This window comes from Streptomyces rishiriensis (genome assembly GCF_030815485.1).
In the GTDB taxonomy this organism is placed as follows: domain Bacteria; phylum Actinomycetota; class Actinomycetes; order Streptomycetales; family Streptomycetaceae; genus Streptomyces; species Streptomyces rishiriensis_A.
Genome location: NZ_JAUSWV010000002.1, coordinates 1,370,711 through 1,601,396, shown reverse-complemented (window position 1 = coordinate 1,601,396; position 230,686 = coordinate 1,370,711). Strand labels below are relative to the sequence as shown.

Below are 230,686 nucleotides of genomic sequence, written 5' to 3'. Positions count from 1 at the left end.
TCGCCGACTCGGAGCGCTGCACCGTCGTCGAACAGGTCGCCAACGGCGTGTCCATCCGGATGGCGGTCCTCTACCTGCTCCTGGGCGGCAACGAACCCGCCGTCAGCCACGCCCGCTCCACCGAGGAGAAGTAAGAACATGAGCAAGATCCTTATCCGTGGTGCGAAGGTGCTCGGCGGTGAGCCGCAGGACGTCCTGATCGACGGCGCGGTCATCGAGGCCGTCGGCGCGGGGCTGTCCGCCGAGGGCGCCGAGGTGGTCGAGGCCGCAGGCAAGGTGCTGCTGCCGGGCCTGGTCGACCTGCACACCCATCTGCGCGAGCCGGGCCGGGAGGACTCCGAGACGGTGCTGACCGGCACCCGCGCCGCCGCATCCGGCGGCTACACGGCCGTGTTCGCCATGGCCAACACCTTCCCGGTGGCCGACACCGCCGGTGTGGTCGAGCAGGTCTACCGGCTCGGGCAGGAGCACGGCTACTGCGACGTGCAGCCCATCGGCGCGGTCACGGTCGGCCTCGAGGGCCGCAAGCTCGCCGAGCTGGGCGCCATGCACGAGTCGGCGGCCGGCGTCACCGTCTTCTCCGACGACGGCAAGTGCGTCGACGACGCGGTGATCATGCGCCGGGCCCTGGAGTACGTGAAGGCCTTCGGCGGGGTCGTCGCCCAGCACGCGCAGGAGCCGCGGCTGACCGAGGGCGCCCAGATGAACGAGGGCGTTGTCTCCGCCGAGCTGGGTCTCGGAGGCTGGCCCGCGGTGGCCGAGGAGTCGATCATCGCCCGGGACGTCCTGCTCGCCGAGCACGTCGGCTCGCGGGTCCACATCTGCCACCTCTCCACCGCCGGATCCGTCGAGATCGTGCGCTGGGCCAAGTCCCGCGGCATCGACGTCACCGCCGAGGTCACCCCGCACCACCTGCTCCTGACCGACGAGCTGGTCCGGTCGTACAACCCGGTCTACAAGGTGAACCCGCCGCTGCGCACCGAGCGGGACGTGCACGCCCTGCGTGAGGCGCTCGCCGACGGCACCATCGACATCGTCGCCACCGACCACGCCCCGCACCCGCACGAGGACAAGGACTGCGAGTGGGCCGCCGCCGCCATGGGCATGGTCGGCCTGGAGACCGCGCTGTCGGTGATCCAGGAGACGATGGTGGAGACGGGCCTGCTGGACTGGGCCGGGGTCGCCAGCCGGATGTCGTTCAAGCCCGCCCTGATCGGGCAGGCCAAGGGCCACGGGCGCCCCGTCTCGGCAGGTGAGCCCGCCAACCTCACGCTCGTCGACACGGAATACCGTGGGTCGGTGGACCCCGCGGGCTTCGCCTCGCGCAGCCGGAACACCCCCTACGAGGGGCGTGAGCTGCCGGGCCGTGTCACGCACACGTGGCTCCGGGGCAAGGCCACGCTCGTCGACGGGAAGCTCACGTGACATCTGCTGCACTACTGCTCGCGGCCGAGAAGGAATCGGCCCAAGTGACCGACTGGGCCGCCCGGATCGGCTGGGTGGTCGGTCTCGGCCTCTTCGTCGCGCTCGTCTACTGGCTGATGCGCGAGGGCTGGAAGTGGCGCGGCACGCTCCAGGGCGACCTGCCGGAGCTCCCCACCGCGCCGGACGACCCCGGCCCGGCGAGACTGGGCATGAGCGGCCGCTACCACGGCTCCACCACCGCCGGGCAGTGGCTCGACCGCATCGTGGCGCACGGCCTGGGCACCCGCAGCCGGGTCGAGCTCACCCTGACGGCCGCGGGACTGGACGTCGTACGCCCCGGCGCCACCGACTTCTTCGTCCCGGCCGCCGCACTGCGCGAGGCCCGGCTCGACAAGGGCATCGCCGGCAAGGTCCTCACCGAGGGCGGACTACTGGTGGTGACCTGGGCACACGGCGACACCTTGCTCGACTCGGGCTTCCGCTCGGACCACGCGGCCGAGCACGGCGAGTGGGTCGACGCCATCAACTCCATGATCGACAAAACCGAGAACCCGACGGAAACGGAAGGCGCACGATGACGACCTCCACCAGGGGAACCACCAGGGTTCCCGCCGTACTCGTCCTGGAGGACGGCCGGATCTTCCGCGGCCGTGCCTACGGGGCCGTGGGGGAGACCTTCGGCGAAGCGGTGTTCTCCACCGGCATGACCGGCTACCAGGAGACCCTGACCGACCCGTCGTACGACCGTCAGATCGTCGTCGCGACCGCCCCGCAGATCGGCAACACCGGCTGGAACGACGAGGACGACGAGTCGGGCCGCATCTGGGTCTCCGGCTACGTCGTGCGCGACCCCGCGCGCGTGCCGTCCAACTGGCGCGCCAAGCGCTCCCTGGACGACGAGCTCGTCGCGCAGAACGTCGTCGGCATCTGCGGCATCGACACCCGCGCGCTCACCCGCCACCTCCGCGAGAGCGGCTCGATGCGCGCCGGCGTCTTCTCCGGCGAGGCGGTCCGCTCCGACACCGAGCTCCTCGCGCGCGTGCAGGCCCAGCCGCACATGAAGGGCGCGAGCCTCTACGAGGAGGTCGCCACCAAGGAGGCCTACGTCGTCCCGGCGGTCGGCGAGAAGCGGTTCACCGTCGCCGCCATCGACCTCGGCATCAAGGGCATGACCCCGCACCGCATGGCCCAGCGCGGCATCGAGGTGCACGTGCTCCCGGCGACGGCCTCGGCGGCCGAGGTGTACGCCGTGAACCCCGACGGCGTGTTCTTCTCCAACGGCCCGGGCGACCCGGCCGCCGCCGACGGCCCGGTCGCGCTGATGACCGAGGTGCTGGAGCGCAGGACGCCGCTCTTCGGCATCTGTTTCGGCAACCAGATCCTCGGCCGCGCCCTGGGCTTCGGGACCTACAAGCTGAAGTACGGCCACCGCGGCATCAACCAGCCGGTCCAGGACCGTACGACCGGCAAGGTCGAGGTCACCGCGCACAACCACGGGTTCGCCGTGGACGCGCCGCTCGACAAGGTCAGCGAGACGAAGTTCGGCCGCGCCGAGGTCTCCCACGTCTGCCTCAACGACGACGTCGTGGAGGGGCTCCAGCTGCTCGACCAGCCGGCCTTCTCCGTCCAGTACCACCCCGAAGCGGCAGCGGGCCCCCACGACGCCGCCTACCTGTTCGACCGCTTCGTATCCCTGATGGAGGGCCAGCGTGCCTAAGCGCACCGATATCCAGTCCGTCCTGGTCATCGGCTCCGGCCCGATCGTCATCGGTCAGGCCGCCGAGTTCGACTACTCCGGCACCCAGGCGTGCCGCGTCCTGCGCGCCGAGGGTCTGCGCGTCATCCTGGTGAACTCCAACCCGGCGACGATCATGACCGACCCGGAGATCGCCGACGCCACCTACGTGGAGCCGATCACCCCGGAGTTCGTCGAGAAGATCATCGCCAAGGAGCGCCCGGACGTCCTGCTGCCGACGCTCGGCGGCCAGACGGCCCTCAACACCGCGATCTCCATGCACGAGCAGGGTGTGCTGGAGAAGTACGGCGTCGAGCTGATCGGCGCCAACGTCGAGGCGATCAACAAGGGCGAGGACCGCGACCTCTTCAAGGGTGTCGTCGAGGCCGTCCGCGAGAAGATCGGACACGGCGAGTCCGCGCGGTCCGTGATCTGCCACTCCATGGACGACGTGATCGCGGGCGTCGAGACGCTCGGCGGGTACCCCGTCGTCGTCCGCCCCTCCTTCACCATGGGCGGCGCCGGCTCCGGCTTCGCCCACGACGAGGAGGAGCTGCGCCGCATCGCCGGCCAGGGCCTGACGCTCTCCCCGACCACCGAGGTGCTCCTGGAGGAGTCCATCCTCGGCTGGAAGGAGTACGAGCTGGAGCTGATGCGCGACAAGAACGACAACGTCGTGGTCGTCTGCTCCATCGAGAACTTCGACCCCATGGGCGTCCACACCGGCGACTCGATCACCGTCGCGCCGGCGATGACGCTGACCGACCGCGAGTACCAGCGGCTGCGCGACATCGGCATCGCGATCATCCGCGAGGTCGGCGTCGACACCGGCGGCTGCAACATCCAGTTCGCGGTCAACCCCGAGGACGGCCGCATCATCGTCATCGAGATGAACCCGCGCGTCTCGCGTTCCTCGGCCCTGGCCTCCAAGGCCACCGGCTTCCCGATCGCCAAGATCGCGGCCAAGCTCGCCGTCGGCTACACCCTCGACGAGATCCCGAACGACATCACCCGGGAGACCCCGGCCTCCTTCGAGCCGACGCTCGACTACGTGGTCGTGAAGGCCCCGCGCTTCGCCTTCGAGAAGTTCCCGAGCGCCGACTCCACGCTGACCACGACCATGAAGTCGGTCGGCGAGGCCATGGCGATCGGCCGCAACTTCACCGAGGCCTTCCAGAAGGCGCTGCGCTCGCTGGAGAAGAAGGGCAGCCAGTTCACCTTCGTCGGCGACCCCGGCGACAAGGACGCGCTGCTGCGCGAGGCCGTACGGCCCACCGACGGCCGTATCAACACCGTCATGCAGGCCATCCGCGCGGGCGCCACCCCCGAGGAGGTCTTCGAGTTCACGAAGATCGACCCCTGGTTCGTCGACCAGCTCTTCCTCATCAAGGAGACCGCCGACGAGCTGGCCGCCGGCGACCGCCTGGACGTCGAGCTGCTCGCCGAGGCCAAGCGGCACGGCTTCTCGGACCAGCAGATCGCCGAGATCCGCGGACTGCGCGAGGACGTCGTCCGCGAGGTCCGGCACGCCCTGGGCATCCGCCCGGTCTACAAGACGGTGGACACCTGCGCCGCCGAGTTCGCCGCGAAGACGCCGTACTTCTACTCCTCCTACGACGAGGAGAGCGAGGTCGCGCCCCGCGAGAAGCCGGCGGTGATCATCCTGGGCTCCGGCCCGAACCGCATCGGCCAGGGCATCGAGTTCGACTACTCCTGCGTCCACGCCTCCTTCGCGCTGTCCGACGCCGGGTACGAGACCGTGATGGTCAACTGCAACCCGGAGACCGTCTCCACGGACTACGACACCTCCGACCGCCTGTACTTCGAGCCGCTGACGCTGGAGGACGTGCTGGAGATCGTCCACGCGGAGTCGCTGGCCGGCCCGGTCGCCGGTGTCGTCGTCCAGCTCGGCGGCCAGACCCCGCTGGGCCTGGCGCAGGCGCTGAAGGACAACGGCGTGCCGATCGTCGGCACCTCCCCGGAGGCCATCCACGCGGCCGAGGACCGGGGCGCCTTCGGGCGGGTGCTCGCCGAGGCCGGTCTGCCGGCCCCGAAGCACGGCACGGCCACCACTTTCTCCGAGGCCAAGGCCATCGCGGACGAGATCGGCTACCCGGTCCTGGTGCGTCCGTCGTACGTGCTCGGCGGCCGCGGCATGGAGATCGTCTACGACGAGACGCGGCTGTCGTCCTACATCGCCGAGTCGACCGAGATCAGCCCCACCCGGCCGGTCCTCGTCGACCGCTTCCTCGACGACGCCATCGAGATCGACGTCGACGCGCTCTACGACGGCGAGGAGCTGTACCTCGGCGGCGTCATGGAGCACATCGAGGAGGCCGGCATCCACTCCGGCGACTCGGCGTGCGCCCTGCCGCCGATCACCCTCGGCGGCTTCGACATCAAGCGCCTGCGCGCCTCCACCGAGGCGATCGCCAAGGGCGTCGGGGTGCGCGGTCTGATCAACATCCAGTTCGCGATGGCCGGCGACATCCTCTACGTCCTGGAGGCCAACCCGCGCGCGTCCCGTACGGTCCCCTTCACCTCGAAGGCCACCGCGGTGCCGCTGGCGAAGGCCGCCGCCCGGATCTCGCTGGGCGCGACCGTCGCCGAGCTGCGCGCCGAGGGGCTGCTCCCGGCGACCGGCGACGGCGGTGAGCTGCCGCTGGACGCGCCGATCTCCGTCAAGGAGGCCGTGATGCCGTGGAGCCGGTTCCGGGACACCTCCGGCCGCGGTGTCGACACCGTGCTCGGCCCCGAGATGCGCTCCACCGGCGAGGTCATGGGCATCGACTCCGTCTTCGGCACGGCGTACGCCAAATCGCAGGCCGCCGCGTACGGCCCGCTGCCCACCAAGGGCCGCGCGTTCATCTCGGTCGCCAACCGCGACAAGCGCTCGATGATCTTCCCGGCCCGTGAACTGGTCGGCCACGGCTTCGAACTGCTCGCCACCTCCGGCACAGCCGAGGTCCTCAGGCGCAACGGCATCAACGCCACCGTCGTGCGCAAGCAGTCCGAGGGCACCGGTCCGAACGGCGAGAAGACCATCGTCCAGCTCATCCACGACGGCGAGGTCGACCTCATCGTCAACACCCCGTACGGCACCGGCGGCCGCCTCGACGGCTACGAGATCCGTACGGCGGCCGTGGCGCGGTCCGTGCCGTGCCTGACGACGGTCCAGGCGCTCGCCGCGGCCGTCCAGGGCATCGACGCCCTCAACCACGGGGGTGTGGGCGTCCGCTCACTCCAAGAACACGCGGAACACCTGACCGCGGCCCGCGACTAGCAGCCCTCAGGGGGACACCGGAAACGGTGTCCCCCTCTTCATGACACCTCTTCGCGAGGCTCCTTGGAGGACATGATCATGTACAAGCAATTCTTCCGGCTGGTCTTCCACCGGATGGACCCCGAGCGCGCCCACCACCTGGCCTTCCGCTGGATCCGGCTCGCCGTCCGGATCCCGGTGCTGCGCACGTTCGTCGCGGCCGTTCTGGCCCCCCGGTACGAGGAACTGCGCACCGAGGCCTTCGGGCTGCGCATGCACGGCCCCTTCGGGCTCGCCGCCGGCTTCGACAAGAACGCCGTCGCGATCGACGGGATGTCGATGCTGGGCTTCGACCATGTCGAGATCGGCACGGTCACCGGCGAGCCGCAGCCGGGCAACCCCGCCCAGCGGCTGTTCCGGCTCGTGAAGGACCGGGGCCTCATCAACCGGATGGGCTTCAACAACGAGGGCTCGCTGGCCGTAGCCGCGCGCCTGGCCTCCCGTACGCCCGTCTTCAAGCCCGTGGTGGGCGTCAACATCGGCAAGACCAAGGTCGTACCGGAGGAGGAGGCCGTCGGCGACTACGTGAAGTCGACCGAGCGGCTCGCGCCCTACGCCGACTACCTGGTGGTCAACGTGTCCTCGCCGAACACCCCGGGACTGCGCAACCTGCAGGCCACCGAGGCGCTGCGGCCGCTGCTGAGCGCCGTGCGCGAGGCCGCCGACCGGGTCGTGACCTCCCGGCGGGTCCCGCTGCTGGTCAAGATCGCCCCGGACCTGGCCGACGACGACGTCGACGCGGTGGCCGACCTGGCCGTGGAACTCGGCCTGGACGGGATCATCGCCACCAACACCACCGTCGCGCGCGAGGGACTCGGTCTGAAGTCCGAACCCTCGCTGGTGAAGGAGGCCGGCGGCCTGTCGGGGGCGCCCCTCAAGGCCCGCTCGCTGGAGGTCCTGCGCCGCCTCTACGCGCGCGTGGGCGATCGCGTCACCCTCGTGGGCGTCGGCGGCGTGGAGGACGCCGAGGACGCCTGGCAGCGCATCCTGGCCGGTGCCACGCTGGTCCAGGGGTACAGCGCCTTCATCTACCAGGGGCCCTTCTGGGGCCGTGCGATCCACAAGGGCCTGGCCGCCCGCCTGCGGACGAGCCCCTACGCCACTCTCGCCGACGCGGTCGGCGCCGACGTGAGGAAGACGGCATGACCCTGGAGCCCTTCGGCGCGCGGCTGCGCCGGGCCATGGACCAGCGTGGCCCGCTCTGCGTCGGCATCGACCCGCACGCCTCCCTGCTCGCCGAGTGGGGCCTGAACGACGACGTCGCCGGCCTGGAGCGGTTCAGCCGCACGGTCGTCGAGGCCACGGCCGACCGGGTCGCCCTGCTGAAGCCGCAGAGCGCCTTCTTCGAGCGGTTCGGCTCCCGCGGCATCGCCGTCCTGGAGAAGACCGTCCAGGAGGCGCGGGCGGCCGGTGCCCTGGTCGTGATGGACGCCAAGCGCGGCGACATCGGCTCGACCATGGCCGCCTACGCCGAGTCGTTCCTGCACAAGGACGCCCCGCTGTTCTCCGACGCCCTCACCGTGTCGCCGTACCTCGGCTACGGATCCCTGTCCCCGGCGGTGGTGTCGGCGCGCGAGAGCGGAGCCGGGCTGTTCGTGCTGGCGCTGACCTCCAACCCGGAGGGCCGTGAGGTCCAGCGCGCGGTGCGGCCGGACGGGCGGGACATCGGGGCGACGATGCTGGCGCACCTGGCGGCGGAGAACGTGGGGGAGGAGCCGCTGGGCTCCTTCGGGGCGGTCGTCGGCGCCACCCTGGGCGACCTCTCGACGTACGACCTCGACATCAACGGTCCGCTTCTCGCGCCGGGGGTCGGCGCTCAGGGGGCCACGCCGGCCGACCTTCCGCGGGTCTTCGGGTCCGCGGTGCGCAATGTCGTGCCGAACGTGAGTCGGGGTGTGTTGCGTCACGGTCCCGACCTCGTCGCTCTGCGTGACGCCGTGGATCGATTCGCGCGAGAGGTCCGCGCCGCCGTGGCGTCCGTCTGAACGGCGTCGGCCGCCCGACCGGGGCTCGGTCGGGCGGTCCGGAGACGACTTGAGTCTGGATACATCCTCAAATCCGGGGCACTATGTCTTAAATGTCCGGCCCTACGGAGGCTGACCAGGACTTTTCCTCTGTTCTCGCTGACTCTGGCGGAGTTGGCCGCTAGTCTCCGACGGAGAGTGAACGGGCAGCGCGTGTTGCTCGTAACTCACCAGGTGTGGGGCGACTAGGTTCCTCACCGGTCCGTATCCGACAGTTCGACATCCGAGGTGACGTAGGCGTGGCTCTTCCGCCCCTTACCCCCGAACAGCGCGCAGCCGCGCTCGAAAAGGCCGCCGCGGCTCGCCGGGAGCGGGCCGAGGTCAAGAATCGACTCAAGCACTCCGGCGCCTCGCTTCACGAGGTCATCAAGCAGGGTCAGGAAAACGACGTCATCGGCAAGATGAAGGTCTCCGCCCTTCTGGAGTCGCTCCCGGGCGTGGGCAAAGTCCGCGCCAAGCAGATCATGGAGCGACTCGGCATCTCCGAGAGCCGTCGCGTGCGCGGCCTCGGTTCCAACCAGATCGCGTCCCTGGAGCGTGAGTTCGGCAGCACCGGCTCCTGATTCCCGGGTGCCGCGGGAAGGGAGTCCCGGGCACTCCGGGATTGCTGGAATAATCGCTGCATGGCAGTAAAACTCCGGGGGACGACCCCCGAAACCCCGGACGCACGTCCGCGGCTGACCGTGCTCTCCGGCCCCTCCGGGGTCGGCAAGAGCACGGTCGTCGCTCATATGCGCAAGGAACACCCCGAAGTCTGGCTCTCCGTGTCGGCGACGACCCGTAGGCCGCGGCCCGGCGAGAAGCACGGCGTCCACTATTTCTTCGTCACCGACGACGAGATGGACAAGCTGATCGCCAACGGCGAGCTGCTCGAGTGGGCCGAGTTCGCGGGCAACCGCTACGGCACTCCGCGCACCGCGGTGCTGGAACGCCTGGAGTCGGGCGAGCCGGTCCTCCTGGAGATCGACCTCCAGGGAGCCCGGCAGGTCCGCGAGTCGATGCCCGAGGCTCAACTCGTGTTCCTCGCCCCTCCCTCCTGGGAGGAACTGGTGCGTCGGCTCACCGGGCGGGGCACCGAACCGCCCGAGGTGATCGAGCGCCGCCTGGCGGCGGCGAAGATCGAACTCGCGGCCGAGCCGGAGTTCGACGTGACCCTGGTCAACACCTCCGTCGAGGACGTCGCGCGTGAGCTGCTAGCCTTGGTCGATGTTGTGTGATTACGAGCCTGTGATCACGACCTGTTTTTTCCCATCCATCGGAAGGTAGAGCGTGTCCTCTTCCATCTCCGCGCCCGAGGGCATCATCAACCCGCCGATCGACGAGCTCCTCGAGGCCACCGACTCGAAGTACAGCCTCGTGATCTACGCGGCCAAGCGGGCCCGCCAGATCAACGCGTACTACTCGCAGCTCGGCGAGGGCCTCCTCGAGTACGTCGGTCCGCTCGTGGACACCCACGTCCACGAGAAGCCGCTCTCGATCGCCCTTCGCGAGATCAACGCGGGTCTGCTGACGTCCGAGGCCGTCGAGGGCCCCGCTCAGTAGTATTTTCGGCTCGCAATTGGTTTTTCCACAGGCCCGGCAGCACGACTGCCGGGCCTGTGGTGTCTGATGGACCCGTACGCCGGGAGCCGCGGTGTGCGTTTTCCGAGGTCCGGGGAGAGACGGTGGACAAGCCGAAGGTCGTTCTGGGGGTCAGTGGGGGCATCGCCGCCTACAAGGCCTGCGAGCTGCTGCGCAGACTGACCGAGTCGGGCCATGACGTCCGGGTGGTCCCCACCGCCTCGGCGCTGCACTTCGTCGGCGCGGCCACCTGGTCCGCCCTCTCCGGGCACCCCGTCTCCACGGAGGTCTGGGACGACGTCCACGAGGTCCCGCACGTCCGTATCGGCCAGCACGCCGACCTGGTGGTCGTCGCCCCGGCCACGGCGGACATGCTCGCCAAGGCCGCCCACGGCCTCGCCGACGACCTCCTCACCAACACCCTCCTGACGGCCCGCTGTCCGGTCGTCTTCGCCCCCGCGATGCACACCGAGATGTGGGAGCACCCGGCCACCCAGGAGAACGTGGCGACGCTGCGCCGCCGGGGCGCCGTCGTCATCGAGCCGGCCGTCGGCCGCCTCACCGGCGTCGACACCGGCAAGGGCCGGCTGCCCGACCCTGCCGAGATCTTCGAGGTCTGCCGCCGGGTCCTGGCCAGGGGAGTGCGCGAGCCCGACCTCGTCGGCCGCCATGTCGTGGTCAGCGCCGGCGGTACCCGCGAGCCCCTCGACCCGGTCCGCTTCCTCGGCAACCGCTCCTCCGGCAAGCAGGGCTACGCCCTCGCCCGCACCGCCGCCGCCCGCGGCGCCCGCGTCACGCTGGTCGCGGCGAACACCGGCCTGCCCGACCCGGCCGGGGTCGACGTCGTCCGGGTCGGCACGGCCGTGCAGCTGCGTGAGGCGGTCCTGAAGGCGGCAGCGGACGCCGACGCGGTCGTCATGGCGGCCGCGGTGGCCGACTTCCGGCCGGAGACGTACGCGGCCGGGAAGATCAAGAAACAGGACGGCCGGGAACCGGACCCCATCGTTCTTGTGCGAAATCCGGACATCCTCGCCGAGGTCTCCGCCGACCGGGCGCGCTCCAACCAGGTGGTTGTCGGCTTCGCGGCCGAGACCGACGAGGTCCTCGCCAACGGCCGGTCGAAGCTCCGTCGCAAGGGCTGCGATCTGCTGGTGGTGAACGAGGTGGGGGAGCGCAAGACCTTCGGTTCGGAGGAGAACGAGGCCGTCGTGCTGGGGGCCGACGGCAGCGAAACGCCCGTGCCGTACGGGCCCAAGGAGGCCCTGGCCGAAATCGTGTGGGACCTGGTGACGCGGCGGCTGGGCTGACTGTTTGATGCGCTTCCCCGTCGTCCTCCCCCTCGGTCGATTCGGGTGCGGCGCCCTGGCCAACGGTGCTCGGCATTCGGCAGAATGCCCGTGCCGCAGGTCACAGCGCTCCCGAGAGGCGAGACGGGTGGCCCGGTGGAGGGGCACGACCGATAAACTGTTCTCGGACGACGCCGGGCGCAGCTCCTGTCGCGTCCGCCAATGATCAGCCAGCAGCCGCTGCAACCCCAGGGAGCGTTGTGTCCCGTCGCCTGTTCACCTCGGAGTCTGTGACCGAGGGTCACCCCGACAAGATCGCTGACCAGATCAGCGACACCATTCTCGATGCCCTGCTGCGCGAGGACCCGGCCTCCCGGGTCGCCGTCGAGACCCTGATCACGACCGGTCTGGTGCACGTGGCCGGTGAGGTCACCACCAAGGCGTACGCGCCGATCCCCCAGCTGGTGCGCGACAAGATCCTGGAGATCGGCTACGACTCCTCGAAGAAGGGCTTCGACGGCGCCTCGTGCGGTGTCTCGGTGTCCATCGGCGCGCAGTCCCCGGACATCGCCCAGGGTGTCGACACGGCGTACGAGAACCGTGTCGAGGGCGACGAGGACGAGCTGGACCGCCAGGGCGCCGGCGACCAGGGCCTGATGTTCGGCTACGCGTCGGACGAGACGCCGACCCTGATGCCGCTGCCGATCTTCCTGGCGCACCGTCTGTCGAAGCGCCTGTCGGACGTCCGCAAGAACGGGACCATCCCCTACCTGCGCCCCGACGGCAAGACCCAGGTCACCATCGAGTACGACGGTGACAAGGCCCTCCGTCTGGACACGGTCGTCGTCTCCTCGCAGCACGCGAGCGACATCGACCTGGACTCCCTGCTGGCCCCGGACATCCGCGAGTTCGTGGTGGAGCCGGAGCTGAAGGCGCTCCTGGACGAGGGCATCAAGCTCGACACCGAGAACTACCGCCTGCTGGTGAACCCGACCGGCCGCTTCGAGATCGGCGGCCCGATGGGCGACGCCGGCCTCACCGGCCGCAAGATCATCATCGACACCTACGGCGGCTTCGCCCGGCACGGTGGCGGCGCCTTCTCGGGCAAGGACCCGTCCAAGGTCGACCGCTCGGCGGCGTACGCGATGCGCTGGGTCGCGAAGAACGTGGTGGCCGCGGGTCTCGCCGCGCGCTGCGAGGTCCAGGTCGCCTACGCGATCGGCAAGGCCGAGCCGGTCGGTCTCTTCGTGGAGACCTTCGGCACCGCCAAGGTCGACGCCGAGAAGATCGAGAAGGCCATCGACGAGGTCTTCGACCTCCGCCCGGCCGCGATCATCCGCGACCTCGACCTGCTGCGTCCGATCTACGCCCAGACCGCCGCGTACGGTCACTTCGGCCGTGAGCTGCCCGACTTCACGTGGGAGCGCACGGACCGCGTGGACGCGCTGCGCAAGGCCGCGGGACTGTAGGTCTGCAGGTCTTCCTCGAACGACGCGTGGGCCCGGCCTCCTCAGGGAGGCCGGGCCTCGGCGTTTGCGCGGGCCGGTGCCGCGGGCAGCCCCTCTGTCCGAGGGCGTTCGCAGGTCTGGCACGGTGAGGCAAGGGGTTCTGGAGGGCGACCCCCGCGCCGGGCCGGGGGTAGCCCCTCAGGGCTCAGGATCACGTCCGGCACGGCCGGGAACCGGACGTGGTGTGTCACGAGACGACGGCGGGAAGTCGCCGGGCGGCGTCTCGAACGGTCACGGGTCCGTCCACGCGCCCGCGGCGCCGCAAGGGGAGCAGAGCTTCGGCGGAAGGACCGTTGTCAGTGGCGTTTGGTAAAAATGCAAGCGTGAGCAGCGAGAACGGGCAGGGGGACGGCGGTGCGGCCTCGGAGGGCGCGCCGCCCGAGCAGCTCGCGCTGATCCGGGAGAGCGTGCGGCAGGCCAAGGCGCCGCGGGCCAAGCCCCGGACCTGGCGGGGGGCCGCACTGGCCGAGGAGTTGCCGGTCGCGCGGGTGCTCGTCGACAAAGGCGTACTGCATCTGGACCGGTACTTCGACTACGCGGTACCGGCCGAGCTGGACGCCGACGCCCGGCCCGGGGTGCGGGTGCGGGTGCGGTTCGGGGCCGGCCGCGGCCGGGTGCGGGAAGGGCGGCGCGAGGGCGGGGGGCTCATCGACGGGTTCCTCGTCGAGCGGCTCGCCGCGTCGGACTACTCCGGGCCGCTCGCGGCGCTCGCGCAGGTGGTGTCGCCCGAGCCGGTGCTGAGCGAGGAGCTGCTGGGACTGGCGCGGGCCGTCGCCGATCGGTACGCCGGGAGCCTGGCCGACGTTCTTCAACTGGCCGTGCCGCCGCGCAACGCGCGTGCCGAGCAGCGGCCCTCCCCGGCGCCGCTGCCGCCGCCCGCGGCGCCGGAGGCCGGGACCTGGGGGCGCTACGAGCGAGGGAGCGCGTTCCTCGAGTCGCTCGCCTCCGGTGGCGCACCCCGGGCGGTGTGGAACGCGCTGCCCGGCCCCGAGTGGAGCGAGGAGCTGGCGCGGGCCGTCGCCGCGACGCTCGCCTCCGGGCGCGGGGCACTGGTCGTCGTACCCGACGGGCGGGCCGCCGCACGGGTCGACGCCGCGTTGACGGCGCTGCTGGGCCAGGGGCGGCACGCGCTGCTCACCGCGGACGCCGGCCCCGAGAAGCGGTACCGGGAGTGGCTCGCCGTACGGCGGGGTTCCGTGCGGGCCGTCGTCGGGACGCGTGCCGCGATGTTCGCGCCGGTCCAGGACCTCGGGCTGGTCGCGCTCTGGGACGACGGCGACGACAGCCACAGCGAGCTGCACGCGCCGCAGCCCCATGCGCGAGAGGTGCTGCTGCTGCGGGCCGCGCAGGACAAGTGCGGTTTTCTGGTGGGGGGTTGGAGCTGCACCGTGGAGGGCGCGCAGCTCGTCGAGAGCGGCTGGGCGCGGCCGCTGGTCGCCGCACGCGAGCAGGTGCGGCACAGCGCTCCGCTCGTGCGCACCGTGGGCGACCAGGACCTCGCCCGGGACGAGGCGGCCCGCGCCGCCCGGCTGCCCAGCCTGGCATGGCAGGCCGTCCGGGAGGGCCTGCGGCACGGGCCGGTGCTCGTGCAGGTGCCCCGACGGGGCTATGTGCCGCGGATGGCGTGCGCGCAGTGCCGGGCCGCCGCCCGCTGCCGGCACTGCTCCGGGCCGCTGGAGGCGCGGGACGGCGGTGCCCTGTGGTGCGGGTGGTGCGGACGTGAGGAGAGCGCCTGGCACTGTCCGGAGTGCGGCTCGTTCCGGTTGCGGGCGCAGGTCGTGGGGGCACGGCGGACCGCCGAGGAGCTGGGGCGGGCGTTTCCCGCCGTGCCGGTGCGGACGTCCGGGCGGGAGCAGGTGCTGGACACCGTGCCGGGGACACCCGCGCTCGTCGTGTCCACGCCCGGGGCCGAGCCGGTCGCCGAGGGCGGTTACGCGGCCGCGCTGCTGCTGGACGGCTGGGCCATGCTCGGACGGCCCGACCTGAGGGCCGGGGAGGACGCGCTGCGCCGCTGGATCGCGGCCGCCGCGCTCGTCAGGCCGTCGGGGGAGGGCGGAACCGTGGTCGTCGTCGCCGAGCCGACCCTGCGGCCCGTGCAGGCGCTGGTGCGATGGGACCCCGTGGGGCACGCGGTGCGAGAGCTGGCCGAGCGGGCCGAGCTGGGTTTTCCGCCGGTGTCCCGGATGGCGGCGGTGTCGGGGACGGGGGAGGCCCTGACCGCGTTCCTGGAGGCCGTCCGACTGCCGCCGGAGGCAGAGCTGCTGGGGCCGGTTCCGGTGCCGGCCGGCCCGCCGGGGCAGCCCCGGCGCCCGGGAGCGCCGCCACCCGGGGAGGAGTGGGAGCGGGCGCTGCTCCGGGTGCCGCCCGGGAGGGGCGCCGCGCTGGCGGCCGCCCTGAAGACGGCACAGGCGGCTCGGATGGCTCGGGGCGGCGAGGAGCCCGTGCGGGTGCGGATCGATCCCCCGGACATCGGCTGAGGCACGATGGGCGGTTGCGCGGTGGTGGGGTGGAGGTGGGCCGGGTGTGGGACTGCCCTCTCGGTCGGGGGCCGAGAGGGCAGGGGGGAAGGCGGGTTGGGGGGTGAGGTGCTGGGTGGGTCGGGGTGTGTGAGCCGTTGCGTCGGGTGTGGGGCGATGGGCGGTGGTGGGGTCATGGTGGGCCGGGTGTGCGGCTGCCCTCTCGGGCGGGGGCCGAGAGGGCAGGATGGGGGAGACGGGCTGGGGAATTGCCCTGGGCGGACGCGGTGCGTCAGCCGTTGCGCGGGCCGGGGAAGGCGGTGGGCCTGGCCTCGTCGCGCAGGGCCGGGCTCGCGGGGTCGCGGAGGGCCGGGACGCCGGTGTCGCGCAGGGTGGGGCTGCCTGCCGTGGGCTGGGTCGGCATCGAGCGGGCGGCGGGAACCGTGGGAACCGCCGGGATGCCCGTGTTCACGGTGACTGTGCGGGCGGCGGTCGGCTCGTCGGGTCGCTCGGCCTCGGCGGTGGCCGTGGCCGCCTGGACCGCGGCACGGCGGGCGCCGTAGCGGCGGTGTACGGCCTGCTTGGTGACACCGAGGGCGGAGCCCACCGCGTCCCACGAGAAGCCGAGCGAACGGTCGAAGTCCACCGCCGCGGTGACCAGGGTCTCGACGCTGTCCCGCAGCTCCTGGGCGAGGCGGACCGTGGGTGCCGGGGCGCGTCCGTAGACGACGAAGCCCGTGGACGGGCCGGAGCGGCGGGGGCGGTAGACGTTGCCCAGCTGGGCGGTGAGGGTGCGCAGTGCGTCCACCTGCCGTCGGACGCGCTCGATGTCCCGCACCAGCAAGTGCAGGCTGGCCCGGGCCTGGGCGTCGTGGGTTGCATGGTCGGCCATGAACAAGCCTCTCGAACCGGCGTTGAAGTAGGTGTGGTCAACTCTTTCTTGACCAACGCGGGTGCGCGCCGCTGGTCACGGTGTGGGGGCGTATGGGCATATGCGTACGCCCCCCGGGGGCCGTCGGCTCAGGGGGCGTCCCACCCGTCGGCGGCCGGACGGGTCGGCGACATAAACTTGTGCGTCGCCCGTCGTCCGTCCCGCCCGAGAGGCCCCGCCCACTCATGAAGCTCGTCTTCGCCGGTACACCCGAGGTCGCCGTTCCCGCCCTGGACGCTCTGATCGCCTCCGGGCGGCACGAGGTGGCCGCCGTCGTCACGCGGCCCGACGCGCCGGCCGGGCGGGGGCGGAGGCTGGTCGCTTCTCCCGTCGCCCAGCGCGCCGAGGAGGCGGGCATCGAAGTGCTGCGGCCCGCGAAGCCCCGTGATCCGGAGTTCCTGGAGCGGCTGCGGCAGATCGCGCCGGACTGCTGTCCCGTCGTGGCCTACGGCGCGCTGCTGCCGCGGGTCGCGCTGGACATCCCGGCCCATGGCTGGGTCAACCTGCACTTCTCGCTGCTGCCCGCCTGGCGCGGAGCCGCCCCTGTCCAGCACGCCATCATGGCGGGGGACGAGATCACCGGCGCCTCCACCTTCCTCATCGAGGAGGGACTCGACTCGGGGCCGGTGTACGGCACGGTCACCGAGGAGATCCGGCCCACCGACACCAGCGGTGACCTGCTCACCCGGCTGGCCTTCGCCGGCAGCGGGCTGCTCGCCGCGACCATGGACGGCATCGAGGACGGCACGGTGAAGGCCGTGCCGCAGCCGGGTGACGGGATCACCCTCGCGCCGAAGATCACCGTCGAGGACGCGCGGGTCGACTGGGCCACCCCGGCTCTGCGGGTCGACCGGGTCGTGCGCGGCTGCACCCCCGCCCCCGGCGCCTGGACCATCTTCCGCGGGGAGCGGCTCAAGCTCATCCAGGTGCAGCCGGTTCCCGAGCGGACCGATCTCGCTCCGGGCGCGCTCCTCGTCGGCAAGAACAGCGTGCACGTCGGCACCGGCTCGTACGCGGTGGAGCTGCTGTGGGTGCAGGCGCAGGGCAAGAAGCCGATGCGGGCCGCCGACTGGGCCCGGGGCGCCCGGATCGGGGACGGGGAGACAGTCGGGGCGTAACGCTCCTGCACGACCCCCGCCCGGCCCGTGACCACCGTCCCCGGTACGCGCCCCGGTTCGCGTGCCCCCGGGTCTGCGTGCCCCCGGTCTGCGGGCCGTCGGCCCGCAGACCTCGTCAGCCGGCATCCCCGGTGTAGTCACCGACGTACGCTGGACGCACCTTTCCTCCTCCCGTCGGCCCCTCGTTCTCCCCCTCCCGTTTCTCTCCTGCAATCCGGAGCACCTTTTCGTGAGCGACCAGCCCCACCGTTCCCGCAAGCCGGGCAAGCCCTACCGCCGGCCTCAGAAGGACCCCGTCCGCATCCTCGCCTTCGAGGCGCTGCGGGCCGTGGACGAGCGGGACGCGTACGCCAACCTCGTGCTGCCGCCGCTGCTGCGCAAGGCGCGTGAGAAGGAGGGACCCGACAAGTTCGACGGACGGGACGCGGCCCTCGCCACCGAGCTGGTCTACGGGACGCTGCGCCGGCAGGGGACGTACGACGCCGTCATCTCCGCGTGCGTCGACCGGCCGCTGCGCGAGGTCGATCCGCCGGTCCTCGACGTGCTGAGTCTCGGCGTGCACCAGCTGCTCGGAACACGTATCCCGACCCATGCGGCCGTGTCCGCCTCCGTCGAGCTCGCCCGGGTCGTGCTCGGCGACGGACGCGCCAAGTTCGTCAACGCCGTGCTGCGCAAGGTCGCGGCGCACGATCTCGACGAGTGGCTCGACAAGGTCGCTCCGCCCTACGACGACGATCCCGAGGACCACCTCGCCGTCGTCCACTCGCACCCGCGCTGGGTGGTGTCCGCGCTGTGGGACTCCCTCGGCGGCGGACGGGCCGGCATCGAGGAGCTGCTGGCGGCGGACAACGAGCGACCCGAGGTGACGCTCGTCGCCCGGCCCGGGCGGTCCACCACCGAGGAGCTGCTCCGGGAGGAGGCCTCGGTCGCCGGCCGCTGGTCGCCGTACGCCGTGCGGCTCACCGAGGGCGGTGAGCCCGGGGCCATCGACGCCGTACGGGACGGGCGGGCAGGGGTGCAGGACGAGGGCAGTCAGCTGGTGGCGCTCGCGCTGGCCAACGCGCCGCTCGACGGGTCCGACGCGTTGTGGCTGGACGGGTGCGCCGGCCCCGGTGGCAAGGCCGCGCTGCTGGCCGCCCTCGCCGCCGGGCGGGGGGCCGCGCTGCTCGCCTCCGAGAAGCAGCCGCACCGCGCGGGGCTCGTCGCCAGGGCGCTGGCCGGCAACCCCGGGCCCTACCAGGTCATCGCCGCCGACGGGACCCGGCCGCCGTGGCGGCCCGGCTCCTTCGACCGGGTGCTGATGGACGTGCCCTGCACCGGCCTCGGCGCTCTGCGGCGGCGGCCCGAGGCGCGCTGGCGGCGCAGGCCGGAGGACCTCGACGGCTTCGGGCCGCTCCAGCGCGGGCTGTTGCGGACCGCGCTGGAGTCCGTGCGGGTCGGGGGCGTCGTCGGGTACGCCACCTGTTCGCCGCACCTCGCCGAGACCCGGGCGGTCGTCTCCGACGTCCTCAAGCAGTTCCCGGAGGCCGAGCTGATCGACGCGCGCCCGTTGCTGCCGGGCGTACCGGAGCTGGGGGACGGGCCCGACGTCCAGCTGTGGCCGCATCTGCACGGGACCGACGCCATGTATCTGGCGCTGATCAGGAAGACCGGCTGAGTCCCGCCCGGCTGCCGCGTGCATGAGGAAGGCCGGCCCCACGTCGACGGCGTGGGGCCGGCCTTCCTCATGGGCTGGTGCCCTCGCGGGGGTCAGTCCGTGCCGAACTCCATCGCGGCGCGGTCCAGCAGCTGGTCGTCGTCGGACACCTCGCCGCGGGAGGCGATGGCCTCGGCGCCGCCCTCCGGCAGCTCCGTCATGGTGCCGATGAGACCGGTCGCGGCCGCCTGGGCGGCGCCGATCGCGGGGCTGCCGGTGCCGATCAGACCGAGCGTCGCGTACTGCTCCAGCTTGGCGCGTGAGTCGGCGATGTCGAGGTTGCGCATGGTGAGCTGCCCGATCCGGTCCACCGGGCCGAACGCGGAGTCCTCGGTGCGCTCCATGGACAGCTTGTCCGGGTGGTAGCTGAAGGCCGGTCCCGCGGTGTCGAGCAGGGAGTAGTCCTCACCGCGCCGCAGCCGCAGCGTCACCTCGCCGGTGACGGCCGCGCCGACCCAGCGCTGGAGCGACTCCCGGATCATCAGTGCCTGCGGGTCCAGCCACCGGCCCTCGTACATCAGCCGGCCCAGGCGCCGGCCCTCGTTGTGGTACTGGGCGACGGTGTCCTCGTTGTGGATCGCGTTGACCAGGCGCTCGTAGGCCGCGTGCAGCAGGGCCATGCCGGGCGCCTCGTAGATGCCGCGGCTCTTGGCCTCGATGATGCGGTTCTCGATCTGGTCCGACATGCCGAGGCCGTGGCGGCCGCCGATGGCGTTGGCCTCCATCACCAGATCGACGGGGGAGGAGAACTCCTTGCCGTTGACCGTGACCGGGCGGCCCTGGTCGAAGCCGATCGTCACGTCCTCGGTGGCGATCTCGACCGACGGGTCCCAGAACCGCACGCCCATGATGGGTTCGACGGTCTCGACGCCGGTGTCCAGGTGCTCCAGGGTCTTGGCCTCGTGGGTGGCGCCCCAGATGTTGGCGTCGGTGGAGTACGCCTTCTCCGTGCTGTCCCGGTAGGGCAGGTCGTGGGCGACGAGCCACTCCGACATTTCCTTGCGCCCGCCGAGCTCGGTCACGAAGTCCGCGTCCAGCCAGGGCTTGTAGATCCGCAGGTGCGGATTGGCCAGCAGGCCGTAGCGGTAGAACCGCTCGATGTCGTTGCCCTTGAAGGTCGACCCGTCGCCCCAGATCTGGACGTTGTCCTCGAGCATCGCCCGGACCAGGAGGGTGCCGGTGACGGCACGGCCCAGCGGCGTGGTGTTGAAGTAGGCGCGCCCGCCCGAGCGGATGTGGAACGCCCCGCAGGTGAGCGCGGCCAGGCCCTCCTCCACCAGCGCGGCGCGGCAGTCGACCAGGCGCGCGATCTCGGCGCCGTAGGTCTTCGCGCGGCCGGGCACCGAGGCGATGTCGGGCTCGTCGTACTGGCCGATGTCGGCGGTGTAGGTGCACGGGACGGCACCCTTGTCGCGCATCCACGCGACCGCGACCGAGGTGTCGAGCCCGCCGGAGAAGGCGATGCCGACGCGCTCGCCGGCGGGAAGGGAGGTGAGGACCTTGGACATAGGAAGATTATGCATGAACTCGCATGGTCATGCAAAGCCCGGCTGTCGAGGCCGTCGTCCCGCCGACCGTGAGGGCTGTCAGGTCTCGGTGCCCTCCACCGGCTGTGCGGGGCGTTTCCGCAGGTTCACGCGGTCTTCCCGGGCCAACCGGTGCGGCCACCAGATCTTCGGTCCGATGTCCAGGAACAGTGAGGTGACGAGCACCGACCGCACGACGAAGGTGTCCAGAAGGACGCCCAGGGCCACCGCGAAGCCGATCTCCGCGAAGGCGACCATGGGCAGGGTGGCGAGGGCGGCGAAGGTGCCGGCCAGGACCAGGCCCGCCGAGGTGATCACCGAGCCGGTCGCCGCCAGGCCGGTCACCACGCCCTGCCGGGTGCCCTGGCGGGCGGTCTCCTCGCGGATCCGGGTGGTCAGGAAGATGTTGTAGTCGATGCCCAGGGCCACCAGGAACACGAAGACGAACAGCGGGAAGTCCGTCGACTCGCCCGCGTAGTCGAAGAGGTGGCGGAACGCCAGCGCGCTGAGGCCAAGGGCCGCCGCGAAGGACAGGATCACCGTCCCGACCAGCAGCAGCGGGGCGATCAGGGCGCGCAGCAGGGCGCAGAGGATGAGCAGGACCACGGCCAGGACCAGCGGGATGATCAGCAGGTTGTCGTGGGTGGTCGCCTTGTCCATGTCGAGCAGTGCCGCCGTGCCGCCGCCCACCCGGGCGTCGGCGTCGGGCACCTGGTGCACGGCGTCGCGGACCCGTTCCACGGTCTGCTTCGCGGCCTCGCTGTCGGCCGGGTCGGTCATCGTCGCCTCGAACAGCACCTGCCCCTCGTGGACGGGTTTCGTGCCCGGCGGCAGACCGAGGGAGGTCGGCACGACGCCCTCCGTCCCCGCGACCGCCCGTTTCACCTGCCCGGCGCGCGCTTGGTCGGCGATGACGACCAGCGGATCGCCGCTGCCCGCCGGGAAATACTTCGCCGACACCTCCTGGCCCGTGATCGAGTCCGGTTCGCCGGTGAAGGCGTCCGCGTTGCCGATGCCCTCGGCGCGCAGCTGGAGCAGGCCGAGCGAGCACACCGCCAGGACCAGCGCCGTCACGGCCCAGACCGTGCGCGGACGGCGGGCGATGCCACGGCCCGTGCGCGCCCAGACGCCGCGCTCGGTCGGGTCCGGGGAGCCGAAGTGCGGGATCACCGGCCAGAAGATCCAGCGGCCGCAGATCACCAGCAGGGCCGGGAAGAGGGTCGTCATCGCGAGCAGCGCGACCGCCACGCCGATGGCCGCGACCGGGCCCAGCCCCCGGGTGGAGTTCATCTCGGCGGCCAGCAGCATCAGCATGCTCAGGACGACCGTGGCGCCGGAGGCCAGGACGGCGGGGCCCGCGCGGTGCAGCGCCAGCGCCATCGCCTCGTGCCGGTCCTCGTGCCGGCGCAGCTCCTCCCGGTACCGGGCCACCAGCAGCAGGGCGTAGTCCGTGCCCGCGCCGAACACGAGCACCGTGAGGATGCCGGCGCTCTGGCCGTTCACCGTCAGACCCGCGTGCTCGGCGAGGAAATAGATCAGGGCCTGCGCGGTGAACAGGGCGGCGACCACGGCGAGCACCGGGACGACGAGGAGGGTGGGACTGCGGTAGGTGATCAGGAGCATGACGACGACCACCCCCAACGCCGCCAGCAGCAGGGTCGAGTCGATGCCCTCGAAGGCCTCGGAGAAGTCCGCGGAGGTGCCGCCGGGCCCGGTGATGTGCACGGCCATGCCGGCGCCGCCGTCGCCGACGATGTCACGGATCGAGTCGACGGCCGGGGCGATGCGCTCCCAGCCCTGCTCGTCCATGGTGATCGGCACGTAGATCTGCGCGGCCCGCGGGTCGGCCGGACGGTCGTAGACCGGGCCGCGGGTCTCGCCGCCGCGGATGCCGTGGTCGGTGAGCTGTCCGAGCCGGGCCGCGTCCTCCGTGATCCGGACCCGGTCCGCGGCCGTCAGGCCCCCGTCACGGGCGTAGACGACGACCGCGGGGATCTGCTCGGGCCGGAAGTCCTGCGAGATCTCCAGCACCTGGGTGGACTCCGCCGACCCCGGCAGCCAGGAGGCCGCGTCGTTGTCCTGGGCGTCGGTGAGCTTCTGGGCGAAGGGCGCCGTCAGGAACAGCACCACCAGCCACAGGGCCAGCACCAGCCACTTCGCGCGCCGCCCGCAGACGAGGTGCGCGATACCCCGGTTACCGGTCATGCCCACCCCTGAAGCCCGACGGCCGCTGCCGAGTGAAGCCCCGCGCCCGCAGGAGCGCGGGAGGCCGCGTGCACAGCGGCAGCCGGCCCGCGGACGACGTACCACGGTCGCTCCACCGGACCGATGCCCGCAACCCCCGCAGGGCATGGCAGGCTTGGGTCATGGCCGTGCAGATCAACCCCAGCATCCTGTCCGCCGACTTCGCCCGCCTCGCGGACGAGGCGAAGGCGGTCGCCGGAGCCGACTGGCTCCACGTCGACGTCATGGACAACCATTTCGTCCCGAACCTCACGCTCGGTGTGCCGGTCGTAGAGTCACTGGCCCGTGCGACGGACACCCCGCTGGACTGCCATCTGATGATCGAGGCCCCCGATCGCTGGGCCCCGCAGTACGTCGAGGCGGGTGCCTCGTCCGTCACCTTCCACGTCGAGGCGGCCGCCGCACCCGTGCGGCTCGCCCGCGAGATCCGGGCGAAGGGCGCCCGCGCCTCCATGGCGCTCAGGCCGGCGACGCCCATCGAGCCGTACGAGGACCTGCTGCCCGAACTCGACATGCTGCTGATCATGACGGTCGAACCGGGCTTCGGAGGCCAGTCCTTCCTCGACATCATGCTCCCCAAGATCCGCCGCACCCGCGAGTTGATCAGCAAGCACGGACTCGACCTGTGGCTCCAGATCGACGGCGGGGTCTCGGCCTCGACGATCGAGCGATGCGCCGAGGCGGGCGCGGACGTGTTCGTGGCAGGCTCGGCCGTGTACGGGGCGGACGACCCGGCCCAGGCGGTCCGTGGGCTGCGGGCTCAGGCGGAGGCGGCGACCGCCGGAGCCTCCTGGGCATGTGGACACTGAACCAACCACTTACCGACAGGTATGTGAACGGCTCCCATCAGAGCTGATCAACTGCGCCGGATCTGCGAGGATGAACGGCGTATCCAGAGTGTGAACAGCAGTGAGGAGAACGCCGTGTCGGGTATGTCGGCGGGCCGGTCAGCCATGCGGATGGGACCCGCTGAGCTGGTGCAGGCGGCGGCCATGGCCCGCCGCTTCTACCTCGAGGGAAAGTCCAAGATCCAGATCGCGGAGGAGTTCGGCGTCAGCCGCTTCAAAGTGGCCCGGGTCCTGGAGACCGCCCTCGAACGGGATCTCGTACGGATCGAGATCCGCGTGCCGGCCGAGCTGGACGCGGAGCGCTCGGACGCGCTCCGCGCCCGCTACGGCCTGAGGCACGCCGTCGTGGTCGAGTCCCCGGCCGAGGCCGAGGAGGCGACGGACCCCGAGAACCTGGGGGAAGTGGCCGCCGACCTGCTCGGCGAACTGGTCGAGGAGGGGGACGTACTGGGACTGGCCTGGGGCCGGTCCACGATCCACATGGCGGCGGCGCTGGACCGGCTGCCGCCGTGCACGGTCGTGCAGCTGACGGGTGTCTACGACGCCGGGACCGCCGAGCGCGGCTCGGTCGAGGCCGTCCGCCGCGCCGCCCAGGTGTCCGGCGGCGACGCGCACCCCATCTACGCGCCGATGCTGCTGCCGGACGAGGCCACCGCGGCCGCGCTGCGTCACCAGACGGGGATCGCCCGCGCCTTCGAGTACTTCGACAAAGTGACGGTCGCCTGTGTCTCCATCGGCTCCTGGGAGCCGGGCATCTCGACGGTGCACGACATGCTCAGCGACGAGGAGCGGGCGCACTACGCCTCGCTCGGGGTCGCCGCCGAGATGTCCGCGCACCTCTTCGACGCCGAGGGCCGCCGGGTCGGGCGGGACCTGGGCGAGCGGTGCATCACCGTCAAGACCGACCAGCTGCGCCGGGTCCCCGAGGTCGTCGCGATCGCGGGCGGGCAGCGCAAGGCGGCCGCGATCGACGCGGTGCTCCGCTCCGGGCTCGTCACCAGCCTGGTGACGGACACGTCGGCGGCCGACTATCTGATGACGGCGGGGCCGGCGCCGAAGCCCGCCCTCGGCCGGGCGGACCCGGACGGGATCTGACCGGCCCTGCAGCAGATCATGAGGGGACGGCCGTGACAGCATCGAACGCGTGCTGCTGCGGTCCGTCCCCCGCTTGCCGGGACGGCCGTCTTTCCCGCGCTCCCTCCTCACCGGCTGCTCGCGGCCTTCGTCGACGGTGCCGGTGGCCGGGTCGGCGTACACCTTCTCGTACGCCTCCCTCGGAGAGCTCCCCGCCCGGGGGGCTGGGTGCGCGGGACCGCGCCCCGGCCACCGCGCAGGCCGCCGAGCCGTCCTGGGCCGGCGGCCCGGCCGCGGTCCGGGAGTCCGCACCGCCCGCAGAGACCCGGCGACCGCTCCGGCCCGTCGACGGCGACGGCCCTTGCCCTACGCCGAGGACGGCGCCGTCTCCGGGAACTTCGAGCGGCTGCTGCCCGCGCACCGGCGCGGTTGCCGCCACGAACACATCGTCGGGACGCCGCGCTCGCGCGACGCGGGGCCCGAAGCGTTGTCACCGGGCGGGGCGGCGGGATCTACTGCACCGACGATCACTACGACACCTTCCGGGTGGTGCTGAGATGACACAGTTCGTGGTCACGCTCGATCTCGACGGGGTGACCGACAAGTCGGCCCTGATGGACCGCTGCGCCGACGCCCTCGGCCTGCCCGACTGGTTCGGACGCAACTGGGACGCCCTCGCCGACAGCCTCACCGACCTTCCGGCCCCGCCCGGGGACGGCGGGCTCCAGATCGTCGTACGGAACTGGCGGCCGTACGCCGAGGCGAGGCCGCAGGAGTGGGTGATCGCGCAGGACGTGTTCGCCCAGGCGGTCGACCGGGTGCCGGCGCTCTCCGTGCTGCTCGCCCTCGGAGGATCCTCCTAAAGCCCCCCCTGAGCTGCTTGGACGTTCTGTCCGGGCATGGCATCGCGGCGGTCGTGGGAGAATGAAGTACGTGCTTCTCCCCCTGGCTGACCTGTCCGGGGGTCACCTCTGATCGACTGGGATGTGCAGCACGTGCGTTTCCTCAACGACATCCAGCCCGCGTACGACCTCACCTACGACGACGTCTTCATGGTGCCGAGCCGCAGCGCGGTCGGGTCGCGTCAGGCTGTCGACCTGGCCGCCCCGGACGGCACGGGCACCACGATCCCGCTGGTCGTCGCCAACATGACCGCCGTGGCCGGTCGCCGGATGGCGGAGACCATGGCCCGCCGCGGTGGGCTGGTGGTGATCCCGCAGGACATTCCGATCGACGTCGTCACCGAGGTCATCACCTGGGTCAAGAGCCGTCACCTGGTGCTGGACACCCCCATCGTGCTCGCCCCGCACCAGACCGTCGCCGACGCCCTGGCCCTGCTGCCCAAGCGCGCGCACAACGCGGGCGTCGTGGTCGACGAGGAGTTCCGCCCGGTCGGTGTCGTCACCGACGCGGACCTGAGCGGGGTGGACCGCTTCACCCAGCTCGAGGTCGTCATGTCCCGCGACCTGCTGCTCCTGGACGCCGGCATCGACCCGCGCGAGGCCTTCAACACCCTCGACGCGGCCAACCGGCGCTACGCCCCCGCCGTCGACCGGGACGGCAAGCTCGCCGGCATCCTCACCCGCAAGGGCGCCCTGCGCGCCACCCTGTACACGCCGGCCGTCGACGCGGCGGGCAGGCTGTGCGTCGCCGCGGCCGTCGGTATCAACGGAGATGTCGCGGGCAAGGCCAAGCAGCTGCTCGACGCGGGCGTGGACACGCTCGTCATCGACACCGCGCACGGCCACCAGGAGTCGATGATCAGCGCGATCCGGACCGTGCGCGCGCTCGACCCGAAGGTTCCGATCGTCGCCGGGAACATCGTCTCCGCCGAGGGTGTCAAGGACCTGATCGACGCGGGCGCCGACATCATCAAGGTCGGGGTCGGACCGGGCGCCATGTGCACCACCCGCATGATGACCGGCGTGGGCCGACCGCAGTTCTCGGCGGTCCTGGAGTGCGCGGCCGAGGCGAAGAAGTACGGCAAGCACGTGTGGGCCGACGGCGGTGTCCGGCACCCGCGCGATGTCGCCATGGCGCTGGCCGCGGGCGCGTCCAACGTGATGATCGGGTCGTGGTTCGCGGGCACCTACGAGTCCCCGGGCGACCTCCAGCAGGACGCGGGCGGGCGCTTGTACAAGGAGTCGTTCGGGATGGCCTCCGCGCGCGCCGTCGCCAACCGCACCTCCGACGAGTCGGCGTACGACCGTGCCCGCAAGGGGCTGTTCGAAGAGGGCATCTCCACCTCCCGCATGTTCCTCGACCCGGCCCGCCCGGGCGTCGAGGACCTGATCGACTCGGTCATCGCGGGTGTCCGCTCCTCCTGCACGTACGCGGGCGCGGGTTCTCTCGAGGAGTTCGCGCAGAAGGCCGTCGTCGGCATCCAGAGCGCGGCCGGCTACGCGGAGGGCAAGCCGCTGCACGCGAGCTGGTAGCTCCGCGGGCCGGCCGGCTCATGGGGCGCGGGTCGCGGTGGTCGCGCGGTTTTCCGCGTCCCTTTCGGGGTGCTTCGGCTCCCGTGCAATGAACAGGCATCCCTGCGCGATAGACGCAACGAACTTGCGTGTGCGCGCAAGGTTGCAGCATTACGAGTGCTACGGCCCTGCTCATAGGGTCGTGCGCTGTACGTAGCGTGGCGGGGACCCCGCTCGGTGGGTTCCTGCTCGCGCAGGTGTGCCGCCGGTCCCCGTCGCCCCGAGAGGCAGCGACGAAGGAGTCAGCGCGTGCTCGATCAAGGCGCACCCCCGCAACAACCGAGCCGGACCGCCCCCGCGTCCCCGGGGCCCGTCGCGCGTCTCATGCGGCGCAAGCCGGTGGAACACCTGGTCGCCGAGGGCGGCCAGGGCGAGGGAGGGTCTCTCAGGCGCTCCCTCGGGCTGTGGCAGCTGACGATGATCAGCATCGGCGCCACCCTCGGCACCGGCATCTTCGTCGTCCTCGGCGAGGCCGTGCCCAAGGCCGGCCCCGCCGTCACACTCTCCTTCGTGATCGCCGGACTCACGGCGCTCTTCTCGGCCCTGTCCTACGCCGAGCTGGCGGGCACCATCCCGGTCGCCGGCTCCTCGTACTCGTATGCGTACGCGACGATGGGCGAACTGATCGCCTGGATCTGCGGCTGGTGTCTGGTCCTGGAGTACGGCGTGTCGGTCGCCGCCGTGGCCGTCGGGTGGGGCGAGTACCTCAACGAACTGCTCGACGGGACGATCGGCGTGACCATCCCGGACGCGCTGTCGGCGCCGCCCGGGGACGGTGGCGTCTTCAACCTGCCGGCCCTCATCGTCGTCGTGCTCGCCATGGCCTTCCTGCTGGGCGGCGCCCGCGAGTCGGCGCGCGCCAACACCGTCATGGTGGCCGTGAAGATCCTCGCCCTCGTGCTGTTCTGCGCCATCGGCGTCCAGGGCTTCCGCTCCGGCAACTACGAGCACTTCATGCCGCTGGGCATGGCGGGCGTCAGCGCGGCCGGCGCGACGCTGTTCTTCTCGTACATCGGCTTCGACGCCGCCTCGACCGCCGGTGAGGAGGCGACGAACGCGCAGCGCGACCTGCCCCGCGCGATCATGCTGTCGCTCGTCATCGTGACGGCGCTGTACGTCCTCGTCGCGGCCGTCGCCGTGGGCGCCAAGCCCTGGCAGCGGTTCGGCGACTCGGAGGCCGCGCTCGCGCAGATCATGCGCGAGGTGACCGGCCAGTCCTTCTGGGGCACCCTTCTCGCCTTCTGCGCCGTCATCGCCATCGCCAGCGTCGTCCTGACCGTGCTGTACGGCCAGACCCGCATCCTGTTCGCGATGTCCCGGGACGGCCTGATGCCCAAGGTGTTCTCCCGCGTCCACCCGAGGACCGGCACGCCCCGCGCGAACACGGTGATCGTGTCGCTGTTCTGCGGTGTGCTGGCCGCCGCGATCCCGCTGGGCCAGCTGGCGGACGCCACCAGCATCGGTACGCTGTTCGCGTTCGGCCTGGTCAACATCGCGGTCGTGGTGCTGCGCCGGACCCGTCCGGACATGCCCCGGACCTTCCGGGTGCCGCTCTCGCCGGTACTGCCGGCCCTGGGTCTCGCGTTCTGCGTCTGGATGATGGGCAGCCTTTCGGCCGTCACCTGGGTGGTCTTCGGAGTCTGGATGGCGGTGGGGCTCGTGTTCTACTTCCTCTACGGCCACCGCCGCTCCCGTCTCGCAGCGCCCGCACCATCTGAGAAGTGATCAACCCACTGTGCTGAACGATCTCGACGAACGCATCGTGCACGCCCTCGCCGAGGACGCCCGCCGCTCCTTCGCGGACATCGGGCAACTGGTCGGCCTGTCCGCACCCGCCGTGAAGCGGCGCGTGGACCGGCTGCGGGCCACCGGGGCCATCACCGGCTTCACCGTACGGGTCGACCCGGCGGCCCTCGGCTGGGAGACCGAGGGATTCGTCGAGATCTACTGCCGGCGCAACACCTCCCCGGAGACCATCCAGCGCGGTCTCGAGCGCTATCAGGAGGTCGTGGCCGCCTCCACCGTCACCGGGGAGGCGGACGCCGTCGCCCAGGTCTTCGCCGCCGACATGCGCCACTTCGAGCGGGTCCTGGAGCGCATCGCGGGGGAGCCGTTCGTGGAACGGACGAAGTCCGTGCTGGTCCTGTCGCCGCTGCTGCGCCGCTTCTCCTCGGGCTCGCCCACCTGATCAGCGGCGTTCCGCCCGGCGACGGACCGACGCCAGCATCCTGCGTACGACGACCCCGTGCCCGCCCGTGCCGACGACGAGCCCGCGGTAGAGGGCGCCGGCCCGGCCGGGAAAGGCGGCCCGGGTCTCGGCGCACAGCCGGGTGCGCCCCGGGCCGGTCTCGGTCAGACGGAAGACCAGGGCGTACGACGAGAAGCGGTGGCCGCCCACGAGGACGAGCTCCCGTCCGGCCAGCGCCTCCGCCACCCGGAAGCCGTGCAGTGTCGCGCCCTCGACGAGGGGGCCGGGCCCCGACGCCGTACGGTCGGTGGCGCCGACGAGACGCGCGTGGCGGGCCGAGCCCGGGCGGGTGAAGGACCGGTCGAGGGTCTCGCCGAGCCCCCTCCAGACGTCTGCGGCGCCGGCCGCCACGACCGTCGTGTGCTCGTCGACCCGCGGCAACGCAGTGCTCTCCATCAGGACCTCCATGACGTCGGACCCGTCCCCCACGGCGACTGTCCCACAGGCCGTGCGACGCAACGGCGGCGGGTCCGCGGTCGACGGTCGTACGTCGGCGTCGCGGTGCCGCGTATTCGCTGGGCAGCGGAGCCGGAACTGTCTACCATCGGTTCCATGACCTGGCGACATTGATCCACGACCGGCCCCGACGTCCGTCGACTGACCGCCACGCTGTACGCGTACGCGTTCCTCGACGAGTTCGTGCTGCTGTACCCCGTGTACGCGCTGCTGTTCGCGGACAGCGGCCTGTCCGTCGGGCAGATCTCCTCGCTGTTCGTCCTGTGGTCGCTGACCGGCGTGCTGCTGGAGGTGCCCTCGGGCGCCTGGGCGGACGCCGTGTCCCGACGGCTGCTGCTGTGGACCGGTCCGCTGCTCGGCGCGGCCGGCTTCGCGCTGTGGGTGCTGTTCCCGTCGTACTGGGCCTTCGCGGCCGGCTTCGTCCTGTGGGGCGCGCGTGGCGCCCTGGGCTCCGGCGCAGTGGAGGCACTGGTCTACGAGGAGCTGGACCGCGTCGGCGCCGCGGACCGGTACGCCCGGCTGACGGGCCGCGCGCACGCGGTGGGCCAGGTGGCCGTGATGACGGCGACGGGCCTGGCCGGACCGGTCTTCGCGGTCGGCGGATACCCGGCCGTCGGTGCGGCCAGCGTGCTGGCGTGTCTGCTCTGCGCCGCGACGGCGTCCCGTTTCCCCGAGCACCGGCGGTCGGCGGCCGACGGCGACAGCTGGGCCGCGACCCTGCGGTCGGGACTGGCCGACGCCCGGCGCGACCGCTCCGTACGCGGCGCCCTGCTGCTGGTCCCGGCGGTGACGGCGGTGTGGGGCGCTCTCGACGAGTACACGCCCCTGCTGGTCAGGCAGGCGGGCGTACCGGAGGCGAACGTTCCGCACCTGCTGGTGCTGATCTGGGCCGGCGTCACCGCCGGAAGCCTCGCGGCCGGACCGGCCGAGCGCCTGGGCCGTCGTGGATTCGCCGCGCTGCTCGCTCTCTCCGCGCTCGCCCTCGCCGTCGGCGCCATCAGCGCCGCTCCGGCCGGCATCGCCCTCGTCGCCCTGGCCTTCGGCGGCTTCCAGTCGGCGACCGTCCTGGCCGACGCCCGGCTCCAGCGGCGCATCGAGGGCACCGGCCGGGCCACCCTCACCTCCGTCGCGAGCCTCGGCACGGAGGTGGTGACCATCGCGGTGTACGGCATGTACGGCGCCCTCGGCTCGACGTTCCCGCACGGCGTCGTGTTCGCGCTGTGTGCGCTGCCGTACCTCGTGACGGCCTCGCTGGTGCGGACGGCGGCCCGGCGGAGGGGCGGATGAGCAGTGGGCGAGGGAGGGGTGGGCGGCAGAGGTGAGGGCGCAACGAATCGCCGCCCGGCGGCCCGCGCACGCAACGTTGCGCTCACCGGCGCGCAACGGCTCCTTCTTGTCCGTCCCGGGTGGACGCCCGTACCGTCTAGATGGCCCCCACAACCACCCTTTCGCCCGGTGAGGATCACGCATGCGCACCGCCCTGCTCCAGAGCTCCGGCCGCCCCGGCTCGGTCGTCGAGAACCTGAAGGTCCTCGACGAGGCCGCGGACCGGGCCGCCGCCGCCGGCGCCGGGCTGCTCGTCGCGCCGGAGATGTTCCTCACCGGGTACGCGATCGGCGACGACATCGCCCGCCTCGCCGAGCCCGCCGACGGGGACTCCGCTGACGCCGTCGCCGAGATCGCCGGCCGGCACGGCCTCGCGATCGCGTACGGCTACCCGGAGCGCGACGGCGAGACGGTCCACAACTCCGCCCAGCTGATCTCCGCCGACGGCAGCCGGCTCGTGAACTACCGCAAGACCCACCTCTTCGGCTGCTTCGAGCGCGACCACTTCCGGCCGGGCGGGCAGCCGGTCGTCCAGGCCCGGCTGAACGGCCTCACCGTCGGCCTCATGATCTGCTACGACGTCGAGTTCCCGGAGAACGTCCGCGCCCACGCCCTCGCCGGCACCGACCTCCTCGTCGTGCCGACCGCGCAGATGCACCCCTTCCAGTTCGTCGCCGAGTCGGTGATCCCGGTGCGCGCCTTCGAGAACCAGATGTACGTGGCGTACGTCAATCGGGTCGGTGTCGAGGGCGAGTTCGAGTTCGTCGGCCTCTCCACGCTGGCCGGTCCGGACGGGGTCGCCCGCACCCGCGCCGGACGCGGTGAGGAGCTGGTGTTCGCCGACGCCGACCCGGTCGCGCTGGCCGCGTCCCGCGAGGCGAACCCGTATCTGAAGGACCGCCGCCCCGGCCTGTACGGGTCCCTGGTCTGAACCCGGCCCGTACCCGCTCCGCATCCGTCGCCCCCGAGCCTCCCCCGAGTCACCACGCGCAAGGAGTCCCCACCCCATGACGTCCACCGTGCCCAACGCCGTCGAGCACGCAGACGAGCAGCAGCCGCCGATCACCATGTTCGGCCCGGACTTCCCTTACGCCTACGACGACTTCCTCGCCCATCCGGCGGGCCTCGGCCAGATACCCGCGACCGAGCACGGCACCGAGGTCGCCGTCATCGGCGGCGGGCTGTCCGGCATCGTGGCCGCGTACGAGCTGATGAAGATGGGCCTCAAGCCGGTCGTCTACGAGGCCGACCGGATCGGCGGACGGCTGCGCACCGTCGGCTTCGACGGCTGCGACCCCTCGCTCACCGCCGAGATGGGCGCGATGCGCTTCCCGCCGTCCTCCACGGCGCTCCAGCACTACATCGACCTGGTCGGACTGCGGACCCAGCCCTTCCCCAACCCGCTCGCGGAGGCGACCCCGTCGACGGTCGTCGACCTCAAGGGCGAGTCGCACTACGCCGAGACGGCCGAGGACCTGCCGCAGGTCTACCGCGATGTCGCGGCCGCCTGGAACAAGTGCCTCGAAGAGGGCGCCGACTTCTCCGACATGAACCAGGCCATGCGCGAGCGCGACGTACCGCGCATCCGCGAGATCTGGGCGAAGCTCGTCGAGAAGCTCGACAACCAGACCTTCTACGGCTTCCTCTGCGACTCCGAGGCCTTCAGGTCCTTCCGGCACCGCGAGATCTTCGGCCAGGTGGGCTTCGGCACCGGCGGCTGGGACACGGACTTCCCGAACTCCATCCTGGAGATCCTGCGCGTCGTGTACACCGAGGCCGACGACCACCACCGCGGCATCGTCGGCGGCTCCCAGCAGTTGCCGCTGCGCCTCTGGGAGCGCGAGCCGGAGAAGATCGTCCACTGGGCGTATGGCACCTCGCTGGCGAACCTGCACGAGGGCGGCGAGCCCCGCCCGGCCGTGACCCGGCTGCACCGCACCGCCGGCAACGGGATCACCGTGACGGACGCGAACGGCGACATCCGCACCTACCGGGCGGCGATCTTCACCGCGCAGTCCTGGATGCTCCTGTCGAAGATCGACTGTGACGACTCGCTCTTCCCGATCGACCACTGGACGGCGATCGAGCGCACCCACTACATGGAGTCCAGCAAGCTGTTCGTGCCGGTCGACCGGCCGTTCTGGCTGGACAAGGCCGTCGACGACCGGGGGAACCCCACCGGACGGGACGTCATGTCGATGACGCTCACCGACCGTATGACGCGCGGCACCTACCTCCTCGACGACGGCCCGGACAAGCCCGCCGTGATCTGCCTCTCGTACACCTGGTGCGACGACAGCCTGAAGTGGCTGCCGCTGTCCGCGAACGAGCGGATGGAGGTCATGCTGAAGTCGCTCGGCGAGATCTATCCGAACGTCGACATCAGGAAGCACATCATCGGCAATCCGGTGACGGTCTCCTGGGAGAACGAGCCGTACTTCATGGGCGCGTTCAAGGCCAACCTGCCCGGCCACTACCGCTACCAGCGGCGCCTGTTCACCCACTTCATGCAGGACCGGCTGCCCGAGGACAAGCGGGGCGTCTTCCTCGCCGGTGACGACATCTCCTGGACCGCGGGCTGGGCCGAGGGTGCCGTGCAGACCGCGCTGAACGCGGTCTGGGGCGTCATGCACCACTTCGGCGGGACGACGGACGCGACCAACCCGGGCCCGGGCGACGTGTACGACGAGATCGCGCCGGTGGAACTCCCGGAGGACTGAGGCCGCGCCGCTCGGGACCGCACCGCGGGAGGTCTCAGAGCACGAGGGCCGGCAGCGGCGTGAGCATCATGCGCCCCGCGAAGCCGACGGCCGTGTCGAGGCGTTCGGTGAACTCCTCGGCCACGTCGGGGAGTCGGCGCAGTGCCCACAGGGCCCGGGCCGCCGTCCAGGTGGCGTCCCGGGCGCGTTCCAGGCTCCAGGAGCCGAGCAGGTGGGTGAGCGGGTCGGCGATCTGCAAGAGGTCGGGGCCCGGCATCAGCTCTTCGCGGACGCGTTCCTCCAGCGAGCCGAGCAGCTCGCCCACACGGTCGAACTCGTCCTCCAGCTCGGCCGGTTCGCAGCCGAGGCTACGACAGGCGTCCACGACGGCGAGCGCGAGGTCGTGCCCGATGTGCGCGTTGATGCCCGCGAGCGCGAACTGCAGCGGGCGTACGCCGGGATGGCGGCGGAACTGGAGCAGCGGCCGCCAGCAGGCCGGTGGCCGCCGGTCGGCCGGCCCGGGGTCCACCGCGTCCAGGTAGCGCTTCGCGAACCGGACGTCCAGCGTGGTGGCGGCCCGCGCGTCCGGGAAACGGCCGGTGTCGATGCGCCGGTCGACCTCCTGGGTCACCGCGAGGTAGACGCCGTTGAAGACCGCGATGCCGTCCCCGGGAGGCAGGGCCGCGTCGAGGGCGCGCATCCGGGCGAGCACGTCGTCGACACTCGTGCGGTCCGTGCGGTCGGTGCCGAGGCCTGGCTCGACGGGAGCGGTGAACTGTTCCGATTGCGGCATGGGGGCAGGGTGACAGTCCTAGGCTGGCCCGCGTGCCGGCGGGCCCGACGCTTCCCCGGATCGGGGGAACGGGCCCGGCGCACGGGAGGGGAACAGCACGGTGCGAGGCGTACGTGAGCGACGGGCCGGACGGCGGAGTGTCATGGTCGGCGCCGCATCGGTGGTGGTGGCCCTGGGCGCCGCGGCCGGGATGCTGACCGCACTCGGCGACGGGGACGACGGCGACGACCCGCGCGGCGCCGACCGGGCCCGCCCGAAGGCGAGCGCGACGCTCCTGGCCCCGTCGACCGCGAGCCCGCCGTCCCCGTCCGGGTCCCCCTCGGCCTCCGCCCCCACGGTGCGGCCGACGCCCTCGCCCGGCCGCACCGCGCGAGAACCCGGGGCGGCCGCCGTGACCACGAGCCTCTACCGGCATCCCGAGTCCCAGGTCCTCGACTGGGTCCGCGCCCATCCGACGGATCCGCGCACCGCCGTCATCGAGTCCCGGATCGCGAGCCGGCCGGCGGCCGTGTGGTTCACCGAGTACGCCCCCGCCACCCTCGCCTCACGGGTCCGCGCGGTCACGGCGGGCGCCGCCGGTCAGGGCCGGGCGCCCGTTCTCGTGGCGTACGCGATCCCGGACCGCGACTGCGGCGGCGCCTCCGAGGGCGGGGCGCCCGACCTCGACGCCTACGCGGGCTGGATCGACGCTTTCGCCGCCGGTCTCGGCTCCGGCGAGGTCGTGATCGTCCTGGAGCCCGACTCGATAGCCCAGACCGACTGCCTCGACGCGGCCGGGCGGGCCGACCGGCTCGCCGCGCTGGCCCGCGCGGGACGCGTGCTGAAGGCGGCGAACCCGAAGGCGCGGGTCTACTACGACGCCGGACACTCCGGCTGGAACGCCCCGGCCGAGCAGGCCGCGCTGCTGCGACAGGCCGGCGCCGCCTCGGCCGCGTCCTCCGACGGCATCTTCAGCAACGTCTCCAACTTCCACCGCACGGCCGACGAGGCCGCCTACGACCGCAGGGTCCTGGACGCTTTGGGCGGCCCGCCCGGACTCGGCGCCGTCATCGACACCAGCCGTAACGGCAACGGCGCGCCTTTTGGCGGTGAGTGGTGCGACCCGGACGGGCGGAGCATCGGACAGGCCCCCACCTTCCGGACCGGGCAGGCCCGGATCGACGCCTATCTGTGGGTGAAACTGCCGGGGGAGTCGGACGGCTGCAAGGGCGCGGCCGGTGAGTTCAGCCCGTCGTACGCCTACGAGCTGGCCTCGTCGTAGCTGCTGGTCCCCTCGTCCAGCAGGGGCCGCGCCTCCTTGAGATGGGCGGGCGCGAACGCGCGCAGCGCGTGGTAGCCGGTGATGACGACGACCGTGCCGAGCGCGATGCCGCTCAGCGAGAAGGTGTCGGTGAACTCCAGACCGACGTTGCCGACGCCGATGATGATGCCCGCCGCGGCCGGCACCAGGTTCAGCGGGTTGCGCAGGTCGACCCCGGCGGTGATCCAGATCTGCGCGCCGAGCAGGCCGATCATGCCGTAGAGGATGACGGTGATCCCGCCGAGCACCCCGCCGGGGATCGCGGCGACGACCGCGCCGAACTTCGGGCACAGGCCGAAGAGGAGGGCGAACCCGGCGGCGGCCCAGTAGGCGGCTGTCGAGTACACCCGGGTGGCGGCCATCACGCCGATGTTCTCGGAGTACGTGGTGTTGGGCGGACCGCCCACCGCCGTGGACAGCATCGAGCCGACGCCGTCGGCGGAGATCGCCGTGCCGAGCCGGTCGTCCAGGTCGTCGCCGGTCATCTCGCCGACCGCCTTGACGTGCCCCGCGTTCTCCGCGACCAGTGCGATGACGACCGGGAGCGCCACGAGGATCGCCGACCACTCGAAGGACGGGCCGTGGAACGACGGCAGTCCGATCCAGTCCGCGTGAGCGACGGCGGACAGGTCGAGCCGCCAGTGGTCGGTGACCTTGCCGCTCGCGTCGGCGGAGTGGATCCGGCCGAAGATCCGGTCGAACGCCCACGAGACGCCGTAGCCGAAGACGAGGCCGAGGAAGATCGCGATACGGGACCAGAATCCGCGCAGGCAGACCACCGCCATCGCGGTGAACGCCATGACCAGCAGGGCCGTCCACTGGTCCTGCGGCCAGTAGGTGGTCGCGGTGACCGGGGCGAGGTTGAAGCCGATGAGCATCACGACCGCGCCCGTCACCATCGGCGGCATCGCGGCGTGGATGATCCGCGCCCCGAACCGCTGCACGGCCAGTCCGACGAGGAACAGCGCGACCCCGACGACGAACACCGCGCCGGTGACCGTGGCGCTCGTCCCGCCCTGTGCCCGGATGACCGCGGCCACGCCCACGAAGGACAGCGAGCACCCGAGGTAGCTGGGCACCCGGCCGCGGGTCGCGAGCAGGAAGATCACGGTCGCGACGCCGGACATCATGATGGCGAGGTTGGGGTCGAGGCCCATGAGCACGGGTGCGACGAAGGATGCCCCGAACATCGCCACCACGTGCTGGGCGCCGAGCCCCACCGTGCGGGGCCAGGAGAGCCGCTCGTCGGGACGGACCACCGCGCCGGGCGCCGGGGTGCGTCCGTCGCCGTGCAGTTTCCAGCGGACGCCAAGATCCATGGTGCGGATTCGCTTTCCTCGTGCGGATGTCCGGACCATTCTCACGTGAAACCGGAGGGTGAGCGACCGCTTAGGCACCCCGTACGATGAGGGTGGTTTCCCCGTACACGCACCTCATCCCTGCACAGGAGCCCCAGCCGTGACCACCGAAGCCCCGATCGCCCCCGCTGTGTCGTACGGCCGGCTCATGCCCGTCACCGTCCACTTCGACGATCTGGACGCGCTGGGCATGCTGCACAACGCCCGCTACCCGCTGCTCGTCGAGCGGGCCTGGACCGAGTTCTGGCAGGTCCACGGGGTCCGCTTCGAGGGCGACTGGGCCGGCGCCGGGGATGCGTGCAACGTCGTCAAGGAGCTGCTGATCGGTTACGAGGCCCCGGTCACCCGTACCGGTTCGTACGCCGTCCACCTCTGGCTGGACCGGCTCGGGACCACGGGGCTCACGTACGGTTTCCGGTTCTGCTCGGCCGACGGAGCCACGACGTACGCGCGGGGCGCCCGCGTCCTGGTGCGGATCGACGCGGCCACCCTGCGTCCCACGCCGTGGAGCGATGCCTTCAGGGCCGGGGCTCGGGCACTGGTGCGGCCTGCGGACTGACCTTCGCGCCGATCCGTTCGCCGCCCCGCAGGACACCCGCGAACAGCACGAGCCCGAACGCCAGCACCGTCACCACGCCGAACGACACGACGAGGCTGGTCGCCTGCGCCACCCCGCCGAGCAGGCTCGGGGCGATCAGGCCGGAGGTGTAGGTGATCGTCGCGACGCCCGCGATGGCCTGGCTGGGGTTCGGTCCGCTGTGGCCGGCCGCCGCGAAACAGAGCGGCACGACGACCGCGATGCCCAGCCCCATCAGCCCGAACCCGCCCATCGCCACCGCCGGGTGGCCCGCGAAGACGATCAGCAGGCCGCCCAGCGCGGCGAGGACGCCCCCCGCCCGGACGGTGAGCACCGCGCCGAACCGGTTCACCACCACGTCGCCCGCGATCCGGGCCACCGCCATCGTGAACATGAAGCCGGTCGTACAGGCCGCCGCCGCCCCGGCCGACGAGTCGAGCTGGTTGCGCAGGTAGACGGCCGACCAGTCCAGGCTCGCGCCCTCCGCGAACACCGCGCAGAAGCCGACCGCGCCGATCAGCAGCGCCGAGCGGGGCGGCAGCGCGAACCGCGGGGGCGGCTCCTCGTCCTCGGCGGGCCGCAGATCCAGCACCCACCGGCAGGCCAGCAGACCGAGCAGGGTGAGGACGGCCGCCGCCAGCACGTGGTGCACGCGCGCGTCCGCGCCCAGGTGCGCGGCGAGCGTCCCGCCGGCCGAGCCGATCAGGGCGCCCGCGCTCCACATGCCGTGCAGCCCCGACATGATCGACTTGTCGAGCAGCCGCTCCACCTCGACGCCCAGGGCGTTCATCGCGACGTCGGCCATGCCCGCGCTCGCGCCGTACGCGAACATCGCCAGGCAGAGCGTCAGCAGGTTCGGGGCGATGGCGGGCAGCGTCAGCGACAGCGTCCACAGCGCGAGCAGTCCGCGCAGGGCCGCGCGGCTGCCGAAGCGATGGGTGATCGAGCCGGCCAGCGGCATCGCGCAGGCCGCGCCGAACGCCGTGAAGGCGAGCGCGAACCCGAGCTGTCCGGTGGACACGTCGGCGTGGTCCTGGATCCAGGGCACCCGGGTGGCGAACGAACCGGTGACCGCGCCGTGCACGGCGAAGACGGCCGCCACGGCGTACCGCGCGCGCCGGACCTCCGACGGTGCGTGGATCACTTCGTCCACTCCGCTCATTCTCCCGTCCCTTCCGGATCCGCGCCGCGTCGTCGCGATGCCGTCGTAAACTATCAGGAACCCTGCCTGATAAATAGAGGCCGACGGTCGGCGGCCACCCGACCGGGCCCCTCGGCCATGGGAGGATTCCCGCCATGCCCGCATCCCCGAGCACCGCCCGGGCCATCAACGACCGGCTCGCCCTCCGGCTGCTCCAGCACGAAGGCCCATTGACGGCAGGGCAGTTGAAGCAGCTGACCGGCCTGTCCCGCCCTTCGGTGGCCGACCTCGTCGAACGCCTCACCGCCTCCGGTCTGATCGAGGTGGTCGGTGAGGCGGGAGAGCAGCGCCGCGGGCCGAACGCCAAGCTCTACGGAATCGTCGCCGACCGCGCCCTGCTGGCCGCCCTGGACGTCCGCACGGAGGGGGTCACGGTGCTCGTCTCGGACCTCGTCGGCCGGGTGCTCGCCGAGGCGTCCGTGCCGATCGGCGGCGACACGGGCACCGGCACGGCCGTGGAACAGGCGGTCTCGCTGGTCGAACGCGCGGTGAAGGAGGCCGAGGTCACGGGGAAGCCCTCGCACGGGGGCCGCCGGGCGTGGGGACGGCTGCACACCCTCGGCATCGGCGCGCCCGGGCTGATCGACCCCGCCAGCGGCGAACTGCGCGACTCCAGCGGCCTGCCCGCATGGCACCGCCGCCTGGTGGCCGCGCTGCAGGAGCGCTTCCCGGACGCTCACGCGCACGTCGAGAACGAGACCAATCTCGCCGCCCTGGCCGAGCAGCGTGAGGGTGCCGCACGGGACCGTGACACCTTCGTCCTGCTGTGGCTGGGCCACGGCACCGGCGCGGCGGTCGTCCTCGACGGCGCACTGCGCCGCGGCGCCTCCGGCGGCACCGGCGAGATCGGCTTCCTGCCGGTCCCCGGAACGAACGGCCTGCCCTCGGCGACGGACTGCGAGGGCGGCTTCCACTCGCTGGCCGGCTCGGCGGCGGTCGCCGCGCTGGCGGGGGAGTACGGGCTGACGGCGCACGCGCGTTCCGGCGAGCCGGTGGCGGCGGCGCTGGTGCGGGCGGCGGTGGACGCGCCGGACGCGGGTGCCGCCGCCGGTTTCCTCGACGCCCTGGCCGACCGTCTCGCCCTGGGCGCGGCGTCCGTCGTCGCCGTCCTCGACCCCGGCTGTGTGGTCCTCGGCGGGGAGGTCGGACAGGCCGGCGGGGAGGCGCTCGCGAGCCGGGTGGCACGGCGGCTCCGGCGGATGGCGCCGCTGCCCACGGAGGTGCGCGCCGGCCTCCTGGGAGGCGGCGCGGTGCTGCGCGGGGCGCTGCTGACGGCCCGCGACGCCGCCCAGGAGGAGCTCTTCGCGACGGCGGCGCACAGGGCCGAGGCGCCGCAGGGCGTGCCCGCGACCTAGCGGCGGATGCGCGTCGCCAGGTAGTCCTCGAAGGTGCCCTTGCCCACCGCGTGCTCCGGTGCCAGGTGACCGCCCTCGCGAAAGCCCCGGTAGGCCGCGCCCCACAGCGGCACGTTGACCACCGCGCACCGCCGGCCGCTCGCCTTGAGGAACGCGCGGGCCAGCGACTCGAAGGTGCGGACCTCGGGCCCGCCCAGGTCGTCGACCCGGCCGGCCGGCCCGCCCGCGGCCAGCTTCGCGAGCCGGTCCGCGACCTCCGCGACCTCCACCGGCTGGTCGCTCACCCCGGCGGGCAGCACCATCACGGGTACCTTGGCGAGCCCCTGGAACAGCTGGACCAGCAGGTCGTGGAACTGGGTCGCGCGCAGCACCGTCCAACCGAGCCCCGACTCCTCCAGCAGCTTCTCCACACCGAGCTTGGCCTTGTAGTAGCCGAAGGGCACCCGGTCGACGCCGACGATCGAGATGTAGAGCAGGTGGGGTACCCCCGCCTGCCGCGCCGCGGCGATCAGGTTCGCGGCCGCCCGCTCGTCGCCCCCGCGCGGAGTGGTCGCACAGTGCACGATCGTGTCCACGCCCGCGACTGCCGCGTCCAGTCCGGGCCCGCCCTCGCGCAGGTCGACGGCGTACGGCTGGGTGTGCCGGCTCAGTACCCGTACCTCGTGCCCGTCCGCCCGCAGCCGTTCGGTGACGAGCCGGCCGAGAGTTCCCGTACCGCCGGTCACGAGGATCGTGGTCATACCGTTCAGCCCCTTCGGAAACCGGGCGCTCCCGACCGGAACGTCCTCCGACGGTCAAGCTTGTCCGGGTTGGCCGGGGCTCGCACGTCCCGCAGCTCACCCGGGGTCCGCCTGCGGGATCGCGCGGCGGTCGACCCGAGCGAAGGGACCCGACGGCGGGCAAGGGCCGTCGTCACCGCCGCCGGGCCGCACTCCGCCGACCCTAGAAAGGACTAGACCAGTACGTCAATAGGTATGGACCAATCCCGGGTGGGGCGGGGTCCGCCACGAACCGGGCAGGGCGCAACCCGAATTGACGACCTGTGAGCCACCCCACATCTTTCACCTGTATGGACGTGTACCCGGCGTGGCACACTGGCCCTGTAAACCAAAGCAGCGCACTCCGGGGTCGGTGAAAGTCCGAACCGGCGGTTACAGTCCGCGACCCGGTCGCTTCCAGTGACCGGTTGACCAGGTGGAATTCCTGGACCGACGGTTAAAGTCCGGATGGGAGGCAGTGCGCGGCGGGCGGGCATTCGTGCGCGCCGCCGTATCGGTACTCGTCCGCGGACGAGTCTGTCCGGCGTCGCCCCCGGTGCCGTTGCCCGTACCTGCTGTCGTCATCGACAGGCCCCGGAGTCCGTGCCCGAAGAGGCAGGAGGACCCGGGAAGTGTTCACCGGAATCGTCGAAGAGCTGGGTGAGGTCACCGCCGTCGAGAATCTCGGCGACGCCTCCCGCTTCCGGCTGCGCGGCCCCGTCGTGACCGACGGCGCGAAGCACGGCGACTCCATCGCCGTGAACGGGGTCTGTCTCACCGTCGTCGAGCACGAAGGCGACGAGTTCACCGCCGACGTCATGGCGGAGACCCTGAACCGCTCCGCCCTCGGGGCACTCGGCGTAGGCTCCCGCGTCAACCTCGAACGCCCCACCGCCGTCGGCGACCGCCTCGGCGGGCACATCGTGCAGGGCCATGTCGACGGCACCGGCGCGGTGTTGGAGCGCAAGCCCTCCGAGAACTGGGAGATCGTCAAGGTCTCCCTCCCCGCCGACCTCGCCCGGTACGTCGTGGAGAAGGGCTCCATCACCGTCGACGGCATCAGCCTCACGGTCGTCGAGGCCGGTCCCGACTTCTTCACCGTCAGCCTCATCCCCACCACCCTCGCCCTGACCACGCTCGGCCTCAAGCAGCCCGGCGACCCGGTCAACCTCGAGGTGGACATCGTCGCCAAGTACGTCGAGCGCCTGCTGGCCACCACCCGGGGAGCGGCACAGTGAACGCGCTGAACTCCGAGGCCTTCACCCTCCTCGACCAGCACATCCTCTGGTCGGACATGATCGGCAACATTCTCGGTCTGATCACCCTGGCCCTCGGCTGGCGCCGCTCGCTGTGGACCTGGCCGGTGCAGTTCCTCTCCGGACTCGTCCTCTTCGGCGCCTTCTTCGGCCATCTGACCGGCAGCGCCGGCAAGCAGGTCGTGGTGATGGTCGTCGCCCTGTACGGCTGGTGGCAGTGGAACCGCAGCAGGGGGCGGTCCGAGGACGGCCAGATCACGCCCCGCTTCGCGACCTGGCGCGAGCGCGCGGCCATGGCAGGCGCCGCGGCCGTCGGCACGGTCGCCGTGGCCCTGCTGTTCAAGGCCTACCCGTCCCTGTCCTGGGATCCCTGGCCGGACGCCTACATCTTCGTCGGCACGATCGTCGCCATGTACGCCCAGGCGCGCGGCATGGTCGAGTTCTGGTTCGCCTGGCTCCTCGTCGACGTCGTCGGCGTCCCCCTCAACTTCGCCAACGGCTACGCCTTCTCCGGCTTCGTCTACGTGATCTACGGCGCGCTCGTCCTGTGGGGCATGCGCGACTGGTGGCTGCGCTCCCGCAAGGCCTCGCAACCCGCTCTGGAAGGAGCGCCGGCATGAGCACCGCACCGATCCTCTACAGCACGGACGGCATCGAGGACTTCGCGCTGGACCCCGTCGAGCGGGCCATCGCCGACATCGCCGCCGGCCGCCCCGTGGTGGTCGTCGACGACGAGGACCGCGAGAACGAGGGAGACCTCGTGATCGCCGCGGAGAAGGCCACCCCCGAGATCGTCGCCTTCATGATGAGCGAGTGCCGCGGCCTGATCTGCGCCCCCATGGAGGGCGACGAGCTGGAGCGCCTGAAGCTCCCGCAGATGGTCGAGGACAACACCGAGTCGATGAAGACCGCGTTCACGGTCTCCGTCGACGCCTCCGCCGCGCACGGCGTGACCACCGGCATCTCCGCGGCCGACCGGGCCACCACCCTGCGGCTCCTGGCGAGCGGCGCCACCGAGGCGACGGACTTCGTCCGCCCGGGGCACATCTTCCCGCTGCGCGCCAAGCCCGGCGGTGTGCTGACCCGCGACGGCCACACCGAAGCGGCCGTCGACCTCGCCCGTCTCGCGGGGCTGCGCCCGGCCGGCGCCATCGTGGAGATCGCCGGCGAGGACGGCCGGATGCTCCGCCTGCCCGAACTGATCCCGTTCGCCCGCAAGCACGGCCTGACGATCATCTCCATCGAGGACCTGATCGCCTACCGCCGCAGCGCCGAGCCCACCGTCCGCCGTGAGGCGCAGACCCGGCTGCCCACCGTCCACGGCGCCTTCACCGCGTACGGCTACCGCTCCACCGTCGACGGGGTCGAGCACGTCGCCCTCGTCCACGGCGAGATCGGCGACGGCGCGGACGTCCTCGTCCGGGTGCACTCCGAGTGCCTCACCGGCGACATCTTCTCCTCCCAGCGCTGCGACTGCGGCCCCCAGCTGGACGCCTCCCTGGAGCGCATCCAGAGCGAGGGCCGGGGAGTGGTGGTCTATCTGCGCGGACACGAGGGCCGGGGCATCGGTCTGCTGTCCAAGCTGCGGGCCTACGAGCTCCAGGAGCAGGGGCACGACACCCTCGACGCCAACCTGGAGCTGGGCCTGCCCGCCGACGCCCGTGACTACGCGGCCGGCGCGCAGATCCTCGAGGACCTCGGCGTGCGCAGTGTGCGCCTGATGACCAACAACCCCGAGAAGACCGACGCGCTCGTCCGGCACGGCATCGAGGTCACCCGGCGCGAGCCGATGCCCGTGCAGGCGGGCGAGCACAACATCCGCTATCTGCGCACCAAGCGGGACCGGATGGGACACGACCTGCCCTGGCTGGACACGGCCCCCGTGTCCCCCTGCGGCAACCAGTAGACGCACGACGCACGACGCAAGTCGGCACGGCACGAGAGGCAAGAGGAGAGACGTGAGCGGCAAGGGCGCACCGGAACTGTCCGTACGCAATGTGGGTGACCTGAGGGTCGCCGTCATCGCGGCGCAGTGGCACGAGAAGGTGATGGACGGACTGGTCGACGGCGCGCTGCGCGCCCTGCACGACCTCGGCATCGACGAGCCGACCCTGCTGAGGGTCCCCGGCAGCTGGGAGCTCCCGGTCGTCGCCAAGGTGCTGGCCGGTCGGGGCTACGACGCGATCGTCGCCCTCGGCGTCGTCATCCGCGGCGGCACCCCGCACTTCGAGTACGTGTGCCAGGGCGTCACCCAGGGGCTCACCCAGGTCTCCGTCGAGACCGGCGTGCCCGTCGGCATGGGCGTCCTCACCTGCGACACCGAGGAGCAGGCCCTGGACCGGGCCGGCCTCGAGGGCTCCAACGAGGACAAGGGGCACGAGGCGGTGACGGCGGCGGTGGCGACCGCGGCCACCCTCCGCTCAGTATCCGAACCCTGGCGGTAGGCAGGCAGGCGCAACGGCTAGGGTGGGATCACCATGTCCAAGAAGACGTTCGAGGAGCTCTTCACCGAGCTCCAGCAGAAGGCCGCCAGCGGCGACCCCGCCACTTCCCGCACCGCAGAACTGGTCGGGAAGGGCGTCCATGCCATCGGCAAGAAGGTCGTCGAAGAGGCCGCCGAGGTCTGGATGGCGGCCGAGTACGAAGGCAAGGAGGCAGCCGCGGAGGAGATCTCGCAGCTGCTCTACCACGTCCAGGTGATGATGGTCGCCCGCGGAATCTCGCTGGACGACGTGTACGCCCACCTGTAAACACTTTCCAGACACACCGCACACATCCGCCCCGATCGTCACGTTCCACGCGAAGGAAGCCGACCTCATGCTGCGCATCGCCGTCCCCAACAAGGGTTCCCTGTCAGGCCCCGCGGGGGAGATGCTGCATGAGGCCGGCTACCAGCAGCGCCGTGAGTCCAAGGAGCTGCGGATCGTCGACCCGGTCAACGACGTCGAGTTCTTCTACCTCCGCCCCCGGGACATCGCGATCTACGTCTCCTCCGGGCGGCTCGACATCGGCATCACCGGCCGGGACCTGCTGATCGACTCCGGCGCCAACGCCGAGGAGATCCTCCCGCTCGGCTTCGCCCGCTCCACCTTCCGCTTCGCCACCAAGCCGGGCACGGCCGACGGCATCGAGGATCTCCGGGGCCGGACGGTCGCCACCTCCTACGAGGGCATCGTCGCCAAGCACCTGGCCGAGCAGGGCGTCGACGCCTCCGTCGTCCACCTGGACGGCGCCGTCGAGACCGCGATCGAACTGGGTGTCGCCGAGGTCATCGCCGACGTCGTCGAGACCGGTACCTCCCTGCGCAACGCGGGCCTCGAGGTCTTCGGCGAGCCCATCATGAAGTCCGAGGCCATCGTCATCCGCCGCACCGGCGCGGACGTCGAGGAGCCCAAGGTGCAGCAGTTCCTGCGCCGCCTCCAGGGCGTCCTGGTCGCCCGGACGTACGTGATGATGGACTACGACTGCCGGGTCGAGCAGCTCGAGAAGGCCGTCGCGCTGACCCCGGGTCTGGAGTCGCCGACCGTCTCCCCGCTGCACAACGAGGGCTGGGTCGCCGTTCGGGCCATGGTTCCGTCCAAGGAGGCCCAGCGGATCATGGACGACCTCTACGACATCGGCGCCCGCGCCATCCTGACCACGGCCATCCACGCCTGCCGCCTCTGACCTCAGCCGGGAACATGTCCGACCTGCCGAACCTCCCCGTCACCTTCCGGCCCGGCCGCACCCGTGTGGTGCTGCTCACGGCCGGAGTGGTGATCCTCCTCGTCATCTCCACCGTGGCGATGCTGCTGGAGCAGCTCGGCCCGGGGGAGCGGCTCAGTTTCATCCTCACCGGCGCCCTCATCTTCTGGGTGCTGGCCCGGCTCGCCCGGGTGCGGGTCGTCGCCGACGACCGCGGTGTCACCGTCGTGAACATCGCAGGCGGGCGGCGCCTGGACTGGGCCGAGATCGTCCAGGTGAACCTCCGTCCGGGCGATCCCTGGGTGTTCCTCAACCTCAGCGACGGCACCAGCCTGCCGGCCCTCGGTATCCAGCCGGGCATCGACAAGCAGCAGGCCATCGCCGACGCGCGCACCCTGCGGGCGCTCGCGGAAGCCCGGTCCGTCCGGGACCCCGAGGCGTCCACAGAGCAAGATCAGGGCTGACTCGGGGCCGTCCACCCTGCCGCTCGGGCCCCTGTCTTGATTAATCTGGTGACGGAGGCGTTCCCTTCGCGCCTCCACCCCTGTGGCTCCCAGCCGGGTGCACAGGGGTTCCTGCTACCCGAGGAGTGACTCCCTCCGGCGATGGACGGTTCGTCCTGTAGTACCTGCGCCGCCCCTGTCCGACATACGTCGGAGGCGGCGGCACCATGACCATCCCCTTGCTGCTCCTGGCAGCCGCGTTCCTGCTCATCCTCGCCAACGGCTTCTTCGTCGCCGCGGAGTTCGGCCTCATCACGGTCGAGCGACCGGACGCCGAGAAGGCCGCCGCCGAGGGCGACAGGCGAGCCCACACGGTCGTCGAGTCGCTGAAGGAACTGTCCTTCCAGCTCTCCGGCACGCAGCTCGGCATCACCATCACCTCCCTCGTCGTCGGCATGCTCGCCGAACCGGCGCTGGCCGAGCTGCTGCACGGGCCGTTCACCGCGATCGGCATCCCCGAGGGCGCCGTCTCCGGTGTCGCCGTGGTCGTCGGCATGCTGCTGGCCTCCGCCGTGCAGATGGTGATCGGCGAACTCGTGCCCAAGAACTGGGCGGTGTCCAAGCCCCTCCAGGTCGCGCGCTTCGTCGCGGGCCCGCAGGCCGGCTTCTCCCGCCTCTTCCGGCCGGTGATCGCCGCGCTCAACACCGTCGCCAACCGCCTGGTGCGCGCGCTGGGCATCGAGCCCACCGCGGAGCTCGCCTCCGCGCGGACACCCGGTGAACTCGTCTCGCTGGCCCGTCACTCGGCCCAGGCCGGGGCGCTCGAACAGGACACGGCCGACCTCTTCGTCCGCACCCTGTCGCTGGCCGAGCTGACCGCTCAGCACGTCATGACCCCGCGGGTGAAGGTGAGCGCCCTCCAGTCGTCGGCCACCGCCGAGGACGTGGTCAACCTGACCCGCGCCACCGGCCTGTCCCGGTTCCCCGTCTACCGCGAGAAGATCGACGAGATCGTCGGCATGGTCCATCTCAAGGACGCCCTGGCGGTCCCTGTCCGCGACCGGCTGCGTACCCCGATCGGCCGTATCGCCCGTCCGGCGCTGCTGGTCCCGGAGACGCTGCCCGTCAAGCCGCTGCTGGCCCGGCTGCGCAGCGAGCAGCCGATCGCCGTCGTCGTCGACGAGTACGGCGGCACGGCCGGCGTGGTCACCCTGGAGGACATCGTCGAGGAGATCGTCGGCGAGGTCCGCGACGAGCACGACGGCCAGGACACGCCCGAACTCGCCGCCGCCCCGCCCGAGGAGGGCAGGCCCGCCTGGGACGTGGACGGCAGCTGCCGGGTCGACACCCTCCAGCGCATAGGCCTGGAGGTCCCCGAGGGGCCGTACGAGACGGTCGCCGGGCTGGTCGCCGATCTGCTCGGCCGCATCCCGGCCGTCGGCGACCGGGCCGACCTGCCCGGCTGGCGGCTCTCCGTGCGCCGGGTCGGGCACTACCGCGCCGAGCGGGTCCGCCTGGTGCGCACCGGCCAGGTCGTGGAGGTCGCCCGATGAGCGCCTTCCAGCTTCTCTTCGCCGCGCTGCTCGTGCTCGCCAACGGATTCTTCGTCGGCGCCGAGTTCGCGCTCGTCTCCGTCCGCCGCAGCCAGATCGAGCCGCTGGGCACGGCCCGGGCCCGTCAGGTCCTCTACGGTCTGGAACACCTGCCCCAGATGATGGCGGCGGCCCAGTTCGGCATCACCGTCTGCTCCCTCACCCTGGGCGCGGTCGCCGAACCGACCGTCGCCCAGCTGCTGGAGCCGGTCCTCGAGGCGGTCCACCTCCCGCACGGCATGATCCACCCGCTGGGCTATGTGGTGGCCCTCGCGGCCGTGGTCTTCTTCCACCTCGTCATCGGCGAGATGGTGCCGAAGAACCTCGCCATGGCGGCCCCCGAGAAGGCCGCGCTGTGGCTCAGCCCCGGCCTGGTCGCCTTCGCCCGGGTCTGCCGGCCGATCACGGTGGCCCTCGGCGCCTGCGCCCGGGGCATCCTGCGGCTCTTCCACGTGGAGCCCAGGGACGAGGTGGAGGCCGTCGTCACCAGCGAGCAGCTGAACCGCCTGCTGGAGGACTCCGGCCAGGCCGGCCTCCTCGACCCCGAGGAGCAGGAGCGGCTGGAGGACGCCCTGGAGCTGGGCTCCCGCCCGGTGACGGACGTGCTGCTGAAGCGCGAGTCCCTGGTGACGGTCAGCCCGTCGGTCACCCCCGGAAGGATCGTCGAGCTGACCGCCCGTACCGGCTACTCCCGCTTCCCGGTGGCCGCGGAGAACGGCGCCTTCATGGGCTATCTGCACGTGAAGGACGTCCTCGACCTGGAGGACTCCGAGCGGGCGGTGCCGCAGCAGGTCTGGCGCCCCATGACGACGCTCCGCTCCGAGCTGCCGCTGGACGACGCGCTGACGGTGATGCGCCGGGCGGCGACCCATCTGGCGCAGGTGGCCGACGCGTCCGGCAGGGTGCTCGGTCTGGTCGCGCTGGAGGACGTGCTGGAGCTGCTGGTCGGCGAGGTCACCGACCCCGCGCACCGGGAGGTCTCCGGCATCCGGCTGACGGAGCCGAGGGGAAGCAGCCCCAAGGTGTCGGCCCCGGCCGTCCAGGGCGGCGGTCCCTCCTCCCCGGAGGAAGCGCTGGCGAGCTGAGCGGAGCCGCGGGATCCGTCGTCACAGCGCCGGATCCTGCGGCCCCCTCCCCGACAGCACCTCCCCGTACGCCTGCATCAGATCCGGCAGCCGCAAGGTCGCCAGGTCGTCCCGGGTCAGAGCGCCCGGGTAGGCCGACAGCCGCAGATCCCGGTAGGCGCAGCTCTTCTCGTACAGGGTCCGCAGGAACCGCCCGTTGCCCAGTTCGTCGATCCAGCCCTGGTCCACGACGTGCCCGGCGATCGAGCGCAGCTCGTCCAGGGCTTCCTCGTCCCACGCGTCGCCGTTCTCCGCGGCCAGCACCTCACCGATGGAGGTGAGCTCCAGGGGCCGGTAGGAGGGGAAGTCGACGCGGGTGGTGAAGCGGGAGGACAGCCCGGGGTTGGCGGCCAGCAGGCGGTCCATGCCCTCCGGGTAGCCGGCCAGGATCACCACCAGATGGTCCCGGTTGTCCTCCGCCCGCTTCAGCAGCACCTGAAGCGCCTCGTCGCCGTACGCGTCGCCCTTGCCGTAACCGGAGTTCGACAGCGAGTACGCCTCGTCGACGAAGAGCACACCCCCGAGGGCGGAGTCGATCAGCTCGTTGGCCTTCACGGCCGTCTGGCCGAGGTACTCACCGACCAGGTCGGCCCGCTGGGCCTCCACGAGATGGTCGCCGCCCAGCAGGCCGAGGGCGTAGAAGACCCGGCCGAGGATCCGGGCCACCGTGGTCTTGCCGGTGCCGGAGGGGCCGGAGAAGACGAAGTGACGCTTCGGCGGCTGGACCGGAAGGCCCTGGCCGGTGCGCAGCCGCGCCATGTTGAGCTGCGCGGACAGTGCCTTGACCTGGCGTTTCACCGGCTCCAGGCCCACCATGCGTTCCAGTTCGGCGAGCGCTTCCTCGAGTAACGCGGGATCGGTCGGTCCGGCCGGCAGGGAGGAGGGAGCGCCGCTCTTCTCCCGCACCGCCGGGTCGGTCACCGACGGCAGCGGAACGACGGGCGGCAGGTCGGAGGGCTCGGTGAGCCGCAGATCCCGGCCCTCGGTGCCGAACAGCGGGTCGAAGCCGTCCGGGCCGTCCACCATGTCCTGCCCGACCCCGGTGAGGGTGATCGCCGCGAAGTCGGCGGGATCGTCGTATCCGTCGCCCTCGGCGATCGCGGCGAGCCGGGCCGAGGTGTCCATGAAGGCGGCGTCGACGCGGTGCACCGCCCGGTACAGGGGGAGAGCCGCCGCCGAACGGCCCGTTCCCTCATGCGCCCTGGCCAGCCAGTACCGCAGTTCCTTGCGCTGCGGCTGCTCGCTGCGGCAGCGCATCAGGGCCGAGGACAGCAGGGGCTCGGCCTGTCCGTACATCTCCAGGCGGACCCGTGCCATCCCGCCGAACAGACCGGCCTCGATACCCAGCAAAGTGTCGTCGAGCAGTGGGTCGGTGTGCCGGACCAGTTGCTCCCAGTCCTTGACCAGGTAGGCGCGGCAGGCGTGCAGGAAGCGGACCTGGTGATCGGTGTCGACGGGGGGCAGTCCGGCGAGCGCCCGGTCCAGCTCGGGCACATGGCGGCCGTCCAGCCAGTGCGAGGCGTGCGCCAGCAGCAGGTCGCGCGGACTCTCCAGCACCGGTTGCACCCACCAGCCCAGCCAGTACCAGGAGTTGAGGGTGCGGCGGTGCCGGGTCCGCTGCTCGCCGAAGCGCTCGCGGTGCCGGAACATCCTGAGCAGCGCGGTCGTCGTGTCGACGCGCAGCGCGTGCAGCCCGAGCCAGCCGTCGGCCATCCCGGGATCGATCCGCACCGCGGTGCGGAACTCCTCCTCCGCCTGTGGATAGGCGCCCATCGTGTAGGCGTCCACGCCTCGCAGCCAGGCGAGGTCCGCCGGGGCGTCGGGGCCCTGCGTGCCGAAGTCCATCACGTCCCCCACAAACCGTGCCCCCGTCGGTGTGCCGCCGGGCTTCGCCCTTCGGCTGCCTTGGTCGAACCGCTGTGCCGCGGACCGGAGTTGCAAGGTGCGCGCGGCAGTCGCCCGGGTCGCACCGAGGGCATCGTACCTGCGTGGGCGTCGCTCGCCGTAGGGTGCCGCACAGGGCGTTCGGCGAGGTGGGAGCGGACGGGGCGCGTGCCGCGCGGTGACCGTGGGTGAGCGAATCGCGCCGTGGCGCGTCCGCAAACGGGGCGGTGAGCGGGACGGGGACAGAACGAAGCCCCCGATCACGGGGGAACAACCGGGGGCTTCGCGTCCGAGGGCGGCTGTGATAGCCGCACATTCAGAACGTAAGTCCTGTACGGGCCGCCGGTCAAGCACAGTTGAGGCAGTTGGCGAAGTTCGGACGGGCCGCCCTTCACACCTTCACCACATCGCGGCCGGTCCGTCACGGTGGGTGACATCCTGGTGTGGTCCAAGGTCTCCCACCGGCCCCGGCAGCACCTCATATCCCTCCTTCAACTGCCGTACCAACAGGGCGGCATGGGGGCGCGAAGGATCATTGGCGAAGTGACGGATCTCGGCCGCGACCCACCCGTCCCAGAACTCCCGCTGCTCCTCCCCGTCCCGGGACCGTCCGCGCGCCCAGGCCTCCTCGGGCGGCAGGTCCATCCACAGCAGACACGCCAGGAACGGCCGCAGGGCGCGGCGGCCGGCGCCGACCCCCTCGACCAGGACGACGGGGGCCGCGGGCAGCGGCCGCGGCGGGCCGAAACGGCGGGCGCGCCAGTCGTAGGGGGCGTAGTGCGCGGTCTCGCCGCGGCCGAACGGCTCGATGACCTCGGCCAGCAGCCGCCCGGTCCAGGCGAACAGCTCGTCGTGGCTGGCGACGTCGTCGAGCCGCAGCACCGGCGCGCCCCCCAGCGCCTCGGCCAGCCTCCCGGCCAGCGTGGACTTCCCCGAGCCGGCGTGCCCGTCGACCCCGATCAGCCGGACCGGCCCGCAGGACGGCGGCAGACGGCGCAGGCGGGAGGCGAGCTGACGGATGGCGGTTCCCGGGGGCGAGGGGCGGCTGGGGGGAGAGAAGCGGGTGAGGGGGAGAGGCGTCGTACGGCGTGAAAGTCTACGGCGGCTCGTCCTGCCAGTGGCTCAGACCAATATTGGTGGCGTGGCACGGGCGGAAGTGCTGGAAGGCGGGGCCCGCTCCGTCCATAGTGGGCGCACAGCCGCGCAGACACCCTGGGGGTCTTCCGCTCATGAGCAGAGCCGAACAGCCGTCCCGCAGAACCGTCCTCGCCGCCTCGCTCGCCGTCGCGGTGGCAGGGGGCTCGGCCCCGGCCGCCACGGCCGCCGACACGGCGGGCACGACGGCCGCCGGGCCGGCCCCGGCCCCGGCCCGGACCGTCGACCACCGCTCCTGGACCACGTACGCCGACTGGCGCTCCGGCACCGCCAAGGGCACCCGTGCCGTGGCGGGCCTGCGCCCGGGAGTCGTCGTCGGCACGCCGCTCGGCACGGTCGACTACACCGACCCGCACACCGGCACAACGGCCACCTGGGAGTACGCCACCTGGACGTCCCCGGTCCAGAAACTCGCCGTCCCCGCGACGGAGGCGATCGCCTCCTGGAACGCGAGCACCCCGGCCGGTACCTGGCTCCAGATCGAGCTGAAGGGCGCGTACTCCGACGGCACGGACACCCCGTGGTACGTGATGGGCCGCTGGGCCTCCGGCGACCAGGACATCAAGCGCACCTCGGTCGACGACCAGACCGACGGCCGGAGCACGGTCTGGACCGACACCTTCGCGATCGACGACGCCTCGACCGGCCTTCGCCTAGCCTCCTGCCGCCTCCGTCTCACGCTGTACCGCCGCCCCGGCACCAGGCTCACCCCGACCGTGTGGCGGCTGGGCGTGATGGGCTCCGACGTCCCGGACCGGTTCACCGTCCCGGCCTCCGTGCCGGGCCTGGCGCAGGAGCTGACCGTCCCGCGCTACTCCCAGGAGATCCACCTCGGGCAGTACCCCGAGTACGACAGCGGCGGCGAGGCCTGGTGCAGCCCCACCTCCTCGCAGATGATCGTCGAGTACTGGGGCGGGCGGCTCACCGCGGAGCAGCTGGCGTGGGTGGACCCGTCCTACGCCGACCCGCAGGTCTGCCACGCGGCCAGGTACACGTACGACCACCAGTACGGCGGCTGCGGCAACTGGCCGTTCAACGCCGCCTACGCGGCCACCTTCGAGGACCTCCAGGGTGTGGTCACCCGGCTCCGCTCGCTCACCGACCTGGAGACGCTGATCGTGGCGGGGATCCCGGCCATAACGTCCCAGTCCTTCCTCAAGGAGGAGCTCACGGGCGCGGGATACGGCACCTCCGGGCACCTGATGACCGTGATCGGCTTCACGGCGGAGGGCGATGTGATCGCCAACGACCCGTTCTCGGCGGACGACGCGGCGGTGCGGCGTGTCTACCGGCGGCGGGAGTTCGAGAACATCTGGCTCAGGACCAAGCGGTACAACGCGAGCGGGAAGGTCGCCTCCGGCACCGGAGGCGTCTGCTATCTGTACTTCCCGACGCGTCCGACGGCCCGCCAGCGCAAGGCCCTCACGGCGGTGGGGGTCCCCGTGTGAGCAAGGTCTCCGCCGCAAAAGCCCCGGCGGGTGGCAAGGTGGACGGATCGGTGGGGGGAACCGCCCTGTACGTCCGACCCGAGCGAGACACCATGACCGCACAGACAGCCACCGCCACCCGCGCCCGCACCGGCGGCCCCGAGACCGACGGCCCGAAGGTCCTCGAGCACCTCATGGGCTGGGTCCTCGTCGCGGTCGTCGCGATGCTGGTCACCCAGCTCGGACTGCTGTGACGGGCGTGACCTGACGCACGGTTGACCTGACATACTGCGGATGTCCCGCCGACCGCCCGAGACCAGGGTCGAAATTGAATATCAGTGATCAGCGCGAAGTTGCCCGTCCCCGGGCACGCGGCACCGAGCGTTCACTGGCGCGCCGCGCCGAACTCATCTCCATCGGGCGGAAGTTGTTCGCCGACACGTCCTACGACGCGCTCTCGATGGATGACATCGCCCGGCAGGCGCATGTCGCCAAGGGGCTGATCTACTACTACTTCCAGTCCAAGCGCGGCTACTACCTGGCGATCATCCAGGACTCCGTCGCCGACCTGGTCACCTTCGCGGCGGGCGGCCACGAACTGCCCCAGGTGGACCGGGTGCACCGCACCATCGACAGCTATCTGCGCTACGCCGAGCACAATCAGGCCGCCTACCGCACGATCGTCAGCGGAGGCGTCGGCTTCGACACCGAGGTGCACGCCATCCGGGACGGGGTGCGCGCGGCGATCGTGGCGACCATCGCCGAGGGCGCGTACGGCAGCGGCGACATCCCGGCACTGCCCCGCATGGGCCTGCTCGCCTGGGTGTGCAGCGTCGAGGGGGCCACCCTGGAGTGGATCGCCCGCGCGGAACTCTCCCGCGAGGTCATGGGCGAGCTGCTGGTGAAGACCCTCGGCGGCTCCCTGCGCGCCATCGAGGAACTCGACCCCGCCTTCGCGGCGCCGAAGCCGGCCCGCCGCGAGGTCTGACGCACGCCGGACGCGAGGCGGACGCACCGGGGGCGGAGGCTCGTGGTCCTCCGCCCCGAGTGCCCCGTGGACCGGGCTACTTGATCGCGTGGATCAGCTCACCGTCGGCCGTGTCCCCGCTCAGCTCCCAGAAGAACGTCCCGCCCAGCTTCTGCCCGGACCGGTACTTCATCTTCGTCGCGACGGTCGCGGGGGTGTCGTAACTCCACCATTCGTTCCCGCACTTGGCGTAGGCGGTGCCACCGACCCGGCCGGTGGCCGGGCACTTGGCCTTGAGGACCTTGTAGTCCTCGTTTCCGGCCTCGTACGTGCCCGCCGCGGGCCCGGTGGCTGTGCCGCCCGGCTTCGCCTGGGTGACGCCGGTCCAGCCGCGCCCGTAGAAGCCGATGCCGAGCAGCAGCTTCCGCGACGGGATGCCCAGCCTCTTGAGCTTGGCGATCGTGGCGGCGGTGTCGTAGCCCTGCTGCGGGATGCCCGGGTACGAGGTCAGCGGGGAGTGCGGTGCCGTGGGCCCGGTGGCCGCCCACGCGCCGAAGTAGTCGTACGTCATCGGGTTGTACCAGTCGACGTAGCGCGCCGCGCCCCCGTAGTCGGCCGCCTCGATCTTGCCGCCACCGGTCGCGTCCGCGGTGATCGCCGCCGTGATCAGCTCGCGCTTGCCGAACTTCGCGCGCAGCGCCTTCATGACGTCCCGGAAGGCCTCACGGCCGCTGGTGTCGCAGGTGAGTCCGCAGGCGTTCGGGTACTCCCAGTCGATGTCGACGCCGTCGAAGACGTCGGCCCACCGTGAGTTCTCGACCAGGTCGTAGCAGGAGCGGGCGAAGGCCGCCGGGTCCTTGGCGGCCTCGCCGAAGCCGCCCGACCAGCTCCAACCGCCGAACGACCAGAGGACCTTGAGGTCCGGGTGCAGCTTCTTCAGCTTGCGCAGCTGGTTGAAGTTGCCGCTGAGCGGCTGGTCCGCGGTGTCCGCGACGCCGTCCACGGACTCCTCGGCGGTGAACGGCCGGTCGGTGTCCGCCCAGGAGTCGCCGAGGGCACATTTGCCGTCGGTGACGTTGCCGAAGGCGTAGTTGATGTGGGTGAGCCGGTCCGCGGAGCCGGACGTCTCGATGTTCTTGACGTAGTACTTGCGGTCGTAGATGCCCCAGTCGGTGAAGTAGCCCACGACCTTGGAGCCGTCGGCACGGGACTCGGAGGGGCGGGGTTCGCCGGCGGTGGCGGTGCCCGCGCCGGCCAGCAGGGCGGCGCCGAGCGCGGCGCAACAGGCGGCGGACAGCAGCGTCCGGAACCGGGCGCGGGGGCGGGAGCGGGGCGGGGTGTGCATCGGGTGTCTCCTCGCAGGGACAGAGAGGGGATCGCACGCCGATCGGCATGAACGCGGGGAGCGTTGGAGCGAAACGGTAAGAGGACTAGACCACCTTGGTCAATGGTTCGGACCAATCGGCCGACGGTCCGTCCCCGCGGCCCACCGGTGTCCGCCCGTGCGGTGGCGGTGTCGCGCGGGCATACTCACAGCGCGAAGCCGCTGGTCAGTCCGGGAGGAGGAATCCGCCATGCCCGACCGCGCCATGCCCGGCCGTGTGCCGGCTCCCGTGGACCGTTCCCTGCCCACGGCCGAGGCCCGGGCACTCATGACACTGGTGCGGGACATCGCCCGACGCGAGATCGCACCGGCCGCCGCCGAGGAGGAGGACGCCGGGCGCTTCCCGCGCGAGCTGTTCACCCTGCTGTCCGCATCGGGTCTGCTCGGTCTGCCGTACGACTCCGCGCACGGCGGCGGCGACCAGCCCTACGAGGTGTACCTCCAGGTCGTCGAAGAGCTCGCCTCGGCCCGCCTCACCGTCGGACTGGGCGTGAGCGTCCACACGCTGGCCTCATACGCGCTGGCCGCGTACGGCACGGACGCGCAGCGGGCCACGCACCTGCCCGCCATGCTCGGCGGCGGAAGCCTCGGCGCGTACTGCCTCTCCGAGCCGTCCGCCGGTTCGGACGCGGCCTCGCTGCGGACCAGGGCCGTGCGGGAGGGCGACGGGGACTGGGTGATCACCGGCACCAAGGCCTGGATCACCCACGCCGGGCTGGCCGACTTCTACACCGTCCTGGCCCGTAGCGGCGGCGCGGGCGCGTCGGGGATCACCGCGTTCCTGGTGCCCGGCGACGCGGCGGGGCTGAGCGTCGCGGCCCCTGAGCGCAAGATGGGACTCAAGGGCTCGCCCACCGCCCAGGTGCATCTGGACGGGGTCCGGATCCCCGACGACCGGCGCATCGGCGACGAGGGCCAGGGCTTCGCGATCGCCCTGGCCGCGCTGGACTCGGGGCGGCTCGGCATCGCGGCCTGCGCGGTCGGCCTCGCGCAGGCCGCGCTCGACGAGGCCGTCGCCTGGGCGACCCGGCGACGGCAGTTCGGGCGGCCGATCGCCGACTTCCAGGGGCTGCGCTTCCTGCTCGCCGACATGGCGACCCGGATCGAGGCGGGCCGGGCGCTGTATCTGGCGGCCGCGCGGCGTCGGGACGCGGGGCGGCCGTTCGGCCGGGAGGCGGCCATGGCCAAGCTCCACTGCTCCGACGCGGCCATGCAGGTCACCATCGACGCCGTACAGGTCCTCGGCGGGTACGGCTACACCGCCGACTTCCCCGTCGAGCGCTACCTGCGCGAGGCCAAGGTGCTCCAGATCGTGGAGGGCACGAACCAGATCCAGCGGACGGTCATCGCCCGTCACCTGCTGGGTCCGGATACCCGCTGAACTGGCCCGGGCGCACCTGCGGGGCCGCCAGCCGTACCCATTCCGGGTCGTGGCGCCCCGGCAGGGTGCGGCCCCGGTCGGCCCAGGTGCGCAGGAGGTCGCGGTAGATGGGCGGGTCCTGCGGTGGCGGCGGAGCCAGCGGAACCGATTCTGCCCGGACGGCTTCCGGACGAGCCGGGGCGAAGAGCTGGCGGTGACGCCCGGGCGCGACTGACTGGGTGGGGGTCATACCAGGGCAACGCGAAGCCCCGCAACAGGTCACCGGCGGACATGGTCGAGCGTGAGTTCGGGGAGTGCCCCCGGTTCCCGCTCGACCGTGTCCCGCCGTCGGACGGCGACTGCTGGACCGTCAGAAACCATGCCACTCGCGGAGGTCGGCGCGAGTCGGCACGCACGGCCAAGCCGGCGGGCGGCGCGCTTCGACCGGCGCCGGCCGTCCCGCCGCACGGACATGCTGATCCCGCGCCACGGCGGTCTGCGGGCCATGGTGCGGGGCAGCTCGGCGCGTCGGGCCGGTGAGGTGACCGAGAAAGCGCGGCTCAGGCAGCCAGGCGGCGCATCGTCGGCACGCGCATCGGGCGTGAGCCCGGACCGCCGACGTGGGAGAAGGGCTGTGTACGCCAGTCCAGACCCTGAGGGAGCGTCAACAGCAGTGCGGTGTCCTGCTCCTGGGGCTCCACGGACTCGTCCGCGGGCCGGGCCTCGGAGGCCTTCCGTCCCGTACCGGCGCAGACCGTGAGGCCGAAGGGGTTCCACGGCGAGGCGCACAGCGCGTGCTCCGGCAGGACCTCCTCGTCCGCCAGCAGCGCGATGGGCTGGGCACAGTCCGGGCAGATCACCCGGTACATCTCGAAGGTGTCGTACGCGTCGACGTGCTCGGCGTCGTCGTCGAAGCCGTCGGAGTAGTCCGCGTCGACGGGTTCGACGCCCTCCGGCTCGGGCTCGACCACGGACTGGAGCCGCTTGGGCGCGGTGCGACCAGGGCGCTTAAGACTCTGCATGGGATTCTCCCCCTCGGGCTGGGCCGTGAAGGCGCTGCGGCCTCGACCACAGCAAGCACTTCCCGCCCCGTCTCGGCGGTAATCACGAGGACATCACGAAGAGTTGAGGAGTGCTGTGGTGTTCGTCACATGCCGCTCGCAGGTGCCTCGTGCGCCGGTCGAGCCTGCGGGCGCCCGCTCCCGGCCGCCGTCGGCTCCCGGCCACATCACGAACCGGCTATGACCTGGGCTGCATAGGTATACGCGGAGATCGTACGCACGGTAAGTTCTTGCGTCATGGAGGAGCTGGACCGACAAATCGTGCAGCTGCTCGTCAAGGACGGGCGGATGAGTTACACCGATCTGGGCAAGGCCACGGGCCTGTCCACCTCGGCCGTGCACCAACGAGTGCGCCGACTGGAACAGCGCGGTGTCATCCGCGGCTACGCGGCCGTGGTCGACTCCGAGGCCATCGGGCTGCCCCTGACCGCCTTCATCTCGGTGAAACCGTTCGACCCCAGCGCCCCCGACGACATCGCCGAGCGGCTGGCCGGCGTACCGGAGATCGAGGCCTGCCACAGCGTGGCCGGTGACGAGAACTACATCCTCAAGGTGCGCGTGGCCACCCCGCACGAGCTGGAGGAGCTGCTCGGGCGGCTCCGGGCACTCGCCGGTGTGTCGACACGCACGACGGTCGTGCTCTCCACGCCGTACGAGGCCCGGGCGCCCCGCATCTGAGCCGATCCGAGCGGATCCGAGGGGTCCCGTGCCGAGAGGCGCGGGCGAGGCGCGAGACTGTTCCCCATGAGTGAGCGCACCGCCGAGCCGAAGACCGTCCTGCTCCGCCGAGGAGAGGTACACAGCCCCGCCGACCCGTTCGCGACCGCGATGGTCGTCGAACGCGGCCAGGTCGCCTGGGTCGGCTCCGAAGGCGCCGCCGACGCCTTCGCGGACGGCGTCGACGAGGTGGTCGACCTGGACGGCGCACTGGTCACCCCGGCGTTCACCGACGCCCATGTGCACACCACGTCCACCGGTCTCGCGCTCACCGGTCTCGACCTCTCCGGCGCCTCCTCCCTGGCGGTCGCCCTCGACCTCGTACGGGCCTTCGCGGTGGCCCGACCGCAGGACAAGGTGCTGCTCGGGCACGGTTGGGACGCCTCCCGCTGGCCTGAGGGCCGCCCGCCCCGACGGGACGAACTGGACGAGGCGACCGGCGGCCGGCCGCTCTACCTCAGCCGGATCGACGTCCACTCCGCCGTGGTCACCACCGCTCTGCTGGAACGGGCGCCGGGGGCCCGCACCGCGCCGGGCTTCGCGGACGGCGCACCGCTCACCCGCGACGCCCACCACGCCGTCCGCGCCGCCGCGTTCGCAGCTGTGACGCCCGGCCGACGCGCCGAGGCGCAGCGGACCGCCCTCGCACACGCCGCCTCCCTCGGCATCGGCTCGGTCCACGAGTGCGCGGGACCCGAGATCTCCTCCGAGGACGACTTCACGGACCTGCTGCGGCTCGCCGCCGAGGAGCCCGGCCCCCGGGTCGTGGGCTACTGGGCCGAGCGCGATGTCGACAAGGCCCGGCAACTGGGCGCGCTCGGCGCCGCCGGAGACCTGTTCGTCGACGGGGCCCTCGGCTCCCACACCGCCTGTCTGCACGCCGCCTACACCGACGCCGGCCACACCGGCACCGCCTACCTGGACGCCGCCGACGTCGCCGACCACGTGACGGCCTGCACCGAGGCCGGCCTCCAGGCGGGCTTCCATGCCATCGGCGACGCCGCCGTGACCGCCGTCGTCGAGGGGGTGCGCGCCGCCGCGGAGAAGGTCGGCCTCGCCCGGATCCGCGCCGCCCGCCACCGCATCGAGCACGCCGAGATGCTCACGCCCGAGACGATCGCCGCCTTCGCCGAACTCGGCCTCACCGCCTCCGTCCAGCCCGCCTTCGACGCCCTGTGGGGCGGCGAGGAGGGCCTGTACGCCCAGCGGCTGGGCGCCGAGCGCGCCCGCACGCTGAATCCCTTCGCGGCCCTGCTGCGCGCGGGTGTCCCGCTCGCCTTCGGCTCCGACAGCCCGGTCACCCCCCTCGACCCCTGGGGCACGGTCCGCGCCGCCGCCTTCCACCGCACCCCCCAGCACCGGGTGTCCGCCCGCGCCGCGTTCACGGCCCACACGCGCGGCGGCTGGCGTGCGGTCGGCCGGGACGACGCGGGCGTCCTGGTCCCCGGCGCGCCCGCCGACTACGCGGTCTGGCGTACCGACGAACTGGTCGTCCAGGCCCCCGACGACCGGGTCGCCCGCTGGTCCACCGACCCCCGTTCCGGCACCCCGGGCCTGCCGGACCTGACCCCCGGCGGTGAGCTCCCGGTCTGCCTGCGCACGGTGGTGGGCGGCCGGACCGTCTTCCTGCGGCCGAGCGAGTGATCGCCCGGGCCGGCCCGGGGAAGATCACCCGTCCGCCGCCGACATGCGCCCGGGTTCTTCTCCCCGCTGACCTGCGCATTGACGGAGTATTCGCAGGTCAAGCCGCTGTTGACAGCCGATGGCGGGGGGCCGGTAGGTTCGGCGGAGTCCACCACCGGACGCCCCACCCGGGGAACGCCCGCGCACTCGCCGCGGCGCCGCTGGGTCAGGGACGGTGAGCCGCACCGGCGCACCGCCACTGGCAGCCAGGCTCAGCGCCCGCGCCGCAGCGAGGGAACGTTCCGGCCGGTCGGGGAGGTGTGACCCGGATGGGGCCCGGGCGCTCAGTAGACAACGGCTTCGGTCGACCCGCAGCCAGCGGATCCCGGGCCGGCCCGAAGAGCGCCGGGCCCCCATCCGCAGCAGACCCGCGCTCCCGCTCTGCGCTCACCGTCGGTCTGCACCCCGGCTTGCGCTCGTCCCCACGGGGTAGGTGCGTACATACAAGCCCAAAGGTACGTTCTTACCCCGCTCCCGCGGATTCGACACCACCGTACGTACGTCCCGTCACGTCATCGCAGGCGGCGGCCACTATGGTGGTTCCCTGCGTACGGACATGAAGGGGCAGTAGTGAACGACGGCGACGGGACCCTCGCGGCACAGGACCGGGGGAGGCGGTTCGGTCCGCTCGGCACGGCCTTGGTGATCATCCCGACCTACAACGAGGCGGAGAACATCAAGAGCATCGTCGGCAGGGTGCGCAAGGCCGTCCCCGAAGCTCACGTCCTCGTGGCCGACGACAACAGCCCCGACGGCACCGGCAAGCTCGCCGACGAACTGGCCGTCGGTGACGACCAGGTCCAGGTCCTGCACCGCAAGGGCAAGGAGGGCCTCGGCGCCGCCTACCTCGCGGGCTTCCGCTGGGGGCTGGAGAACGGCTATGGCGTGCTGATCGAGATGGACGCCGACGGTTCCCACCAGCCCGAGGAGCTGCCACGCCTGCTCACCGCGCTCAAGAGCGCCGATCTGGTCCTGGGCTCCCGGTGGGTGCCGGGCGGCCGGGTGGTGAACTGGCCCAGGTCCCGTGAGGTCATCTCCCGAGGCGGCAGCCTCTACTCCCGCCTCGCGCTCGACCTCCCGCTGCGCGACATCACCGGCGGCTACCGCGCGTTCCGCCGTGAAACCCTCGAGGGCCTCGGCCTGGAGGAGGTCGCCTCCCAGGGCTACTGCTTCCAGGTCGACCTCGCCCGCCGTGCCGTCAAGGCCGGCTTCCATGTCATCGAGGTGCCCATCACCTTCGTCGAGCGTGAGCACGGCGACTCCAAGATGAGCCGGGACATCCTCGTCGAGGCGCTGTGGCGGGTCACGGCGTGGGGTGTGGGGGAGCGGGTCGGCAAGATCACGGGCCGGAAAGCCGACCAGCCGGAGCGCGCGCAGGCGCCCGCCGAGTCCCGCGGCGAAGGCTGATCGTCCCCTTATGCCGCTCTGAGCCTGGTCGGGGCACACTGGAGGCATGACGACTGGCTCTCCGACCCCCGCCTACCCGACATCCGGCCAGGCCCCGGCCCCGGCCCCGCCGCTCCCGCCTGCGGACCTTCCTGCCGCTTGCGCTCGCCGCGTGGCTGGTGCTGGAGATCTGGCTGCTGATTGTGGTCGCGGGCGCGACGAGCGGGCCGGTGGTGCTGCTGCTCCTCGTCGCCGGGTTCGTCCTGGGCGCCGTGGTCATCAAGCGGGCGGGTCGCCGGGCCTTCCAGAACCTGAACGAGGCGCTCCAGCGCGGCACGGCACCCCGCCGCGGCGGCGGCAACGGCCTGATGATGCTGGGCGGCCTGCTTCTGATGATCCCGGGCCTGGCGTCCGACGTGATCGGCCTGCTCCTGCTCCTCCCGCCGGTCCAGAAGGCGGTCGGCGGTTATGGGGAGCGCAAGCTGAGGGCGGCCGCGGGCACGCCCGGCTCCCTGGGGGACGCTTTCCAGCAGGCCCGCATCCACCGCCCGGACGGCAAGGTGGTGCAGGGCGAGGTCATCAGGGACGAGCAGTGATCCGAGCAGCGGGCCAGGGGCCCAGGGGGTTCTCTCCGGCTGATCAGGCGGGGCCCTGGCCGGCCGGGCGCCCTGCCTGACGCACATCACTCTCACTCTGACCGACACAGGGCAGCACGACGACCGCGGGCGCCGTACGTATGTCACGTACGGCGCCCGCGGTCATTTGTCGTGCGCTGTGAAGCTGGTCACAGCCCCGTGGGGCTATGCGCTTTTGCGGCTGTCGCGGGGATGTACCGCAAGGTTCATCGCCCCGGACCGCAGAACGGCGAGCCGCTCCTCGAGAACCTCTTCCAGTTCCTCGCGGGTCCGCCGCTCCATCAGCATGTCCCAATGGGTACGCGCGGGCTTGGCCTTCTTTTCCTCAGGGCCGTCGCCGTCCACGAGGAGTGCAGGGGCTCCACAGACCTTGCACTCCCACTCCGGCGGAATCTCCGCCTCGACCGAGAAGGGCATCTCAAACCGATGCCCCTTCTCGCATGCGTACTCCACGGCCTGGCGCGGGGCCAGGTCGATGCCGCGGTCCGTCTCGTAGCTGGTCACCACGAGGCGCGTGCCGCGAAGAGCTCGCTCACTCATGAATCGTGCCTCCCGGGCTTGTCGCCCACAGGACAGGTGTCGCTGTCGTCGTCATCCGGTCAACGTCCGGTCGGCGGTAAAGATTCCCGTTCGGAGTCCCGTTCCGGGTCATGCGTCGCCGTCGTAGCCGCGGTCTTGTCAACCAGTGCAGTACCCACCGGCGCCCGGTTTGTCACATCTGAAAGGAGATGTCACCCAGCGTTTCGGCATCTTTGACGCGCAGTAACGGTACGCCTGGCAGGCCAAACGCGTACACTACCGCCCTTTCGCCTTGAGTGCTAAATCTTCTCGGGTACCGGGTTCCCCGCGTCGCCGATCGCCTGCCGTACCGGCACCCGGGCGAGCAGGAGGAACCCCGCGACGAAGAAGACCACCAGCGAGATGATCGCGTCCCGGTAGCTCCCGGTCAGCTGGTAGGTCACCCCGAAGACGAGCGGGCCGAGCCAGCTCATGCCACGGTCGCTCATCTCGTACGCCGAGAAGTACTCGGCCTCCTTGCCGGGCGGGACCAGGTGGGAGAAGAGGGAGCGGGACAGCGCCTGGCTGCCGCCGAGGACCAGGCCGATCGCGGCGGCCAGCAGGAAGAAGCCGGCCGGCGCCCCGGCCGGCAGGAAGTACCCGGCGCCCAGGGTGAGCGTCCAGGCCGCCAGTGAGCCGAGGACGGTGCGCTTCGCGCCGTACGTCCGGGCCAGACGCCCCATGCCCAGCGCGCCCGCCACGGCCAGTACCTGCACCAGCAGGACGGCGCCGATCAGCGTGGACTGGCTGAGGCCGAGCTCCTCCGAGCCGTAGACCGAGGCCTGCGAGATCACCGTCTGGATGCCGTCGTTGTAGACCAGGTACGCGAGGAGGAAGGCGAGGGTCAGCGGGTGGCGCCGCATGTCGCGGACCGTGGCCACGAGCTGCCGCAGCCCGGGAGCCGTGCGGTCCGACTCGTCCGTCCGGTCCGTCTGTGCGGTCGCCTTCTGGGCGGCGGTCGGGCGGTCGCGCAGCCGCAGCAGCGGGATCAGTGTGAAGCCGCCCCACCACAGACCGGCCGAGGCCAGACAGATCCGCACGGCCATCGACTCGGACACACCGAAGGAGTCGTGTGCGAGGTAGAGCACCAGGTTGACGACCAGGACCAGCGAGCCCGCCGCGTAGCCGAAGGCCCAGCCCCGGGAGGAGACCGCGTCGCGTTCCTCGGGCGGGGCGATCTGCGGCAGATAGGAGTTGTACAGCATCATCGCCACCGACTGGGCCGCGTTCGCCACGATCAGCAGCGCGCCTCCCAGCAGATAGCGGTCGCCGCCCAGGAAGAACATGCCGGTCGTGGCCGCGGCGCCCACATAGGCGGCGGCTCCCAGCAGGGGTTTCTTACGGCCGCTGCGGTCGGCGGCCGCACCCACCAGGGGCATCACCAGCACGGCCACGATCACCGACAGGGACACCGAGTACGCGAAGAAGGAACCCGCCCGCACGGGGACGCCCAGCGGATGCACGTACCCTTCGGCGTCCGCCGCCCGCTTGGCCACCGATGTCAGGTACGGGCCGAGGAACACGGTGAGCACACTCGTCGAGTAGACAGAGCACGCCCAGTCGTAGAAGTACCAGCCGCGTTGCTCGCGCCGCCGTTCGGCGGCCTCGTCGGACGCCGCCGTCCGCACGGTGCCGATGTCCACCCGTGCCCCCGCCTTCCGCTGCCGCAGCCGCGCGCGGGCGACGGGACCGAGGTCAGACCCAGACGCCGCGGTCCTCCATGACCTCGCGCAGTGTGTCGATGTGATCGGTCATGATGCCATCGACTCCCAGGTCGAGGAGCCGGTGCATCCGATCCGCATCATTGATCGTCCACACGTGGACCTGGAGCCCGCGCGCGTGGGCGGCGTGCACGAAGCGGTGGTCCACGACCTGGATGCCCGACTGGCTCTCGGGCACCTGCGCGGCGACCGCCGAGCGACGCAGCGCCGCGGGCACGCCCCAGGACCGCAACCGCAGGTTGAGCACACCGCGGGTACCGTACGAGGTCGCCAGGCGCGGCCCGGCCAGCCGCTGGGCCCGCTCGACCCGCGCCTCCGAGAACGAGCCGACGCAGACCCGGTCCCACGCGCCCGTGCGTGCGATCAGGTCGAGCAGCGGGTGCAGCGCGGGCTCCGCCTTGAGATCGACGTTCCACCGCACCTGGGGGAAGGTCTCCAGAAGCTCCTCGAAGAGCGGCACCGGCTCCTTCCCCGCCACCCGCGCGCGGGTGACCTCCGACCAGGAGAGGTCGGCTATGCGGCCCGCGCCGTCGGTCATCCGGTCCAGCGTCGAGTCGTGGAAGGCGACGAGCCTGCCGTCCCGCGTGGCGTGCACATCGGTCTCGATGTAGCGGTAACCCGCCTCGACGGCGCGCCGGAACTGCGCGGCCGTGTTCTCCAGACCGTCCGCGGCCCCGCCGCGGTGCGCGAACGGGATGGGTCCCGGATGGTCGAGGTACGGGTGGGTCATGAGGCTGGTCACGGACGCAGTATTGCTCCCTGGGGTGTCCCGGTGGCAACGACCGTGCTGCCACCCGGTGCGGCGGGAACGGCGAACATGCGCAGGAACAGCTGGGCGAGCGGCCCGATCGCCACCGCGTAGAGCAGGGTGCCCACGCCGATGGTGCCGCCGAGGGCGAACCCGGTCGCCACGACCGCCACCTCCACCGCCGTCCGCATCAGCCGGATCGAACGCCCGGTACGCCGGTGCAGCCCCGTCATCAGGCCGTCACGCGGGCCCGGTCCGAAGCTGGCCGCGATGTAGAGGCCGGTGGCCGCCCCATTGAGGACGATCCCGGTCAGCAGCAGCGGTACCTGGACGGCCGGCCCGTGCGCGTCGGGGACGTGCGCGAGCGTGCCGTCCATCGCCAGGCCGACGACGAAGACGTTGGAGACCGTGCCGAGGCCCGGGCGCTGACGGAGCGGGATCCACAGCAGCAGTACCGCGGCGCCGACCACGATCGACACGACGCCGATCGTGAGGCCGGTGAGCTCGGCGAGCCCCTGATGCAGCACGTTCCAGGGCTCGAGGCCGAGACCCGCCCGCACGAGGAGGGCGGAGCTGGCGCCGTAGAGCGCGAGACCGACGTACAGCTGGATCAGTCGGCGGGCGAGGTGGCCGTTCGGATCCCGCGGTGGTGTCTCCCGCGGTGGCGCCTCGGACAAGGGGTCCTCCTGGTGGTGGTAGTGGCCTGGCTCGTGACACTCTGTGGCTTGGAAGCGCATGGCATCCATGGCCAATTCGGGGAAGGTGGACTGGTAATCATGGCGCAGTGGACCTCGGCGGTGGGGGCCGCCCAGCTCGCGCGGCTGCTCAAGTCCCAGCAGGACCGCCCGGCCGGCCCCGGCTCGCGCCGGCCGCCGGCCTACCGGGCGCTCGCCGACGGCATCCGGCTGCTGGTGCTGGAAGGCCGCGTCCCGGTGGCCGCGCGCCTGCCCGCGGAACGGGAACTGGCCCTGTCCCTGTCCGTGAGTCGTACGACCGTCGCCGCCGCCTACGAGGCGCTGCGCGCCGAGGGGTTCCTGGAGTCCCGGCGCGGCGCGGGCAGCTGGACGGCCGTCCCGGCGGGCAACCCGGTTCCGGCGCGCGGTCTGGAGCCCCTGCCGCCCGAAGCCCTCGGCTCGATCATCGACCTGGGCTGCGCGGCGCTGCCCGCGCCCGAGCCCTGGCTGACCCGCGCGGTGCGCGGCGCGCTGGAGGAGCTGCCGCCGTACGCCCACACGCACGGCGACTACCCGGCGGGCCTGCCCGCGCTGCGGTCGATGATCGCCGAGCGGTACACCGCGCGCGGGATCCCGACGATGCCCGAGCAGATCATGGTCACCACCGGCGCGATGGGGGCCATCGACGCCATCTGTCATCTGTTCGGCGGGCGTGGCGAGCGCATCGCCGTCGAGTCGCCCTCCTACGCCAACATCCTCCAGCTGATGCGGGAGGCGGGTGCTCGGCTGGTTCCCGTCGCGATGGCCGAGGGGCTCGCCGGGTGGGACATGGACCGCTGGCGCCAGGTCCTGCGCGAGGCCGCGCCGCGCATCGCGTACGTCGTCGCCGACTTCCACAACCCGACCGGGGCGCTCGCCGACGAGGACCAGCGGCGCCGGCTGGTGGAGGCGGCCCGGTCCGCCGGGACCGTGCTGGTCGCCGACGAGACCATGAGCGAGCTGTGGCTCGACGACGATGTCGAGATGCCGCGGCCCGTGTGCGGCTTCGACCCGGCCGGGTCGACGGTGATCACGGTGGGGTCGGCGAGCAAGGCCTTCTGGGCCGGGATGCGCATCGGCTGGGTGCGGGCGGCCCCGGACGTCATCCGCAGCCTCGTCGCGGCGCGGGCCTACGCCGACCTCGGCACGCCGGTGCTGGAGCAGTTGGCGGTGAACTGGCTGTTCAGCACCGGTGGCTGGGAGCAGGCCGTCGAGCTGCGCCGCCGGCAGGCCCGGGAGAACCGCGACGATCTGGTCACGGCGCTGCGCCGGGAGCTTCCGGAATGGGAGTACGCCGTGCCCAAGGGCGGGCTGACGCTGTGGGTGCGGGCCGGGGGGCTCTCCGGATCACGGCTCGCCGAGGCGGGGGAGCGGGTGGGCCTGCGGGTGCCGTCCGGGCCGCGGTTCGGCGTCGACGGCGCCTTCGAGGGGTATGTGCGGCTGCCGTTCACCGTGGGAGGCGCGGTGGCGGAGGAGGCGGCCGCCCGGCTGGCGGCCGCCGCCCGGATCGTGGAGAGCGGGGGCACGGTGGGCGGCGAGGGGCCGCGCACGTTCGTCGCCTAGGACGAGGAGCGGCGGGGGCGGTCACCCGCCCGCGTTCGACACCTGCTCGGCGCCGACCGGTCCGGCGCTCAGGACGTTCGCGCCCACCGGGTCCGGGGCATCAGCGCCCACGGCAAGGGGGTCCACGGCACCGGGGCTTGCGGCACCGGCGCCCAGGGCGTGCGCGCTCCCGACCTCACTGCCCGGCGCCTTCGCGTCCACGAGGTCGGTGTCCACGGGTTTCGTGAGCACCACCTCGACCGGTACCGGCGGCAACGTCTCCGTGTCGGTCGGCAGGGAACGCGGCGGCAGGAGGTCCAGCACCGCCTGGCGATGCGCGTCGCTCGTCGCGTCGTCGTACGGATCCGGGGTCGCCGGCACCTGGAGCCGGTGCACCGGCCCCGATCCGAGCCGGGCGTATCCGCGTCCCGGCGGCATGTGGTCGACGGGCGTGGTGTGCGGGGGCGCGCCGAGGACGGCCTCCAGTTGTTCCTTCGACGCCGGCCCGAGCGCGACCCGCGCGCGGGTGTGCTGCCGCACGGCGTCGCCCAGGGAGTCCAGGGCGTCGAACTGCTCGGCCACCACCACCGTGACCCCGACCGCGCGGCCGTGCCGGAGGGGGACCTGGAGGAGGGACTGCGGATCCTTGTGACCGTCCGTGTCGGCCAGATGGGTGAAGGCGGTGGGGCGGTCCACGAGGATCCACAACGGGTGCTTGGTGTCGTCCGGCGGCGGGTCGCCCGCCTGCCGGGCCTGGTTGGCGGCGACGAGCCGGCGCTCCGTCTCGCGCACCGCCCACTCCAGGGCGGCCAGCGCCCCGGCCAGTCCGACCTCGACGCCCAGGACGCCGTCCCGGCCGGTGAGGCAGGCGTACTCGCCGGTTCCGCCGCCCTCGATCACCAGGATCTCGCCGTGCTGGAGGGCCTGGAGGGCGAGGGAACGCAGCAGGGTGGAGGTGCCGCTGCCGGGCTGGCCGACCGCCAGCAGATGCGGCTCGGTGGAGCGGATGCCGGTGCGCCAGACGACCGGCGGTACGTCGCGCCGGTCCTCGCCGTGGGCGAGCGGGAGCGTGCGCTGGACCCGGGAGGGGTCGGTGATGCCCAGGACCGTCTCGCCGGGGGCGGTGACGAAGCGCTGAGCCGCGAAGTCGGTGGGGAGCGGGTTGAGGACACTGAGGGTGAGTTCGTTGCCCTCCTCGTCCCAGACGAAGAGGTACTCGCGGCCACGGCCGGACTTCGCGGCGAGCAGCTGCTCGATCCGTGCGCGTGGGGCGGCCTCTCCGTCCGGGAAGAACGCGGGGTAACGGATCACGAGGCGGGCCACGCGGCCCGAGTCGTCGAACTCCTGCGTCGGGAAGACGGTCTCCCAGTCGCCGCCGTGGGCGTAGAGGGGAGCGGGGTCGTCGGCCGTCGAGAAGTACGGGACCAGGGCCTCGTACAGCACCTGGAGTCGCTGGATCTGCGACTCGTCGGGGCCTTCGGGAGCCGGTGGGTTGCGGTCCCTGCCCTGCCAGGCCGCTGCCGCCATCAGGGTGATGACGGCGAGCAGCGGGCCGTACGGCACCAGTACCACGACCAGGATCAGGGAGGCCGCCAGGAACAGCAGCGGTCCGCGCCTGTCCTTGGGGGTCTCGGCCCACCTGCGCCGCCCGGCCGAGGCCAGCCGGCGCAGTCCGCGGGTGATCGTGATCAGCGGATGGAGGACATCGGTGGCGCTGTCGGCCGCCGTCCGGGCCAGCTCCCGGCCCCGGGCGATCTGCGCGCTGCCTGTGCTCAGGATGCTGGGAAGGGGGCGCCGGGCCACTGCTGTCTCCTGTGAGGTGCGTACGGACGGGACGGGCGGCGTCAGAACTTGATGCCGCCGAGGAGGCTTGCCAGGCTCTCGCCGCCTGCCTTGATGCTCGGCGCGATGGCCGTGCTGGCCATGTAGAAGCCGAACAGGGCCGAGACCACGGCGTGCGACGCCTTCAGCCCGTCCTTGCGGAAGAAGAGGAAGACGATGATGCCGAGCAGGACTACGCCTGACATGGACAGGATCATTTGGGTTCTCCTGGTTCGCGGGGGACAGTCACCATGAGTACTTCCAGGATCACAGGATGTATCCATACTATAAAAGGTGCAACTGGGTGAAATACGGCCGATTTCCCCCAGCCGGCGGAAGGCCTGGTGGCTGCCTGAGCAGGAGAACTGCGTCGAACGGGTCTGTCTCTGATCTTTGCCGCCGACGGGATCGGTCATGTTTCCGACGAGCCAGTACGCTGGCGATTCACCTGAACGGTTGTAGTGAGAGGCGGACCGGCCGATGAGCGAAGCCCCCGACCCCGAGGTCGTGGAGCTGGCGACCAAGGTCTTCGATCTTGCCCGCGGAGGCCGGACCGAGGAGCTCGTGGCGTACGTCGACGCGGGCGTCCCGGCCAACCTCACCAACGACCGCGGCGACTCCCTGGTGATGCTCGCCGCGTACCACGGCCACGCCGACGCGGTCCGGGCCCTGCTGGCCCGCGGCGCCGAGGCCGACCGGATCAACGACCGAGGTCAGACCCCGCTCGCCGGGGCGGCCTTCAAGGGCGAGACGGACGTCGTCAGGGTCCTCCTCGAGGCCGGCGCCGACCCTTCGCAGGGGACGCCGTCAGCCGTCGACACCGCTCGCATGTTCGCCAGGGCGGAGCTGCTGGAACTGTTCGGCGTGCACTGAGCCGACCGTCCTGAGCAGGTCAACGGAAGTTCCTGACCAGGTAAATCGACGACCACGGGGGAGGCGGTACAAGGCCGCCGGAAATTTCGGTCGCGGCAGGCAGAACAGGCGGGTCATCATGACGTCGTGATTCACGGACGCGATGGCCGGGCAGCTGTTGCCGCACCGCGCGGGCCGTGATGCGGTCCGCATGGGCCACCGACGAGAGGCAGAGGAAAATGGTCTACAGCAAGCAGGAAACGGCGGGCGCCCCGACGTGTTGTCACGCGGCCAGGTAATGCACGTCCCCGGTTGCGTCGACGCTTGATGTGAGGCTGTTTCCCATGTTCGATCCGGTCATAGCGCCCAGCGGTACGCTGCTCGGCCTGCTCCAGAGGGGCCGCGGCGACGGCACGTTGCACGCGCTCACGGCACCGCGGGCCGAGGCGCTCGCGGCGCTGAACCACTGTGTGCTGCGGGACCCCCGCCACGACTGGCAGGTGGAGAACCGCTCCCTCTACTACGCCCGTCTCTACCTCGACCTGCACGGCGAGCTGGACGAGATCGAGGCCCACCTCTTCGACGCCGAGGACTCCTTCGACACCGAGGAGTCCCGCACGGGCCTGGCCCTGGCCGTCCTCGGCCACCTCGCCTCCTACGGCAGGCGGGAGGCCCTGGTCCTGCTGCGCCGGTACGCGGCCTCGGGGGCCAACTGGGCCTGGGCCCTCGACGAACTCGCCCTGCGCGACGACGACGCCGGTCTGCGAGCCCTCGCGGCACCCGTGCTCGCACGGTTCGCCACCGATACCGAGGGCGAGGCCGAGCTCGCCGCCGCCGTACGGGACGCGTTCGAGCCACGGCCCTGGCGGCTGTGGGCCGACGATCCCCGCGAGTACGTCTCCACGCGCGTGCGTGCCGCTCAGGAGGCCGGCTGTTTCGACCGCTGGCAACGGCAGCTGACTCCGAGCGGACCCCGCCCCGGCTGGAGTGTCCAGGCCGTCTTCGACTGGGCCCAGCAGGGCGTCGAACGCGGAGCGGCGCTCCACGTCCCCGCCGCCCGCTGCCTCTCCGCCGTGGCCGGACCCGAGGACCGACCGGAGATCGTGCAGGCGGCCAAGGACGGCACCGAGGGAGCCCGGTGCACCGCCCTGCGCTACCTCGCCGACTTCAACGACCCCGACGCCCTCGTCCTGATCGAACAGGCCGTGATCACCGGCTCCACGCCCGTCGTCGAAGCCGCCGTCGACGCCTTCGAGCGGATGCGCAGCGTCGCCGCCGTGGACCGGGCCCGCGGCTGGGTCCACCGGCCCGACCCGCTGGGCGCCGCGGCCGGCCGCATGCTCGCCTGCCGGGGCGGCACCCAGGACAGCGACCTCGTCCTCGGCGCCCTGCGCGAGGCGGTACGCGGCGAGGGCTGCGACGCGCGGACCCTGTGGACGCTCGTCGACGGCGCGGGACGGCTGGGCATCGTCTGCGCGGCGCCCGTGCTGCGCCACATCTACCGCGAGACGGCCTCGTCCCATCTGCGCGGCCGCTGCGCCCGGGCACTCGCCGCCACCGACCCCTCCTACGCCACCGGCTTCGCCGTCGAGTGCCTCTGGGACTGCGAGGAGGGCACCCGCGAGATCGCCGCCCGGCACGCCGAGACCGGTGACGCCCGGGTCGTGGAGCGGCTGCGCCGGCTCGCCGCCGATCCGGCCGAGGAGGCGGAGGTCCAGACGGCCGTACGGAGCCGCATCGGACCGGACGCCGCGTCCGCCATGTGAATGCCGGGGCCGGCCGCCGCCCGAGGGGAGCCTGGCGGCGGCCGGCCCGGCAGACGAACACGCGACGCCTGCCGGTCCGACCGGCAAGGAGCAGGGCCACGTCGTCGTCGCCACCGCGTTCGGTGGGAACGACGACGTGGCCCTGCTCCACCTGCACGCCGCGCAGGGCGCCTGGCTGACCGACCGGGCGATGGGGGACCGCGGACCGCTTCACCCCGGGGAACGGGGCCACCGGCAACGGGGCGCGCGCTCGCGCGCGGTGGCGGCTGGGGTGGGCCTCGCGACGGGCCCCCCGTCCTCGGCCGCGCCCGGGTTCCCGGCGCCGACGGCCTCGGCGAGCCTTCGGTGGCTGGTGACCGCGGGGACCGGCTGGGTGGCCCGGCGGTGCGCCGACCCGCTTCCGCAACCGCCCACGCCGACCGCCGACCGCCGACGGCTGCGGCACCGCGCGCGGGGGACGAGCGCCCGGCTTGATCCGCGGCTCGCCGCGCTCGCCGCGCTCGCCGCGCTCGCCGCGCTCGCCGTGGCGGAGCGGCAGCCGGACGCCGCCTGGAGCCCGGCGGGCGCCGCCGGCGTCACCTTCGGCGTACGGCCACGAAGCGGACCGGCGTTCCGGGCACGGCCTGGGCTGCGGCCGCGAGATCGCCCGCGCGGACGACCCCGATCACCGGGTAGCCCCCGGTGGTGGGGTGATCGGCCAGGAAGACCACCGGCCGGCCGGCCGGCGGAACCTGTACGGCGCCCATGACCATGCCCTCACTGGCCAGCTCACCGCTCCGGGCCCGCTCCAGAGCGGGCCCCTCGGTGCGCAGCCCGATGCGATTGCTCGCCGAGGACACCTGGAAGGTCCGCGAGGTGAAGGCGCGCAGCGCGTCCGGCGTGAACCAGTCGTCCCGCGGGCCGAGCGTCACCCGAAGGACCAGTTCGGCCGGCGGCGCCGGCTGCGGGGCGACGTCCACGCGCGCGTGCAGGACGCGTTCGCGCCCCACGGGCAGGACGGCGCCGTCCGTGAGCGGCGCCGGACCGAGGCCCGAGAGCAGGTCCGTGGAGCGGCTGCCGAGGACCGGCTCGACGATGACGCCGCCCGCCAGGGCCACGTACGTGCGCACTCCGGAGACGGCCGGTCCGATGTCCAGGAGGGTCCCCGCGCGCACCCGCACGGGCGCGCCCCAGGCGGCCGGCCGGCCGTCCACGGTGACCCGGCAGGGCGCGCCGCCGACCGCGACGGTCATGTCGGAACGCGGCCTCAGCGCACAGCCGCTGAGCGTCGTCTCCAGGACGGCCGCGTCGGGCTCGTTGCTCACCAGCCGGTTGACGAGGGCCGCCGCGGGCGCGTCGAGAGCGCCGGAACGGGGCACGCCGAGATGCGCGTGTCCCGGGCGGCCCCGGTCCTGCACCGTGGTGAGCGCCCCGGAGCGGACGACGAAGACCGCGCGGTCGCTCACGGCGTGCCCACCGGTCCCACCGGTCCCACCGGTCCCACCGGCACCGCGGGTCCTACGGGGACGAAGCGCACGCGTGTGCCCGGCGACAGCAGCGCGGCCGGCACGCGCGTGTGGTCCCACAGCACCGCCTCGGTGCTGCCGATCAGCTGCCAGCCGCCCGGTGAGGAGCGCGGGTACACACCCGTGTAGGGCCCGGCCAGCCCCACCGAACCGGCCGGCACGGCGGTGCGCGGGGTGGCCCGGCGCGGCACGTCGTAGCGCGGAGGCAGACCGGTGAGGTAGCCGAAGCCGGGCGCGAACCCGCAGAAGGCGACCCGGAACTCGGTGTCCGCGTGGATGCGGCCCACCTCCTCCCGAGGTACGCCCCACAGGGCGGCGACCTCGGCCAGATCCGGGCCGTCGTAACGGACCGGGATCTCCACGGCGGCCTGCTCGCGCGGGGGAACGGGCGGTACGTCCGACGTGGCCAGCTCGGACGCCAGCCGGCCGGGGTCGGTCAGCCCGTCCAGGAGGACGGTGCGGGCCGCCGGGACGATCTCGCGGGCGCTGAGCAGCCCCGCCGAGCGGCGCCGCAGCAGCTCCGCGTGCAGGGCCTCGGCCTCCGCGCCCGACGCCAGCTCGACGAGCAGGGCGTCGTCGCCGACGGGCAGGACACGCACGCTCATGCGAAGGCCTCCACCCGTACGCCCGACTCCTCCAGCCCACGCCGGACCCGGCAGGCCAGCTCCACCGCGCCGGGTGTGTCGCCGTGCAGGCACAGCGAACGCGCGTGCACCGCGATGGACGGTCCCGCCTGGGAGGCGACCTGACCGAGGCGGGCCAGGCGCACCGACCGTTCCACGACGGCGTCCGGATCGGTGACCACGGCCCCGGCCCGGCCACGGGGCACGAGCGTGCCCTCCTCGGTGTAGGCACGGTCCGCGAAGGCCTCCGGGACGGCCGGGAGCCCCGCCCCTCGGGCCAGCTCCAGCAGGCGTGAGCCGGGCAGCCCGAGAACGGGCAGCGCGGCGTCGGCGAGAAGTACCCCGTCGATCACCGCGCCCGCCTGTTCCTCGTCGTGCACGACCCGGTTGTAGAGCGCGCCGTGCGGCTTCACGTACGCCACGCGCGCGCCCGCCGCCCGGGCGAACACCTCCAGGGCGCCGATCTGGTACGCCACCTCGGCGGCCAGTTCGGCGGGCGGCACGTCCATGGCGCGCCGCCCGAACCCCGCCAGGTCCCGGTAGGAGACCTGCGCGCCGATCGTCACGCCCCGTTCGGCCGCCAGCTCGCACACCCGGCGCATGGTGACCGGGTCTCCGGCGTGGAAGCCACAGGCCACGTTGGCGCTGCTGACGACGGACAGCAGGCGCTCGTCGTCGGTCAGCCGCCAGCGGCCGAAGCCCTCGCCGAGGTCGGCGTTCAGATCGATCGCGGTCGTCGCGGTCATGGTTCCTTCGTATCTCCTTCTCAAGCCACGCGGTACTGCTCGTCGCGGGCGTCGGTGAGGAACATCTGTCCCGGCGCGTGGGTGAGGGCGAACGGCGGGCGTGAGGCCATCACCGCGGCCTGTGGGGTCACGCCGCAGGCCCAGAACACCGGGATGTCGTCCGGCGCGGCTTCCACCGGGTCCCCGAAGTCGGGCCGGCCGAGATCGTCGATGCCCAGTCCCGAAGGATCGCCGCAGTGTACGGGGCCGCCGTGCACCGCCGGGAGCAGACTGCTCTCCCGGATGGCCGCCGCGAGATGCTGCGGCGGCACCGGCCGCATCGACACCACCATGGGGCCGTGCAGCCGCCCCGCGGGCCTGCACGGGCGGTTCGTCACGTACATCGGGACGTTGCGCCCCTGTTCGACGTGGCGGATCGGGACACCCGCCCCGGACAGCGCCCACTCGAACGTGAAGCTGCACCCGATCAGGAACGACACCAGGTCCTCACGCCAGTACGCGCGCACGTCCGTCGGCTCGTCCACCAGCTCGCCGTGTTCCCAGACCCGGTAGCGCGGCAGATCGGTGCGCAGGTCGGCGCCCTCGGCCAGCACGGTCGTCCAGGAGCCGGTGTCCGTGACGTCGAGGACGGGACAGGGCTTCGGGTTGCGCTGGCAGAACAGGAGCATGTCGTACGCCCAGTCGGCGGGCACCGAGATCAGGTTGACCTGTGTGTGTCCGCCCGCGACCCCTGCGGTGGGGCCCGCCAGGCCCGCCCGGAAGCGGGTCCGGGCGGCGGCGGGGCTCCACGCGTGCGCGTGCTCGTCGAGGAGGGTGACAGGACGGTCGTCGACGAGGGGTGGACGGCGGTCCTGCGAGAGGATCGGACGGTTCATTCCAGTTCCTTCCCGCGGGTCTCCGGAAGTCCCAGCAGCGCCAGGGCGGCGATGGCGTAGCCGATCGCGCCGAAGACCAGGGCGCCGCCCACGCCCCAGCTGTCGGCCAGGAAGCCCACCGTGGTGGGGAAGACGGCGCCCACGGCGCGGCCGGTGTTGTACGTGAAGCCCTGTCCCGTGCCGCGCAGAGCCGTCGGGTACAGCTCGCTCAGGTAGGAGCCGAAGCCGCTGAAGATTGCCGACATGCAGAACCCGAGCGGGAAACCGAGCACGAGGAGCACGGTGTCCGCACCGGTCGGGATGTTCGCGTACGCCAGGATGCACACCGCCGAGAGCAGGGCGAACAGCCAGATGTTGCGGCGCCGGCCCAGCCGGTCGGTGAGGTGGCCGCCGGTGAGATAGCCGAGGAAGGCTCCCGAGATCAGGAAGGTCAGATAGCCGCCGGTGCCGACCACCGACAGGCCGCGCTCGGACTTCAGATACGTCGGCACCCAGGTCGCCAGGGTGTAGTAGCCGCCCTGCACACCGGTGGAGAGCAGGCCCGCGAAGACGGTCGTCCGCAGCAGCGGTCCCTTGAAGATCGCCGGGAACGAGCCCTTCTCGGCGCTCTGCTCGCGGGCCGCGGTGGCCTCCGGCGCGTCCTGTACCCGGCGCCGCATCCACACCACGAGCAGCGCGGGCAGGGCTCCCGTCCAGAACATCACGCGCCAGGCGACGTCGTCGCCGAAGAAGGAGAAGACCAGCGTGTAGGCCAGTGCCGCGAGGCCCCAGCCGACGGCCCACGAGCTCTGGACCGCGCCGAGGGTGCGGCCCCGGTGCTGCGCGCTCGCGTACTCCGCGACCAGGATCGCGCCGACCGCCCACTCGCCGCCGAAGCCGAGGCCCTGAAGGGACCGGAAGACCAGCAGCATCTCGTAGCTGGGCGCGAAACCGCAGGCGACGGTGAAGACCGCGTAGGTGATCACCGTGATCATCAGGGCCCGGACCCGGCCGATGCGGTCGGCGAGGACGCCCGCCACGGCGCCGCCGATCGCGGAGGCGACCAGGGTGACGGTGGTGAACAGGCCGGTCTGGCCGCTGTCCAGGCCGAAGTACGCCGCCAGCGCGACCATGCTCAGCGGCAGCGTGAAGTAGTCGTAGGAGTCGAGGGCGTAGCCGCCGAACGCGCCGGCGAAGGCGCGGCGGCCGCGCGGACCGAGGGCCCGCAGCCAGGCCAGGGCGCCGTCGTCGGGCGCGTTCTCGGAGGTGGCGGGCCGGATGTCGGTGGCCGGGGTCCGGGGTGGGAGGGGCGTGCTCATGGGGGCACCTCGCGGTGGGAGGAGGGGTGCTGGGAGTGAGCCGTGCCGTGCGGAGGCGGTCGCCGCGGTGGGGACGGGCGGGGCCATGAGAGGAAGGTAGAGGATCGTTGAACGATCCTTCAATACCCACGTTGTTTCGTTCCCGTGTCTGCGGTTGAATTCCGGGCATGGCAGAGCAGCTGGCGGGACTGGCCGACGACCGCGCCCTCCTGGGCCGCACGAGCACGGCCGAACGGGTTTCGGACATCCTCAGGAGCCGCATCGCCGAGGGCTATTTCCCGCCTGGCACGCGGCTGTCGGAGGACAGCATCGGCGGGGCGCTCGGCGTTTCCCGCAACACGCTGCGCGAGGCGTTCCGGCTGCTCACCCACGAACGCCTGCTCGTCCACGAGCTGAACCGGGGCGTGTTCGTCCGGGTCCTGACCGTCGAGGACGTCGAGGACATCTACCGCACGCGCGCGCTGGTCGAGTGCGCCGTGGTACGCGGGCTGGGAGAGCCGCCGTACGCGCTGGAGGGCCTGCGGGCGAGCGTCACCGAGGGGCAGATCGCGTCCGTCGAGAGTGACTGGAAAGGGCTGGGCACCGCCAACTTCCACTTCCACCGCGAACTGGTGGCCCTGGCCGGAAGCGTGCGCACCGACGAGCTGATGCGCAGCGTCTTCGCCGAACTGCGCCTCGCCTTCCACCTCGTCGACGAGCCACGCCGGCTGCACGAGCCGTACCTCCAGCGCAATCGCCAGATCCTTCAGGCCCTCCAGGCAGGTGACAAGGCGGAGGCCGAGCAACTGCTCACGGTCTACCTCGAGGATTCCCTGGCAAGGGTGGTCGAGGTCTACCGGCGAAGGGTCGGGGAGGACCGCGGCCTGTAGCGGCGCGGGGAACCGCGCGGCAGGCCCGCACCGGCCCGCAGACGGAACACGGCCGGTGGCCGCACCGGCCCGCAGACGGAACACGGCCGGTGGTCGCCCGCCCGGCCGCCGGAGGCGATCCGCCTCGTTTGGGTCGATGTCAGACCGAGGACCTAGTCTGTGCACCGTGACTTCGCCTGTGTCGACGGACCGTGTTCCGCCCCAGCTCAGCGCGGGGCCGCGCCCCGCACCGGGCCCGGCCGCCGACGAGGGGCTGGCGCGGCGGCTGCGCGCGCTCGCCTGCACCGCGCCGATCCACGACCTCGACGCGCGCAAGGCCAACCTCGCCGGTGAGTACTCCGTCTACGGCATGGCGGAGATCGCCCTCGCCGCCATCGACCTCGTCACCCTCAACATGGACTTCGACACCGGCGCGGACCACGACCAGATAGTGGCCCGCCTCATGCCGCGCATCGCCGCGCAGGCCCCGCGGCGACCCGTCGCCGAGCACGAGCGGGTGGCCCGCTGGGTCCTGGAGAACCTGATCAACGTCGGCAGCGTCGACCGCGGCTTCCGGGCCATGTACGGGACCTTCGCGCCGGACGGCACCTACGTACGCCGGGACTACGACTTCAAGCTCATCGAAGAGGTCCCCGGATACGACGGCGCGGTCTACCTCCGCACGACCGACGAGGCGGTCAACGTCCTCGTCGGCGCCCTCGACACCGACGTCACCAGCGCGCAGATCGCGGCCGAGGTCAAGCTCGAGGTGCTCGTCAGGCGTGGCCGTCTCGCCGACGCCCAGCTGGCCGCGGAGCAGGCCCGCTATCGCACCGTGCAGTACTCGGAGACGCTGCGCCGCGCCCTGGAGGCGACCCGGCGCAACGTGCGCGCGGTGGACTGGCTCAACGCCGTACCCGACATGATCGCCGAGGCCCTCGACCACGTCGCCGACCGCTACCGCCACGAGAACGCGATCCTCACCAACATCCGCAAGGCACGCGACGAGATCGAGGACGCGGAGAACAAGCGACGGGCCGCCGAGCTCGTCGACATCGTGAAGGACTGCATCCGCCGGCACACCCAGCTTCAGTCCCGGCTGCTGGAGGCCGGACCGCTGTTCCGCGCCGAGCAGGACCGGCAGGCCTTCGCCACGCCCAGGACGTCCTCCGGGATCGACCTCTACGGGCACCTCGTCACACCCGTGCTTCCCTTGCCGCTGGAGCAGGCGGTCCGGGTCACCGACGCGTTCTTCGCCCACGGCACCGGATTGCGCACGCCGGTGTCGGTGCGGGTGGGCGATCTCGTCGACCTGCTGCTGACGCCGCCGGTGGAGCGGGAGCACCTGGGGGCGGAGATGCCGGAACCGGACCTCATCGCGACGCCGGACGACAGCCGGTTCAGCGAGGAACAGCTGGCGATGGCCAAGGAGCTGCTCGATCTGCCGGCGGACGCGCCGCGACGGCTTTCGGGACTGCTCGAGGAGGCCCGCGCCAAGGACGGCGAGGAGCTGGCCTACCTGGTGGCACTGCTGGCCGTGCACGCCGCCAGCCCGGCCGTGGGCACCGCCTACCGCCAGGGCGAGGAGAAGCTGCTGTTCGCCGTGGACGACGGCAAGGAACTGGACGACCCGGGGTTCGGCGGGGCCGATCTCATCGTCGGCACCGCCCTGCTGGACGCCGCGGGCATGGCGGCGGACCGCACGGAGGCGGCATGAGCCGGGTCGGGAACCGAGTGGACGAGTACCGCGACACCAAGGAGCCGAAGCTGTGACCGAGCACGTCGAGTGGAGCGATACGGAGGCCCCCGCCCCGGCGGTGAACGCCCCCGTCACCCCCGCCGACGCCGCCGACGCGGCGCGGCTCGTCGCCTTCGGGCTGCTCCCCAAGTTGCAGCCCGCGCGGGACCAGGAGTACGCGGACCTGCTCCGGAGGTACCGGGAGGATCCGGCGTTCGCGCGGCTCGCCGACGCCGTGGCCGCCGGACTCGGACTGATCGTGCTGGAGGTGTCCCCGCGCGCGGGGATGGCGGTGACCGCCGCCGAGGACTCGGTGTTCGCCGTGCGCATGGGGGACTACGCGCGTCGTACGTCCGCCGACGGCGGCGACCGGTTCCTGCACGGGCTCGCGCATCTCTCGGTCGCCGCGATGGCGTTCCCCCGGCCGGAGGACCTGGCCGACGACGGCTACATCGGCCGGGTCAGCGTCAACGGAGTCGACGCCTTCGTCCGTCAGGCCTGCCGTCGGCTGGAGGAGCGGGCGGAGGAGCAGGGCGAGAACACCGACCCGGCCACCGACGCGCCCGGACTGGAGGCCGCCTGGCGGATCTGGGCCAGACGCAGCTCCACCGGCGCCACCAAGGACGCGCGCAGACTCGCCGGTTCGACGACCGGCATCGTCGGCAAGGCCGTCGCGTTCCTCACGGACTCCGGCTTCCTCCAGCGGACCGGTGACGACGGCGGCGGCACCTACCGGACGACCGCCCGCTATCAGCTCCAGGTGCGTGACATGGCGGGTGGTGCGGCCATGGCCGAGCTGCTGGAGCTGGGCGTCGTCCCGGTGACCGACGGCTCGCCGACGCTGCTGCCCGCCGAGGAGACCGACGACCTGGATCTGGTGGCCGACGCCGGTCTGCCGTTCCACTCCTGACGCTTCAGAGCCACAGGGCTTCCGAGCTTCAGCCCTGGAGAGCTTCAGGACCACAGAGCCTCAAAGCTTCTGAGCTCACGGGCCCTCGGTCCCCGAGCTCGAAGCGCCTCCCCCCTCCGATCTGCCGAAGACTTACGAGAGTCCGCCATGTACGAGCTGTCCCGGGTCCGCCTCTACTCCATCGGGCCTGCCGGTGCGCGCTACGCCGACACCGTGCTTGACCTGCGGGGCGTGGGCGACATCGTGCCCGACCCCGCCCCGACGCAGGCGGAGTTCTTCGCGGAGGAGCCCGTCGGCCCGCCGCGCCGGCCGGCGCCCGCGGGCGTGCTCTTCCTGGAGAACGGCGGCGGCAAGTCCGTCCTTCTCAAGCTGATCTTCTCGGTGATGCTGCCGGGTCACCGCAACACCCTCGGCGGCGCCAGCTCCGGCGTGCTGCGGAAGTTCCTGCTCGCCGACGACTGCGGACACGTGGCGCTGGAGTGGCAGCACGTGCTCACCGGCGAATGCGTCGTCGTCGGCAAGGTGAGCGAGTGGCGCGGGCGGCAGGTGTCCAACGATCCGCGGAAGTTCGCGGAGGCCTGGTACTCGTTCCGGCCCGGGCCCGGGCTGAGCCTGGACAACCTGCCCGTCGCCGAGTCCACGGCCGTACGCCCGCCCGTCGAGGGCGCCTCCGGCGCGCAGGGGCGCCGGCGCACCATGAAGGGCTTCCGGGACGCCCTCACCGAGGCGGGTAAGGCCTATCCGCACCTGGAGGTGCACTGGGAGGAGATCCACGACCGGTGGATCGAGCACCTCGGCGAGCTGGGCCTGGACCCCGAACTCTTCCGCTACCAGCGGGAGATGAACGCCGACGAGGGCGAGGCCGCCGGCCTCTTCGCGGTCAAGAAGGACTCCGACTTCACCGACCTGCTGCTGCGCGCGGTGACCGACACCCGGGACACCGACGGGCTCGCCGACCTGGTGAGCGGCTTCGGCAACAAGCTGGGCCGCCGTGCCGAGCTGATCGCCGAACGGGACTTCACCGCCGGTTCGGTGGACCTGCTCGGGCGGATCGTCGAGGCCGCCGAGGCGCGGGCACGCGCGCGTGACGTCCACGCCGGCGCCGAGCGCCGCACCCGCGCGCTGGCCCGGCGGCTGTCCGCGCGCGGCCGGCGGGAGAAGGCGCGGGCCGGTGATCTCGCCCAGCGGGTGACGGCGGCCGCCCACGCCGTCACGCACTCCGAGAGCGCACGCGAGCGCAGCGCCCTGATCGCGGCTGAACTCGCTTTCCGGCACGCCTCGTTGGCGCTCGCCGGCGCCGAGAAGTCCGCCGCGGCGCAGAAGCGCGAACTCGCCGACGCCCGCACCCTGCACTCCGCCTGGCAGGCCGCCGAGGTTGTGCTGCGCCACCGTGCCGCCGCCGACCGGGTCGCGCGGGTCTCCGCCGCGATCCAGGAGGCGGAACGCGACGCCGCCCCCGCGCTCGCCGCCCGCGCCGAGGCCGCCGTCGACCTCGTACGGGCCCTGCACGCGGCCGCCGAGAACGCGGAGGCCCTCGCCGACGAGGAGGAGGAACGCTCGGCGGCGCTCCAGGAGGTCGGGGAGTCCGCCCACCGGGACTCGACGTCCGCCGCCACCGACGCCCAGCGCGCCCGCAGCGAGGTCGGGCACCTGCGTCAGCGCCTCTCCGAGGTCGAGCAGGAGACCGCCGAGGCCGTACGCGCGGGCTGGCTCGACGACAGCGCGCCCGACGCCGACCCCGCCCGCGCCGCCCTCGCCGCCAGCGACGCCGAGAAGAGCGCCGTCGCCGCCTGGGACGCCGCACGAGACGCCGCACGCAGGGCCGCGGACCATGCGCGTGAAGCCGCCTCCGCGGAGTCCCGCGCCGAACTCACCGCGGCCCGGGCGGCCGACGCGGGGACGGCCGCGCACCGCTCCTACGAGGCCGAGCGGCGGCTCGCCGAGTCCCTCGCCGGTGAGGAACGGCTCGCGGAGCTGCTCGGGCTCACCGGCGGCGGGGCCCGCCCGCGGATCCCGCAGCCACGGCGGAACGGCGAGCCCGACGACGACTGTCTGCTGACCCCGGAGGACCTGGACCGCTGCGCCGACGAACTGCGCGGCCTCCTCGACGACGCCGTCTCCTCCGCCGAACGTCAGCTCTTCGAGCTGCGGACCGCGGCCGCCGACGACTCCCGCATCCTCGGCGCGCTCGGCGACGGGGGACTGCTGCCGCCCGGCCCGGACGTGCTGGCCACCGTCGAGTTCCTCGGCGAGCACGGCATCCCCGCCCTGCCCGGCTGGCGCTACCTCGCGCAGGCCGTCGACCCCGTCGACCACGCGCGTGTGCTCGCCGCCCGGCCCGAACTGGTCGACGGCGTGATCATCACCGACCCCGCCTCGCACGCACGCGCGCGTGAGGCGCTCGGTGACGCGGCGCTGCTGCCCCGGTCGGCCGTCGCCGTCGGTACGGCCGCCGCGCTGTTGGCGCCGACCCCGGCGGCCGACTCCCGCAGCGGTGACGTCTTCCTCGTCCCGCCGAACCCGGCCATGCACGACGAGCACGCCGCGGACGAGGAACGCCAGGCCCTGCGCGCGCGGGCGACCGAGCGCGACGAGGACATCCGGCGGCTCGCGGCGCGGCTCGGCAAGGACCGGGAGCTGGCCGCCCGGCTGACGTCCTGGCGTACCGGCTGTCCCGCCGGGCGACTCACCGAACTGGCCCGGTCGGCCGAGGAGGCCGCCGCGTTCGCCGAGGAGTCCGAGGCCGAGCTGTCCGAGGCGCGCACCGTGCGCGCCGAGGCCGACGAGATCGCCGCCGAGGCGGCCCAGGTGCGCGACGAGCGCCAGGAGGCCGCACAGCGGGCCCGGCGGGCCGCCGACGCCCTGGCCGGTCTCGCCTTCCGGCTGCGTGAGCGCGCCGGCTGGCAGGTCAAGGTGCGTGAACTCGCCGACGAGGCCGCCGAGTCGGAGGCCCGCGCGCAGGCCTGCCTGGAGCGCGCCCGCGCCGCCGACGAGGACCGCCGCGGCGCCCAGCGCGCCGCCGACGACGCCCGCCGTACCGCGCGGGCGCTGCGCGCCGAACGAGCCGAGATCGCCGGCGCCCCCGACGAGCTGCCGGAGGGCGGACCGGAGGCGGCCAGGGCGTCCCTGCCTGCCCTGCGCGAGGCCTACCGGGCGGCGTCCCAGCTGTACGAGCAGGTCGGCGTCGGCGCGGACCTGCGCGCCGAGCAGGCCCGCGCGGAGAGCGACGAGAGCGGGGCCCGCACGGAGCTGGACCGGCTCAGCAACAAGGTCCGCACCCGCGCGGAGCAGTTGCTCCAGTCGCCCGACGGCTCCGACGGGCCGTCCCGGCAGTCCGCTTCCGCGCGCGCGGAAGAGCTGGTGCAGCTCCTGGAGACCCGTATGTCCACCGCCAGCGAGCAGCTCGGGCGGCTGCGCGGCGAGGCCGAGCGGCACGCCCCCGAGGACGGCGAGACCCACACCGAACTGCCCGAGGAGCTCCGGCCGCGCGACGCCGAGCACGCCCAGGCGCTGCTGCGCACCGCGACGGCCGAACTCGCCGCCCGTTCGGAGGCCTTGGACCAGTCCCGCGCGGCCCACGCCGAACTGCTGGCCGGCCACCGCGCCGCCGAGGACGCGGTCGGCGGCTTCGACGAGATCGCCGCGATGCTCCGGGACCTGCTGCGTGAACACATCTCCGAGGAGGAGCAGGAGGAGCCGGAGCCCTACCCCGGCACCCTGGAGGAGGCCCGTCGGTCGGCCGCCGAGGCCCGCCGATCGCTGCGCGGCTGCGCCACCGAGCTGTCGGCCGCCGAGTCCGCCGTCCGCGAGGCCAGTGACATCCTCGTCCGGCACGCCAACTCCACGCGCTACGAGCAGGTCCGCACCCCGGCCCGCCAGCAGATCCGTGAGCTGCCCGCCTCGGCGCTTCCCGAGCACGCGCAGAAGTGGGCGAACGCCTTCGCGCCCCGGCTGCGGGTCCTGACGGACGAGTTGGAGCAGCTGGAGCGCAACAGGGACTCGATCGTGGACCGGTTGCGCGGGCTCGTCGAGTCCGCGCTCGCCACCCTGCGCTCGGCCCAGCGGCTCTCCCGGCTGCCCGAGGGGCTCGGCGAGTGGTCCGGCCAGGAGTTCCTGCGCATCCGCTTCGAGGAGCCCGACCAGAGCACCCTCACCGAGCGGCTCGGCGAGGTCGTCGACGAGGCGACCCGGGCGGCCGTGAAGAAGAACTCCGATCTGCGGCGCGACGGCATGTCGCTGCTGCTGCGCGGGGTCGGTGCGGCCCTCCAGCCCAAGGGCGTCGCGGTCGAGATCCTCAAGCCGGACGCCGTACTGCGCGCCGAGCGGGTCCCCGTCGGTCAGATGGGCGACGTGTTCTCCGGCGGCCAGCTGCTCACCGCCGCCATCGCCCTGTACTGCACGATGGCGGCCCTCAGGAGCAACGACCGCGGCCGGGACAAGCACCGGTACGCCGGCACGCTGTTCCTCGACAACCCCATCGGGCGCGCCAACGCGACCTATCTGCTGGAACTCCAGCGCGCCGTCTCGGACGCCCTCGGGGTGCAGCTCCTCTACACCACAGGTCTGTTCGACACGACGGCCTTGGCGGAGTTCCCGCTGGTCATCCGGCTGCGTAACGACGCCGACCTGCGGGCGGGCCTGAAATACATCAGCGTCGAGGAGCACCTCCGACCGGGTCTGCCGCAGCAGGCCCCGGCCGGAGAGGACGAAGCGGCGCAGGTGCGCAGCGAGATCACGGCGACCCGGATGTACAAGCGTCCTGCGCCGAACGCCGGTTGATCAGCCGTCCGCCGGGCGGTGGTCCTCGAGCACACCGGTCCGGTGCCGTTGCACGAACCAGTAGTAGGCGAAGCCGCCGCCCGCGATCACGGCGACGAACAGGACGGCGCCCCACCGCAGGTACCAGTGGAACGGCGCCGCCGCGTTGTAGACCGAGGCGCGCGGCCAGATCAGGTTGGTCGTCATCGCCGCGCCCCACACCACCGCGACGATGTTGACGAGGAGCCCCCAGCGGCCGAGCGAGAACTTCCCGTCGCTCGCCGGATGCCACCTGCCGCGCAGCCGCGCCACCAGCATCGGCCCGGTCACCCCCAGGTAGGCGAGGTAGATCATGACGATGCCGATGCTGGTGACGACCGTGAAGATCTGCGGCTGGCGGATGTTGACCACGAGGATCACCAGCGCCAGCACACCGATGATCACGGTCGGCAGCACCGGCGTCCGGAAGCGCGGGTGGCACTTGGCCAGCCGCGAGGAGCCGGGCAGGTTGTTGTCGCGGGCCATCGCGAACGCCAGCCGGATCGCCGCCGTGTGCACGGCCAGGGCGCACACCGTGACGGCGATCAGCACACACCACAGCATCGCCTTGCCGGCCGTCGGACCGAGCACGTCGAGCACGACGTACTGGAGCCCGTCGGTGGACAGCTTCTCGCCCTGCAGACTGGAGACGCTCATCAGCGCGAGCAGCAGGACCAGTCCGCCGAGGACGAAGGAGGCGACGATGGCCCGGATGATCGCGCGGGGCGCGTTGCGGGAGGGTTCGATGGACTCCTCGCCGAGCGACGCGGCCGTGTCGAAGCCGTACATGACATACGCCGAGGCCAGCGAGGCCACCAGGAACGCGCCGAGATACCCGGCCCCGTGACCCGCTCCCGTGCCGTTGGTCTCCAGGACCACCTGCGGGCCGCGGGTGATGTGGACGGCGAACAGGACGATCAGTACGACGGTGGCGATCAGCTCGATGAACACACCGGCTGTGTTGATCGTCGCCATCAGCTTGACGCCGAAGGCGTTGACCAGCGTGGTGAACACAATCAACACGGTGGCCAGGACGACCGCGTTGGTCGCCACGTCGTACGTTCCGGTGCCGTCTCCCACGAACTGGAAGAGCGAGGAGATCTGCGGCAGCGTCAACTGGTAGGCCAGCGCCACGGCCGCGATCGACACGATCGAGGCGGTCAGCATCATCCAGCCCGCGAGCCAGCCCAGATGCGGATTGCCGATCTTCTTCGACCAGTTGTAGACGGACCCCGCGACCGGATAGCGGGCGGCCAGCTCCGCGAAGCACAGGGCGACCGTGAACTGGCCGACGAACACCATCGGCCAGGACCACCAGTAGGCGGGGCCGCCGCTGCCGTAGCCGAAGTAGAAGAGCTGGAAAGTGCCGGTCAGGATGGAGATGTAGCTGATGCCCGCGGCGAAGGTGTGGAAGCTGCCCAGCGTTCGCCTGAGTTCGGGTCGGTAGCCGAACTCGGCGAGCTCGGCGTCGTCCTGCTGCGGGCCTGGCGGACGCTCGGCTGTCGTCATGGGCGGACTCCCGGTGCTCGGAGGAGACCAGGCAATCACCGGCGCGGTGAGCCCGCGAGATCATCGCCGACCGCGTCCGTTCACACGCCGCGAAGAACTGCGCTCACCCTGTGAACGGGCGGGCCCGACCGGGAGGCGTGTCAGCGCTCCCCGGCCGGTGCCGCGCCCACCACCTCAGGAGTGGGACAGCTGCCCGGCCCCGCCCTGCCTGCGTATCCGCTCCTGCGCGCGCTCGGCGGCCTGTGCCTGCCGGTGCGCCCGGCGGCGCTCCCGCCGCAGGGAACGCGCGGTGCTGCTCGGCGCCGACACCACGCCGTTGCGCTGGTTCCACACCTGTCGGGTCACCCAGACATCCAGCGCGCCCCAGGTCGCCAGCACCGTACTGACGACGCTGCTGATCACCATCGGGAACGCCAGCCAGGACCCGGCCAGGGTGCACAGGAAGGCGACCATCGCCTGTACCAGGGTCGCGGCGATGACGAGTACTGCGCGCACCGCCGCCGTACGCACCGGGTCGGGCATCCGGCGGCGCCGCGCGGATTCCTCCACCCACAACGGGCGGGAGGCCGCCTGCCCCTGCCCCTGTCCCTGCGCCTTGGCGGCCGTGCCGCGCCCGGCCGTACCCCGTCTGTCCGTCGGGCTGTCGCGCCGCCCCGACGTCACGTGCCCTTTCGCCGGAAGGTCGCGCTCCGGTACCTCGGGATCCCGCAGTGCCGTACCACCCGCCGCCGCGTTCAACTCGGGCGCCTCACGCCGCTCCGCCGTGCCCATCACTGTGTCACTCCCCACCGCCAGCAGACCGCTCGCCTCCGAGTCGAAGACCCGGTTCCCCAGTGGCTGCCCGGCTTGCGCTGTTTTACGCCGCCCGGGTGCGGCAAACGGCTCGTGTGGCCGATTCCGCACCCAATTCCCAATGAGTAGGACGAACGACATGCCCCGAAGATTCCCCCGTTGCGAAAAATTCTGGCCAACTCGTGTGCGCGACCGACCGGATCCGGCCGGGTCCGAAGGAGCGGATCCCGGGCGGCAATCTCCCGTAATGACCGGACAACACGCCATGTCTCGCCCACGGGGCGGAAGTTCAGCTTCCGGACACCTCTTCGAGTTCACTGTGCGTCGGTAGTAGGCTCGCGCCGTTTGTTGACGCACATGCGTACCCCCTGCCGGTGGGGGTTCGAGCTGGGGGAGGCCATGCGCTTTCGCGGGAAGTCGATCCGCCGGAAGATCGTGGCGCTGCTCCTCGTGCCGCTGGTGTCCCTGACCGCCGTCTGGGGCTTCGCCACGGTACTCACGGGGCGCGAGGCCGGCCGTCTGTTCACCGTGTCGTCCCTCGTCGAGAAGGTCGGCTATCCGATCGAGGACACCGTCCGCGTCGTTCAGCAGGAACGCCGCCAGACCCTCGTCTACCTCGCCGACCCCCGGGCCTCCGACGCCCTGTCCGCGCTGCGCCGCACCCGGACCGCCACCGACGAGGCACTCGCCGAGATCCGCGGCAACGCCCAGGACCCCGACGTCCGCGACGTCCTGGACGAGGACGACGGAGAAGGACTGACCGCGGTGCTCGACGCCTTCGACGGCGTCGACTCGCTGCGCCGAAGCGTCGAGGAGGGCACCGTCACCCGAGCGCAGGCCCTCACCCTCTACACCCAGCTGATCGACCCCTGTTACGCCCTGCTGGCTAAACTGGACGTCGTCGACAGCGTGGAGATGGACAAGCAGTACCGCGCGCTCGTCAGCGTCGCCCGAGCACGTGAACTGCTGTCCCGGGAGGACGCCCTGCTCGGCTCCGCGCTGGTGGTGGGCCGGCTCAGCCGCGAGGAGATCCGCGAAGTCTCCGACTTCGAGGCCCAGCGTGAGGTCGTCTACGACATCAGCCTCGCCCAACTGCCCACCGCGGAGCGCGAACGCTACGAGAGCTTCTGGAGGAACGCCACCACCGCCCCGCTGCGGACCGCCGAACAGGCCGTCGTCGGCACTACGCCCGGCGACATGCCCCGAGGCGTCAGCGCCAAGAACTGGGACACCGCGGCCGGAAACGTCCTCCTCGAACTCGGCGCCCTGGACGAACAGGCCAACGACCGCTATCAGGACAGGGTCCGCCCGGTGGCGATCGAGGTCATCGTCAAGGCGGTCGTCGCCGGCGTCTTCGGGCTCGTCGCCCTGCTGGTCTCCCTGTTCCTGTCCGTACGCGTCGGCCGTGGCCTCATACGCGACCTGCGCCAGCTGCGGGTGGAGGCCCACGAGGCGTCCGGAGTACGGCTGCCGAGTGTGATGCGCCGTCTGTCGGCGGGCGAACAGGTCGACGTGGAGACCGAGGTCCCGCGGCTGGAGTACGACAAGAACGAGATGGGAGAGGTCGGCCAGGCCCTCAACACCCTCCAGCGCGCCGCGGTCGAGGCCGCCGTCAAACAGGCCGAACTGCGGTCCGGGGTCTCCGAGGTGTTCGTCAACCTGGCCCGCCGCAGCCAGGTCCTGCTGCACAAGCAGCTCACCCTGCTCGACACCATGGAGCGCCGCACCGAGGACACCGAGGAACTCGCCGACCTCTTCCGCCTCGACCACCTCACCACCCGCATGCGCCGCCACGCCGAGGGCCTGGTGATCCTCTCGGGCGCCGCCCCGTCCCGCCAGTGGCGCAGGCCGGTACAGCTCATGGACATCGTGCGCGCCGCCGTCGCCGAGGTCGAGGACTACGAACGCATCGAGGTCCGCCGGCTGCCGCGCCTCGCCGCCACCGGCCCGGCCGTCGCCGACCTCACCCACCTGGTGGCCGAACTCCTGGAGAACGCCACGGTGTTCTCCCCGCCGCACACCGCGGTCCAGGTGTTCGGCGACCGGGTCGCCAACGGCTTCACCCTCGAGATCCACGACCGCGGCCTCGGCATGGCGCCCGAGGCTCTCCTGGAGGCCAACCTCCGTCTCGCCGAGACACCGGAGTTCGAGCTGTCCGACACCGACCGCCTCGGGCTGTTCGTGGTCAGCCGGCTCGCCCAGCGGCAGAACGTTCGCGTCTCCCTGCAGCCCTCGCCGTACGGGGGGACGACGGCCATCGTCTTCATCCCCGAGGCGCTGCTCACCGACGACGTCCCCGACACCAACGGCATCGGCTTCCGGCTCGACCGCCCCCGGCCCCCGAAGGACGCGGACGCGGAGACCCGCAGGACCGCCCTCTCGCCGGCATCGGTGCAGCTTCCCGGAGTGCCCGCCTCGGTGCTCGACGGTCCGGTCGAACTGGAGGCGCCCGTCGGCCTGGACGCCCTCGGCGACTTCCCGGCCGCCCTGGACGAGGACGACGACGGCGGTGGCCTGTTCCGCCCGAGGCGCTCCCTCGCCCGCGCCGAGGACGAGCCGTCGGCGAAGATCGTCGACCAGCACCACCGGCTGCCCGACAGCCCCGGCGAACCCCATGGGCCGCTGGCCGACGACCCGGCCGCTCCCGTACCGCTGCCGCCCGGTCGCCGCATGCCCAAGCTGGTCAGTTCGCACGGTCGCCCGGTCCCGGAACACCGGCCCCGGCGCGCCGAGACGGACACGGAACCCCCGGCCAGGCCCGGTCCCCGGCGCGTGGAGAGCGACGGACCGGCACCGCTGCCGTCGCGCCGGCGCGGCACGACGGCACAGATCCCCCGCAGCGGTGGCGCGAGCGAGCGCCCCGGCCACGGGGCGCCGGAGCCGACCCAGCCCCCCGCCCTTCCGCAGCGCACGCGGCAGGCCGCGGCCCGCCCCGGCGGCACGCCCGAGGGTGCCGACACCGCGTCCGGCCCGACCGGCGACCCGGCGTCCGGCGGACCGGGTGGCGGGTCGGGTGGCGGCGGGTCCGACGGGAACCGCGGCGGTGCGCGGGGCGTTGACCCGGGGAGCGACACCGGGAACCAGGCAACCGCGCCGCGTGGCAGCGGCTCCGGCACGGGTGCGCTGCCCCGTCGCGTACGGCAGGCCAACCTTGCCCCGCAACTGCGGCAGGGCCCGGCCCCGCGCGAAGAGGACCGAGCCGACCCCGCGGACCGGGACGCGGACGAGGTACGCAGCCGTATGGCCTCGCTCCAGCGCGGCTGGCAGCGCGGCCGCGTAGAAAACGCCGCGGGCGACGACGCCCACAGCGGCGCAGCACCACAAGGAACGAACAAGGGGGACGGTCGATGACCGCACCGAAGGCGACCGGCCACAGCACCACCACCAGCAACGGCCAGCTGAACTGGCTCCTCGACGAACTCGTCGACCGCGTCGCCAGCATCCGCAAGGCCGTCGTCCTCTCCGGCGACGGCCTGCCCACGGGGGTGTCCACGGACCTGACCCGTGAGGACGGCGAGCACCTGGCCGCCGTCGCCTCCGGGTTCCACAGCCTGGCCAAGGGCGTCGGCCGTCACTTCGAGGCCGGCAGCGTCCGCCAGACCGTCGTCGAACTCGACGACGCCTTCCTGTTCGTCACGGCGGCGGGTGACGGCAGCTGCCTCGCCGTCCTCTCGGACGCCGACTCGGACGTGGGGCTCGTGGCGTACGAGATGACGCTCCTCGTCAAGCGGGTCGGCGCACATCTGGCCACGACCCCACGCACCGATCTGCCCTCGGGCGGGTAGTGGGACGGCATGAGCACAGACGGTCAGGGAACAGGTCACTGGTTCGACGACGAGGCCGGACCCGTCGTCCGCCCGTACGCCATGACGCGCGGCCGCACCACCAGTGCGGTCCAGCACCGTCTCGATCTCATCGCGCTGGTCGTCGCCGAGCCCCACGCCGAGGACGCGGACACGGATCCGTCGCTGTCCCCTGAGCACGTGGACATCGTGGATCTGTGCCGGGAAACACCGCAGTCGGTCGCCGAACTCGCCGCCGAACTCGATCTGCCGATCGGCGTCGTACGGGTCCTCGTCGGCGACCTCGTGGACGCGGAGTTCGTCCACGTGAACCGGCCGGTACCCCCTGCCGAACTGCCGGACGAGAGTATTCTGCGCGACGTGATCAACGGCCTCCGAGCGCTGTGAGCGGCGCGGAAGCGAGGTGAGGACGTGACCGTTCGGCGGTGGTGGGCGCACCGGGACGGTGCCTCACCGACCTGCCGGCGCCGCCCGGACGGCCACTTGCCGACGCACGGACCGCCGTCGGAGAACCCCCAGTCAAGCCATCAAGCAGGAGAAGAGACCGATGATCTTCGGGCGTTCTGAGCGTGGCAAGCCCCCGGTCGAGCCCGTCACGCTCAAGATCCTCGTGGCCGGCGGTTTCGGCGTGGGCAAGACCACCCTGGTCGGGGCGGTCAGCGAGATCAAACCGCTGCGCACCGAGGAGTACCTCACCGAGGCGGGCCGCCCGGTCGACGACACGACCGGCGTCGAGGCCAAACACACCACTACCGTCGCTATGGACTTCGGGCGTATCACCCTGCGCGAGGACCTGGTGCTCTACCTCTTCGGGACGCCCGGCCAGGAGCGGTTCTGGTTCATGTGGGACGAGCTCTCCGAGGGCGCGCTCGGCGCCGTCGTCCTCGCCGACACCCGTCGGCTCCAGGACTGCTTCGCCGCGGTCGACTACTTCGAACGGCGCTCCATACCCTTCCTCATCGCCGTCAACTGCTTCGAGGACGCCGCCCTTTACCCCGAGGAGGACGTCCGAAGCGCCCTCGACCTCGATGACGGCATACCCGTGGTGCTGTGCGACGCCCGCGACCGAAGATCGGTGAGGGACGTTCTGGTCGGCGTGGTGCAGCACGCGATGGACCTCGGGGCGGAACGCCGCCAGGCGATCACCACCTGAGACGCCCGCGCGGCCCGTACCCCCGCCGACAGGGGTACGGACCGCGGCTCAACAGGACGCACGCGCGCGTACTAGCCCTCGCCGTCCTCCAGCCAACCGAAGCTCTTCTCCACGGCCTTGCGCCAGTTCCGGTACTCGCGGTCGCGCACCGACGCCTCCATCGCGGGAGTCCACTCGGCGTCCTTCCGCCAGTGCGCCCTGAGTTCGTCGAGGTCGTTCCACACGCCGACGGCGAGCCCCGCGGCGTAGGCCGCGCCCAGGCAGGTGGTCTCGGAGACCCGGGGCCGGATCACGGGCACGCCGAGCACGTCCGCCTGATGCTGCATCAGCAGGTCGTTCTTGGTCATGCCCCCGTCCACCTTCAGCGACGTGATCTCCACCCCCGAGTCCTGGAACATGGCGTCCACGACCTCGCGCGTCTGCCAGCTCGTCGCCTCGAGCACCGCACGCGCGAGATGCCCTTTGGTGACGTAGCGGGTGAGGCCGGTGACGACCCCGCGCGCGTCGGAGCGCCAGTACGGCGCGAACAGTCCTGAGAAGGCGGGGACGATGTAAGCGCCACCGTTGTCGTCGACACTCGCCGCCAGGCTCTCGATCTCGTCAGCCGTACGGATGATGCCTAGCTGGTCCCGGAACCACTGCACGAGCGCGCCCGTGACGGCGATCGAACCCTCCAGGCAGTAGACGGGCGCCTCACTGCCGATCTTGTAGCCCATCGTCGTCAACAGTCCGCTCTTCGACGGCACCGGCCGGTTGCCGGTGTTGAGCAGCAGGAAGCTGCCCGTCCCGTACGTGTTCTTCGCCGTGCCCACGTCGTAGCAGGCCTGGCCGAACACCGCCGCCTGCTGGTCGCCCAGCGCCGAGGCGACCGGCACACCGCCGAGCTGGCCCACGGCCGTGCCGTACACCTCGGCAGAGGACCTGATCTCCGGCAGCATGGCCTCCGGTACGCCCATCGCGGACAGGATGGAGGCGTCCCACTGGAGGGTCTCCAGGTTCATCAGCATCGTGCGGGAGGCGTTGGTGACGTCGGTGACGTGCCGGCCGCCGTCGGTGCCGCCGGTGAGGTTCCAGATGAGCCAGGAGTCGATCGTGCCGAAGGCGATCTCGCCGCGCTCCGCGCGCGCCCTGAGACCCGGCACGCTGTCGAGCAGCCAGGCCGCCTTCGGTCCGGAGAAGTAACTGGCCAACGGCAGTCCGGTCCGCGCGCGGAACCGGTCCTGCCCGTCGGATCCCCCGAGCTGTCCGCAGAGCGCCGCGGTGCGGGTGTCCTGCCACACGATCGCGTTGTGCACCGGCTTGCCGGTGGCGCGGTCCCACAGCACGGTCGTCTCGCGCTGGTTGGTGATCCCGAGGGCGCTGATCCGGTCGGCGCGCAACCCCGCCTTGGCGATCGCCCCGGCGACCACGGCCTGCACCTTGGACCAGATCTCTGTGGCGTCGTGCTCCACCCAGCCGGGCTTGGGGAAGATCTGACGGTGCTCGCGCTGGTCGACGGCGACGATCGCGCCGTTCCGGTCGAAGACGATGCAGCGACTGGAGGTGGTGCCCTGGTCGATTGCGGCGACGTACTTCTCGGCGTTGTCCGTCATGGCTACCCCTTGGGCTGATTCAGAAGGCTGCGTGGATGACTGCTGCGGCGGTGCGGCGGCGGTCGGACGACGGATGCCGGGGTCAGGGCCGGGTGGGCGTGTAGGAGGCGTCCGGAGCCTGGTTGCGGGATCGGCGGCAGAGCCGGGTGGGCCGACCGAGGGACCGATGCCGAGGGTGACGGCCCGATCGAAATACCCGTCCGACAGCGGGGCGGCGGTGCAGGCGCCCGCCGGCACACCGGACCCGGAGGTCCGAGTCCGAGAAGGGCTGAGGACATCGGCGGGCCAGACTCCCGCGCCGGAGAGAACGGGGACCGTGGTACCGGTGATTTCGCCGACGCATATCTCTCCGTCGCTCATGGCGGCTCCTGGGCCCGGCCCGGGGCGGATCGACCCCGGTGCTCCGTGCAGGGTGCGGTTCCCGTGGCTGCTCGGGCCGGGGCAAGGACATCGCGCGCCCCGCCCGGCGTCCGTGACGCGCGTGCCGTCGTAGCCGAATCGCCCTCGGGGGAGGGGCCCTCCCGGGGAGTCCACAAGGCGCGTGACTGAATACGCCGAGAATGTACGGCGATGTCGGCCGACACCGCGAAGTGTTCACCGGCACCCATGGAGCGTCAAGGAGACCGACGGCAACGGTTGGTGACGCACCACAGTCCCGCACTCGACGCGCGGGGCGCCAACCGCCGGCGTGCCGCCCTGGCTCCTCCCTTCCGCCGAGCTCACCGAACTCGCCGAACTCGCCGAACTCGCCGAACTCGCCGAGCTCCCAGCTCGCCCTCGCCCCGGGCCCGACTCCGATCGGGCGTCACCGCACCCCGAGCTTGCCCATCCCCGAGCTCAATCCCGCCCCGAGCACAACCCCGTCCTGAGCCCAACCCCGATCGGGACCGGACACCGATCCGGACTTCGCCTTGACCTCGAGCCCGACCTCGACCGGGGCCCTACCTCTGACCCGGCCTTGAACACGCGAACACGAACACGCGCCCCTCGGGCGATCCTCCGGCAGGGCGACCGAGGGGTGCCGAACCCCTCTCACCGCACCGCGACCACCGCCGAACCATGTCCGAACAGACCCTGGTTGGCCGTGACGGCCACGCGTGCGTCCGGGATCTGCCGATCGCCGGCCTGCCCCCGCAACTGCCAGGTGACCTCGCAGACCTGGGCGATCGCCTGAGCGGGCACGGCCTCCCCGAAGGAAGCGAGCCCACCGCTCGGGTTCACCGGTATACGGCCGCCCGGCGCCGTCACGCCCTCCCGCAGCAACTTGGCGCCCTCACCGTCGCCGCAGAGCCCCAGATCCTCGTACCACTGCAACTCCAACGCGGTGGACAGGTCGTAGACCTCGGCGAGGGACAGGTCCTCGGGGCCGATGCCCGCCTCTTCGTAGGCCGCTCGGGCGATCGAAGCCCGGAAGGACTCCGCGGACGGCTCCGCGCCCGCCGCGGAATCGGTCGCGATGTCCGGCAGATCCAGCACCGTGTTGGGGTACCGGGGCGTCACGGTGGACACCGCCCTGATGCGTACCGGCTCCGCCGCCCCGTGCCGTCGGGCGAACTCCATGCTGGACAGCACCAGGGCCGCCCCGCCGTCCGACGTCGCGCAGATATCCAGCAGCCGCAGCGGATCGGCGACCACCGCCGAGGCGGCGACCTCCTCCGCGGTCACCCGCTTGCGGTAGCGCGCGTTCGGGTTGAGCGCTCCCATGGCGGCGTTCTTCACCTTGACCTGGGCGAAGTCCTCATGGGTGTCCCCGTGCACGGCCATGCGCCTGCGCGCGTACAGCCCGAAGTACGTCGGGTTGGTCGCGCCGAGCACCCGGAACCGCAGCCAGTCCGGGTCGTCCGGCCGATCCCCGCCCGCGGGCCGGAAGAAGCCCTTGGGGGCGGCGTCGGCCCCCACCACGAGCACCACGTCCGCCAGACCCGCGAGGATCTGGGCCCGGGCCGTGTTGATCGCCTGAGCCCCCGACGCGCAGGCCGCGTACACGCTCGCGACGCGGGCGCCCTGCCAACCCAGGGCCCTGGCGAACGTCGCCCCGGCCACATACCCGGGATATCCGCCACGCACCGTGTCCGCGCCCACGATCGAACCGACGTCCCGCCAGTCCACGCCGGCGTCCGCGAGGGCCGCGCGCGCCGCCTTCACGCCGTACTCGACGAAGCCGCGCCCCCACTTGCCCCAGGGATGCATCCCTGCGCCCAGCACCGCCACCTCTGCCGTCATCACGCCACCCCCGTCGGCCGCCATCGCCAGGTCGTCCAGGTCGTCTCCGCGTCCTCGCCGAGCACGCCCGGGACGACCTCCACCTCCATGCCCACCGTCAGATCGGCGACGGTGACCCCGGGAACCGCCTGCCCCAGTACCACGATCCGCTCGGACTCCAGCTCCACAGCGATCAACGCGTACGGCTCCCACGGAAGTTCCGGATCGGTCACATAGGGTGACGGTGGTCGGTACCGGCTGTCCGTGTACGACCAGACACGCCCCCGCCGGGAGAGCGGGACCTCCTGCAGGTCGCCGCCCCGGCATCCCGGGTTGCGGCAGTGCGTGTCCTCGCGCGGGAAGAAGACCGACACGCATGCCGAGCAGCGCGTGCCGAGCAGCCTGAAGTCCTCCCCGTCCCCGACGAACCATCCCGTGACCACGGGTGTGCGTGTGCGTGACAAGGTCCCTCCCGACAGTCTGTCTGACGGAACGTCAGAAGTGTGTCACGGGCGTGGTGAAATGGGCAGGGCAGGAGACATGACACGACTCTCCGGCGCATCACGCGGTGTCGTCGCCGTGCTCGCCGCCCTGCTGACCGTGACCACCGCCTCCACGACCGCCCGGGCGAAGGCCGACCCGGTGGCCCCCGCGGAATCGTGGCTCTGAGAACCGTGGATCCGACGATCCTCCAGGAGATGCGCTACTTCACCCCGCACAACTTCGTCGGTGAACGCGTCGACGGCTACCGGCAGCCGATCTGCATCCTCACCCGGCCCGCCGCCGAGGCCCTGCACAAGGCCCAGACGAACCTGCTGACCCGGGGCTACACACTCAAGGTGTACGACTGCTACCGGCCCCAGCGCGCCGTGAACCACTTCGTCCGCTGGGCCGAGGACCTGAACGACGAGACGACGAAGGCGGAGTTCTACCCGAACGTCGACAAGTCCCGTCTGTTCGAGGACGGCTACATCGCCGAGAAGTCCGGGCACAGCCGCGGCTCGACCATGGACCTGACCGTCGTGAAGCTCCCGGCCGGACCGACCCGGCCCTACGTGCCCGGTGAGCCCATCGTGCCGTGCTACGCGCCACAACAGCAGCGCTTCCCCGACAACTCGGTCGACATGGGCACCGGTTTCGACTGTTTCGACACCTTGGCCCACACCATGGACCCGCGTGTCCAAGGGCGGCAACGCGCCAACCGCATGCTTCTGAAGAGCACTCTGGAAAACCTCGGCTTCGTGAACCTCGCCGAGGAGTGGTGGCACTACACCTTCAAGCCCGAGCCGCACCCCGACACCTACTTCGACTTCCCCGTGTCCGCCAGGTCTCTCGCCAAGGGCTGAAGAGCAGCCTCCGTACGACGCCCTCCCCAAGATCGGATACGCTCCGCCGCGTGTCCGAAACTCTGCACTCCACTTCGAACTCCGCGCGCGACTCCCACTGTTCGAGTTGCGGAGCGCCCTACGGGGAGGGCGTCACCGGCTGGCCCCGCTCCTGTCCGGCCTGCGCCACCGTGGCCTACCGCAACCCGCTGCCGGTCGCCGTCGCGCTCCAGCCCGTGTACGACGCGAAGGGCACCGCCCTGGTCGTCATCACCCGAACCATCGCCCCCGCGCGCGGAGGCATCGCACTGCCCGGCGGCTACATCGACGACCGCGAGGACTGGCGCCAGGCCGTCGTACGCGAACTCAGGGAAGAGACCGGCATCGACGCCGCACCCCGCGACGTACGGCTGGCCGACGCCATGAGCTCTCCCGACGGCCACCTGCTGCTCTTCGGGCTGCTGCCGGAGCGCCCCGCGGACCGCCTCCCGGCGACCGCCCCCACGGACGAGACCGAGGGCTGGCATCTCCTGCACAGGCCGGAGGAGCTCGCCTTCCCCCTGCACACGCTCGCCGTGCGAGGCTTCTTCGAGGGCCGGTACATCTGACTCACCGCTCGTCGAGTCCGCGTACCCGCACCGGGAGGGACGGCGCACGCATGCCGTCCTCCCCCTCCCGCTCGACGACGAGCCGCGGCCCCTCCCACCGGACGACGTACCGCTCGCTCTCCGGTTCGTCCCAGCCGTCGCCCGCGTCGTGCACGACCACGCCACCCCCTGTCCGCCCCCGCACCGGCGCCCACACCTCCAACTCCAGCCGGCCATCGTCTCCGCGCACCGGTATGACGGCACCCGCGCGCGCGAGCACCGGGGTACGCCACAGAGGGGCATCCACGAGGACCTGCCCCGGCCCCTGGTACGCCCGCCCCGTCGCCGTGTCGTACCAGCGGCCCCGCGGCAACCGCACCGCCCGCCGGTCGGCGCCGGGTTCGAGCACCGGCGCCACCAGAAGGCAGTCACCCAGCAGAAAGGCGTCCTCGCAGTCCCGCAGCGCCCGGTTGCCGGGCGCCCCCCACCACACCGGACGCACATAAGGTGCTCCGGTACGCCGGGCCAGATGCGCCAGCGTCATGAAGTACGGCAGCAGCCGACGACGCTCGACGAGCGCCACACGCGCGTGCTCCAACACTTCGGGACCGAACTCCCACGGCTCGCGGTGCCCCGCCCGCACGCCCGTGAGCGAGCGGAACAGCGGCAGATACGCGCCCAGCTGGAGCCGGCGCACATAGAGCTCGGGCGACTGACCGCCGTCGAAACCGCCGACCTCCGGGCCCGCATACGGCACACCGCACAGCCCGAGCGCCAGCACCATGGACAGTGACGCCCGCAGCCCCGGCCAGCCCGGGACGGCGTTTCCGGAGCAAACCCCGCCGAAGCGCTGCCCGCCAGCCCAGCCGGACCGCGAGAAGACGAAGGGACGCTGCTCCGGAACCAGCTGCCGGACCCCCTCGTAGGCAGCCGCGGCCATGCACAGGCCATACACGTTGTGCGCCTCGCGATGGTCACCCCCGTGCCCCTCCAGGGCGTACCGGGGCGACCGGGGCAACGTCGACCCCCCGAAGGCGGCGAAACCCCTCGGTTCGTTCATGTCGTGCCAGAAGCCGGCGAACCCCTGCGTGATCCGCTCCGCACAGAGACCTCCCCACCACTGCCTCACGCGCGCGTGCGTGAAGTCAGGGAAAACGGCCTCCCCGCGTCGTGCCACGGACTTGACGAGCCGGCCCGACACGTCCCGCACGAACGCGTCCGCGGTCACCCCGCCGTCGTAGACGCCGTCACCCGGCGTGGCCCTGACCGCCGGGCCGACCGCCGACACCAGGTGTATCCCGTCCCGCAGCAGGTCGTCGGAGAGCACCGCGAGTTTCGGGAAGCGCTCCTGGTCGACGGTGAACACCTGGTGCTCGTCGTGGTCGTCGACGCCGAGGTGCACGGCGTCGACCGGCAGACCGTGCTCCTGATGGTCGGCCACGGTCCGGCGCACCTCCTCCTCGCTCCCGAGGCCCCGTCCCGCGAGCTGATGACCGAGCGCCCACGCGGGCGGCAGCGCGGGCGCCCCGGTGAGCGCGACCCAGGCGAGCAGCACGCGCGCGGGAGTGCCGACCACCACCCAGCAGCGCAACGGACCTCCGTCCATCCGCACCTCGCAGGCCCCGGACCGGTCGTGCCCGGAGCCGGCTCCCTCCTTGCCCTCCCGCAGCGTGACCGTGCCGTCCCAGGAGGTGTCGTGGAACACCAGGTGAGTGGCCGCGTCGGCCACCACCAGCTGCACCGGCATGGTGACCGGGAGCGGCTCGTTCCCACGGCCGCGGGCGCGCCCGGGATCCGTGTTCCACAGCCGGTACGTCCCGTCGCGCAGTCGCGACCCGGACGCCTGCCCGCCGAGGCCGAAGACACGCGCGTCCGCCGCCACCTCGGAACGCTGCATCCAGCGAGCCGGGCCCCCCTCCACCGGTTCCCACCACCGGGGCGGCAGCTCACGCCGCAGCATCACACCCCCGGGTGTGCACACCTCGATGGCACCGTGCCGTGAGACGACGACCGTCACCCGCTCGGCGACGACCCGCCAACCGCCGTCCTTGTCGGGCTCCAGCACCGCTCGGAGATCCGGCTCCGGACAGCGGCCGGCCAACGCGTACGACGGCTCGGGCTCGGCGCCGTCCCAACCCCAGAACACCGCGCCGTTCACGGCGACTCGGACCCTCAGCTCCGAGCGGCTGAACCGGAGCGTCCCGCCACCGGGCCCCGGCTCCACCTCCTGCACAGCACCCGGCACCCGCGCGCGCTCCCGGCCCCGTACCGGCAACCCGGCGGCGCCGGCACGGTTCCTGCGCCAAGCGGCCCGCACCGTCCGCAGTCCCTTGGCAGCTCCCGCGGAACCGACCGCCTTCATCGAGCGCACCAGGTCACGACCGTCCATGCTGTTCACCCTGTCACTGACCGCGCCACGCGCGCGGGTCGTTCAACTGCCGTTCACCCGTGGTGAGGCCACATCTTCACGAGACGGACTGTGGGGGACCCACCCTGGTGCAGAAGTCGATCACATGGCATCGTCCGTGTCAGCCGCGTCACGCGCACCACCCCAGCTCGTGCGCGGGCGACGCACACGACGCGCATAGCCCCGGAGCCGCCCCATGTCGACAGTGAACCCCGAGCCGCTCTGGCGGCCCGATCCGCAGCGCATCGCCCAGGCCCAGGTCACGAAGTTCCAGGAATGGGCGGCCGACCGACACGGAGCCCCGTCCGCAGGCGGCTATCCGGCACTGCACCGCTGGTCCGTGGACGAGCTGGAGACGTTCTGGAAGGCCGTCACGGAGTGGTTCGACGTACGGTTCTCGACCCCCTACGCGCGCGTACTGGGCGACCGCTCCATGCCCGGCGCCCAGTGGTTTCCCGGAGCGACGCTGAACTACGCCGAGCACGCGCTGCGCGCGGCCGCCACCCGACCGGCCGAACCGGCACTCCTGTACGTCGACGAAACGCATGAACCCAGCCCGGTGACCTGGTCCGAGCTGCGCCGCCAGGTCGGTTCGCTGGCCGGCGAACTGCGCGCCCTCGGCGTCCGCCCCGGTGACCGGGTCAGCGGATATCTCCCGAACATCCCCCAGGCCGTCGTGGCCCTCCTCGCCACGGCCGCCGTGGGCGGCGTCTGGACCTCCTGCGCCCCCGACTTCGGCGCCCGCAGCGTCCTCGACCGCTTCCAGCAGGTCGAACCCGTCGTCCTGTTCACGGTCGACGGCTACCGCTACGGCGGCAAGGAGCACGATCGCCGCGACGTCGTCGCCGAACTCCGCGCCGAACTGCCCACCCTGCGCGCCGTCGTCCACATCCCCCTGCTGGGCACGGAGCCACCAGAGGGAGCCCTCGAATGGTCGGCCCTGACGGCCTCCGACGCGGCACCCGTCTTCGAACAGGTTCCCTTCGACCACCCCCTCTGGGTGCTCTACTCCTCAGGTACGACCGGTCTGCCCAAGGCGATCGTCCAGTCCCAGGGCGGCATCCTGGTCGAGCACCTCAAGCAACTCGGCCTGCACTGCGACCTGGGCCCCGAGGATCGTTTCTTCTGGTACACCTCGACCGGCTGGATGATGTGGAACTTCCTCGTCTCCGGCCTGCTGACCGGCACGACGATCGTCCTCTACGACGGCAGCCCCGGTTTCCCCGACACCGGCGCACAGTGGCGGATCGCCGAGCGCACGGGCGCCACCCTCTACGGCACCTCCGCCGCCTACGTCATGGCCTGCCGCAAGGCGGAGGTGCACCCGGCCCGGGACTTCGACCTCTCCAAGGTCCAGTGCGTCGCCACCACGGGCTCCCCGCTCCCACCCGACGGCTTTCGCTGGCTGCACGACGAGTTCGCGGCGAGCGGGGCCAACCTGTGGATCGCCTCCGTCAGCGGCGGCACCGACGTGTGCTCCTGCTTCGCCGGCGCCGTCCCGACACTGCCGGTCCACACCGGCGAACTCCAGGCCCCCGGCCTCGGCACCGACTTGCAGTCCTGGGACGCGAACGGGCGCCCCGTGATCGACGAGGTCGGCGAGCTCGTCGTCACCAACCCCATGCCGTCCATGCCTGTCCGGTTCTGGAACGACCCCGACGGCAGCCGCTACCACGACAGCTACTTCGACACCTACCCCGGCGTGTGGCGCCACGGCGACTGGATCACCGTCACCTCACGCGGTTCCGTCGTCATCCACGGCCGCTCCGACTCCACACTCAACCGCCAGGGCGTACGCATGGGCTCGGCCGACATCTACGAGGTCGTCGAACGGCTCCCCGAGATCAAGGAATCCCTGGTCATCGGGATCGAGCAGCCCGACGGCGGCTACTGGATGCCCCTCTTCGTGCACCTCGCCCCGGGCGCCGCACTCGACGAAGCCCTCCTCGGCCGCATCAGACAGGCCATCCGCGAACAGCTCTCACCGCGCCATGTACCCGACGAGGTCATCGAGGTACCGGGAGTCCCGCACACCCTCACCGGCAAACGCATCGAGGTCCCGGTCAAGCGCCTCCTCCAGGGCACTCCGCTGGACAAGGCGGTCAACCCGGGCTCCATCGACAACCTCGACCTCCTCCACTTCTACGAGGAGCTCGCCCGGAAGCGGGCCTGAACCGCCGCGGCAGGCCTCGGACCCACCTGGCACCGCCACGAAGCCGAGGCCCACCGTCCCCGAGCCCCCGCACCTCCGTGACCTCGGCGTTCCTGTGCCCCCGTGGCTGCGAGCCGGTCACGCAAAGCCCGTTGTCAGTGCCCTCGGTTACTGTGAGTGAGCATTGATCGACTGTGCGCACAGGGGGAAACATGACACAGACCGACCACCGGACCATGCGTAGCGTCCTGCGCCGTGAGATCGCCGGCACCATCGGCCTGCTCACCGACGAACACGACTTCCGTGCCATGCGGCGCTACCGCACCTTCCCGTTCGATGATCACGACGAGTACCTGCAGCACGTCGAAGACCTCCTGCGGACACGCGCCCTGCAGGGCACCCACACCACCGTGGCCCTGTTCGACCCACAGGAATACGCCGAGTACTGCACCAGCAGGGGACTCGATCCCGACATCCCCGCCCACCGCACCCGCTTCACCGCCGAACTCGCGACCACGGGCCCGACCATCCCCTACGAGGGCCAGCCCCTCGCCGACCTCCTGCCCGCCCTCGTCGACGAAGCAGTGCGCCAGGCCACCTGGGAGTACGCGGCCACCCTGCTCGCCCGCCTCGGCGCCTGCGCGACCTGCGGCGAGGACATCGGCCGCGCCGCCTTCACCCGCGCATCGGACTACGTCGCCCGCATCCTCGACACGGCGCCACCCGGCAACCGGCACCTCGTGTGCAGCGTCACCGGTACCCCCGAGACGCTGGTCGCCGTCCTCCACGCGGACGAGCAGGCCGACGGCGCCACCCCACTCGACGAAGCCGAAGCACTCGAGTTCACCACCGTCCTCGCCCTCGGCCTCGCGACCGCCATCCCCGGCGGTCTGGTCATGCGCACCACCGCCGAAGGCACGTCCGACCGCGTCTACGGTTGGCGGCTGCGCGGCGACGGCCTGGAACCCCTGACCGCCGGCGAGGTCTTCGACGCCTACTGCACCGACGTGGAGTCCGGGGACCTCATCTCTCCCGAGTCCGACGTGGACTACTGCTTCCCACCGGATCTCGGCCAGGAGCGGAGGACACCGGGCCACCGCCACTGACCCCAGGGAACGAATGGACGCTCACACACAGCAGGGGCGCCCCACCCGAAGGCGGAGCGCCCCTGATCACCGACCGATCGCCGGCCAGAACCGACTACTCGCCGGAGAGCACGGCCTGCGCCGCGTTGCGCGCCTCCTCGGCACTGTCTGCCGCACGCGCGGCAGCCGCGGCACGCTCACACTGCGCGAGCGTGTACTTCGCCAGTGCCGTCCGCACGTAGGGGATCGACGCCGCCCCCATGGAAAGAGAGGTGACTCCCAGCCCCGTCAGCACACACGCGAGCAGCGGATCGGACGCGGCCTCGCCGCACACACCGCAGCTCTTGGCCTCGGCCCGTGCCGCCTCGGCGGACAGGGCCACCAGGTCCAGCAGCGCTGGCTGCCACGGATCCTGCAGCCGGGACACCGCACCCACCTGCCGGTCGGCGGCGAAGGTGTACTGCGCGAGGTCGTTCGTGCCCAGCGAAAGGAACTCCACCTCCTGCAGGATCGAACGAGCCCGCAGAGCGGCCGACGGGATCTCCACCATCGCGCCGAACTTCGCCCGCAGTCCCGCCTCACGGCAGGCGTCCGCGAACGCCTTGGCGTCTGCGCGGTCCGCCACCATCGGCGCCATGACCTCGAGGTAGACGGGCAGCCCCTCGGCGGCCTTCGCCAGCGCCGTCAGCTGGGTCCGCAGAATGTCGGGGTGGTCCAGCAGGGTCCGAAGCCCACGTACGCCCAGAGCCGGGTTGGGCTCGTCGGCCGGAGTGAGGAAGTCCAGTGGCTTGTCGGCGCCCGCATCCAGCACACGCACGACGACGCGCCCCTCGGGGAAGGCCTCCAGCACCTGCCGGTACGCCTCGACCTGCTTCTCCTCGGACGGCGCGCTCTTGCTGTCGTCGAGGAAGAGGAACTCGGTACGGAAGAGCCCGACGCCTTCCGCACCGGCCTCCAGGGCGGCCGGCACGTCGGAAGGGCCTCCGACGTTCGCCAGCAGCGGCACCTTGTGGCCGTCGGCGGTGGCGCCCGGGCCGGTCGAGGCGGCCAGAGCCGCCTTGCGCTCGGCGGCCGCGGCCTCGAGCCGGGCCTTCTTCTCGTCACTCGGGTTCACGAAGATGTCGCCGGTGCTGCCGTCGACGGCGATCATCGTCCCCTCGGCAAGCTCACCGGCACCCGGCAGGGCGACGACGGCCGGCACGCCGAGCGCACGCGCCAGGATGGCGCTGTGGCTGGTCGGCCCGCCCTCCTCGGTGACGAAACCGAGCACGAGCGTCGGGTCCAACAACGCGGTGTCGGCGGGCGCCAGATCCCGGGCCACCAGCACATAGGGCTCGTCACTGTCCGGGACGCCGGGCATCGGGACGCCCAGCAGACGGGCGACGATACGATTCCGCACATCGTCGAGGTCGGCCACACGACCGGCGAGGTACTCGCCGGCCCCGGCCAGCAGCTCACGGTAGGCGGCGAACGCGTCGTACACGGCACGCTCGGCCGTGCTGCCGACGGCGATACGCCGGTCCACGTCGACCATCAGCTCGGGATCCTGGGCCATCATGGCCTGCGCCTCGAGCACCGCCTGGGCTTCGCCCCCCGCCAGATTGCCCCGCGCGATCAGATCGGCCGCCACAGCTTCCACGGCCTTGCGGGCGCGCCCCTGTTCGCGGCCCGCCTCCTCCGCCGGGATCTGCTTGGCGGGCGGTTCGAGCACCGCCGTTCCCATGTGCCGAACCTCGCCGATCGCCACACCGTGACTCACGCCGACGCCTCGCAGCGTTGTCTCCATCTCACCCGTCTCCGATAGTGCGGCGGGTCCCGCCGCCGCGGTGGTTGTCCTGCATGCCGCCGGTGATGACGGCGTCAGCACTACTGCCAGGAAAAGAGAACGTCGCCGGTTTTGACGTCGCCGTCTTCACGGAGTTCGCCGAGCGAGTCGGCCGTGGCCTCCAGGGCGACGACCGGGCACACCGGAGACTTGCCGGCCTCCTCAACCGCGGCCGGGTTCCATCGCACGACGGCCTGCCCGCGCGTCACGGCGTCGCCCTTGTTCACCAGGAGCTCGAAGCCCTCGCCGTTGAGCTGCACGGTGTCGATCCCGAGATGGGTGAGTACCCCATGTCCCTCGGAGTCGACCACGACGAAGGCGTGCGGGTGGAGGGAGACGATGACGCCGTCCACGGGTGCGACAGCCTCGGAAGGCTCACGCACCGGGTCGATCGCCGTGCCCGGGCCGACCATGGCCCCGGAGAAGACCGGGTCCGGCACGGCTGCCAGCCCGATGGCGCGTCCTACTAGAGGGGACGTCACGGTGGTCATGGGAAGCCTCCCGGGGTGGAGATGTATATGGGCCGTCACTGCTTGTCCAGGTCGGCGCACTGTGCAGCAGGGTATGTCACATGAAGTACCGGTTCCGCACGAGAGCACCCGATCCGTGGTCTAGACCACTACCCTAGTCGATTTGCAGCGGCTCCGCGGCCCCGTGTACAGTCGTACTCCTGCTTGAGGGTGAGTGACGCGAACGAGCGCGCTTACCGAGCAGCAACCAACTTGTCAGATCCTATCTCTGGATCATCTTCTGCATGTCTGCGGAACGGTGGTCAAGGGGCCGGAAAAACCCTGATAGAGTTCGGAACGCAAGACCGAAGGGAAGCGCCCGGAGGAAAGCCTGAGAGAGTCTCTCGGGTGAGTACAAAGGAAGCGTCCGTTCCTTGAGAACTCAACAGCGTGCCAAAAATCAACGCCAGATATGTTGATACCCCGTCCCCGGCAGTGATAGCCGAGGATGAGGTTCCTTTGAAACAAAACACAGCGAGGACGCTGTGAACGGCCGGGCTTATTCCGCCTGGCTGTTCCGCTCTCGTGGTGTCGACCGGATTACCGGTAAACATTCACGGAGAGTTTGATCCTGGCTCAGGACGAACGCTGGCGGCGTGCTTAACACATGCAAGTCGAACGATGAACCACTTCGGTGGGGATTAGTGGCGAACGGGTGAGTAACACGTGGGCAATCTGCCCTTCACTCTGGGACAAGCCCTGGAAACGGGGTCTAATACCGGATAACACTTCCACTCGCATGGGTGGAGGTTAAAAGCTCCGGCGGTGAAGGATGAGCCCGCGGCCTATCAGCTTGTTGGTGAGGTAATGGCTCACCAAGGCGACGACGGGTAGCCGGCCTGAGAGGGCGACCGGCCACACTGGGACTGAGACACGGCCCAGACTCCTACGGGAGGCAGCAGTGGGGAATATTGCACAATGGGCGAAAGCCTGATGCAGCGACGCCGCGTGAGGGATGACGGCCTTCGGGTTGTAAACCTCTTTCAGCAGGGAAGAAGCGAAAGTGACGGTACCTGCAGAAGAAGCGCCGGCTAACTACGTGCCAGCAGCCGCGGTAATACGTAGGGCGCAAGCGTTGTCCGGAATTATTGGGCGTAAAGAGCTCGTAGGCGGTCTGTCACGTCGGATGTGAAAGCCCGGGGCTTAACCCCGGGTCTGCATTCGATACGGGCAGACTAGAGTGTGGTAGGGGAGATCGGAATTCCTGGTGTAGCGGTGAAATGCGCAGATATCAGGAGGAACACCGGTGGCGAAGGCGGATCTCTGGGCCATTACTGACGCTGAGGAGCGAAAGCGTGGGGAGCGAACAGGATTAGATACCCTGGTAGTCCACGCCGTAAACGGTGGGAACTAGGTGTTGGCGACATTCCACGTCGTCGGTGCCGCAGCTAACGCATTAAGTTCCCCGCCTGGGGAGTACGGCCGCAAGGCTAAAACTCAAAGGAATTGACGGGGGCCCGCACAAGCAGCGGAGCATGTGGCTTAATTCGACGCAACGCGAAGAACCTTACCAAGGCTTGACATACACCGGAAACGTCTGGAGACAGGCGCCCCCTTGTGGTCGGTGTACAGGTGGTGCATGGCTGTCGTCAGCTCGTGTCGTGAGATGTTGGGTTAAGTCCCGCAACGAGCGCAACCCTTGTTCTGTGTTGCCAGCATGCCCTTCGGGGTGATGGGGACTCACAGGAGACTGCCGGGGTCAACTCGGAGGAAGGTGGGGACGACGTCAAGTCATCATGCCCCTTATGTCTTGGGCTGCACACGTGCTACAATGGCCGGTACAAAGAGCTGCGAAACCGTGAGGTGGAGCGAATCTCAAAAAGCCGGTCTCAGTTCGGATTGGGGTCTGCAACTCGACCCCATGAAGTCGGAGTTGCTAGTAATCGCAGATCAGCATTGCTGCGGTGAATACGTTCCCGGGCCTTGTACACACCGCCCGTCACGTCACGAAAGTCGGTAACACCCGAAGCCGGTGGCCCAACCCCTTGTGGGAGGGAGCTGTCGAAGGTGGGACTGGCGATTGGGACGAAGTCGTAACAAGGTAGCCGTACCGGAAGGTGCGGCTGGATCACCTCCTTTCTAAGGAGCACTTCTTACCGAGTTCGCTCGGTCAGAGGCCAGTACATCGGCGTACGTCCGGTGCTGGTTGCTCATGGGTGGAACGTTGATTATTCGGCCGGGTTTCCGGGTCGGAGGCTGCGAGTACTGCTCTTCGGAGCGTGGAAAGCATGATCTCCGGACGGGAGTCGGTCGGGCACGCTGTTGGGTATCTGAGGGTGCGAGCGTTGCTCGTCCTTCTGATGCCGGCCCCAGTGCACTCCAGCTCAGGTTGGGGGTGATGGGTGGCTGGTCGTTGTTTGAGAACTGCACAGTGGACGCGAGCATCTGTGGCCAAGTTTTTAAGGGCGCACGGTGGATGCCTTGGCACCAGGAACCGATGAAGGACGTGGGAGGCCACGATAGTCCCCGGGGAGCCGTCAACCAGGCTTTGATCCGGGGGTTTCCGAATGGGGAAACCCGGCAGTCGTCATGGGCTGTCACCCATACCTGAACACATAGGGTATGTGGAGGGAACGCGGGGAAGTGAAACATCTCAGTACCCGCAGGAAGAGAAAACAACCGTGATTCCGGGAGTAGTGGCGAGCGAAACCGGATGAGGCCAAACCGTATACGTGTGAGACCCGGCAGGGGTTGCGTGTACGGGGTTGTGGGATCTCTCTTTCACAGTCTGCCGGCTGTGAGACGAGTCAGAAACCGTTGATGTAGGCGAAGGACATGCGAAAGGTCCGGCGTAGAGGGTAAGACCCCCGTAGTCGAAACATCAACGGCTCGTTTGAGAGACACCCAAGTAGCACGGGGCCCGAGAAATCCCGTGTGAATCTGGCGGGACCACCCGCTAAGCCTAAATATTCCCTGGTGACCGATAGCGGATAGTACCGTGAGGGAATGGTGAAAAGTACCGCGGGAGCGGAGTGAAATAGTACCTGAAACCGTGTGCCTACAAGCCGTGGGAGCGTCGCGCATCGAGTTTACTCGGTGCGTCGTGACTGCGTGCCTTTTGAAGAATGAGCCTGCGAGTTTGCGGTGTGTTGCGAGGTTAACCCGAGTGGGGCAGCCGTAGCGAAAGCGAGTCCGAATAGGGCGTTTCAGTAGCACGCTCAAGACCCGAAGCGGAGTGATCTAGCCATGGGCAGGTTGAAGCGGAGGTAAGACTTCGTGGAGGACCGAACCCACCAGGGTTGAAAACCTGGGGGATGACCTGTGGTTAGGGGTGAAAGGCCAATCAAACTCCGTGATAGCTGGTTCTCCCCGAAATGCATTTAGGTGCAGCGTCGTGTGTTTCTTGCCGGAGGTAGAGCACTGGATAGGCGATGGGCCCTACCGGGTTACTGACCTTAGCCAAACTCCGAATGCCGGTAAGTGAGAGCGCGGCAGTGAGACTGTGGGGGATAAGCTCCATGGTCGAGAGGGAAACAGCCCAGAGCATCGACTAAGGCCCCTAAGCGTACGCTAAGTGGGAAAGGATGTGGAGTCGCACAGACAACCAGGAGGTTGGCTTAGAAGCAGCCACCCTTGAAAGAGTGCGTAATAGCTCACTGGTCTAGTGATTCCGCGCCGACAATGTAGCGGGGCTCAAGCGTACCGCCGAAGTCGTGTCATTGCAGCAATAGGGCCAACGCCCGCTGTGATGGGTAGGGGAGCGTCGTGTGCCGGGTGAAGCAGCACCGGAAGGTAGTTGTGGACGGTTCACGAGTGAGAATGCAGGCATGAGTAGCGATACACACGTGAGAAACGTGTGCGCCGATTGACTAAGGGTTCCTGGGTCAAGCTGATCTGCCCAGGGTAAGTCGGGACCTAAGGCGAGGCCGACAGGCGTAGTCGATGGATAACCGGTTGATATTCCGGTACCCGCTGTGAAGCGTCAAACATTGAACCAGGCGATGCTAAGTCCGTGAAGCCGTTCCGGACCCTTCGGGGAATGGAAAGTGGTGGAGCCGACGGACCAGACTTGCAGTAGGTGAGTGATGGGGTGACGCAGGAAGGTAGTCCATCCCGGGCGGTGGTTGTCCCGGGGTAAGGGTGTAGGACGGTGTGTAGGCAAATCCGCACACCATGAGTCTGAGACCTGATGCCGAGCCGATTGTGGCGAAGTGGATGATCCTATGCTGTCGAGAAAAGCCTCTAGCGAGTTTCATGGCGGCCCGTACCCTAAACCGACTCAGGTGGTCAGGTAGAGAATACCGAGGCGTTCGGGTGAACTATGGTTAAGGAACTCGGCAAAATGCCCCCGTAACTTCGGGAGAAGGGGGGCCATCACTGGTGAGAGGACTTGCTCCTCGAGCTGGGGGTGGCCGCAGAGACCAGCGAGAAGCGACTGTTTACTAAAAACACAGGTCCGTGCGAAGCCGTAAGGCGATGTATACGGACTGACGCCTGCCCGGTGCTGGAACGTTAAGGGGACCGGTTAGTCACTCTTCGGGGTGGCGAAGCTGAGAACTTAAGCGCCAGTAAACGGCGGTGGTAACTATAACCATCCTAAGGTAGCGAAATTCCTTGTCGGGTAAGTTCCGACCTGCACGAATGGCGTAACGACTTCTCGACTGTCTCAACCATAGGCCCGGTGAAATTGCACTACGAGTAAAGATGCTCGTTTCGCGCAGCAGGACGGAAAGACCCCGGGACCTTTACTACAGTTTGATATTGGTGTTCGGTTCGGCTTGTGTAGGATAGGTGGGAGACTTTGAAACGTGGACGCCAGTTCACGGTGAGTCGCCGTTGAAATACCACTCTGGTCGTGCTGGATGTCTAACCTGGGTCCGTGATCCGGATCAGGGACAGTGTCTGATGGGTAGTTTAACTGGGGCGGTTGCCTCCTAAAGAGTAACGGAGGCGCCCAAAGGTTCCCTCAGCCTGGTTGGCAATCAGGTGTTGAGTGTAAGTGCACAAGGGAGCTTGACTGTGAGACCGACGGGTCGAGCAGGGACGAAAGTCGGGACTAGTGATCCGGCGGTGGCTTGTGGAAGCGCCGTCGCTCAACGGATAAAAGGTACCCCGGGGATAACAGGCTGATCTTCCCCAAGAGTCCATATCGACGGGATGGTTTGGCACCTCGATGTCGGCTCGTCGCATCCTGGGGCTGGAGTCGGTCCCAAGGGTTGGGCTGTTCGCCCATTAAAGCGGTACGCGAGCTGGGTTTAGAACGTCGTGAGACAGTTCGGTCCCTATCCGCTGCGCGCGCAGGAATATTGAGAAGGGCTGTCCCTAGTACGAGAGGACCGGGACGGACGAACCTCTGGTGTGCCAGTTGTCCTGCCAAGGGCATGGCTGGTTGGCTACGTTCGGGAGGGATAACCGCTGAAAGCATCTAAGCGGGAAGCCTGCTTCGAGATGAGTATTCCCACCCCCTTGAGGGGTTAAGGCTCCCAGTAGACGACTGGGTTGATAGGCCGGATGTGGAAGCCCAGTAATGGGTGAAGCTGACTGGTACTAATAGGCCGAGGGCTTGTCCTCAGTTGCTCGCGTCCACTGTGTTGGTTCTGAAACCACGAACGGCCCCATGCCATGGTCACGGTATGGTGCGGCTGCATGTGTTTCATAGTGTTTCGGTGGTCATAGCGTAAGGGAAACGCCCGGTTACATTCCGAACCCGGAAGCTAAGCCTTACAGCGCCGATGGTACTGCAGGGGGGACCCTGTGGGAGAGTAGGACACCGCCGAACTTCTTTTAGAGCTCTGGCTCTTGGGCATAACAGCCCGAGAGCCAGAGCTTTTTTGCGTTGGGGTAGGGTCAGGGGGCATCGTTGGCTCATTTCCTACTGGAGGCCCCCGGGTGGAGGTCCAGGAGACCCGTGTCCAGACAGACCGGGTACTCACCATCCCGAACATCCTCAGCATGGCGCGTCTCCTCGGCGTACCTGTGTTCCTGTGGCTGATCCTCCGGCCCGAGTTCGGAGGCCCGCAGAGCGACGGCTGGGCGCTCCTGGTGCTGGCTTTCAGCGGCATCACCGACTATCTGGACGGCAAGCTCGCCCGACGCTGGAACCAGATCAGCAGTCTCGGCCGGCTTCTCGATCCTGCTGCAGACCGGCTCTACATTCTCACTACGCTGGTCGGCCTCACCTGGCGGGAGATTCTGCCGCTCTGGTTGACCGCTGTACTTCTGGCCCGCGAGCTGGTTCTGCTGGTGATGGTCGGCATCCTCAGGCGGCACGGCTATCCGCCGCCGCAGGTGAACTTCCTGGGGAAGGCGGCCACCTTCAACCTGATGTACGCCTTCCCGCTGCTGCTGCTCAGTGACGGAAGTGGCTGGTTGGCGTCACTCGCTGCCATTTTCGGATGGGCGTTCGCCTGGTGGGGTACAACGCTCTATTGGTGGGCAGGAGTCCTCTACGTGGTACAGGTCCGCCGCCTGGTTCGTGCGGACGCCATGGCTGACTGACCTCGCCGATTGGCAGCCGCGCAGTGGCTCGATGGCCCGCCGACGAAAAGTGCGGGACAATCTGGACGGGTGAAGTCGGCTAGACAGTCGTCTCTTTAGGAGGACGCTTCCGACATGAAGGCCGTCGTGATGGCCGGAGGCGAAGGCACGCGCCTTCGCCCTATGACCTCGAGCATGCCCAAGCCGCTCCTGCCGGTGGCCAACCGGCCGATCATGGAGCACGTTCTGAGGCTGCTCAAAAGGCATGGGCTCAACGAGACCGTCGTAACTGTTCAGTTCTTGGCGTCGCTGGTCAAGAACTACTTCGGTGACGGCGAAGAGCTCGGCATGGAGCTCAGCTATGCCAATGAGGAGAAGCCACTCGGTACCGCCGGAAGCGTCAAGAACGCGGAGGAGGCGTTGAAGGACGACGCCTTCGTCGTCATTTCCGGCGATGCCCTCACTGACTTCGACCTCACCGAGCTGATCAACTTCCACAAGGAAAAGGGTGCGCTGGTCACCGTCTGCCTGACGCGGGTGCCCAATCCGCTGGAATTCGGGATCACGATCGTCGATGAAGAAGGCAAGGTCGAGCGCTTCCTCGAGAAGCCGACCTGGGGCCAGGTCTTCTCGGACACCGTGAACACGGGTATCTACGTCATGGAGCCGGAGGTCTTCGACTACGTCGAGGCCGATGTGCCCGTCGACTGGTCCGGAGACGTCTTCCCGCAGCTGATGAAGGAGGGCAAGCCGGTCTACGGCTTCATCGCCGAAGGCTACTGGGAGGATGTGGGCACCCACGAGAGCTACGTCAAGGCCCAGGCCGACGTGCTCGAAGGCAAGGTCGACGTCGAGATCGACGGCTTCGAGATCTCGCCCGGGGTGTGGGTGGCCGAAGGCGCCGAGGTGCATCCCGACGCCATACTTCGCGGTCCGCTCTACATCGGCGACTACGCGAAGGTCGAGGCCGGCGCCGAGATCCGCGAGCACTCCGTCATCGGGTCCAACGTCGTCGTGAAGAGCGGGGCCTTCCTGCACAAGGCCGTTGTGCACGACAACGTGTACGTCGGCCAGCACAGCAATCTCCGAGGCTGTGTGGTGGGCAAGAACACCGACATCATGCGGGCGGCCCGGATCGAGGACGGCGCTGTCATCGGTGACGAATGCCTGATCGGTGAAGAATCGATCGTCCAGGGCAACGTGCGGGTCTACCCCTTCAAGACCATCGAAGCCGGCGCGTTCGTCAACACGTCCGTGATCTGGGAGTCCCGTGGGCAGGCGCACCTGTTCGGTGCCCGCGGTGTCTCCGGGATCCTCAACGTCGAGATCACGCCCGAGCTGGCGGTGCGCCTCGCCGGCGCGTACGCCACGACACTCAAGAAGGGGTCCACGGTCACCACGGCGCGTGACCATTCGCGGGGTGCTCGTGCGCTGAAGCGGGCGGTCATCTCCGCACTTCAGGCCAGTGCCATCGACGTACGGGACCTGGAGAACGTACCGCTGCCCGTGGCGCGTCAGCAGACGGCGCGGGGGAGCGCCGGCGGGATCATGATCCGTACCTCGCCCGGTGTACCGGACTCGGTCGACATCATGTTCTTCGACGGGGAGGGCGCGGACCTGTCCCAGGGCAGTCAGCGCAAGCTGGACCGGGTGTTCGCGCGGCAGGAGTACCGGCGGGCCTTCCCGGGAGAGATCGGTGACCTGCACTTCCCGGCCAGCGTCTTCGACTCGTACACTGGGTCGTTGCTGCGGAACGTGGACACGACAGGGATCGCCGAATCCGGGCTGAAGGTCGTGGTGGACGCCTCGAACGGCAGCGCCGGCCTGGTGTTGCCGAGTCTTCTGGGGAAGCTCGGGGTGGACTCGCTGACCGTCAACCCCGGCCTGAACGAGGCGAGGCCCACGGAGACGGGCGACCAGCGCCGCTCCGGGCTCATGCGGCTCGGAGAAATCGTGGCTTCGTCTCGGGCCGCGTTCGGAGTGCGGTTCGACCCTGTGGGTGAGCGGCTCTCTCTTGTTGACGAGAAGGGCCGGATCATCGAGGACGACCGGGCGCTGCTGGTGCTGCTCGACCTGGTGGCCGCCGAGCGGCGCAGCGGGCGGGTCGCCCTGCCGGTGACCACGACGAGGATCGCCGAGCAGGTGGCGGCGTATCACGGGACACAGGTCGAGTGGACGACGACCTCGCCGGACGACCTCACCCGGGTCGGGCGGGACGAGACGACCATCTTCGGCGGGGACGGCAAGGGCGGCTTCATCGTCCCGGAGTTCAGCAGTGTCTTCGACGGTACGGCGGCCTTCGTGCGCTTGATCGGGCTGGTGGCGCGGACGCAGCTCACCCTCAGCCAGATCGACGCGCGGATCCCGCGGGCGCACGTCCTGAAGCGGGATCTGGCGACCCCGTGGGCCGTCAAGGGCCTCGTGATGCGGCGGGTCGTCGAGGCGGCCGGAGATCGCTTCGTGGACACCACCGACGGTGTCCGTGTGGTGGAGACGGACGGGCGCTGGGTGATGGTGCTGCCCGACCCGGCCGAGGCCGTCACCCATCTGTGGGCTGAGGGGCCGGACGACGCGTCCGCTCAGGCTCTGCTCGACGAGTGGTCGTCGGTCGTGGACAGCGCCGGACGCTGAGCCACGCGCACGCGCGCGTGCCGGACAAGTGTCCCCAAGGGGGCCTGTCCGGCACGCCGGTGGGGCCATTCGGAGGTACTGGGCGCGACGTGCGACGATGTGCGGCATGCCGCAGCAGCCCCCCGTTCGGAGCACACCCGCGCGCGTGTCGCGCCCGGACGCGTCCATGTCGCTGCTCACCAACGTCATGGACCACAGCCTCGACGACGGTTATGCCGAGGCCGCCGCCCGTAAGCAGGCCGAGGGCGCCGGTGGGCTGCCCAGGACGGTACGGGCGAAGCTGGGTCTCGCCGTGGGCCTGGTGCTCGCGGCCCTCGTGGTCACCGTCGGTGCGGCTCAGGCGCGGGTCGCGGCGCCGGTCGTCGCGAAGGAGCGCGAGGAGCTGATCGACCGGATCGACCGTGAGACCGACGCGGCCGACGAGCTCGAGAGTGCCGTCGACAAGCTGCGCGACGATGTGAGCGAACGGCAGCGGGAGGCGCTCAAGCAGAGCGGTGGCAGTAGCCAGGCCGATCTGGTGGGCATCCTGTCGGGTGCCGTCGAGGTGCACGGGCCGGGCGTCAAGCTGGTCGTGGACGATGCCAAGGAAGCGACCGAGGGCGGTGACGGTGGTCCGCGCGAGACCTCCGGTTTCTCCGACACCGGGCGGGTCCGGGACCGGGACATGCAGCGGGTCGTCAACGGACTGTGGGAGTCGGGCGCCGAGGCCGTCTCGATCAACGGTCAACGGCTGACGGCACTGTCGGCGATCAGGGCCGCGGGTGAAGCCATACTGGTCGACAACAAACCGCTCGTCCCGCCGTACACGGTGCTCGCGGTGGGGGACGGGAAAAACCTCAGCACCAGGTTCCAGAACAGCGCCGACGGCCTGTATCTGAACGCGTTGCAGGAGAACTACGGCATTCGGACGGCCATCTCAGTGGCTGACGACGTCCGGCTGCCCGCCGCACCGAGTGTGATCGTACGTACAGCGCAGCCGAAGACCGAGAAGGGCACATCGTGATCGCCGTACTGGGCCTCGTCGTGGGAGTGGTGGCCGGCCTGTTGGTCCAGCCCGAGGTGCCGGCGGCCGTCGTGCCGTATCTGCCGATCGCCGTGGTGGCGGCGCTGGACGCGGTCTTCGGTGGCCTTCGGGCCATGCTGGACGGGATCTTCGACGACAAGGTGTTCGTGGTGTCCTTCCTGTCGAACGTGGTGGTGGCCGCGCTGATCGTGTTCCTGGGTGACGAGCTGGGCGTGGGATCACAGCTGTCCACCGGTGTCGTCGTCGTCCTCGGCATCCGGATCTTCTCCAACGCCGCGGCGATCCGTCGGCATGTCTTCCGGGCGTGAGGTCGATGAGCAACCAGGACGAGACGCCCGAGTACAGGCTCCGCAAGGAGCTGCCCGACGAGGTCCCGGTGACGGCGTCCGCGGACGGGGCGGCCGAGAAGCCGGCCGAGCCCGTGCTGACCGGTCGGCAGCGCATGGTGCAGGGTCTCTGGCCGCCGCGGGTGTCCAGGGCCCAACTCATCGTCGCCCTGCTGCTGTTCGGGCTGGGTTTCGGCCTGGCCGTGCAGGTCGCCTCCAACAGCGACAGTGGAAACGCGCTGCGCGGTGCGCGTCAGGAAGATCTCGTACGCATCCTCGATGAACTCGACGACCGCAGTCAGCGTCTTGAGGACGAGAAGCAAGGACTCGAGAAGCAGCAGCAGGAGCTGGAGAACAGCTCCGACCAGGCCGAGGAGGCCCGCAAGCAGACGGTCGAGAAGGAGAAACAACTCGGCATTCTCGCGGGCACGGTGGCTGCGCAGGGGCCGGGCATCACGATGACCATCGAGGACACGAAGGGGACGGTCGAGGCGGACATGTTGCTCGACGCGATCCAGGAGCTGCGCGCGGCGGGGGCCGAGGCGATCCAGGTGAACGGGGTGCGGGTCGTCGCCGGCACTTTTCTGACGGAATCGGGCAAGAGCGTGAGCGTCGACGGGAACAAGATCAACACGCCCTTTCGTTTCAAGGTCATCGGCAACCCGCAGGACCTCGAGCCGGCGCTGAACATCCCTGGAGGAGTGGTGCAGACTCTCGAGAAGGAGCAGGCCACCGTGACAGTGGAGCGGTCGGACAAGATCGTCGTGGATGCCTTGCGAGTGGCGAAGCAGCCTGACTACGCTCGGTCGTCGGGCCAGTGAACCGGGGGTGCATGGCGGGCATCCGGCAGGGGCATGAGCTTGCGGGGGGTCGACGCACCGATCGGGTGGTGCGTGGTGGAAACTGTCTGGTGGACACGGACGTTGTGAAGATGTCCGGGTCGACCGGTGTATTCAGTCAGGGTTCGTCCTGCCCCACGGGCGGGTCTGTTTCGGTCAAGGGGAATCGCCCGTGAAGTTGTTTGCGAAGTTGTTCGGCAAGAGCGCGCGAGAGGGTAGCGACAACGCGACCGCTCGCCATCGCGCACAGCCTGACGCAGAGGGTCAGCGGCCGCTGTTCAGGGATCAGGTGGCTGGTCCGGGCGGCGACATTGCCGGAGGCCAGGGCGCGGCGTCGGTTGACCCTGCGCAGTCCGGCGGCATAGGTTTCGGCCAACCGTCGACCTCGAGTACGGGTGGAGGGTTTTCCCCTATGTCGGCCCTGGTGTGTACGAGGTGCGGTAACCGCAACGCGGAGAACAGCCGATTCTGCTCCAACTGTGGCGCGCCGCTACGCCCCGGGCTGACGCCCGAGCGGGCGTCGGAGACGACTTCCACCATCTCCATCTCCGGTCTCGAGGCCTACGACGCCGAGGTCACCGGTCAGACGCAGCTGCCCGCCCTCTCGCCCGAGGCGCAGGCCGCGGTCGACGCGCTGCCGCTGGGCTCCGCCCTGCTGGTCGTGCGGCGCGGCCCGAACTCGGGCAGCCGTTTCCTTCTGGACGGCGACCTGACCACGGCCGGCCGACACCCGCAGAGCGACATCTTCCTGGACGACGTGACGGTCTCGCGTCGCCATGTGGAGTTCCGGCGCAACCCGGACGGCACCTTCAACGTGGCGGACGTCGGCAGTCTCAACGGCACGTACGTCAACCGGGAGCGGATCGACGAGGTCCCTCTGTCGAACGGTGACGAGGTACAGATCGGTAAGTACCGGCTGGTCTTCTACGCGAGCCAGCGGGGCTACTGACCGGCCCCCGGGCGCCGTCCGGGGGGAATCCCCAGGGAAGGTCCATGCTTCAAACACCGAGGGGCGGTGTCGGACACGGCACCGCCGCCGCGGACGGTGGTTCGATGAGCATCGGCACCGTGCTGAACGCGCTGCGCGACGAGTTTCCCGAAGTCACCGTCTCCAAGATCCGCTTTCTGGAGTCGGAAGGGCTCATCGAGCCGCAGCGAACCCCTTCGGGGTATCGGAAGTTCAGTGTGCAGGACGTCGAGCGCCTCGGCCACGTCCTGAGGATGCAGCGGGACCACTATCTGCCCCTCAAGGTCATCCGCGAGCATCTGGACGCCATGGAGCGCGGTGAGGCCGCACCGCTGCCGACCGTCGGCCGGCAGCGCGACGGTGAGGCCGTCCCCGAGGCGTCGGAGGGGCCCACCGTCGCCAGGATCGGCCGGTCCGAGCTGTTGGCGGCCGCGGGCATCGGTGAGCCGGAGCTCGAGGAGTGGGAGTCGTACGGCCTCGTTGCGCCGTTGGAGGACGGGGTCTACGACGCCGAGGCGGCCACCGTGGCAGCGCTTGTCGCCGAGCTGGGCCGGTTCGGGATCGAGCCCCGGCACCTGCGGGTGATGAAGGCCGCGGCGGATCGTGAGGCCGGTCTCGTGGACCAGGTGGTGGCCCCTCTCAAGCGCCATCGCAATCCGCAGACCAGGGCGCACGCGCAGGCCCGTACGAAGGAAATCGCGGGGCTCACGGTGCGGCTGCACGCGGCGTTGGTGCAGACGGCGCTCGGGGTGCGGCTGCCCTGAGCGGGCGGTTTCGCCCTGGGGCGGATCGGTCACCCGTTCCCGGCCCGACTACCCAAACGTCCCGGGCACGGCCTAGGGTTACTGTGTGAACGAGCTCGATGTCGTAGGTGTCCGGGTCGAGATGCCCTCCAACCAACCGATCGTGCTGCTGCGTGAAGTGGGAGGCGACCGTTACCTTCCCATCTGGATCGGACCGGGGGAGGCGACGGCGATCGCCTTCGCCCAGCAGGGCATGGCTCCCGCGCGACCGCTGACCCACGACCTGTTCAAGGACGTGCTGGAAGCCGTCGGCCAGGAGCTCACCGAAGTGCGCATCACGGACCTGCGGGAGGGCGTCTTCTACGCGGAGCTGGTCTTCGCCAGCGGGGTCGAGGTGAGTGCGCGTCCGTCGGACGCCATAGCGCTGGCGTTGCGCACCGGGACACCGATCTTCGGCAGTGACACGGTCCTGGACGACGCGGGGATCGCCATCCCGGACGAGCAGGAGGACGAGGTGGAGAAGTTCCGCGAGTTCCTCGACCAGATCTCGCCCGAGGACTTCGGCAGCAGCAATCAGTAGCCGGCACATGCGCGGAACGCGGGCGTCCTGCACGGGGACGCCCGCACTGTTTTCGGCAAATGCCAACGGCGAGTGAGAGCGTCCTACGGCTACTTCTCAGCGCATTCGGCTAGCCTTTCCCCGCGACGGGGTGCGGGAAACCACTCTCAGGGTGATTATCACTCGGCGTGCCGAGTGTGGCGATCGTTGACGCACCCCTGGTGACTGCCTACCGTCGACAAGGCAGGTCAAGGACGGAGGTCGGCGTGAGAAGCAGCGGCGACGGTACGGCTGGGGGTGCCCCCGGACTCGGTGTCGGGGGAAGCGGTCCGTACCCTTCCCCGGGCTCTCCAGCGCGTTCGAGCAGGGCCTACCCCCAGCAGAGCAGCGCGGCCGACCACGCTCCGCAGCGACCGGCGGCCGTGCCGAGCAGCGGAGGGGCGACGTCCATGGCGTCCGAGCAGATCGGCTATCGAGGTCCGACGGCTTGCGCGGCCGCGGGCATCACCTATCGGCAACTGGACTACTGGGCCCGCACCGGGCTGGTCGAGCCGAGTGTGCGGCCTGCCCACGGGTCCGGCACGCAGCGTCTTTACAGCTTCCGGGACGTCGTCGTCCTGAAGATCGTCAAGCGGTTCCTCGACACCGGGGTGTCGCTGCAGAACATCCGCACCGCCGTGCAGCATCTGCGGGAGCGCGGGTTCAGCGACCTGGAGCGCATGACGCTGATGAGCGACGGTGCCACCGTCTACGAGTGCACGTCGCCGGACGAGGTCCACGCGCTGCTGCAAGGCGGTCAGGGCATCTTCGGCATCGCGGTGGGCGTCGTGTGGCGGGACGTCGAGAGCGCGCTGTCGCAGCTGCACGGGGAGCGTGTCGACACCGGGGAGACGCTCGTCGGGAACAATCCTGCGGACGAACTGGCACGTCGGCGCAACCGGGCGGTCTGAACCGCCTTCGTAGGCGCGAGGGGCGGCTGTACGGCGTCATTGATGCTCCTATTGCTGTCAAGCGGCTCGGAGCCAGTCGCGGTAGGCGTGAGCGAGGTCGTCGTCCCTGCTGAGTCCCCTTTCGAGTCTGGAGATGGTGGTGGGCCAGACGCCGAAGTGCTGGGCGACGGTGGTGAGGGTGATGTTCTTGGCCTGCCGCAGAGGCCGTAGGTCGGCTATGCCTGGAATGTTGAGCGTGGTGGTGAGACAGCGGAACATCTCCCGGGCGATGGCCCGCTTCAACATCCGGATAATCTCTTTCTTCGTCCGTCCGGCGGCGACTTGCCGTGTGACGTAGGCGCGAGTTCGGACGTCGCCGGACATACGGACCAGGGCGATGCGGTAGAGCGCGGAGTTGGCGGTCCGGTCCCCGCCCCTGGAGAGGCGGTGGCGGTTGGTTCGGCCGCTGGATGCGGGGACCGGGGCGGCTCCGCACAGAGCCGCGAAGGACGCCTCGGTTCGCATCCGTTCGGGATTGCCGCCCGCGGTGATCAGCAGCTGCGCGGCGGTGTCGGGGCCGACACCGTAGGTCGCCCGCAGGCCGGGGTTGTGTGTGGTGACTTCGGCATCCAGGGCCCGCGTCAGCGTCTCGTGCTCGGCAGTGAGTTCCTTGACGCGGCGGGCGAGGCTTTTCAGCGCGGTCAGGACAGCGGTGTGCAGGGCGTCGCCGGCCGGTCGCAGCCGAGCCAGGGCCTCGGTGCGGTCGGTGCCCTTGAGCTGCCCGTACTTCGAGCGGATCGCCTCCGGAGCGGTGACGAGGACCTGGCCGAACAGATCCCGGCGGCCGGACAGAACAACGCGAAGACAGTCCAGCAGGGCGTCAGTCAGTGCCCGGGTCACGACCACCGGAACCCGAGTATCAGCATCAATGTCAGTGCCGTGGTGCAGCATCGGACATGTGAGAAACGCGCCCACGATCCTGCATCTCGACATGGATGCCTTCTTCGCGCAGGCGGAGCAGGCCTCCAAGCCGAGCCTGCGCGGGAAAGCCGTGGTCGTGGGCGGTCTGGGGCCCCGCGGCGTGGTCGCGACCGCCTCCTACGAGGCGCGGGTCTTCGGAGTGCACTCGGCGATGCCCATGGCCCAGGCGCGCCGAAGGGCTCCGAACGCCGCTTATCTGGTGCCGCGCTTCGCGTTCTACCGGTCGATCAGCGAGCAGGTCATGGGCTTGCTGCGGGCGCTGTCGCCGCTGGTGGAGCCGCTGAGCCTGGACGAGGCCTTCGTGGACCTGGATGCCGGGGGAGCGGCCTGGGACAGCGAGTCGGCGCGGCTGGCGGGGATCAGGCTGCGCGCGGACATACAGGCCGTCACCGGGCTCACGGGTTCGGTGGGCCTCGCCTCCTGCAAGATGCTGGCGAAGATCGCCTCCGAGCAGGCGAAGCCGGACGGCCTGGTGCTCATCGCGCCGGGGACGGAGCGGGCCCTGCTCGGCCCGCTGCCGGTGCGGACCCTGCCGGGGGTCGGTCCGGCGACGGGGGACCATCTGCGCCGGGCCGGGATCCTCACGATCGACGAGATCGCCGAAGCCGGTGAGGACGAGTTGGTGCGGCTGCTGGGAAAGGCGCACGGGCACGCGCTGTACGCCATGGCGCTGGCCCGCGACGACCGGCCCGTGGTGGCGGAGCGGGAGGCCAAGTCGGTCTCCGTCGAGGACACCTATGACGTGGACATCCACGACCGGATCCGGGTGGAGCTGGAGGTGCAGCGGCTCGCGGACCGATGTGTGCGCAGGCTGCGGGAGGCCGGTCTGTCGGGGCGGACCATCGTGCTGAAGGTGCGGCGGTACGACTTCTCCACGCTCACCCGGTCCGAGACCCTGCGCGGGCCCACCGACGATCCTGCGGTGGTCCGGGAGGCGGCGGCCCGGCTGCTGGAGTCGGTGGACACCACGGGCGGGGTGCGGCTGCTCGGGGTGGGCGTGAGCGGGCTGGCGGACTTCACGCAGGAGGATCTGTTCGCGCAGGCGGCCGAGGAGCGGGTGGTCGGGCCCGAGGAGGAAGTCGCTGCCGAGCCCGTCGGCGAGGTGCCGGTGCCGGTCGAGCGCCAGTGGCGCCCGGGGCACGACGTGCGGCATGCCGAGCTCGGGCACGGATGGGTGCAGGGCAGTGGGCTGGGCCGGGTCACCGTGCGGTTCGAGACGCCCGAGTCGGAGCCGGGACGGGTGCGCACCTTCAGGACCGACGATCCGGCGCTGGAGCCGGCGGATCCGTTGCCTCTGGTGCGACGAAGACCGGATGACGACGGCGGGGCGGCGGCGGGAGCACCGCATCCTGAAGTGAAGTCCTCGGAAAGGCAACCGTCCGAGGTGCAGCCCTCGGAAGAGGCGCAGCCGTCGGAGGCGGAGTCCGGGAACTCTGCGTGAGGTGGATCAGTTACACAGAGTGAAGCGGTTCGAACTGCGAGGTGGGTCGGAGCGGTGGCACGCGGGTGGCACCGGTGGGGGATGGGGAGGGAGCTGCATGAAGCTGCACGGAGGCCGGTTCGCGGACCCGGCCGGGGTGTCGCCGGAGCATGAGGCCGAGATGCGCCGGGTGGTGGACAGGATGACCCGGTGGGCCGGGAACCGGAGCGATGTGGTGGGGCTGCTGCTCGTCGGGTCCTGTGCACGTGGGACAGCGGGTCCCGACTCGGATGTCGACCTTGTGGTGTTGTCGACGGCGCCAGCCCGGTACGCCGAGGACGACGGGTGGGCTCGGGAGCCGGCTCTGGGAGAGGTGATCCGGGTCCGGGATCGGGGGACCGTCACCGAATGGCGGTATGCGACCGCCTCCGGTCTGGAGGTCGAGGTGAACGTCGGGCCTGCCCGCTGGGCACGGACCGACCCGGTCGACGCCGGTACCCGAAGAGTCGTCACGGACGGCGCCCGGCCGCTGTACGACCCCGCCGGGATTCTCGGGGCGCTGATACAGGCCTGCGGCTGAGGGGCTCAGCCGTCCTCCGTGCCGGCCAGTCGGCCGAAGTCGTGGTCGGGGAGCGGGGGAGGAGCGCCCACGTCGAGGCCGTAGTGGTGGTAGAGCTGGAGTTCCTGCTCCGGGGAGAGGTGGCGGCCCACACCGAAGTCGGGAGCGTCCTTGATCAGGCCCCGGTCGAAGGGAATGTGCAGGGTGCCCTCGACCAGCCGGCTGGGCTCCAGGGGGACGAACGCGTCGCGGGAGAACAGACCGGTGCGTATGGCCGCCCACTCCGGCACTCCGGTGGCGTCGTCGAGGTAGACCTCGTCGACGGTCCCGATCTTGGTGCCGTTGCGGTCGAACGCCTTGCGGCCTATCAGGTTGCGCGGATCGATGTCGGTCTGCACGGGCCCTCCACTTGGTCGCAACTCATCCGTAAGCACTACAAAAGAGCACATCGGGACGAGCGGCCACTCGAGCGAGACTCATTGACCCCGCTGGTAGTCTGACAATGGCTGCTGACACCGCGCGGGAGAGTCCTCCGGACATCACCGGAGGCGCCGAAGGAGCAAATCCTCCCCGGAATCTCTCAGGCTCACGTACCGCACGGACGAGGTCACTCTGGAAAGCAGGGCGGGTGCCGACGGCGTCGACGGCTTCCGCTCTCACCGACGGTGAAAGCCGGGTGCCCTCGGGGACCCGGTGAAGCTCTCAGGTTGAGATGACAGAGGGGGAGGCCGTCCGGGTACCCACCGTGGTGACCCTCGAAGGTCGTGTCAGACCAGGAGGCCTCCGTAATGACCGCCCATCGCATTCCGCTCGCCGAGCTCGAGCAGGGAATTCCCTTCGAACACCGCCACATCGGGCCCGACCTCGAAGCGCGGGCCAAGATGCTCGCACAGGTCGGCTACGGCTCGCTCGACGAGCTCACCGCCGCAGCGGTCCCGGATGTGATCAAGAACGCCGACGCGCTGGACCTGCCGGGCGCGCGCACCGAGGCCGAGGTGCTGGCCGAGCTGCGCTCGCTGGCCGACCGCAACCAGGTCCTCGCTCCGATGATCGGGCTCGGCTACTACGGGACCTTCACGCCGCCCGTCATCCTGCGCAACGTCATGGAGAATCCGGCCTGGTACACGGCCTACACGCCGTATCAGCCGGAGATCTCCCAGGGCCGGCTCGAGGCGCTCCTGAACTTCCAGACCGTGGTAGCGGACCTCACCGGGCTGCCGACCTCCGGCGCTTCGCTGCTCGACGAGGGCACGGCCGCCGCCGAGGCGATGGCGCTGTCCCGGCGCATGGGGAAGAACAAGAAGGGCCTCTTCCTCATCGACGCGGACGCGCTGCCGCAGACCATCGCCGTGATCGAGACCCGCGCCGAGCCGACGGGCGTGGAGGTCGTCGTCGCCGACCTGAGCGACGGGATTCCGGCGGAGATCGCCGCACGGGAGATCAACGGCGTGCTCGTGCAGTACCCGGGCGCTTCCGGTGCCGTGCGGGACCTCAAGGCGATCATCGACCAGGCGCACGGGCTCGGCGCGCTCGTCACGGTCGCCGCGGATCTGCTCGCGCTGACGCTGCTGAAGTCGCCCGGCGAGCTGGGGGCGGACATCGCGGTCGGTACGACGCAGCGGTTCGGTGTGCCGATGGGCTTCGGCGGTCCGCACGCCGGTTACATGGCCGTCCGCGAGCAGTTCGCGCGCAGCCTGCCCGGGCGGCTGGTGGGCGTGTCGGTGGACGCCGACGGGCACAAGGCCTACCGGCTCGCTCTGCAGACGCGTGAGCAGCACATCCGACGCGAGAAGGCCACGAGCAACATCTGCACGGCGCAGGTGCTGCTGGCCGTGATGGCGGGGATGTACGCCGTCTACCACGGCCCCGACGGGCTGCGGGCGATCGCCCTGCGCACGCACCGGTACGCCTCGGTCCTGGCCGCCGGGCTCGAGGCCGGCGGCGTCGAGGTCGTGCATGCCTCGTACTTCGACACGCTGACCGTACGGGTGCCGGGGAAGGCCTCCGAGGTCGTCGCCGCCGCGCGGGAGCGCGGGGTCAACCTGCACCTCGTGGACGCCGACCAGGTGTCGATCGCCTGTGACGAGACGACCGCTCGGGCGCAGGTGTCCGCCGTCTGGGCCGCCTTCGGGGTGGACGGCGACATCGAGTCGCTCGACGCGGCCACCGCCGACTCCCTGCCCGCCGGGCTGCTGCGGTCCGACGCGATCCTGACGCACCCCGTCTTCCACCAGCACCGTTCCGAGACCGCGATGCTGCGCTACCTGCGCAGGCTCGCCGACCGGGACTACGCGCTGGACCGGGGCATGATCCCGCTGGGCTCCTGCACGATGAAGCTCAACGCGACCACCGAGATGGAGCCGGTGACCTGGCCCGAGTTCGGGCAGCTGCACCCCTTCGCGCCGGCCGAGCAGGCGGAGGGCTATCTGACGCTCATCCGCGAGCTGGAGGAGCAGCTCGCCGAGGTCACCGGCTACGACAAGGTGTCGCTCCAGCCGAACGCCGGGTCTCAGGGCGAACTGGCCGGGCTGCTCGCCGTCCGCGGGTACCACCGGGGCAACGGTGACGAGCAGCGGACGGTGTGCCTCATCCCGTCCTCCGCGCACGGCACGAACGCGGCCAGTGCCGTGATGGCCGGCATGAAGGTCGTCGTCGTGAAGACCGCCGAGGACGGCGAGATCGACGTCGAGGACCTGCGGGCGAAGATCGAGCGGTACCGGGACGAGCTGTCGGTGCTGATGATCACCTACCCGTCGACGCACGGGGTGTTCGAGGAGCACGTCGCCGACATCTGCGCCCAGGTGCACGAGGCGGGCGGGCAGGTGTACGTCGACGGCGCCAACCTCAACGCGCTGGTCGGTCTCGCCAAGCCGGGGCACTTCGGTGGCGACGTCTCGCACCTGAACCTGCACAAGACGTTCTGCATCCCGCACGGGGGCGGCGGCCCGGGCGTCGGACCCGTGGCCGTACGGTCGCACCTGGCGCCGTATCTGCCGAACCACCCGCTCCAGCCCGCCGCCGGGCCGGAGACCGGGGTGGGGCCGATCTCCGCGGCTCCCTGGGGCTCCGCCGGGATCCTGCCGATCTCGTGGGCGTATGTGCGGCTCATGGGCGGTGAGGGGCTCAAGCGGGCCACGCAGGTGGCCGTGCTGAGCGCCAACTACATCGCCAAGCGGCTGGAGCCGCACTACCCGGTGCTCTACAACGGGCCGGGCGGGCTCGTCGCGCACGAGTGCATCATCGACCTGCGGCCGCTGACCAAGGCGACCGGCGTGAGCGTCGACGACGTCGCCAAGCGGCTCATCGACTACGGATTCCACGCGCCGACGATGTCGTTCCCGGTCGCCGGGACGCTGATGATCGAGCCGACCGAGTCCGAGGACCTGATCGAGATCGACCGTTTCTGCGAGGCGATGATCGCCATTCGCGCGGAGATCGAGAAGGTCGGGGCGGGCGAGTGGCCGGCCGAGGACAACCCGCTGCGTGGCGCCCCGCACACCGCGGCCGCGCTGGGCGGGGAGTGGGAGCACGCGTACACGCGTGAGGAGGCCGTCTTCCCGGCCGGGGTGTCGGCCGCCGACAAGTACTGGCCGCCGGTGCGCCGGATCGACCAGGCCTTCGGCGACCGGAACCTGGTCTGCTCGTGCCCGCCGCTGGACGCGTACGAGGACTGAGCGAGTGGGTGAGGGCCCCCGTCCGTTCCGGGCGGGGGCCCTCGCGCGCGCTACGCCGTGGCCAGGGACACCTCGGTCGCCTTGATCAGTGCGATCACGTCGGAGCCGACGAAGAGGCCGAGGTCGGCGGTTGCTTCCCTGGTGATCACGGCGGTGAGCTCGCCGCCGTCCATGGAGACCTTCACCGAGGCCATGACCTCGCCCGTCACCAGGCCGGTGATCGTGCCGGTGAGCTGGTTGCGGATGGACAGGCCGTCGACCCGAGCGGTGGCCAGGGAGACCTCCGTCGACTTCACCAGGGCGCGGACGGCGGTGCCGGCGGTGAGGGCGAGTTGGTTCACGGCCTCCAGCGTGATGGCAGCCGTGAGGTCCTGGCCGCCGTCCAGTCGGATCTTGACGGTGGCCATGACCTCGCCGGGGTGGACGGCGGTAACGGTGCCGGGGAGTTGGTTGCGGATGCTCAGGCTCATGAGCGTCAACGGTAGGCCGCCGGGCCTGTCCAGCGGGTCATGCGCGGGCTTGCGTCGTCTGCCGGCCTCAGGATCCGTGGGATACGCGAGGTGATCGGCGCTTCGGGCGGGGCCGGTGCCAGGTCGTGTCGGCAAGGTAGCGCCGTCTGCCCGGAGGCCGGGGGTGGCGGAGTCCGGTGGGTGCGATCGCAAAGGCGGAGGGTCGGCCTCGTGCCGGGGGTGCGTGGGTGATCCCGACAGCGCGGTGAGCGTGCGTGCCGGGCGTCACGAGCCGGGCGGGACTTTGTGGACACGGTCCTGCTGTCCGGAGAGGTTAGTGACGCGGCCGGCTGGTGTTCGGCCGTCGATGCCGGTGCGGGGGCGGTGGTGGTTGTACGAGTCCGGCCAGTCGGGGAAACGCTGCCTGCCGCTGGGCGTCTGAGGTTAGGGCTGCTGGTAGGCCCATCTCTCGAGCAGTGTGCGGTGGAAGCGTTCGGCCTTGCCGTTGACCTGGGGTCGCCAGGGCCTGGTCCAGCGTGGGCTGATGCCCAGCTCGCGGCAGGTCTGGCGCCAGGTGTTCCTGGTGTAGGACCAGGTGTTGTCGGTCAGGACCCGCTCAATGATGATGCCCTGCTGGATGAACCCGCGGGTTCATCGGATACGTCGGTTGCCTGTCGTCAAACGATCGTTTGACGACAGGTGTCGCGGGTGAAGGCGTCGCGGTCTTTGGCGTTGCGCGTCAGTGGCGAAGTTCCGGTTTCGGGTCAGGCCGGCGGGGCGGGGGTATATCTGGCGAGCATCGTCTGGACGGCCTCTTCGACGGCGTTGTGGATGTCGGAGGCTGCGGGGTTCCAGCCGGTCAGCAGCATGCGGGGCCACAGGACGTAGTTAGCGATCATGCCGAGGAACTGGTTCGCGGCGCTCTCGGCGTCGGGCACATCAGCGTTGCCCGCCTCATGCTCGGATTCCAAGTAGTGCTGGACGGAGGTGAAGTAGGGCAGTTTGCCCAGCTGGAACTGCATCCGTCCCAGCTCGGGGAAACGAGGCAGTTCGGCGATGACGATCCGGAACAGGCCTGTCATGCGGGGCCGGCCGATCAGGTCGGCGTAGCGGTGGCCGATGGCTGTCAGCCCGGAGCGCAGATCTCCCGCCTGTGGCCGCGCGGCGGTATCGCCGGCGTCGCGCTGCCAGGACTCGGTGACGATGGCCTCGAAGAGGGCCGCCTTGGTGGGGAACTGCTTGAACAGGGTGGACTTCGAGACCCCGGCCGCTTCGGCGATCCGTGCGAGGGAGGTGCCGTCGTAGCCACGGTCCAGGAACAGTTCTGTGGCCGCGGAGGTGATCGCCTCGCGCTTCTGCTGGGCGAGCCTGCGGTGATGCGCGGTGAGTTCTGCTGCCATGCAGAGAGTATGCCGTAACCCCGAGGCGAGTCACTTGACTCGCCTCGGGGAGCCCGCTTACGGTGCACCAGCAAGGCGAGTCGAGTGACTCGCCTCTGATCCGCGGCACCTGGGCACATCCTGGTTGTCGCACGGTGGAGGAAGTCATGACAATCGACAAGATCGCTTTGGTGACCGGTGCGAATCGCGGCCTCGGGCGCAGCGCGGCCATCGCCCTGGCCACACGCGGGGTGCGGGTCGTGGTCACCCACCGCGGCGATGCGGCCGGGGCTGAGAAGACGGTGGAACAGGTGCAGGCCGTGGGTGGGACTGCCGCGGTTCTCCGGCTCGACATCAGCGACGTCTCCTCCTTCGCGTCCTTCACCTCCGAACTGGGCGCCCAGCTGGAGCGCTGGGGTACTTCGCGGCTCGACATCCTGGTCAACAACGCGGGAGTGGGAGTCTTCGGGCCGCTGGAGACTGTCACGATCGACGACTTCGACACCGTGATGGACACCAACGTCCGGGGCACGTTCTTCCTCATCCAGTCGCTCGTGCCGCTGCTGGCCCAGGGCGGCCAGGTCATCAACGTCTCGACGTCACTGACCCGCCACACCAGCCCCGCCACCTCGGCCTACTCCGCTTCGAAGGCCGCCGTCGAAGCTCTGAGCCGTACCCTCGCCGCAGAACTGGGGCCTCGCGGCATCCGGGTCAACTCCATCGCCCCGGGGCCGACCGCCACCGACTTCAACGGCGGAGCGATGCGGGACGACGCCGGAATGCGTCAGGTTCTGGCCGGACAGACCGCGCTCGGCCGCGTCGGCGAACCCGAGGAGATCGGCGACGCCATCGCTACGCTGGCCTCCGAGGGACTGCGCTGGGTCACCGCCCAGCGCATCGAGGTCTCCGGCGGCGCCCTCCTGTGACGCCGGGCGACGGCCGGTAGGGAAGCAGGCAGTGACGGCCCCGACTCACTTCGAGCCGACCGACTCGTCCTCATCCTCGTCCAGCTCTGGCGCTTCAGGGTGCACCTCGACGGAGACACCCGCCGCCGGCCCCCGCCTCCGCCGCCGGCCCCGCCTCCTCAAGACGCTCGCTGGCTGCTTCCACCCCGCGTCCAGGCCCCGCACCAGCTCCGCCAGATGCTCCTCGACGGGCACGTCCAGGCTCAGGGCTGCCGGGACGTCCTCGCACACCGACTCCCAGTCGGCCCTCCAGCAGGCGGGCGCGCGGGGTTGGGCCAGCGGTGCGAGGGCGAGGCGAAGACGTCGCGGTAGTTCAGGGCCCGGTGCGGCTGCTCCAGCACGCACACCACGTACGCGTCCCGGTCCACCGCGCCCTGCGGCAGGTCAGAGTGGGCGTCCACCGCCTCGCGCCACGCGAGCCTGCGGTGAGCATCGGCCGTACGCTTCGGTTCCGCCGCCTGCTCCGGCAGGGCGCCTTCGACCCCAGCGCGTACCGGGCCGGCGCCGCCATCCGGTTCGGCGGGATCTGCGACAGCCTCAGCCGCCCCAGCCGGTACGCCCGATCTCGTCCACCCGCTCCAGCGCGCGGGCGAACGCCGTCCTCGTCGTCCTCGTCGGCGGCCGGCGCAGCCGCTCCAGCTCGCAGAACCGCGAGCCCTCCGGTGGCTTGGACCGGTTCACCGGGCCGTGCGCGTTCGTGGCGGCGGACGGGTTGGCGGGTGGCCCGGGCACAGGCGGCCAGGGCGGGCGGGCCGGTGCCGGTGCGGGCCGCCGGCCGCAGCTGACGATGCGGTGCTCGCGCCGGGGCGGGGCAGCCCGTGTGGACGCCGGGTCGGGTCAGCCCGTGTGGACGCGGGGGCGGCGGTCGCGGTCCGGTTCGGCCTCGCGCAGGACCTCCCGGGTGACCGGGGCGACCTCGCCCTGGCCGAAGAGGAAGAAGCGCAGGAAGTTGGCGAAGGGGTTGCCCTCGGTCCACTCGAAGTAGATGTGCGGGAGGCACCCGGTGGAGTCCCTGGTGTGCAGCAGCAGCGCGGCCAGGGCGTTGGAGACGGAGGAGGACTCCAGGGTCAGGACGCGGTAGCGGTGGTGCAGGACCTCGCCGCGTACGGTCAGGCCCGACTCGAACTCGGAGGGGTCGACGACGGTGACCTCGACGAAGACGAAGTCCTCCCCCGGAATGTCGTTGTCGCGCCGGATCTGTTCGATCTTGTCGCGGTACTCGGCCCTGTCGCGCTGGTCGGGCTCGTTGGCGATGAACCGTATCTTGCGGCTGGCCATGTCCCGGATGAAACGTTCCGCCATGTCGTCCAGCGTCACGCTGGTCACGCGGAGCTCGAAGGCCCGGGCCAGCCGGGACAGCAGCGAGACCAGGATGATGCCGGCGATGAAGCAGGCGCCGATCTTCACGCCGTCCGGGCGCTCGATGACGTTCACGACCGTCACGTAGAGCAGCACCGCCGAGACCACGGTGAAGCCGACGGTCCAGCCCCGCTGCCGGGCGCGGCGGGCGGCGATGGTCACCGCGATCGCCGCCGAGGACATGAGGACCAGGACGCCGGTGGCGTAGGCGCCGCCCTGCGCGTCGACGTCGGCGTCGAAGATCCAGGTGACCAGGAAGGCGACCAGGGTGAAGACGATGACCATGGGGCGGACGGCGCGCGCCCAGTGCGGCGCCATGCCGTAGCGGGGGAGGTAGCGGGGCATCAGGTTGAGCAGCCCGGCCATCGCGGAGGCGCCGGCGAACCACAGGATGGCGATCGTCGACACGTCGTATACCGTGCCGAAGGCGTTGCCCAGGTACTCGTGGGACAGGTAGGCGAGGGCGCGTCCGTTGGCCTGGCCGCCGGACTCGAACTCCTTCTCCGGGATCAGCACGGTGGTGATGAAGCTGGTGGCGATGAGGAAGACGCTCATGATCAGGGCGGCGGTGGTCAGCAGCTTCTTCGTGCCCCGGATGCGGCCCTCGGGGTTCTCCGCGGTGTCGTCCGGGTCGCCCTGCACGTGCGGCATGACCGCGACGCCGGTCTCGAAGCCGGACAGGCCCAGCGCGAGCTTGGGGAAGACCAGCAGGGAGACACCGATCATCGCGAACACGTTGCCGTGCTCGGCGGTCAGCGCGTCGGCCCAGTCGGTGACCACGTGGCCCTCGGTGACCACGTGCCACAGACCGACGGCCACCACGACGACGTTCAGGCCGAGATAGACGACGACCAGCGCGACCGCGACACCGATGGCCTCCAGGAAGCCCTTGAGGAACACGGCGCCGAGCAGGGCGACGAGGACGAGCGTGATCACCATCTGCCGGTCGTGCAGGGCGCTGGTCAGGTGCGGGTTCTCGACCAGGTGGGTCGAGGCGTCCGCCGCGGACAGGGTGATCGTGATCAGGAAGTCGGTGGCGGCGAACCCCAGCAGGGTCAGGACGAACAGCTTGCCCTTCCAGAAGGACAGCAGCCGTTCCAGCATCGCGATCGAGCCCTCGCCGTGCGGACTCTCCTCGGCGACACGCCGGTAGACGGGCAGAGCGCCCGCGAGGGTGACGATCACCAGCACGATCGTCGCCACCGGGGAGAGCAGACCGGCCGCGAGGGCGGCGATGCCCGGCTGGTAGCCGAGGGTCGAGAAGTAGTCGACACCGGTCAGGCACATCACCCGGTACCAGCGCTGGCCCTTGTGCTCGGGTGCGGTGGCGGTGTCCGGAGCCTTCCCGTGAGCGTGGCCCTTGCCCATGTCGGACAGACCCTCGAGCATCCAGGAGCGCAGGCGACCGGGGGAAGAGTGCTCGGTGGTGGCCATGGGAGTGCTCCTGGTCTGCGGATCGGCGTGTGGTTTCGGCCATCACGCGGACGGCGGGATCAGCGTAAGCGGAGAGTGACGCCCAGGCCCCTGGATCATGGGCCGGACGGCGTCAAGCTTCCGTTAAGACTGGTCACGGGGCGGGCACGCAGCGTGACGTACCGCTGGGTCCGCCCTGGCCGGGAAGCCGTCGTCCCTGTCGGCTTCGTAATGTTCGCCGAATAATTCGAATGTTTCGATGCCTCTAAGCGGCTCGCTGGGCCTTCTTTTGCGAACAGACCCCCGGATTCCCTGTGTTCAAGGGGTTGCCACCCGTCGGAGGGTGTCTCTAGGGTGCGGCAGCAGCGAAGCTTTCTGGATCTGGTTCGAAACTTTCGATCTATCAAGGAGCGCATGATGGGCGACCCGGCACTCTCCCGCCGCGGCTTTCTGGCGGCCTCCGCCGCGGCCGGTCTGAGCATGACGGCACTGAGCGCCTGCGGCGGCGACTCGGACGGAGGGTCGTCGGGGACGACCACCATCGAGTGGTGGAACATCTCCACCACCCAGCCGACCAAGGACGTCTGGGCTGGTCTCGCCAAGCAGTTCGAGGCCCAGAACCCCAAGGTGAAGATCAAGATCGTGCAGTTGGAGAACGACGCCTACAAGTCGAAGATGACGGCGCTGACCGCCTCCGGGAAGCTGCCCGACATCTTCCACACCTGGGGCGGGGGTGTCCTCAGGCAGCAGGTCGACGCCGGCCTCGTCGAGGACCTCACCGAGAGGACGAAGGAGTGGCACGACGGCCTGCTCCCGGTCTCCCGCCAGCCCTACCTCCTCGACGAGAAGGCGTACGGCATCCCGTTCGACATCGGCATGATCGGGTTCTGGTACAACAAGGCCCTCTTCAAGCAGGCCGGCGTCAGCGCGCCCCCCACCACCTGGAGCGGCTTCCTCGATGCGGTGCGCAAGCTCAAGTCCGCCGGGATCACCCCGCTCGCGCTGGCGGGCAAGGAGAAGTGGCCCGGCATGTACTACTGGGCGTATCTCGCGATGCGCACCGCCGGTGTCGACGCCCTGCGCGAGGCGGGTGACGACAAGGACTTCACCGGGGACGGGTTCGTCCAGGCCGGGCAGCACCTCCAGGACCTCGTCGATCTCCAGCCGTTCCAGAAGGGCTTCCTCGGCGCCGCCTACTCCAGCCCCACCGGCCAGGCCGCGGCCGTCGGCAACGGCAAGGCGGCGATGGAACTGATGGGCCAGTGGGCGCCGGTGGTGGAGGCCGACGCGGGCAAGGGGCTCGGGGCGAACCTCGGCTTCTTCCCGTTCCCGGCGGTCGACGGCGGCAAGGGCGTGATCACCGAGGTGTTCGGGGGAGGAGGCGGGCACGCCCTGCGCAAGGACGCCCCCCAGGCCGCCGTCGACTTCCTGAAGTTCTTCGCCAGCGCCGCCACGGACACCGAACTGGTCAAGAAGACCGGGGTGCTGCCCGTCGTGCCGGCCGCCGAGAGCGCCATGACCGACCCCAACATCAAGGCCGTACAGGCCCAGCTGAAGGCCGCCACCGGCTTCCAGCTCTACCTCGACCAGGCCTACGCGCCGGCCCTCGGCCAGGAGGTCAACGACAGCGTCGCCGCCCTCGTCGCCGGGTCCAAGTCGCCTCAGCAGGTCACCGAGTCGATCACCAAGGTCGCGAAGGAAGAGCAGTAGCCGGCGATGACCTCCACTTTCCTTCCGGACAAGCGCAGCGGCCCGGACGTCGGCCCGCCGCCTCCGTCTCCCGGCCCGGGCCGGGGCAGGGCGCGGCGGCGGGCGCGGCACTGGCTCACCGCCGTCGGCTTCCAGGTGCCCGCACTGGTGCTGTTCGGCACGCTCGTGCTGCTGCCGATGCTGTTCGCGCTGTACGCCTCGTTCTTCCGCTGGGGCGGCTTCGGCATGCCCGACGACTACATCGGCGGCGACAACTTCACCCGGCTCTTCCAGGACCCGGTGTTCCTGGGCGACCTGTGGCGCTGTCTGCTGCTGGTGGGGCTCTCGCTCGTCCTCCAGCTGCCGTTCGCGCTCGCGCTCGCGGTCGCGCTCAACCAGAAGATCCGCGGCCGGGCGGTGTACCGGATGCTGTTCTTCGCGCCGTACATCCTCTCCGAGGCGATCACCGGCGTGCTCTTCAGCATGATCTTCGCCCCGGACGACGGTCTCGCCGACCATGTGCTGGGGGCGGTCGGTCTGGACGGGGTGGGCGGTCAGTGGTTCGCCGACCCGTCCACCGTCATGGCCACCCTCTTCCTGGTCATGACGTGGAAGTACTTCGGCTTCCACATGATGCTCTACCTGGCCGGGCTCCAGTCCATCCCGGCGGAGCTGACGGAGGCCGCCCTGATCGACGGGGCGGGTCCCTGGCAGCGCTTCCGCAACGTCACGCTGCCGCTGCTGGCGCCGACCCTGCGGATCAGCGTCTTCCTGTCGGTCATCGGCTCGATCCAGCTCTTCGACCTGGTGTGGGTGGTCACCGCGGGCGGTCCCGACCACCACTCCGAGACGATGGCCGTGACCATGTTCCAGTACGGCTTCAAGCGCTACCAGGTCGGTTACGCCAGCGCGATCAGCGTGGCGATGTTCGGCATCAGTCTCGTCTTCGCCCTCGCCTACCAGCGGTTCGTGCTCCGCCGGGATCTTCAGGGCGCCACCACGACCATGCGAGGAGGCGGCGCGTGAAAACCCGCGAGACCGGCAGCAGCACCCGCAGGACCGGACGGACGTATCCCCTGCACCTGGTCCTCGGAATCGTCGGCGCGGTGATGGCCGTACCCCTCCTCTACGCCGTGCTGTCCGGCTTCAAGTCCACCGACCAGCTCTCGCGCAACCCCATCGGCCTGCCCGATCCCTGGGTCACCTCCAACTACACGGACATCCTCGGCTCCGGCTCCTTCTGGCAGCTCGTCGGCAGCAGCACGATCATCGCGGTCGGTACGACCGTGGTCGTCGTCGCGGTCTCCGCGCTCGCCGCGTTCTCCTTCGCCCGGTTCGCCTTCCGCGGCCGGGAGGTGCTGTTCACCCTCTTCACGATGGGGCTGATGTTCCCCTTCGCGGTGGCGGCGCTGCCCCTGTTCCTGCTGCTGCGCTCGATCGGCCTGCTGGACAACCCGCTCGGAGTGATCCTGCCGCAGGCCGCCTTCGGGCTGCCGATGACCATCGTCGTCCTGCGCGGGTTCTTCCGCGAGATCCCCGCCGAGCTGGAGGAGGCGGCCACCCTCGACGGCTGCGGGCCGCTGAAGTTCTTCTGGCGGATCCTGCTGCCCATGGCGAGGCCCGCCCTCGGCACGGTGTCCGTGCTCGCCGTGGTCGGCAGCTGGAACAACTTCCTGCTGCCGCTGCTGGTCTTCAACGAGCCCACCTGGTGGACCGTCCCGATCGGCGTCCAGCAGTTCCAGGGCCAGTACTCCGCGGAGTACGCGCGCGTCTTCGCCTATCTCGTGCTCGCCATGGTGCCCGCCCTGGCGTTCTACTCCGTCGCCGAGCGCCAGCTCGTCGGCGGCCTCACCGCCGGCGCCACGAAGGGATGACGCGCGCCCGCGGATTCGTACGGCTCACCCCTACCGTGAGGAGTCGCACCATGCCCAGCACCGCCGCCCGCACCCGGCTCAGACTCGCCGGCGCCCTCGCAGCCGTCCTCGTCGCCTCCGGTGTCGCCACCGGACCTGCCGCCCAGGCGCACGAGGGCCCGGCGCGCGGAGAACCGCGCACGACCCTCGCCGACCTCGCGCAGCGCCACGGCCGCTACTTCGGCAGCGCCACCGACAACCCGGAACTCACCGACACCGCCTATACGAAGATCCTCGGCGAGCAGTTCGACATGATCACCCCGGGCAACGGCATGAAGTGGTACGCCACCGAGCCGCAGCAGGGGGTCTTCGACTGGACGGCCGGCGACGAGATCGTCGGCCTCGCGCGCGCGAACCACCAGAAGGTCCGCGCCCACACCCTCGTCTGGCACAGTCAGCTCCCCGGCTGGCTGACCGGCAAGGAGTGGACGGCGGACGAGCTGCGGGCCGTCCTGAAGAACCACATCCAGACCGAGGTACGCCACTACCGGGGCAAGGTCTACGCCTGGGACGTGGTCAACGAGGCCTTCAACGAGGACGGCACCTACCGTGAGACCGTCTTCTACAAGACCCTCGGCCCCGGTTACATCGCCGACGCCCTGCGCTGGGCCCACCAGGCCGACCCGAAGGCGAAGCTGTACCTCAACGACTACAACATCGAGGCCGTGGGCCCGAAGAGCGACGCCTACCACGCCCTCGCCAGGGAACTGAAGGCCCAGAAGGTCCCGCTCGACGGCATCGGCCTCCAGGCGCATCTCGCCCTCCAGTACGGCTATCCGACGAGCCTGGAGGACAACCTCCGCCGCTTCTCCCGGCTCGGCCTGGACACCGCGCTCACCGAGGTCGACGTACGGATGCTGCTGCCCGCGACCGACGAGAAGCTGGCCCAACAGGCCGACTGGTACCGGGACATGACCGAGGCCTGCCTCGCGGTGCGGCGCTGCGTCGGCATCACCGTCTGGGACTACACCGACAAGTACTCATGGATCCCGGCGTTCTTCCCCGGCGAGGGCGCGGCGCTGCCCTGGGACGAGCAGCTCGCGCCGAAGCCGGCCTACCGGGCGATCCGGGAGGCGCTCAGCTAGCGACGCGCGGCGGCGCGGTGCTCGAGCGGACCACCAGCTCCGTGCCCAGTTCCACCCGCGGCGAGTCGGGGCGCTCGCCGCGGGCCAGGCTCAGGACGGTGCGTGCGGCGAGTTTGCCCATGTCGGCGAGGGGCTGGCGGACGGTCGTCAACGGCGGGGCGGACCAGCGGACTTCGGGAAGGTCGTCGAAGCCGACCACGCTCATGTCCTCCGGGGCCCGCAGGCCGCGCCGGCGCAGCGCCTCGATCGCGCCGAGCGCCATCTGGTCGCTGGCCGCGAACACGGCGGTCGGCGGTTCGGCCAGACCGAGCAGGGCGGTGCAGCCGGTGAAGCCCGACTCGGGGCGGAAGTCGCCGGGGACGACGAGGGTCTCGTCGACGGCGAGGCCGGCCGCCTCCAGAGCGGCCCGGTAGCCGTCGTAGCGGGCGCGGGAGCACAGCAGCCGGGGCGGGCCGGCTATCAGACCGATCCTTCGGTGGCCCAGCGACAGCAGATGCTCGGTGGCCGCCAGGCCGCCCGCCCAGTTGGCTGCGCCGATGGTCGGGGTCTCGACGGCGGGCGAGCCCATCGGATCGACGACCACCAGCGGGACGCCCAGGATGCGCAACTGCTCGTGCAGGGTGGGTTCGAGGGCCGAGGTGACGAGGATGACGCCGTCGGAGGCCCGGGCGCGCAGGTTGCGCATCCACTCGCGGGCGTCGCCCGAGCGGCCGTGGATCGCCGACACCACGGTGCCCACCCCGGCCGCGTGGGCGACCTCCTCGACGCCGCGGATGATCTCCACCGCCCAGGGGCTGTCCAGGTCGTTGAAGACCAGGTCCAGCAGCGCGGCCCGGGTGCGGGAGGCGGCGGGGCGCTTGCGGTAGCCGTGCAGCCGCAGCAGGTCCTCGACCCTGGCCCGGGTTCCCGGCGAGACGTCGGAGCGGCCGTTGACGACCCGGGACACGGTCGGCACCGAGACGCCGGCCCGGCGGGCGATCTCCGTGATCGTGATTCTGGCCCGGGTCGCGGGCACGGTGTCGTCCGCATTCACTTCCCCACCTCCGTCGCATGGTTCCGGACGCTGCGCCGAAACTTCCAGGAGTCTTCCGGAACAGGTGCTGCCGTGGGAAGACACTCAGAGGGACGCACCGCGCCGAGACCGGGCGGCTACGGGGAGTGAGGGGGTGTGAACGCGCGTCGGGGCCGGTTCGCGTGGTTCGCGGGCCGGCCCCTCATGTCTGCGGACGGCGGTCCCGCGCCGTCCGGCCGGTGCTCAGGCGGCGGTCACGACCCGGTGGGGGGCGATGACCCGGCCGTCCGGCAGGAGCTCACCGGTGTCCTCGAAGAGCAGGACGCCGTTGCACAGCAGGCTCCAGCCCTGCTCCGGGTGGTGCGCCATGAGGCGTGCGGACTCCCGGTCGGCTGAGGTCGCTGTCGGACACGGTGGCTGGTGCTGGCACATGGCTGGGAACTTCCGCTCTGGCGTGAGGTCTGAGATGGATGTGGTGTCTGTTCCGCGGCGTGAAACGTCGTTCATGGCCGCCCCCCGTTGTGATAAGTCCGTCGGGACCCAGTGTTGCCCCACGGAGGTCGATCCGCAGGGATTTCGCGTCACCGCTTCTCACAGGTTCATGACGCATCACCCGCGCGGGCGGTTCATCTCAACCGCACTGTCACTTCGGGTGGTTCTGCGTGGCCGGATGGGGCTAGTCCGGAGGGTCCCCGGGAGGCCCCTCGGGTCATCCGGCCGCGCCGCACCCCGACACCGGGGCCGCGGTGACGGGGTGCGGGGTAGGCGGGCCGAGCGGTCAGGCAGGTGAACCGAGCAGCGGTGGCGCCGCCGGTGTCACCCGCAGGGTCAGCAGCGGGAGCAACTCGGCGACCCGGTGGGCGCGGTGTGCGGCGATCCCGGGCGGCGCCGGTGCCAGTGGCACCAGCAGATCGGTCGGGGCGGGCCTGCCCGTGGTGCCGTCCGAGGTGCTGTCCCCGTGCAGCCAGAGGGTGAGCATGTAGAGCCCCGGGATCGACAGCAGCCGCGCCTGGAACGGCTGGGCGGTCGACTCGGCCTGGCGCAGGGCGCGTTCGGTGGAGGCGATGTAGGGGCCTTCGAAGAAGTGCGAGAACGCCCAGCCGTCCGGGGTGAGGCGGGTCTCAGCGGCTGCCACGGCGCGGTCGCCGCAGCGGATCAGGAAGCGCCAGCCGGCCAGCCGGGTCGCGGCCACGCCGTCGGGGGCGATCCGGTCCAGGACGTGCAGGGGCAACGGCAGTTCGGGAGTGACGTCGCCCTGAGCGGTGCGCAGGGAGGGGGTACGAGCCTCGCGGACCGCGGTGGGGGAATCGAGTGCCACGAGGACGGAGCGAAGGGCGGGCGCGGGAGCCGGGGGGACATGCAAAGGCATGGTGGGTCGCCTCTCATTCGACAGGCACGGTGGCGCGAGGGCGTGGGCGGACGGCGCTGTCAGCTAGCTCTCGAACAGGTCGGAGAGGCCGGGGGCCGGAGTCTGGGGGTGCGGGGGTGCGCGAGCGGCCTGCCGTCACTTCGACGACAGGCTCCTTCGACTGCGGGCGCCAACCTTCTCTGCCTTGTCCGGGAGTTTATACGACATGTGTTCAGACTGTGTTTCGTCTAGTCGATGCCGGGACACTCGGCAAGGGTTCATTCGGTCGGCGATAGGGGGGAATCATCCCGATTCAGAACGGGGTCCGCAGCGATGACCTCGGCTTATGCCGCTGCAGCGGTCGGCGTATTTCAGTCGGCGTTTTTCACGAGTTCCACATTTCGTGAAAGGTCCTACGGCCGCATGCCCCGTGAATGTGCCAGCGGTCACCGCCGATGGCTTTTCGGTCAGCGTAGCGGGTGCCGGACGGCGCGAGGGACGTTATCGATCGGCCCGGCTGGGCATCATCCCACCTGACCGGATCATCCGGCGGCCGCCATCGCGGGCCGCCCACGCGAGGAGGGACGCTTCGATGGGGGAAAAGGTCGTGGCAGGCGCGTTCGACCTGTCCGATCGTCAGCACTACCGGGACAAGCTCCGGCGGTGCCTGACGGGGCTCGAGCGGCTCCTGGCCCAGAAGCGCTTCGATCGTCCCAAGAACCTCATGGGGCTGGAGATCGAACTGAATCTCGCGGGTGCCGACGGCCAGCCGAGAATGCTGAATGGGCAAGTACTGGAGCGGATCGCGAGCCGTGATTTCCAAACAGAACTCGCCATGTTCAATCTGGAAGTGAACATAGCCCCACACCGATTGGGAGGCCGGGTATTCGACCGGCTCGCCGAAGAACTCCGTACGTCGCTGGCATATGCCCATCGAAAGGCGGGCGAGGTGGACGCGGGTATCGTGATGATCGGTATTCTGCCCACCCTCGACCGCGACGACCTGGTCTCGTCCAACCTCTCCGAGGTCGACCGCTACACCCTCCTCAACGACCAGATCGTGGCCGCCAGGGGAGAGGAGTTCACCCTCGAGATCGACGGCGTCGAGCGGCTGTCGTGCACCTCGAAGTCGATCGTGCCCGAGGCGGCCTGCACCTCCGTGCAGCTGCACCTCCAGGTCACGCCCGGCCGCTTCGCCGCCGTGTGGAACGCGGCGCAGGCGGTGACCGCCGCGCAGATCGCCGTCGGCGCCAACTCGCCCTTCCTGTTCGGCCACGAGCTGTGGCGGGAGTCGCGGCCCCCGCTGTTCCAGCAGGCCACGGACACCCGGCCACCGGAGCTCCGGGCGCAGGGCGTCCGGCCGCGGACGTGGTTCGGGGAGCGGTGGATCGGCTCGGCGTACGAGCTGTTCGAGGAGAACCTGCGGTTCTTCCCGCCGCTGCTGCCCATCTGCGACGAGGAGGACCCGCTGGAGGTCCTGGAGGCGGGCGGGGTGCCCTCCCTCGCCGAGCTCGTCCTGCACAACGGTACGGTCTACCGCTGGAACCGGCCCGTCTACGGCATCGCCGACGGCGTTCCGCACCTGCGGGTGGAGAACCGGGTCCTGCCCGCCGGGCCGACCGTGACCGACGTGGTGGCCAACGCGGCCTTCTACTACGGAGTGGTCCGGGCCCTGGCGGAGGAGTCCCGGCCGGTGTGGTCCCGGCTGCCGTTCGAGGCGGCCGAGGCCAACTTCGACGCGGCCTGCCGGTACGGGATCGACGCGCGGTTCCAGTGGCCGCGCCGGGGGCGGCTGGGCGGCGTGACCGAGGTCGACGCGGTGAGTCTCGTACGGGACGAGCTGCTGCCGCTGGCGGAGGCCGGGCTGACCGGGTGGGGAGTGGAGCCGGCCGACCGTGACTTCTATCTGGGGATCATCGAGGAACGGTGCCGGCGGCGGACCAACGGGGCGAGCTGGCAGGTGGCGACCTTCCACCGGGCGGTGGAGGCCGGGTTGTCGCGGGACGAGGCACTGGCGGCGACCACGCGACGGTACGCGGAGCTGATGCACGCGGGGGAGCCGGTGCACACATGGCCCGTGGGGTTGCCCGAGCCTGCGCCGCTGGGGTGAGGTCCGCAGGCTTTCCGGCGCCCCGCCCGCCGCGGTGTGGGGTGTGTGGGGGGTACCGGACGCGGTAGTCCTTGTCGTCGTCCAGTCGTCCAGTCGTCCAGTCGTCGGTTGGGCGACTGGACGCTTGTCCGGGCAGGGCGAGCAGGCCGGTCGCCCTGTGCGCCGGATCGCCGTGGGGGGTGGTCGCGGCAGGACGAGTCCCAGGAAAGTGATCCGCTGCGTACGGCGGCCGCGGCGCCTCCCGCGACCGTGAGCACGCGGGCGGTCGCGACGGCCACGGCACGGCCAAGGCGCGGCCACGGCACGGCGGCGGGATACGCGGACGGGGGTCGCTGCCGCCCGGCCCGTGCTGATCGGGCAAGCTGTGACGTCCCATGACGGTGGTGTTCCCCTCCCTGTCGGCCCCGTGGCGGAATCGCGCCGCTCGGCCTGCGAAGAGGAGGTGCGCCCCCGTACGGCGTCCGTCCCCCGACGGCCTGTCACGCACGATCTCGTGACGTCTTTCGAGACCCTGGCGAGGCAGCGGTGGGGATGCGGCGGGTACCCGCAACTGGAGACAAGCGTGCAGGTGGAGGCAGGGTCGGTGGCTGATTCTTTTCCGCGGGAGCAGCTCACGCGACGGATTTTCCGCGACGAGACACTGCTCGTCCTGGGGGTTTCGCTCGGTGCGAGCGGGGTGTCCGCCCTGATCAGCTTTGTCGGATCGGTCACCAAGCCGGGCGGCTTGAAGGATCAGGCGGCGACTCTCAACGCCTCGGCCGCGCCCGGCCGTCCATGGCTCGATCTCGCCTGGCAGCTGTTCGGGATCGCCACGGCGCTCGTCCCGGTGGCGCTCGTCGCCCACTTCCTGCTGCGCGAGGGACAGGGGCTGCGGACCCTGGGCTTCGACCGCACCCGGCCCTGGCCGGACCTCGGTCGCGGGGCGGCGGTCGCGGCGGTGATCGGCAGCACCGGCATCGCCTTCTACCTGGCGGCACGCGGACTCGGCTTCAACCTCACGGTGGTGCCGGAGGCGCTGCCGGACGTGTGGTGGAAGTACCCGGTGCTGATCATGTCCGCGATGCAGAACGCGATCCTCGAAGAGGTCATCGTCGTCGGCTATCTGCTGCGCCGACTGGGCCAGTTGGGCTGGACGCCGGGCACGGCGCTCGTGGCCAGTGCCGTGCTGCGCGGCTCCTATCACCTCTATCAGGGCATCGGCGGCTTCATCGGCAACATGGTGATGGGCGTGGTGTTCGTCTACCTCTACCGCCGCTGGGGCCGGGTGGGCCCCCTGGTGGTGGCGCACTCCCTGCTCGACATCGGGGCCTTCGTCGGATACGCGCTGCTGGCGGGGAAGGTGGGGTGGCTGCCGACGGCGTGAGCCGACCCCCGCCTTCCCGCCCGGCCGTCGGCACGCCCGTCGGCACTCAGACGAGCAGCTCGCCCTCGATGACCGTGACCGCCCGGCCGCTCAGCAGGGTGCGCGCACCGCACAGTTCGGTGCGGACCCGGCCGGCTCGGGGCGAGGCCTGGAGGCCGGTCAGGGCGGTGCGGCCGAGGCGTTCGGCCCAGTAGGGCGCCAGGGCGGTGTGGGCGCTGCCCGTCACCGGGTCCTCGTCGATGCCGAGGTTCGGGAAGAAGCAGCGGGAGACGAAGTCGTATCCCAGGTCCGGGTTCTCGGCGCGGGCGGTCGCGATGACGCCGCGGCGGGAGTGCGCGGCCAGTGCCTTGTGGTCGGGCTTCAGGGCGTGGACGGTCTTCTCGTCGGCGAGCTCGACCAGCAGGTCGCCGACGTGCGGGCCGGTGTCGGAGCAGGTCAGCGGCTCGGCGCCCAGGGCCTCGGTGACCCCGTCCGGGATCTCGACCTCGGTCAGCGGGGCGGTCGGGAAGTCCAGGGTGATCGAGCCGTCCTCGGCGGGCGCCGCGACCAGGACACCACTGCGGGTGGCGAAGCGCACCGGGCCCTCGTGGGCGCCCGTGGTGTGCAGGACGTGGGCGGTGGCGAGCGTGGCGTGGCCGCACATGTCGACCTCGGCCACGGGGGTGAACCAGCGCAGGGCCCAGTCCGCTGCACCGCCCTGGGGGAGGGGGTGGGCGAACGCCGTCTCGGCGTGGTTGACCTCCAGAGCCACGTTCTGGAGCCGGTTGTCGTCCGGGAAGGCGTCCAGGAGCAGGACCCCGGCCGGGTTGCCGGTGAAGGGGCGGTCGGTGAAGGCGTCGACGATTCGGATGCGCATGCCGCTGACGGTAGGGGGTGGGCGGGGCCGTCGGCCAAGGCCAATCCGCGCGTCCTGGCCCGGTTTCGTCCGGCACGCACCGGCACCCTCCGTGACCGGGCCCGGATCGTCCCGCGCGGCACTCCCGCAGGGCACCTGGGGCGGAACCCTGGGATCCTGAGGGCGAAGAGCACGGCGCATGACCTGACGACCACGGGCGGTGAACGCCATGGCTGGGCTCGAGCAGAGCGACACCGATCCGACGGCGTCGTACGTCGATCCTCAGGGCGATCCGTTTCTGCGCACGCGGTTCGCCATACCGGCCCGGCCGGAGACGTTCCTGCGCCGTGAACGGCTGGTCAGCCATCTCGACCAGGCGTTGCGGACCCCGCTGACCATGGTCAACGGCGCCGCGGGCGCGGGGAAGACGCTGCTGGTCGCGGACTGGGCCGCGGCCCGCGACCTGCCCGTCGCCTGGCTCACCACGGACGCGGCGGAGCAGGGTCCGGGAATGCTCTGGGCGTACCTGCTCCAGGCCCTGCGGGCCTCCGGGGCGTCGCTGCCCGCCGGGATCGGCTGCCCGGCGGACGCGAGCCGTGTGCCGCCCAACCTGCTGGCCCGGCTCGCCGCCGAGCTGAGCGTCCGGGACCGGCCGGTGACCGTGGTGCTCGACGAGTACGACCGGATGATCGCCCCGGAGGTCGCCGATCAGCTGGAGTTCGTCCTGCACCACGCCGGCGACGGACTGCGCCTGATCCTCGTCACCCGTACCGAGCCGCTGCTGCCGCTGCACCGGTACCGGGCGGCCGGCGACCTGACGGAGATCCGGGGCGCGGAGCTGGCCTTCACCTCCCAGGAGGCGGCCGAACTCCTCGATCTGCACGGACTGCGGCTTGCGGCGCACGCGACGCAGGGCCTCGTGGACCGCACCCGGGGCTGGGCCGCCGGACTGCGGCTGTGCGCCCTCGCCGCACGTGAGCACCCGGATCCGGAGACGTATCTGAAGGAGTTCGAAGCCGACCACTCCACGGTCGCCGACTTCCTGCTGGCGGAGGTGCTCCGACGGCAGCCGCCCGAGACACAGGACGTCCTGCTGCGGGTCAGCGTCCTCGACCGCTTCCGCCCCGAGCTGGTGAACGCGTTGACCGAGCGTACCGACGCCGGGCCCATCCTGGCCGGCCTGCACCGCGAGAACGCCTTCGTGGAGCATCTCGGGCAGGACTGGTACCGCCTTCACCCGCTGTTCGCGGAGATCCTCCGAGCCCATCTGCGCATGCGCTCGCCAGGACTGGAGCCCGAGTTGCACCGGCGGGCCGCGCGCTGGCTGCGGGGCTCGGGCTCCCTCACGGAGACGCTGGGCCAGGGCGCTGCCGCCGGTGACTGGGAGTTCACCGCCGGCGCCCTGATCGACGACTTCGCCATCGGCTGGCTCTTCACCGGCCTGGGCTCCGAGGAACTCGCCGACCTGTTCGCCCGGATGGGACCGGAGGCCACCGGACCCGCGACGGACCTGGTCCGCGCCGCCCGTGAACTGTCCCGGCGCGATCTCGACCGGGGCCTGCGGCACCTGCGTGACGCGGAGCAGGGCCTGACGGCCGGGCTGGGCCCGACGGTCGAACCCGGCGCAGCGGCGGAGCAGGTGCTGACGGCCGCGTGGACCGCGGCGGGCGAGGAGCCCGGCATGGTGGCGGCCCGGCTGAGCTGCGCCCTGCTCGAGACGCTGGCCGGCCGGCTGACCGGCGAGCCGGGCCGGGCGGAGAGGGCCGCGGCGGCGGCCGAGGCACTGTGCGGCCGGGCTCCGGCCCATCTGCTGGAGCGACATCCCGAACTCACCGCGCTGCTGCTGGCCCACCTGGGCTCGGCACGCCTGTGGGCGGGGCGGTTCGACGAGGCGTGTGCCGCCCTGTCGCAGGTGGCCGGGTCCGGGGCAGGGGCCTCCACGGCGCTCGCCCGCGAGGACTCGCTCGGCGGGCTGGCTCTGATCGACTATCTGGACGGCTGGCTCGGCAGAGCGGAGCGCAAGGCCCGGGCGGCGGTGACGGTGACGGAGCGGTACGGCCTGCCCCAGCCGTCGGGTTCCGGCATGGGGCGCCTGGTGCTGGCCGCCGTCGCCGTCGACCGCGACGACCTGGGCCGGGCCCGCAGGCTCCTTGCCGAGGCGGCCGGGGCGGGCGGGACGGACCCGGCTCTGGAGGACCCGGTCATGGAGGCGGGCCGGGCCATCGCGACCGCCCGTCTGCATCTGGCCCGCGGCGACACCCGAGCAGCTCTCGAAGCGGCAGAACGAGCTGTTCCGGCCACCGTGGTCTCCCCCTGGGCCGCGGGCCAGACGGCGCTCGTCGTCTCCGCCGTACATCTGGCGGAAGGCCGGCCCGAGACGGCTGTCGAGGTGCTGCGGGCGGTGTCCGGCGAGCAACCGGCGTGCGCGGTGGCGGCCGCGCGCGCCCATCTCGCGGCGGGCCGGCCCGGGGTGGCGATCGACCTGCTCGACGATGTGCGGCCACAAGGCCGCGCGGGCCCCGCGGTGACCGTCCGGGCCCTGCTGGTGCGCGCGCAGGCGGCGGACCGGGCGGGAGACGCGGCCACCGCGCGCCGACTGGTCGCCCAGGCCCTGCGCGAGGCGCGGCGGGACGGGCTGCGGCGGCCTTTCGGCGAGGCCGGTCCGTGGATCCGCCCGTTGCTGGACGCCATGGCACCACGGGTGCGGCGGGCGGACCGGGGAGCACCCGGCGCGGCGGCGTCCGACGGCCCGCCGCTCCCGCTCGTGGAGGAGCTCAGCGGACGCGAACGCGACGTGCTCAGCAGGCTCGCCCTGACGATGTCGACGGAGGAGATCGCCGCCGACCTGTTCGTCTCCGTGAACACGGTCAAGACCCACCTCAAGAGCGTCTACCGGAAGCTGGCGGTCAACCGCCGCAACGACGCGGTGCGCCGCGCCCGCGAGCTGAAGCTCCTGTGAGCGGGGCTTCGGCGCCCCTCCGGCTCGCCCGTGGGGGGTGAGGTACCGACCGGGCTTCTCCGCTGTGATGGCAGGTGTGGACACCCGTCCGTCTGATTCATCCGACTCGCCTGACTCGTCCCACTCGCCGAGAGAGGTCGCGATGCCGAGGACCGCACGCGTGACGGCGGCCCGGGAACGCGCCGCCGAGCGCAGGAGGACCGCCGACTACACCGGGGGCGTCTACGGATCCATGCTCGCCGCCTCGGTGATCGTCGGCGCGGGCACCCTGGGCTCGTTCCCCCGGCTGGAGCTCGTGCTGCTGCTGTTGCTCACGGGAGTGTCGTTCTGGATCGCTCATGTGCACGCCCAGTTGTTCGGAGCGCGGTTGGTGCAGCGGAGCCTTGACCGTCGGGTGGTGCTGCACGTGTGCCGCGAGGAGTGGCCCATCGTCAAGGCGGCACTCCCGTCGGCCGTCGCCGTGGCCGTCAGCCCGCTGCTCGGCCTCGACCTCGACGGAGCCCTCTGGCTCGCGCTCGCGGTCGCCGTGGCGGGCCAGGTCGGCTGGTCCTCGGCGGGGGCACGACGGGCCGGAGCCTCGTGGCGCATGGTGGTGGTCACAGCCTCGGTGAACCTCGTGCTCGGCCTGCTGATCATCGCCTTCAAACTTCTCGTGACGCACTAGAGGGGCTCCGACGGCCGGACGCCCACCGACCGCGCGGACACCGAGGGGCAGTGACCTGCGCGGACACCGACGGAACGCGGGTCGCTCGAGGTATCACCTGCACGGGGTGAGGCCGTCCGCTCCGGCGGGGGCGCAGGATCGCAGGGTGAGTGCGCAGTCCGCCAGTCCCAGGCCATCCCGGGAGAGCAGCTCATGCGCTACGAGATCCGCGTCGACGGACACCTGTCGGAGGCGCTGACCAGGGTCTTCCCCGAACTGGACCATGTGGTCATGTCCGGTCAGACCGTCCTGTTCGGCTACGTCGTCGACGAGGCGCACCTGTACGGGCTGCTGGCCCGTTGCCAGTCCCTGGGGCTGCGGGTCCTGGAAATGCGTCAGCTGCCGGAGTGATGTGCCGGGGCGCGTCGTCGTCCCCGGCCGGCACGAGGAGGAGTCATGAGCGTTTCGCCTGGTGGTCCCGTACCGCACACCGGACCGGACGATCCGTTCGGCGGTCGTGACCGGCCGTCCGGCGGGGCGGTACCGGGGCCGATGGGCGCGGATCCCGCCGAGGCGCTGGGTGTGCTCGGGCGGTCCTGGACCTGGATCCTGGGCTCGGCGGTCGCCACGCTCGTGCCGGGCATCCTGATCCTCGTCTGGCCGGACGAGACCCTGCACGTCCTCGCGGTCCTCATCGGCCTGTACCTGCTGGTGACCGGGGTGTTCCGGTTCGTCGCCGCCTTCGGGAGGGAGGACCACGGGGAGCGCCTCACCGGCCTTCTCCTGGCGGTGCTGTACGTCGTCGCCGGAGTGCTGTGCCTGAGGAACCCACTGCAGACCATCGCGACCCTCTCGCTCGTCGTCGGGGTCCTGTGGCTGGTGTCCGGCATCCTCACCCTCTACACGGCGCTCGCCACCAAGGACCTGCCGCACCGGGGGGTCGTGCTCGGCGCGGCCGTGCTCGCCATCGTCGCGGGGATCGTCGTGCTCGCCCTGCCGACCGAGTCCGCCCGGGCGCTGACCCGGCTGCTCGGCCTGTGGCTGGTCCTGCTCGGTCTGGTCGAGGCCGCGGTCGCCTTCGCCTGGCGGGCCGCGCTGCGCCGGGCCCGGGCCACGGAGCCGGGGACCCCCGCGGGGACGCTCTGAGGAGGCCGGTGCTCTCACCCGCCTCGGGTGAGGACGTCGTGAACCGCCGCGCGCACCCTGAATACGCCACACACGGCATGTCGGGCCCCGGCCCGGAACGGAGGAAGAGATGAGTGGGGACATGTACCTCGCGTACGACTATCCGCTGCTGAGCGCCTTCTGGACGATGCTGGTGTTCTTCCTGTGGATCATGTGGTTCGTCCTGCTGTTCCGGATCGTCATGGACATCTTCCGGGACGACGAGCTCAGCGGCTGGGCCAAGGCGGGCTGGCTGGTGTTCTGCGTCGTACTGCCCTTCCTGGGTGTCTTCGTCTACGTGATCGCGCGGGGGAAGAACATGGGCCGCAGGGAGATCAAGCAGGCGCGTGACCAGCAGCAGGCCTTCGACAGCTACGTGCGCGAGACCGCCAAGGGCACGGCAGCCACCAGCAGCGTCGACGAACTCGCCAAGCTCTCCGAGATCCGTGCCCGCGGTGACATCACGGACGAGGAGTTCGACAGGGCGAAGCAGATGGTGCTGAGCGGCTCCCGCCACTGAGCAGGCGGCACGGAGCAGGCGTGATCGCCTTCTCCGGGTTCGTCATCCGGGCGCTGTGCGTGGCGAGGACGGACAGGTCCGCGGACCGACCGGACGGGCAGTCCCGTCCGCATCACCAGGAAGGCTGCAGACGATGTGCCGTTGGCTCGCCTACTCGGGAACCCCTGTCCTGCTCGAAACGATTCTCTACCGGCCGGCGCACTCGCTGATCGACCAGAGTCTGCACTCCAGGATGGGCGTGGAGACGACGAACGGTGACGGCTTCGGCGTCGGCTGGTACGGGCTCCAGGCAGACGACGGGACACCCGCGGTCGTCCGCGAGATCGGCCCGGCGTGGAGCAACCGCAATCTGCGGGAGATCGCCGGTCATGTGCGCTCGCCGCTCTTCTTCGCGCACATCCGGGCCTCGACCGGCACGGCGGTGCAGCAGACCAACTCCCACCCGTTCCGGCACGGGCGCTGGATGTGGATGCACAACGGCGCGATCGCCGACTTCCACCGGATGCGCCGGGACCTCGCCCTCGCCGTCGACCCGCGGCTGTTCCTCGACATCGAGGGGTCGACGGACTCCGAGATGATGTTCTTCCTGGCCCTGACCCTCGGCCTGGAGGAGGATCCGCCGGGCGCCGTCGCGCGGATGGTCGGCCTGGTGGAACGCGTCGGCCACGAGCACGGGGTGGAGTTCCCGGTCCAGATGACGGTCGCCGTGACCGACGGAACCCGCCTGTGGGCCTTCCGCTACTCCAGCCAGGGAGCCTCGCGGTCGCTGTTCTACAGCACCCGGGTGGAGACGCTCCGCTCGCTCCACCCCGACATGGCGTTTCTGCGCGAGGTTTCCGACGAGACCCGTCTCATCGTCTCCGAGCCCCTGGGCGACCTGCCCGGCGCCTGGAACAAGGTCCCCGAGAACACGTACGGCGTGGTGCAGCCCGGCGGGGACGAGATCGTGCCGTTCCTCCCGCAGGCGGCTTAGCGCGCGCGGCTCCCGCCGCTGTGCGGTACCGGAGCCGGTACCGCACAGCGGCGGGAGCCGCGGACGGACGTGGGCGCGTGGGCCTTTCCTGGCGTCAGCGCACGGAGAAGTCAGTGCACGGAGAAGCCGCCGTCGACGAAGAGCGCCTGTCCGGTCACATAGCCGGAGGAGCGGCCGGCGAGGAACACGGCGGCTCCGGCGAAGTCCTCGGCGAGGCCGTTGCGCCCGACCATCGTGCGCGCGGCCAGTTCCGCCACCTTCTCCGGGTCGGACTGCAACCGCGCGTTGAGCGGGGTCAGGACGAACCCGGGCACCAGCGTGTTGCAGGTGACGCCGTACGGCGACCAGGCCTCGGCCTGCGAGCGGGCCAGCGACTCCAGGGCTCCCTTGGAGACGCCGTAGGCGCCACTTTGCACGAACGCGCGGTGGGCTTGCTGGGAGCTGATGTGGATGATCCGGCCGAAGCCGCGCTCGGCCATGCCGGGCCCGAACCGCAGTCCCAGCAGATAGGGCGCCTCCAGGTTCACCGCCATCGTGGCGTCCCACACCTCCTCGCCCAGCTCGCCCATCGGCGGGCGGAGATTGATGCCCGCGCAGTTGACGAGGATGTCGGGCTCGCCGTACACCTCGGCCGCCTGCTCCGCGGCGGCGCGCACCCCGGCGCGGGTGCTCAGGTCGGCGCTCACCCAGGCCGCCCGGCAACCGTCCGCCGTCAGCTCGTCGACCGTGGCGGCAAGCTCCGCCTCCTTGCGCGCCACGATCACCACGCCCGCCCCCGCCCGGGCGAGGGCGCCCGCGATGGCCCGGCCGATGCCCGAACTGCCGCCGGTCACCACGGCGACCCGGCCGGCCAGCGAGAACAGTTCGGAGAGATAGGTGTCCGGGGTGCCGTGCGCAGGGCTGCGGGATGTCATGTCCGCACCCTAGACGGCGTCCGCGCCCCGAGGATTCCCCGACGGTGGCTGAGCCTTGCCAACGAAACTCTTCCGATATATCGTTGACGCATCGCGACAGATCAACGATGGAATGAAGGAGTGGTTTGCGATGCGTACCCACGGATTCGAGCGTGGACATGGACAGGACGACCCCCGGCGTGGCCGCGGCGGCTTCGACGGACGGCGGGCGGCTTTCGGACCCTTCGGTCCGGGCGGCCCCGGCGGTCCCGGCTTCGGGCCGGGCTTCGGCGGCCCCTGGGGCGGACGAGGGCGTGGCGGACCCAGGGGGAGGGCACGGCGCGGTGACGTACGGGCCTCGATCCTGGCCCTCCTGAAGGACCGGGCCATGCACGGCTACGAGATGATCCAGGAGATCGCCGAGCGCAGTGGCGGGGCGTGGAAGCCCAGCCCGGGCTCGGTGTACCCCACCCTCCAGCTGCTGGAGGACGAGGGTCTGATCAGCAGCGAGAGCGATGGCGGCAAGAAGCTGTTCTCGCTCACCGACGAAGGCCGCACGGCCGCCGAGGAGGGCCCGGAGGCCCCCTGGGAGGAGGCCTCGCGCGGGGTCGACTGGGAGGCTCTCAGTGAGATCCGCCAGGCCGGCTTCGGTCTGATGGAGGCCTTCGGGCAGGTCTGGAAGACCGGCAGCAAGGAGCAGCGCGAGAAGGCGCTCACGGTCATCAACGACGCCCGCAAGAAGCTGTACCTGATTCTCGCCGACGAGGACTGATCGCCGTACGACGATCTCGAGGCGCCCCGTGGAGCCGTCCGCGGGGCGCCTTCGCGCGCCGTGCGCCCCGCCCCGCCCCGTCAGGCGACCAGTCCGCCCAGCTTGCGCAGCGACTCGGTCAGTGCGGCCGTGCCGGAGTCCTTGAGCCGGCCCGCCATCAGCGACACGGCCGCGCCCGTGAACTCGCCGTCGATGCGGACCGTCGTCGCGTCGCCGTCGGGTGTCAGCGTGTAGCGGGTGGCGACGGACACCGCCATCGGACCCTTTCCGCGGATGACGAGCAACCGGGCCGGCTCCAGCTCCGCCACGGTCCACTCGACCTCGGCCGGGAAGCCCATGAGCTTCATGTTCTCCTGGAAGGTCGCGCCCACTGCGAGGGTCTCGGGGCCGCCCTTGGGGAAATTGGTGTGGGTCGCGTTCCACTCCCCGTACGCCGGCCAGTCGGTGAGCTGTGCCCACACCTTCTCGGCCGGTGCCTGGATGCGTGCCTCCGCGCTGACTTCGGCCATGCGACCACCTCTTCGTGTCGGGCAACTCGGGCTGCGGTGTCGCGGAACGTAGCTCCAGGGCCTCGAACATTCAATACTGACGAACCGTCAGGAAATGTGGAGGAGCGTGTCGACGCACGGGGGTCGGGTTCGGCCCGTCAACGGGGGGCGTGCGGCAGGATGACACGCGTCCCGGAGGGGGCGGGCCTGATCTCATCCGTAGGGAGGAGATTCCGACGGCCGGCGTCCGCTCCGTGTGGGACGCGAAGATGCTCCCCGCCGGGGATGACCGCACCCGGCCGGGACTGATGGGGTGGGGTTGTGCAATCCCGTACTTTCCGGCGGTCGCCCCAGAACCCGGTGGCGCACTGCACGGACGACGACCCCAGGCTCGCCGCCGAGCCCGCGGCGGCGCTCTCCGCCGCCCGCCGAAGGGCGGTGCGGGACGGGGACCGGCAGGTCGATACGGCCCATCTGCTGCACGCGCTCCTGGAGCAGGATCCTCAGGTGCGCGCCGCCTTCGACGGCGGACCCCGGCTCGCCCGGCTGCTCGGCTACCTCGTCCAGCGCAGCATCGGCTACGGCCTGCGCTGGCAGACCGGCGTCGAGGACTCGGGGACCCTGTCCGCCGTCACGGTCGTCGAGGGATTCTCCCCGCTGGCCGCGGCCGCCCTGGAGAACGCATGCGTACGGGCCGCCCGGCGGGACGGAGTGCCGGCCCGGGGTGTCGACCTGCTCGCGGCGATCGTCGCGGACCCGCGGGCGAGGGCCGTCGAGGTGCTGACCCGGGCCGCCGTCGACGTCCACGAACTGCGCGCACGCATCGAGGACGGCCCGCGCGAGCGCGAGGCCCACCCCGAAGGCGCCGAAGACGCCTGCTGAGCGCCCGGCGATCGGCTCCGGTGCATGCCGCCCGGCAGTTCCGCGCGTCGCCGAGCGGTGCCGTCCAGTCGATGAGACAGGTGTCAACGGGGGTGACGGTCATGTCATCGCCTGTCATCATGTGGCCGTGCATACGTCTGTGAGCAGTGAGGGCAAGCGCGGAAGGGGCATCGGGCTCGGTCTGGCGATCGGGTCGGCCATCGCCTTCGGCGGATCCGGGGTCGCGGCCAAGCCGCTGATCGAGGCGGGCCTCGATCCGCTGCACGTGGTGTGGCTGCGGGTGACCGGCGCGGCCCTGGTGATGCTGCCGCTCGCCGTACGGCACCGCGCCCTGCTGCGGACCCGTCCGGCGCTGCTCGCCGGGTTCGGCCTGCTCGGCGTGGCGGGAGTGCAGGCGTTCTACTTCGCCGCGATCTCCCGTATCCCGGTCGGCGTGGCGCTGCTGGTCGAGTACCTCGCGCCCGCCCTGGTGCTCGGCTGGGTCCGGTTCGTGCAGCGGCGGCCCGTGACACGCGCCGCCGCGCTCGGCGTGGTCCTCGCGGTGGGCGGCCTCGCCTGTGTCGTCGAGATCTGGGCGGGGCTGAGTTTCGACGTCCTGGGACTGCTCCTCGCGCTCGCGGCCGCCTGCTGTCAGGTCGGCTACTTCGTCCTGTCCGACCAGGGCAGCGACTCCGGGGAGGACCTCCCCGATCCGCTCGGCGTCATCGCGTACGGCCTTCTCGTGGGCGCCGTCGTCCTGACCGCCGTCTCCCGTCCCTGGGGCATGGACTGGTCGGTGCTCGCGCACACCGCAGGGATGAACGGCGCCGCGGTCCCCGCCTGGGCGCTGCTCGGCTGGATCGTGCTCATCGCGACGGTGGTCGCGTACATCACCGGCGTGGTCTCCGTGCGCCGGCTCTCTCCCCAGGTCGCGGGGGTGGTGGCCTGTCTGGAGGCGGTCATCGCGACGGTGCTGGCCTGGGTGCTGCTCGGCGAGCACCTGTCGCCGCCGCAGATCGTGGGCGGGGCGGTGGTCCTCCTGGGCGCGTTCATCGCCCAGTCGTCCGCACCGGCCAAGGGCGCCCCGGAGCCGGTGGCCGGCGGCGGTCCCGAAAGGGAGTTGTCGGCCCGCGGAACGGCCGCCTAGGGTGGCGATCATGCCTTCGGACGCACGCGTTCTCCCGCCCCCGGCCGCCTGAGGCGGGCCCTCCGGTCAAGCATGCCCGGCACGCGCTGCCGGGCTCGACGGTGCTGCCCGCAGAAGAAGTCCGAGGACCGCTGCCCACGCGGTGGTCTCTTCCCGAACTTCCGTGCGGAGAGAACGCATGTCCTTCTTCAGTCGTCCGGATTCCGTGTCCCTGCCCGTCGGGCGGGCCCTGCTGTATCTGATCGTCGCCGGAGCCGCCTGGGGCACGGCCGGTGCCGCCGCCTCCCTGATCTACCGGACCAGCGACCTGGGCGCGTTCGCCCTGTCGTTCTGGCGCGGCGCGGCCGGGCTGGTCCTGCTGCTCGCCGCGCGCCCGCTGCTGCGGTCCCGCGCCGGGAACGCTCCGCCGGCCTCGCTCACCCCGGAGCCGTCGCGTCGCGGGCTCCCGCGCACCGTGGTCACGGGCCTGTGGCTCGCGGTCTTCCAGACGGCGTACTTCATGGCCGTCGACGCCACCGGACTGGCAGTGGCCACGGTCGTCACCCTCGGCGCGGGGCCCGTCCTCATCGCGCTCGGCGCCCGGTTGACCCTGGGTGAGCGGCTCGGCCGCGGCGGAGCGCTCGCCGTCGCCGGGGCGCTCGCCGGGCTGGGGGTGCTCTTCGCGGGCGGCACAGGCCCGGCCGTGCACCTCGGGGGTGTGCTCCTGGCCCTGGTGTCCGCCACCGGGTACAGCGCGATGACCCTGCTCACCAGGCGCTGGGGCCGTGACGGCGGCGCGGACGCCTCCGCCACCACCGTGGGGGCGTTCACGGTGGCCGCTCTGTGTCTGCTGCCGTTCGCCCTGGCGGAGGGGCTGTTGCCGCACAGTGCGGAACCGGCCCGGGTGCTGGCGCTGCTGGTGTACATCGCGGCGGTGCCCACGGCCCTCGCCTACGCCCTCTACTTCGCGGGCGCGGCCGTCGTGCGTTCCGCCACCGTTTCCGTGATCATGCTCCTCGAACCGGTGAGCGCGGCGGTGCTGGCCGTCGCCGTCCTCGGCGAACGTCTCACGGTGACGACCTTGGCGGGCACCCTGCTGATGCTGGGCTCGGTCACCGGCCTGGCGTTCGCGGAGTCACGGGCCACCCCGGCACCGGCCTGACGGGCCGCGGGCGGGCGCGGAGCCGGTTTTCGCGCCGCGCCGCACCTCGCGCGCCGTCCCCTACGTCACCTCGCACGGTCATGCCCGCCGTCGCCGCTCCAGGTGCTCGCCGGCCGCCGCGTCGCGTGGGCCGCCGCGGGCGGCCAGCCCGGCGGCGATACGGTCCTGGGTCTCGCTCGGCCGGTGGGCCGCGTACTTGAACTTCGCGCGTACGCCGGTCACTTCGAGGCGGACGCCACGGATGCCGGACAGCAGACGGCCGTACGGCGCCTCGCCGACCGTGGGCCGGGCGGAGCCGCCCTCCGGCTGGAAGTGACCCAACTGGCGTTCCAGCAGCTCGGCCTTGGCGGTGGGATCGTCCACGATGTGTGCCGTGCAGCGGAGTTGGACCGCCGCGTAGAAGCTCGTCGGGGTGCCGTGCTCGGCGGGGGCACCGCGGCGGCGCCTGCCACGGGCCGGGTACGAACACGTAGTCGTCGACCACGCTCAGGATCACCGTCGGGTCCGCTTCCAGGGCGGGCCACAGCGGGTTGGGGCGGGCCAGGTGGGTCACGGCCTCGCCCGCGCCGGGGTCGTAGGCGAAGTGCAGGGGCTGGACGAACGGCGGCTCGCCCGCCGGGCCGTTGACCGCGAGCTGGCCGAAGTCGTGGCCCGACAGCCAGTCGCGCCATTCGGCGTCGTCGTGGGGAGCGTCCCAGGGGTGGATGAGCATCACGGCACCGCGAGGTAGTCGGGGAGTTCGGTGCCGGGGGCGAGGTCGGCCTCCGGCAGCGGCGCGCCGTAGCCCTTGCGCAACGGGAGCACGCCGGCCCAGTGCGGGAGGCCGAGGTCCTCCGGTTCGTCGTTCACGCCGCCGGTGCGGGTCTTGGCCGAGACCTCGTTCAGGTCGAGGCGGATCACCGCGGTCGCCGCCAGTTCCTTCTTGTTGGCCGGGCGCGAGTCGGCGGCCCGGCCAGGGACGACATGGTCGACGAGGGCGTCGAGCGCGCTGAGCTTCTCCTGCGGGTCCGTGACGTCGTACGCGATGCCGTGCACCACGACCGAGCGGTAGTTGATCGAGTGGTGGAAGGCCGAACGGGCCAGCACCAGGCCGTCGACATGGGTCACCGTCAGACACACCGGCAGCCCCGGGTCCGCCTCTCCCGTCATCCGCAGCGGACGCGAACCCGTGGAGCCGTGCACGTAGAGCGTCTCGCCGACCCTGCCGTACAGGGTCGGCAGCACGACCGGTGCGCCGTCACGCACGAAACCGAGGTGGCAGACGTAGCCCTCGTCGAGTATCGCGTGCACGAACTCCCTGTCGTACGAGGCCTTCTGAGCGGACCGGGTGGGGATCGTACGGTCGGTCGGGGTGTAGGCGGCGGTCCGTGCCGTCGTCTCCGGTGTCCCCTGCATGGCGTTCTCCATTGCACTAGTGCATAATAGGCTTTGTGCTAGGAGAATATCCGATCAAAGGCCGGCGTGCGGCGGAGATTTCCGCGAGCGTCGAGGCGGCGGTGGCCGCGGGTGAGCTGGGGCCGGGGCAACTGCTGCCCCCCATGCGGGAGTTGGCGTCCGCGCTGGGGGTCAATCCGAACACCGTCGCGGCCGCGTACCGCACCCTGCGGGAGCGCGGCGTGATCGAGACCGACGGCCGGCGGGGCAGCCGGGTGCGGTCGAAGCCCGCCACGACCGGGCGCGAGTTCCTCCGGGTCGAGGTACCGGAGGGCGTGCGGGACGCGGCCGCGGGCAACCCGGACACCGCGCTGCTGCCACCGCTGGCGCCGGCGTTCGCCTGGGCCGCCGCGCAGGGCGACCGGGAGCCGGTCCTGTACGGGCACGATCCGCTGGAGCCCGAACTGGGCCGCAGGGCGCGCGCGGAACTGGACGCGGACGGTGTGCCGGCCGGACCGGTGGCCGTCGCCTCCGGTTCGCTGGACGCGATCGAACGCGTCCTCGCCGCGCACGTGCGGCCGGGTGACACCGTGGCCGTCGAGGATCCCGGCTGGGGCTCCCTGCTCGACCTGGTCCCGGCGCTCGGGCTGCGCGCGGTCCCGGTCGGCGTCGACGACGACGGCCCGCTCCCCGACCAGGTGCGCCGCGCCCTGGAGGCCGGCGCGCGCGCCCTGATCGTCACCGACCGGGCGCAGAACCCGACCGGCGCGGCGGTCGGTGCCGCACGCGCGCGTGCCCTGCGTGCGGTGCTCAGGGCGCACCCGGGGACCCTCCTCGTCGAGGACGACCACGGTCACGGGATCGTCGACCTCCCGCTGCACCCCCTCGCGGGCGTCACCCGGCACTGGGCCTTCGTCCGCTCGGTGGCCAAGGCGTACGGTCCCGACCTGCGGTTCGCCGTGCTCACCGGGGACGAGGTGACCCTCGACCGGGTGCGCGGGCGGCAGCGGCTCGGTCCCGGGTGGGTCAGCCGGATCACCCAGCGGGCGGTGCTGCGGCTGTGGACCGACGGGGCGGTGGACGCGCGGGCCGTGGCCGAGGCGTACGGAAGCCGGAGGGGTGCGCTGATCACGGCGCTGGCCCAGCGGGGCGTCGAGGCGCGCGGTCGCAGCGGGATGAACGTGTGGATCCCCGTGCCGGACGAGACGGGGGCCGTCGCCCGGTTGCTCCAGGCGGGGTGGGCCGTCGCGCCCGGGGCGCGGTTCCGGATCGAGGCGCCGCCGGGGATCCGGATCACCGTGTCGACGCTGGGCCGGGAGGAGGTCGGCCCGCTGGCCGACGCGGTCGCTTCCGCGGTGCGGGTGGGTGGCGCGCGCGGCTACGTCTAGGACGCGGAGGCGCCGTGCGCGGCGGTGCCGCCGGGCGCCGTCCCGCCGTGGGTGCGCACGCCCCGGCGGCGCGGCTTCCCTCGCGTACCGGCAGTCGCCGGCGGACGGCGTTCCGCGCCGCGTCGTCGTGAACGGCTTCACCCCGTGTCAGCTCAGCCGTGGTCGATCCGGAGCGCTTGTGGGGGAGGACGTCACCGACCGGACGTCACCGACCGGACGTCGCCGACCGCACCCGTGCGGCGCGCGTCACGGGCCTGGCCGAGCGCTACGGGCGGCGCGCCTCCGGGCCCCCCGGCTTCGCGTGCCCCGTGCCCCAGGGGTGCCGGGTACCCAGCGCCCTGCTCAGGACCTGGCCCGCGCCTGGGTGAGCGCCGCTCCCGCCAGGACGATCGCCGCGCCCACCGGAGTCGACCAGCTCAGCGGCTCGCCGAGGATCGCGACGCCGGCCGCCGTCGCGATGACGGGGATGAAGTAGGTGACCATCTGAGCCGTCGTGGGGCCGACCTCCGTGACCAGGCCGTACTGGATCAGCAGGGCGAGACCCGTGCCGAGCGCGCCCAGGGCCGCCGTCGCCAGCAGCGGGACCAGCGGGAAACGGCTCGGGAAGGTGGTGAACAGCGGGGTGACCACGGCCAGTTGGGCTGTGGCGAGCAACAGCTGCCCGCCGGTCATCGACAGGGCCGAGGAGCCGGTGTTCGCCAGGGTGCGGCGGAGGTAGATCCAGCCGATCGGGTAGCTGAGCGAGGCGAACAGGGCCAGGGCGGTCCCCCGGGCGTCCAGGCCGTGGAAGCCCTGCCAGGCGCCGAGGACCGTCAGGACGCCCAGGAAGCCGAGACCCAGGCCCGCGACGCGCAGCCGGGTCGGCCGGTCCTCCGACAGCGCCACCAGGGACAGGGCCATCCCCCACAGGGGCGAGGTCGCGTTGCAGATCCCGGCCAGGGTGGAGGGGATCGTCAGCTCCGCGTAGGCGAACAGGGAGAAGGGCAGCGCGTTGAGAAGGAACGCCGCCACCGTCAGATGCGCCCAGGTGCGGGCCCCGCGCGGCAGCCGCTCGCGCTTCACCACCATCGCGACCGCGAGGACCGCCGTACCGAACAGCAGCCTGCCCAGGGTGACCTGGAAGGGCGCGTAGCCGTCGGTGCCCACCTTGATGAGCAGGAAGCTGAAGCCCCAGATCAGCGACAGCACGCCGAAACGCAGCCGCCAGTCGAGGGCGCGACGGGGGCGTGCGGGGACGTGCGGGGAGGTCCGGGCGGGGGCGGTGACAGCAGTCATGAGCGTCATGCTGCTGGACGCCGTCTCCTCACACAACCGAGAATATTCGAGCGATACCTCGTAGCATCGCTTACATGTTGAACCTGGAGCGTCTGCGCACCCTCGACGCGCTGGCCCGGCACGGGTCGGTCAGCGGCGCCGCACTGGGGCTGCACATCACCACCTCGGCCGTCTCGCAGCAGATGGCCAAGCTGGAGCGGGAGGTCGGCCAGCGGCTCCTCGCCAAGCAGGGGCGAGGAGTGCGGCTCACGGACGCGGGACGGCTGCTCGCCGACCACGCCTCCCGGATCCTGTCGCAGGTCGAGCTCGCGCAGTCCGATCTGGAGGCCCAGCGCGGACAGGTGGTGGGGGAGCTGCGGCTCTCCGCGTTCCCGACCGCGGCACGCGGACTGTTTCCCGTCGCGCTCGCCGAGCTGCGCAAGGCGCACCCGGGGCTGCGCCTGCGCTCGTGCGAGCTGGAACCCGAGCGCGGGGTCGCGGGCGTGGTCCGCGGCGACCTCGACCTCGCCGTCGTCCTGGACTGGTACAACAAGCCGATGCCGGTGCCGGACGGACTGGTCAAGGCGCCCATCCTGGACGATCCCGCCGATGTCGCGATGCCCGCCGGGCACCCCCTCGCGGACCGGGACGAGGTGGACCTGGCGGAGTTCCCCGAGGACGAGTGGATCACCTGGGGCGAGGGCGAGTTCTGTCACGAGTGGCTGATGTTCACGCTGCGCTCACGGGGCGTCGAGCCGATCGTCGGGCACCGGGCGGCCGAGACGCACACCCAGCTCGGTCTGGTGGCCGCCGGACTGGGCGTGTGCATCGCGCCGCTGCTCGGACGTCACCCGGTGCCCGAGGGCGTCGTGACGGTTCCCCTGCGGCAGCGGGTGCGCCGGCACGTGTACGTGCTCTGGCGGGCGGACGCCGACCGCCGCCCGTCGATCCGGGCGGCGGTCGCGGCGCTCAAGGCCGCGGGGAAAGCTGTGGGCTGACCCGGCCGATCGGACGGAACCGCCCTACGAGCCGCCCAGCTTGCGGAAGTCCCAGGACACGATCTTCGACGGCTTCAGCCGCACCCACGCGTGCCGGCCGTCGTGCGGCATCGCGTCCAGGCCGAAGTTCTTGCGCGCGAAGCGCGTCTCCACGGCGTCGAGTTCGGCACACAGCTCACCGGTGCGCGGGCTCTCGCCCACGAACTCCACCACGCCGGACAGCTCCACGCCCCGCAGCGCGTCGTACTCCTCGCCCGTGTCGATCACGATCGCGACCCGGGGATCGCGCTTCAGGTCCGCCCAGCGCTTGCTGCGCACGACGGAGTACAGCCACAACGCGGTGCCGTCCCAGAGAAACCACAGGGCGCTGACGTGCGGGGCGCCGTCGGTGGACACGGTCGCGACCCGGCAGGTGCGCTGGAGGGTGAGAAACGCGTCCAGTTCACCCGGCGACATCATGATCTTCCGGCCCCGGCGCTGTGTGACGGTCATCCGGCCCCTCATTCTTCTCTTGTGTGTACGTGCCGCTCTCCTGAAATCCCGTCAGGAAAGCATGGGTGTTCTTCCTTCTGCGCGCAATGGCGGTTACTGTCGCCCGCCGCACACCGACGCCAGGAGGAGTCATGCCGTCGTACGAACAGCTCAGCGCCCTCCTCGACCCGGCGAGCACCGTCCTGATCACGGTGGAGTGCCAGCAGGGCGTCGTCGGACCGGATGCCGCGCTGCCCCAGCTCGCCCGCGCGGCACGGGAGTCGGGGGCCCTCGCCAACGTCGCCCGGCTGGTCGCGGCGGCCCACGCGAGCCGCGTCCAGGTCGTGCACGCCGTCGCCGAGCGCCGCCCCGACGGCCGGGGCGCCAACCGCAACGCCCGGTTGTTCCGCGCGGCCGAGCGCCTGCCCGTCCAGCAGCTCGCCGGCACCGACGCGACCCGCCCGGCGCCTCCGATCGAGGTGGCCGAGCAGGACCTCGTGGTACGGCGGCTGCACGGGCTGTCGCCGGTGCAGGGCACCGACGTCGACGCCCTGCTGCGCAACCTGGGCTGCCGCACCCTGGTGGTGACCGGCGTCTCGGCCAACGTGGCGATCCCGAACACCGTCTTCGACGCCGTCAACCGGGGCTACACGGCCGTCGTGCCGTCGGACGCCATCGCCGGGGTGCCGACCGACTACACCCCCGCGATGATCCGCCACACCCTCGCCCTGGTCGCCACGGTCGTGACCACCGACGAGGTGCTGGCCTGCCTCCGGCGTCCGGCCGTCAGGCCAGTGTGATCGAGTCGCCGCTGACGGTGATCGGCACCTCGGGCAGCGGCTTCTGCGCGGGGCCGCTCTTCACGCTGCCGTCCGTGATCGAGAAGTTGCTGTTGTGACAGGGGCAGTTGATGACGCCGTCGCTGATGCTCTTCACCGCGCAGCCCTGGTGGGTGCAGACGGCGGAGAACGCCTTGTAGGTGCCCGCCGTCGGCTGGGTGACCACCACCTTCTCGGCGTCGAACACCTTGCCACCGCCCTCGGGTATGTCGGCGGTCGTGGTGAGCGCGGCGCCGGCCGCGGCGTTGTCCCCGCCGCCCGTGCCGCCGGTGCTCGCGGCGTCGCCGGACCCGGTGGAACCCGACGTGCCGGCCGAGGCGGACGAGCTCGACGAGTCGTCGTCGGAGCCTCCGCACGCGGTCAGCGCGACGGAGAGCCCCGCGGCTCCGGCGGCTGCCACGACGGCACGGCGGGCGGGCCCCGACGCGGACTTGATCGATGCGCTGGTCATGCTGAGGGTTCCCTTCCAGGGGATGCGTGGATCTGCCGAGAGGTACGAGCCGCGGGCGCCGGTCGTTCAGCACCCCGCCAAGTCCGGACGGTGTCGAGATACTGACCCGTCAGAGATGAGTGCGGCGTAAGCCAGAGCTGTCGCGCAGCTGTCGGCCACGCATCGTGCCAGGCCCAGTAGCCTGGGGCGATGCTCAAGGAAGTCACCGCGACCCGCTTCGTCACACCCCTGCGTGAGGGCGGCTCCCTGCCGGGACTCGTCGAGGCCGACGACTTCGGTCTGTACGTCATGAAGTTCACCGGCGCAGGGCAGGGCCGCAAGACGCTCGTCGCCGAGGTGGTCTGCGGCGAGCTCGCCCGCAGGCTCGGCTTCCGGGTGCCCCGGCTGGTGACCGTGGAGCTCGACATCGTGCTGGGACTCGGCGAACCCGACCAGCAGGTACAGGAGTTGCTGAAGTCCAGCGGCGGCACCAACCTCGGCATGGACTTCCTCTCCGGCGCCCTCGGCTTCGATCCGCTCGCCTTCCCGGTGAGCTCCGGGGAGGCCGGCCGGATCGTCTGGTTCGACGCGCTCGTGAACAACGTCGACCGCTCCTGGCGCAACCCCAACCTGCTGGTCCACCGCGGCGACCTGTGGATCGTCGATCACGGCGCCACCATGATCTGGCAGCACAACTGGCCCACCGCCGAGACCTCCGCGGCCCGCCCCTACGACGCCTCCGACCACGCTCTGACCCCGTTCCGACCGGACGTCGCGGCAGCGGCGGCGGAGCTGGCGCCGCTGATCACCGCCGACCTCCTCGCCGAGGTCACCGCCGAGATCCCCGACGTCTGGCTGGCGGACGAGCCCGGCTTCGACACCCCGGACGCGCTCCGGCGGGCCTACGCGGCCCCTCTGCTCGCCCGTGCCGCCGTCATCCACGACCGCATCAAGGGGACCAAGTGAACGAGCGCCACATCACCCGGCCGGGCCAGGGCGGCGACCGGGACGTCTTCGAGTACGCCCTGCTGCGGGTCGTACCGCGCGTCGAACGCGGCGAGTGCGTCAACGCGGGCGTGCTGGTGTACTGCCGCGGCCAGGACTACGTCGGTGCCCGCACCCACCTCGACGAGGCGAAGCTGCTGGCGCTGGATCCGGACGCGGACGTGAACGGGGTGCGCGCCGCGCTGCGGGCGGTCGAGGGTGTGTGCGCGGGCGGCGCCTCGGCCGGTCAGGCGGCGCACGACGACGCCGGACGGCGCTTTCGCTGGCTGATCGCGCCCCGCTCGACCATCGTCCAGCCGGGCCCCGTCCACACGGGGCTCACCACCGATCCCGCCGCCGAGACGGCGCGGCTGCTGGAACTGCTGGTGAGGTAATGGATCACACCCGCGCCGTGTGGCGTTGACACCGGGTGCCAGGGCTTCTAGCGTCACGTCTGCCGAAGGTACTAAGCGGTCGCTCACCACTCGGGCGCATCCAGATTTTCTCAAGGGCGAGGAGAACCAGCAATGTCCACCACTGAGCAGCGGGTCGCCGTGGTCACGGGCGCGGCGCGCGGCATCGGAGCCGCCACCGCCGTACGGCTGGCCGCGGAAGGCCGTGCGGTCGCGGTCGTCGACCTCGACGAGGCCGCCTGCAAGGACACCGTCGAGAAGATCACCGCGGCGGGCGGCAAGGCCGTCGCGGTCGGCGCCGACGTCTCCGACGAGGCCCAGGTCGAGGCGGCGATCGCACGGGTCGTCGCGGAGCTGGGCGCGCCGACGATCCTCGTCAACAACGCGGGCGTGCTCCGCGACAACCTGCTGTTCAAGATGAGCGCCTCGGACTGGGACACCGTGCTCAACGTGCACCTGCGCGGCTCCTTCCTGATGACCAAGGCCGTTCAGAAGCACATGGTCGACGCGGGCTTCGGCCGGGTCGTCAACCTGTCCTCCTCCTCGGCGCTCGGCAACCGCGGCCAGGCCAACTACTCCGCCGCCAAGGCCGGTCTCCAGGGCTTCACCAAGACCCTCGCCATCGAGCTCGGCAAGTTCGGCATCACCGCCAACGCCGTCGCCCCCGGCTTCATCGCCACCGACATGACCGCCGCGACCGCGGCCCGCGTCGGCATGGGCTTCGAGGAGTTCAAGGCCGCGGCCGCCACCCAGATCCCGGTCGCGCGCGTCGGCGAGCCCGACGACATCGCCAACGCGATCGCCTTCTTCACGAACGAGGCCGCCGGCTTCGTCTCCGGCCAGGTGCTGTACGTCGCCGGCGGACCGCTCGACTAAAGGCCACTAGGGAGCACTGGGGATCACGAACATGACTGAACTGCCCGCACTCTCCGGCAAGGTCGCCCTCGTCACGGGCGCCAGCCGCGGCATCGGCTACGGCGTCGCCGAGGCACTCGTCGCCCGCGGCGACCGGGTCTGCATCACCGGCCGCGGCGAGGACGCGCTCAAGGAGGCCGTCGAGCAGCTCGGCGCCGACCGGGTCATCGGCGTCGCCGGCAAGGCGCACGACCCGGCGCACCAGGCCGCCGCCGTCGAGCGCACCATGGAGGCCTTCGGCCGCGTCGACTTCCTCGTGAACAACGCCGGTACGAACCCGGTGTTCGGGCCGATCGCCGACCTCGACCTGGACGTGGCCCGCAAGGTCTTCGAGACCAACGTGGTCTCCGCGCTCGGCTTCGCGCAGCGGACCTGGCACGCCTGGCAGAAGGACAACGGCGGCGCGATCGTCAACATCGCCTCCGTCGCGGGACTCTCCGCCTCGCCGTTCATCGGCGCGTACGGCGTCAGCAAGGCCGCGATGATCAACCTGACCCAGCAGCTGGCGCACGAGTTCGCGCCGCGTGTGCGGGTCAACGCGATCGCCCCGGCCGTGGTGAAGACGAAGTTCGCCCAGGCGCTGTACGAGGGCCGCGAGGAGGAGGCGGCCGCCGCCTACCCGCTCGCCCGGCTCGGCGTGCCCTCCGACATCGGCGGTACCGCCGCGTTCCTGACCTCGGAACAGTCGGACTGGATCACCGGCCAGACGCTCGTCGTCGACGGCGGGATCTTCCTCAACGCCGGCGTGGGCTGATCACGGCTCGGCCTGAACCCGACACCCGCGCGCGGGCGTCGTTTCCTGACGGAAACGGCGCCCGTGTCGTCGTTCGGGCGTCACGCGGGGCGATGACAACGTAGTCACCATGAAGTGATCAAGAATGCTTCAAGGGCGCGGGTTCACGGCGCGTGAGGCTGCGGTATGGTCTGCCAACCCTTGGCATGGCAGATCGAGGAGCGTGCGCGTGTTCAACCGGAACCGATCCTTGCAGCAGATGGCGGCGATCGTGTCCATATCCCTGGTGGCCGGATGCAGCCTCCTGGGAGAGGAGAGCTCCGACGACGCCGGACCGATCGTCGTGGGCACCACCAGTGCTCCCAGCACGCTCGACCCCGCCGCCGCCTGGGACGGCTCGTGGGAGTTGTTCCGCAACATCTACCAAACGTTGCTGAGCTACCCCAACGGAGCGACGAGTCCCCAGCCGGACGCCGCCGAGTCCTGTGACTTCACGGACGATTCGAACCGTACGTACAAGTGCGAACTCCGCGACGGTCTCAAGTTCTCCAACGGCGACAAGCTGGACGCGAACGCCGTGAAGCACTCGATCGACCGGATCAGGACGATCAACGCCGAGACCGGCCCCAACGGACTCCTGGGCAGCCTCGACAGCGTCGAGACGAAGGGCGACCGGGTGGTCCTCTTCCGGCTCAACAAGCCCGACGCCACCTTCCCGTTCGTGCTGGCCACCCCGGGCATGTCCCTCGTCGACCCCGACGACTACTCCGCGAAGGCCCTGCGCAAGTCGGACGGCATCGTCGGCTCCGGCCCGTACCGGCTCCAGTCCTATGAACAGGGCAAGCAGGCCGTACTCGTACGGAACGACAACTACAAGGGCTTCGCCGACCGCAAGAACGACGCGGTGACCATCCGCTACTTCCAGGACTCCGGCGAGATGGTCAAGGCCCTGCGCGCCAAGGACATCGACATCACCTACCAGGGTCTCGCCGCCGACGACATCGTCGACCTGGACGGCAAGAACGCCGCCAACGAGGGCCTCCAGCTCATCGAGGGCGCCGGCAGCAACATCAACTACCTGGTGTTCAACCCCAAGGACCCGTGGTCCGAGAAGGTCGCCGTGCGCCGGGCCGTGGCCCAGATCGTGGACCGGGCCGCGATCGCGCACGAGGTCTACAAGGACACCGTCGAGCCGCTGTACTCCATGGTCCCGTCCGGCCTGACCGGCCACACCACCGGCTTCTTCGACTCCTTCGGCGACCCGGACAAGGGCAAGGCCCGCAAGATCCTCACCGAGGCGGGGATCACCGAGACCGTCCCGCTCACGCTCTGGTACACCACCGACCGCTACGGCTCCGACACCGCTCTGGAGTTCAAGGAGATCAAGAGGCAGCTCGACGCCTCGGGTCTGTTCTCGGTCACGCTCAAGAGCCGTCCCTGGAACACCTACGTCGTGGGATACCAGAAGGGCGAGTACCCCGTGTTCGGCCGCGGCTGGGCCCCGGACTTCCCCGACGCCGACAACTTCATCGCCCCCTTCGTCGGTGATCAGAACGCGCTCGGCACGCCGTACCCGGCGAAGGAGATCACGCAGGTGCTGCTGCCCCGCTCCCGCGGGGAGAGCGACCGCGCCAACGTCGTGAAGGACTTCGAGGAGGCCCAGCAGATCCTCGTCGACGACGCCCGGCTGCTCCCGCTGTGGCAGGGCAAGCAGTACCTGGCCTCGTCCGAGGACGTCTCCGGCGGCGAGCGGTCCCTGGACCCCTCGACGATCATGATGGTGTGGGAGCTGACGCGGAAGACCAGCTGGTAGGTGGTCGGCGACCGGCCCGCAAGGCCGGTTGTCAGTGGTCGCCTGTAGGTTCTGTGCTCTGCAAGTGACCGCACGACCCGAGGACGTTGACGTGACCGACATCGCCATGCTGCCCGAGTCCTGGCGCGGGGTTCTGGGCGACGAGCTCCAGCAGCCCTACTTCAAGGAGCTGACGGAGTTCGTCGAGGGGGAGCGCGCGGCGGGTCCCGTCTACCCCCCGCGCGAGGAGGTCTTCGCCGCGCTCGACGCGACGCCGTACGAGCGGGTGAAGGTGCTCGTCCTGGGCCAGGACCCGTACCACGGCGAGGGGCAGGGGCACGGCCTGTGCTTCTCGGTGCGGCCCGGAGTGAAGATCCCGCCGTCCCTGCGGAACATCTACAAGGAACTGCACGCGGAGCTGGACGCGCCGATTCCGGACAACGGCTACCTGATGCCGTGGGCGCGGCAGGGCGTCCTGCTGCTCAACGCGGTCCTCACGGTGCGCTCCGGCGAGGCGAACTCGCACAAGGGCAAGGGCTGGGAGAAGTTCACGGACGCGGTGATCCGCGCGGTGGCCGACCGGCCCGACCCGGCCGTCTTCGTCCTGTGGGGCAACTACGCGCAGAAGAAGCTCCCGCTCATCGACGAGACCCGGCACATCGTGGTCAAGGGCGCCCACCCCTCGCCGCTGTCGGCGAAGAAGTTCTTCGGTTCCCGGCCGTTCACGCAGATCAACGAGGCGGTGGCACAGCAGGGCCACGAGCCGATCGACTGGACGATCCCGAACCTGGCCGACCAGGCCTGATCCGACTCCGCCCGACCGTCCTGCCCGCAGGGGACCTCGCCCCGCCGGCTGCCGCCGGGCCGGTTCCTCCGCGCACCGGCACGGTGCCGCCTGACCGGGATTGCGCAGGGCTGCGGCTAGCGTCGTCGCAACGACGCAAGGAGGCCGAGGTGGCGGAGCGACAGGGGCAGACGGTGTCGGACGCCCTGCTGACGCGGATCGGGCAGGTCGTGATGCTGCACCACGGGGGAGACCGCGAGGAGGCCAGGCGCCGCCTGCTCGACCTGTGGACGGAACTCGGCGAGGGCGGCGCGCCGCTGCACCGCTGCACCCTCGCCCACTACCTGGCCGACACCCACGACGACCCCTCGGACGAGCTGGCGTGGGACCTGAGGGCGCTCACGGCGGCGCAGGAGCACGACGGCTCGGCCGAGGTGCGCGCGCTCTACCCGTCGCTGCACCTCAACCTGGCGGCGGACTACGTCAAACTCGGCCGCGCCGAGGCCGCCCGTACCCACGTACGCAGGGCCCGGACGGCGGCCGTGGCACTCAGGGACGACAGCTACGGGGACGGCGTACGGGCCGCGATCGGCCGGATGGAACGGAGACTGGGCGAGGACGAGGACGAAGGGGAGTGGGAGGGGCGCGGCGAGTGGGAGTGGTGAGACCGGCGGGGCGGTCGTCCCCCGAGGTCCACGCCCCCTGACCCCTCAACGCCCGTAGGCCTGCTCGCAGATCGATGCCTCCGGGCTGTCGCCCTGCCATCCGCCGTACCTCCTGCCGAGCGCGCACACGTCGGTGTTCCCGCGCACCTCCTCCTCCAGGTCCGGGAGCTCCACCCGCGGCAGCGCGCGCCGCCGGGCCTCCGGCTGCGCCGGCCGGCTGTGCGGCGGGGTACGGGACGAGGGCGGCGGTCCGGAGCCACCGGCCCCCGCCGCCGCCCCCGTTGTCCGCCGCCGCTGGGCCGGCGACGCGGGTGCGTCCGGTTCCGGCTTCCGGGACGGCCCGACCATCTCCAGCGCCTCACGGGCCGGCGCCTGCACGACCTGCACCTCGGCTCCTCCCTCCGGCCGCGGCACGGACGGCTGGGACGGTGCCGGAGCGGGCCCCGGCACGGCCGGGCGCTGGACGTTCAGGCACCCCGTCAGGGCCGAGACGGCCACGGTGACCAGGAGCGTTGCGGTAGTCGTCGTCGTTCGCTGCACCCGCGCAACTCTGGCGGCTCCGCCCGCCCGAGCAACAGCGGAGCAGCGGAGGTTGCCCCGCACGGGTGATCTCCTACCCCGTACGAGGGAGCCGGTCCCCCCGCGCTGACGTCACTCGCCGGTCGAACCGTCGATGCGCTCCCGGATCAGATCGGCGTGGCCGTTGTGACGGGCGTACTCCTCGATCATGTGGGTGTAGATCCAGCGCAGGCTGAACGGCTCGTCGGTGAATCTGCTCCGACCGCGCGAGAGTTCGGCCAGGGCGAAACCCGCCGCGTACCGCCGGGCGACCTCGATCTCGGACTGCCAGGTGGCGAAGGCCTCCGCCCAGGTGTCGCGCTCGGTGAGACGGAACTCGCCGTCCGGATCCTGTTCCGTGTAGTAGATCGGCCCCGCGCCGTCGCCCACCAGAACCCTGCGGAACCAACTGCGCTCCACCTCCGCCATGTGCCGCACGAGCCCCATCAGGGACAGCCCGGAAGGCTGCACCGAGGCGGTGCGCAACTGGGCGTCGGTGAGCCCCTCGCACTTCCACGCCAGGGTCTGGCGGTGGTAGTCCAGGCGTCCTTCCAGCATGGCGCGTTCGTCGGCGTTCTGGGCGGGCCCGGTGCGTTGCGTCGTCATACTCGCATGGTGTCTTCGAGCCGCCCTCCGCCACCACGGGTTTTCCCTCGCGCAGGACGCCGGGCACGTCCTCGGGCGACCCTCGCCGGGGCCTGCCCGCCCCACCCCGGCCGGGCGTCCAGGCACATCGCGGACCGGCGGGCGGCGGCCCCGGAGGGGCCCCGTATGCTGCCGTAGACGGTAGTCCAGGCGGTAGGACAGGTAGCGAGGGAGCGCCCGTGAAGGTCGGCTGCATCGGACTCGGCGACATCGCGCAGAAGGCTTATCTGCCCGTGCTCGGCGCGCTGCCCGGAGTCGAGCTCCACCTCCAGACCCGCACGCCGGCCACCCTGGACCGGGTCGCCGACGGCCTGCGCCTGCCGCGGGAGCAGCGCCACCGCGACCTCGACGCGCTCCTCGCCGCCGGCCTCGACGCCGCTTTCGTGCACGCGCCCACCGCCGCCCACCCCGAGATCGTCTCCCGGCTGCTGGAGGCGGGCGTGCCGACATACGTGGACAAGCCCCTCGCCTACGAGTTCGCCGATTCCGAGCGGCTCGTCACGCTCGCGGAGGCGCGGAACGTCTCCCTCGCCGTCGGCTTCAACCGGCGCCTCGCGCCCGGCTACGCGCAGTGCGCCGACCATCCGCGCGAGCTGATCCTCATGCAGAAGAACCGGGTCGGCCTGCCCGAGGAACCGCGCACCATGATCCTCGACGACTTCATCCACGTCGTCGACACACTGCGCTTCCTGGCGCCGGGCCCGGTCGACGACGTCACCGTGCGCGCCCGTGCCGAGAACGGCCTGCTGCACCACGTCGTCCTCCAGCTCGCCGGGCCCGGCTTCACCGCGCTCGGTGTGATGAACCGGCTCAGCGGTTCCAACGAGGAGATCCTCGAGGTGTCCGGCCAGGACACCAAGCGCCAGGTCGTCAACCTCGCCGAGGTGATCGATCACAAGGGTCAGCCGACCGTGCGGCGGCGCGGCGACTGGGTGCCGGTGGCTCGGCAGCGCGGCATCGAGCAGGCGGTGCTCGCCTTCCTGGACGCCGTGCGCGCGGGCAAGGTGCTCAGCGCCCGGGACGCGCTGGCGACTCACGAGTTGTGCGAACGAGTGGTCCGAGCGGTGCGGGAACGGTCCGCCGCAGCCTGACCGTCCGTGCCCCCTCCGTGAGCGCGAGGGCCAGCAGCACCAGCAGGGCGCCGTGGACCGGCCAGTCGCCGTAGCGGACGTACGGGGTGACGCCATCGGCGAGCGGGACGTCGTAGACGGCCGTCGTGCTCGCCTGCGTGCCGAGCCACGAGCCGACCCGTCGGCCACTCGCGTCGTACACGGCCGAGACGCCGGTGAGGGTGGAGTGGACGAACGGCCGCCCGGTCTCCGCGGCGCGCAGCGCGCCGAGCGAGGCGTGCTGCGCGGGCGCCCAGCTCCGCTGGAAGGAGGAGGTCGACGACTGCGCGACCAGCACGTCCGCGCCGTCGTCCGCCAGGTGCCGGCTCATGTCGGGAAACGCCGTCTCGAAGCACACCATCGGACCGATCCGCAGCCCGTGCCCGGCGTCCACGACGACCTGCTCGTTGCCGCGCCGCCGGTCCTCGCCGGCCGCCTTGCCGACGGAGGTGACCCAGCCGAGCACGGAACGGGCGGGTATGTACTCGCCGAACGGCACCAGCCGCATCTTGTCGTACCGGTCGCCCGTCGGGCCCTCGGGCCCGATGAGCATCGAGCTCTTGTAGATGCCGGGCCGGTCGGAGCGGCGGGCGTCGACGTTGACGAGGATGTCGGCGCCGGTGACGCGGGACAACTCCGCCAGGCGGCGGGCCAGGTCGGGCCGGTCGTCGAGGTCGTAGCCGACGCTGCTCTCGCCCCAGACGATCAGATCCACGTCCTGCCCGACCAGTCGCCGGGTCAGCTGTTCCTCGCGGTCGAAGCGGCTGTCGGGGCCGTCGATCACCCCCGGCTGCACGACGGCGATCCGGGTCTGTCCGCCGGCGTCCGGGCGCGGCGCCCACATCCACGCGGCCGAGGCCGTGGCGGCGGTGGCGACGAGACCGGCGACGGCCGGGGCCCGGGACGCCGGAACGGAGACCAGGACGGTGGCCGACACGTTGACCGCCACCACCAGGAAGCTGAGCAGCCACACCCCGCCCACGGAGGCGAGCCGCAGCGCGGGCTCCACCTGCCACTGACTCGCCCCGAGCATGCCCCACGGCCCGCCGAGCCCCTGCCAGGAGCGAACGAGTTCGATCGCCAGCCAGCCGGAGGGCAGCACCAGCAGCGCGGCGAACACCCGCGCGCGGGAGGGGATCACGTCCGTGGCGAGAAACCGGCGGACCAGCCAGGCCCACGGGGCCCACAGCGCGCCCAGCAGGGCGGCGATGACCAGGGTGAACACATGCAGGCTCGGCAGCAGCCAATGGTGCATCGCCACCATGAAACCGAACCCGCCGCTCCATCCGTCGAACGCGGCCCGCCGCCCCGTCGGCGCGGAGCGGACGAGCAGCATCCAGGGGACGAGCGCGAGATAGGCCCACCACCACAGGGCCGGTGCCGGGAACGCGAGCACGGGCAGCGTGCCCGCGACGGCCGCGACGGCCGTACGCCGCCAGGGGGAGGTGAGCCAGTGTCCGAACGTCTTCATACGGCACCTCCCTACCCGCTCGGGGTGCCTTCAGTGTGCGCGCCCCGGACGATCTCCGACAGGGCGCGCGAATATCGGCTCCACCGCCCCTGACCCTCCGGCTTCTGACTGTGTTTCTGCCCGTGTTTCCGCCATACGTCCATGCCGTCCGTTTTGTACTTACTGCCGTCTGCCGTCTGCCGTCTGCCGTCTGCCGTCTGCCGTCTGCCGTCTGCTGCCGGCTCAGGCGGGCAGGCGTCGCCACTTCTCCCGGACGACGACCTCACGCACCCGCCATCCGTCGTCCGTCCGCAGCAGACCGAAGGAGTACCTGCCGCCGCAGACGAAGTCCGGCGGGCCGGCCGCCGAGTCGTCGTGGCCGGCGGCCAGCCTCATCGGGTTGACGTAGTCGGCCTGGACCCGGGCCGTGTCGCCCGTGTCCTGCTCCAGGATCCCGAAGCGCACCTGGCGGTTGACGATGAGATGCTGCCGCATCGCGAACACCCGCAGGTTCTCCGCGAGCCATGAGGAGACGTTCCCGGCGTCCCCCTCGATACCGCCGGCCGAGCGGTAGTCCGCCCGCCCGTCCGATGTGAACAGTTGCCGGTACGCCGTCCAGTCACCGTCGTCGACTGCCACCGCGTAGTCGGTGACCAACCCGTCGACGGCCAACCGGTCCATCACGGCGGCGAGTTCCACACGCTGCGTCATGGCCCGAGTGTTGGGCACGGGGGCTGCTCAGCCAAGGTCTTTGCGGAAAACGGTCCGCTGATCGGTGGAGGCGTGAAGGCGGGACCGGTCACCTTCGGGTCGGGGCGGATGCCCCTTCAGGGTCCTTCTGAGGGGGCATCCGGTCGGGCTCCCAGGACCGAGGACCCGGAGCGACTGTTCGTCGAGCCACTCCGGACCCAGCACTTGCGGCCGAAATCCGGGCGTCGGCGGACTCCTCGTCCGGCAGGGGAACGAAGTAGTACGGGGCCGGTCCGCGCCATTCGATCACTCGGCCGGAAAGGACGAACTCCATCAGGCCGGTCCCCTTCCTCGCTCAGCCGGCCCGCCCGGTCACCCGTGGAACTCGGTGAGGTCGATGGCGTGCACGTGCAGCGAGTGACCGTGGACCGGGTGCACCGTTTCGCGCTCCGGCGCCATGCCGAGCTTGCGGCTGATGTTCTCGGAGGCCTCGTCACCGATCCGGATGATGCTGATGACGCGGTCGAGGCCACGATCCTGAAGCGCGAACTCCAGCGTCGCGTGGGCGGCTTCGGACGCGTACCCCTGGCCCCAGAACTGGGATCCGAGCCGCCAGCTGATCGCCACGTCGGGCAGTACCTCCGGCAGGAACCCGGGCATGGACAGGCCCGTGAAGCCGGCCAGTTCGCCCGAGGCGAGGAGCTCCACGGCGAAGAGCCCGAAGCCCTCCTCGTCCCACTCCTCCTCCCACTGCTCGATCGCCTCCGCCGTCTGCTCCAGATCGAGAACCGAGCCGTCGTCGACCCAGCGCATGACGTGCGGATCCGCGTTGATGTCGGCCATGGGCACGAGGTCGTCGTCGTGCCATCGGCGGAGGAGGAGGCGGGGGGTGCGGATCTCGGTCATGGTGACCATCCTGCCCAAGGCGGGAGCTTCACCGGTAATCGGGGCCCGGACGGCGTGCGACGGCGGCAGCCCGTTCGGAGCCGGGACGGACGGTCCCCGTGCGCCTCGGCCGGTCTTCGTCCGGGCGTCGACTCGCTCTCGTCCGGTCTTCGTCCGGGCGTCGACTCGCTGTCGTCCGGTCCGCGTGAGGGCGTCGACCGGCTCTCGTGCGGGCGTCGTCCCGCTCTCGTCTGGTCCGCGTGCGGGCATCGTCCCGCTCTCGTCCGGTCCGCGTGCGGGCGTCGTCCCGCTGTCGTCCGGTCCGCGTCCGGGCCGTCCAGGTCGCGTCCAGGTCGTTGTCAGGCACGCTTCAGTGGTCGGAGTCCTTGGTCTGATGACGGGACATCTGGCCCCGCGCCGTGCGCCAGTGCGACCGGGTCTGCTCAACCAAGGTGTCCCACTGCAGGCGAACCTCGTGGTCGGAAGGGCGGTGGCCCTGACGGATCTGGTCGAGTTCGTCTCGTACCTCGCGCCCCAGCGCCGACGATCCGACCATGACCAGCATGGCGGCGAAGAGCGCGGAGATCATCGCGAACACCGCGCCCACCACGCCGTAGCGTGCGGCGTAGGTGTTGAACAGACGCGGCAGGTAGACGGCCGCGCCCACCGAATAGGCCGCCGTCAGAACGGCTGCCGTGACGCCGAAGGGGACGAGGTCCCGCCAGTCGATCCGCTTCGCGGACAGGAGCCGTCCGCTCCAGATGAGGAACGCGGCGGTCAGGGGAACCTCGCACGCCGAGGCGACCAGCCCCAGCTCGCCTTCGCCGAGCAGCGCGGTGAGCGAAGCGGTGCACAGTGCGTAGCCGCCCAGGCCGAGGATCCACCACAGGCCGTTACGGGTGTTGCGCACGCTGAGCGGGCTGAGATCCCAGGTCTGTTCGACCAGCCGCTGCGCGGCCCGGGCGAAACTGAGGGTCGAGATCGTCAGGAACACGGCTCCGAAGGCGCCCACGCTCGCACTGCTGCCCTCGGCGGGGGAGAAGAGGGAGCTGACAGCCGTGGCGCCCGCACCGGTGAGGTGATAGCGCCTGATGATCTGCTCCGCCGCGTCGTAGTGCGCGAAGCTGCTCACGACGGCGCCGATGAGGATGGAGAGCGGCACCAGCGCGGTCAACGCGCTGGACGCCAGGGCCATCGACCGGTCGAAGCCCACGATCCTCTGGAACCGGTTGATGACGCGCAGCGCGAAGGCGGGTCGCAGCCAGAACGTCAGCGTTCTGGCGAGGCGCTCACGCCTGATCCTCGCCGTCCTGCCCTCCATGAAGATCGTGTCCTGTGTGGCGACGCGAGCGTAACGGACGGTCGCGGACCGGACACGGGACGACACGGGGCCGTGGGGCGAAGGAGGGGCGAGGGGGGAGAGCAGAGGGGAGGGGAGGGGTAGGCACCGGGCCGAGGCCTGAGCTCAGGATCAGGCCGCGGTGACGACCTCGCCGCGGATCGCGATGGCCCACTCCACGACCAGCAACTCGTACTCCGCTCGCTCCTGGGCGGAGAGTGAACCGCCCGCACGCAGCCAAAGGGCCCGGATCCGCTCATTTAACTCGGCAGCGGACCGCACGGAACCAGAGGGCACAGGGTTGGGGGACATGGGCCAAGCCTAGGCGCAAGCACTGACACTGCGCTACCGGACGGCTACGCGCGCGGATATGGGCTTGGTCACGGCTGATCGATCAACTCCGGTGATTCTCCAGCGGGTTCGCAAGAGGAAGTCGATTCGTGCGGTGCTGCGCAGCCCCGCGGAGTCACCGGAGCGGACAGGGAGCGGTCAGCCCGCCGACTCCGCCGCGTGCGGGCTCAGCGCACCCGTCGCGACCAGGGCGATGATCAGGATGCCCAGTACGACGCGGTAGTAGACGAACGGCATGAAGGACTTGGTGCTGATGAACTTCATGAACCAGGCGATGACCGCGTACCCGGTCACGAACGCGATCACCGTCGCGAACATCGTCGGTCCCCACGCCACATGGCCGCCCTCCACCGCGTCCTTCAACTCGAAGACACCGGAGGCCAGTACGGCCGGGATGGCGAGCAGGAAGGAGTAGCGGGCCGCGGCCTCGCGCTTGTAACCCATGAACAGGCCGCCGCTGATGGTGGCGCCGGAACGCGAGACGCCGGGGATGAGAGCGCAGGCCTGGCACAGGCCGAAGATCAGGCCGTCCTTGACGCCGAGGTTCTCCAGGGTCTTGCGCTGCTTGGGCGCGCGGTGCTTCCCGCCCGTCTCGTCGCGGGCCGCCAGCCGGTCGGCGACGCCGATCACGATGCCGACGACGACGAGCATCGTGGCCGTGATCCGCAGATCGCGGAACGGGCCCTCGATCTGGTCCTTGAGCGTCACGCCCAGCAGCCCGATCGGAATCGAGCCGACGATCACCAGCCAGCCCATCTGGGCGTCGTGGTCCTTGCGCAGCGTCTTGTCGAACAGCGATCGGCTCCATGCCGAGATGATCCGGCCGATGTCCTTGCGGAAGTAGATCAGCACCGCGGCTTCCGTGCCGATCTGGGTGATCGCCGTGAAGGCGGCGCCGGGGTCCTCCCAGCCGGAGAACGCCGCGGTCAGCCGCAGATGCGCGCTGGAGGAGACGGGGAGGAACTCGGTCAGCCCCTGGACGAGTCCGAGGATGAGGGATTCAAACCAAGACATGAGGTTACGGAGTCCAAGTGCCGATCGGAGAGGGCGACGGCGACGGTCGGCCCGTCGCGCGCGATGATCAGGTGATCAGGTGTGTGCCGGGGGAAGCCTAGCGTTCCCCGATGACAGGCCCGGCACAGGGGTTTCGCAGGCACCACGCGAGCTCCGTACCGCCGACCACCGCCCCTCCGCATGAGCGACGAATCCCCTCACACGACGGTCACGCACCCCGCCGGCGGCGGGCTCGTGCCTCGCCTCCGGGCTCGTGCCTCGCCTCCGGGCTCGTGCGTCGCCTCCGGGCTCGTGCGTCGCCTCCGGGCTCGTGCGTCGCCTCCGGGCTCGTGCGTCGCCTCCGGGCTCGTGCCTCGCCTCCGGGCTCGTGCCTCGCCTCCGGGCTCGTGCCTCGCCTCCGGGCTCGTGCCTCGCCTTGCTTCACGGGCAGCGGCCCGACTGCCGTCCCTCCCGTCCCGGTCCCTCCCTTCCCTCCCTCCCTTCCCTCCCGTCCCTGCCGGTCCCGGACGGGGCGACCTGCCGTCCTCGCCGGTCGCGGGCGCCCGCCGTCTCGGCCGTGCCCGACGGCCTGTGCAGCGACTGCCGTGCCCGACGGCGTCCTGCCGTCCTCGTCGCGGGCGCCCGCGCCCCTGTCGCGCCGGACGGCGTGCCCGCAGCCCCTGTCGTGCCCGCGGCGTGCCTGCTGTCCTCGCCCGCCTCAGCCGCGCCGCGCCGCGACCCTCGCGCCCGCCACGCGCGCCTCACGTGCGGGATCGGTACGCCGGACAGGTGTCCCGATGGTTGACCGGTCGCCCGGCCGCCGCATACGTTGCTGCCGTTGGGAAAGCGCTTGCTGTGTGCAGGTACTGCACGCTTCCCTTCGGTTGCTGGCCCGCCCGGTCGTTCGGCCGTATGTCGGAGGAGTGCTGATCACGCCCATGCCCCCATCCACTCCGCTGCCTGCCGCGCTCGGCGGCCGCCGTGTCCGGGCCGCCATCGTCGGCATCGGCGCGATCGGGCGCGGCTCCCATCTGCCCGCCCTCCAGCAGCTCGCCGCCGAGGGCGAGGCCGAGGTCGTGGCCGCCGTTGACATCGATGCCGGCGCCGTCCAGGCCTTCTGCGCGGACAGCGGGGTCCCGCACGCGTACACCGACCTGGCGCGGATGCTGGCGGAGCAGCGCCCCGACCTGGTGACCATCTGCACCCCGCCGACCCTGCACCGCGAGCAGAGTGTGGCGGCGCTGCGGGCCGGCGCCTGGGTGTGGTGCGAGAAGCCGCCGGTGCCGACCCTCGCCGACTACGACGCGGTGGAGGCCGAGGAGGGCGCCGCGGCGGGGCCGTACTCCTCGATCGTCTTCCAGCACCGTTTCGGATCCGGGGCCCGGCACGTGCGGCGGCTGCTCGCCGAGCAGGCTCTCGGGCGGCCGCTGGTCGCGCACTGCCAGACCACCTGGTACCGCGACACCGCCTACTACGCCGTGCCCTGGCGCGGGCGCTGGCAGACAGAGGGCGGCGGACCGGCGATGGGCCACGGCATCCACCAGATGGATTTGCTGCTCGACCTCCTCGGCCCCTGGAGCGAGGTGCGCGCGATGGCCGGACGGCTCGTGCACGACGTGGAGACGGAGGACGTGTCCACCGCCCTGGTCCGTTTCGAGAGCGGGGCCATGGCGACGGTCGTCAACAGCGTCCTGAGCCCCGACGAGGTCAGCCGCATCCGTATCGACTGCGAACGCGCCACCGTCGAACTCACCCACCTCTATGGCCACTCCAACGCCAACTGGCAGATCACGCCCGCCCCGGACGTGCCCGGCGATCTCGCGGCGGCCTGGCAGGACTTCGGCGCCGACGTCCCGAGCTCACATCTGGCGCAGCTTCGCGAACTGGTCGCGAGCATGCGCGCGGGCCGTCGGCCGCGCAGCAGCGGCGCGGACGGGCGCACCAGCCTGGAGCTGATCAGCGCGCTGTACAAGTCGGCGTTCACCGACACGACGGTGCGGCGGGGCGAGATCGGGCCGGGTGACCCGTACTACACGGCCCTGCACGGTGGCGCCCCCGGCTGGGCACCCGCCACGGTCGCGATGGAGGCTGAGTCGAAGACGGGGCCGGAACCGACGACCGGGCCGAGCGCGGAGACGGGGACGAGCGCCACGACGGGCACGGCGGCGGCCACGAACGCGGAGGTGCCCGCGTGAGCGGCGGTCTGCGGCTCGTCCACGCGCACGGCGACCGCGTCACGGTGACCGACCAGGCCACCGGCGTCGAACTGCTCGCCTACGTCTACCGGCCCGAGGCGGCGTGGGAGGCGCCGAGGCCGTACATCCACCCGCTGCGGACCCTCGCCGGTGACGTCGTCACCGACTACCGACCCAACGACCACCGCTGGCACAAGGGGCTGTCGCTGACCGCCTCGCACCTCTCGGGCGCCAATCTGTGGGGCGGCAACTCGTACGTGCACGGCGAGGGGTATCTCGAACTCCCCGAGCGGGTCGGTTCGATGGCGCACGTCGGCTTCGACGAGGTGTCGGCGGACGGCGGCCGGGTCGTCATCGCCGAGCGGCTCACCTGGCATCCGTACGGCGGTGAGCTGTGGGCGCAGGAGGCGCGCCGGATCGAGGTGCACGACGTCGACCCGCAGGCCGGCTCCTATGCGCTGACCTGGACCAGCGCCGTCACCAACCGCCGCGACGAGCCGCTGCGCTTCGGCAGCCCGACCACCGCCGGGCGGGAACTGGCGGGTTACACGGGTCTGTTCTGGCGGGGCCCGCGCGCCTTCCGGGGCGGCCGGATCATCGGCCCGGACGGCGAGGGCCCGGGGCTGATGGCGTCGCAGAGCCCCTGGCTCGCTCTTTCCGGCGAGCACGACGGCGCCGACGGGCACGCCACCGTCGTCTTCGCGCACGCCCCCGAGAACGACCACTCCGGTGCCCGAGGGGCGCATCCCGCCCACTGGTTCGTCCGCAACGAGCCCTTCGCGGGCATCGCGCCTTCCTGGTCCTTCTTCGACGAGCTCGAACTCGCCCCCGGCGACACGCTCACCCGCCGTTACCGCGTGGTCGTGGCCGACGGCGCCTGGGAACGGGAGGAGATCGCCAAGTACCTGGAGGCACACCCGTGGTGAGCGGGTTCGACGGGCTGCCCGGCGGGGTCGCCGTCTCGCGGCTGCGTGTGTACGACTGGCCCGCCGCCGACGGTCTGCACGGCGGAACTCCCCATGTGCACCTGACCTGTTCCGAGGGGTACGTCGTCACGGCCGGGCACGGCGCGGTGCAGACGCTGACGGCGTCCGGGTACGAGGTCACGCCCCTCGCGCCCGGCACGGTCGCCTGGTTCACGCCGGGCACCGTCCACCGGCTGGTCAACGACAACGACCTGCGCATCACCGTCCTGATGCAGAACGGCGGGCTGCCGGAGGCCGGTGACGCGGTGCTCACCCTGCCGGCGGAGTACCTCGGCGACCCCGGGACGTACGCCGCCGCGACCGTTATCCCGGCCGACGTCCCGCGCGAGGAGCAGGCCCGGATCGCCCGTGCCCGGCGCGACCTCGCGATGGAGGGCTACCGGGCGCTGCGCGGGGCGGCCGACGGTCCGGCCGCCCTGGCCGCCTTCCACCGGGCCGCCGCGGCGCTGGTGGAGCCCCGGCTCGCCGAGTGGCGCGAGCGCTGGCTCCGAGGGGCGCGGGCGGCCGCGCAGGCCACGGAGGAGCAGCTGGACCGGCTCTCGGGCGGCGATGTGTCCTATCTCGCCGAGGCCGCCGTGCGGTCCGAACAGCCTTCGGTGCACGGGAGGTTCGGGATGTGCGGGTGGTTGGACGTGTACCCGCTGCCCTGAAGGCCGGGTCGTCGCGGGTCGTCACCGCACGGTGCGCCGGCCGACGTGATCTCCGTCGTACGCCTGCGGCTTTCCCGCCGGGCCGACCCGAAGGGCCGATGTCGAGCGCGCGGAGTCAGCCGACGGGGATCAGGCCGACGGCCGCGGCCGATCGTCACGGCGGTTCCGGTGGCCGGATGCGGATGCGGATGCGGATGCGGGGCGGCGGCAGCGGCGATCGCGATGCGGAGGCCGGGCGGCGCGGAGGCCGTCGAGGACGCCCGCGGCCTCAGGCGGCCGACGGGCCCGCCACCGTCCAGCCGGGCGCCCGGGGGTGCGCGCTCACGTCCTCGTGGCGGACCTGGTCGCCGCAGCCCGCGCAGGTGACCACGGGGACCAGCTCGTTGCCGCAGACGTGCTCGAGCACCATGGGGCGGTCGTCGTCCCCGCGCAGATGGCGGTCGCCCCACGCCATGAGTGTCATCAGGACCGGCTCCAGTTCGAGCCCCGCCTGCGTGGGCCGGTACTCGAAGCGCTGCGGACGTTCGCTGTAGACGCGTTTGGTGAGGATCCCGGCGTCGACGAGGCGGCGCAGCCGGGTGGCCAGGATGTCGCGCGGGGCGCCGATGTTGCGCACCAGCTGGTCGAAGCGGGCGTTGCCGAGACAGACCTCCCGCAGGACGAGCAGGGAGTACTTCTCGCCGACGAGGGCGAGGGTGTCGGCGATCGAGCACGGGCGCGGGTCTTTGGAGGCGGCCATGACGGCCAGTCTAGGGGAGGGTTGGAAAAGCGAATCCTGGGAGGTTGGATTTTCCAACCCTCGGGGTTATGGTGAGTTCGGATTTCCTACTCACCAGTAGTTTCCCCTGCTCGTGCTCGTCATGGAGGCACCGCACATGCGTGACGCAGTCATCGTCGAAGCCGTACGCACCCCGATCGGCAAGGGCAAGCCGAACGGCTCCCTCGCGCACGTCCACCCCGTCGAACTCCTCGCCCACACCCTGCGCACCCTCGTCGAGCGCTCCGGCGTCGATCCCGCGCTGATCGACGACGTGATCGGCGGCACCGTCGACCAGGTCGGCGAGCAGGCCATGAACACCACCCGGTACGCGCTTCTCTCGGCGGGCTTCCCGGAGACGGTCCCCGCGACCACCGTCGACCGGCAGTGCGGCTCCTCCCAGCAGGCCGTGCACTTCGCGGCCCAGGGCGTCATGTCCGGCGCGTACGACCTCGTCGTCGCCTGCGGGGTCGAGTCGATGAGCCGGGTCCCGATGTGGTCCAACGTGCCGCCCGGCAAGGACCCCTTCGGCCCCGGCGTCGCCGCGCGCTACCCGGAGGGACTCGTCCCGCAGGGCATCAGCTCCGAGCTCATCGCCGCCAAGTGGTCGATCACGCGGGAGCAGATGGACGCGTTCGCCGTCTCCTCGCACCGCAAGGCCGCCGAGGCCTGGTCGCAGGGGCTCTTCGACGCCGAGGTGGCGCCCCTGGACGGCGTTTCGCGCGACGAGTGCGTACGGCCCGGGAGCACCCCCGAAATCCTCGCCGGCCTCAAACCCGCCTACTACGATCCGGCCTTCGCCGAACGCTTCCCGCAGATCGAGTGGAACGTCACCGCGGGCAACGCGAGCCCGGTCAACGACGGCGCGTCGGCCGTGTTGATCACTTCCGGCGAGACCGCCGCCCGCCTCGGCCTGCGCCCGCTCGCCCGACTGCACAGCTTCGCCGTCACCGGCTCGGATCCGCTGCTGATGCTGACCGGCGTGATCCCGGCGACCGAGAAGGTGCTGCGCAGGGCCGGGCTTCGGCTCGACGACATCGACCTCTTCGAGGTCAACGAGGCGTTCTCCAGCGTGGTCCTGGCCTGGCGGCAGGAGACCGGCGCCGACCTCGGCAAGGTCAACGTGCGCGGCGGCGCGATCGCGCTCGGACACCCGCTCGGCGCGAGCGGCACCCGGCTGACGACGACCCTCGTCCACGCGATGCGCCAACGCGGCGCCCGCTACGCCCTTCAGACGATGTGTGAGGCGGGCGGGCTCGCCAACGCGATGGTTCTGGAAGCCGTGTGAACCGACCGGGCGACCGGGTCCGGAGCCGGTGGCGGCGGCCGGCCACCGGCGGCTACGGACGGCGCGGGTGGTGGCGCTCACGGACGGCGCAGGTGATGGCGCTTGCGCCAGGCCACCACCGCGCCGACCAGCGCCGGCAGGGTGATGCAGGCCATGGCGATCAGGAAGGCCGGCGAGGTCGGGGAAGAGGCACGGGCCCCGGCGACGACGTAGGCGGCGGTGTTCGGGATCGAGCCCAGCGCGGTCGCCGCCAGGAACGGCAGCCAGCCCATGCGGGAGACGGCGGCACAGTAGTTCGCGGCCCAGAACGGCACCCCCGGGAACAGCCGGGCCGCCAGCATCGAGCGCATGCCGTGCCGGCTCAGCTGACCGTCCGCCGCCTTGAGCAGCCGACCCCGCAGCAGCGGTCGGAGCGCGTCCTGCCCGAGGATCCGACCGAGCCCGAAGGCGATCCCGGCCCCCAGCACCGTGCCCGCCAGCGCCGCCGCGACGCCCCACATCGAGCCGAACAGCGCGCCCGCGGCCAGGTTCAGCAGCGGTCGGGGCACGAACGCCACGGTGCACACCCCGTACGCCACCGCGAAGACCGCGGCCGCCGCCACACCGCCCCACTGGGGTGGCCAGCCGTCCGCGAGGAGCTTCTGCGGCTCGAAGAGCAGCACGCTCGACGCGGCCGCCGCGAGCAGCGTGACCAGCAGCGCGAAGCGGGACCAGGGCGAGCGCAGCACTCTCGCGCAGCGCGCGGCGAGGCCGCCGGGTGCGTCGACCGTCGCGGCGACGGGCGTGACGACGGGCAGGGGAGCGAGCCCGGGGACGACGAGCTCCGTGGCGGTGGCCCGGGGAGAGGCCGTGGCGGTGCCCCCAGAGCGGGTGGTGGCATCGAGCATTCCGCGACACTAACCGACGGGCATGTGTGATCGCCGTATGGTGCGTCTCATGACGGTCACAGGTGCGGACGCGATCGGCGTGCCGGACAGCGCTCTCGCCGACCTTGTGCTGGAGCGGCTGACGACCGCGTACGGAGCCGCGGCCGATCCGGGCCGTGCGGCGGCCATGAGCGCGTACATGAAGGACGTGGCCCCCTTCCTCGGCCTGCCCACCCCGGCCCGCCGGACCCTGTCCCGCACCGTCCTGGCGGGCACACCGCGCCCCGACGAGACCGACTGCACGGCGATCGCGCTGCGCTGCTGGGCGCTGGCGGAGCGCGAGTACCACTACTTCGCCGTCGACTACCTGCGCCGGTACGCGCCACGGCTGTCGTCGGCGTTCCTGCCCGTGGCACGCCGGCTGGTGACCACGACGTCCTGGTGGGACACGGTCGACCTGCTCGCCGCGCACGTGGTCGGCGCCCTCGTCGCGGCCGACCCCCGGCTCCGCGCCGACATGGACGTCTGGATCGTCGACGAGGACCTGTGGGTCGCCCGCACCGCCCTGCTCCACCAGCTCCGCCGCAAGGAACGCACCGACGCCGACCGCCTCTTCGCCTACTGCCTGCGGCAGTCCGGCCACCCGGACTTCTTCGTGCGCAAGGCGATCGGCTGGGCGCTGCGCGAGTACGCCAGAACCGACCCGGCGGCCGTCCGTGCCTTCGTCGCCCGCGAGCGGGGACGGTTCGCGCCGCTGACCGTACGTGAGGCACTGAAGAACATCGGGGACGCGGCCTAGCGGTTCGGCAAGCCCGTGACCGCGTCGTGCCGATGTCGGTCATCGGGGCCGTACCGGTTCCCATCCGGCGAAAACCATTCGACGCCGAGCGAACGGTGGGCAATGATCGGCGCCATGTTCCGGTACGCCTTCCTCCTCGCAGCATCCGCCGTCGCGGATACGCCGAAGGCTGCCGTCCCACTCCTCGTGGCCGCTGCCGACGGCGCCCGAAGCTGACCCTCTCCGGATCGTCCGGCGGACCCCGCAGGGGGAGGGTCGGCCAGTTCCCCGGGGTCCCCGCTTCCTACGGACACGCTTCGAGGTACAGCCATGCCCAAGACCGCTTACGTGCGGACCAAACCACACCTCAACATCGGCACCATGGGCCACGTGGACCACGGCAAGACCACCCTGACCGCCGCCATCACCAAGGTCCTCGCGGGCCGCGGCACCGGCACGTTCGTGCCGTTCGACCGCATCGACCGGGCTCCGGAGGAGGCCGCGCGCGGGATCACCATCAACATCGCGCACGTCGAGTACGAGACCGACACCCGGCACTACGCGCACGTCGACATGCCGGGCCACGCCGACTACGTCAAGAACATGGTCACCGGCGCCGCACAGCTCGACGGGGCGATCCTCGTCGTCTCCGCGCTCGACGGGATCATGCCGCAGACGGCCGAACACGTGCTGCTCGCCCGCCAGGTGGGCGTCGACCACATCGTGGTCGCGCTCAACAAGGCCGACGCCGTCGACGGCGAGGACAGCGAGCTCATCGATCTCGTCGAGCTGGAGGTCCGCGACCTGCTCACCGAGCACGGCTACGGCGGCGACTCCGCGCCCGTCGTCAGGGTGTCGGGGCTGCGGGCCCTGGCGGGCGACCCGCGGTGGACGGCGTCGATCGACGCGCTGCTCGACGCGGTGGACACCTACGTGCCGATGCCCGAGCGGTATCTGGACGCGCCGTTCCTGCTGCCCGTGGAGAACGTGCTGACCATCACGGGCCGGGGGACGGTCGTCACCGGCGCCGTGGAGCGCGGGACGCTCCGCCTGGGGGACCGGGTGGAGGTGCTCGGCGCCGGCGCCGAGACCGTGGTGACGGGCATCGAGACCTTCGGCAAGCCGATGGAGGAGGCGCAGGCCGGGGACAACGTGGCGCTGCTGCTGCGCGGGGTCCCCCGGGACGCCGTCCGGCGGGGCCATGTGGTGGTGGCGCCGGGGAGCGTGGCGCCCAGCCGGCGGTTCACGGCGCGGGTGTACGTCCTGTCCGGGCGGGAGGGCGGCCGCACCACGCCCGTCTCGACCGGCTACCGGCCGCAGTTCTACATCCGTACGGCGGACGTCGTCGGAGATGTGGACCTGGGCGGGATCGCGCTCGCGCGACCCGGGGACACGGTCGCCGTGACCGTCGAGCTGGGACGTGAGGTTCCGCTCGAGCCGGGTCTGGGCTTCGCCGTCCGCGAGGGTGGGCGGACCGTGGCGGCTGGCACCGTGACAGCCGTGCTCTGAGGGCGGCCGGGTCCGTGGCGGACCTGCGCGGTGTCTGCGGGCCGTGCCCCTTCGGGGGCGCGGCCCGCTGACACAATGGGACGGTGAACGACGAGCCCATACCCGTCTCCCGAGCCGTCGACCACGGCGTCGCCAAGCTGATGCCCGACGTCGACCGCGAGCGGGCCTGGCTGCTGACCGTCGACGGGGCGCCGCAGTCGTACGTCGACCTGGACGAGCCGACGCATCTGGAGTTCGAGTACGCCCGGCGCCTCGGACACGTCCTGGACACCGTCGCCGAGCCGGGGCGGCCCCTGGACGTCCTGCATCTCGGCGGGGGTGCGCTCACCCTGCCCCGGTACCTGGCCGCGACCAGGCCGGGTTCCCGGCAGGACGTCGTCGAGTTCGACCGCGGTCTGCTGGAGCTGATCGGCGAGCACCTGCCGGTGCCGGCCGGATCCGGCATCGCGCCGCACGCCGCCGACGCGCGGGACTGGCTGGAAGCGGCCCCGGACGGCTCCGCCGACGCGCTGGTCGCCGATGTCTTCGGCGGTTCGCGGGTACCCGCCCATCTGACCTCCCTGACCTACGCGCAGCAGGCCGGCCGGGTCCTGCGCGCCGACGGCGTGTATCTGGCGAACCTCGCCGACGCGGCGCCGTTCGGCTTCCTGAGGTCCCAACTCGCCAACTTCGCCGCGGTGTTCGAGGAGCTGGCGCTCATCGCCGAACCCGGCGTGCTGCGCGGCCGTCGGTTCGGCAACGCGGTGCTCGTCGCCGCGCACCGCCCGCTCGACGTGACCACCCTGGCCCGCCGCACCGCCTCCGACGCGTTCCCGGCCCGGGTGGAGCACGGCCCCGCTCTGCGCCGGTTCACCGGCGACGCCCGCCCGGTACGGGACGAGGACGCCGTAGCGTCCCCGGAACCGCCCGAGGGCGCGTTCGGCATCGGCTGAGCGTCGGGTACCGCCCCGGCGCCGCGAGCGCCCGCCGGCAACCGCCCGACCGGTCGCCGGCCGGCCGTTTGCACGCGGGCGCCGCGGCGCGTGACCGGCGGGCCGGTGAGCGGCGGCCCGGCCGGTGTTCCGGACGCGGCTAGTTCTGCGTCGGTGTCCCGTTCAGCCGTACGGTGCTGAGGATCTGCATGATCGTGGCCTTCGGGAGTTCGTCCTTCACGCCCTTGGCCCCGTACAGGTTCCACGACACGTAGTCGCCGTTGGAGTTCTTGAAACCGAACGTGATCGCCTTGCCGTCGCTGTCGCACTTGCCCTTCTGGGGCGTGTTCGTCGACTGGGCCCAGGCGTAACTGCCCACGATGCCGGAGGCGGTCGTGAAGGCGGTGGCCTTCTTGTCGAAGGTCAGGCTCTTCTTGTCCGGCTCGGTGTAGCCGCCGAAGACCCACCAGGCGGGTGTGTTGATCGCGATCTCGTCGGTCGACTTGGCGCCCTCGGCGCCCTTGCTGCCGACCACGGCCAGCGCGGTGTCCTCGGTCTTGCCGTCCTTGTCGGAGTCCGTGGAGCACCACTTCGACTTGAGCTCGGCCGTGCCCCCCTGCAGGATCTGGTCGTAGCCGTCGGGCTGTTCCTTGTCCTCCCACTCGAAGCCCTGGCTGAGCCCCGGCGACTGGACCTCCCAGTCGGCCGGCACGTCGAAGGCGATGCCCCACTTGGGGTTCACCACGACCTTCCAGCCGGCGACGGTCGCCTTCGCGGTCTCGTTGCCGCGCGGGTTGTCGCTCGTGCCGGCCGAGGAGGAGGCGGAAGCCGAGGCGGAACCGGACGCGGTGGGGCTCGTGCTGCTCCCGCTCACGTCGGCCTTGTCGTCGTCGCCGCCCAGCACCAGGAACCCGGTGACACCGGCGGCCACGACGACGGCCGAGGCCGCGACGATCGCGACCAGCTTGGTCCGGTTGCCGCCGCCCCCGCCGCTTCCGCCGGGCGGAGGCGTGGGCGCGCCCACGGGCGCCGGGGCGCCCCACTGCGGTTGCTGCGCGTAGGGATGGGGCTGCTGGTCGGGCTGTTGCTGGTAGCCGGGCTGCTGATACGGATTCGGCTGCTGGTATCCCGGCTGCTGGTACGGATTGTTCTGCGCCTGCGGGTTCTGCTCTCCCCCGGGCGGCTGCTGTCCTGGCCACATGGCCAGAAACCCTAGTGCCGTCCGGGACACGATTCGGTCACCGCCCCTTGTCAGGGACGTACCGAATCAGGACCCGGAGGGCCGGGGCGGGAGACCTGTGCCCCTGAACGTCCGGATTGCGGCATCCGTGACGTCGTCGCCGAGCCTTCTCGATGCCGGGGGACCGTGAGGCCGTGCGGCGATCACGGCGCCGGTCTGGCCAGCTGAAGCTACTCGCAGGTAACATCTCGTTCATGAGCACGAACCAGATGTCCATCGGCGAGATGCTCGCCGCCACGGTGCCCATGGCCCGGACCCTGAACCTCGAATTCCTCGAGGCGGGTCCGGAGAAGGCCGTGGTCGCCCTGCCCGACCGGAGCGAGTTCCACAACCACGTGGGCGGGCCGCACGCCGGGGCGATGTTCACGCTCGGCGAGTCCGCCAGCGGTGCGATCGTCCTCGCCGCGTTCGGCGACCAGCTCTCCCGCGCCGTGCCGCTCGCCGTGGGCGCCGAGATCGCCTACCGCAAGCTGGCCATGGGCGCGGTCACCGCCACCGCCACGCTGGGCCGTCCGGCCGCCGAGGTCGTCGCGCAGCTCGACGCGGGGGAGCGGCCCGAGTTCCCGGTCTCGATCGAGATCCGCCGGGCCGACGGGGCCGTCACCGGTGAGATGACGGTGACCTGGACCCTGCGGCCCAACAGCTGACCGGCTGACCGGCGAGCCCGCGAAGGCGACGGCCCCGGTCACGGCGACACCGGGGCCCTGGGCTGCGGCACGCGCCACCCGGCGGTCAGGCCGCCAGCCGTTCCCGGTCCGTGCCGCCCTCCTCCAGACCCGCCACGAACTCCTTCAGCCAGGCGACGAACTCCGGCCCCAGGTCGGGCCGGTCGCAGGCCAGGCGGACGACCGTGCGCAGATAGTCCGCCTTGTCGCCCGTGTCGTAGCGTCGGCCCGAGAAGATCACACCGTGCACCGTGCCGCCCGCGGCGAGTTCCTGGAGGGCGTCGGTGAGCTGGATCTCACCGCCCCGGCCGGGTGCGGTGTGCTCCAGGACGTCGAAGACGGCCGGGTCGAGGACGTACCGTCCGATGACCGCGTACCGGCTGGGCGCGTCCTCGCGCGCGGGCTTCTCCACCAGTCCGGTGACGCGTACCACCCCGTCCTCGCCGGACGGCTCCACTGCCGCGCAGCCGTAGAGGTGCACCTGCTCCGGCGGGACCTCCATCAGCGCGACCACGCTGCCGGCGTACCGGTCGCGGACGTCGAGCATCATGCTGAGCAGGGTCTCCCGCGGGTCGATGAGGTCGTCGCCGAGCAGCACCGCGAACGGCTGGTCGCCGACGTGGTTGCGGGCGCAGAGCACCGCGTGACCGAGCCCCAGCGGGTCTCCCTGCCGGATGTGGTGGATGTCGGCGAGCAGGGCCGGGTCCCGTACCGCGTCCAGCCGGACGGTGTCCCCCTTGGCGGCGAGCGCCTGTTCCAGCTCGAAGGCGTGGTCGAAGTGGTCCTCGATGGCCCGCTTGTGCCGGCCCGTGACCATCAGCACGTCGTCGAGACCGGCGGCGGCCGCCTCCTCGACGACGTACTGGATGGCCGGCTTGTCGACCACCGGCAGCATCTCCTTCGGCGTCGCCTTGGTGGCGGGCAGGAAGCGGGTGCCGAGACCGGCGGCCGGGACGACCGCTTTGCGAACACGGGGTGCGGAGTGGGGGACGTTCATGCGGATCAGGGTGTCCCACGCGGATGGGAGTATCCCGGGAGTCGCATCTGAGATTCCTGTGGGCCGTCCCTGTGCCGGAGGGGCCGGCTCGACGCCGTCGGAAGTGGGAGATTCGGTGGGTCATGCGGCTTTGCCCGTCCACGAGTTGAGTCGGATGGTGCGGCTGGATTTCGAATACGGGTGCGGATACCGCCGGTAACTTATCTGAAATTCCCGCGCTTTGAACTTGCGTCACTCGAACTCCTTGTTTCCTGTCAGGCACGTGTGCGAAGGTGAGCCTCCCCTTACGGATGGGCCGGATCAGGCCAACGTGCCTGGTCAGGTCAAAGGTACGCACCAATCACGCACCCGCTTTCCGACACCGTGCTTTTCCGTGCCGTTCGCCGGCTTGGAAGGAAATGGTTCCGTGCAATCCCCGAACCCCCCACGCCCGCCCCACCCGCCCCGACCCGGATGGATCCCCGGGGATTCCGATCCCCAGCTCGCCGCCCGGCTGGCCGACCGGCCCGCCCATGACGACGCACGTGCCCGGGCCGTCGCCCTGCTGTTCGCCCGTCACTGGCGGGCCGCCCACGACTACGCGACCGTCTGCCTGGCCGGCACCGAGGACACGGCGCGACTGGTGGCCGCCGCCGCGTTCCACGACGTGCTGGGCCGGCTCGCGGACGGACGCACCGGCGGCGCCCTGCGTCCCCGACTCCTCGTCGCCGTACGGGAGACGGTCCGGGAATGGGCCGGCGCCGACGGGGTGGCCGACGTTCTGCCGGAGCTGCGGAAAACCGTCGGCGGCCGCGGACTGCGCGCCGCACGGGCGGTGACCGCCGAAAGGCGGCAACTCGCCGAGCGCTCTTTCCAGTTGCTTCCCGCCGCCTCCCAATGCCTGTTGTGGCACGTGGAGGTGGAGGCGGAACCCATATCCGTACCGGCCGGTCTGTCGGGCGTGGACGCCCTCTCCGCGGCGGCGGCCCTGGAACAGGCGCGGGAACAATTCCGGGCCGGCTGCGTTCGCGCCCACCGGGAACTCGCGCCGACGAGCGAATGCCGCTTCTACAACCGCCTCCTCGACATTCCGCTGCGCCGCGGCGGAACCCTGCTGCCCGATGTCCGGCAGCATCTCGCGCACTGCCGCTTCTGCCGGCACGCGGCCGAACAGCTCAGCCATTTCGACGACGGTCTCGACGTGCTGCTCGCCGAGACGGTGCTGGGCTGGGGCGCCCGCCGCTACCTCGACTCGCGTCCCGGCCGCCCGGCCTCCGCCGACGCGCAGGCCGGGCCCGCGGCGCCGGTCGGGCCCGCCGTCCGGCACCCGTCCGCCGCGGGCGGCCGGCACCGCACCACCTCGGCGGGACTGCTCGACCTGCCGGGCAGACGGCCCAAGGCCGTGCTGGTGGGCGTGGGTCTGACCTCGCTCGCACTGGTCGCGACCGTCTTCGTGGCCAGGGGCTGGACCGATGACAACGGTGTCCCCGCGCCCGGGGCCACCTGGGGCGCACCCGCCGGCGGGAGCGGCACCTCCGCCACCGGCGCCCGGGAACTGCCCGGCGGCGACGACCCCGCGCCCTCCGGTTCCCCGTCCACCGCCTCCGCGTCCCGGTCCGCCGAGGTCGCGCACGGCAGGCTGCGCAGCCCGGACACGCGGCTCTGCCTCGACGCCGTGCGCGGTCCGGCCCGGCCGGCTGCGGGGATCCTCCTCGCGCAGTGCTCACAGGCCGCGTCCCAGCAGTGGTCGTACCAGGACGACGGGCTGCTGCGCAGCGCGGCCGACCCGACGCTCTGCCTGGCCGCGGACCCCGGGCACCGGACGACCGCCCTGGTCAGCTGTCTGGTGCACGCCGGCGAGACGTTCTTCGACCTGACCGTCCGCGGGGAACTCCTGCTGCGGCGGGACGACGGCCTGGTCGTCGCGCGCGCCGCGGGCAAGCCGGGTGCGGCCGTGGTCGTCGCCGAGCGGGACGGTTCCGGCGGACAGCGGTGGGTGTTCGACACGGCCGAGCCGCAGCCGGGGGCACCCGGTCCGGAGCTACGGGCCACGACGGAGCCGCCCGCCTCGGGCACCCCCGGCTCCCCGGACCGACCGGCGCCGCGCGGTGACCGGCTCCCCGCCCCGGACGCCGCGCCGACGCCCGCCGAGACGGCTCCGGCCGCGCCGGAGTTCGAGACGAGGGTCGCCCAGGTGCAGTGCTGCGATCCGCCGGCCGGCCCGGCCGGGCTCCCGGTCCCCGCGACGCTTCTCGACGCGTTGCCGGCGGCCGCCGAGGTGTCCGGCGCGCTGGGGAACGTCGTCACGGACGTGACCGGTTCCCTCGGTCACTGAGCCGGGAGACCGGAAGGAGGGGCCGCCCGAGGGGGGTGGCCCCTCCTTCCCCTTGCTTCTCTTCCGGAGCGGCGGTTCACGGCCGCGGCGGGGCCCCTTCGGGAATGACGGGGGGACGGTGTGGTGTTGTGCCACCGCGATCGCGTCGTGGCGCCGTAGTCATGAGGCGCCCCGCCCACGGATCCTCGGTCAGCGGGCTGCACGACGCCACGGGGCGGGTCCGGCCGACCGGGTAGGCTTCCGGGGAAGGCAAGGCTGCCCGGAGACGTCAAACGGGAGGAACCCGCGGTGCACGTGCAGGAATGGCTCGACACGGTGCCCGCGGCCGCCGTCTACGCCGTGGTCGGTCTGGTCATCGGACTCGAGAGCCTCGGCATCCCGCTGCCCGGTGAGATCGTCCTGGTCTCGGCCGCTCTGCTGTCCTCCCAGCACGGTGACATCAACCCCGTCGTCCTCGGCGCGTGCGCCACCGCGGGCGCCGTGATCGGCGACTCCATCGGCTACGCCATCGGCCGCAAGGGCGGCCGTCCGCTGCTCGCCTGGCTCGGCGCGAAGTTCCCCAGGCACTTCGGCGAGGGTCATATCGCCACCGCCGAGCGGTCCTTCGAGAAGTGGGGCATGTGGGCGGTCTTCTTCGGCCGGTTCGTCGCCCTGCTGCGTATCTTCGCCGGCCCGCTCGCGGGCGTGCTGCACATGCCGTACTGGAAGTTCCTCATCGCCAACGTCCTCGGCGGCATCGCCTGGGCGGGCGGCACGACGGCGGTCATCTACTACGTGGGTGTCGTGGCGGAGTCCTGGCTGAAGAAGTTCTCGTACCTGGGCCTGGTGCTGGCGGTGCTGATCGGCCTGACGTCGATGCTGATCATCAAGCGCAAGGCGAAGAAGATGCAGAGCGCTGCACACGAGGCCGAGGCCGAGGCGGAGGCCGTGCCCGCCGCAGCCGAGTAGGCGTGCCGCCCTACTCGTGAACCTTGCCGTGGGCCTTGGCCAGGTCCGCGTAGAGCGTGCCGTTCAGGGTCACGCCCTGCCGTTCCTCCTCGCTCAGCTCCCGCCTGACCTTGGCCGGTACCCCCGCGACCAGCGATCCCGGCGGGACCTCCATCCCCTGGGGCACGAGCGCCTGCGCGGCGACCAGGGAACCCGCCCCGATCACGGCCCCGTTGAGCACGGTGGCCCCCATCCCGATCAGGCAGTCGTCCCCGACGGTCGCCCCGTGCACCACGGCGTTGTGGCCGACGGACACCCGCTCGCCGATCGTCACCGGGAAGCCGGGGTCGGCGTGCAGCGTCACGTTGTCCTGGATGTTGGCGCTCGCGCGGACGGTGATCCGCTCCACGTCGCCCCGTACGACGGCTCCGTACCAGACGCTCGCGCCTGCCTCCAGCGTCACGTCCCCGATCACCGAGGCCGTCGGCGCCACGAAGGCCTCGGCGTCGATCTTCGGTTCCCTGCCGCCGATGCCCACGATCAGCGCCTTGTGCGTCATCACCGTCTCCTCGCGTCGGTCGTCTTTTCGTACCGTACGCCACCCGGTGGGGCGAAGATCACAGGGCCGTGGGCGCATGACCGCAGCGCGCGCTGAGTACGGTGAGCGGGTGCCGAAGCCCTGGAACACGTTCTCATCACGGCGGCGCCGACTGGTGCAGCGCGCCGTCCACGCGGGCTGGGCGTGGGTGCAGCGCACGGGCTCCGTCACCGCCGAGCACCCCGGACGTTTCCGCTTCGGCTCGATCGGCCGGGGGACCCGGCTCGCCTTCCCGCTCGGCACGGTCTTCGGGGAACCGTGGATCCACCTCGGCGCGCACTGCATCGTCGGTGAGCAGGTCACCCTGACCGCCGGTCTGATGCCCGACCTGGACCTCGGCCCGGACCCGATCCTGCGGCTCGGCGACGGGGTGGTGCTCGGCCGGGGCAGCCACGTCATCGCCGACACCACGGTCACCATCGGCAGCGACTGCTACTTCGGTCCGTACGTGTACGTCACGTCCACGAACCACTCCTACGACGATCCGCACCAGCCCATCGGCAAACAGTGGCCCCGCATGGAGCCCGTGGAGATCGGCCCGGGGTGCTGGATCGGCACGGGGGCGGTGATCCTGCCGGGTGCGCGGATCGGACGGAACGTCGTCGTCGCGGCCGGTGCGGTGGTGCGCGGCACGGTGCCCGACCACTCCGTCGTCGCGGGGGCGCCCGCCAGGGTCGTACGGCGCTGGACGCCCGCCGAGGGCTGGCAGCCGCCGCTGCGCACCCCGGCGCCGGTGCCGATCCCGGACGGGGTCACCTCGGACCAACTCGTCGCGTTGTCCGAACTGGACGAGGAGACGGCGGCCGCCCTGGCCCGGCTGGAACCGTAGGTCACCCGGTCGCCAGCAGCAGCGTGCCCACCAGGGCCAGTCCCGCGCCCGCCGCCTGGACCGCGCGCAGCCGCTCCCGCAGGAAGCCGCGCGCGGCGAGGGCGGTCACCACGGGGTAGAGCGAGGCGAGCACGGCGGCCACCGTGACCGGGCCGTGCTGGGCGGCGACGGCGTAGGTGCCGTTCGCGGCGACGTCGGCAAGCCCGACGAATCCGTACGCCGGCAGCCAGGCGCGCGCCAGTCCGCCCTCGGGAAGCGCGGGCGCCCCGCGCCGGACGGCCGGGTACAGCGCCGCGCCGCCGGCAGCCACGCTGGTCACGCGCTGCACGAACAGGGCGAGGAACAGGCCGGTGACGGTCGTGGACGCCTCGGTGATCAGGACGAACACCGTGCCGAAGCCGAGCGCCGCGACCAGTGTGAGCAGGACCGCCTGCCGCTGCACCGGGGCGCCCCGCAGCTGCGGGCCGCCCGCCAGGACGACCCCGATCACGGCGACCGCGATACCCACCACCTGGAGGAGTCCGGGCCGCTCGCCGAGGATCAGCCCCACGGAGACCGGCACGGCCACGCTGAGGGTGGCGAGGGGCGAGACGACTCCCATGGGGCCGAGCGCCAGCGCCTTGTAGAAGGAGAACAGGGCGACCGGGCCCACCAGCCCGGCGGCCACCGCGCACCACAGGCGGGGACCGGCCTCGCTCCAGCCTCCGGTGGCGACCACGACCGCCCCCAGGACGGCGGCCGCGATCGACTGCGAGACCACGACCACGGTGAGCGCCGGCGTGCGGCGCGTCAGCAGGCCTCCGCCGAAGTCGGCCAGTCCCCACAGGAGGCTGGTGGTCAGGGCGAAGAGTGCTGTCACGGCGTCCCTCGCAGTACAGTTCGGTGCACGATCAGGTACACCCCACCGTAGTACAGGGAAGTGCATCCTGGCATCCAGAATATTGGACTCCCGAAGTGGACGGCACGTGTCGGATCTCGAACTCCTGACCCAGTCCCTGGCGCGCAACGTCAAACACTGGCGCGCGGTGCGCGGCTTCACCCTGGACGTGCTCGCCGCCCGGGCCGGCGTCAGCCGCGGGATGCTCATCCAGATCGAGCAGGCCCGCACCAATCCGAGCATCGGCACGGTCGTCAAGATCGGTGACGCGCTCGGCATCAGCGTCACCACCCTCCTCGACTACGAGCGGGGCGTGAAGGTCCGTGTCGTCCCGGCCGATCAGGCGGTACGGCTGTGGCACACCGACGCCGGCAGCTACAACCGGCTGCTCGCGGGCACGGAGGCGCCCGGACCGCTGGAGATGTGGGACTGGCGGCTGATGCCGGGGGAGAGCAGCCCCTCGGAACCCCACCCCGTCGGCACCGTCGAGCTGGTCCACGTCACCGCGGGCGAACTCACGCTCACCGTGGACGGTGAGGACCACCGCGTCCCGACCGGCGCGAGCGCCTCCTTCGAGGCGAGCGTCCCGCACGTCTACGGCAACCGGGGCGAGGCGCCGATGGAGATGGTGATGGCCGTCTCCGTGCCGCCCGTGCACTGAGACGGCGCGTCCGCGGGTGGGCGGCTCTTGTTAGCGTGCGGCCATGCGCGCACCCATCGGACACTTCGACACCGCCACACCCGCCCCCGACTGCCTCGACGAGCTGGTCGGCCCGGTCGCCGACGCCGTACGCCGGTGGAGCGGCAGCGTGCCCGCCGACCAGCTCGTCCATGTGGACACCGACCCGCAGTGGGCCGACACGGCCGTCTTCGTCGAGCACTACGGCCGTGAGCTGCTGGAGCAGTCCGCCAACTGCGTGGTGGTCGCCGGCAAGCGAGGCGGCGGGACGACGCTCGCCGCGTGTGTCGTGCTGTCCACCACCCGGGTCGACGTCAACGGCGTCGTGCGCCGTCAACTCAACGCCCGCAAGGCTTCGTTCGCGGCGATGGACACGGCCGTGGGGGAGACGGGCATGGAGTACGGCGGCATCACGCCGATCGGGCTCCCCGACGGCTGGCCGGTGCTGGTGGACTCCGCCGTCGTCGACCTGCCGTACGTCCTGGTGGGCAGCGGACGTCGGCGCGGGAAACTGCTGGTGCCGGGCAAGGCGTTCGCCGAACTGCCGGGCGCGGTGGTCCTGGAGGGGCTCGGCGTCGCCTGAGTTCAGGCCGCCGTGTGGTGGGCGAGGGCCAGATGCGGGTCGTCCTCGCCCGGCACCGGCGCCGGATCCGCGTGCACGAGCGCGGCCGTCAGACGCGGCACGGTGTGCAGCAGGGCGTGTTCGGCCGCCACGGCGATCCCGTGCGCCTGGCGTACCGTCGCCTCGCCGTCCACGACGACCGCCACCTCGGCCCGCAGCCGGTGACCGATCCAGCGCAGCCGCAACTCGCCGACCGCACGCACCCCTTCGACTTCCCGCAGCGCATGCTCGGCCCGGTCGACCAGCTCCGGGTCGACGGCGTCCATCACCCGGCGGAACACCTCCCGTGCCGCGTCCCGCAGCACCAGCGCGATCGCCGCCGTGATCGCCAATCCCACGACCGGGTCCGCGAGTTGCCAGCCGAGCGCCGAGCCGCCCGCGCCCAGCAGCACCGCCAGCGAGGTGAACCCGTCCGTGCGGGCGTGCAGTCCGTCCGCGACCAGCGCGGCGGAGCCGATGGAACGGCCGACCTCGATGCGATGGCGCGCGACCCACTCGTTGCCCGCGAAGCCGGCCAGCGCGGCGACGGCGACCCAGCCGACGTGCTCGACGGGGCGCGGGTCCAGCAGTCGCTCGACCGCCGTCCACCCGGCGAAGGCCGCCGAAGCGGCGATCGTCAGCACGATCGCGATGCCCGCCAGGTCCTCCGCCCGCCCGTAGCCGTAGGTGAAGCGGCGGGTCGCCGCCCGCCTGCCGAGCACGAAGGCGACGCCCAGCGGCACGGCCGTCAGCGCGTCCGCCGTGTTGTGCACCGTGTCGCCGAGCAGCGCCACCGAGCCGGACAGCGCGACCACGGCCGCCTGCGCGACGGCCGTCACGCCCAGCACCGCCAAAGAGACCCACAGCGCGCGCATGCCCCGGGCCGAGGACTCCAGCGCGGGGTCGAGTTTGTCGGCGCTCTCGTGCGAGTGCGGGGTGAGGAGGTGGGCGACGCGGTGGCGCAGGCCGGGGGAGGAAGAGGGCGAGGGCGAGGGGGAGGCGGGGGAGGAGTGGTGGTGCGGGTGTTCGTGGGCGCGGTCGTGCCGGTGTCCGCGGTCGTGCCGGTGTCCGTGCTCGTGGTCGTGCCGCTCGCTCACGTCGATCCCTTCCGGTGCGCCGAGGTGGACGCGTGTCCGCCCACAGCGCCATTATGTGCGTATGAGCGCACGCATGCACCTGTCACCTGCACACCCTGCGCATCCGCGCACCCCCGGCGAGGAGCAGTTCGCCCTCGCCGCCGAACTGCTCGCCCTGCTCGGCGACCGCACCCGGCTCGCCCTGCTGCACGCGCTGACCGGCGGAGAGGCCGACGTGACGTCGCTCACGGAAGGCGTCGGAGCGGCGCGGCCGGCGGTCAGCCAGCATCTGGCGCGGCTGCGGCTGGCCGGGCTCGTCAGCACCCGCAAGGACGGCCGCCGGGTGGTCTACTCGCTCTCCGACGGCCATCTGCGCCGACTGGTGGACGAGGCGCTGAACGTGGCCGACCACCGGCTCGGGGACGAGCCGGTGCACGACTGACTCAGTAGTGCGCGGCCGTTCCCAGGTACTGCTCCGCGAAGGCGGCAGCGGCGGCGGGGGACGTGAACAGGCGGCGCAGCCGGGCGGACGTCGTGCCCGCGCGGAACGGGTCGCCGGCCGCGGTCCCGTGGTAGACCTCGGACAGCCACTGCGAGAACTCCTGGTAGTCCCACACCCGGCGCAGACACGCCTGCGAGTAGCCGTCCAGGCCGTCACCGTCGCCGCCGTCGAGCTGGGCGACCAGCGCGTCGCCCAGCAGGAACGCGTCGTACAGGGCGAGGTTCATGCCCTTCGCGGCGATGGGCGCGACGAGGTGGGCCGAGTCCCCGGCCAGGAAGAGCCGCCCGTACGCCATCGGCTCGACCACGTAGTCGTGCAGGTCCAGCACGCGCTTCTCGATCAGCCGCCCCTCGGTGAGCGGAGGGGCCCCCGCGCCCTCGAGGCGCTGGCGCAGCTCGGACCAGACCCGGTCGTGGGACCAGTTCTCCGGGTCGTCGCCGGGCGGGCACTGGAGGTAGTACCGGGTCACCTCGCGGCTGCGGGCCATGTGTCCGGCGAAGCCGTTCGGATGGACGCCGAACACGACGCAGTCGCAGGACGGCGGCGCCTCGGCGAGCAGCGCCAGCCAGCCCGTGCCGTAGTCGTGCCGCGCCATCCGGGCCCGCTCCGGCACCAGCGCGGCCCGGCTGACGCCGCGCGCCCCGTCGGCGCCGACGACGAAGTCGCAGGTCACGACCTGCCGCTCGGCGGTGTCGGGGCAGAGGTACGACACCGAGGGCCGGGCCGTGTCGAGGTCGTGCAGCGCGACCTCGCGTACCGCGAACCGGGCGTCGCCGCCGCGTACGTCGACGTACTCGCGGACGAGGTCGGTCACCAGTAACGGCTGCGGATACACCCAGTGGTGACGGCCCGTCAGTTCGGTGTAGGAGAAGCGGTGACGCTCGCCGCCGAAGCGGAACTCGCACGCGGAGTGCTGCTGAGCCCGCGCCAGCAGGTTCTGCGCCAGGCCCCGTCGCCGCAGTCCCTGGACGGCCCGCTCCTCGAGGACACCGGCGCGCGGCCGCCGCTCTATGAACGCACGGCTCTCCGCCTCCAGTACGACGCAGTCGACGGACGCGGTCCGCAGGATGTTGCCGACGGTCAGACCCGCGGGGCCCGCGCCCACGACGACGACGGGAATGTGGTGGGGGGAAGGGGAGTCGGTGGTCACCCGCACATTATGGGCGGGCCCTCGGACACGGCCGGGTGAGCACCGACCGGTCGGACCGGCCGGGTGATCCAGGTCGGCCCGGCCGGTGATCCGGTCAGCCGAGCCGGGGGATCTCGATCGCCGGGCAACGGTCCATGACCATCTCCAGGCCCGCGGCCCGGGTACGGTCGTAGGCCGCCCCGTCGACGACGCCGAGCTGGAACCACACCGCCTTCGCCCCCTTGGCGACGGCTTCGTCCGCGACGGCACCCGCGAGGTCGCCGTTGACGAAGACGTCGACGACGTCCACCTCGAAGGGGATGTCCGCGAGGGACGCGTATCCCTGCTCCTCGTGCACCGTCTCCGCCTTCGGGTGGACGGGGACGACCCGCTTGCCGAAGCGCCGGAGCACCTCGGCGACCCCGTAGGCCGCCCGTCCGCGGTTCGTCGACAGGCCGACGACGGCCCAGGTGTCGCCGAGCCCGGTGAGGATCCTGCGGATCGTTGCCTCGTCGCCGTGCACCGGCGGCCTCCTTGAGATCGGGTAGGGAACACTTCTCGGCTACAACAGTGCGCGCCGCACCCTGATTCCGGCCCCTGCCTGCGAAGTCGCGCCCGCCCGCCTAGGCTCGCCTCGTGCTGCGCATCATCGACGCCCGAACCGGCGAACCCGTCGTCGCCGCCCCCGTCCGCCATGGTCCGACCCGTGTCGAGGCGCATGCCTCGGGACACGGGGCCGGGTCGCTCCGGGTCCTCCTCGTCGCCGATCTGCTCGTCCGCGCGCTGGAACTCGGCGGCACTCCCGCCTGGGCGCTGCTGTCCGGCGAACGCGATCAGGCGGAGCTCCGGGCGGGCGCGACCGCCCTCGGCATGCACCCCTTCGAGGACGGCCGCGATCCCGGCGCGGGCGCCGGAGGGGGCGAGGCGCAGGTCCTGCACGTGGTGGGGGAGGGCGGCCGGACCCCCGACGGGGTGCGGCTCGCCGTCGCGCCGGCGGAGGGCCCGGTGCCCGGGGGACCACGGCCGGGCCGGGGCGCCGGGGGGACGGATCCCGACTTCGCCGTCCTGCGGCTCGCCCTGCTCTCCCGGCCCCGCACCGAGCCCGTGCGACTCGACGCGGAGGTGCTGGGAGAGGCCCGGGACACGCTCGGACGCTGGCGGCGAGTCGTCGCCGAGTGGGCGAGGCGGCCCTCGCGGCCGGTTCCCGACGAGGTGCGCGGACGGCTGCGTTCCGCCTGGGAGGACGACCTGGACCTGCCCGAGGTGCTGCGGGTGCTGCGGTGGGTGGAGGCCGCCGGGCCCGAGCTGCCGGACGGCGCCCGCTTCGAGAGCTACGCCTACGCCGACCGTCTCCTCGGACTCGAACTCACCCGCGACCTCGGAGCCCCGGCGTGACCGGGTCCGGCAGCGAGGTCGCGGGGCGCCGGCTGGTGGTGCTGCGGCACGCCAAGTCGGCCTGGCCGGACGGCGTCCCCGACCACGAGCGGCCGCTCGCCCCGCGCGGCCTGCGGGACGCGCCGGCCGCGGGCCGCGCGCTCGCCGAGGCCGGCTGCGTCCCGGAGCTCGCCCTGTGCTCCACCGCCGCCCGGGCCCGCGGAACCTGGGAGTCGGCCGCCGCCGAGTGGGGGACCCCGCCTCCGGTGCGCTTCGACCCGCGGCTCTACGGCGCCGACGTCCCCGGGCTCCTGGAGGTCGTCCACGAGACGCCCGCCGAGGTCCGGACACTGCTGCTGGTCGGGCACAACCCCGGCCTGGAGGAACTGGTCCTCGAACTGGCCGGGGACGGACCGGGCGACGCCCTGGACGAGGTGCGGCTGAAGTTCCCCACCTCGGCGATCGCGGTCCTGGCCTGGCACGGGCCCGGCTGGCGGTCCCTGGCCCCGGGCACGGCCCTGCTGACGTCGATGACCGTGCCGAGAGGCCGCGAGCCGCAGCGGGACTAGCCGACCGCGCGTCTCCCCGCTCGCCCGGACCGGGGCCTCGGCCGCGGCCCCCCTCGGTCACCCGTACACGGTCGGCGCCCTCCGGCGTCGGCGACCGGGCGAGCAGCGCATAGGCTGGCCGGATGCAGGACGAGTACCGCACGGTCGCCCACGGGGGCGTGCACGAGACCGAGGTCAACCGCTCCCGCTTCCTCTGCGCCCTCGCCCCCGCGGCCACCGAGCGGGAGGCCCAGGACTTCATCGCGTCCGTCCGCAAGGAGCACGCCGACGCCACCCACAACTGCTGGGCGTACGTCATCGGCGCCGACGCCGCCGTGCAGAAGGCGAGCGACGACGGTGAACCCGGCGGCACTGCGGGCGTCCCGATGCTCCAGATGCTGCTGCGCCGCGACATGCGGTACGTCGTCGCCGTCGTCACCCGCTACTACGGCGGGGTCAAGCTCGGCGCGGGCGGCCTCATCCGGGCCTACGGCGGCGCGGTCGGCGAGGCCCTCGACACCCTCGGCACCCTCACCCGGCGCCGCTTCCGCCTGGCCACGGTGTCCGTGGACCACCAGCGGGCGGGCAAGGTCCTGAACGACCTGCACTCGACGGGACGCGCGGTGCGGGACGTCCGCTACGGCGAGGAGGTCACCGTCGAGATCGGTCTGCCGGACGCCGACGTGGACGCCTTCCGCGCCTGGCTCGCGGACGCGACGGCGGGGACGGCGGGATTCGAGCTGCGCGGTGAGGCCTACGGTGACGCGTGACACGTTGAGCGAGCGGGTGGGTGAAATGTCCGTAACACGCTTTTCTGTCAGCCGGTATGACGGTGCGATACGGGAGTAACCGCCCGTGATGTCAGACCCGGCCGTTAGTCTCGGGGATCATGAGGCTCCTGCACACTTCCGACTGGCATCTCGGCCGGGCGTTCCACCGGGTGAACATGCTCGGCGCCCAGGCCGAGTTCATCGGTCACCTCGTCGCGACCGTGCGTGAGCGCGAGGTCGACGCGGTGGTCGTGTCGGGAGACGTGTACGACCGTGCGGTGCCCCCGCTCGCCGCGGTCGAACTGTTCGACGAGGCCCTGCACCGGCTCGCCGGCCTCGGCGTGCCCACAGTGATGATCTCCGGCAACCACGACTCGGCCCGCCGGCTCGGCGTCGGAGCCGGGCTGATCGGGCGGGCCGGCATCCATCTGCGCACCGACCCGACCGCCGCCGGGACGCCCGTGGTGCTCGCCGACGCCCATGGGGACGTCGCGTTCTACGGCCTGCCCTACCTCGAACCCGCTCTGGTGAAGGACGAGTTCGGCGTGGAGAAGGCCGGTCACGAGAGTGTGCTGGCCGCCGCGATGGACCGGGTCCGCGCCGACCTCGCCGCACGCGCGCGCGGGACGCGCTCCGTCGTCCTCGCCCATGCCTTCGTCACCGGGGGCGCGCCCAGCGACAGCGAGCGGGACATCACCGTCGGCGGGGTCGCCTCGGTGCCCGCCGGGGTCTTCGACGGCGTCGACTACACCGCGCTGGGACACCTGCACGGCTGCCAGACCATCACCGAGCGGGTGCGCTACTCCGGCTCCCCGCTGCCGTACTCCTTCTCGGAGAGCGAGCACCGCAAGACCATGTGGCTCGTCGACCTCGGCGCCGAAGGAGAGCTCGACGCCGAGCGGATCGACTGTCCGGTGCCGCGCCCGCTGGCCCGGGTCCGCGGCCCCCTGGAGGAGCTGCTCGCCGACCCCGCCCTCACGTGCCACGAGGAGGCGTGGGTCGAGGCGACGCTCACCGACGCCGTCCGCCCGGCCGACCCCATGGCCCGGCTCACCCAGCGCTTCCCGTACACGCTCAGTCTCGTCTTCGCCCCCGAACGCGCACCCGACGACCCCGACGTGTCCTACGCCCGGCGCCTCGCCGACCGCAACGACCAGGAGATCGCCGAGGACTTCGTGGCCCATGTGCGAGGAGCCGGCCCCGACGCGCACGAGCAGGGCGTGCTGCGGGACGCCTTCGACGCGGTGCGCGCGGACGACGCCGTACGGGAGGTGGCGCGGTGAGGCTGCACCGGCTCGACCTGACGGCCTTCGGTCCCTTCGGCCACCTCCAGAGCGTCGACTTCGACGAGCTGTCCGCCGCAGGGATCTTCCTGCTGCACGGCCCGACCGGCGCCGGCAAGACCTCCGTCCTGGACGCCGTCTGCTACGCGCTGTACGGCTCCGTGCCCGGCGCCCGGCAGAGCGGCCAGGGCCTGACCCTGCGCAGCGACCACGCGGCGCCCGGCACCCGCACCGAGGTCACCCTCGAACTCACCGTCGCGGGACGCCGGCTGGAGGTCACCCGGCAGCCGCCCTGGGAGCGGCCCAAGAGGCGCGGCACGGGCACGACGGTCGAGAAGGCGCAGAGCCGGCTGCGGGAGTACGACGCGGCCGCCCGCGCCTGGAAGGACCTCAGCCGCTCCCACCAGGAGATCGGCGAGGAGATCACCCAGCTGCTCGGCATGAGCCGTGAGCAGTTCTGCCAGGTCGTGCTGCTGCCGCAGGGCGACTTCGCCCGCTTCCTGCGCGCCGACGCCGAGGCGCGCGGCCGGCTGCTGGGCCGTCTCTTCGACACCCGGCGGTTCGCCGAGGTGGAAAAGCGGCTCGTCGAGCGCCGCCGCATCACCGAGGCACGCGTACGTGAGGGCGACTTCGCCCTGCTCGCCGACGCTCACCGGATGCAGCAGGTGGCCGGGGAGGCGATGGAGCTGCCCGGGTTCGCCCCGGGAGACCCCGGGCTCGCCGAGGCGGTACTGGCCGCGGCCGCCGTCGCTCGCAGCACCTCCCGTGAACTGCTGACGACCGCCCACTGCGGCCGGCTCGCCGCCGAGTCCGCGCAGGCCGCCGCCGAGCGCGCCCTGGCGGACGTACGCGAACGGGCCCGGCTCCAGCGACGGTTCGCCGACGCGCGTGAGCGGGCCGCCCTGCTCGAGGAGCGGGCGGGCGACCACCGAGACGCCCAGGCGCGGATGGAGCGGGCGCGGAAGGCCGAGTCGGTGGCACCGGCGCTGGAGCTGCGCGAGGCCGCCGACGCAGAGCACACCGCGGCGTCCGCGCGGGCGGCTCGCGCGCGGGCCGCGCTCCCGCGACGGTTCGCGGACGCCGGAGCCGCCGGACTCGCCGCCGCCGCACGCCGGGCCGCCGAGGAACTGGGCGGGCTGGAGTCGGCCCGCCGGGGCGAGCGACGGCTGGCCGCTCTCGTGGCCGAGCGGGCCGACCTGGACCGGCGCGAGCGCGACGACGAGGACGTCCTGACGGAGACCGAGGCCTGGCTCGCCGACTGGGACGGCCTCCGCGCGGGTCTCCAGGCCCGCGTCGAGGCCGCCCAGGAGGCCGCCGCCCGCGCCGAACAGCTCGACGGCCGGCGCGAGCCCACCCGACGGCGTCTGAAGGCGGCCCGGCTGCGCGACGAGCTGGCCCGCGACCTTGAGGCCGCCCGCCACCGCGCCCTGGCCTCCGGCGAGCAGGCGCAGTCGGCCCGCGCGCACTGGCTCGACCTCAAGGAACAGCGCCTGAACGGCATCGCCGCCGAACTGGCCGCCACCCTCGCCGACGGGACGCCGTGCGCCGTCTGCGGCGCCACCGAGCACCCCGCACCGGCCCGCAAGGTCGCCGGACATGTCGACCGCGAGACCGAGGAACGGGCGCTCACCGCCTCCCGGCACGCGGAGGAACGGCACGCCCGGGACGAACGTGAGCTCGGTCTCGTACGAGAGGCGCTCGCGGCCGCCACCGCCGAGGCGGGTGACACCCCGACCGACCGGCTCGCCGCCGAGGCCCAGGAGGGGGAGGAGGCTTACGCGCAGGCGCGCCGGGAGGCCTCCGCGCTGCATCCCGCGCGTGAGGAGCTGCGCCAGGTCGAACAGGAGCACGAGCGCCGCACCGCGGCGCAGCGCGAGGCCGCGGTGCGGACCGCGTCCCGGGTGGGCCACCGCGAGCGCCTGGAGCAGGAACGGGCAGCCCTGGAGGAGGAGTTGACGCAGGCCCGGGGGGCCGCGGAGAGCGTCACCGCGCGGGCCGCCGAACTGGAGGTGCTGGCGGCACGGCTCACCGAGGCGGCCGACACCGCCCGAGTCGCCGAGGAGAGCGCCGAGCGTCTCAAGGCAGCCGACGGACGCCTCGACGAAGCCGCGTTCCGGGCCGGCTTCGACACCCCGCGGGCCGCCGCCGACGCCCTCCTCGACGACACCGCCCATCGTGAGCTCCAGCGACTGCTGGACGCCCGGCAGTCCGAGGAGGCCGCCGTGCGGGCCGTCCTCGCCGAACCCGACACCGTGGCGGCGGCCCAGCGGCCACCCGCCGACCTCGCGGCCGCGGAACGATCGGCGGCCGCAGCGGCCGAGCGGCTGCGCACGGCCGCCTCGGCCCAGGACGCCGCCGCCCGTCGCTGCGCCGAACTCGACCAGCTCTCCGCGCGCGCGAGCGACGGCGTACGTCGGATCGGCCCGTTGCGCGAGGAGTACGACCGGGTGGCCCGGATGGCCGGTCTCACCGCCGGCACCTCCGCCGACAACGAGCGCAGGATGCGGCTGGAGGCGTATGTGCTGGCCGCCCGCCTCGAACAGGTGGCCGCCGCCGCGACCGTCCGGCTTCAGCGCATGTCCTCGGGGCGTTACACCCTCGTCCACTCCGACGACCGGGCCGGGCGCGGCCGCAGCGGGCTCGGACTCCACGTCGTCGACGCCTGGACCGGCCGGGAGCGGGACACGGCCACACTGTCGGGCGGCGAGACGTTCTTCGCCTCGCTCGCCCTCGCTCTCGGCCTCGCCGACGTCGTGACCGACGAGGCGGGCGGGGTCCGCCTCGACACCCTCTTCATCGACGAGGGATTCGGCAGCCTCGACGACCAGACGCTCGACGAGGTCCTCGACGTCCTCGACTCGCTGCGCGAACGCGACCGCAGCGTCGGCATCGTCAGCCATGTCGCGGACCTGCGGCGGCGGATCCACGCCCAGCTGGAGGTCGTCAAGGGGAGATCGGGGTCGCTGGTGCGGCAGCGCGGCTACCGGCCCAGTGGGCGCCGGGGGAGCGGCGACGAGTAGACGACGCTGGTCGTCACCGATCCGAGCGCGCCGATCTTGCCCGACACCTCTTCGAGGTGCCGCATCGAACGGGCGGTGACCTTGATCACGAAGCAGTCGTCGCCCGTCACATGGTGTGCCTCGAGGATCTCGGGCGTGACCCCGACGAGGTCGTGGAAGGGCTTGTAGTTGCCGTTGGGGTAGCGCAGCCGCACGAAGGCCAGGATCGGCAGCCCCAGCCGTTCGGGGTCCACCACCGCCGCGTACCCCTGGATGACGCCCGCCTCCTCCAGCCGGCGCACCCGCTCGGTGACGGCGCTCGGCGACATCGCCACGGCGCGTGCCAGTTCGGCGAAACTGGCCCGGCCCTCGCGCTGGAGGACCTCGAGAATGCGCCAGTCGGTGGCGTCCGGGGAATACGCGGTCATGACCCAGAGATAACAGGGGAATTCCCGGCGAATCAAGGGTCGGGCCGGGGAACGCTCCTTCAGTGAGAGCGATCGCCGGTCGTAGATTTCTGCTCACCGAAAGCAGTGACCAGCCGGAACCCCACGGGAGGGCCCCCGATGACCCCCACGACCTCGCTCACCGCCATGACCGGCACGGCCGCCGCGACCCCGGTCAACCCCGTCCTGCGGGTGGCCCCCGCCGCCCCGGCCGAGGCCGCCGCCCACTTCCGGGCGAGCCTCGCCTTCCACGCCGACGTCTCCGACGTGGCGGCCGCCCTGGCCGCCGGCGGCGACCCCGGCTTCGTGGTGCTCGACTCCCGCTCCACGGAGTCCTGGGACCAGGGGCACATTCCGGGCGCCGTCCACCTGCCCACGGCGCTCATCGCCGAGCAGGCCCCACGGCTCCTCGACCGGGACGTGCCGGTCGTCACGTACTGCTGGGGGCCCGGCTGCAACGGCGCCGGCCGCGCCGCCCTCGCGCTCGCCGAACTCGGCTACCGGGTCAAGGAGATGCTCGGCGGCTTCGAGTACTGGGCGCGCGAGGGCTTCGCGTACGAGACCTGGGAGGGCGGCGAGCGGCGCGCCGTCGATCCGCTCACGGCGCCCGTCGACGCGGAGGACTGCGGCTGCTGACAGCCCGCTCGGGGCCGGGCACGGCGACGCTGCGCCATGCCCGGCCCCGCATCGCGTCTCAGAGCCGTGCCAGCTCGTCCACCAGGTCGTCCAGGCCCAGCGAGCCCTGCGAAAGGGCGGCCATGTGCCAGGCCTTGAGGTCGAAGGCGTCGCCATGGCGCTCGCGGGCCTTCTCCCGGCCCAGCAGCCAGGCCCGTTCGCCGAGCTTGTAGCCGATCGCCTGGCCGGGCATGGTCAGATAGCGGGTCAGCTCGCTCTTGACGAAGTCCGCGGGGCGGCTGCTGTGCCCGCCGAAGAACTCCTCGGCCAGCTCAGGGGTCCAGCGCTCGCCCGGATGGAAGGGCGAGTCCGCCGGGATCTCCAGTTCCAGATGCATGCCGATGTCGACGATCACCCGGACCGCCCGCATCATCTGCGCGTCCAGGTAGCCGAGCCGCTGCTCCGGGTCGGTGAGGAAGCCGAGCTCGTCCATCAGCCGTTCCGCGTACAGGGCCCAGCCCTCGCAGTTGGCGCTGACCATGCCGACGGAGGCCTGGTAACGGGAGAGGTTCCCGGCGATGTGCGCCCACTGCGCCAGCTGCAGGTGATGACCGGGAACGCCCTCGTGGTACCAGGTGGAGACGAGGTCGTAGACCGGGAAGCGGGTCTGCCCCATCGTCGGCAGCCAGGTGCGGCCCGGTCGCGAGAAGTCCTCCGTCGGAGGCGTGTAGTACGGGGCGGCCGCGCCGCCGGGCGGGGCGATCCTCGACTCCACCTTCCGTACCCGCTCGGCGAGTTCGAAGTGCGTGCCGTCGAGCTTTTCGATCGCCTGGTCCATCAGCCCTTGGAGCCAGTCGCGGACCTCGTCGACGCCCTCGATGTGCCGGCCGTGCTCGTCGAGATGGGCCAGCGCCACCCAGGGGGTCTCCGCGCCCGGCAGGACCTTCTCGGCCTCCTTCTCCATCTCGGCGAGCAGCCGGTGATACTCGGCCCAGCCGTACGCGTACGCCTCGTCGAGGTCGAGGTCGGTGCCGTTGAAGTAGCGCGACGCGCGGGCGTAGCGCTCCCGGCCGATGGTGTTCGGCGCGCCCTCGATCGTCGGCGCGTACACGTCGCGCATCCAGTCCCGCAGTTCCACGACGGCCGCGGTCGCCCCGCGGGCCGCTTCGTCCAGCTCCGCGCGCAGCGCGTCCGGCCCGGTGGAGACGAAGTCCTCGAACCAGCCGCGGCCCTCGCCGTCCGTGTCCGACCACTCGGTGAGCTGTCCGACGAACGTGACGGTCGGCCGCGGCGCCGCGTACAGCTTGCGCTCCAGACCCAGTGCCAGGGACTCCCGGTAGCCCGCGAGGGCCGCCGGGACACCGCGCAGCCGCTCGGCGATCGCCGCCCAGTCCGCGTCGGTCTCGGTGGGCGTCACCGTGAACACCTCGCGCACGTGATGCGGAGGCGTGGCCATGTTGCCGACGCTGCGCAGCCCCTCGTGGGTCTCGAGCACGCCGAGTTCCGCGGTCAGGCGCTCGCGCAGCAGGCGCGCGCACCGGCGCTCGATGTCACTCTCCGCGCCGGGCCGCCGCTCCGCCTCGTCGAGCCCGGCCAGGGTGTCCCGCGCGAGCTGCGCGAGCGCCTCCAGGCCGGCGGGCGAGTAGTCGGGCAGACGGCTCGAACTCTCCTGTACGCCGAGGTAGGTGCCGGTCACCGGGTCGAGGGCGATGAGGTCGTCGACGTAGGCGTCGGCCACCTCGCGGGGAAGCGGGCTGCTGGTCTGTGACATGGGCTCCATCCTCGTACGAGGCGGTGCGGCACGTCACGCCGTTTGTCCCGAAGTCGTCGGCGGCAGCAGCGGCCCGCACTCCCACTGCTGGAAGATCAGCCGCGTCTCGACCCGGGCCACCTCGCGCTGCGAGGTGAACTCGTCGAGCACCAGCCGCTGGAGATCCGCCATGTCCGCGACGGCGACATGGACGAGATAGTCGTCGGGCCCGGTGAGGTGGAAGACGGTGAGCGCCTCCGGCAGACCCCGGATCCGTTCCACGAAGGGCCCCACCAACTCCCGCCGGTGCGGCCTGACCTGTACCGACAGCAGTGCCTGGAGGCCACGCCCCAGTTTGGCCGGATCGAGCCGCAGCTGATGACCGAGGATCACGCCCGAGCGGCGCAACCGTGTCACCCGGTCCAGGCACGTCGACGGAGCGACCCCGACCTGCGCCGCGAGGTCGCGGTAGGTGGTCCGGGCGTCGTTCTGGAGCAGCCGCAGCAGCTGGAGATCGACCGGGTCCAGTACGACGGATTCAGCCATCGGCCGAACGTAGCACGGCGTTCGCACACGGAGACCCGTCCGATGTTCACTCTGCGGTCCATGGACTCAGCCTCAGCGAGCACGCACGCGTACGACGGCGTACGCCGACCCGCGTCGAGAGCGCCCCGTGCACTGGCCACCGAGGCCGTGCACGCCGGGCGGGACGACCTGGCCCGGCAGGGCCTGCACGCCCCGCCGATCGACCTGTCCACCACCTACCCCTCGTTCGACAGCCGCGCCGAGGCCGCGCGCATCGACGCGTTCGCCGCCACCGGCGCGGAGCCGGAGGGCCCGCCCGTCTACGGCCGGCTGGGCAACCCGACGGTCGCCCGCTTCGAGACGGCCCTCGCGCGGCTCGAGGGCGCCGAGAGCGCGGTCGCGTTCGCCAGCGGGATGGCGGCGCTGAGCGCGGTGCTGCTCGCGCGCGCCTCGACCGGGCTGCGGCACGTCGTCGCCGTACGCCCCCTTTACGGATGCAGCGACCACCTGCTGACCGCCGGGCTGCTGGGCTCGGAGGTCACCTGGACCGACCCGGCCGGCATCGCGGACGCGCTGCGCCCGGACACCGGTCTGGTCATGGTCGAGTCACCGGCCAACCCGACGCTCGCCGAGGTGGACCTGCGGGCCGTCGCCCACGCCTGCGGCTCGGTCCCGCTGCTCGCCGACAACACCTTCGCGACGCCCGTGCTGCAACGCCCCGCGGAGTCGGGCGCACGGCTCGTCCTGCACAGCGCCACCAAGTACCTGGGCGGACACGGGGACGTGCTGGGGGGCGTGGTGGCCTGCGACGAGGAGTTCGCCGGGCGGCTTCGGCAGATACGGTTCGCCACCGGCGGCGTCCTGCATCCGCTGGCCGGATATCTGCTGCTGCGGGGCCTGTCGACGCTGCCGGTGCGGGTGCGGGCGGCCTCCGCGACCGCCGCCGAACTGGCCCGGCGGCTGGCCGCCGACCCGCGGGTGGCCCGCGTCCACTATCCGCGGATCGGCGGCGCGATGATCGCCTTCGAGGTCCACGGCGACCCGCACGAGGTGATCGCGGGGGTCCGCCTGGTCACCCCGGCCGTCAGCCTGGGCAGTGTCGACACCCTCATCCAGCACCCGGCGTCGATCAGCCATCGCATCGTGGACGCGCAGGAGCGCCGGGGCGCGGGCGTGAGCGACCGGCTGCTGCGGCTCTCGGTCGGCCTGGAGGACGTCGAGGACCTGTGGGAGGACCTGAGCGGTGCGCTCGGCGCCGACGCCGCCCTGACCTCGTCGGACCGCGGAGCCGTCACCGTGTGACCGCCGACGGCGCAAGCGCATGCGGACGGCCCGGCGGTGCCGCACCGCCGGGCCGTCCGCTCCGCTCGTGTTCCCGTCGCCACGGGGCGTGGCTCGTGCGTCGTACGACGCGTGCCTCAGTCGCGTGAGACGCGCTCGTCGTAGCGCCCGGAGCCGGCCCGGGCCCGGGCCGCGGCACCCTCCAGGCGCGCGGTGATCACCAAAGTGCCCTCCTCGATCTGGTAGTCGAGGGGCAGATCGAGGCCGCGCATGGCGGCGACCATGCCGGTGTTGGAGGCCTGCGTCACGGCGTAGACGCTCTCGCAGCCCGCCTCGACGGCCATCGCCACCAGCCGGCCGAGCAGTTCGGCCCCGATGCCGCGCCGCTGCCACTCGTCCTCGACCAGCAGGGCGACCTCCGTCTCGTCGCCGTCCCACAGCAGGTGGCCGAGGCCGACGACGCGCCCCGACGGCGTCTGCACGGCGAGGGTGCGGCCGAAGCGGGGGCTGAGCAGGTGCCTGAGGTAGCGGTCGGCGTCGCCGACGGGCCCGTGGTAGCGCATCCCGAGCGTGCGCGAGGAGCACCGTTCGTGCATCGCCTTGGCCGCCGCCAGGTCGCCGGGGTCGGCCCGGCGCACGGTGATGGCGTTGCCCTCGGGCAGCGTCAGCACGTCCTGGCCGCGCGGCACCCGCGGGCCGAGCCGGGCGTCCAGCTCCACCAGCGCACGCGCGCGTGCGAACTCGGTCGGGGTGAACGGCAGGTACGGCCGCTCCACGGTGATCACTCCGCCTTCCGGCGCCCGCAGACGCATCACGGTGTCCTCCAGCGCGCCCTCCACCGGCACGCCCGCCGGCCCACGGCCGCTGCCGCCCGGCGCGGCGGGCAGCGAACGGATCGTGCAGCGGCCCAGCAACTGGCGCAGCGCCAAGGGTAGTTCAGCCGCGTCGAGGGCGGTGCGGGTGGCCAGGCCGAGGACCCGGGTCGGCGCGTCCACCAGGTCGTGGGCATCGGCCCGCTCGATCCAGGTGCCGCTGCCGCCGGCCAGCGCCACGGCCCGGGTGATCTCGGCCGCCGCCAGGGCGCCCGGGGCACGCAGCAGGAACTCGTCCACGGTGTCCTCGCCCAGCGGGTGCGTCTGCAGGCTCAGGATGTCCACCCGGTGGGAGGCGAGCGCCGCGCAGAGCACGGCCAGTGACCCCGGGGCGTCCTTCACCGTCGTCCGCATCCGCCACAGGGCGTTCTCCTCCGCGACCCCGGAGGGAAGTTCGGACGGCCCGGCCTGCGGCTCGTGGGAGCGCGGCCGGGCGTCGGTATCGCTCGTGGGCGGCGCGTGACCGTGGCGCCGTGCCCACCAGGTGTGGAAGCCGGCCGTGGCGACGAGCAGGGCCGCCGAGACGGCCAGCAGCGCCGGACCGTCGGGTCCGTGTCCCACCAAATTCGCCACCCCGTCGGCCGCGGCCACCGCGGTGAACAGCGCGGCGAGTTCCACCACGTCCCGTCGCCAGTGATGTACCGGGCGTCCGCGTTTCGCACGCGTCATGTCGAACGAGTCTCGAGTCATGCAGCCACTGTGGAGGAATGGTGTTGCGTGATCACGAACGGTTTGTGACTGATGGGTAAAGGTTACCAATGCCCGTTTTGTTAATCCTTCTACCTTCACGCCCTGAACGAGGCGCCGCGTACGGCCGCGCACCGGGGGATGACGCCGGTGCGCGGCACGTGTCCGAGGGTACGGGACGGCGGACTACTGGCCGACCCGTCCCGGCTGGAGCACCTTGGTGAACAGGACGGTGCCGTCCTGCTCGCGCAGACGCACCGTCAGCTCCCCGCTGCCGCCGTCGATGTCGACCTCGCCGAAGAACTGGTAGCCGCCGGCGGGCGACACGTTCGACGCGGTCGGCGCCTTCACGAACACCCGCTCCGGACCGAAGGTGCCGTCGAGCGCGGCGGCCGGGAAGGCACCGGCGTTGAGCGGACCGGAGACGAACTCCCAGAACGGCTCGAAGTCGGTGAACGCGGCCCGCGACGGCTGGTAGTGCTGCGCCGACGTGTGGTGGACGTCTGCCGTCAGCCACACCGTGCCGGTGATCCGCCGGTGCTTGACGTACCGCAGCAGCTCGGCGATCTGGAGCTCACGGCCCAGCGGGGCGCCCGGGTCGCCCTGCGCCACGGCCTCGATGTTCGCCCTGCCCTCGGTGGCGTCCGGCACGACCAGCCCGAGCGGCATGTCGGCGGCGATGACCTTCCACACCGCCCGCGACCGGGAGAGCTCCCGCTTCAGCCACTCCAGCTGTTCGGCGCCGAGGATGCCCTGCGGGTCCACGCGCTGGTCGCCGGGCGAGTTGGCGTTGCGGTACGTCCGCATGTCGAGCACGAACACGTCCAGCAGCGGACCGTGGCGCACGACGCGGTGGACCCGGCCCTCCTCGGCGCCCGGACGCAGGGTCGAGATCGGGAAGTACTCGCCGAACGCCCGCCGGGCGCGCCCCGCGAGCACGTCGACGCTCTTCTCCGTGTAGCGGGCGTCGGAGTCGGCGATCACCTCGCCCGGGTACCAGTTGTTGCGGACCTCGTGGTCGTCCCACTGGACGACGGACGGCACCTGCGCGTTGAAGCGGCGCAGGTTCTCGTCGAGCAGGTTGTAGCGGAAGTTGCCGCGGAACTCGGCGAGAGACTCGGCGACCTTGGACTTCTCCTCGGTGGTGACGTTCCGCCAGAGGGTGCCGTCGGGCAGTGCCTGGGTCGCCGTGATCGGGCCGTCGGCGTAGATGTTGTCGCCGCTGCACAGGAAGAAGTCGGGATCGAGCTTCGCCATCGCGTCGTAGATGCGGTAACCGCCCAGCTCGGGGTTGATGCCCCAGCCCTGGCCCGCGAGGTCCCCGGACCACAGGAAGCGCACCCCGCGCCGACGCCCCGCGGACACGGTGCGGAAGGTGCCGGTCACCGGCTCACCCGTGCGCCGCGGGTCGTCCGGGTCGGCGAGCAGCACCCGGTAGTGGATCTGCTCGCCGGCCGGCAGCCCGTGCAGCCGGGTCGTGCCGGTGAAGTCCGTGCCGGCGCCGAGCAGCGGACCGTGCAGGCGGCGCGCGCCCCGGAACGACTCGGTGGCCGCGGTCTCCACGATCATCCGCGCCGGACGGTCCGAACGCACCCACACCAGCCCGGAGTCGGAGGTCACGTCCCCGCTCTGCACGCCCCAGCCGGCCTTGGGCCGCCCGGACAGCGCGAGAGCGGGCGCCGCGCCGAGGGCGGCGGGCAGGGTCAGGGCCGCGGAAGCGGCGAGCGAGCCGCGCAGGACGCTGCGGCGCCCGGGGAACGGACTGGGTGACATGGAGGGGCCTCCAGGGGCGAGAACCGGCCGGTGTGCACAGCCACAACTACGGGGGCGCCGCAGCGCCCACGGAAACCACAGGTGAACAACTGGCCGCGCCGCCGCAGGATCCGCCGCGCGCGGACCACGTCACCCGCTCGCGACGGCCTCCGCCATCAGACGTACGCCGTCCCGGATGCGCGCGGGCGACATCTGCGCGTAGCCGAGGACGAGACGTATGTGCGCCCCCCGCACGTCACGCGCGTGTGCGTACTCCGTCAGCTCCCGCACCTCGACACCCGCCGCGGCCGTCCGCGCGAGGAACCGATCCCGGGGCCCGTACCGCACGGGGAACCCGACGATGACATGCAGGCCCGCCGCGATCCCGGAGACCCGCGCCCCGGGGAAGTGCTCCCCGAGCGCGCTCACCAGGGCGTCCCGGCGCTCCCGGTAGGCGCGCTGGCAGCGGCGCAGCTGACGGTCGTAGTCGCCGCGCTCCACGAACCGGGCGAACAGTGCCTGATCGAGGGTGGGATGGCCGAGGTCCGTCGTCCGCTTGCGCTCGACGACCTCCTCGGCCAGCGCCTCGGGAACGAGCAGCCAGCCGAGCCGCAGTCCCGGCGCCAGCGACTTGCTGACCGACCCGGTGTAGGCCACGCGCTCGGGGTCCAGGCCCTGGAGTGCGCCCACGGGAGCGCGGTCGTAACGGAAGTCGCCGTCGTAGTCGTCCTCGACCACGAAGCCGTCCACCGACCTCGCCCAGTCGAGCAGTTCGGCCCGCCGCCGCGCGGAGTACGCGATGCCGGTGGGGAACTGGTGCGCGGGCGTCGTCACCACCGTCCGCACCCCGGACGATGCGAGCGGCTCCATGGCCAGCCCCTCCGCGTCGAGCGCCAGCGGCACGGTGCTGAGGCCCGCCGCCGCGTACAGGGCGCCGTGCCGGGGGCTCCCGGGGTCCTCGACGCCGACGGCGACCGTCCCGCGCGCGTGCAGTGCGAGCCCGAGCAGCGCCGTCGCCTGGGCCACCCCGGAGACGACGACGAGGCGCTCGGGGTCGGCGACCACGCCCCGGCGGCGGGCGAGGAGTTCGGCGAGCGCGGTCCGCAGCCGGGGCAGCCCGCGCGGATCGGGATAGCCGAGGTCGTGATGGGGCAACTCGGCGAGCACACCCCGCTGCGCGGCGGCCCAGGCGGCCCGCGGGAACAGCGACAGGTCCGGGGTGCCCGGCACGAAGTCGGCCCGTACGCCGGGAGGATGAGCGGCGAGGTCCCGCGCGCGTGGCCGGGCCGCCCGGACGGCGGCGCTCACCCACGTGCCCGCGCCGCGGCCGCTGCGCAGGTAGCCCTCCGCCGTCAACTGTTCGTACGCCTCCGTCACCAGCCCGCGCGAGACGCCGAGATCGGCGGCGAGGTCCCGGCTCGACGGCAGCCGGGTGCCCCGCGCGAGCCGTCCCGAGCGGACCGCCTCCCGCAGGGCGCTCTGGAGGGCACGGCCACGCGCGCGCGGCGGGGCCGAGGCGGCCGGCAGCAGCAGTTCCCAGGCCGCCGATCCGGGCTCCGGGCCGGGATTGGTCCCCGATGGCGTCATGGAAGTGGACCTTAACCGGGACCGCCACCGTTCCTAGCGTCACCCTCATGAACGCCACCACTCTGCGCGGGTCCCTGCTCGCCGCGCTCGCCTGTCTCCTCGTCGGAGGCTCTTTCACCGCCAACAGCGTCCTCGGCGCCTATCCGTACGCGGGTGGCCAGGCCCTGCGCTACGGCCTCGCCTGTCTGCTGCTCGTGCCCCTGGCGGGGGCCGGGGCAGGAGCCCGGCTGCGGGCGCTCACCCTCCGTCCGTGGCTGCGCCTGGCGGTGCTCGCGGCCGTCGGGATGGTCGGCTTCAACCTGGCGGTGCTGGCCGCCGAGCGCTCGGCGGAACCCGCCGTCCCCGGCGTCTTCGTGGGCTGCGCGCCCATCGTCGTGGCGGTCGTCGTCCCCCTGCTGGAGGGGCGGCGACCCCGCCGTCCGGTGCTGATCGGGGCGTCGCTGGTCGCCGTCGGCGCCTTCACCGTGCAGGGATGGGGCCGTTCGGACGGCGCGGGCATCGCCTACTCGGTCTGCGCGCTGGCCGGGGAGGTCGGTTTCGCGGTCCTGGCCGTGCCCGTCCTGCGGATTCTGGGTCCACGGCTGCTGTCCGCCACGGTGTGCGGGATCGCCGCGGCCGAGGCCGCCGCGACCGGGCTGCTGCTCGACGGCGGCGGGTGGCTGCGGCGGCCGGACGGCGCGGAGGCCGCCGCGCTGCTGTGGCAGGCCGCCGTCGTCACCGTGGTCGGCTTCGTGTGCTGGTACATGGGCATGCAGCGGATCGGCGCGGAACGCGCCACGCTTTTCTCCGGGCTGATCCCGGTGGCGGCCGCCTGCACCGCCCCCCTCGTCGGAACGGGCTCCTACGGCCCCGCCCAGGCCGTGGGAAGCGCGCTCGTCGGGGCCGGAGTCGCCCTGGGGGCCGGCGTGCTGCGGCGGACCGCGGGGGGCTCAGCGGCTGCCGTCGAGAATCACCCGCGCGACGAGCGCGGGGTCGTCGCTCATCGGGCAGTGGCCGCAGCCGGGCAGTCGCACCAGGCGTGCGGCGGGGATGATCCGCTTGGCCCGGACACCCTGGCGGCGTACGAGCAGCCAGTCGCGGGTGCCCCAGCCCAGCGTGACCGGGACACCGGGGAGGTCGTCGGTGAACCGGACGGTGGCGCCGGCCCGCAGGGTCTGGTCGAACCCGGTCGCCCGGGCCAGGGCCAGTGTCTCGGCGACCACGGCCTCGGGTGAACGACGGCTCGGGCGGGCGTAGATGGTGCTGGTGAGGGCCGTACGGCCGGCCGCCGTGCTCGCCATCCGCTCGACGAGCGGCAGCGGCATCCGGCGCGAGATGTGCCGCATGGTGAGGAGGACGCCGAAGGCGTAGCGCCGCTCGGCCCGCGACCAGAATCCGGCGGGCGACAGTGCGGTGACGGACCGTACGAGCTTCTCGCGTCCGAGTTCCAGGGCGAGCAGTCCGCCGAGGGAGTTGCCCGCGACGTGCGGCCGGTCGAGCTCCAGCGCCTCGCAGAAGGCGGCGAACACGGCGGCCGTCGTGGGCAGGTCGTAGGCCAGTCCGTCGGGCAGCGGCGGGGACGCGCCGAAGCCGGGCAGGTCCACGGCGATGACCTCGCGCTCGGTGGCCAGGATGTCGACCACCGGGTCCCACGCCTGCCGGTGGTGTCCGATGCCGTGCAGCAGGAGCAGCGGCTCGCCCCGTCCCACGCGCGCGTAGGAGACGGTGACGGGCAGCGGGCCACTGGGGGAGGGGACCGTGAAGGAGACGGTGGCGGTCATGGGGAGCTCCTCGACTGGACTGGCCGTGGACCGGCCGGCGGACGCCGTAGACAGCTTGTCAGCAATAGCTACCGACGGGTAGCCCCTGAGGGAAGCCGGGCGAACCGTGCGCGCCCCGGGGTCGTTTGTTGACCGGACCTTGCCGGAGTGTCACGAAAGCGCCCCTGTACGAACGCCCAGTGAACGCTTTCCTGTCGGACGCCTGTCGGCCTCGAGAGGGATCGAGGATTGGTCTTGACCAAGGGTGGGGGCCGCCCTATGGTCGCAGAGAAGTACAACAACCTTTAATAAACAAGGGCGCGAAAAAACGCCGCCGGACCACGGCGATTGCGGAGGACAGGGTGGGGACCACGCAGCTGGAATCGGTACCGGAACCGAAGTACTGGCATCTCAAGACCGTGCTCAGCGAGGCACTCGACTCGGAATTCACGGTCGGCGAGATCCTGCCCAACGAGCGTGACCTGGCGGCCCGTTTCGGCGTCGCCCGCGCCACGCTCCGCCAGGCACTGGAGCAGCTCGAACTGGAGGGCCGCCTCCAGCGCCGCCGTGGCGTCGGCACCACCGTCGCGCCGCCGCGGATGGGCGTCGCCGTCGGCAGCGAGCAGCAGGTCTGGCCGGGCACGGGCGACGACGCCTGGCAGACGTCCGGCTGCACGCTCGCGGCCCCGCCCGCGGTCGTCGCCACCGCATTGGAGACCGCGCGCGACCAGGCCGTGCACATCGTGCGCCGCTCGCGGGTCTCGCACGGCCAGCCGGTCGCCGCCGAACTGCTCTACGTCCCCGTGACCTCGGTGCCCGACCTCACCGCGATCGACACCCCCTCCGAGGCCGCACGCGCGCGTGCGGTGCTGCGCGAGCTCCAGCGCCTGGAACTGGAGGGCCAGGACCGCGCGGTGGAGCTGGGCTCGGCCCGCGCGGACGACGCCCGGGAACTCGACCGGCTCCCCGGCGCCCCGGTCCTCGTCGTCACCACCCGCTTCTTCGCCGGGGGACGCACCGCGGCGCTCTCCGTCGCGACCTACCGCGCGGACACCTGCCGGCTGACGTTCGGCGCGTCCGGCGGCGTGGAGATACACCACGGACCGGAGCGCCAGGCCTCCTGAACACCCCTTCCGACCCGGGCATGCCGGTGCAGGTTCCCTGAACAGCCTGCACCCGGCCACCGGGCGGACACCGTCACCGCGCCCCGGAACTCCGCCGGGGCGCGGTGCGTTTCACCGCTGACGGCCGGTCACCGCCGCGCCGTGACCGTGCCCTCGACCGCGAACAGCTGCTCCTCGACATGGTCGAGGGCGAGCCGCAGCGCCCCCGTCGCCACCGCCGCCTCACCGAGGAGCGACAGGACCACCCTCGGCGGGCGCAGACAGTAGCGCGCCAACTCGTTCCGCAGAGGCTCCAGCACACCGTCCAGACCGGCCGCCCAGCCGCCCACCACGACCAGCTCCGGATCGAGCGCCAGGACCAGCGCGGCCACGTCGTGGACGAGCCGCTGGATGAAGCGGTCCACCGCCGCCCGGGCCTGCTTGTCGCCCTCGCGGGCCTGCGCGAACACCTCGGCGACCGCCTGCTCGTCGAGCGGATGCAGCGGCTCGTCCGTCATGGACAGCAGCGTCTCCGGCGTCACCTCCCGGCCCAGCAGATGCAGCGCCCCGATCTCCCCGGCCGCCCCGCCGTACCCCCGGTGCAGCCGGCCGCCGATCAGGGAACCGGCGCCCGGGCTCAACCCGGCCAGCACGAAGACGATGTCGTCGGACTCGGTGGCCGCCCCCTTCCAGTGTTCGGCCACGGCCGCCGCGTTGGCGTCGTTCTCCACCAGCACCGGGCACTTGAAGGAACGGCTCAGCCGCTCGCCCAGCCGTAGTCCGGTCCACTCGGGCAGCGCGGTGCCCAGCCGCACGGTCCCGTCCGCCTCCACGATCCCGGGCGTGCCGACCCCCACGGCCCGCAGCGAGCTGCGCGGCACGCCCGCCCGTCGCAACAGCTCGGCGACGGCCGTACGCAGCCGCTCCAGGCGTTCGTCGGCCGGGGCCGCCTCGTCGACGTCCTTGGCCTGCGCGCCCAGGATCCGGCCGTCCAGGTCGGCCAGCAGCGCGGCCACCCGGTGCGAGCCGATCTCCAGCCCCAGCAGGTGTCCGGCCTCCGCCCGGAACCGGAACCGCCGCGCGGGCCGCCCCTGCCGCCGGGCGACACTCTCGTCGGCCGCCTTCTCGACGACGAGCCCCGCCCCCATGAGGTCCTCGACGACCCCCTCGACCGTCGGCCGGGACAGGCCCGTCACGCGGGTGATCTCCGTGAGCGTCGCGCAGTCCGCGGCACGCAGCGCGTGCAGCACCACCGCGGAATTGATCCTTCGCAACAGCGAGGGATCCCCGCCGGTCAGCTGCCCCAACGTCCGTCCTTCCAGCTCGTGCGCGTGTTTGGGCGGATCGTACTCGGCGGGACGGACCCCGGCGAGTAAGGAATCCGTACCGATACCTGCGGAGCGCGCTCGCCTCGGTGCGACGCCCCCCGACCTTCACACCGTGATCACCGCCGCGTCCCGCTCCGCGCCCGGGCTCCGCCGGCTCGGCGCAGGGCGCGCCGACGGGATTCCCGAGCGGTGGGCGGGCTGACGGTCCGCCAATTGTCAGTGGCGGCGGGTTTACTGGAACCCATGGACATCGACGGGTACCTCGCGGCCGGTGACCCCATGACGGCCTTGGCGACCAGTCACGGCCTGGCGGTCGCGGACGCGGCGGTGCGTCTCGCGGAGGTGGAGCGGTTCCACGAGGAGAAGGAGCACCTGGCCGGGAAACTGACGGTGAGATGGGGGGATCCGTACCACGTCGGGCTGGAGACGGTCCGGCTGCGGACCGCGGCCGAGGAGATACCCGAGCCCTGGGCCGAGCTCAGCCTCCTGGTGGGCGACGTGTACCTCTGGCGGGCGCCGGAGCACGGCCGCTGGGTGGCCCTGGGGGTGGCGGACCTCGACCCGTACGACGAGATCCGCCTCCTCCTGGTCGTCACCGACACCGACCCGCCCTGAGGCCTCGCTGCGAAGCCCCGCCCCGCCCTGAAGTCCCGCCCCGGCGTCCTGTCCCGCAGCCGACCCGCCCTGATGCCTCGCCGCGAAGTCCTGCCCCGCGGCCCGGGCCATGAGCCGTCAGTCCTCCGCCGCCACCCTCAGCCGGGCGAACTCCTCCGCCATCGTCGCCGCCGTCCAATGCGCGTTCAATCCGCTGGGATTGGGCAGCACCCACACGCGGGTGTCCCCGATGAGCCGCTCCTGCGGGCCCACCGCCGCCTTGCGGTCGTCGAAGGCCGCCCGGTACGCGGTCACGCCCACCACCGCCAGCCAGCGGGGCTTCAGCCGGGTCACCTTCTCCGCCAGCAGCCGCCCGCCCTCCTGGTACTCCCGCGCCGTGAGCTCGTCGGCCCGCGCGGTCGCCCTCGCCACCACGTTCGTGATGCCGAGCCCGTAGGACAGCAGCTCCTCCTGCTCGGCCGGTTTCAGCAGCCTCGGGGTGAAGCCGGACAGGTGCAGCACCGGCCAGAAGCGGTTGCCCGGACGGGCGAAGTGGTGGCCGGTCGCCGCCGTCATCAGGCCGGGATTGATGCCGCAGAACAGCACGCGCAGGCCGCCCGCGACGACGTCCGGCACGAGACGGTCGCGGGCGGCCTCGAGCTCCGCCTGGGTGAAGCGCGTCAGAGGATCGCTCCGGGGGTGTAGCCGGCGGCCTCGGGGCGCTGCTTCACGATCTCCTCGATCCGGCCGACGACCGTGCTCACCTGGGCCGAAGCGGCGCCCGTGAAGGACAGCTTGTCGGCCATCAACTCGTCCAGCCGGGCACGGTCGAGCGGGAGCCGCTCGTCGGCGGCCAGCTTGTCCAGCAGCTCGTTGCGCTCGGCCCCGCGCTCACGCATGGCGAGTGCCGAGGCGACGGCGTTCTCCTTGATCGCCTCGTGCGCGACCTCACGGCCGACGCCCGCGCGCACCGCGCCCATCAGCACCTTGGTGGTGGCGAGGAACGGCAGGTAGCGGTCCAGCTCCCGGGCGACGACCGCCGGGAAGGCGCCGAACTCGTCGAGCACCGTCAGGAACGTCTCCAGAAGGCCGTCGAGCGCGAAGAAGGCGTCCGGCAGAGCGACCCGGCGCACCACCGAGCACGACACGTCGCCCTCGTTCCACTGGTCGCCCGCCAGCTCGCCGGTCATCGACGCGTAGCCCCGCAGGATGACCATCAGGCCGTTGACGCGCTCGCAGGAACGGGTGTTCATCTTGTGCGGCATCGCCGAGGAGCCGACCTGGCCGGGCTTGAACCCCTCGGTCACCAGCTCGTGCCCGGCCATCAGCCGGATCGTCTTCGCCAGCGAGGAGGGGGCGGCCGCGAGCTGCACCAGCGCGGTGACGACCTCGTAGTCCAGCGACCGCGGGTAGACCTGGCCGACGGACGTGAACGCCTGCGAGAAGCCCAGGTGACCGGCGATCCGGTCCTCCAGCTCGCTGAGCTTGGCGGCGTCGCCCCCGAGCAGGTCGAGCATGTCCTGGGCGGTGCCGACCGGGCCCTTGATGCCGCGCAGCGGGTAACGCTCGAGCAGCTCCTCGACCCGGCCGTACGCGACGAGCAGCTCGTCGGCGGCGGTCGCGAACCGCTTGCCGAGGGTCGTGGCCTGCGCGGCCACGTTGTGGGAGCGCCCGGCCATGACGAGCTCGCCGTACTCGCCGGCCAGCTTGCCGAGGCGCGCCAGCACGGCCACCGTGCGGTCGCGGACGAGCTCCAGCGAGAGCCGGATCTGGAGCTGCTCGACGTTCTCCGTCAGGTCGCGGGACGTCATGCCCTTGTGGACCTGCTCATGGCCGGCGAGGTCGTTGAACTCCTCGATCCGGGCCTTCACGTCGTGCCGGGTGACCTTCTCGCGCTCGGCGATGGAGGCCAGGTCGACGGTGTCGAGGACACGCTCGTAGTCGGTGATCGCCGCGTCCGGCACCTCGATGCCGAGGTCCTTCTGAGCCCGCAGTACGGCGAGCCAGAGCTGACGCTCCAGCTTCACCTTCTGCTCGGGCGACCAGAGCGTGGCGAGCTCGGCGGAGGCGTAGCGTCCGGCGAGGACGTTCGGGATACGGGGCTTGGCGGGAGCGGAAGTCACGTAGCGGAATTCTACTGGCGCATCGTGCAGGCCGGCGCCACGGCCCCGTTCGGCGGATCCTACGAGTCCTGCGTCACCCGGCCTGCCCTTCCCCCGCCGCGGCGCGGCCCGTCCCGGCTCCGGCCGGGCACCCGGGCGCGCGGCCCACGGCGAGCGCCTAGGCCTGACCCTCGTACGGCAGCAGGTCGGGCCGCTTCGGCGGCAGGCCGTCCCCGGAGGACCGGCCGGTCAGGCGGCGGCCTATCCAGGGGAGCAGGTACTGCCGGGCGAAGCGCGCGTCCGCGACGCGGCGGGCGGCCCAGCCCGGCGGCAGGGTCGCCGGCATCGGCAGGTGCCACTCGGCGTCCTCGGGGTCGTGCCCGAGGCTCTGCCAGACCGCCTCCGCGACCCGGCGGTGGCCCTCCGCCGTCAGGTGCAGCCGGTCGACGTCCCACAGGCGCGGATCGCCGAGGGACGGCGCGCCGTACAGGTCGACGACGAGCGCGCCGTGCCGCTGCCCCAGCTCCTCGACATGCACGAACAGCTCCTCCATGCGCGGCCTGAACCGCTCGAGGACCGGTCCCTGACGGCCGGGGCTGCGCATCAGCACCAGCTCCTTGCAGGCGGGGGCCAGGCGCTCCACGGCCTCGGTCAGCAGGCCTTTCACACGGCCCATGTCGCACTTGGGGCGCAGGGTGTCGTTCAGGCCGCCGACCAGGGTGATCACGTCGGCGCCCATCGCGGTGGCCACCGGCACCTGCTCCTCGACGATCTGTCCGATCAGCTTGCCGCGTACCGCCAGGTTGGCGTACCGGAAGCCGGGGGTGCGGGCGGCCATCCGCGCGGCGAGGAGGTCCGCCCAGCCCCGGTAGGAGCCGTCGGGCAGCAGGTCCGACATGCCCTCGGTGAAGGAGTCGCCGATCGCGACCAGGCTGGTGTGTGTGGGATTCGTCTGCATGGCGACATCGATGGTAGCCCCAGTCTCATACCCAACGGTCGGTCGCCGACCCCGCGGCCGGTCGCCGATGGTCCACCCGCGGTCGGTGGCCAACGGCGGTCACCCGCGGTCGGTCACCCGGCTCCCTCCGCGCTCCTCACGCCCGCTGTCCGAACAGCTCCTGCAACACGTCCTCCATGGTCACCAGACCCGACAGCCGCCCGTCGGAGCCGAGCACGGCCGCCAGATGCGTACGGCTGCCCCGCATCGCGGTCAGGACGTCGTCCAGCGGGGTCGCCTCCCGCACCCGCGCGATGGGCCGCATGTCGCCCAGCCGGAACGCCGTGTCCCACGGCGAGGCGTCCAGCGCGTCCTTCACATGCAGGTAGCCGACGATCCGCCGCCCCTCGTCCACCACGGGGAACCGGGAGAACCCGGATTCCGCCGCCAGTCGCTCCAGCTCCTCCGGAGTGACGCCCACGCGCGCGTAGACGACGCGTTCCAGCGGCAGGACGACATCCCGCACCGGGCGACGGCCCAGCTCCAGAGCGTCGTGCAGCCGCTCCAGCGCGCGTTCGTCGATGAGACCGGCCTCGCCCGCGTCCTTGACGATCTGGGCCAGCTGGGCGTCGGAGAAGGCCGCGGCGACCTCGTCCTTGGTCTCGATCCGCAGCAGCTTCAGCAGACCGTTGGCGAAGGCGTTGATCGCGAAGATCACCGGGCGCAGCGCCCGGGCCAGCGTGACCAGCGGCGGTCCCAGCAGGAGCGCGGTGCGCACCGGCTCGGCGAGCGCGATGTTCTTCGGCACCATCTCGCCGAGCAGCATGTGCAGATAGGTCGCCACCGCCAGCGCGATCACGAAGGACACCGCGTGTCCCGCGCCCTCCGGCACACCCACCGCGTGGAACACCGGTTCCAGCAGGTGCGCGATGGCCGGTTCGGCGACCACCCCGAGGATCAGCGTGCACAGCGTGATGCCGAGCTGCGCGGCCGCCATCAGCGCGGACACGTGCTGGAGGCCCCACAGCACGCTCTTGGCGCGCCGGTCGCCCTGGGCGCCCTGTGCGCCGCCTTCGAGGTGCTGCTCGATCTGGGAGCGGCGTACGGAGATCAGCGCGAACTCGGCGCCGACGAAGAACGCGTTGACGACGAGGGTCGCCAGGGCGATCAGCAACTGGACGGCGGTCACTTCCCGGCCTCCTGTTCGAAATCGTCGGACGGGGCGAGCGGCGCGTGCAACAGCACGCGCGCGGCCCGCCTGCCCGAGGCGTCCACCACGTCCATCCGCCAGCCCGCGACCTCCACCGTGTCACCGACGGCCGGTATCCGGCCCAGCTCGGTGGCGAGCAGACCGGCGAGCGTCTCGTACGGTCCCTCGGGGGTGTGCAGGCCCACGCGCGCGAGCTGGTCGGTGCGGGCGGCGCCGTCGGCCGAGTAGAGCGTGCGGCCCTCGTCGTCCTTGCCCGCGGTGCTCAGATCGGACGTCTCGTGCGGGTCGTGCTCGTCGCGGACCTCGCCGACGACCTCCTCGACGATGTCCTCCAGCGTCGCCACGCCCGCCGTCCCGCCGTACTCGTCGATGACCACGGCCATCGTCCGCTTGCCGGACAGCCGGTCCAGCAGCCGGTCCACGGTCAGTGACTCGGGCACCAGGAGCGGCTCGCGCATGATCTCCGCGACGGGCACGCGCGGGCGGCGCGCCGCCGGGATCGCCAGCACGTCCTTGATGTGCGCGGTGCCGACCACCGAGTCGAGGTTGCCGCGGTACACCGGGAACCGGGACAGGCCCGTCGCCCGGGTCGCGTTGGCCACGTCCTCGCAGGTCGCCGCCGCGTCGAGGGCGATGACCTGGACCCGCGGGGTCATCACGTTCTCCGCGGTCAGATCGGCCAGGTTCAGCGTGCGCACGAACAGCTCCGCGGTGTCCGCCTCCAGGGCGCCCTCCTTGGCGGAGTGCCGGGCCAGGGCGGCGAGTTCCTGGGGGCCGCGCGCGGCGGCCAGTTCCTCGGTGGGCTCCACGCCGAAGCGGCGCACGATGCGGTTCGCGGTGTTGTTGAGATGGGTGATGAAGGGCCGGAAGGCGGCGCTGAACCAGCGCTGTGCGTTGCCCACACGCTTGGCGACCGCCAGCGGGGAGGAGATCGCCCAGTTCTTGGGCACGAGTTCGCCGACGACCATCAGGAACACGGTCGACAGGGCCGTACCCAGCACCAGCGCGACGGAACTCGACGTGGTGCTCGACAGGCCCATCGACTCGAGCGGCCCGGCGATCAGCTTGGCGATCGACGGCTCGGAGAGCATGCCGACCACCAGATTGGTCACGGTGATGCCGAGCTGGGCGCCGGAGAGCTGGAACGTGAGATTCCGTACGGCCTTGAGCGCTCCGGGCGCGCCGCGCTCGCCGCGCTCCACCGCCCGTTCCAGTTCGCTGCGCTCGACCGTGGTCAGCGAGAACTCGGCGGCGACGAAGGCGCCGCACGCGAGCGACAACAGGATCGCCACCAGGAGGAGCAGGACTTCGGTCATCGGGTCACCTCCGTCCCATGATCGGGCAGGGCGGAGAAGGTCGCGCGATGTCGCGTGGGGGTACTGGGAGGCTCGCCCATGGGCGGACGCTCACACCTTTCATGAAGTCATCAGGGGACCGCGCGGGTCGTCCGCACAGTCCCTCAATGGTAAAGGATCGGCAAAGGTGCCATTGCGGGCTCCGGTCAGTCGCTGAGCGGCTTCACCCAGCGTCGCCACTTCTCCTCGGGCGCGTACCCCGCCGCGCGCCAGGCATGATGCGCCGTTTCGTTGCGGGTGAGCACCATCGCGTCCCCGCGGCGCCCGCCCAGCCGTACGAACCGCTCCTCCGCGGCGGCCAGCAGCGCCGATCCGATGCCCTGGCGGCGGTGCCGGGGGTGCACTGCCAGCCGGTACAGATGGCAGCGCCATCCGTCGAACCCGGCGATCACCGTCCCGGCCAGCTCACCGCCCCGCTCGGCCAGGATCAGGGCCTCCGGATCACGCGCGACCAGTCGCTCCACCCCGCTCCGGTCGTCGCTGATGCTCGTGCCCTCGGCGGAGGTCCTCCAGAAGGCCAGCACGGAGTCCAGGTCCTCGGCCGTCGCGGCCCGTATCAGCAGATCAGACATGCGGTGATCACATCACGGGCCGGTGGCGGGCTCCCGGAATTCCACGATCCGGACGCATGGTCCGGACAGTGGGCGCCGGGCCCCGCCCCCGGGCTCCGCAAGACGGCCGGCCGGGCACCCGCCGGTCCGGCCGGCGCCTCACTCGTGCGCGATCGCCGCCAGCACGTTCATCCGGGACGCGCGCAGCGCGGGCAGCAGCGCCGCCACGACACCGACGACCGCGGAGCCCACCACCACCGCGACGATCGTGCCCCACGGGACCGCGAAGGCCTTCATGCCCTGCAACTCCAGCACCTGCTGAATGCACACGCCCCACACCAGCCCGAGCGCCAGCCCCAGCACCGCGCCGAACACCGCGATCACGACCGACTCCAGCCTGATCATCCGGCGCAACTGCCGCCGGCCCAGCCCGATCGCCCGCAGCAGCCCGATCTCCCGGGTCCGCTCCACCACGGACAGCGCCAGGGTGTTGACCACACCGAGCACCGCGATGACGATCGCGAGCCCGAGCAGCGCGTACACGAGGTACAGCAGCACGGCGATCTGGTCGTGCACGAGCTTCTTGTAGTCGGCCTGGTCACGCGCCTGTACCTGCGGATAAGCGTCGAGCGTCCGCTCCAGCCGGGGACGCAGCCGGTCGCCGCTCGTGCCGCCGGCCGCGTTCACGTACAGCGCCGAGTCCTGCCCGCCGGGCACGTACTTCTCGACGGTGGCGATCCCGAGGAACAGCCCGCCCTGCATACCGAACCCGTCGCCGGTGTCCTGGTCGGTGAGCGCGCCGACCTTCAGCGAGGTGGTCCGGTCGCCGGGGAACTCCACCCGCAGCACGCTGCCCAGCCGTACTCCGTGGTGCCCGGCGAAGTCGACGTCCATGCCGATGGCGCCGTCGGCCAGCGCGGCCGCCGTGTCGCCCTGCGCGTACGTGACATGCGCGACGTCGTCGACCCGGTCGTCGTAGCCGGAGGCGGTCGTCTCGACGCGTTCGCCGTCGGGCAGCCGTACCGCGACCGGCGCGAACCGCTGCCGTACGACGAGGCCGACGCCGTCGGTGCCGCGCACCGCGTCCGTGACCTCTTCGGAGAACGGTGTGAAGTTGGCGTTCTGGACGACGAAGTCGGCGCCCAGCGTCTTGTCGATCTGCTGGTCGAAGGACTTGGACATCGAGGCGCTCGCCACCGACATCCCGCCCACCAGCGCGAGGCCCACCATCAACGCGGCCGCCGTGGCGCCCGTGCGGCGCGGATTGCGCAGCGCGTTGCGCTGGCTCATCCGGCCGACCGAGCCGAACAGCGCGGGAAAGGCACCGCCGAGCACCCGGATCACCGGGCGGACGAGCAGCGGCCCGGCGATGACGGTGGCGATGAGGGTGAGTACCACGCCCAGGCCCAGCAGGGACGCCGCGGACGACGTCGTCGAGGAACTCACACAGCCGGCGAGCGCCGCCACACCCAGCGCGCCGACGACCGCGCCCACCACCGCGCGCACCTTGAGCGGCCGCCCCACTCCGGCGATGTCCGCGTCCGCGAGGGCCGCCATCGGCGACACGGTCGCGGCGCGCCTGGCCGGGAGGTAGGCCGCCACGAAGGTGACGCCGACGCCGACGACGTAGGCCGACACCGGGGTCGCCCAGCCGACGACCATCTCGGTGGTCTTGAGGTTCATGCCGAAGGCGCTCATGAGCTTGATCAGTCCCGCCGCCAGGCCGATGCCGGCCGCGAGGCCCAGGGTGGAGCCCACGAGTCCGAGCAGGACCGCCTCGGTGAGCACCGAGCGGCGCACCTGACGGCGATCGGCGCCCAGGGCGCGCAGCAGGCCCAGCTCGCGCGTGCGCTGGGCGATGAGCATCGAGAAGGTGTTGACGATCAGGAAGACACCGACCAGGACGGCGATCCCGGCGAAGCCGAGCATCACGTACTTGATCACGTCGAGGAACCCGCCGAGCGCCTCCGCCGACGACTTCGCCTGCTCCTCGGCGGTCTTCACGTCGTACGGACCGGCGCCGACCGCGGCGTCGACGCGCTGTGCGAGCGCCGCGTCGCTCACGCCCCGCGCCGCGTCGACGGAGATGCTCGTGGCCTTGTCCGCCGAGCCCAGCAGCGCGGTGCCGGCGGTCGCGGGGTCGAGGTAGACCAGGGCCGCGCCCGGATTGGTCGTGGTGAAGGTGGCGATGCCGACGATCTTCACCTTGAACGAGCCCGGCTGGGCCATCACGGTGAGGGTGTCGCCGATGTCCACGTGCTTCTTGTCGGCGGTGTCGGCGTCGAGCATGGCCTCGTCCGCGCCCCGCGGGGCGTGGCCGGAGGTCAGCTGCACCGGGCTGCGGTCGGTCACGTACCAGTCGGTGGCGACGGTGGGCGCGCCCGTGGTCGGTCCGACGGACTCGTTCTCACTGTCCACGACCGTGATGTTCTCCACGCTCACGTCCGCGTGGGTCGACGCGACCCCCTGAACGCGGGCCACCTTCTCGGCGAGGGAGGCGGGCACGGTCTGCACGGCGCCGGTCGGCACGGACGCGTCGAGGTCGTCGGCGGGCCGGACCGTCACATCCGCCGACGTGGACGCGAAGAGCCGGTCGAAGGTGCGCGTCACCGTGTCGGAGAAGATCAGGCTCCCCGCGACGAACGCCACCGACAGGACGACGGCGAGCGCGGACAGCAGCAGCCGCCCCTTGTGCGCGAGGAAACTCCTGAGGGTGGCCTTCAGCACCGGATCACTTCTCCTTGACGTCGGTGCCGTCGGCGTCGGTGCCGAGGGTGCCGGTGGTCGGGGCGTCCGTACTGTCGCCGCGCGGGCCGCTCCCGCCGTCGGACTGGGCGCGGATCACGTCGAAACGCTTCATGCGCTCCAGCACCGCGTCGGCCGTCGGCCGCTCCATCTCGTCCACGATCCGCCCGTCCGCGAGAAAGAGCACCAGGTCGGAGTGGGCGGCCGCGCCGGGGTCATGGGTGACCATGACGACGGTCTGCCCCAGCTGGTCGACGGCCTCCCGCAGGAACGCGAGGACCTCGAGCCCGGCGCGCGAGTCCAGGTTGCCGGTCGGCTCGTCGGCGAAGATCAGCTCGGGGCGGGAGGCGAGTGCCCGGGCACAGGCCACGCGCTGTTGCTGGCCGCCGGACAGCTGCGAGGGCCGGTGCTTCAGCCGGTCCCGCAGGCCGAGCGTGTCGATCACCTGGTCCAGCCACTTCTGGTCGGGCTTCTGGCCCGCGATGTCCATG

At 71.6% G+C, this 230,686-nt stretch carries 199 protein-coding genes, 3 rRNA genes, 7 pseudogenes and 2 riboswitches (2 of these 211 cut by a window edge); of the genes and pseudogenes, 126 read left to right on the top strand and 83 right to left on the bottom strand.

Going from position 1 to position 230,686, the window contains the following annotated elements:
- The 13 genes from QF030_RS09510 to QF030_RS09450 all read left to right on the top strand — a co-directional run.
- On the top strand, positions 1–134 hold the 3' portion of the coding sequence (locus tag QF030_RS09510) for an aspartate carbamoyltransferase catalytic subunit (protein ID WP_307162217.1). The gene continues 847 nt to the left of window position 1, outside the view; 134 of the gene's 981 nt are visible here — the last part of the coding sequence; its start codon lies beyond the left edge, outside the window; the stop codon is at positions 132–134.
- A 4-nt stretch (positions 135–138) separates the two neighbouring features.
- Positions 139–1,425, top strand: a complete 1,287-nt coding sequence (locus QF030_RS09505) for a dihydroorotase (RefSeq protein WP_307162216.1) — start codon at positions 139–141, stop codon at positions 1,423–1,425.
- Positions 1,422–2,003 (top strand): PH-like domain-containing protein, encoded by a 582-nt coding sequence (locus tag QF030_RS09500; protein ID WP_307162215.1) that lies wholly within the window; start codon positions 1,422–1,424, stop codon positions 2,001–2,003. Before QF030_RS09505 ends, QF030_RS09500 begins: the two co-directional genes overlap by 4 nt.
- The gene (carA, locus tag QF030_RS09495; RefSeq protein WP_307162214.1) at positions 2,000–3,142 is read left to right on the top strand and encodes a glutamine-hydrolyzing carbamoyl-phosphate synthase small subunit; all 1,143 of its coding nucleotides are present in this window, start codon (positions 2,000–2,002) and stop codon (positions 3,140–3,142) included. The genes QF030_RS09500 and carA overlap by 4 nt, the downstream gene beginning before the upstream one ends.
- Positions 3,135–6,443 carry a carbamoyl-phosphate synthase large subunit gene (gene carB, locus QF030_RS09490; protein ID WP_307162213.1) on the top strand — a complete coding sequence of 1,103 codons (3,309 nt, stop codon included), beginning with the start codon at positions 3,135–3,137 and terminating at the stop codon, positions 6,441–6,443. The genes carA and carB overlap by 8 nt, the downstream gene beginning before the upstream one ends.
- Positions 6,444–6,521: 78 nt before the next feature.
- Positions 6,522–7,628: a quinone-dependent dihydroorotate dehydrogenase gene (locus QF030_RS09485; protein WP_307162212.1), complete on the top strand. Its 1,107-nt coding sequence runs from the start codon at positions 6,522–6,524 to the stop codon at positions 7,626–7,628.
- The gene (gene pyrF / locus QF030_RS09480; RefSeq protein ID WP_307162211.1) at positions 7,625–8,467 is read left to right on the top strand and encodes an orotidine-5'-phosphate decarboxylase; all 843 of its coding nucleotides are present in this window, start codon (positions 7,625–7,627) and stop codon (positions 8,465–8,467) included. The genes QF030_RS09485 and pyrF overlap by 4 nt, the downstream gene beginning before the upstream one ends.
- Positions 8,468–8,745: 278 nt before the next feature.
- A complete protein-coding gene (locus QF030_RS09475; protein WP_003977346.1) occupies positions 8,746–9,069 on the top strand; it encodes an integration host factor in 324 nt (107 codons plus the stop codon).
- A gap of 60 nt (positions 9,070–9,129) precedes the next feature.
- A complete protein-coding gene (gene gmk, locus QF030_RS09470; RefSeq protein ID WP_307162210.1) occupies positions 9,130–9,723 on the top strand; it encodes a guanylate kinase in 594 nt (197 codons plus the stop codon).
- Positions 9,724–9,775: 52 nt separating this feature from the next.
- Positions 9,776–10,048 carry a DNA-directed RNA polymerase subunit omega gene (gene rpoZ / locus QF030_RS09465; protein WP_003988945.1) on the top strand — a complete coding sequence of 91 codons (273 nt, stop codon included), beginning with the start codon at positions 9,776–9,778 and terminating at the stop codon, positions 10,046–10,048.
- Between the two features lie 122 nt (positions 10,049–10,170).
- A complete protein-coding gene (coaBC, locus tag QF030_RS09460; protein ID WP_307162209.1) occupies positions 10,171–11,373 on the top strand; it encodes a bifunctional phosphopantothenoylcysteine decarboxylase/phosphopantothenate--cysteine ligase CoaBC in 1,203 nt (400 codons plus the stop codon).
- 239 nt (positions 11,374–11,612) lie between these two features.
- A complete protein-coding gene (metK, locus tag QF030_RS09455) occupies positions 11,613–12,821 on the top strand; it encodes a methionine adenosyltransferase (RefSeq protein WP_020128869.1) in 1,209 nt (402 codons plus the stop codon).
- Positions 12,822–13,183: 362 nt separating this feature from the next.
- Positions 13,184–15,337 (top strand): primosomal protein N', encoded by a 2,154-nt coding sequence (locus QF030_RS09450; protein ID WP_307162208.1) that lies wholly within the window; start codon positions 13,184–13,186, stop codon positions 15,335–15,337.
- Positions 15,338–15,608: 271 nt separating this feature from the next.
- Here QF030_RS09450 and QF030_RS09445 read toward each other — a convergent pair whose 3' ends face one another.
- A complete protein-coding gene (locus QF030_RS09445; RefSeq protein WP_307162207.1) occupies positions 15,609–16,208 on the bottom strand; it encodes a hypothetical protein in 600 nt (199 codons plus the stop codon).
- Positions 16,209–16,432: 224 nt separating this feature from the next.
- Here QF030_RS09445 and fmt point away from each other — a divergent pair, with 224 nt between their 5' ends.
- Both fmt and QF030_RS09435 read left to right on the top strand, forming a co-directional pair.
- Positions 16,433–17,365 carry a methionyl-tRNA formyltransferase gene (fmt, locus tag QF030_RS09440; RefSeq protein WP_307162206.1) on the top strand — a complete coding sequence of 311 codons (933 nt, stop codon included), beginning with the start codon at positions 16,433–16,435 and terminating at the stop codon, positions 17,363–17,365.
- 229 nt (positions 17,366–17,594) lie between these two features.
- Entirely contained in the window at positions 17,595–19,022 is a 1,428-nt protein-coding gene (locus QF030_RS09435; RefSeq protein ID WP_307162205.1) for an RsmB/NOP family class I SAM-dependent RNA methyltransferase, read from the top strand.
- Positions 19,023–19,114: 92 nt separating this feature from the next.
- Here QF030_RS09435 and argG read toward each other — a convergent pair whose 3' ends face one another.
- Both argG and QF030_RS09425 read right to left on the bottom strand, forming a co-directional pair.
- On the bottom strand, positions 19,115–20,569 hold the full coding sequence (gene argG / locus QF030_RS09430) for an argininosuccinate synthase (RefSeq protein ID WP_307162204.1): 1,455 nt from the start codon (positions 20,567–20,569) through the stop codon (positions 19,115–19,117).
- 78 nt (positions 20,570–20,647) lie between these two features.
- Complete coding sequence (locus QF030_RS09425) at positions 20,648–22,792, bottom strand: MMPL family transporter (protein WP_307162203.1); 2,145 nt, start codon at positions 22,790–22,792, stop codon at positions 20,648–20,650.
- Between the two features lie 161 nt (positions 22,793–22,953).
- Between QF030_RS09425 and rpe the strand changes: the two genes are divergently transcribed.
- From rpe to QF030_RS09395, 6 genes are all read left to right on the top strand, one after another.
- A complete protein-coding gene (gene rpe, locus QF030_RS09420) occupies positions 22,954–23,640 on the top strand; it encodes a ribulose-phosphate 3-epimerase (protein ID WP_307162202.1) in 687 nt (228 codons plus the stop codon).
- A 90-nt stretch (positions 23,641–23,730) separates the two neighbouring features.
- Complete coding sequence (locus QF030_RS09415) at positions 23,731–24,774, top strand: sugar-binding transcriptional regulator (protein ID WP_307162201.1); 1,044 nt, start codon at positions 23,731–23,733, stop codon at positions 24,772–24,774.
- Between the two features lie 536 nt (positions 24,775–25,310).
- A complete protein-coding gene (locus tag QF030_RS09410; protein ID WP_307162200.1) occupies positions 25,311–25,616 on the top strand; it encodes a barstar family protein in 306 nt (101 codons plus the stop codon).
- A 123-nt stretch (positions 25,617–25,739) separates the two neighbouring features.
- The gene (locus QF030_RS09405; protein WP_307162199.1) at positions 25,740–27,188 is read left to right on the top strand and encodes a GuaB1 family IMP dehydrogenase-related protein; all 1,449 of its coding nucleotides are present in this window, start codon (positions 25,740–25,742) and stop codon (positions 27,186–27,188) included.
- A 288-nt stretch (positions 27,189–27,476) separates the two neighbouring features.
- Positions 27,477–28,952, top strand: a complete 1,476-nt coding sequence (locus QF030_RS09400; protein WP_307162198.1) for an amino acid permease — start codon at positions 27,477–27,479, stop codon at positions 28,950–28,952.
- Positions 28,953–28,962: 10 nt separating this feature from the next.
- Positions 28,963–29,415: an Lrp/AsnC family transcriptional regulator gene (locus QF030_RS09395; RefSeq protein WP_307162197.1), complete on the top strand. Its 453-nt coding sequence runs from the start codon at positions 28,963–28,965 to the stop codon at positions 29,413–29,415.
- Here the strand turns inward: QF030_RS09395 and QF030_RS09390 are convergent, their stop codons facing one another.
- Positions 29,416–29,871: a hypothetical protein gene (locus QF030_RS09390; protein ID WP_307162196.1), complete on the bottom strand. Its 456-nt coding sequence runs from the start codon at positions 29,869–29,871 to the stop codon at positions 29,416–29,418.
- 243 nt (positions 29,872–30,114) lie between these two features.
- Here QF030_RS09390 and QF030_RS09385 point away from each other — a divergent pair, with 243 nt between their 5' ends.
- From QF030_RS09385 to QF030_RS09375, 3 genes are all read left to right on the top strand, one after another.
- Positions 30,115–31,218 carry an MFS transporter gene (locus QF030_RS09385; protein WP_307162195.1) on the top strand — a complete coding sequence of 368 codons (1,104 nt, stop codon included), beginning with the start codon at positions 30,115–30,117 and terminating at the stop codon, positions 31,216–31,218.
- Positions 31,219–31,399: 181 nt separating this feature from the next.
- Complete coding sequence (locus tag QF030_RS09380; protein ID WP_307162194.1) at positions 31,400–32,188, top strand: carbon-nitrogen hydrolase family protein; 789 nt, start codon at positions 31,400–31,402, stop codon at positions 32,186–32,188.
- Positions 32,189–32,264: 76 nt separating this feature from the next.
- Positions 32,265–33,977: a flavin monoamine oxidase family protein gene (locus QF030_RS09375; RefSeq protein WP_307162193.1), complete on the top strand. Its 1,713-nt coding sequence runs from the start codon at positions 32,265–32,267 to the stop codon at positions 33,975–33,977.
- A gap of 34 nt (positions 33,978–34,011) precedes the next feature.
- Here the strand turns inward: QF030_RS09375 and QF030_RS09370 are convergent, their stop codons facing one another.
- Positions 34,012–34,749, bottom strand: coding sequence for a DUF5995 family protein (locus QF030_RS09370; RefSeq protein WP_307162192.1), 738 nt, complete (start codon positions 34,747–34,749; stop codon positions 34,012–34,014).
- 142 nt (positions 34,750–34,891) lie between these two features.
- Between QF030_RS09370 and QF030_RS09365 the strand changes: the two genes are divergently transcribed.
- Positions 34,892–36,010 carry a glycoside hydrolase family 6 protein gene (locus QF030_RS09365; protein ID WP_307162191.1) on the top strand — a complete coding sequence of 373 codons (1,119 nt, stop codon included), beginning with the start codon at positions 34,892–34,894 and terminating at the stop codon, positions 36,008–36,010.
- On the opposite strand, the gene QF030_RS09360 is transcribed toward QF030_RS09365, so the two are convergent.
- Complete coding sequence (locus QF030_RS09360) at positions 35,989–37,368, bottom strand: uracil-xanthine permease family protein (protein ID WP_307162190.1); 1,380 nt, start codon at positions 37,366–37,368, stop codon at positions 35,989–35,991. The two genes, QF030_RS09365 and QF030_RS09360, sit on opposite strands and share 22 nt — an antisense overlap.
- 139 nt (positions 37,369–37,507) lie before the next feature.
- On the opposite strand from QF030_RS09360, the gene QF030_RS09355 reads away from it, so the two are divergent.
- The gene (locus tag QF030_RS09355) at positions 37,508–37,966 is read left to right on the top strand and encodes an acyl-CoA thioesterase (RefSeq protein ID WP_307162189.1); all 459 of its coding nucleotides are present in this window, start codon (positions 37,508–37,510) and stop codon (positions 37,964–37,966) included.
- On the opposite strand, the gene QF030_RS09350 is transcribed toward QF030_RS09355, so the two are convergent.
- The gene (locus QF030_RS09350) at positions 37,926–39,146 is read right to left on the bottom strand and encodes an MFS transporter (RefSeq protein WP_307162188.1); all 1,221 of its coding nucleotides are present in this window, start codon (positions 39,144–39,146) and stop codon (positions 37,926–37,928) included. The two genes, QF030_RS09355 and QF030_RS09350, sit on opposite strands and share 41 nt — an antisense overlap.
- A gap of 134 nt (positions 39,147–39,280) precedes the next feature.
- Between QF030_RS09350 and QF030_RS09345 the strand changes: the two genes are divergently transcribed.
- Entirely contained in the window at positions 39,281–40,540 is a 1,260-nt protein-coding gene (locus QF030_RS09345) for an ROK family transcriptional regulator (protein WP_307162187.1), read from the top strand.
- On the opposite strand, the gene QF030_RS09340 is transcribed toward QF030_RS09345, so the two are convergent.
- On the bottom strand, positions 40,537–41,280 hold the full coding sequence (locus QF030_RS09340; protein ID WP_307162186.1) for an SDR family oxidoreductase: 744 nt from the start codon (positions 41,278–41,280) through the stop codon (positions 40,537–40,539). The two genes, QF030_RS09345 and QF030_RS09340, sit on opposite strands and share 4 nt — an antisense overlap.
- Positions 41,281–41,653: 373 nt before the next feature.
- Positions 41,654–41,784, top strand: a riboswitch (FMN riboswitch).
- Between the two features lie 146 nt (positions 41,785–41,930).
- Between QF030_RS09340 and QF030_RS09335 the strand changes: the two genes are divergently transcribed.
- From QF030_RS09335 to QF030_RS09295, 9 genes are all read left to right on the top strand, one after another.
- Positions 41,931–42,536, top strand: coding sequence for a riboflavin synthase (locus QF030_RS09335; protein WP_307162185.1), 606 nt, complete (start codon positions 41,931–41,933; stop codon positions 42,534–42,536).
- Positions 42,533–43,174 carry a nicotinamide riboside transporter PnuC gene (gene pnuC, locus QF030_RS09330; RefSeq protein ID WP_307162184.1) on the top strand — a complete coding sequence of 214 codons (642 nt, stop codon included), beginning with the start codon at positions 42,533–42,535 and terminating at the stop codon, positions 43,172–43,174. Before QF030_RS09335 ends, pnuC begins: the two co-directional genes overlap by 4 nt.
- A complete protein-coding gene (locus QF030_RS09325; RefSeq protein WP_307162183.1) occupies positions 43,171–44,460 on the top strand; it encodes a bifunctional 3,4-dihydroxy-2-butanone-4-phosphate synthase/GTP cyclohydrolase II in 1,290 nt (429 codons plus the stop codon). The genes pnuC and QF030_RS09325 overlap by 4 nt, the downstream gene beginning before the upstream one ends.
- 52 nt (positions 44,461–44,512) lie before the next feature.
- Positions 44,513–44,998 (top strand): 6,7-dimethyl-8-ribityllumazine synthase, encoded by a 486-nt coding sequence (gene ribH, locus QF030_RS09320; RefSeq protein WP_020128903.1) that lies wholly within the window; start codon positions 44,513–44,515, stop codon positions 44,996–44,998.
- 33 nt (positions 44,999–45,031) lie between these two features.
- Entirely contained in the window at positions 45,032–45,304 is a 273-nt protein-coding gene (locus QF030_RS09315; RefSeq protein ID WP_054239553.1) for a phosphoribosyl-ATP diphosphatase, read from the top strand.
- 67 nt (positions 45,305–45,371) lie between these two features.
- The gene (hisG, locus tag QF030_RS09310) at positions 45,372–46,220 is read left to right on the top strand and encodes an ATP phosphoribosyltransferase (RefSeq protein ID WP_307162182.1); all 849 of its coding nucleotides are present in this window, start codon (positions 45,372–45,374) and stop codon (positions 46,218–46,220) included.
- Positions 46,221–46,234: 14 nt separating this feature from the next.
- Positions 46,235–46,702 (top strand): PH domain-containing protein, encoded by a 468-nt coding sequence (locus QF030_RS09305; protein ID WP_307162181.1) that lies wholly within the window; start codon positions 46,235–46,237, stop codon positions 46,700–46,702.
- A 206-nt stretch (positions 46,703–46,908) separates the two neighbouring features.
- Positions 46,909–48,234, top strand: coding sequence for a hemolysin family protein (locus tag QF030_RS09300; RefSeq protein WP_307162180.1), 1,326 nt, complete (start codon positions 46,909–46,911; stop codon positions 48,232–48,234).
- Positions 48,231–49,358, top strand: a complete 1,128-nt coding sequence (locus QF030_RS09295) for a hemolysin family protein (protein WP_307162179.1) — start codon at positions 48,231–48,233, stop codon at positions 49,356–49,358. The genes QF030_RS09300 and QF030_RS09295 overlap by 4 nt, the downstream gene beginning before the upstream one ends.
- Positions 49,359–49,379: 21 nt before the next feature.
- On the opposite strand, the gene QF030_RS09290 is transcribed toward QF030_RS09295, so the two are convergent.
- Positions 49,380–51,242, bottom strand: a complete 1,863-nt coding sequence (locus QF030_RS09290; RefSeq protein ID WP_307162178.1) for an AAA family ATPase — start codon at positions 51,240–51,242, stop codon at positions 49,380–49,382.
- Positions 51,243–51,680: 438 nt separating this feature from the next.
- Positions 51,681–52,301: a uridine kinase family protein gene (locus tag QF030_RS09285; RefSeq protein ID WP_307167520.1), complete on the bottom strand. Its 621-nt coding sequence runs from the start codon at positions 52,299–52,301 to the stop codon at positions 51,681–51,683.
- Between the two features lie 209 nt (positions 52,302–52,510).
- Here QF030_RS09285 and QF030_RS09280 point away from each other — a divergent pair, with 209 nt between their 5' ends.
- From QF030_RS09280 to QF030_RS09270, 3 genes are all read left to right on the top strand, one after another.
- On the top strand, positions 52,511–53,884 hold the full coding sequence (locus QF030_RS09280) for a peptidase C39 family protein (RefSeq protein ID WP_307162177.1): 1,374 nt from the start codon (positions 52,511–52,513) through the stop codon (positions 53,882–53,884).
- Between the two features lie 92 nt (positions 53,885–53,976).
- On the top strand, positions 53,977–54,117 hold the full coding sequence (locus QF030_RS09275) for an SCO1431 family membrane protein (RefSeq protein ID WP_307162176.1): 141 nt from the start codon (positions 53,977–53,979) through the stop codon (positions 54,115–54,117).
- A 74-nt stretch (positions 54,118–54,191) separates the two neighbouring features.
- A complete protein-coding gene (locus QF030_RS09270) occupies positions 54,192–54,851 on the top strand; it encodes a TetR/AcrR family transcriptional regulator (RefSeq protein WP_307162175.1) in 660 nt (219 codons plus the stop codon).
- A gap of 76 nt (positions 54,852–54,927) precedes the next feature.
- Here the strand turns inward: QF030_RS09270 and QF030_RS09265 are convergent, their stop codons facing one another.
- Complete coding sequence (locus QF030_RS09265; protein ID WP_307162174.1) at positions 54,928–56,175, bottom strand: glycoside hydrolase family 18 protein; 1,248 nt, start codon at positions 56,173–56,175, stop codon at positions 54,928–54,930.
- 244 nt (positions 56,176–56,419) lie between these two features.
- Between QF030_RS09265 and QF030_RS09260 the strand changes: the two genes are divergently transcribed.
- Entirely contained in the window at positions 56,420–57,595 is a 1,176-nt protein-coding gene (locus QF030_RS09260) for an acyl-CoA dehydrogenase family protein (protein ID WP_307167519.1), read from the top strand.
- Between the two features lie 539 nt (positions 57,596–58,134).
- Here QF030_RS09260 and QF030_RS09250 read toward each other — a convergent pair.
- Complete coding sequence (locus QF030_RS09250; protein ID WP_307162172.1) at positions 58,135–58,596, bottom strand: hypothetical protein; 462 nt, start codon at positions 58,594–58,596, stop codon at positions 58,135–58,137.
- Positions 58,597–58,872: 276 nt separating this feature from the next.
- Here QF030_RS09250 and QF030_RS09245 point away from each other — a divergent pair, with 276 nt between their 5' ends.
- The 4 genes and pseudogenes from QF030_RS09245 (at position 58,873) to fxsA (ending at position 63,017) form a co-directional block, all read left to right on the top strand.
- Positions 58,873–59,313: an Lrp/AsnC family transcriptional regulator gene (locus QF030_RS09245; RefSeq protein WP_307162171.1), complete on the top strand. Its 441-nt coding sequence runs from the start codon at positions 58,873–58,875 to the stop codon at positions 59,311–59,313.
- A 66-nt stretch (positions 59,314–59,379) separates the two neighbouring features.
- Entirely contained in the window at positions 59,380–60,996 is a 1,617-nt protein-coding gene (locus tag QF030_RS09240; RefSeq protein WP_307162170.1) for an amidohydrolase, read from the top strand.
- Positions 60,997–61,605: 609 nt separating this feature from the next.
- Positions 61,606–62,442 carry a polyprenol monophosphomannose synthase gene (locus QF030_RS09235; protein ID WP_307162169.1) on the top strand — a complete coding sequence of 279 codons (837 nt, stop codon included), beginning with the start codon at positions 61,606–61,608 and terminating at the stop codon, positions 62,440–62,442.
- A gap of 46 nt (positions 62,443–62,488) precedes the next feature.
- Positions 62,489–63,017 (top strand): annotated as a pseudogene (gene fxsA / locus QF030_RS09230) (FxsA family membrane protein).
- 204 nt (positions 63,018–63,221) lie between these two features.
- Here fxsA and QF030_RS09225 read toward each other — a convergent pair.
- The 4 genes from QF030_RS09225 to yczE all read right to left on the bottom strand — a co-directional run bounded on the left by QF030_RS09225 (position 63,222) and on the right by yczE (position 66,760).
- Entirely contained in the window at positions 63,222–63,596 is a 375-nt protein-coding gene (locus QF030_RS09225) for an RNA polymerase-binding protein RbpA (RefSeq protein WP_020128921.1), read from the bottom strand.
- Positions 63,597–63,874: 278 nt separating this feature from the next.
- Complete coding sequence (locus QF030_RS09220) at positions 63,875–65,257, bottom strand: MFS transporter (protein WP_307162168.1); 1,383 nt, start codon at positions 65,255–65,257, stop codon at positions 63,875–63,877.
- 52 nt (positions 65,258–65,309) lie between these two features.
- Positions 65,310–66,065, bottom strand: a complete 756-nt coding sequence (locus tag QF030_RS09215; protein ID WP_373428886.1) for a glycerophosphodiester phosphodiesterase — start codon at positions 66,063–66,065, stop codon at positions 65,310–65,312.
- 8 nt (positions 66,066–66,073) lie between these two features.
- Positions 66,074–66,760 (bottom strand): membrane protein YczE, encoded by a 687-nt coding sequence (gene yczE, locus QF030_RS09210; RefSeq protein ID WP_307162166.1) that lies wholly within the window; start codon positions 66,758–66,760, stop codon positions 66,074–66,076.
- 99 nt (positions 66,761–66,859) lie between these two features.
- On the opposite strand from yczE, the gene QF030_RS09205 reads away from it, so the two are divergent.
- The gene (locus QF030_RS09205; RefSeq protein WP_307162165.1) at positions 66,860–68,359 is read left to right on the top strand and encodes an SCO1417 family MocR-like transcription factor; all 1,500 of its coding nucleotides are present in this window, start codon (positions 66,860–66,862) and stop codon (positions 68,357–68,359) included.
- 21 nt (positions 68,360–68,380) lie between these two features.
- Here QF030_RS09205 and QF030_RS09200 read toward each other — a convergent pair whose 3' ends face one another.
- Together QF030_RS09200 and QF030_RS09195 are read right to left on the bottom strand one after the other, a co-directional pair.
- Positions 68,381–70,141, bottom strand: a complete 1,761-nt coding sequence (locus QF030_RS09200) for a hypothetical protein (RefSeq protein ID WP_307162164.1) — start codon at positions 70,139–70,141, stop codon at positions 68,381–68,383.
- A gap of 41 nt (positions 70,142–70,182) precedes the next feature.
- Positions 70,183–70,377, bottom strand: coding sequence for a hypothetical protein (locus tag QF030_RS09195; protein WP_020128927.1), 195 nt, complete (start codon positions 70,375–70,377; stop codon positions 70,183–70,185).
- Positions 70,378–70,639: 262 nt separating this feature from the next.
- On the opposite strand from QF030_RS09195, the gene QF030_RS09190 reads away from it, so the two are divergent.
- Both QF030_RS09190 and QF030_RS09185 read left to right on the top strand, forming a co-directional pair.
- Positions 70,640–71,032, top strand: coding sequence for an ankyrin repeat domain-containing protein (locus tag QF030_RS09190; protein ID WP_307162163.1), 393 nt, complete (start codon positions 70,640–70,642; stop codon positions 71,030–71,032).
- A 323-nt stretch (positions 71,033–71,355) separates the two neighbouring features.
- Positions 71,356–72,777: a HEAT repeat domain-containing protein gene (locus QF030_RS09185; RefSeq protein ID WP_307162162.1), complete on the top strand. Its 1,422-nt coding sequence runs from the start codon at positions 71,356–71,358 to the stop codon at positions 72,775–72,777.
- A 575-nt stretch (positions 72,778–73,352) separates the two neighbouring features.
- On the opposite strand, the gene QF030_RS09180 is transcribed toward QF030_RS09185, so the two are convergent.
- From QF030_RS09180 to QF030_RS09160, 5 genes are read right to left on the bottom strand one after another with little or no spacing between them, the layout of a single operon-like run.
- Positions 73,353–74,222: a 5-oxoprolinase subunit C family protein gene (locus QF030_RS09180; protein ID WP_307162161.1), complete on the bottom strand. Its 870-nt coding sequence runs from the start codon at positions 74,220–74,222 to the stop codon at positions 73,353–73,355.
- Positions 74,219–74,881, bottom strand: coding sequence for a 5-oxoprolinase subunit B family protein (locus tag QF030_RS09175; protein ID WP_307167518.1), 663 nt, complete (start codon positions 74,879–74,881; stop codon positions 74,219–74,221). Before QF030_RS09175 ends, QF030_RS09180 begins: the two co-directional genes overlap by 4 nt.
- A 2-nt stretch (positions 74,882–74,883) precedes the next feature.
- The gene (locus QF030_RS09170) at positions 74,884–75,651 is read right to left on the bottom strand and encodes a LamB/YcsF family protein (RefSeq protein ID WP_307162160.1); all 768 of its coding nucleotides are present in this window, start codon (positions 75,649–75,651) and stop codon (positions 74,884–74,886) included.
- 20 nt (positions 75,652–75,671) lie between these two features.
- Positions 75,672–76,526, bottom strand: coding sequence for a putative hydro-lyase (locus QF030_RS09165; RefSeq protein WP_307162159.1), 855 nt, complete (start codon positions 76,524–76,526; stop codon positions 75,672–75,674).
- Positions 76,523–77,824 (bottom strand): MFS transporter, encoded by a 1,302-nt coding sequence (locus QF030_RS09160; RefSeq protein ID WP_307162158.1) that lies wholly within the window; start codon positions 77,822–77,824, stop codon positions 76,523–76,525. Before QF030_RS09160 ends, QF030_RS09165 begins: the two co-directional genes overlap by 4 nt.
- A gap of 167 nt (positions 77,825–77,991) precedes the next feature.
- Between QF030_RS09160 and QF030_RS09155 the strand changes: the two genes are divergently transcribed.
- The 4 genes from QF030_RS09155 (at position 77,992) to QF030_RS09140 (ending at position 86,099) form a co-directional block, all read left to right on the top strand.
- Positions 77,992–78,693, top strand: a complete 702-nt coding sequence (locus QF030_RS09155) for a GntR family transcriptional regulator (RefSeq protein WP_307162157.1) — start codon at positions 77,992–77,994, stop codon at positions 78,691–78,693.
- Positions 78,694–78,859: 166 nt separating this feature from the next.
- A complete protein-coding gene (locus tag QF030_RS09150) occupies positions 78,860–80,389 on the top strand; it encodes a hypothetical protein (RefSeq protein WP_307162156.1) in 1,530 nt (509 codons plus the stop codon).
- Between the two features lie 52 nt (positions 80,390–80,441).
- On the top strand, positions 80,442–81,320 hold the full coding sequence (locus QF030_RS09145; protein WP_307162155.1) for a hypothetical protein: 879 nt from the start codon (positions 80,442–80,444) through the stop codon (positions 81,318–81,320).
- Positions 81,321–81,467: 147 nt separating this feature from the next.
- Entirely contained in the window at positions 81,468–86,099 is a 4,632-nt protein-coding gene (locus tag QF030_RS09140) for a hypothetical protein (protein ID WP_307162154.1), read from the top strand.
- On the opposite strand, the gene QF030_RS09135 is transcribed toward QF030_RS09140, so the two are convergent.
- Together QF030_RS09135 and QF030_RS09130 are read right to left on the bottom strand one after the other, a co-directional pair.
- Complete coding sequence (locus QF030_RS09135) at positions 86,100–87,626, bottom strand: APC family permease (RefSeq protein WP_307162153.1); 1,527 nt, start codon at positions 87,624–87,626, stop codon at positions 86,100–86,102.
- A gap of 174 nt (positions 87,627–87,800) precedes the next feature.
- Positions 87,801–88,397, bottom strand: coding sequence for a hypothetical protein (locus tag QF030_RS09130; protein ID WP_307162152.1), 597 nt, complete (start codon positions 88,395–88,397; stop codon positions 87,801–87,803).
- A 420-nt stretch (positions 88,398–88,817) separates the two neighbouring features.
- Between QF030_RS09130 and QF030_RS09125 the strand changes: the two genes are divergently transcribed.
- The 4 genes from QF030_RS09125 to QF030_RS09110 all read left to right on the top strand — a co-directional run bounded on the left by QF030_RS09125 (position 88,818) and on the right by QF030_RS09110 (position 93,374).
- Positions 88,818–91,769, top strand: a complete 2,952-nt coding sequence (locus tag QF030_RS09125; protein ID WP_307167517.1) for a sensor histidine kinase — start codon at positions 88,818–88,820, stop codon at positions 91,767–91,769.
- Entirely contained in the window at positions 91,766–92,203 is a 438-nt protein-coding gene (locus QF030_RS09120; RefSeq protein ID WP_307162151.1) for a roadblock/LC7 domain-containing protein, read from the top strand. The genes QF030_RS09125 and QF030_RS09120 overlap by 4 nt, the downstream gene beginning before the upstream one ends.
- Before the next feature lie 9 nt (positions 92,204–92,212).
- Positions 92,213–92,608, top strand: a complete 396-nt coding sequence (locus QF030_RS09115) for a DUF742 domain-containing protein (RefSeq protein WP_307162150.1) — start codon at positions 92,213–92,215, stop codon at positions 92,606–92,608.
- A gap of 160 nt (positions 92,609–92,768) precedes the next feature.
- A complete protein-coding gene (locus QF030_RS09110; RefSeq protein ID WP_307162149.1) occupies positions 92,769–93,374 on the top strand; it encodes a GTP-binding protein in 606 nt (201 codons plus the stop codon).
- Between the two features lie 71 nt (positions 93,375–93,445).
- Here the strand turns inward: QF030_RS09110 and glpK are convergent, their stop codons facing one another.
- The 3 genes from glpK to QF030_RS09095 form a co-directional block, all read right to left on the bottom strand.
- Complete coding sequence (glpK, locus tag QF030_RS09105) at positions 93,446–94,966, bottom strand: glycerol kinase GlpK (protein ID WP_307162148.1); 1,521 nt, start codon at positions 94,964–94,966, stop codon at positions 93,446–93,448.
- A 1,032-nt stretch (positions 94,967–95,998) separates the two neighbouring features.
- The gene (locus QF030_RS09100) at positions 95,999–97,189 is read right to left on the bottom strand and encodes a lipid-transfer protein (protein WP_307162147.1); all 1,191 of its coding nucleotides are present in this window, start codon (positions 97,187–97,189) and stop codon (positions 95,999–96,001) included.
- Complete coding sequence (locus QF030_RS09095; RefSeq protein ID WP_307167516.1) at positions 97,189–97,611, bottom strand: Zn-ribbon domain-containing OB-fold protein; 423 nt, start codon at positions 97,609–97,611, stop codon at positions 97,189–97,191. Before QF030_RS09095 ends, QF030_RS09100 begins: the two co-directional genes overlap by 1 nt.
- Before the next feature lie 97 nt (positions 97,612–97,708).
- Here QF030_RS09095 and QF030_RS09090 point away from each other — a divergent pair.
- Together QF030_RS09090 and QF030_RS09085 are read left to right on the top strand one after the other, a co-directional pair.
- Positions 97,709–98,514: pseudogene (locus QF030_RS09090) on the top strand (M15 family metallopeptidase).
- A 50-nt stretch (positions 98,515–98,564) separates the two neighbouring features.
- Entirely contained in the window at positions 98,565–99,101 is a 537-nt protein-coding gene (locus QF030_RS09085) for an NUDIX domain-containing protein (RefSeq protein ID WP_307162146.1), read from the top strand.
- 1 nt (position 99,102) lies between these two features.
- Here QF030_RS09085 and QF030_RS09080 read toward each other — a convergent pair whose 3' ends face one another.
- Positions 99,103–101,469 (bottom strand): glycoside hydrolase family 31 protein, encoded by a 2,367-nt coding sequence (locus QF030_RS09080; RefSeq protein ID WP_307162145.1) that lies wholly within the window; start codon positions 101,467–101,469, stop codon positions 99,103–99,105.
- A gap of 214 nt (positions 101,470–101,683) precedes the next feature.
- Between QF030_RS09080 and QF030_RS09075 the strand changes: the two genes are divergently transcribed.
- Entirely contained in the window at positions 101,684–103,660 is a 1,977-nt protein-coding gene (locus tag QF030_RS09075; RefSeq protein WP_307162144.1) for an acetoacetate--CoA ligase, read from the top strand.
- A 191-nt stretch (positions 103,661–103,851) separates the two neighbouring features.
- Positions 103,852–104,745: a hypothetical protein gene (locus tag QF030_RS09070; protein ID WP_307162143.1), complete on the top strand. Its 894-nt coding sequence runs from the start codon at positions 103,852–103,854 to the stop codon at positions 104,743–104,745.
- A 94-nt stretch (positions 104,746–104,839) separates the two neighbouring features.
- Here QF030_RS09070 and ptsP read toward each other — a convergent pair whose 3' ends face one another.
- Positions 104,840–106,510, bottom strand: a complete 1,671-nt coding sequence (gene ptsP / locus QF030_RS09065; RefSeq protein WP_307162142.1) for a phosphoenolpyruvate--protein phosphotransferase — start codon at positions 106,508–106,510, stop codon at positions 104,840–104,842.
- A gap of 80 nt (positions 106,511–106,590) precedes the next feature.
- On the bottom strand, positions 106,591–107,040 hold the full coding sequence (locus QF030_RS09060) for a PTS sugar transporter subunit IIA (RefSeq protein ID WP_307162141.1): 450 nt from the start codon (positions 107,038–107,040) through the stop codon (positions 106,591–106,593).
- A 571-nt stretch (positions 107,041–107,611) separates the two neighbouring features.
- Between QF030_RS09060 and QF030_RS09055 the strand changes: the two genes are divergently transcribed.
- The 12 genes from QF030_RS09055 (at position 107,612) to QF030_RS09000 (ending at position 121,514) form a co-directional block, all read left to right on the top strand.
- A 16S ribosomal RNA gene (locus QF030_RS09055) occupies positions 107,612–109,137 on the top strand.
- Between the two features lie 310 nt (positions 109,138–109,447).
- Positions 109,448–112,569 (top strand): 23S ribosomal RNA (locus QF030_RS09050).
- Positions 112,570–112,660: 91 nt separating this feature from the next.
- Positions 112,661–112,777: ribosomal RNA gene (rrf, locus tag QF030_RS09045) — 5S ribosomal RNA — on the top strand.
- Together the 16S, 23S and 5S rRNA genes form the textbook arrangement of a ribosomal RNA operon.
- Positions 112,778–112,887: 110 nt before the next feature.
- A complete protein-coding gene (locus QF030_RS09040; RefSeq protein ID WP_307162140.1) occupies positions 112,888–113,496 on the top strand; it encodes a CDP-alcohol phosphatidyltransferase family protein in 609 nt (202 codons plus the stop codon).
- 114 nt (positions 113,497–113,610) lie between these two features.
- The gene (locus QF030_RS09035) at positions 113,611–116,106 is read left to right on the top strand and encodes a mannose-1-phosphate guanyltransferase (protein ID WP_307162139.1); all 2,496 of its coding nucleotides are present in this window, start codon (positions 113,611–113,613) and stop codon (positions 116,104–116,106) included.
- Positions 116,107–116,272: 166 nt separating this feature from the next.
- Complete coding sequence (locus QF030_RS09030) at positions 116,273–117,109, top strand: DUF881 domain-containing protein (protein WP_307167515.1); 837 nt, start codon at positions 116,273–116,275, stop codon at positions 117,107–117,109.
- Positions 117,106–117,438, top strand: a complete 333-nt coding sequence (locus QF030_RS09025; RefSeq protein ID WP_020133151.1) for a small basic family protein — start codon at positions 117,106–117,108, stop codon at positions 117,436–117,438. Before QF030_RS09030 ends, QF030_RS09025 begins: the two co-directional genes overlap by 4 nt.
- 5 nt (positions 117,439–117,443) lie before the next feature.
- Positions 117,444–118,277, top strand: a complete 834-nt coding sequence (locus QF030_RS09020) for a DUF881 domain-containing protein (RefSeq protein ID WP_307162138.1) — start codon at positions 117,444–117,446, stop codon at positions 118,275–118,277.
- 82 nt (positions 118,278–118,359) lie between these two features.
- The gene (locus QF030_RS09015; RefSeq protein WP_307167514.1) at positions 118,360–119,244 is read left to right on the top strand and encodes an FHA domain-containing protein; all 885 of its coding nucleotides are present in this window, start codon (positions 118,360–118,362) and stop codon (positions 119,242–119,244) included.
- 44 nt (positions 119,245–119,288) lie between these two features.
- Entirely contained in the window at positions 119,289–120,026 is a 738-nt protein-coding gene (ftsR, locus tag QF030_RS09010) for a transcriptional regulator FtsR (RefSeq protein ID WP_307162137.1), read from the top strand.
- An 85-nt stretch (positions 120,027–120,111) separates the two neighbouring features.
- A complete protein-coding gene (locus tag QF030_RS09005; RefSeq protein WP_188183535.1) occupies positions 120,112–120,585 on the top strand; it encodes a bifunctional nuclease family protein in 474 nt (157 codons plus the stop codon).
- Between the two features lie 245 nt (positions 120,586–120,830).
- Positions 120,831–121,514, top strand: coding sequence for a MerR family transcriptional regulator (locus tag QF030_RS09000; protein ID WP_307162136.1), 684 nt, complete (start codon positions 120,831–120,833; stop codon positions 121,512–121,514).
- A 57-nt stretch (positions 121,515–121,571) separates the two neighbouring features.
- Here QF030_RS09000 and QF030_RS40560 read toward each other — a convergent pair whose 3' ends face one another.
- Entirely contained in the window at positions 121,572–122,393 is an 822-nt protein-coding gene (locus QF030_RS40560; protein ID WP_373428751.1) for a transposase, read from the bottom strand.
- A 58-nt stretch (positions 122,394–122,451) separates the two neighbouring features.
- Between QF030_RS40560 and QF030_RS08990 the strand changes: the two genes are divergently transcribed.
- Positions 122,452–123,915: a DNA polymerase IV gene (locus tag QF030_RS08990; RefSeq protein WP_307162135.1), complete on the top strand. Its 1,464-nt coding sequence runs from the start codon at positions 122,452–122,454 to the stop codon at positions 123,913–123,915.
- Between the two features lie 97 nt (positions 123,916–124,012).
- Positions 124,013–124,474 (top strand): nucleotidyltransferase domain-containing protein, encoded by a 462-nt coding sequence (locus QF030_RS08985; RefSeq protein ID WP_307162134.1) that lies wholly within the window; start codon positions 124,013–124,015, stop codon positions 124,472–124,474.
- 5 nt (positions 124,475–124,479) lie between these two features.
- Here the strand turns inward: QF030_RS08985 and QF030_RS08980 are convergent, their stop codons facing one another.
- Complete coding sequence (locus QF030_RS08980; RefSeq protein ID WP_307162133.1) at positions 124,480–124,851, bottom strand: PRC-barrel domain-containing protein; 372 nt, start codon at positions 124,849–124,851, stop codon at positions 124,480–124,482.
- Positions 124,852–124,963: 112 nt separating this feature from the next.
- A riboswitch (glycine riboswitch) is annotated at positions 124,964–125,059 on the top strand.
- A 182-nt stretch (positions 125,060–125,241) separates the two neighbouring features.
- Here QF030_RS08980 and gcvP point away from each other — a divergent pair.
- Positions 125,242–128,127: an aminomethyl-transferring glycine dehydrogenase gene (gene gcvP, locus QF030_RS08975; protein WP_307162132.1), complete on the top strand. Its 2,886-nt coding sequence runs from the start codon at positions 125,242–125,244 to the stop codon at positions 128,125–128,127.
- Positions 128,128–128,177: 50 nt separating this feature from the next.
- Here gcvP and QF030_RS08970 read toward each other — a convergent pair whose 3' ends face one another.
- The 3 genes and pseudogenes from QF030_RS08970 to QF030_RS08960 form a co-directional block, all read right to left on the bottom strand.
- Positions 128,178–128,597: a TOBE domain-containing protein gene (locus QF030_RS08970; RefSeq protein ID WP_307162131.1), complete on the bottom strand. Its 420-nt coding sequence runs from the start codon at positions 128,595–128,597 to the stop codon at positions 128,178–128,180.
- Between the two features lie 264 nt (positions 128,598–128,861).
- A pseudogene (locus QF030_RS08965) lies at positions 128,862–129,212 on the bottom strand (integrase core domain-containing protein); the annotation flags it as partial.
- 128 nt (positions 129,213–129,340) lie between these two features.
- Positions 129,341–129,976 (bottom strand): TetR/AcrR family transcriptional regulator, encoded by a 636-nt coding sequence (locus QF030_RS08960; RefSeq protein ID WP_307162130.1) that lies wholly within the window; start codon positions 129,974–129,976, stop codon positions 129,341–129,343.
- A gap of 146 nt (positions 129,977–130,122) precedes the next feature.
- Here QF030_RS08960 and QF030_RS08955 point away from each other — a divergent pair, with 146 nt between their 5' ends.
- Entirely contained in the window at positions 130,123–130,881 is a 759-nt protein-coding gene (locus QF030_RS08955; protein WP_307162129.1) for an SDR family NAD(P)-dependent oxidoreductase, read from the top strand.
- 136 nt (positions 130,882–131,017) lie between these two features.
- Here QF030_RS08955 and QF030_RS40555 read toward each other — a convergent pair.
- Positions 131,018–131,589, bottom strand: a pseudogene (locus QF030_RS40555) (Tn3 family transposase); the annotation flags it as partial.
- 168 nt (positions 131,590–131,757) lie between these two features.
- Entirely contained in the window at positions 131,758–133,713 is a 1,956-nt protein-coding gene (locus tag QF030_RS08945; RefSeq protein ID WP_307162127.1) for an amino acid transporter, read from the bottom strand.
- Between the two features lie 396 nt (positions 133,714–134,109).
- Between QF030_RS08945 and QF030_RS08940 the strand changes: the two genes are divergently transcribed.
- The 4 genes from QF030_RS08940 (at position 134,110) to QF030_RS08925 (ending at position 138,379) form a co-directional block, all read left to right on the top strand.
- A complete protein-coding gene (locus QF030_RS08940) occupies positions 134,110–135,402 on the top strand; it encodes an extracellular solute-binding protein (RefSeq protein ID WP_307162126.1) in 1,293 nt (430 codons plus the stop codon).
- A gap of 6 nt (positions 135,403–135,408) precedes the next feature.
- On the top strand, positions 135,409–136,407 hold the full coding sequence (locus tag QF030_RS08935) for a carbohydrate ABC transporter permease (protein WP_307162125.1): 999 nt from the start codon (positions 135,409–135,411) through the stop codon (positions 136,405–136,407).
- Positions 136,408–136,490: 83 nt separating this feature from the next.
- On the top strand, positions 136,491–137,255 hold the full coding sequence (locus tag QF030_RS08930; protein WP_307167513.1) for a carbohydrate ABC transporter permease: 765 nt from the start codon (positions 136,491–136,493) through the stop codon (positions 137,253–137,255).
- Positions 137,256–137,305: 50 nt separating this feature from the next.
- Positions 137,306–138,379, top strand: coding sequence for an endo-1,4-beta-xylanase (locus tag QF030_RS08925; RefSeq protein WP_307162124.1), 1,074 nt, complete (start codon positions 137,306–137,308; stop codon positions 138,377–138,379).
- On the opposite strand, the gene QF030_RS08920 is transcribed toward QF030_RS08925, so the two are convergent.
- The 3 genes from QF030_RS08920 to QF030_RS08910 form a co-directional block, all read right to left on the bottom strand.
- Positions 138,372–139,412, bottom strand: a complete 1,041-nt coding sequence (locus QF030_RS08920) for a LacI family DNA-binding transcriptional regulator (RefSeq protein ID WP_307162123.1) — start codon at positions 139,410–139,412, stop codon at positions 138,372–138,374. The two genes, QF030_RS08925 and QF030_RS08920, sit on opposite strands and share 8 nt — an antisense overlap.
- Positions 139,413–139,634: 222 nt before the next feature.
- Positions 139,635–139,823 carry a DUF5999 family protein gene (locus QF030_RS08915; RefSeq protein ID WP_171396006.1) on the bottom strand — a complete coding sequence of 63 codons (189 nt, stop codon included), beginning with the start codon at positions 139,821–139,823 and terminating at the stop codon, positions 139,635–139,637.
- Positions 139,824–140,169: 346 nt separating this feature from the next.
- Positions 140,170–140,760 carry a hypothetical protein gene (locus tag QF030_RS08910; RefSeq protein WP_307162122.1) on the bottom strand — a complete coding sequence of 197 codons (591 nt, stop codon included), beginning with the start codon at positions 140,758–140,760 and terminating at the stop codon, positions 140,170–140,172.
- 571 nt (positions 140,761–141,331) lie between these two features.
- Between QF030_RS08910 and QF030_RS08905 the strand changes: the two genes are divergently transcribed.
- On the top strand, positions 141,332–142,849 hold the full coding sequence (locus QF030_RS08905; RefSeq protein WP_307162121.1) for a glutamate--cysteine ligase: 1,518 nt from the start codon (positions 141,332–141,334) through the stop codon (positions 142,847–142,849).
- Between the two features lie 562 nt (positions 142,850–143,411).
- Complete coding sequence (locus QF030_RS08900; RefSeq protein WP_307162120.1) at positions 143,412–144,212, top strand: CPBP family intramembrane glutamic endopeptidase; 801 nt, start codon at positions 143,412–143,414, stop codon at positions 144,210–144,212.
- Between the two features lie 46 nt (positions 144,213–144,258).
- Here the strand turns inward: QF030_RS08900 and QF030_RS08895 are convergent, their stop codons facing one another.
- Positions 144,259–145,068 (bottom strand): PhzF family phenazine biosynthesis protein, encoded by an 810-nt coding sequence (locus tag QF030_RS08895; protein WP_307162119.1) that lies wholly within the window; start codon positions 145,066–145,068, stop codon positions 144,259–144,261.
- Positions 145,069–145,276: 208 nt separating this feature from the next.
- On the opposite strand from QF030_RS08895, the gene QF030_RS08890 reads away from it, so the two are divergent.
- The 6 genes from QF030_RS08890 (at position 145,277) to QF030_RS08865 (ending at position 151,306) form a co-directional block, all read left to right on the top strand.
- The gene (locus QF030_RS08890) at positions 145,277–148,006 is read left to right on the top strand and encodes a LuxR C-terminal-related transcriptional regulator (RefSeq protein WP_307162118.1); all 2,730 of its coding nucleotides are present in this window, start codon (positions 145,277–145,279) and stop codon (positions 148,004–148,006) included.
- A 142-nt stretch (positions 148,007–148,148) separates the two neighbouring features.
- Positions 148,149–148,670: a hypothetical protein gene (locus tag QF030_RS08885; RefSeq protein ID WP_307162117.1), complete on the top strand. Its 522-nt coding sequence runs from the start codon at positions 148,149–148,151 to the stop codon at positions 148,668–148,670.
- Positions 148,671–148,862: 192 nt separating this feature from the next.
- Entirely contained in the window at positions 148,863–149,060 is a 198-nt protein-coding gene (locus QF030_RS08880; RefSeq protein WP_062646518.1) for a hypothetical protein, read from the top strand.
- A gap of 45 nt (positions 149,061–149,105) precedes the next feature.
- Positions 149,106–149,795: an HdeD family acid-resistance protein gene (locus tag QF030_RS08875; protein ID WP_307162116.1), complete on the top strand. Its 690-nt coding sequence runs from the start codon at positions 149,106–149,108 to the stop codon at positions 149,793–149,795.
- A gap of 109 nt (positions 149,796–149,904) precedes the next feature.
- Positions 149,905–150,333 carry an SHOCT domain-containing protein gene (locus QF030_RS08870; protein ID WP_307162115.1) on the top strand — a complete coding sequence of 143 codons (429 nt, stop codon included), beginning with the start codon at positions 149,905–149,907 and terminating at the stop codon, positions 150,331–150,333.
- A 133-nt stretch (positions 150,334–150,466) separates the two neighbouring features.
- Positions 150,467–151,306 (top strand): class II glutamine amidotransferase, encoded by an 840-nt coding sequence (locus QF030_RS08865; RefSeq protein WP_307162114.1) that lies wholly within the window; start codon positions 150,467–150,469, stop codon positions 151,304–151,306.
- 110 nt (positions 151,307–151,416) lie between these two features.
- Here QF030_RS08865 and QF030_RS08860 read toward each other — a convergent pair whose 3' ends face one another.
- Positions 151,417–152,220, bottom strand: a complete 804-nt coding sequence (locus QF030_RS08860; protein ID WP_307162113.1) for an SDR family NAD(P)-dependent oxidoreductase — start codon at positions 152,218–152,220, stop codon at positions 151,417–151,419.
- A 130-nt stretch (positions 152,221–152,350) separates the two neighbouring features.
- On the opposite strand from QF030_RS08860, the gene QF030_RS08855 reads away from it, so the two are divergent.
- On the top strand, positions 152,351–152,971 hold the full coding sequence (locus QF030_RS08855) for a PadR family transcriptional regulator (protein ID WP_307162112.1): 621 nt from the start codon (positions 152,351–152,353) through the stop codon (positions 152,969–152,971).
- An 80-nt stretch (positions 152,972–153,051) separates the two neighbouring features.
- On the opposite strand, the gene QF030_RS08850 is transcribed toward QF030_RS08855, so the two are convergent.
- On the bottom strand, positions 153,052–153,480 hold the full coding sequence (locus QF030_RS08850; protein WP_307162111.1) for a type II toxin-antitoxin system Rv0910 family toxin: 429 nt from the start codon (positions 153,478–153,480) through the stop codon (positions 153,052–153,054).
- 300 nt (positions 153,481–153,780) lie between these two features.
- Here QF030_RS08850 and QF030_RS08845 point away from each other — a divergent pair, with 300 nt between their 5' ends.
- The 3 genes from QF030_RS08845 (at position 153,781) to QF030_RS08835 (ending at position 156,608) form a co-directional block, all read left to right on the top strand.
- On the top strand, positions 153,781–154,341 hold the full coding sequence (locus QF030_RS08845; RefSeq protein WP_307162110.1) for a Clp protease N-terminal domain-containing protein: 561 nt from the start codon (positions 153,781–153,783) through the stop codon (positions 154,339–154,341).
- A gap of 121 nt (positions 154,342–154,462) precedes the next feature.
- Entirely contained in the window at positions 154,463–155,467 is a 1,005-nt protein-coding gene (locus QF030_RS08840) for an EamA family transporter (protein WP_307162109.1), read from the top strand.
- A gap of 178 nt (positions 155,468–155,645) precedes the next feature.
- Positions 155,646–156,608: a DMT family transporter gene (locus QF030_RS08835; RefSeq protein WP_307162108.1), complete on the top strand. Its 963-nt coding sequence runs from the start codon at positions 155,646–155,648 to the stop codon at positions 156,606–156,608.
- 78 nt (positions 156,609–156,686) lie between these two features.
- Here the strand turns inward: QF030_RS08835 and QF030_RS08830 are convergent.
- Both QF030_RS08830 and QF030_RS08825 read right to left on the bottom strand, forming a co-directional pair.
- Positions 156,687–157,320: pseudogene (locus tag QF030_RS08830) on the bottom strand (FMN-binding negative transcriptional regulator).
- Complete coding sequence (locus tag QF030_RS08825; RefSeq protein WP_307162107.1) at positions 157,320–158,003, bottom strand: pyridoxamine 5'-phosphate oxidase family protein; 684 nt, start codon at positions 158,001–158,003, stop codon at positions 157,320–157,322. Before QF030_RS08825 ends, QF030_RS08830 begins: the two are co-directional and overlap by 1 nt.
- Positions 158,004–158,038: 35 nt before the next feature.
- Between QF030_RS08825 and QF030_RS08820 the strand changes: the two genes are divergently transcribed.
- A complete protein-coding gene (locus QF030_RS08820; protein WP_307162106.1) occupies positions 158,039–159,370 on the top strand; it encodes an aminotransferase class I/II-fold pyridoxal phosphate-dependent enzyme in 1,332 nt (443 codons plus the stop codon).
- A gap of 342 nt (positions 159,371–159,712) precedes the next feature.
- Here the strand turns inward: QF030_RS08820 and QF030_RS08815 are convergent, their stop codons facing one another.
- Positions 159,713–160,645 carry a DMT family transporter gene (locus tag QF030_RS08815; protein WP_307162105.1) on the bottom strand — a complete coding sequence of 311 codons (933 nt, stop codon included), beginning with the start codon at positions 160,643–160,645 and terminating at the stop codon, positions 159,713–159,715.
- Positions 160,646–160,719: 74 nt separating this feature from the next.
- Between QF030_RS08815 and QF030_RS08810 the strand changes: the two genes are divergently transcribed.
- Positions 160,720–161,622 (top strand): LysR family transcriptional regulator, encoded by a 903-nt coding sequence (locus QF030_RS08810; RefSeq protein WP_307162104.1) that lies wholly within the window; start codon positions 160,720–160,722, stop codon positions 161,620–161,622.
- 24 nt (positions 161,623–161,646) lie between these two features.
- Here QF030_RS08810 and QF030_RS08805 read toward each other — a convergent pair whose 3' ends face one another.
- Positions 161,647–162,114, bottom strand: coding sequence for a pyridoxamine 5'-phosphate oxidase family protein (locus QF030_RS08805; RefSeq protein WP_307162103.1), 468 nt, complete (start codon positions 162,112–162,114; stop codon positions 161,647–161,649).
- A 131-nt stretch (positions 162,115–162,245) separates the two neighbouring features.
- Here QF030_RS08805 and QF030_RS08800 point away from each other — a divergent pair, with 131 nt between their 5' ends.
- Positions 162,246–162,893 carry a cysteine hydrolase gene (locus QF030_RS08800; protein WP_307162102.1) on the top strand — a complete coding sequence of 216 codons (648 nt, stop codon included), beginning with the start codon at positions 162,246–162,248 and terminating at the stop codon, positions 162,891–162,893.
- On the opposite strand, the gene QF030_RS08795 is transcribed toward QF030_RS08800, so the two are convergent.
- The gene (locus QF030_RS08795; RefSeq protein ID WP_307162101.1) at positions 162,880–163,383 is read right to left on the bottom strand and encodes a Rieske (2Fe-2S) protein; all 504 of its coding nucleotides are present in this window, start codon (positions 163,381–163,383) and stop codon (positions 162,880–162,882) included. The genes QF030_RS08800 and QF030_RS08795 overlap by 14 nt on opposite strands.
- A 189-nt stretch (positions 163,384–163,572) precedes the next feature.
- On the opposite strand from QF030_RS08795, the gene QF030_RS08790 reads away from it, so the two are divergent.
- The 7 genes from QF030_RS08790 (at position 163,573) to QF030_RS08760 (ending at position 169,648) form a co-directional block, all read left to right on the top strand.
- Positions 163,573–164,328, top strand: a complete 756-nt coding sequence (locus tag QF030_RS08790) for a HipA family kinase (RefSeq protein WP_307162100.1) — start codon at positions 163,573–163,575, stop codon at positions 164,326–164,328.
- Entirely contained in the window at positions 164,325–164,741 is a 417-nt protein-coding gene (locus QF030_RS08785) for a DUF3037 domain-containing protein (RefSeq protein WP_307162099.1), read from the top strand. The genes QF030_RS08790 and QF030_RS08785 overlap by 4 nt, the downstream gene beginning before the upstream one ends.
- 132 nt (positions 164,742–164,873) lie before the next feature.
- The gene (fabG, locus tag QF030_RS08780; RefSeq protein WP_307162098.1) at positions 164,874–165,635 is read left to right on the top strand and encodes a 3-oxoacyl-ACP reductase FabG; all 762 of its coding nucleotides are present in this window, start codon (positions 164,874–164,876) and stop codon (positions 165,633–165,635) included.
- A gap of 31 nt (positions 165,636–165,666) precedes the next feature.
- The gene (locus QF030_RS08775; protein WP_307162097.1) at positions 165,667–166,428 is read left to right on the top strand and encodes an SDR family oxidoreductase; all 762 of its coding nucleotides are present in this window, start codon (positions 165,667–165,669) and stop codon (positions 166,426–166,428) included.
- 208 nt (positions 166,429–166,636) lie between these two features.
- On the top strand, positions 166,637–168,220 hold the full coding sequence (locus tag QF030_RS08770) for an ABC transporter substrate-binding protein (protein ID WP_307162096.1): 1,584 nt from the start codon (positions 166,637–166,639) through the stop codon (positions 168,218–168,220).
- Between the two features lie 91 nt (positions 168,221–168,311).
- Positions 168,312–169,004, top strand: a complete 693-nt coding sequence (gene ung / locus QF030_RS08765) for a uracil-DNA glycosylase (RefSeq protein WP_307162095.1) — start codon at positions 168,312–168,314, stop codon at positions 169,002–169,004.
- 149 nt (positions 169,005–169,153) lie between these two features.
- Entirely contained in the window at positions 169,154–169,648 is a 495-nt protein-coding gene (locus QF030_RS08760) for a hypothetical protein (protein ID WP_307162094.1), read from the top strand.
- Positions 169,649–169,693: 45 nt separating this feature from the next.
- Here the strand turns inward: QF030_RS08760 and QF030_RS08755 are convergent, their stop codons facing one another.
- Together QF030_RS08755 and QF030_RS08750 are read right to left on the bottom strand one after the other, a co-directional pair.
- Positions 169,694–170,035, bottom strand: coding sequence for a hypothetical protein (locus QF030_RS08755; RefSeq protein WP_307162093.1), 342 nt, complete (start codon positions 170,033–170,035; stop codon positions 169,694–169,696).
- A gap of 264 nt (positions 170,036–170,299) precedes the next feature.
- Complete coding sequence (locus QF030_RS08750; RefSeq protein WP_307162092.1) at positions 170,300–170,812, bottom strand: DinB family protein; 513 nt, start codon at positions 170,810–170,812, stop codon at positions 170,300–170,302.
- A 218-nt stretch (positions 170,813–171,030) separates the two neighbouring features.
- Between QF030_RS08750 and QF030_RS08745 the strand changes: the two genes are divergently transcribed.
- On the top strand, positions 171,031–171,942 hold the full coding sequence (locus tag QF030_RS08745; RefSeq protein WP_307162091.1) for a Gfo/Idh/MocA family protein: 912 nt from the start codon (positions 171,031–171,033) through the stop codon (positions 171,940–171,942).
- Here the strand turns inward: QF030_RS08745 and lnt are convergent.
- From lnt to QF030_RS08710, 7 genes and pseudogenes are all read right to left on the bottom strand, one after another.
- A complete protein-coding gene (gene lnt / locus QF030_RS08740; RefSeq protein WP_307162090.1) occupies positions 171,860–173,431 on the bottom strand; it encodes an apolipoprotein N-acyltransferase in 1,572 nt (523 codons plus the stop codon). The genes QF030_RS08745 and lnt overlap by 83 nt on opposite strands.
- Positions 173,432–173,653: 222 nt before the next feature.
- Entirely contained in the window at positions 173,654–174,121 is a 468-nt protein-coding gene (locus tag QF030_RS08735; protein ID WP_307162089.1) for a nuclear transport factor 2 family protein, read from the bottom strand.
- A gap of 190 nt (positions 174,122–174,311) precedes the next feature.
- Positions 174,312–174,434, bottom strand: a pseudogene (locus QF030_RS08730) (DUF1905 domain-containing protein); the annotation flags it as partial.
- A 38-nt stretch (positions 174,435–174,472) separates the two neighbouring features.
- A complete protein-coding gene (locus QF030_RS08725; RefSeq protein WP_307162088.1) occupies positions 174,473–175,006 on the bottom strand; it encodes a GNAT family N-acetyltransferase in 534 nt (177 codons plus the stop codon).
- Between the two features lie 349 nt (positions 175,007–175,355).
- A complete protein-coding gene (locus QF030_RS08720) occupies positions 175,356–176,306 on the bottom strand; it encodes a YhjD/YihY/BrkB family envelope integrity protein (RefSeq protein ID WP_307162087.1) in 951 nt (316 codons plus the stop codon).
- A gap of 150 nt (positions 176,307–176,456) precedes the next feature.
- On the bottom strand, positions 176,457–176,636 hold the full coding sequence (locus QF030_RS08715; RefSeq protein WP_307162086.1) for a hypothetical protein: 180 nt from the start codon (positions 176,634–176,636) through the stop codon (positions 176,457–176,459).
- Positions 176,637–176,813: 177 nt separating this feature from the next.
- Complete coding sequence (locus tag QF030_RS08710) at positions 176,814–177,689, bottom strand: undecaprenyl-diphosphate phosphatase (RefSeq protein ID WP_307162085.1); 876 nt, start codon at positions 177,687–177,689, stop codon at positions 176,814–176,816.
- 917 nt (positions 177,690–178,606) lie between these two features.
- Between QF030_RS08710 and QF030_RS08705 the strand changes: the two genes are divergently transcribed.
- From QF030_RS08705 to QF030_RS08695, 3 genes are read left to right on the top strand one after another with little or no spacing between them, the layout of a single operon-like run.
- On the top strand, positions 178,607–179,863 hold the full coding sequence (locus QF030_RS08705) for a Gfo/Idh/MocA family protein (RefSeq protein WP_307162084.1): 1,257 nt from the start codon (positions 178,607–178,609) through the stop codon (positions 179,861–179,863).
- Positions 179,860–180,789, top strand: coding sequence for a DUF6807 domain-containing protein (locus QF030_RS08700; RefSeq protein ID WP_307162083.1), 930 nt, complete (start codon positions 179,860–179,862; stop codon positions 180,787–180,789). Before QF030_RS08705 ends, QF030_RS08700 begins: the two co-directional genes overlap by 4 nt.
- Positions 180,783–181,499, top strand: coding sequence for a cupin domain-containing protein (locus QF030_RS08695; protein ID WP_307162082.1), 717 nt, complete (start codon positions 180,783–180,785; stop codon positions 181,497–181,499). The genes QF030_RS08700 and QF030_RS08695 overlap by 7 nt, the downstream gene beginning before the upstream one ends.
- 268 nt (positions 181,500–181,767) lie before the next feature.
- Here the strand turns inward: QF030_RS08695 and QF030_RS08690 are convergent, their stop codons facing one another.
- Positions 181,768–182,238 carry a winged helix-turn-helix transcriptional regulator gene (locus QF030_RS08690; protein ID WP_307162081.1) on the bottom strand — a complete coding sequence of 157 codons (471 nt, stop codon included), beginning with the start codon at positions 182,236–182,238 and terminating at the stop codon, positions 181,768–181,770.
- Between the two features lie 136 nt (positions 182,239–182,374).
- On the opposite strand from QF030_RS08690, the gene QF030_RS08685 reads away from it, so the two are divergent.
- Positions 182,375–183,544 (top strand): thiolase family protein, encoded by a 1,170-nt coding sequence (locus tag QF030_RS08685; protein WP_307162080.1) that lies wholly within the window; start codon positions 182,375–182,377, stop codon positions 183,542–183,544.
- A 77-nt stretch (positions 183,545–183,621) separates the two neighbouring features.
- On the opposite strand, the gene QF030_RS08680 is transcribed toward QF030_RS08685, so the two are convergent.
- Complete coding sequence (locus QF030_RS08680) at positions 183,622–184,431, bottom strand: TVP38/TMEM64 family protein (protein WP_307162079.1); 810 nt, start codon at positions 184,429–184,431, stop codon at positions 183,622–183,624.
- Between the two features lie 49 nt (positions 184,432–184,480).
- Between QF030_RS08680 and QF030_RS08675 the strand changes: the two genes are divergently transcribed.
- From QF030_RS08675 to QF030_RS08665, 3 genes are all read left to right on the top strand, one after another.
- Complete coding sequence (locus QF030_RS08675) at positions 184,481–185,209, top strand: DNA alkylation repair protein (RefSeq protein ID WP_307162077.1); 729 nt, start codon at positions 184,481–184,483, stop codon at positions 185,207–185,209.
- A gap of 309 nt (positions 185,210–185,518) precedes the next feature.
- A complete protein-coding gene (gene tuf / locus QF030_RS08670; RefSeq protein WP_307162076.1) occupies positions 185,519–186,697 on the top strand; it encodes an elongation factor Tu in 1,179 nt (392 codons plus the stop codon).
- 140 nt (positions 186,698–186,837) lie between these two features.
- Entirely contained in the window at positions 186,838–187,629 is a 792-nt protein-coding gene (locus tag QF030_RS08665; RefSeq protein WP_307167512.1) for a spermidine synthase, read from the top strand.
- A gap of 139 nt (positions 187,630–187,768) precedes the next feature.
- Here the strand turns inward: QF030_RS08665 and QF030_RS08660 are convergent, their stop codons facing one another.
- Complete coding sequence (locus QF030_RS08660; protein ID WP_307162075.1) at positions 187,769–188,809, bottom strand: hypothetical protein; 1,041 nt, start codon at positions 188,807–188,809, stop codon at positions 187,769–187,771.
- A gap of 248 nt (positions 188,810–189,057) precedes the next feature.
- On the opposite strand from QF030_RS08660, the gene QF030_RS08655 reads away from it, so the two are divergent.
- Positions 189,058–189,495, top strand: coding sequence for a DUF4442 domain-containing protein (locus QF030_RS08655; RefSeq protein ID WP_307167511.1), 438 nt, complete (start codon positions 189,058–189,060; stop codon positions 189,493–189,495).
- A gap of 85 nt (positions 189,496–189,580) precedes the next feature.
- Here the strand turns inward: QF030_RS08655 and galU are convergent, their stop codons facing one another.
- Positions 189,581–190,510, bottom strand: a complete 930-nt coding sequence (gene galU, locus QF030_RS08650; protein ID WP_307162074.1) for a UTP--glucose-1-phosphate uridylyltransferase GalU — start codon at positions 190,508–190,510, stop codon at positions 189,581–189,583.
- 406 nt (positions 190,511–190,916) lie between these two features.
- On the opposite strand from galU, the gene QF030_RS08645 reads away from it, so the two are divergent.
- Both QF030_RS08645 and QF030_RS08640 read left to right on the top strand, forming a co-directional pair.
- Positions 190,917–192,824, top strand: coding sequence for an RICIN domain-containing protein (locus QF030_RS08645; RefSeq protein WP_307162073.1), 1,908 nt, complete (start codon positions 190,917–190,919; stop codon positions 192,822–192,824).
- 288 nt (positions 192,825–193,112) lie between these two features.
- On the top strand, positions 193,113–193,772 hold the full coding sequence (locus QF030_RS08640) for a DedA family protein (protein WP_307162072.1): 660 nt from the start codon (positions 193,113–193,115) through the stop codon (positions 193,770–193,772).
- Positions 193,773–193,782: 10 nt separating this feature from the next.
- On the opposite strand, the gene QF030_RS08635 is transcribed toward QF030_RS08640, so the two are convergent.
- On the bottom strand, positions 193,783–194,310 hold the full coding sequence (locus tag QF030_RS08635) for a gamma carbonic anhydrase family protein (RefSeq protein ID WP_307162071.1): 528 nt from the start codon (positions 194,308–194,310) through the stop codon (positions 193,783–193,785).
- Positions 194,311–194,386: 76 nt separating this feature from the next.
- Between QF030_RS08635 and QF030_RS08630 the strand changes: the two genes are divergently transcribed.
- The gene (locus QF030_RS08630) at positions 194,387–195,178 is read left to right on the top strand and encodes an acyltransferase (protein WP_307162070.1); all 792 of its coding nucleotides are present in this window, start codon (positions 194,387–194,389) and stop codon (positions 195,176–195,178) included.
- Between the two features lies 1 nt (position 195,179).
- On the opposite strand, the gene QF030_RS08625 is transcribed toward QF030_RS08630, so the two are convergent.
- Positions 195,180–196,037, bottom strand: a complete 858-nt coding sequence (locus QF030_RS08625; protein ID WP_307162069.1) for a DMT family transporter — start codon at positions 196,035–196,037, stop codon at positions 195,180–195,182.
- A gap of 106 nt (positions 196,038–196,143) precedes the next feature.
- On the opposite strand from QF030_RS08625, the gene QF030_RS08620 reads away from it, so the two are divergent.
- Both QF030_RS08620 and QF030_RS08615 read left to right on the top strand, forming a co-directional pair.
- A complete protein-coding gene (locus tag QF030_RS08620) occupies positions 196,144–196,716 on the top strand; it encodes a helix-turn-helix domain-containing protein (RefSeq protein ID WP_307162068.1) in 573 nt (190 codons plus the stop codon).
- Positions 196,717–196,759: 43 nt separating this feature from the next.
- On the top strand, positions 196,760–197,317 hold the full coding sequence (locus QF030_RS08615; RefSeq protein ID WP_307162067.1) for a YbaK/EbsC family protein: 558 nt from the start codon (positions 196,760–196,762) through the stop codon (positions 197,315–197,317).
- Between the two features lie 2 nt (positions 197,318–197,319).
- On the opposite strand, the gene QF030_RS08610 is transcribed toward QF030_RS08615, so the two are convergent.
- Positions 197,320–198,432, bottom strand: a complete 1,113-nt coding sequence (locus QF030_RS08610; protein WP_307162066.1) for a cation diffusion facilitator family transporter — start codon at positions 198,430–198,432, stop codon at positions 197,320–197,322.
- Between the two features lie 61 nt (positions 198,433–198,493).
- On the opposite strand from QF030_RS08610, the gene QF030_RS08605 reads away from it, so the two are divergent.
- Positions 198,494–198,853 carry an ArsR/SmtB family transcription factor gene (locus QF030_RS08605; protein WP_307162065.1) on the top strand — a complete coding sequence of 120 codons (360 nt, stop codon included), beginning with the start codon at positions 198,494–198,496 and terminating at the stop codon, positions 198,851–198,853.
- 1 nt (position 198,854) lies between these two features.
- Here QF030_RS08605 and QF030_RS08600 read toward each other — a convergent pair whose 3' ends face one another.
- Both QF030_RS08600 and QF030_RS08595 read right to left on the bottom strand, forming a co-directional pair.
- On the bottom strand, positions 198,855–200,063 hold the full coding sequence (locus QF030_RS08600) for a 4-hydroxybenzoate 3-monooxygenase (RefSeq protein WP_373428750.1): 1,209 nt from the start codon (positions 200,061–200,063) through the stop codon (positions 198,855–198,857).
- A 94-nt stretch (positions 200,064–200,157) separates the two neighbouring features.
- Positions 200,158–200,565, bottom strand: coding sequence for a CoA-binding protein (locus tag QF030_RS08595; protein WP_307162063.1), 408 nt, complete (start codon positions 200,563–200,565; stop codon positions 200,158–200,160).
- Between the two features lie 113 nt (positions 200,566–200,678).
- Here QF030_RS08595 and QF030_RS08590 point away from each other — a divergent pair, with 113 nt between their 5' ends.
- From QF030_RS08590 to QF030_RS08570, 5 genes are all read left to right on the top strand, one after another.
- Positions 200,679–201,437, top strand: coding sequence for a hypothetical protein (locus tag QF030_RS08590; protein ID WP_307162062.1), 759 nt, complete (start codon positions 200,679–200,681; stop codon positions 201,435–201,437).
- Positions 201,434–201,985, top strand: a complete 552-nt coding sequence (locus QF030_RS08585) for a SixA phosphatase family protein (RefSeq protein ID WP_307162061.1) — start codon at positions 201,434–201,436, stop codon at positions 201,983–201,985. Before QF030_RS08590 ends, QF030_RS08585 begins: the two co-directional genes overlap by 4 nt.
- A 122-nt stretch (positions 201,986–202,107) precedes the next feature.
- Positions 202,108–202,734, top strand: coding sequence for a YigZ family protein (locus tag QF030_RS08580; RefSeq protein ID WP_307162060.1), 627 nt, complete (start codon positions 202,108–202,110; stop codon positions 202,732–202,734).
- 119 nt (positions 202,735–202,853) lie between these two features.
- A complete protein-coding gene (locus tag QF030_RS08575) occupies positions 202,854–204,017 on the top strand; it encodes an exonuclease SbcCD subunit D (RefSeq protein WP_307162059.1) in 1,164 nt (387 codons plus the stop codon).
- A complete protein-coding gene (locus tag QF030_RS08570; protein WP_307162058.1) occupies positions 204,014–207,037 on the top strand; it encodes an AAA family ATPase in 3,024 nt (1,007 codons plus the stop codon). The genes QF030_RS08575 and QF030_RS08570 overlap by 4 nt, the downstream gene beginning before the upstream one ends.
- Here QF030_RS08570 and QF030_RS08565 read toward each other — a convergent pair.
- A complete protein-coding gene (locus tag QF030_RS08565; protein ID WP_307162057.1) occupies positions 206,998–207,444 on the bottom strand; it encodes an Lrp/AsnC family transcriptional regulator in 447 nt (148 codons plus the stop codon). The two genes, QF030_RS08570 and QF030_RS08565, sit on opposite strands and share 40 nt — an antisense overlap.
- A gap of 138 nt (positions 207,445–207,582) precedes the next feature.
- On the opposite strand from QF030_RS08565, the gene QF030_RS08560 reads away from it, so the two are divergent.
- The gene (locus QF030_RS08560) at positions 207,583–208,098 is read left to right on the top strand and encodes a rhodanese-like domain-containing protein (RefSeq protein WP_307162056.1); all 516 of its coding nucleotides are present in this window, start codon (positions 207,583–207,585) and stop codon (positions 208,096–208,098) included.
- A gap of 58 nt (positions 208,099–208,156) precedes the next feature.
- On the opposite strand, the gene QF030_RS08555 is transcribed toward QF030_RS08560, so the two are convergent.
- Complete coding sequence (locus QF030_RS08555; RefSeq protein ID WP_307162055.1) at positions 208,157–209,848, bottom strand: DUF885 domain-containing protein; 1,692 nt, start codon at positions 209,846–209,848, stop codon at positions 208,157–208,159.
- Between the two features lie 33 nt (positions 209,849–209,881).
- A complete protein-coding gene (locus QF030_RS08550) occupies positions 209,882–210,373 on the bottom strand; it encodes an Lrp/AsnC family transcriptional regulator (RefSeq protein WP_054240412.1) in 492 nt (163 codons plus the stop codon).
- Between the two features lie 60 nt (positions 210,374–210,433).
- Here QF030_RS08550 and QF030_RS08545 point away from each other — a divergent pair, with 60 nt between their 5' ends.
- On the top strand, positions 210,434–211,654 hold the full coding sequence (locus QF030_RS08545; RefSeq protein WP_307162054.1) for a trans-sulfuration enzyme family protein: 1,221 nt from the start codon (positions 210,434–210,436) through the stop codon (positions 211,652–211,654).
- A gap of 116 nt (positions 211,655–211,770) precedes the next feature.
- On the opposite strand, the gene QF030_RS08540 is transcribed toward QF030_RS08545, so the two are convergent.
- From QF030_RS08540 to pdxR, 3 genes are all read right to left on the bottom strand, one after another.
- Positions 211,771–213,195 (bottom strand): GNAT family N-acetyltransferase, encoded by a 1,425-nt coding sequence (locus tag QF030_RS08540; protein WP_307162053.1) that lies wholly within the window; start codon positions 213,193–213,195, stop codon positions 211,771–211,773.
- A gap of 183 nt (positions 213,196–213,378) precedes the next feature.
- Entirely contained in the window at positions 213,379–214,965 is a 1,587-nt protein-coding gene (locus tag QF030_RS08535) for an alkaline phosphatase D family protein (protein ID WP_307162052.1), read from the bottom strand.
- A 129-nt stretch (positions 214,966–215,094) separates the two neighbouring features.
- Positions 215,095–216,531, bottom strand: coding sequence for a MocR-like pyridoxine biosynthesis transcription factor PdxR (pdxR, locus tag QF030_RS08530; protein ID WP_307162051.1), 1,437 nt, complete (start codon positions 216,529–216,531; stop codon positions 215,095–215,097).
- Between pdxR and QF030_RS08525 the strand changes: the two are divergent.
- Positions 216,522–217,367: pseudogene (locus QF030_RS08525) on the top strand (DMT family transporter); the annotation flags it as partial. The gene pdxR and the pseudogene QF030_RS08525 overlap by 10 nt on opposite strands.
- Positions 217,368–217,460: 93 nt before the next feature.
- On the opposite strand, the gene QF030_RS08520 reads toward QF030_RS08525, so the two are convergent.
- Positions 217,461–218,291: an alpha/beta fold hydrolase gene (locus tag QF030_RS08520; protein WP_307162050.1), complete on the bottom strand. Its 831-nt coding sequence runs from the start codon at positions 218,289–218,291 to the stop codon at positions 217,461–217,463.
- Positions 218,292–218,632: 341 nt separating this feature from the next.
- Between QF030_RS08520 and QF030_RS08515 the strand changes: the two genes are divergently transcribed.
- Positions 218,633–219,394: a GntR family transcriptional regulator gene (locus QF030_RS08515; protein ID WP_307162049.1), complete on the top strand. Its 762-nt coding sequence runs from the start codon at positions 218,633–218,635 to the stop codon at positions 219,392–219,394.
- Between the two features lie 128 nt (positions 219,395–219,522).
- Here the strand turns inward: QF030_RS08515 and QF030_RS08510 are convergent, their stop codons facing one another.
- Positions 219,523–220,680, bottom strand: coding sequence for an ROK family transcriptional regulator (locus QF030_RS08510; protein ID WP_307162048.1), 1,158 nt, complete (start codon positions 220,678–220,680; stop codon positions 219,523–219,525).
- A gap of 264 nt (positions 220,681–220,944) precedes the next feature.
- Here QF030_RS08510 and QF030_RS08505 point away from each other — a divergent pair, with 264 nt between their 5' ends.
- Positions 220,945–221,316: a hypothetical protein gene (locus QF030_RS08505; RefSeq protein WP_307162047.1), complete on the top strand. Its 372-nt coding sequence runs from the start codon at positions 220,945–220,947 to the stop codon at positions 221,314–221,316.
- A 117-nt stretch (positions 221,317–221,433) separates the two neighbouring features.
- Here the strand turns inward: QF030_RS08505 and mug are convergent, their stop codons facing one another.
- From mug to QF030_RS08465, 8 genes are all read right to left on the bottom strand, one after another.
- Positions 221,434–221,931: a G/U mismatch-specific DNA glycosylase gene (gene mug / locus QF030_RS08500; RefSeq protein ID WP_307162046.1), complete on the bottom strand. Its 498-nt coding sequence runs from the start codon at positions 221,929–221,931 to the stop codon at positions 221,434–221,436.
- A 44-nt stretch (positions 221,932–221,975) separates the two neighbouring features.
- Positions 221,976–223,418, bottom strand: a complete 1,443-nt coding sequence (purB, locus tag QF030_RS08495; protein ID WP_307162045.1) for an adenylosuccinate lyase — start codon at positions 223,416–223,418, stop codon at positions 221,976–221,978.
- Positions 223,419–223,575: 157 nt separating this feature from the next.
- Positions 223,576–224,355: an SGNH/GDSL hydrolase family protein gene (locus tag QF030_RS08490; RefSeq protein WP_307162044.1), complete on the bottom strand. Its 780-nt coding sequence runs from the start codon at positions 224,353–224,355 to the stop codon at positions 223,576–223,578.
- A gap of 136 nt (positions 224,356–224,491) precedes the next feature.
- Entirely contained in the window at positions 224,492–225,523 is a 1,032-nt protein-coding gene (locus QF030_RS08485; RefSeq protein ID WP_307162043.1) for a hemolysin family protein, read from the bottom strand.
- Positions 225,520–226,860, bottom strand: a complete 1,341-nt coding sequence (locus tag QF030_RS08480) for a hemolysin family protein (protein WP_307162042.1) — start codon at positions 226,858–226,860, stop codon at positions 225,520–225,522. Before QF030_RS08480 ends, QF030_RS08485 begins: the two co-directional genes overlap by 4 nt.
- 185 nt (positions 226,861–227,045) lie before the next feature.
- On the bottom strand, positions 227,046–227,471 hold the full coding sequence (locus QF030_RS08475) for a GNAT family N-acetyltransferase (protein WP_307162041.1): 426 nt from the start codon (positions 227,469–227,471) through the stop codon (positions 227,046–227,048).
- A gap of 138 nt (positions 227,472–227,609) precedes the next feature.
- A complete protein-coding gene (locus QF030_RS08470; protein WP_307162040.1) occupies positions 227,610–230,177 on the bottom strand; it encodes an ABC transporter permease in 2,568 nt (855 codons plus the stop codon).
- Between the two features lie 4 nt (positions 230,178–230,181).
- On the bottom strand, positions 230,182–230,686 hold the 3' portion of the coding sequence (locus QF030_RS08465) for an ABC transporter ATP-binding protein (protein ID WP_307162039.1). The gene runs 374 nt beyond the window's last position; the window shows 505 of its 879 coding nt (coding positions 375–879); its start codon lies beyond the right edge, outside the window; its stop codon occupies positions 230,182–230,184.

Excerpts from the sequence above, each read along its gene's own strand:
- QF030_RS09505 (WP_307162216.1), top strand. The coding sequence starts at position 139 with ATGAGCAAGATCCTTATCCGTGGTGCGAAGGTGCTCGGCGGTGAGCCG.
- carA (WP_307162214.1), top strand. The coding sequence starts at position 2,000 with ATGACGACCTCCACCAGGGGAACCACCAGGGTTCCCGCCGTACTCGTC.
- QF030_RS09485 (WP_307162212.1), top strand. The coding sequence starts at position 6,522 with ATGTACAAGCAATTCTTCCGGCTGGTCTTCCACCGGATGGACCCCGAG.
- pyrF (WP_307162211.1), top strand. The coding sequence starts at position 7,625 with ATGACCCTGGAGCCCTTCGGCGCGCGGCTGCGCCGGGCCATGGACCAG.
- gmk (WP_307162210.1), top strand. The coding sequence starts at position 9,130 with ATGGCAGTAAAACTCCGGGGGACGACCCCCGAAACCCCGGACGCACGT.
- QF030_RS09445 (WP_307162207.1), bottom strand. The coding sequence starts at position 16,208 with ATGGCCGACCATGCAACCCACGACGCCCAGGCCCGGGCCAGCCTGCAC.
- fmt (WP_307162206.1), top strand. The coding sequence starts at position 16,433 with ATGAAGCTCGTCTTCGCCGGTACACCCGAGGTCGCCGTTCCCGCCCTG.
- argG (WP_307162204.1), bottom strand. The coding sequence starts at position 20,569 with ATGTCCAAGGTCCTCACCTCCCTTCCCGCCGGCGAGCGCGTCGGCATC.
- QF030_RS09425 (WP_307162203.1), bottom strand. The coding sequence starts at position 22,792 with ATGACCGGTAACCGGGGTATCGCGCACCTCGTCTGCGGGCGGCGCGCG.
- rpe (WP_307162202.1), top strand. The coding sequence starts at position 22,954 with ATGGCCGTGCAGATCAACCCCAGCATCCTGTCCGCCGACTTCGCCCGC.
- QF030_RS09410 (WP_307162200.1), top strand. The coding sequence starts at position 25,311 with ATGACACAGTTCGTGGTCACGCTCGATCTCGACGGGGTGACCGACAAG.
- QF030_RS09390 (WP_307162196.1), bottom strand. The coding sequence starts at position 29,871 with ATGGAGAGCACTGCGTTGCCGCGGGTCGACGAGCACACGACGGTCGTG.
- QF030_RS09380 (WP_307162194.1), top strand. The coding sequence starts at position 31,400 with ATGCGCACCGCCCTGCTCCAGAGCTCCGGCCGCCCCGGCTCGGTCGTC.
- QF030_RS09375 (WP_307162193.1), top strand. The coding sequence starts at position 32,265 with ATGACGTCCACCGTGCCCAACGCCGTCGAGCACGCAGACGAGCAGCAG.
- QF030_RS09370 (WP_307162192.1), bottom strand. The coding sequence starts at position 34,749 with ATGCCGCAATCGGAACAGTTCACCGCTCCCGTCGAGCCAGGCCTCGGC.
- QF030_RS09365 (WP_307162191.1), top strand. The coding sequence starts at position 34,892 with ATGGTCGGCGCCGCATCGGTGGTGGTGGCCCTGGGCGCCGCGGCCGGG.
- QF030_RS09360 (WP_307162190.1), bottom strand. The coding sequence starts at position 37,368 with ATGGATCTTGGCGTCCGCTGGAAACTGCACGGCGACGGACGCACCCCG.
- QF030_RS09350 (WP_307162188.1), bottom strand. The coding sequence starts at position 39,146 with ATGAGCGGAGTGGACGAAGTGATCCACGCACCGTCGGAGGTCCGGCGC.
- QF030_RS09345 (WP_307162187.1), top strand. The coding sequence starts at position 39,281 with ATGCCCGCATCCCCGAGCACCGCCCGGGCCATCAACGACCGGCTCGCC.
- QF030_RS09340 (WP_307162186.1), bottom strand. The coding sequence starts at position 41,280 with ATGACCACGATCCTCGTGACCGGCGGTACGGGAACTCTCGGCCGGCTC.
- QF030_RS09325 (WP_307162183.1), top strand. The coding sequence starts at position 43,171 with ATGAGCACCGCACCGATCCTCTACAGCACGGACGGCATCGAGGACTTC.
- QF030_RS09315 (WP_054239553.1), top strand. The coding sequence starts at position 45,032 with ATGTCCAAGAAGACGTTCGAGGAGCTCTTCACCGAGCTCCAGCAGAAG.
- hisG (WP_307162182.1), top strand. The coding sequence starts at position 45,372 with ATGCTGCGCATCGCCGTCCCCAACAAGGGTTCCCTGTCAGGCCCCGCG.
- QF030_RS09305 (WP_307162181.1), top strand. The coding sequence starts at position 46,235 with ATGTCCGACCTGCCGAACCTCCCCGTCACCTTCCGGCCCGGCCGCACC.
- QF030_RS09300 (WP_307162180.1), top strand. The coding sequence starts at position 46,909 with ATGACCATCCCCTTGCTGCTCCTGGCAGCCGCGTTCCTGCTCATCCTC.
- QF030_RS09295 (WP_307162179.1), top strand. The coding sequence starts at position 48,231 with ATGAGCGCCTTCCAGCTTCTCTTCGCCGCGCTGCTCGTGCTCGCCAAC.
- QF030_RS09290 (WP_307162178.1), bottom strand. The coding sequence starts at position 51,242 with ATGGACTTCGGCACGCAGGGCCCCGACGCCCCGGCGGACCTCGCCTGG.
- QF030_RS09280 (WP_307162177.1), top strand. The coding sequence starts at position 52,511 with ATGAGCAGAGCCGAACAGCCGTCCCGCAGAACCGTCCTCGCCGCCTCG.
- QF030_RS09275 (WP_307162176.1), top strand. The coding sequence starts at position 53,977 with ATGACCGCACAGACAGCCACCGCCACCCGCGCCCGCACCGGCGGCCCC.
- QF030_RS09265 (WP_307162174.1), bottom strand. The coding sequence starts at position 56,175 with ATGCACACCCCGCCCCGCTCCCGCCCCCGCGCCCGGTTCCGGACGCTG.
- QF030_RS09260 (WP_307167519.1), top strand. The coding sequence starts at position 56,420 with ATGCCCGGCCGTGTGCCGGCTCCCGTGGACCGTTCCCTGCCCACGGCC.
- QF030_RS09250 (WP_307162172.1), bottom strand. The coding sequence starts at position 58,596 with ATGCAGAGTCTTAAGCGCCCTGGTCGCACCGCGCCCAAGCGGCTCCAG.
- QF030_RS09245 (WP_307162171.1), top strand. The coding sequence starts at position 58,873 with ATGGAGGAGCTGGACCGACAAATCGTGCAGCTGCTCGTCAAGGACGGG.
- QF030_RS09240 (WP_307162170.1), top strand. The coding sequence starts at position 59,380 with ATGAGTGAGCGCACCGCCGAGCCGAAGACCGTCCTGCTCCGCCGAGGA.
- QF030_RS09225 (WP_020128921.1), bottom strand. The coding sequence starts at position 63,596 with ATGAGTGAGCGAGCTCTTCGCGGCACGCGCCTCGTGGTGACCAGCTAC.
- QF030_RS09215 (WP_373428886.1), bottom strand. The coding sequence starts at position 66,065 with ATGACCCACCCGTACCTCGACCATCCGGGACCCATCCCGTTCGCGCAC.
- QF030_RS09205 (WP_307162165.1), top strand. The coding sequence starts at position 66,860 with ATGGCGCAGTGGACCTCGGCGGTGGGGGCCGCCCAGCTCGCGCGGCTG.
- QF030_RS09195 (WP_020128927.1), bottom strand. The coding sequence starts at position 70,377 with ATGATCCTGTCCATGTCAGGCGTAGTCCTGCTCGGCATCATCGTCTTC.
- QF030_RS09190 (WP_307162163.1), top strand. The coding sequence starts at position 70,640 with ATGAGCGAAGCCCCCGACCCCGAGGTCGTGGAGCTGGCGACCAAGGTC.
- QF030_RS09185 (WP_307162162.1), top strand. The coding sequence starts at position 71,356 with ATGTTCGATCCGGTCATAGCGCCCAGCGGTACGCTGCTCGGCCTGCTC.
- QF030_RS09170 (WP_307162160.1), bottom strand. The coding sequence starts at position 75,651 with ATGACCGCGACGACCGCGATCGATCTGAACGCCGACCTCGGCGAGGGC.
- QF030_RS09165 (WP_307162159.1), bottom strand. The coding sequence starts at position 76,526 with ATGAACCGTCCGATCCTCTCGCAGGACCGCCGTCCACCCCTCGTCGAC.
- QF030_RS09160 (WP_307162158.1), bottom strand. The coding sequence starts at position 77,824 with ATGAGCACGCCCCTCCCACCCCGGACCCCGGCCACCGACATCCGGCCC.
- QF030_RS09155 (WP_307162157.1), top strand. The coding sequence starts at position 77,992 with ATGGCAGAGCAGCTGGCGGGACTGGCCGACGACCGCGCCCTCCTGGGC.
- QF030_RS09140 (WP_307162154.1), top strand. The coding sequence starts at position 81,468 with ATGTACGAGCTGTCCCGGGTCCGCCTCTACTCCATCGGGCCTGCCGGT.
- QF030_RS09135 (WP_307162153.1), bottom strand. The coding sequence starts at position 87,626 with ATGACGACAGCCGAGCGTCCGCCAGGCCCGCAGCAGGACGACGCCGAG.
- QF030_RS09130 (WP_307162152.1), bottom strand. The coding sequence starts at position 88,397 with ATGGGCACGGCGGAGCGGCGTGAGGCGCCCGAGTTGAACGCGGCGGCG.
- QF030_RS09125 (WP_307167517.1), top strand. The coding sequence starts at position 88,818 with ATGCGCTTTCGCGGGAAGTCGATCCGCCGGAAGATCGTGGCGCTGCTC.
- QF030_RS09120 (WP_307162151.1), top strand. The coding sequence starts at position 91,766 with ATGACCGCACCGAAGGCGACCGGCCACAGCACCACCACCAGCAACGGC.
- QF030_RS09115 (WP_307162150.1), top strand. The coding sequence starts at position 92,213 with ATGAGCACAGACGGTCAGGGAACAGGTCACTGGTTCGACGACGAGGCC.
- QF030_RS09110 (WP_307162149.1), top strand. The coding sequence starts at position 92,769 with ATGATCTTCGGGCGTTCTGAGCGTGGCAAGCCCCCGGTCGAGCCCGTC.
- glpK (WP_307162148.1), bottom strand. The coding sequence starts at position 94,966 with ATGACGGACAACGCCGAGAAGTACGTCGCCGCAATCGACCAGGGCACC.
- QF030_RS09100 (WP_307162147.1), bottom strand. The coding sequence starts at position 97,189 with ATGACGGCAGAGGTGGCGGTGCTGGGCGCAGGGATGCATCCCTGGGGC.
- QF030_RS09080 (WP_307162145.1), bottom strand. The coding sequence starts at position 101,469 with ATGGACGGTCGTGACCTGGTGCGCTCGATGAAGGCGGTCGGTTCCGCG.
- QF030_RS09075 (WP_307162144.1), top strand. The coding sequence starts at position 101,684 with ATGTCGACAGTGAACCCCGAGCCGCTCTGGCGGCCCGATCCGCAGCGC.
- QF030_RS09070 (WP_307162143.1), top strand. The coding sequence starts at position 103,852 with ATGACACAGACCGACCACCGGACCATGCGTAGCGTCCTGCGCCGTGAG.
- ptsP (WP_307162142.1), bottom strand. The coding sequence starts at position 106,510 with ATGGAGACAACGCTGCGAGGCGTCGGCGTGAGTCACGGTGTGGCGATC.
- QF030_RS09060 (WP_307162141.1), bottom strand. The coding sequence starts at position 107,040 with ATGACCACCGTGACGTCCCCTCTAGTAGGACGCGCCATCGGGCTGGCA.
- QF030_RS09035 (WP_307162139.1), top strand. The coding sequence starts at position 113,611 with ATGAAGGCCGTCGTGATGGCCGGAGGCGAAGGCACGCGCCTTCGCCCT.
- QF030_RS09030 (WP_307167515.1), top strand. The coding sequence starts at position 116,273 with ATGTCGCTGCTCACCAACGTCATGGACCACAGCCTCGACGACGGTTAT.
- QF030_RS09020 (WP_307162138.1), top strand. The coding sequence starts at position 117,444 with ATGAGCAACCAGGACGAGACGCCCGAGTACAGGCTCCGCAAGGAGCTG.
- ftsR (WP_307162137.1), top strand. The coding sequence starts at position 119,289 with ATGCTTCAAACACCGAGGGGCGGTGTCGGACACGGCACCGCCGCCGCG.
- QF030_RS08985 (WP_307162134.1), top strand. The coding sequence starts at position 124,013 with ATGAAGCTGCACGGAGGCCGGTTCGCGGACCCGGCCGGGGTGTCGCCG.
- gcvP (WP_307162132.1), top strand. The coding sequence starts at position 125,242 with ATGACCGCCCATCGCATTCCGCTCGCCGAGCTCGAGCAGGGAATTCCC.
- QF030_RS08970 (WP_307162131.1), bottom strand. The coding sequence starts at position 128,597 with ATGAGCCTGAGCATCCGCAACCAACTCCCCGGCACCGTTACCGCCGTC.
- QF030_RS08960 (WP_307162130.1), bottom strand. The coding sequence starts at position 129,976 with ATGGCAGCAGAACTCACCGCGCATCACCGCAGGCTCGCCCAGCAGAAG.
- QF030_RS08955 (WP_307162129.1), top strand. The coding sequence starts at position 130,123 with ATGACAATCGACAAGATCGCTTTGGTGACCGGTGCGAATCGCGGCCTC.
- QF030_RS08945 (WP_307162127.1), bottom strand. The coding sequence starts at position 133,713 with ATGGCCACCACCGAGCACTCTTCCCCCGGTCGCCTGCGCTCCTGGATG.
- QF030_RS08940 (WP_307162126.1), top strand. The coding sequence starts at position 134,110 with ATGGGCGACCCGGCACTCTCCCGCCGCGGCTTTCTGGCGGCCTCCGCC.
- QF030_RS08935 (WP_307162125.1), top strand. The coding sequence starts at position 135,409 with ATGACCTCCACTTTCCTTCCGGACAAGCGCAGCGGCCCGGACGTCGGC.
- QF030_RS08930 (WP_307167513.1), top strand. The coding sequence starts at position 136,491 with ATGGCCGTACCCCTCCTCTACGCCGTGCTGTCCGGCTTCAAGTCCACC.
- QF030_RS08925 (WP_307162124.1), top strand. The coding sequence starts at position 137,306 with ATGCCCAGCACCGCCGCCCGCACCCGGCTCAGACTCGCCGGCGCCCTC.
- QF030_RS08915 (WP_171396006.1), bottom strand. The coding sequence starts at position 139,823 with ATGTGCCAGCACCAGCCACCGTGTCCGACAGCGACCTCAGCCGACCGG.
- QF030_RS08910 (WP_307162122.1), bottom strand. The coding sequence starts at position 140,760 with ATGCCTTTGCATGTCCCCCCGGCTCCCGCGCCCGCCCTTCGCTCCGTC.
- QF030_RS08905 (WP_307162121.1), top strand. The coding sequence starts at position 141,332 with ATGGGGGAAAAGGTCGTGGCAGGCGCGTTCGACCTGTCCGATCGTCAG.
- QF030_RS08895 (WP_307162119.1), bottom strand. The coding sequence starts at position 145,068 with ATGCGCATCCGAATCGTCGACGCCTTCACCGACCGCCCCTTCACCGGC.
- QF030_RS08890 (WP_307162118.1), top strand. The coding sequence starts at position 145,277 with ATGGCTGGGCTCGAGCAGAGCGACACCGATCCGACGGCGTCGTACGTC.
- QF030_RS08885 (WP_307162117.1), top strand. The coding sequence starts at position 148,149 with ATGCCGAGGACCGCACGCGTGACGGCGGCCCGGGAACGCGCCGCCGAG.
- QF030_RS08880 (WP_062646518.1), top strand. The coding sequence starts at position 148,863 with ATGCGCTACGAGATCCGCGTCGACGGACACCTGTCGGAGGCGCTGACC.
- QF030_RS08875 (WP_307162116.1), top strand. The coding sequence starts at position 149,106 with ATGAGCGTTTCGCCTGGTGGTCCCGTACCGCACACCGGACCGGACGAT.
- QF030_RS08870 (WP_307162115.1), top strand. The coding sequence starts at position 149,905 with ATGAGTGGGGACATGTACCTCGCGTACGACTATCCGCTGCTGAGCGCC.
- QF030_RS08865 (WP_307162114.1), top strand. The coding sequence starts at position 150,467 with ATGTGCCGTTGGCTCGCCTACTCGGGAACCCCTGTCCTGCTCGAAACG.
- QF030_RS08860 (WP_307162113.1), bottom strand. The coding sequence starts at position 152,220 with ATGACATCCCGCAGCCCTGCGCACGGCACCCCGGACACCTATCTCTCC.
- QF030_RS08855 (WP_307162112.1), top strand. The coding sequence starts at position 152,351 with ATGCGTACCCACGGATTCGAGCGTGGACATGGACAGGACGACCCCCGG.
- QF030_RS08850 (WP_307162111.1), bottom strand. The coding sequence starts at position 153,480 with ATGGCCGAAGTCAGCGCGGAGGCACGCATCCAGGCACCGGCCGAGAAG.
- QF030_RS08835 (WP_307162108.1), top strand. The coding sequence starts at position 155,646 with ATGTCCTTCTTCAGTCGTCCGGATTCCGTGTCCCTGCCCGTCGGGCGG.
- QF030_RS08825 (WP_307162107.1), bottom strand. The coding sequence starts at position 158,003 with ATGCAGGGGACACCGGAGACGACGGCACGGACCGCCGCCTACACCCCG.
- QF030_RS08815 (WP_307162105.1), bottom strand. The coding sequence starts at position 160,645 with ATGACTGCTGTCACCGCCCCCGCCCGGACCTCCCCGCACGTCCCCGCA.
- QF030_RS08810 (WP_307162104.1), top strand. The coding sequence starts at position 160,720 with ATGTTGAACCTGGAGCGTCTGCGCACCCTCGACGCGCTGGCCCGGCAC.
- QF030_RS08805 (WP_307162103.1), bottom strand. The coding sequence starts at position 162,114 with ATGACCGTCACACAGCGCCGGGGCCGGAAGATCATGATGTCGCCGGGT.
- QF030_RS08800 (WP_307162102.1), top strand. The coding sequence starts at position 162,246 with ATGCCGTCGTACGAACAGCTCAGCGCCCTCCTCGACCCGGCGAGCACC.
- QF030_RS08795 (WP_307162101.1), bottom strand. The coding sequence starts at position 163,383 with ATGACCAGCGCATCGATCAAGTCCGCGTCGGGGCCCGCCCGCCGTGCC.
- QF030_RS08790 (WP_307162100.1), top strand. The coding sequence starts at position 163,573 with ATGCTCAAGGAAGTCACCGCGACCCGCTTCGTCACACCCCTGCGTGAG.
- fabG (WP_307162098.1), top strand. The coding sequence starts at position 164,874 with ATGTCCACCACTGAGCAGCGGGTCGCCGTGGTCACGGGCGCGGCGCGC.
- QF030_RS08775 (WP_307162097.1), top strand. The coding sequence starts at position 165,667 with ATGACTGAACTGCCCGCACTCTCCGGCAAGGTCGCCCTCGTCACGGGC.
- QF030_RS08750 (WP_307162092.1), bottom strand. The coding sequence starts at position 170,812 with ATGACGACGCAACGCACCGGGCCCGCCCAGAACGCCGACGAACGCGCC.
- lnt (WP_307162090.1), bottom strand. The coding sequence starts at position 173,431 with ATGAAGACGTTCGGACACTGGCTCACCTCCCCCTGGCGGCGTACGGCC.
- QF030_RS08735 (WP_307162089.1), bottom strand. The coding sequence starts at position 174,121 with ATGACGCAGCGTGTGGAACTCGCCGCCGTGATGGACCGGTTGGCCGTC.
- QF030_RS08725 (WP_307162088.1), bottom strand. The coding sequence starts at position 175,006 with ATGACCGAGATCCGCACCCCCCGCCTCCTCCTCCGCCGATGGCACGAC.
- QF030_RS08720 (WP_307162087.1), bottom strand. The coding sequence starts at position 176,306 with ATGGAGGGCAGGACGGCGAGGATCAGGCGTGAGCGCCTCGCCAGAACG.
- QF030_RS08715 (WP_307162086.1), bottom strand. The coding sequence starts at position 176,636 with ATGTCCCCCAACCCTGTGCCCTCTGGTTCCGTGCGGTCCGCTGCCGAG.
- QF030_RS08710 (WP_307162085.1), bottom strand. The coding sequence starts at position 177,689 with ATGTCTTGGTTTGAATCCCTCATCCTCGGACTCGTCCAGGGGCTGACC.
- QF030_RS08705 (WP_307162084.1), top strand. The coding sequence starts at position 178,607 with ATGCCCCCATCCACTCCGCTGCCTGCCGCGCTCGGCGGCCGCCGTGTC.
- QF030_RS08690 (WP_307162081.1), bottom strand. The coding sequence starts at position 182,238 with ATGGCCGCCTCCAAAGACCCGCGCCCGTGCTCGATCGCCGACACCCTC.
- QF030_RS08685 (WP_307162080.1), top strand. The coding sequence starts at position 182,375 with ATGCGTGACGCAGTCATCGTCGAAGCCGTACGCACCCCGATCGGCAAG.
- QF030_RS08680 (WP_307162079.1), bottom strand. The coding sequence starts at position 184,431 with ATGCTCGATGCCACCACCCGCTCTGGGGGCACCGCCACGGCCTCTCCC.
- QF030_RS08675 (WP_307162077.1), top strand. The coding sequence starts at position 184,481 with ATGACGGTCACAGGTGCGGACGCGATCGGCGTGCCGGACAGCGCTCTC.
- tuf (WP_307162076.1), top strand. The coding sequence starts at position 185,519 with ATGCCCAAGACCGCTTACGTGCGGACCAAACCACACCTCAACATCGGC.
- QF030_RS08665 (WP_307167512.1), top strand. The coding sequence starts at position 186,838 with ATGCCCGACGTCGACCGCGAGCGGGCCTGGCTGCTGACCGTCGACGGG.
- QF030_RS08660 (WP_307162075.1), bottom strand. The coding sequence starts at position 188,809 with ATGTGGCCAGGACAGCAGCCGCCCGGGGGAGAGCAGAACCCGCAGGCG.
- QF030_RS08655 (WP_307167511.1), top strand. The coding sequence starts at position 189,058 with ATGTCCATCGGCGAGATGCTCGCCGCCACGGTGCCCATGGCCCGGACC.
- galU (WP_307162074.1), bottom strand. The coding sequence starts at position 190,510 with ATGAACGTCCCCCACTCCGCACCCCGTGTTCGCAAAGCGGTCGTCCCG.
- QF030_RS08635 (WP_307162071.1), bottom strand. The coding sequence starts at position 194,310 with ATGACGCACAAGGCGCTGATCGTGGGCATCGGCGGCAGGGAACCGAAG.
- QF030_RS08630 (WP_307162070.1), top strand. The coding sequence starts at position 194,387 with ATGACCGCAGCGCGCGCTGAGTACGGTGAGCGGGTGCCGAAGCCCTGG.
- QF030_RS08615 (WP_307162067.1), top strand. The coding sequence starts at position 196,760 with ATGCGCGCACCCATCGGACACTTCGACACCGCCACACCCGCCCCCGAC.
- QF030_RS08605 (WP_307162065.1), top strand. The coding sequence starts at position 198,494 with ATGAGCGCACGCATGCACCTGTCACCTGCACACCCTGCGCATCCGCGC.
- QF030_RS08580 (WP_307162060.1), top strand. The coding sequence starts at position 202,108 with ATGCAGGACGAGTACCGCACGGTCGCCCACGGGGGCGTGCACGAGACC.
- QF030_RS08575 (WP_307162059.1), top strand. The coding sequence starts at position 202,854 with ATGAGGCTCCTGCACACTTCCGACTGGCATCTCGGCCGGGCGTTCCAC.
- QF030_RS08565 (WP_307162057.1), bottom strand. The coding sequence starts at position 207,444 with ATGACCGCGTATTCCCCGGACGCCACCGACTGGCGCATTCTCGAGGTC.
- QF030_RS08560 (WP_307162056.1), top strand. The coding sequence starts at position 207,583 with ATGACCCCCACGACCTCGCTCACCGCCATGACCGGCACGGCCGCCGCG.
- QF030_RS08555 (WP_307162055.1), bottom strand. The coding sequence starts at position 209,848 with ATGTCACAGACCAGCAGCCCGCTTCCCCGCGAGGTGGCCGACGCCTAC.
- QF030_RS08550 (WP_054240412.1), bottom strand. The coding sequence starts at position 210,373 with ATGGCTGAATCCGTCGTACTGGACCCGGTCGATCTCCAGCTGCTGCGG.
- QF030_RS08545 (WP_307162054.1), top strand. The coding sequence starts at position 210,434 with ATGGACTCAGCCTCAGCGAGCACGCACGCGTACGACGGCGTACGCCGA.
- QF030_RS08540 (WP_307162053.1), bottom strand. The coding sequence starts at position 213,195 with ATGACTCGAGACTCGTTCGACATGACGCGTGCGAAACGCGGACGCCCG.
- QF030_RS08535 (WP_307162052.1), bottom strand. The coding sequence starts at position 214,965 with ATGTCACCCAGTCCGTTCCCCGGGCGCCGCAGCGTCCTGCGCGGCTCG.
- pdxR (WP_307162051.1), bottom strand. The coding sequence starts at position 216,531 with ATGACGCCATCGGGGACCAATCCCGGCCCGGAGCCCGGATCGGCGGCC.
- QF030_RS08520 (WP_307162050.1), bottom strand. The coding sequence starts at position 218,291 with ATGACCGCCACCGTCTCCTTCACGGTCCCCTCCCCCAGTGGCCCGCTG.
- QF030_RS08505 (WP_307162047.1), top strand. The coding sequence starts at position 220,945 with ATGGACATCGACGGGTACCTCGCGGCCGGTGACCCCATGACGGCCTTG.
- QF030_RS08490 (WP_307162044.1), bottom strand. The coding sequence starts at position 224,355 with ATGCAGACGAATCCCACACACACCAGCCTGGTCGCGATCGGCGACTCC.
- QF030_RS08480 (WP_307162042.1), bottom strand. The coding sequence starts at position 226,860 with ATGACCGAAGTCCTGCTCCTCCTGGTGGCGATCCTGTTGTCGCTCGCG.
- QF030_RS08475 (WP_307162041.1), bottom strand. The coding sequence starts at position 227,471 with ATGTCTGATCTGCTGATACGGGCCGCGACGGCCGAGGACCTGGACTCC.